Annotated in this window: 160 protein-coding genes, 1 tRNA gene, 2 pseudogenes and 1 riboswitch; of the genes and pseudogenes, 63 read left to right on the forward strand and 100 right to left on the reverse strand. The window is 71.9% G+C overall.

What is annotated here, in order from left to right:
* Positions 1–159: 159 nt before the first annotated feature.
* The 3 genes from amt to glnA all read right to left on the reverse strand — a co-directional run bounded on the left by amt (position 160) and on the right by glnA (position 3,677).
* Positions 160–1,617 carry an ammonium transporter gene (gene amt / locus EIM48_RS04525; protein WP_026010669.1) on the reverse strand — a complete coding sequence of 486 codons (1,458 nt, stop codon included), beginning with the start codon at positions 1,615–1,617 and terminating at the stop codon, positions 160–162.
* An 18-nt stretch (positions 1,618–1,635) separates the two neighbouring features.
* The gene (locus EIM48_RS04530; RefSeq protein ID WP_019399321.1) at positions 1,636–1,974 is read right to left on the reverse strand and encodes a P-II family nitrogen regulator; all 339 of its coding nucleotides are present in this window, start codon (positions 1,972–1,974) and stop codon (positions 1,636–1,638) included.
* 293 nt (positions 1,975–2,267) lie between these two features.
* Positions 2,268–3,677, reverse strand: a complete 1,410-nt coding sequence (gene glnA, locus EIM48_RS04535) for a type I glutamate--ammonia ligase (RefSeq protein ID WP_019399322.1) — start codon at positions 3,675–3,677, stop codon at positions 2,268–2,270.
* Positions 3,678–3,905: 228 nt separating this feature from the next.
* Here glnA and EIM48_RS04540 point away from each other — a divergent pair, with 228 nt between their 5' ends.
* Entirely contained in the window at positions 3,906–4,697 is a 792-nt protein-coding gene (locus EIM48_RS04540; RefSeq protein ID WP_125109140.1) for an undecaprenyl-diphosphate phosphatase, read from the forward strand.
* Between the two features lie 57 nt (positions 4,698–4,754).
* Here EIM48_RS04540 and EIM48_RS04545 read toward each other — a convergent pair whose 3' ends face one another.
* The 9 genes from EIM48_RS04545 to EIM48_RS04585 all read right to left on the reverse strand — a co-directional run bounded on the left by EIM48_RS04545 (position 4,755) and on the right by EIM48_RS04585 (position 12,204).
* Positions 4,755–5,357 (reverse strand): GyrI-like domain-containing protein, encoded by a 603-nt coding sequence (locus tag EIM48_RS04545; protein WP_028914340.1) that lies wholly within the window; start codon positions 5,355–5,357, stop codon positions 4,755–4,757.
* Between the two features lie 19 nt (positions 5,358–5,376).
* Positions 5,377–5,988, reverse strand: coding sequence for a YbhB/YbcL family Raf kinase inhibitor-like protein (locus EIM48_RS04550; protein WP_028914339.1), 612 nt, complete (start codon positions 5,986–5,988; stop codon positions 5,377–5,379).
* Between the two features lie 73 nt (positions 5,989–6,061).
* Positions 6,062–7,054 carry an alpha/beta fold hydrolase gene (locus tag EIM48_RS04555; RefSeq protein ID WP_199728385.1) on the reverse strand — a complete coding sequence of 331 codons (993 nt, stop codon included), beginning with the start codon at positions 7,052–7,054 and terminating at the stop codon, positions 6,062–6,064.
* Positions 7,055–7,135: 81 nt separating this feature from the next.
* Positions 7,136–7,945 (reverse strand): lysophospholipid acyltransferase family protein, encoded by an 810-nt coding sequence (locus EIM48_RS04560; protein WP_019399327.1) that lies wholly within the window; start codon positions 7,943–7,945, stop codon positions 7,136–7,138.
* A gap of 73 nt (positions 7,946–8,018) precedes the next feature.
* A complete protein-coding gene (locus EIM48_RS04565) occupies positions 8,019–8,462 on the reverse strand; it encodes a hotdog fold thioesterase (protein ID WP_019399328.1) in 444 nt (147 codons plus the stop codon).
* 45 nt (positions 8,463–8,507) lie between these two features.
* Positions 8,508–10,472 (reverse strand): phospholipase D family protein, encoded by a 1,965-nt coding sequence (locus EIM48_RS04570; RefSeq protein ID WP_019399329.1) that lies wholly within the window; start codon positions 10,470–10,472, stop codon positions 8,508–8,510.
* Positions 10,469–11,068: a YceI family protein gene (locus EIM48_RS04575; RefSeq protein ID WP_019399330.1), complete on the reverse strand. Its 600-nt coding sequence runs from the start codon at positions 11,066–11,068 to the stop codon at positions 10,469–10,471. The genes EIM48_RS04570 and EIM48_RS04575 overlap by 4 nt, the downstream gene beginning before the upstream one ends.
* A 4-nt stretch (positions 11,069–11,072) precedes the next feature.
* Complete coding sequence (locus EIM48_RS04580; RefSeq protein WP_019399331.1) at positions 11,073–11,549, reverse strand: histidine phosphatase family protein; 477 nt, start codon at positions 11,547–11,549, stop codon at positions 11,073–11,075.
* A 25-nt stretch (positions 11,550–11,574) separates the two neighbouring features.
* Positions 11,575–12,204, reverse strand: a complete 630-nt coding sequence (locus tag EIM48_RS04585; protein WP_019399332.1) for a ParA family protein — start codon at positions 12,202–12,204, stop codon at positions 11,575–11,577.
* A gap of 109 nt (positions 12,205–12,313) precedes the next feature.
* Between EIM48_RS04585 and EIM48_RS04590 the strand changes: the two genes are divergently transcribed.
* Together EIM48_RS04590 and EIM48_RS04595 are read left to right on the forward strand one after the other, a co-directional pair.
* Positions 12,314–13,798, forward strand: coding sequence for an AAA family ATPase (locus EIM48_RS04590; RefSeq protein ID WP_125111148.1), 1,485 nt, complete (start codon positions 12,314–12,316; stop codon positions 13,796–13,798).
* A gap of 173 nt (positions 13,799–13,971) precedes the next feature.
* Entirely contained in the window at positions 13,972–16,107 is a 2,136-nt protein-coding gene (locus EIM48_RS04595; protein ID WP_158675194.1) for a M48 family metallopeptidase, read from the forward strand.
* A gap of 43 nt (positions 16,108–16,150) precedes the next feature.
* Here the strand turns inward: EIM48_RS04595 and EIM48_RS04600 are convergent, their stop codons facing one another.
* A complete protein-coding gene (locus tag EIM48_RS04600) occupies positions 16,151–17,068 on the reverse strand; it encodes an AEC family transporter (RefSeq protein ID WP_026010672.1) in 918 nt (305 codons plus the stop codon).
* 232 nt (positions 17,069–17,300) lie between these two features.
* Here EIM48_RS04600 and EIM48_RS04605 point away from each other — a divergent pair, with 232 nt between their 5' ends.
* Positions 17,301–21,047 carry an indolepyruvate ferredoxin oxidoreductase family protein gene (locus EIM48_RS04605; protein WP_125111150.1) on the forward strand — a complete coding sequence of 1,249 codons (3,747 nt, stop codon included), beginning with the start codon at positions 17,301–17,303 and terminating at the stop codon, positions 21,045–21,047.
* 16 nt (positions 21,048–21,063) lie between these two features.
* Here the strand turns inward: EIM48_RS04605 and EIM48_RS04610 are convergent, their stop codons facing one another.
* The 3 genes from EIM48_RS04610 to EIM48_RS04620 form a co-directional block, all read right to left on the reverse strand.
* Positions 21,064–22,131: a LacI family DNA-binding transcriptional regulator gene (locus tag EIM48_RS04610; protein ID WP_019399337.1), complete on the reverse strand. Its 1,068-nt coding sequence runs from the start codon at positions 22,129–22,131 to the stop codon at positions 21,064–21,066.
* A complete protein-coding gene (locus tag EIM48_RS04615) occupies positions 22,128–23,693 on the reverse strand; it encodes a sodium/sugar symporter (protein WP_019399338.1) in 1,566 nt (521 codons plus the stop codon). Before EIM48_RS04615 ends, EIM48_RS04610 begins: the two co-directional genes overlap by 4 nt.
* Before the next feature lie 383 nt (positions 23,694–24,076).
* Complete coding sequence (locus EIM48_RS04620; RefSeq protein WP_019399339.1) at positions 24,077–26,665, reverse strand: glycoside hydrolase family 3 protein; 2,589 nt, start codon at positions 26,663–26,665, stop codon at positions 24,077–24,079.
* A gap of 404 nt (positions 26,666–27,069) precedes the next feature.
* On the opposite strand from EIM48_RS04620, the gene EIM48_RS04625 reads away from it, so the two are divergent.
* From EIM48_RS04625 to EIM48_RS04635, 3 genes are all read left to right on the forward strand, one after another.
* Positions 27,070–27,585 (forward strand): c-type cytochrome, encoded by a 516-nt coding sequence (locus EIM48_RS04625; protein WP_019399340.1) that lies wholly within the window; start codon positions 27,070–27,072, stop codon positions 27,583–27,585.
* A gap of 76 nt (positions 27,586–27,661) precedes the next feature.
* Positions 27,662–29,392 (forward strand): ExeM/NucH family extracellular endonuclease, encoded by a 1,731-nt coding sequence (locus tag EIM48_RS04630; RefSeq protein WP_125111151.1) that lies wholly within the window; start codon positions 27,662–27,664, stop codon positions 29,390–29,392.
* Between the two features lie 79 nt (positions 29,393–29,471).
* Positions 29,472–30,257: a TSUP family transporter gene (locus EIM48_RS04635; RefSeq protein WP_028914332.1), complete on the forward strand. Its 786-nt coding sequence runs from the start codon at positions 29,472–29,474 to the stop codon at positions 30,255–30,257.
* Positions 30,258–30,408: 151 nt separating this feature from the next.
* Here EIM48_RS04635 and bktB read toward each other — a convergent pair whose 3' ends face one another.
* From bktB to EIM48_RS04690, 10 genes are all read right to left on the reverse strand, one after another.
* Positions 30,409–31,587: a beta-ketothiolase BktB gene (gene bktB, locus EIM48_RS04640; RefSeq protein WP_019399343.1), complete on the reverse strand. Its 1,179-nt coding sequence runs from the start codon at positions 31,585–31,587 to the stop codon at positions 30,409–30,411.
* Positions 31,588–31,602: 15 nt separating this feature from the next.
* Positions 31,603–32,490 (reverse strand): SDR family NAD(P)-dependent oxidoreductase, encoded by an 888-nt coding sequence (locus EIM48_RS04645; protein ID WP_028914330.1) that lies wholly within the window; start codon positions 32,488–32,490, stop codon positions 31,603–31,605.
* A gap of 49 nt (positions 32,491–32,539) precedes the next feature.
* Positions 32,540–33,181, reverse strand: coding sequence for a TetR/AcrR family transcriptional regulator (locus tag EIM48_RS04650; RefSeq protein ID WP_037034191.1), 642 nt, complete (start codon positions 33,179–33,181; stop codon positions 32,540–32,542).
* 144 nt (positions 33,182–33,325) lie between these two features.
* Complete coding sequence (locus EIM48_RS04660; RefSeq protein ID WP_125111152.1) at positions 33,326–34,945, reverse strand: AMP-binding protein; 1,620 nt, start codon at positions 34,943–34,945, stop codon at positions 33,326–33,328.
* Entirely contained in the window at positions 34,936–36,588 is a 1,653-nt protein-coding gene (locus tag EIM48_RS04665; protein WP_233581626.1) for a carboxylesterase family protein, read from the reverse strand. Before EIM48_RS04665 ends, EIM48_RS04660 begins: the two co-directional genes overlap by 10 nt.
* Positions 36,585–37,907: an MFS transporter gene (locus EIM48_RS04670; protein ID WP_019399348.1), complete on the reverse strand. Its 1,323-nt coding sequence runs from the start codon at positions 37,905–37,907 to the stop codon at positions 36,585–36,587. The genes EIM48_RS04665 and EIM48_RS04670 overlap by 4 nt, the downstream gene beginning before the upstream one ends.
* Positions 37,907–40,165 (reverse strand): TonB-dependent receptor, encoded by a 2,259-nt coding sequence (locus EIM48_RS04675; RefSeq protein ID WP_198006223.1) that lies wholly within the window; start codon positions 40,163–40,165, stop codon positions 37,907–37,909. Before EIM48_RS04675 ends, EIM48_RS04670 begins: the two co-directional genes overlap by 1 nt.
* Positions 40,166–40,497: 332 nt before the next feature.
* The gene (gene purU / locus EIM48_RS04680) at positions 40,498–41,349 is read right to left on the reverse strand and encodes a formyltetrahydrofolate deformylase (RefSeq protein WP_028914325.1); all 852 of its coding nucleotides are present in this window, start codon (positions 41,347–41,349) and stop codon (positions 40,498–40,500) included.
* Positions 41,350–41,412: 63 nt separating this feature from the next.
* Entirely contained in the window at positions 41,413–42,507 is a 1,095-nt protein-coding gene (locus EIM48_RS04685; RefSeq protein WP_028914324.1) for an NADH:flavin oxidoreductase/NADH oxidase, read from the reverse strand.
* A 99-nt stretch (positions 42,508–42,606) separates the two neighbouring features.
* Complete coding sequence (locus EIM48_RS04690; protein ID WP_019399352.1) at positions 42,607–43,461, reverse strand: NAD-dependent protein deacetylase; 855 nt, start codon at positions 43,459–43,461, stop codon at positions 42,607–42,609.
* A gap of 174 nt (positions 43,462–43,635) precedes the next feature.
* Here EIM48_RS04690 and EIM48_RS04695 point away from each other — a divergent pair, with 174 nt between their 5' ends.
* Positions 43,636–44,523 carry a fructose bisphosphate aldolase gene (locus tag EIM48_RS04695; RefSeq protein ID WP_233581639.1) on the forward strand — a complete coding sequence of 296 codons (888 nt, stop codon included), beginning with the start codon at positions 43,636–43,638 and terminating at the stop codon, positions 44,521–44,523.
* 87 nt (positions 44,524–44,610) lie between these two features.
* Positions 44,611–45,231 (forward strand): bifunctional nicotinamidase/pyrazinamidase, encoded by a 621-nt coding sequence (gene pncA, locus EIM48_RS04700; protein WP_125111154.1) that lies wholly within the window; start codon positions 44,611–44,613, stop codon positions 45,229–45,231.
* 88 nt (positions 45,232–45,319) lie between these two features.
* Here pncA and EIM48_RS15705 read toward each other — a convergent pair whose 3' ends face one another.
* Positions 45,320–47,563, reverse strand: coding sequence for a methyl-accepting chemotaxis protein (locus EIM48_RS15705; protein ID WP_125111155.1), 2,244 nt, complete (start codon positions 47,561–47,563; stop codon positions 45,320–45,322).
* A gap of 351 nt (positions 47,564–47,914) precedes the next feature.
* Between EIM48_RS15705 and EIM48_RS04710 the strand changes: the two genes are divergently transcribed.
* Positions 47,915–48,109 (forward strand): oxidoreductase-like domain-containing protein, encoded by a 195-nt coding sequence (locus tag EIM48_RS04710; RefSeq protein ID WP_026010254.1) that lies wholly within the window; start codon positions 47,915–47,917, stop codon positions 48,107–48,109.
* Here the strand turns inward: EIM48_RS04710 and EIM48_RS04715 are convergent.
* From EIM48_RS04715 to EIM48_RS04735, 5 genes are all read right to left on the reverse strand, one after another.
* Positions 48,106–48,522, reverse strand: a complete 417-nt coding sequence (locus tag EIM48_RS04715) for an acyl-CoA thioesterase (RefSeq protein WP_019397438.1) — start codon at positions 48,520–48,522, stop codon at positions 48,106–48,108. The two genes, EIM48_RS04710 and EIM48_RS04715, sit on opposite strands and share 4 nt — an antisense overlap.
* 69 nt (positions 48,523–48,591) lie before the next feature.
* Positions 48,592–48,918: a thioredoxin family protein gene (locus tag EIM48_RS04720; RefSeq protein WP_125111156.1), complete on the reverse strand. Its 327-nt coding sequence runs from the start codon at positions 48,916–48,918 to the stop codon at positions 48,592–48,594.
* Complete coding sequence (locus EIM48_RS04725) at positions 48,890–49,366, reverse strand: flavodoxin (RefSeq protein WP_125109250.1); 477 nt, start codon at positions 49,364–49,366, stop codon at positions 48,890–48,892. Before EIM48_RS04725 ends, EIM48_RS04720 begins: the two co-directional genes overlap by 29 nt.
* A 132-nt stretch (positions 49,367–49,498) precedes the next feature.
* On the reverse strand, positions 49,499–50,563 hold the full coding sequence (locus EIM48_RS04730) for a ribonucleotide-diphosphate reductase subunit beta (RefSeq protein WP_125109161.1): 1,065 nt from the start codon (positions 50,561–50,563) through the stop codon (positions 49,499–49,501).
* Positions 50,564–50,726: 163 nt separating this feature from the next.
* Complete coding sequence (locus EIM48_RS04735) at positions 50,727–53,168, reverse strand: ribonucleoside-diphosphate reductase subunit alpha (RefSeq protein WP_125109162.1); 2,442 nt, start codon at positions 53,166–53,168, stop codon at positions 50,727–50,729.
* A 176-nt stretch (positions 53,169–53,344) separates the two neighbouring features.
* Positions 53,345–53,558, reverse strand: a riboswitch (cobalamin riboswitch).
* Between the two features lie 113 nt (positions 53,559–53,671).
* Here EIM48_RS04735 and EIM48_RS04740 point away from each other — a divergent pair.
* Positions 53,672–54,283, forward strand: a complete 612-nt coding sequence (locus EIM48_RS04740; protein ID WP_233581627.1) for a DUF998 domain-containing protein — start codon at positions 53,672–53,674, stop codon at positions 54,281–54,283.
* Between the two features lie 3 nt (positions 54,284–54,286).
* Here EIM48_RS04740 and zapE read toward each other — a convergent pair whose 3' ends face one another.
* Positions 54,287–55,423 (reverse strand): cell division protein ZapE, encoded by a 1,137-nt coding sequence (zapE, locus tag EIM48_RS04745; RefSeq protein WP_028914317.1) that lies wholly within the window; start codon positions 55,421–55,423, stop codon positions 54,287–54,289.
* The gene (locus EIM48_RS04750) at positions 55,420–56,085 is read right to left on the reverse strand and encodes an alpha/beta hydrolase (RefSeq protein WP_028914316.1); all 666 of its coding nucleotides are present in this window, start codon (positions 56,083–56,085) and stop codon (positions 55,420–55,422) included. The genes zapE and EIM48_RS04750 overlap by 4 nt, the downstream gene beginning before the upstream one ends.
* Before the next feature lie 93 nt (positions 56,086–56,178).
* On the opposite strand from EIM48_RS04750, the gene EIM48_RS04755 reads away from it, so the two are divergent.
* The 5 genes from EIM48_RS04755 to EIM48_RS04775 all read left to right on the forward strand — a co-directional run bounded on the left by EIM48_RS04755 (position 56,179) and on the right by EIM48_RS04775 (position 60,992).
* Positions 56,179–57,036 carry an EamA family transporter gene (locus EIM48_RS04755; protein WP_026010252.1) on the forward strand — a complete coding sequence of 286 codons (858 nt, stop codon included), beginning with the start codon at positions 56,179–56,181 and terminating at the stop codon, positions 57,034–57,036.
* A gap of 43 nt (positions 57,037–57,079) precedes the next feature.
* The gene (gene queF, locus EIM48_RS04760) at positions 57,080–57,898 is read left to right on the forward strand and encodes an NADPH-dependent 7-cyano-7-deazaguanine reductase QueF (protein ID WP_019397429.1); all 819 of its coding nucleotides are present in this window, start codon (positions 57,080–57,082) and stop codon (positions 57,896–57,898) included.
* Between the two features lie 245 nt (positions 57,899–58,143).
* The gene (locus tag EIM48_RS04765) at positions 58,144–58,923 is read left to right on the forward strand and encodes a rhomboid family intramembrane serine protease (protein WP_039730770.1); all 780 of its coding nucleotides are present in this window, start codon (positions 58,144–58,146) and stop codon (positions 58,921–58,923) included.
* Between the two features lie 84 nt (positions 58,924–59,007).
* A complete protein-coding gene (locus EIM48_RS04770; protein WP_028914314.1) occupies positions 59,008–59,871 on the forward strand; it encodes a phosphatase PAP2 family protein in 864 nt (287 codons plus the stop codon).
* A gap of 98 nt (positions 59,872–59,969) precedes the next feature.
* On the forward strand, positions 59,970–60,992 hold the full coding sequence (locus EIM48_RS04775) for a TIGR00266 family protein (protein WP_125111157.1): 1,023 nt from the start codon (positions 59,970–59,972) through the stop codon (positions 60,990–60,992).
* A 112-nt stretch (positions 60,993–61,104) separates the two neighbouring features.
* On the opposite strand, the gene EIM48_RS04780 is transcribed toward EIM48_RS04775, so the two are convergent.
* From EIM48_RS04780 to EIM48_RS04795, 4 genes are all read right to left on the reverse strand, one after another.
* Positions 61,105–61,497 carry a hypothetical protein gene (locus EIM48_RS04780; RefSeq protein ID WP_125111158.1) on the reverse strand — a complete coding sequence of 131 codons (393 nt, stop codon included), beginning with the start codon at positions 61,495–61,497 and terminating at the stop codon, positions 61,105–61,107.
* Positions 61,498–61,549: 52 nt separating this feature from the next.
* Complete coding sequence (locus EIM48_RS04785) at positions 61,550–61,891, reverse strand: hypothetical protein (RefSeq protein WP_125111159.1); 342 nt, start codon at positions 61,889–61,891, stop codon at positions 61,550–61,552.
* A gap of 95 nt (positions 61,892–61,986) precedes the next feature.
* The gene (locus tag EIM48_RS04790; RefSeq protein ID WP_125111160.1) at positions 61,987–62,391 is read right to left on the reverse strand and encodes a GFA family protein; all 405 of its coding nucleotides are present in this window, start codon (positions 62,389–62,391) and stop codon (positions 61,987–61,989) included.
* 31 nt (positions 62,392–62,422) lie between these two features.
* On the reverse strand, positions 62,423–62,902 hold the full coding sequence (locus EIM48_RS04795; protein WP_019397422.1) for an Lrp/AsnC family transcriptional regulator: 480 nt from the start codon (positions 62,900–62,902) through the stop codon (positions 62,423–62,425).
* A gap of 131 nt (positions 62,903–63,033) precedes the next feature.
* On the opposite strand from EIM48_RS04795, the gene phhA reads away from it, so the two are divergent.
* Positions 63,034–63,927: a phenylalanine 4-monooxygenase gene (phhA, locus tag EIM48_RS04800; protein ID WP_028914311.1), complete on the forward strand. Its 894-nt coding sequence runs from the start codon at positions 63,034–63,036 to the stop codon at positions 63,925–63,927.
* Between the two features lie 13 nt (positions 63,928–63,940).
* Here phhA and EIM48_RS04805 read toward each other — a convergent pair whose 3' ends face one another.
* On the reverse strand, positions 63,941–65,374 hold the full coding sequence (locus EIM48_RS04805) for an FAD/NAD(P)-binding protein (protein WP_125111161.1): 1,434 nt from the start codon (positions 65,372–65,374) through the stop codon (positions 63,941–63,943).
* 204 nt (positions 65,375–65,578) lie between these two features.
* Here EIM48_RS04805 and EIM48_RS04810 point away from each other — a divergent pair, with 204 nt between their 5' ends.
* Positions 65,579–67,669 (forward strand): TonB-dependent receptor, encoded by a 2,091-nt coding sequence (locus tag EIM48_RS04810; protein WP_125111162.1) that lies wholly within the window; start codon positions 65,579–65,581, stop codon positions 67,667–67,669.
* A gap of 127 nt (positions 67,670–67,796) precedes the next feature.
* A complete protein-coding gene (locus tag EIM48_RS04815; protein ID WP_125111163.1) occupies positions 67,797–68,996 on the forward strand; it encodes an amino acid aminotransferase in 1,200 nt (399 codons plus the stop codon).
* Positions 68,997–69,072: 76 nt separating this feature from the next.
* Here EIM48_RS04815 and EIM48_RS04820 read toward each other — a convergent pair whose 3' ends face one another.
* Positions 69,073–69,252, reverse strand: coding sequence for a hypothetical protein (locus EIM48_RS04820; RefSeq protein WP_019397417.1), 180 nt, complete (start codon positions 69,250–69,252; stop codon positions 69,073–69,075).
* A 156-nt stretch (positions 69,253–69,408) separates the two neighbouring features.
* On the opposite strand from EIM48_RS04820, the gene EIM48_RS04825 reads away from it, so the two are divergent.
* From EIM48_RS04825 to EIM48_RS04835, 3 genes are all read left to right on the forward strand, one after another.
* Complete coding sequence (locus tag EIM48_RS04825) at positions 69,409–70,323, forward strand: Ku protein (RefSeq protein WP_125111164.1); 915 nt, start codon at positions 69,409–69,411, stop codon at positions 70,321–70,323.
* Between the two features lie 77 nt (positions 70,324–70,400).
* Complete coding sequence (locus tag EIM48_RS04830; RefSeq protein ID WP_125111165.1) at positions 70,401–71,507, forward strand: histidine kinase; 1,107 nt, start codon at positions 70,401–70,403, stop codon at positions 71,505–71,507.
* Positions 71,504–72,142, forward strand: coding sequence for a response regulator transcription factor (locus EIM48_RS04835; RefSeq protein ID WP_019397414.1), 639 nt, complete (start codon positions 71,504–71,506; stop codon positions 72,140–72,142). The genes EIM48_RS04830 and EIM48_RS04835 overlap by 4 nt, the downstream gene beginning before the upstream one ends.
* 71 nt (positions 72,143–72,213) lie before the next feature.
* Here EIM48_RS04835 and EIM48_RS04840 read toward each other — a convergent pair whose 3' ends face one another.
* The gene (locus EIM48_RS04840) at positions 72,214–73,233 is read right to left on the reverse strand and encodes a sugar kinase (protein ID WP_125111166.1); all 1,020 of its coding nucleotides are present in this window, start codon (positions 73,231–73,233) and stop codon (positions 72,214–72,216) included.
* A 280-nt stretch (positions 73,234–73,513) separates the two neighbouring features.
* Here EIM48_RS04840 and EIM48_RS04845 point away from each other — a divergent pair, with 280 nt between their 5' ends.
* A complete protein-coding gene (locus tag EIM48_RS04845) occupies positions 73,514–74,563 on the forward strand; it encodes a LacI family DNA-binding transcriptional regulator (protein ID WP_125111167.1) in 1,050 nt (349 codons plus the stop codon).
* Positions 74,564–74,581: 18 nt separating this feature from the next.
* On the opposite strand, the gene EIM48_RS04850 is transcribed toward EIM48_RS04845, so the two are convergent.
* Positions 74,582–75,670 (reverse strand): PA0069 family radical SAM protein, encoded by a 1,089-nt coding sequence (locus tag EIM48_RS04850; RefSeq protein WP_125111168.1) that lies wholly within the window; start codon positions 75,668–75,670, stop codon positions 74,582–74,584.
* An 83-nt stretch (positions 75,671–75,753) separates the two neighbouring features.
* Here EIM48_RS04850 and cls point away from each other — a divergent pair, with 83 nt between their 5' ends.
* From cls to EIM48_RS04865, 3 genes are all read left to right on the forward strand, one after another.
* A complete protein-coding gene (cls, locus tag EIM48_RS04855; protein ID WP_028914294.1) occupies positions 75,754–77,199 on the forward strand; it encodes a cardiolipin synthase in 1,446 nt (481 codons plus the stop codon).
* 109 nt (positions 77,200–77,308) lie between these two features.
* Positions 77,309–77,581 carry a hypothetical protein gene (locus EIM48_RS04860; protein ID WP_125109175.1) on the forward strand — a complete coding sequence of 91 codons (273 nt, stop codon included), beginning with the start codon at positions 77,309–77,311 and terminating at the stop codon, positions 77,579–77,581.
* The gene (locus EIM48_RS04865) at positions 77,578–78,333 is read left to right on the forward strand and encodes a pyridoxine 5'-phosphate synthase (RefSeq protein WP_125076411.1); all 756 of its coding nucleotides are present in this window, start codon (positions 77,578–77,580) and stop codon (positions 78,331–78,333) included. The genes EIM48_RS04860 and EIM48_RS04865 overlap by 4 nt, the downstream gene beginning before the upstream one ends.
* 404 nt (positions 78,334–78,737) lie before the next feature.
* Here the strand turns inward: EIM48_RS04865 and EIM48_RS04870 are convergent, their stop codons facing one another.
* The 11 genes from EIM48_RS04870 to dnaA form a co-directional block, all read right to left on the reverse strand.
* Positions 78,738–79,148: a biopolymer transporter ExbD gene (locus tag EIM48_RS04870; protein ID WP_026010245.1), complete on the reverse strand. Its 411-nt coding sequence runs from the start codon at positions 79,146–79,148 to the stop codon at positions 78,738–78,740.
* Positions 79,149–79,151: 3 nt separating this feature from the next.
* Positions 79,152–79,577, reverse strand: coding sequence for a biopolymer transporter ExbD (locus tag EIM48_RS04875; RefSeq protein WP_019397393.1), 426 nt, complete (start codon positions 79,575–79,577; stop codon positions 79,152–79,154).
* A gap of 41 nt (positions 79,578–79,618) precedes the next feature.
* Positions 79,619–80,374 (reverse strand): TonB-system energizer ExbB, encoded by a 756-nt coding sequence (exbB, locus tag EIM48_RS04880; protein ID WP_019397392.1) that lies wholly within the window; start codon positions 80,372–80,374, stop codon positions 79,619–79,621.
* Between the two features lie 95 nt (positions 80,375–80,469).
* Positions 80,470–81,141, reverse strand: a complete 672-nt coding sequence (locus tag EIM48_RS04885; RefSeq protein WP_028914292.1) for an energy transducer TonB — start codon at positions 81,139–81,141, stop codon at positions 80,470–80,472.
* Positions 81,142–81,272: 131 nt separating this feature from the next.
* Positions 81,273–82,439 (reverse strand): tetratricopeptide repeat protein, encoded by a 1,167-nt coding sequence (locus EIM48_RS04890; RefSeq protein ID WP_125111169.1) that lies wholly within the window; start codon positions 82,437–82,439, stop codon positions 81,273–81,275.
* A 108-nt stretch (positions 82,440–82,547) separates the two neighbouring features.
* Complete coding sequence (locus EIM48_RS04895) at positions 82,548–83,351, reverse strand: M48 family metallopeptidase (RefSeq protein WP_125111170.1); 804 nt, start codon at positions 83,349–83,351, stop codon at positions 82,548–82,550.
* Between the two features lie 73 nt (positions 83,352–83,424).
* Positions 83,425–84,246: a type II CAAX endopeptidase family protein gene (locus EIM48_RS04900; RefSeq protein WP_125111171.1), complete on the reverse strand. Its 822-nt coding sequence runs from the start codon at positions 84,244–84,246 to the stop codon at positions 83,425–83,427.
* A complete protein-coding gene (gyrB, locus tag EIM48_RS04905) occupies positions 84,239–86,677 on the reverse strand; it encodes a DNA topoisomerase (ATP-hydrolyzing) subunit B (protein ID WP_019397387.1) in 2,439 nt (812 codons plus the stop codon). Before gyrB ends, EIM48_RS04900 begins: the two co-directional genes overlap by 8 nt.
* A gap of 75 nt (positions 86,678–86,752) precedes the next feature.
* On the reverse strand, positions 86,753–87,883 hold the full coding sequence (gene recF / locus EIM48_RS04910) for a DNA replication/repair protein RecF (RefSeq protein ID WP_125076414.1): 1,131 nt from the start codon (positions 87,881–87,883) through the stop codon (positions 86,753–86,755).
* A gap of 82 nt (positions 87,884–87,965) precedes the next feature.
* Positions 87,966–89,066, reverse strand: coding sequence for a DNA polymerase III subunit beta (gene dnaN, locus EIM48_RS04915; RefSeq protein WP_125111172.1), 1,101 nt, complete (start codon positions 89,064–89,066; stop codon positions 87,966–87,968).
* A 276-nt stretch (positions 89,067–89,342) separates the two neighbouring features.
* Positions 89,343–90,680 (reverse strand): chromosomal replication initiator protein DnaA, encoded by a 1,338-nt coding sequence (gene dnaA, locus EIM48_RS04920; RefSeq protein WP_019397384.1) that lies wholly within the window; start codon positions 90,678–90,680, stop codon positions 89,343–89,345.
* 242 nt (positions 90,681–90,922) lie between these two features.
* On the opposite strand from dnaA, the gene rpmH reads away from it, so the two are divergent.
* The 5 genes from rpmH to EIM48_RS04945 all read left to right on the forward strand — a co-directional run bounded on the left by rpmH (position 90,923) and on the right by EIM48_RS04945 (position 95,821).
* Positions 90,923–91,063, forward strand: coding sequence for a 50S ribosomal protein L34 (gene rpmH, locus EIM48_RS04925; RefSeq protein WP_019397383.1), 141 nt, complete (start codon positions 90,923–90,925; stop codon positions 91,061–91,063).
* Between the two features lie 53 nt (positions 91,064–91,116).
* On the forward strand, positions 91,117–91,554 hold the full coding sequence (rnpA, locus tag EIM48_RS04930) for a ribonuclease P protein component (protein ID WP_050992112.1): 438 nt from the start codon (positions 91,117–91,119) through the stop codon (positions 91,552–91,554).
* 14 nt (positions 91,555–91,568) lie between these two features.
* A complete protein-coding gene (yidC, locus tag EIM48_RS04935) occupies positions 91,569–93,257 on the forward strand; it encodes a membrane protein insertase YidC (RefSeq protein ID WP_019397381.1) in 1,689 nt (562 codons plus the stop codon).
* A 91-nt stretch (positions 93,258–93,348) separates the two neighbouring features.
* Complete coding sequence (mnmE, locus tag EIM48_RS04940) at positions 93,349–94,683, forward strand: tRNA uridine-5-carboxymethylaminomethyl(34) synthesis GTPase MnmE (protein ID WP_125111173.1); 1,335 nt, start codon at positions 93,349–93,351, stop codon at positions 94,681–94,683.
* A gap of 124 nt (positions 94,684–94,807) precedes the next feature.
* Positions 94,808–95,821, forward strand: coding sequence for an energy transducer TonB (locus EIM48_RS04945; protein WP_125111174.1), 1,014 nt, complete (start codon positions 94,808–94,810; stop codon positions 95,819–95,821).
* 76 nt (positions 95,822–95,897) lie between these two features.
* Here the strand turns inward: EIM48_RS04945 and EIM48_RS04950 are convergent, their stop codons facing one another.
* From EIM48_RS04950 to EIM48_RS04975, 6 genes are all read right to left on the reverse strand, one after another.
* Positions 95,898–97,079, reverse strand: a complete 1,182-nt coding sequence (locus tag EIM48_RS04950; protein ID WP_125111175.1) for an ABC transporter permease — start codon at positions 97,077–97,079, stop codon at positions 95,898–95,900.
* Positions 97,076–97,822, reverse strand: a complete 747-nt coding sequence (locus EIM48_RS04955) for an ATP-binding cassette domain-containing protein (RefSeq protein ID WP_028914283.1) — start codon at positions 97,820–97,822, stop codon at positions 97,076–97,078. The genes EIM48_RS04950 and EIM48_RS04955 overlap by 4 nt, the downstream gene beginning before the upstream one ends.
* Positions 97,823–97,853: 31 nt before the next feature.
* Positions 97,854–99,371 carry an alpha/beta hydrolase gene (locus tag EIM48_RS04960; RefSeq protein WP_019397376.1) on the reverse strand — a complete coding sequence of 506 codons (1,518 nt, stop codon included), beginning with the start codon at positions 99,369–99,371 and terminating at the stop codon, positions 97,854–97,856.
* A gap of 41 nt (positions 99,372–99,412) precedes the next feature.
* Complete coding sequence (locus EIM48_RS04965) at positions 99,413–99,610, reverse strand: helix-turn-helix transcriptional regulator (RefSeq protein WP_019397375.1); 198 nt, start codon at positions 99,608–99,610, stop codon at positions 99,413–99,415.
* A 13-nt stretch (positions 99,611–99,623) separates the two neighbouring features.
* On the reverse strand, positions 99,624–100,211 hold the full coding sequence (locus EIM48_RS04970; protein ID WP_019397374.1) for a hypothetical protein: 588 nt from the start codon (positions 100,209–100,211) through the stop codon (positions 99,624–99,626).
* Positions 100,212–100,470: 259 nt separating this feature from the next.
* Positions 100,471–101,232, reverse strand: a complete 762-nt coding sequence (locus tag EIM48_RS04975; RefSeq protein ID WP_125111176.1) for a ferredoxin--NADP reductase — start codon at positions 101,230–101,232, stop codon at positions 100,471–100,473.
* 98 nt (positions 101,233–101,330) lie between these two features.
* Here EIM48_RS04975 and EIM48_RS04980 point away from each other — a divergent pair, with 98 nt between their 5' ends.
* The 5 genes from EIM48_RS04980 to EIM48_RS05000 all read left to right on the forward strand — a co-directional run bounded on the left by EIM48_RS04980 (position 101,331) and on the right by EIM48_RS05000 (position 105,542).
* Positions 101,331–102,281, forward strand: coding sequence for an ABC transporter ATP-binding protein (locus EIM48_RS04980; protein ID WP_019397371.1), 951 nt, complete (start codon positions 101,331–101,333; stop codon positions 102,279–102,281).
* On the forward strand, positions 102,278–103,078 hold the full coding sequence (locus EIM48_RS04985; RefSeq protein ID WP_125076419.1) for an ABC transporter permease: 801 nt from the start codon (positions 102,278–102,280) through the stop codon (positions 103,076–103,078). The genes EIM48_RS04980 and EIM48_RS04985 overlap by 4 nt, the downstream gene beginning before the upstream one ends.
* A gap of 4 nt (positions 103,079–103,082) precedes the next feature.
* Positions 103,083–104,018: a 2-dehydropantoate 2-reductase gene (panE, locus tag EIM48_RS04990; RefSeq protein ID WP_125111177.1), complete on the forward strand. Its 936-nt coding sequence runs from the start codon at positions 103,083–103,085 to the stop codon at positions 104,016–104,018.
* A 272-nt stretch (positions 104,019–104,290) separates the two neighbouring features.
* Positions 104,291–105,004 carry a hypothetical protein gene (locus tag EIM48_RS04995; RefSeq protein ID WP_125111178.1) on the forward strand — a complete coding sequence of 238 codons (714 nt, stop codon included), beginning with the start codon at positions 104,291–104,293 and terminating at the stop codon, positions 105,002–105,004.
* A gap of 103 nt (positions 105,005–105,107) precedes the next feature.
* Entirely contained in the window at positions 105,108–105,542 is a 435-nt protein-coding gene (locus EIM48_RS05000) for a hypothetical protein (protein ID WP_125076422.1), read from the forward strand.
* Positions 105,543–105,581: 39 nt separating this feature from the next.
* On the opposite strand, the gene EIM48_RS05005 is transcribed toward EIM48_RS05000, so the two are convergent.
* Entirely contained in the window at positions 105,582–106,388 is an 807-nt protein-coding gene (locus EIM48_RS05005) for a TatD family hydrolase (RefSeq protein WP_125111179.1), read from the reverse strand.
* Between the two features lie 140 nt (positions 106,389–106,528).
* Here EIM48_RS05005 and hrpB point away from each other — a divergent pair, with 140 nt between their 5' ends.
* The 3 genes from hrpB to EIM48_RS05020 all read left to right on the forward strand — a co-directional run bounded on the left by hrpB (position 106,529) and on the right by EIM48_RS05020 (position 109,890).
* Positions 106,529–109,024: an ATP-dependent helicase HrpB gene (hrpB, locus tag EIM48_RS05010; RefSeq protein WP_125111180.1), complete on the forward strand. Its 2,496-nt coding sequence runs from the start codon at positions 106,529–106,531 to the stop codon at positions 109,022–109,024.
* Positions 109,025–109,129: 105 nt separating this feature from the next.
* Positions 109,130–109,384 (forward strand): hypothetical protein, encoded by a 255-nt coding sequence (locus tag EIM48_RS05015; protein WP_125111181.1) that lies wholly within the window; start codon positions 109,130–109,132, stop codon positions 109,382–109,384.
* Between the two features lie 116 nt (positions 109,385–109,500).
* The gene (locus tag EIM48_RS05020) at positions 109,501–109,890 is read left to right on the forward strand and encodes a hypothetical protein (protein WP_019397364.1); all 390 of its coding nucleotides are present in this window, start codon (positions 109,501–109,503) and stop codon (positions 109,888–109,890) included.
* A gap of 168 nt (positions 109,891–110,058) precedes the next feature.
* Here the strand turns inward: EIM48_RS05020 and EIM48_RS05025 are convergent.
* From EIM48_RS05025 to EIM48_RS05045, 5 genes and pseudogenes are all read right to left on the reverse strand, one after another.
* Positions 110,059–110,547: pseudogene (locus EIM48_RS05025) on the reverse strand (pseudouridine synthase); the annotation flags it as partial.
* 17 nt (positions 110,548–110,564) lie between these two features.
* Complete coding sequence (locus EIM48_RS05030; protein ID WP_019397362.1) at positions 110,565–110,951, reverse strand: putative quinol monooxygenase; 387 nt, start codon at positions 110,949–110,951, stop codon at positions 110,565–110,567.
* Positions 110,952–111,035: 84 nt separating this feature from the next.
* Positions 111,036–111,887, reverse strand: coding sequence for a class I SAM-dependent methyltransferase (locus tag EIM48_RS05035; protein WP_199728387.1), 852 nt, complete (start codon positions 111,885–111,887; stop codon positions 111,036–111,038).
* A 183-nt stretch (positions 111,888–112,070) separates the two neighbouring features.
* A complete protein-coding gene (aceK, locus tag EIM48_RS05040) occupies positions 112,071–113,780 on the reverse strand; it encodes a bifunctional isocitrate dehydrogenase kinase/phosphatase (protein WP_028914268.1) in 1,710 nt (569 codons plus the stop codon).
* A gap of 22 nt (positions 113,781–113,802) precedes the next feature.
* Complete coding sequence (locus EIM48_RS05045) at positions 113,803–114,687, reverse strand: LysR substrate-binding domain-containing protein (protein ID WP_028914267.1); 885 nt, start codon at positions 114,685–114,687, stop codon at positions 113,803–113,805.
* Positions 114,688–114,785: 98 nt separating this feature from the next.
* Between EIM48_RS05045 and EIM48_RS05050 the strand changes: the two genes are divergently transcribed.
* The gene (locus EIM48_RS05050) at positions 114,786–115,001 is read left to right on the forward strand and encodes a hypothetical protein (RefSeq protein ID WP_232210955.1); all 216 of its coding nucleotides are present in this window, start codon (positions 114,786–114,788) and stop codon (positions 114,999–115,001) included.
* Here EIM48_RS05050 and EIM48_RS05055 read toward each other — a convergent pair.
* On the reverse strand, positions 114,970–117,201 hold the full coding sequence (locus EIM48_RS05055) for an NADP-dependent isocitrate dehydrogenase (protein WP_028914265.1): 2,232 nt from the start codon (positions 117,199–117,201) through the stop codon (positions 114,970–114,972). The genes EIM48_RS05050 and EIM48_RS05055 overlap by 32 nt on opposite strands.
* Positions 117,202–117,411: 210 nt before the next feature.
* On the opposite strand from EIM48_RS05055, the gene EIM48_RS05060 reads away from it, so the two are divergent.
* Positions 117,412–118,593, forward strand: coding sequence for a class I SAM-dependent rRNA methyltransferase (locus EIM48_RS05060; protein WP_019397482.1), 1,182 nt, complete (start codon positions 117,412–117,414; stop codon positions 118,591–118,593).
* Between the two features lie 97 nt (positions 118,594–118,690).
* On the forward strand, positions 118,691–119,434 hold the full coding sequence (locus tag EIM48_RS05065) for an SDR family oxidoreductase (RefSeq protein WP_125111184.1): 744 nt from the start codon (positions 118,691–118,693) through the stop codon (positions 119,432–119,434).
* Positions 119,435–119,454: 20 nt separating this feature from the next.
* Here EIM48_RS05065 and putP read toward each other — a convergent pair whose 3' ends face one another.
* Positions 119,455–120,942, reverse strand: coding sequence for a sodium/proline symporter PutP (gene putP, locus EIM48_RS05070; RefSeq protein ID WP_125111185.1), 1,488 nt, complete (start codon positions 120,940–120,942; stop codon positions 119,455–119,457).
* Positions 120,943–121,037: 95 nt separating this feature from the next.
* Positions 121,038–121,409 (reverse strand): DUF488 domain-containing protein, encoded by a 372-nt coding sequence (locus EIM48_RS05075; RefSeq protein WP_125111186.1) that lies wholly within the window; start codon positions 121,407–121,409, stop codon positions 121,038–121,040.
* 91 nt (positions 121,410–121,500) lie between these two features.
* Here EIM48_RS05075 and rmuC point away from each other — a divergent pair, with 91 nt between their 5' ends.
* The gene (gene rmuC, locus EIM48_RS05080; protein ID WP_125111187.1) at positions 121,501–123,072 is read left to right on the forward strand and encodes a DNA recombination protein RmuC; all 1,572 of its coding nucleotides are present in this window, start codon (positions 121,501–121,503) and stop codon (positions 123,070–123,072) included.
* A 102-nt stretch (positions 123,073–123,174) separates the two neighbouring features.
* On the opposite strand, the gene EIM48_RS05085 is transcribed toward rmuC, so the two are convergent.
* From EIM48_RS05085 to EIM48_RS05115, 7 genes are all read right to left on the reverse strand, one after another.
* Positions 123,175–124,236 (reverse strand): VacJ family lipoprotein, encoded by a 1,062-nt coding sequence (locus tag EIM48_RS05085; protein WP_125109193.1) that lies wholly within the window; start codon positions 124,234–124,236, stop codon positions 123,175–123,177.
* Entirely contained in the window at positions 124,233–124,535 is a 303-nt protein-coding gene (locus EIM48_RS05090) for an STAS domain-containing protein (RefSeq protein ID WP_125111188.1), read from the reverse strand. The genes EIM48_RS05085 and EIM48_RS05090 overlap by 4 nt, the downstream gene beginning before the upstream one ends.
* Positions 124,522–125,163, reverse strand: a complete 642-nt coding sequence (locus tag EIM48_RS05095) for an ABC transporter substrate-binding protein (RefSeq protein WP_019397489.1) — start codon at positions 125,161–125,163, stop codon at positions 124,522–124,524. The genes EIM48_RS05090 and EIM48_RS05095 overlap by 14 nt, the downstream gene beginning before the upstream one ends.
* Positions 125,160–125,696, reverse strand: a complete 537-nt coding sequence (mlaD, locus tag EIM48_RS05100) for an outer membrane lipid asymmetry maintenance protein MlaD (RefSeq protein ID WP_019397490.1) — start codon at positions 125,694–125,696, stop codon at positions 125,160–125,162. Before mlaD ends, EIM48_RS05095 begins: the two co-directional genes overlap by 4 nt.
* A 91-nt stretch (positions 125,697–125,787) precedes the next feature.
* Positions 125,788–126,537, reverse strand: a complete 750-nt coding sequence (locus EIM48_RS05105) for an MlaE family lipid ABC transporter permease subunit (protein WP_019397491.1) — start codon at positions 126,535–126,537, stop codon at positions 125,788–125,790.
* On the reverse strand, positions 126,537–127,337 hold the full coding sequence (locus EIM48_RS05110; protein WP_019397492.1) for an ATP-binding cassette domain-containing protein: 801 nt from the start codon (positions 127,335–127,337) through the stop codon (positions 126,537–126,539). Before EIM48_RS05110 ends, EIM48_RS05105 begins: the two co-directional genes overlap by 1 nt.
* A 166-nt stretch (positions 127,338–127,503) precedes the next feature.
* Entirely contained in the window at positions 127,504–129,318 is a 1,815-nt protein-coding gene (locus tag EIM48_RS05115; RefSeq protein WP_233581629.1) for a Na/Pi symporter, read from the reverse strand.
* A 102-nt stretch (positions 129,319–129,420) separates the two neighbouring features.
* On the opposite strand from EIM48_RS05115, the gene recC reads away from it, so the two are divergent.
* The 4 genes from recC (at position 129,421) to EIM48_RS05135 (ending at position 138,662) form a co-directional block, all read left to right on the forward strand.
* On the forward strand, positions 129,421–132,828 hold the full coding sequence (gene recC / locus EIM48_RS05120; RefSeq protein WP_233581630.1) for an exodeoxyribonuclease V subunit gamma: 3,408 nt from the start codon (positions 129,421–129,423) through the stop codon (positions 132,826–132,828).
* Entirely contained in the window at positions 132,825–136,442 is a 3,618-nt protein-coding gene (gene recB, locus EIM48_RS05125; protein ID WP_125111191.1) for an exodeoxyribonuclease V subunit beta, read from the forward strand. Before recC ends, recB begins: the two co-directional genes overlap by 4 nt.
* Positions 136,439–138,307: an exodeoxyribonuclease V subunit alpha gene (recD, locus tag EIM48_RS05130; protein ID WP_125111192.1), complete on the forward strand. Its 1,869-nt coding sequence runs from the start codon at positions 136,439–136,441 to the stop codon at positions 138,305–138,307. The genes recB and recD overlap by 4 nt, the downstream gene beginning before the upstream one ends.
* Positions 138,308–138,425: 118 nt before the next feature.
* Entirely contained in the window at positions 138,426–138,662 is a 237-nt protein-coding gene (locus EIM48_RS05135; protein ID WP_125111193.1) for a hypothetical protein, read from the forward strand.
* Positions 138,663–139,272: 610 nt separating this feature from the next.
* Here EIM48_RS05135 and EIM48_RS05140 read toward each other — a convergent pair.
* From EIM48_RS05140 to EIM48_RS05150, 3 genes and pseudogenes are all read right to left on the reverse strand, one after another.
* The gene (locus EIM48_RS05140; RefSeq protein ID WP_028915707.1) at positions 139,273–139,767 is read right to left on the reverse strand and encodes a nuclear transport factor 2 family protein; all 495 of its coding nucleotides are present in this window, start codon (positions 139,765–139,767) and stop codon (positions 139,273–139,275) included.
* 24 nt (positions 139,768–139,791) lie between these two features.
* A complete protein-coding gene (locus EIM48_RS05145) occupies positions 139,792–140,529 on the reverse strand; it encodes an SDR family oxidoreductase (RefSeq protein WP_125111194.1) in 738 nt (245 codons plus the stop codon).
* A gap of 23 nt (positions 140,530–140,552) precedes the next feature.
* Positions 140,553–140,807 (reverse strand): annotated as a pseudogene (locus EIM48_RS05150) (Atu4866 domain-containing protein); the annotation flags it as partial.
* Positions 140,808–140,990: 183 nt separating this feature from the next.
* Between EIM48_RS05150 and EIM48_RS05155 the strand changes: the two are divergent.
* A complete protein-coding gene (locus EIM48_RS05155; protein ID WP_125111195.1) occupies positions 140,991–141,896 on the forward strand; it encodes a LysR family transcriptional regulator in 906 nt (301 codons plus the stop codon).
* 73 nt (positions 141,897–141,969) lie between these two features.
* Positions 141,970–144,081 (forward strand): M13-type metalloendopeptidase, encoded by a 2,112-nt coding sequence (locus EIM48_RS05160; RefSeq protein ID WP_026010470.1) that lies wholly within the window; start codon positions 141,970–141,972, stop codon positions 144,079–144,081.
* Between the two features lie 88 nt (positions 144,082–144,169).
* On the opposite strand, the gene EIM48_RS05165 is transcribed toward EIM48_RS05160, so the two are convergent.
* Complete coding sequence (locus EIM48_RS05165) at positions 144,170–146,005, reverse strand: 3'-5' exonuclease (RefSeq protein ID WP_125076442.1); 1,836 nt, start codon at positions 146,003–146,005, stop codon at positions 144,170–144,172.
* A gap of 332 nt (positions 146,006–146,337) precedes the next feature.
* Positions 146,338–147,159 (reverse strand): hypothetical protein, encoded by an 822-nt coding sequence (locus EIM48_RS05170; RefSeq protein ID WP_125111196.1) that lies wholly within the window; start codon positions 147,157–147,159, stop codon positions 146,338–146,340.
* Between the two features lie 334 nt (positions 147,160–147,493).
* Between EIM48_RS05170 and EIM48_RS05175 the strand changes: the two genes are divergently transcribed.
* Complete coding sequence (locus EIM48_RS05175) at positions 147,494–147,712, forward strand: polyprenyl synthetase (RefSeq protein ID WP_232211023.1); 219 nt, start codon at positions 147,494–147,496, stop codon at positions 147,710–147,712.
* A gap of 201 nt (positions 147,713–147,913) precedes the next feature.
* On the opposite strand, the gene dcp is transcribed toward EIM48_RS05175, so the two are convergent.
* From dcp to EIM48_RS05205, 6 genes are all read right to left on the reverse strand, one after another.
* Positions 147,914–150,067 carry a peptidyl-dipeptidase Dcp gene (gene dcp / locus EIM48_RS05180; protein ID WP_125111197.1) on the reverse strand — a complete coding sequence of 718 codons (2,154 nt, stop codon included), beginning with the start codon at positions 150,065–150,067 and terminating at the stop codon, positions 147,914–147,916.
* Positions 150,068–150,360: 293 nt separating this feature from the next.
* Positions 150,361–152,262, reverse strand: a complete 1,902-nt coding sequence (htpG, locus tag EIM48_RS05185) for a molecular chaperone HtpG (protein ID WP_028915715.1) — start codon at positions 152,260–152,262, stop codon at positions 150,361–150,363.
* A gap of 114 nt (positions 152,263–152,376) precedes the next feature.
* Entirely contained in the window at positions 152,377–153,471 is a 1,095-nt protein-coding gene (locus EIM48_RS05190; RefSeq protein ID WP_028915716.1) for an ABC transporter permease, read from the reverse strand.
* Positions 153,468–154,430 carry an ABC transporter ATP-binding protein gene (locus EIM48_RS05195; protein WP_233581631.1) on the reverse strand — a complete coding sequence of 321 codons (963 nt, stop codon included), beginning with the start codon at positions 154,428–154,430 and terminating at the stop codon, positions 153,468–153,470. The genes EIM48_RS05190 and EIM48_RS05195 overlap by 4 nt, the downstream gene beginning before the upstream one ends.
* The gene (locus tag EIM48_RS05200) at positions 154,420–155,400 is read right to left on the reverse strand and encodes an HlyD family efflux transporter periplasmic adaptor subunit (RefSeq protein WP_125111198.1); all 981 of its coding nucleotides are present in this window, start codon (positions 155,398–155,400) and stop codon (positions 154,420–154,422) included. Before EIM48_RS05200 ends, EIM48_RS05195 begins: the two co-directional genes overlap by 11 nt.
* The gene (locus EIM48_RS05205; RefSeq protein WP_233581632.1) at positions 155,397–156,110 is read right to left on the reverse strand and encodes a TetR/AcrR family transcriptional regulator; all 714 of its coding nucleotides are present in this window, start codon (positions 156,108–156,110) and stop codon (positions 155,397–155,399) included. Before EIM48_RS05205 ends, EIM48_RS05200 begins: the two co-directional genes overlap by 4 nt.
* Positions 156,111–156,653: 543 nt before the next feature.
* Here EIM48_RS05205 and EIM48_RS05210 point away from each other — a divergent pair.
* Both EIM48_RS05210 and EIM48_RS05215 read left to right on the forward strand, forming a co-directional pair.
* A complete protein-coding gene (locus tag EIM48_RS05210) occupies positions 156,654–157,217 on the forward strand; it encodes a YdeI/OmpD-associated family protein (protein ID WP_125111200.1) in 564 nt (187 codons plus the stop codon).
* Between the two features lie 132 nt (positions 157,218–157,349).
* On the forward strand, positions 157,350–157,577 hold the full coding sequence (locus EIM48_RS05215; RefSeq protein ID WP_019399301.1) for a hypothetical protein: 228 nt from the start codon (positions 157,350–157,352) through the stop codon (positions 157,575–157,577).
* 85 nt (positions 157,578–157,662) lie between these two features.
* Here the strand turns inward: EIM48_RS05215 and EIM48_RS05220 are convergent, their stop codons facing one another.
* On the reverse strand, positions 157,663–159,549 hold the full coding sequence (locus tag EIM48_RS05220) for a DUF885 domain-containing protein (protein WP_125111201.1): 1,887 nt from the start codon (positions 159,547–159,549) through the stop codon (positions 157,663–157,665).
* A gap of 180 nt (positions 159,550–159,729) precedes the next feature.
* Between EIM48_RS05220 and EIM48_RS05225 the strand changes: the two genes are divergently transcribed.
* Positions 159,730–160,875, forward strand: coding sequence for an alpha/beta hydrolase (locus EIM48_RS05225; RefSeq protein ID WP_125111202.1), 1,146 nt, complete (start codon positions 159,730–159,732; stop codon positions 160,873–160,875).
* A 3-nt stretch (positions 160,876–160,878) separates the two neighbouring features.
* Here the strand turns inward: EIM48_RS05225 and EIM48_RS05230 are convergent, their stop codons facing one another.
* Entirely contained in the window at positions 160,879–162,789 is a 1,911-nt protein-coding gene (locus EIM48_RS05230; RefSeq protein WP_233581633.1) for an EAL domain-containing protein, read from the reverse strand.
* Positions 162,790–162,988: 199 nt separating this feature from the next.
* Between EIM48_RS05230 and folE the strand changes: the two genes are divergently transcribed.
* The 6 genes from folE (at position 162,989) to EIM48_RS05260 (ending at position 168,820) form a co-directional block, all read left to right on the forward strand.
* On the forward strand, positions 162,989–163,582 hold the full coding sequence (folE, locus tag EIM48_RS05235) for a GTP cyclohydrolase I FolE (protein WP_019399297.1): 594 nt from the start codon (positions 162,989–162,991) through the stop codon (positions 163,580–163,582).
* A gap of 4 nt (positions 163,583–163,586) precedes the next feature.
* Complete coding sequence (locus tag EIM48_RS05240; RefSeq protein WP_125111203.1) at positions 163,587–163,982, forward strand: YchJ family protein; 396 nt, start codon at positions 163,587–163,589, stop codon at positions 163,980–163,982.
* A gap of 78 nt (positions 163,983–164,060) precedes the next feature.
* Positions 164,061–165,359 (forward strand): ergothioneine biosynthesis protein EgtB, encoded by a 1,299-nt coding sequence (gene egtB, locus EIM48_RS05245; RefSeq protein ID WP_125111204.1) that lies wholly within the window; start codon positions 164,061–164,063, stop codon positions 165,357–165,359.
* A gap of 27 nt (positions 165,360–165,386) precedes the next feature.
* Positions 165,387–166,355 (forward strand): L-histidine N(alpha)-methyltransferase, encoded by a 969-nt coding sequence (gene egtD / locus EIM48_RS05250; protein ID WP_125109206.1) that lies wholly within the window; start codon positions 165,387–165,389, stop codon positions 166,353–166,355.
* A 187-nt stretch (positions 166,356–166,542) separates the two neighbouring features.
* Entirely contained in the window at positions 166,543–167,484 is a 942-nt protein-coding gene (locus EIM48_RS05255; RefSeq protein WP_233581634.1) for a D-hexose-6-phosphate mutarotase, read from the forward strand.
* A gap of 106 nt (positions 167,485–167,590) precedes the next feature.
* Positions 167,591–168,820, forward strand: coding sequence for a TCR/Tet family MFS transporter (locus EIM48_RS05260; RefSeq protein WP_125111205.1), 1,230 nt, complete (start codon positions 167,591–167,593; stop codon positions 168,818–168,820).
* Between the two features lie 36 nt (positions 168,821–168,856).
* Here the strand turns inward: EIM48_RS05260 and EIM48_RS05265 are convergent, their stop codons facing one another.
* Positions 168,857–169,342 (reverse strand): PepSY domain-containing protein, encoded by a 486-nt coding sequence (locus EIM48_RS05265; protein WP_037035195.1) that lies wholly within the window; start codon positions 169,340–169,342, stop codon positions 168,857–168,859.
* 139 nt (positions 169,343–169,481) lie between these two features.
* Here EIM48_RS05265 and EIM48_RS05270 point away from each other — a divergent pair, with 139 nt between their 5' ends.
* Entirely contained in the window at positions 169,482–170,123 is a 642-nt protein-coding gene (locus EIM48_RS05270; protein ID WP_125111206.1) for a biliverdin-producing heme oxygenase, read from the forward strand.
* Positions 170,120–172,012: a bacteriophytochrome BphP gene (bphP, locus tag EIM48_RS05275; protein ID WP_125111207.1), complete on the forward strand. Its 1,893-nt coding sequence runs from the start codon at positions 170,120–170,122 to the stop codon at positions 172,010–172,012. The genes EIM48_RS05270 and bphP overlap by 4 nt, the downstream gene beginning before the upstream one ends.
* Before the next feature lie 268 nt (positions 172,013–172,280).
* On the opposite strand, the gene EIM48_RS05280 is transcribed toward bphP, so the two are convergent.
* From EIM48_RS05280 to EIM48_RS05315, 8 genes are all read right to left on the reverse strand, one after another.
* Positions 172,281–173,048, reverse strand: a complete 768-nt coding sequence (locus EIM48_RS05280; RefSeq protein WP_028915727.1) for an NRDE family protein — start codon at positions 173,046–173,048, stop codon at positions 172,281–172,283.
* Positions 173,048–173,929: a methylglyoxal synthase gene (locus tag EIM48_RS05285; RefSeq protein ID WP_019399287.1), complete on the reverse strand. Its 882-nt coding sequence runs from the start codon at positions 173,927–173,929 to the stop codon at positions 173,048–173,050. The genes EIM48_RS05280 and EIM48_RS05285 overlap by 1 nt, the downstream gene beginning before the upstream one ends.
* A gap of 139 nt (positions 173,930–174,068) precedes the next feature.
* Positions 174,069–175,316 carry a dipeptidase gene (locus tag EIM48_RS05290; RefSeq protein WP_028915728.1) on the reverse strand — a complete coding sequence of 416 codons (1,248 nt, stop codon included), beginning with the start codon at positions 175,314–175,316 and terminating at the stop codon, positions 174,069–174,071.
* Positions 175,317–175,333: 17 nt separating this feature from the next.
* Positions 175,334–177,637, reverse strand: coding sequence for a TonB-dependent receptor (locus EIM48_RS05295; RefSeq protein ID WP_125111208.1), 2,304 nt, complete (start codon positions 177,635–177,637; stop codon positions 175,334–175,336).
* Between the two features lie 163 nt (positions 177,638–177,800).
* A complete protein-coding gene (locus EIM48_RS05300; RefSeq protein ID WP_125111209.1) occupies positions 177,801–178,991 on the reverse strand; it encodes a benzoate/H(+) symporter BenE family transporter in 1,191 nt (396 codons plus the stop codon).
* 484 nt (positions 178,992–179,475) lie between these two features.
* Positions 179,476–180,975: an FAD-dependent oxidoreductase gene (locus EIM48_RS05305; protein ID WP_125111210.1), complete on the reverse strand. Its 1,500-nt coding sequence runs from the start codon at positions 180,973–180,975 to the stop codon at positions 179,476–179,478.
* Positions 180,975–185,450 carry a glutamate synthase large subunit gene (gene gltB / locus EIM48_RS05310; RefSeq protein ID WP_125111211.1) on the reverse strand — a complete coding sequence of 1,492 codons (4,476 nt, stop codon included), beginning with the start codon at positions 185,448–185,450 and terminating at the stop codon, positions 180,975–180,977. The genes EIM48_RS05305 and gltB overlap by 1 nt, the downstream gene beginning before the upstream one ends.
* 211 nt (positions 185,451–185,661) lie before the next feature.
* On the reverse strand, positions 185,662–186,042 hold the full coding sequence (locus EIM48_RS05315; RefSeq protein WP_019399281.1) for an I78 family peptidase inhibitor: 381 nt from the start codon (positions 186,040–186,042) through the stop codon (positions 185,662–185,664).
* Between the two features lie 134 nt (positions 186,043–186,176).
* On the opposite strand from EIM48_RS05315, the gene EIM48_RS05320 reads away from it, so the two are divergent.
* Positions 186,177–187,265, forward strand: coding sequence for a DNA topoisomerase IB (locus tag EIM48_RS05320; protein ID WP_125111212.1), 1,089 nt, complete (start codon positions 186,177–186,179; stop codon positions 187,263–187,265).
* A 4-nt stretch (positions 187,266–187,269) separates the two neighbouring features.
* Here the strand turns inward: EIM48_RS05320 and EIM48_RS05325 are convergent, their stop codons facing one another.
* The 3 genes from EIM48_RS05325 to EIM48_RS05335 form a co-directional block, all read right to left on the reverse strand.
* The gene (locus EIM48_RS05325; protein WP_125111213.1) at positions 187,270–187,605 is read right to left on the reverse strand and encodes a hypothetical protein; all 336 of its coding nucleotides are present in this window, start codon (positions 187,603–187,605) and stop codon (positions 187,270–187,272) included.
* A 115-nt stretch (positions 187,606–187,720) separates the two neighbouring features.
* A tRNA-Arg gene (locus tag EIM48_RS05330) sits at positions 187,721–187,797 on the reverse strand.
* 48 nt (positions 187,798–187,845) lie between these two features.
* Complete coding sequence (locus tag EIM48_RS05335; RefSeq protein WP_125111214.1) at positions 187,846–188,307, reverse strand: GDP-mannose mannosyl hydrolase; 462 nt, start codon at positions 188,305–188,307, stop codon at positions 187,846–187,848.
* An 84-nt stretch (positions 188,308–188,391) separates the two neighbouring features.
* Between EIM48_RS05335 and EIM48_RS05340 the strand changes: the two genes are divergently transcribed.
* A complete protein-coding gene (locus EIM48_RS05340; RefSeq protein ID WP_125111215.1) occupies positions 188,392–189,048 on the forward strand; it encodes a phosphatase PAP2 family protein in 657 nt (218 codons plus the stop codon).
* Positions 189,049–189,207 lie beyond the last annotated feature (159 nt).

Genomic DNA, 189,207 nt, shown 5'->3' on the forward strand with positions numbered 1-189,207 from the left:
GCGCGCATGGGTGACGGGAAGGCGGAACACGGTTCACCTCGGCGCATTGCAGGCGCGGCCGCTCGGGCAGCGCGCGGGGATCGGGCGGTGGCGCCGGGCGGCGCCACCGCGGTTGTTGCAGGAAGCGCGCCGCGGCCTGTGCCCGCGGCGCGATGCCACTCAGACCTCGTAGGCGGACTCGCCGTGCGAGCTGATGTCCAGGCCGATGCGCTCGGCCTCCTCGTTGACGCGCAGGCCGAACACCAGCTTGGCCACCAGCAGGGCCAGCACGGTGACCACGGCGCACCAGACGATGGTGAAGCCGATGCTGACCACCTGGATCCAGACCTGGCTGCCGATCGAGAAGTCGGCGTCGCCGGTGCCGCCCAGCGAGGGCGCGGTGAACACGCCGGTCAGGACCGCGCCGACGATGCCGCCGACGCCGTGCACGCCGAACACGTCGGCGGTGTCGTCCACGTTCAGCAGCTTCTTCAGGCCGGTGACGCCCCACACGCAGATCGCGCCGGCGGCCAGGCCGATCACGATCGCGCCCAGCGGACCGACCGTGCCGCAGGCCGGGGTGATGCCGACCAGGCCGGCGACCGCGCCGGAGGCGGCGCCCAGGGCCGAGGGCTTGCCCTTGCTGATGGCCTCGACCAGGGTCCAGCCAACCACCGCCGCCGAGGTGGCGAGGATGGTGTTGATGAAGGCCAGGGCGGCGGTGCCGTCGGCGGCGGCGGCCGAGCCGGCGTTGAAGCCGAACCAGCCGATCCACAGCAGGGCGGCGCCGATGAAGGTGAACGGCACGTTGTGCGGCTTCAGCGCGGTCTGGCCGAAGCCCAGGCGCTTGCCGACGAAGTAGGCGCCGACCAGGCCGGCCACGCCGGCGTTGATGTGCACCACGGTGCCGCCGGCGAAGTCGATCGCGCCCAGCTCGCCCAGGTAGCCGCCGCCCCACACGATGTGCGCCATCGGCAGGTAGCTGAAGGTGAACCACAGCACCGAGAACAGCAGCACCGCCTTGAACTTGATGCGCTCGGCGAAGGCGCCGACGATCAGCGCGGTGGTGATGGCGGCGAAGGTGGACTGGAAGGCCACGAACAGCAGCTCCGGGATGGTGCCGCTGAGGGTGTCGACGCCGATGCCCTTGAGGAACGACTTCTCGGTGAACGAGCCGAAGAAGGCGTTGCCCTCGGTGAACACCGCGCTGTAGCCGTAGAAGGCCCACAGCACGATCACGATCGAGGCCACCACCAGCACCTGGCTGAGCACCGACAGCACGTTCTTGCTGCGCACCAGGCCGCCGTAGAACAGGGCCAGGCCGGGCACGATCATCAGCAGCACCAGCAGGGTCGAGGTCAGCATCCAGGCGGTATCGCCCGAATCCAGGCTCGCCTCCTCCTCGGCCGGCGCCTCCTCGGCGGCGGCGGGCTCGGCGGCCGCTTCCCCGACCGCGGCAGCGGCGTCGGCCGTGGCATCGGCGGCGGCGGCGACCGCCGCGGCGGCTTCCTCGGCCGGCGGCGCGGCGGTTTCCTGCGCTTGGGCGGCGAAGGCGGTGGTCGCCAGCGCCGAAACCAGCATCATCAGGCACACGGAATAGAACCGGGTCTTCCACCCGGCCAGGAATCGCGTCTTCATGGTTCTCTCCGGGGTGGGTTAGAGCGCGTCCGCGCCGATCTCGCCGGTGCGGATGCGGATGACCTGCTCGACGGCGGTGACGAAGATCTTGCCGTCGCCGATCTTGGCGGTGCCCGCCGACTGCTGGATGGCTTCCAGCACGGCGTCGACGCGGTCGTCGGTCACGACCGTCTCGATCTTGATCTTGGGCAGGAAGTCGACGACGTACTCGGCGCCCCGGTACAGCTCGGTGTGCCCCTTCTGGCGACCGAAGCCCTTGACCTCGGTCACGGTGATGCCGGACACGCCAGCCTGGGCGAGGGCTTCGCGCACCTCGTCCAGCTTGAACGGCCGGATGATTGCGGTGATCAGTTTCATGTTCGCATCCCGATGGTGGAGGTTCCGGCCATTGCGGCCGGCGTTCGGAACTCCGGGAGTGGCCGGGCCGGGTGGCCCGGCCGTTCCCTTTCGACATGGCCGCTCCGTGACGGCGGCGGCGCACCGATTCGCAGGCTGCATCCGACTTCTTGGGGGAGGTCATGCAGGCCCGGGAATCCCCTTTGCTTGCTTCGCTTCTCTCTCTCCTTCCACTGCCGCCCGGCCCCCTGGCGGACGGCGGTATCGCGCACGGATGCGGAAGCGGCGCGGGGTCGCCCCCGCGCCGCAGCCGGTCAGTTGCCGTAGTACAGCTGGTATTCCAGCGGGTGCGTGGCCGCGCGGAACTTGGTGACTTCCTGCATCTTCAGCGCGATGTAGCCGTCGATGAAGTCGTCGCTCATGACGCCGCCGGCCTTGAGGAACTCGCGGTCCGCGTCCAGCGCCTCCAGCGCCTGGTCGAGGCTGGAGCAGACCTTCGGGATGTTCTTCTCTTCCTCCGGCGGCAGGTCGTACAGGTCCTTGTCGCTCGGCGCACCCGGGTCGATCTGGTTCTTGATGCCGTCCAGGCCGGCCATCATCAGCGCGGTGAAGGTCAGGTAGCCGGACTGCAGCGGGTCGGGGAAGCGGATCTCGATGCGGCGGGCCTTCGGGCTGGACACCCACGGGATGCGGCAGGAGGCCGAGCGGTTGCGCGCCGAGTAGGCCAGCATCACCGGCGCCTCGAAGCCCGGGACCAGGCGCTTGTAGCTGTTGGTGCCGGCGTTGGCGAAGGCGTTGATCGCGCGGGCGTGCTTGAAGATGCCGCCGATGTACCACAGCGCCAGCTGCGACAGGCCGCCGTAGCCGTCGCCGGAGAACAGGTTCTTGCCGTCCTTGGACAGCGACTGGTGCACGTGCATGCCGCTGCCGTTGTCGCCGACGATCGGCTTGGGCATGAAGGTGGCGGTCTTGCCGTTGCGGTGGGCGACGTTCTTGACGATGTACTTCAGGGTCAGCAGCTCGTCGGCCTTGCGCACCAGGGTGTTGAAGCGGGTGCCGATCTCGCACTGGCCGGCGGTGGCCACCTCGTGGTGGTGGACCTCGACCGGGATGCCGGCCTCCTCCAGCACCTTGCACATCTCCGCGCGCAGGTCGTGCAGCGAGTCGTGCGGGGCGACCGGGAAGTAACCGCCCTTCACGCCCGGGCGGTAGCCGGTGTTGCCGGTCTCGTACTTGGTGCCGCTGTTCCAGGCCGCCTCCTCGGACTCGATCTCGAAGAAGGTGTGGCCCATGTCGTTGGCGAAGCGCACCGCGTCGAAGATGAAGAACTCCGGCTCCGGGCCGAAGAACGCGGCGTCGGCGATGCCCGAGGACTTCAGGTAGGCCTCGGCGCGCTTGGCCACGCCGCGCGGGCAGCGCGCGTAGGCCTGCATGGTCGCCGGGTCGAGCACGTCGCAGGTCAGGACCAGGGTCGGGTCGGCGGCGAACGGATCCAGCAGCGCGGTCTCCGGATCCGGCATCAGCAGCATGTCCGACTCGTTGATGCCCTTCCAGCCTGCGATCGAGGAGCCGTCGAACATCTTGCCGTCCTCGAACAGCGAGTCCTCGACGATGCTGGCCGGGAAGGTGACGTGCTGCTGCATGCCGCGCATGTCGACGAATCGCAGGTCGACGAACTCGACCTTGTTGTCCTTGATCAGCTTCTCAACGTTTTCCACGGACATCGCTGTGCAACCTCGGGTTGATGGGTACCCGTTCCGTAGCAGGGTCCGTGCCAACCATCACACTCGTCACAAGCCGTTGATTTGACTGAACTTCCGGTCCGGGAAGGGGAACGAGGCACCAAACAGGTGCATTATTTTGGTGCGAGCAATGCACCTTTTTGGGGATGTGCCAGTGCAGCATTTGCTCGCGTATGCTGGGGCCGCCCTCCCAACCGACGACGCCGCCACGTGTCCGAACTGCTCTCCGCCCTGCTGCTGGGCATCCTCGAAGGACTGACGGAATTCCTGCCCATCTCCAGCACCGGGCACCTGCTGATCGCCCAGCACTGGCTGGGCGCGCGTTCGGACTTCTTCAACATCGTGATCCAGGCCGGCGCGATCCTCGCCGTGACCCTGGTGTTCCGGCGCCGGCTGTGGGAGCTGGCGACCAGCCTCGGCGACCCGGCTACCCGCGACTACGTGGCCAAGCTGGCGGTCGCGTTCCTGGTTACCGCGCTGGTCGGCCTGCCGGTGCGCCTGGCCGGCTGGGAACTGCCGGAGACGGTGACTCCGATCGCCTGGGCGCTGGTGCTGGGCGGCATCTGGATGCTGGTGGCCGAGCACTACGCGGGAAAGCGCGGCGACGTGGCCACGATCAGCTGGAAGGTCGCGATCCTGGTCGGCCTGGCCCAGGTGGTGGCCGGCGTGTTCCCCGGCACCTCGCGCTCGGCCGCGGCGATCTTCATGGCCATGCTGGCCGGCACCAGCCGGCGCGCCTCCGCCGCCGAGTTCGTGTTCCTGGTCGGCATCCCGACCATGTTCGCGGCCAGCGCCTACGCCTTCCTGGAACTGGCCATGGAAGGCGGGCTCGGCGGCGAGGACTGGGCCGGCGTGGCCCTGGCCTTCGCCGCCGCCGCCGCGACCGGTTTCGGCGTGGTGCGCTGGCTGATGGGCTACATCAAGGCGCACCGCTTCACCGGCTTCGCCGTGTACCGGATCCTGTTCGGCATCGCCCTGCTGGTGCTGATGCCGGCGCAGTAACCGCGCCGCGCGGCAGCCGCCCGCGGCCGGACACGCCGCCGCGGCCGGCATGGCGGCTCATGCCATCGGCTGGCGCAGCAGGGTCTTCAGCTTCTCCGGCCGGCTGCGGCGCGGATCGCCGAGGTAGATCTCGTGGTGGCGCCCGCGCAGCGCCGAACGCTCGCGGATCCAGGCGTGCAGGCGGGCGATGGCCAGCCCCTCGTCCCGGTACGGACCGACGTGCAGCAGCTGCGCGCAACGCCCTTCGGCGAAGCTCTCCAGGCGCAGCCGCCGCAGCGCCGGCAGCGCCTTCTTCGCGCGCACGCCGGCCACCGCTTCGGCGACCAGGTCCGCGTCCGCCTCCGGCGGCTGCATGATCATCGCGGTCCATTGCCAGGCAGCGCGGTCGCCGCGGACGAAGCTGGACAGGTCGTCCGACCACCACAGCGCCTCCAGCGGCATCACCACGTAGTCCAGCGCGCGCCGCCGCTTCAGCGCGAACTTCACCGCGTAGGCCACGGCGTACAGCGCCTCCACGGCCTCGCGCCAGGCCGGCGCGGTGTCCGGGTCGCCGCGGCCGTCGACCATCAGGAAGCCGGACGCGGGCACGTCCAGCTCGACGATGCCCGGGGCCGGCCGGTACAGCGGCCCCAGGCTGCGCTTGAGGTCGATCTTCTCCACCCCGGCGCCGCGCGCAGGCTCAGCCCAGGCGGCTGTTGAGGGTGTAGGTGCCGTGCACCGCGGCCTCGCCCAGCACGTGGCCCTGCATGGCGCGCAGCGCGTCGGCGGCGGTGAAGCGGTCGGGCACGTCCAGCCGCGGCACGTCCAGGGCGAACAGGCGGAAGAAATAGCGGTGCACGCGGGCGTCGTTGAATGGCGGGTACGGGCCGTCGTAGCCGTAGTAGTCGCCGCCCATGTGCGCGTCGCCGGCGAACCAGCCGGTGTAGTCGTTCAGCCCCTGGCGCGCGCCTTCCGGGCCCGGCGGCTGGCGCTTGCCGCCGCGGGTCGGGCGGTCGCTGCAGCTGCCGGCCTCGATCGCCACCACCGCCGGGGCGATGTCGACCATGGCCCAGTGCACGAACTCGGTGCGCGGCTGCTCCACCGGGATCTCCATGTCCTCGCGGCCCACGGTCTCCGGCACGGTCGGCGCGTCCGGGTCGATGCACAGCAGCACCAGCGAGCGGGTGCCCTCCGGCACCCCGTCCCAGGCCAGGTGCGGGTTGCGGTTGCCGCCAAAGCCGTCGATCGCGCCCAGCGCGAATTCGGCGGCGATCGGGCCGCCGGCGGGGAAACTGTCGCTCCAGATGCGCATGTGTCTGCCTCCCTGTGGTGGTGGGCCACAGCGTAGCCGAGGCCGCGCCGGCGCGGACCGGAAGGCGCGGGGCTCAGCCGGCCGGCAGCGCCGCGCACAGGCGTTCGGCCACCCAGCGCTCGGCGAAACCGTCGCCGTTGAGGCTCTCCAGGAACGCGCAGTGGCCGCCCCAGGACGCCACCTCCAGCCGCGCGCAGGCCGGCAGCTGCCAGTCCTGGAAATGGTCGATCGGGATCACCGGGTCGTCGCGCGACATCAGGATGTCGGCCGGCACGTCCAGCGCGGCCAGGCGCCGGCCGGCGATCGAATAGCTGTCGAAGTAGGCCTCGACCGAGCCGAAGCCGGCGTGGCGCTGGGCCAGCCAGCCCATCAGCCCGCGCATGTCCAGGCGCAGGGTGGCGTCGTCGTAGCCGTAGCGGTCCGGGAACAGTTCGCGCTTGCGCAGCAGCGAACTGCGCCACTTGCGCCGGAAGTACCAGTCGTAGATCTGCGGCGCGCGTTCCATGTGGTCCATGGTCCTGGCCGGGTCCACCAGCGGGCAGACCGCGGCGATGTGGCGCAGCGGCAGCCCCGCCACCGCCGCGCGCAGGCCCAGGCGCAGGGCGAAGTTGCCGCCCAGCGAGTAGCCGGCCACCACCAGGTCGCGCACCCGCAGCCGCGCCACCATGTCGGCGGCCGCGTGCACCACCTCGTCCAGGCGGTTGGAGTGGAACAGGTCCTCGTTGAGGTGGTGGGTGCCGCCGTGGTCGCGGAAGTTCAGGCGGAACACTTCCAGCCCGCAGCCGAGCAGGCGCGCGGCGGCCATGCGCATGTACCCGGACTCGGCGCTGCCTTCCCAGCCATGCAGCAGCAGGGCCATGCCGCGCGGTTGCACGCCCGGCACCCGGCTGTGCCAGCCCTGCAGGCGCACGCCGTTGCCGCCGTCCAGGATCAGTTCGCGGGTCTGGGCGCCGCTGGCGGCCAGCGCGCGCAGGCCGCGGTGGCGGCGCAGGACGCTGGAGCCCAGCACCGACTGCACGTGCGGATTGCGCAGCAGGCGCGGCGGCTGGAAGTCGGCGGCGGTCAGCATCCGGGGGAGCGGGACTTGCAGTTTCACCGGCAATCATTCGCCGGACGACGCGGACGGCGCAAGTGCCCGGCGCCCGGATCAGCGTTCCATCACCGCCACGATGCGTTCGCGCGACAACTCGGCCAGGCGGCGGCGCCCCTCGACCTGGCCCGGCGCGATCGGCTCGAGGAAATGCACCTCGGCGCGCCGCGCCGGTTCGCCCAGCAGGCGCAGGAAGTTGGCCACGAAGCTCTCGCGCGGACCGAACGCCACCACCGTCTGCGCGTCACCGCGCTCGCCGTAGCGCAGCGCCACCGGCTGCACCGGCACGCCGGCCTCGACCGCGGCCTGGAAGATGCGCGCGTGGAACGGGCCGACCGCGCTGCCGTCGCGGGTGCGCCCTTCCGGGAACACGCCGACCGCGCGGCCCTGGCGCAGGCGCTCGAGCATCACCGCGATCACCCCGGCCAGCGAGTCGGTGTTGCCGCGCTGGTGGTAGATGGTCTGGCCCAGGGTGGCCAGCCAGCCGACCACCGGCCAGCCGGCGATCTCGCGCTTGGCGACGAAGCCCATCATGCGCTGGCTGTGCAGCATCTCGATGTCGACCCAGCTGACGTGGTTGGCCACGAACAGCACCGGCCCCGGCAGCGGCTGGCCGATCCGCACCAGGCGGAAGCCGAACACCCACATCAGCCCGCCCGACCAGGCGCGCACCGCGCGGTCGCCCAGGGTCTCGCCGCCCCAGCGCAGGCGCGCCAGCGGCGTGACCTGGCACAGCACGGTCAGCGGCAGCGGCAGCAGCAGGTGCAGCAGCAGCAGCGGGACGCGGTAGAGGTAGCGGAACAGGCGGGCAACGCCGGATCCGGGCCGGGCACGGCGCCGGGCGGCTCGTGGGGGAGCGTGGTCCATAGGACGCGCACGATACCGGATGCGGCGCCCGGTTGGGGATGGGCGCCGGCTTTGCCGCGGCGACGGCGCCGGATCAGGCCGCGCCGGCCTGCGGCGCGGCCACCGCGACCACCGCCAGGGTCAGGCGCGAGACGCAGGCCGGGCGCCCGCGTCCGTCCTCGATGCGGATGTCCCAGACCTGGGTGCTGCGGCCCACGTGCACCGCCTTCGCGGTGCCGGTGACCACGCCCTCGCGCACCGCGCGCAGGTGGTTGGCGTTGATCTCCAGGCCCACCGCCTGCTGCACGCGGGTGTCCAGGCACAGGTTGCCGGCGCTGCTGCCCAGGGTCTCGGCCAGCACCACCGAGGCGCCGCCGTGGAGCAGGCCGTACGGCTGGCGGGTGAAGCCCGCCACCGGCATGGTCGCCTGCAGCCAGTCGTCGCCGGCGGCAGTGAACACGATGCCCAGATGCTCGATCAGGGTGCCGCGGCTGAGGCGGTTGAGTTCGTCCAGGTCGACCGGACCACGGAACACCATCGGTGCTGCTCCTGCGCGGAAGGGGCGGCGATTATCGCCGCCGGCTCAGAGGATCGGCACCAGGCCGGCGCCGAAGGCGGTCAGCATGCGGGTCAGGATCGAGCGCGGGCCGAGGCTGACCTCGGGGAAGTCGCCGACCGCCACGTAGCACTGGTGGAAGCGCGGGTCGCGCCGCGGCAGCGGCCGCGGGCACTCCGGGCCGGGCTGGAACACGTAGTTGGTGGCGTAGCGCCACGGCCACAGGTCCAGGACCGGCGACTTCTCCAGCACCTTGTTCATGCTGTAGTTGAGCCCGGACAGCACCGGCGGCCGCGCGCGCGGGGCCACGGTCCAGGAGTTCCCGGGGGCGATGTCGCGCTCGATGCTGGCGGCCAGGGCGCCGGCGAAGGCCGGGTCCTCGATCACCACCACGCCCTCGGTGTTGTAGGTCTCGCTGCGCGGGTCGAAGTTGTGGGTGCCGATCACCGCGATGCGGCGGTCGATCACCATCGACTTGGCGTGCAGGCCCATGCGCGGGCGCTTGCCCTGGGCGCGCACCGGCACCGGGCGGTTGGCCGGGTGGCTGGTGCTCAGCAGCGAGGGCCGGCTCTCGGTGCGCAGCTTGTCGCGCACCTGCCGGCGGTCGTCGTCGGCGCGGCCGCGCCCGCCGCCGGAGCCGGAGACCGCGCCGGGCAGTTCGCTGCGCGGCACCGAAGGATCCTGCGTCTCGGCGTCGCCCGGCTGCCAGGCGCCCAGCGCCGGGTCCACCGGCGGGTCCTCGGGGAACGGCCGGTACTCGTAGATGTCGAAGCCCAGCTCGCGCACGTTGCGGCGCTTGTACTTGTAGCTGAGCGCGTAGACGATCGCGTTGTCGGTGGCCGCCAGGCTGTTGGTCGAGGCCACCACCCGCGGTGGCCGCTCGCGCTGGCGCAGCTGGCGGAAGATCTCCACCGCGCTGTCGGACAGCACCAGGTACGGGGTCTGCAGCAGCACTTCCTCGCGTGCCTGCGCCAGCAGCCCGGCCAGCCCGGAGGCGCCGCTGACCCGGCTCTCGCCCTCGCGGTGCTTCTTCGGCACGTCGGCCAGGTACTCCACCGGGCCCACCGCCATCGCGCGCCGGGCCAGGCGCTCCTCCACCAGCCCGGCGTCGGCCGCCGCCTGGCGCATCCGCTCCACCCGTTCCGGGCGCGCCGGCGTGGCCGGCGGCATCTCCGGCACGCCGGAGGACAGCAGCAGCCGGGCCACGTCGTCCAGCCGCTCCACCGGCACGCTGCGGCGGTCGTTCCAGTAGGCGGCGAAGTTGCGCTGCATCTCGCGCACCACCGGCCCGGCCACCAGCACGTCGCGGTCGCGGAAGTTGTACTGGCTGTCCCAGTCGTAGTAGTCGTCCTGGTAGTTGCGCCCGCCGGAGATGCCGACCGCGTCGTCGATCACCAGCAGCTTGTTGTGCATGCGCTGGTTGAAGCGGCGGAAGCAGCAGATCACGCTGGCCGCGTAGTGCAGGTAGTTGGGCTTGGCGCGGCCGAAGGTCGGGTTGTAGATGCGCAGCTCCAGGTTCTGGTGCGCGCCGGCCAGGGCGGCCAGGATGCGGAGGTCGGCGATCGCCGAGAGCTGGTCGATCAGCACCCGCACCTTGACCCCGCGGCGGGCCGCGGCCAGCAGTTCGTCCAGCACCAGGCGCGCGCTGTCGTCCTTGTCGAAGATGTAGGTCTGCAGGTCGATGCGGCGGGTGGCGCTGCGCATCAGGTTGATCCGCGCCAGCAGCGCCTCGCCGCCCTCGTCCAGGATCAGCGCGCGGTGCCGGGTGCGGCCGTCGGGCGCGCTGGCGGTCTCGGCGAAGGCCTCGCCGGCCAGTTCGCGCAGCGGCGAGGGGGCGGCGCAGCGGTCGGCGCGCTCGCAGTCCAGCTGCGCGTCGCGCCCGGCCACCGCCACCGCCGCGGCCTGCTCGCGCAGCTGCGGGCTCAGGGTGCTGCAGGCGCTGGCCGCCAGCGCCAGCAACGCGGCCAGCAGTGGCCGGGTCCAGGCCCTCACCGCGGCCCCGCCTCGCGCAGGCGCACCTGCATGGTGAAGCGCACCCGCTCGGACAGCACCAGCTGCCAGTCGCCCATGCCGTAGTCGCTGCGCACGATGTCGCCCTCCACCTGCACCGCGCAGTCCAGGCCGGGACGGGCGCAGGGCGCCGGCTGCACCTCCAGCACCTCGCCGCGGGTCGCGCCGCGCAGGGTCAGGCGCCCGTGCAGGCGGCCGCCGCGGGCCAGCGCGTCCGGCGGGAAGGGGTCGGAGACGAATTCCATCCAGGGGTACCGCAGGGTGTCGAAGAAGGCCTCGCCGCGCATCCAGCCGGTGTAGCGCGGCTTGCCCGGGATCTCGGCGGAGGCGGTGGAAATCCGCAAGCGTACCCGGTGGCGGCCGTCGGGCAAGAGGTCGACCAGGCCCTCGTAGCGCGGGAACTGGCCACGCAGGCGCTGGCCGACGCGGGTGCGCACCTCGAATTCCAGCCGGCTGTGGACGGTATCCAGCTCGTACAGCGTCACCGCCGGCGCGGCGACGGCGGCCGGCTCCTGCACCGCCGCCGCGGCGAGCGCGGGCCACAACGCCAGGGCCAGCAACCAGCGCGGGTACCGCATCCGCTCAAGGCCACCAGAATGCGGTCAGGCGGCCCACGCCCGGTTCCACTGGCTGCGCGGTCGGCAGCGACAGCACCGCCAGCCCGGCCGGGGGCATGCCGCGGTATTCGTCCGAACGGCCGCTGTCGAGCAGGGCCACCAGCCGCTCCAGGCCCGGGTTGTGGCCGACCAGCATCAGCCGCTCCACCTCCTGCTGCTCGTCCAGCAGGCCGATCAGGGTGCCGGGGGTGGCCTCGTAGATCGATCCTTCCAGGCGCTGCTCGGCGTAGCCGGTGACCGCCAGCACCGCCTCCAGGGTTTCGCGCGCGCGCCGCGCCGGCGAGCACAGCACGCGGTCCGGCAGCAGGCCGTGCGCCAGCAGCCAGCGCCCGGCGGCCTCGGCCTCGGCCAGGCCGTGGGCCGACAGCGGGCGGTCGATGTCGGCCTGCCCGGGGGCCCCGGGTTCGGCATGGGCATGGCGCAGCAGGATCAGTTCACGCACGGGATGTCCTCGCGGAGGCGGGAGGTCAGGCCTGGTCCAGCCACTGCAGCAGTGGCTCCCAGTCGCCCTGGTGGTCGCGCACCTGCGCGGAGTGGTAGTCGAACAGGCTGCGGCCCAGGCCCACCAGCACGGTGTAGGCCTGGGTGTCGCGCAGCTGCGCCACCAGCGGATAGGGCCAATCGGACAGCATCTGCACCGCCTGCTGGCTGGTGTTGGTCCACGGCTTGCTGCGGTTGAGCACCAGCCCCACCGGAAGGCGCCGGGCGTGGACCCGCGGCACCTTGGCCAGGGTGTTGAGGAAGGCCACGGTGGCCTCGATGTCCAGCGCCGAGGGCTGCAGCGGCACCACCACCGCGTCGGCGCGTTCCAGGAAGCGCTCCAGGTCGGCGGCCAGGGCGCCGGCGGCGGCGTCGACCACCACCAGGTCGGCGTCGGCCGGCAGCCGCTCCCAGCCGCGGCGGGTGCTGGCGTCCACCGGCAGCACGGCGCTGTCCAGGGCGGCGCGGCGCTGCGCCCAGCGGGTGGCCGATCCCTGCGGGTCGGCGTCGGCCAGGACTGTCCGCCGGCCCTGCAGTGCCGCGTGCGCCGCCAGATGGGTGGCGATCGTGGTCTTGCCCACGCCGCCCTTGGACCCGGCCACCAGGATCGTCTTCATCCGCCGCTTGCTCCCATTGGGCTGGCCGCAGGTTACACCGCCCCCGGTGGAGGCGGTAGGAAGCCCGGCGGGTTGCTATCTTTCCCCGCCTCCCCGACACGGACGTACCATGAGCCAGCTGCAGGACCTGACCGCCCTGATCCGCGCCAACACGCCGCTGGTGGTGGTCGAGACCCGCGACGAGGACCGGGTGGTGGAGCTGTTCCGGCAGTCGCTGCTGCACGTGTGGCGGGCCCTGCACCGCTGGACCATCACCGAGGGCCTGCGCCGCCTGGACCTGGACCGCGAGGATCCGCCGCAGGGCCCGCCGGACGCCTCCTCGGTGCTGCGCGCGATCCAGGAGGCCGACCAGCGCGGCATCTACCTGCTGCTCGACTTCCACCCCTACCTGGGCTACGCCAGCCACCAGCGCCTGCTGCGCGACATCCTCCAGCGCCGCCACTGCCAGCCGCACGTGATCGTGCTGGTCGGGGCGAAGGTGGAACTGCCGCCGGAGCTGGAAGCCATGGCGGTGCGCTTCACCCCGCGCCTGCCGGACGCGGCGGCGCTGCTGAAGCTGGTGCGCGAGGAGGCGGAGGCCTACGCCCGCGAGAACGGCGGGCGCCGGGTGGAGGTCGAGGCCGAGGCGGTGCAGCAGATCGTGCGCCACCTGCAGGGGCTGGACCTGCACGACGCCCGCCGCATCGCCCGCCAGCTGATCCACGCCGACGGTGCGCTCACCGCCTCGGACCTGCCGCAGCTGGCCAGGCTGAAGTTCGAACTGCTCAACCGCAGCGGCCACCTGCACTACGAATACGACGCGGCGGCCATGGACGAAGTCGCCGGCGCGCGCCGGCTCAAGCGCTGGGTGCAGCTGCGCCAGGCCGCGTTCGCCGGCAGCCCGCCGCCGGGGCTGGAGCCGCCGCGCGGGATCCTGTTGCTGGGCGTGCAGGGCTGCGGCAAGTCGCTGCTGGCCAAGGCCATCGCCGGCGGCTTCGGGGTGCCGCTGCTGCGCCTGGACTTCGGCACCCTGTACGCCAAGTACCACGGCGAGACCGAACAGAACCTGCGCACGGCGCTGGCCTCGGCCGACCAGCTGGCGCCGTGCGTGCTGTGGATCGACGAGATCGAGAAGGGCGTGGCCGCCGACTCCGGCGATGGCGACGGCGGCGTCTCGCGCCGGGTACTGGGCTACCTGCTGACCTGGATGGCCGAGCGCAAGGCGCCGGTGTTCCTGGTGGCCACCGCCAACCAGGTCCAGCACCTGCCGGCCGAGCTGCTGCGCAAGGGCCGCTTCGACGAGATCTTCTTCGTCGACCTGCCCGACCCCTCCACCCGGGTGGAACTGCTGCGCATCCACCTGGCCGCGCGCGGGCTGCAGCCGCAGGGCTTCAACCTGTCGGCGCTGGCGGCCGCGACCGAGGGCTTCTCCGGCGCAGAGCTCGAGCAGGCCATCGTCTCCGGCCTGTATGCCGCGCACGCCGAGCAGCGTCCGCTGGACACCACCCTGCTGATGGACGAGATCCACGCCACCCGCCCGCTGTCGGTGCTGATGGCCGAGCAGGTCCGCGCGCTGCGCGAATGGGCCCTGCCGCGCACCGTGCCGGCGGACTGAGCCGCGCCGCCGGTTCGCGCCGCGCCGCGCGCTTGGCTATGCTCGGGCGCGGCGGCCAGGGGGGGCCAGGCCGCCGCAGCCGAACCATGGAACAGGTCCGCGGGCAAGGGAAGACGCCCGTGGCGGCGCGGCTGGCATGCATGCGCCCTGCCATCGCAAGGAGGCCTGGCACGATGTCCTCGATTCCCGCCGGCAACGCCGTAGCGCCCACCACGCAGCTGCGCCAGCTGCGTCCCGGTTCGATCCCGCGCCCGCCGCGCAAGCCGCTGTACGACCTGCTGCTGTGGCTGGTGGCGGTGCTGTCCTGCCTGATACCCCTGGCCTACCTGGGCCTGGTCGCCGGGCTGGCCTGGCTGGGCGTGCACTACTACCTGGAGTGGGCCCCGCGCAGCGGCCACGGCATGCTGCGCCTGGTCGGCTGGACCGCGCCGGGCTTCATCATCGGCGTGCTGGTGGTGTTCCTGCTCAAGCCGTTCTTCGCCCCGCGCACCCGCGCCCCGGAACCGGTACGCCTGGAACCGGAACAGGACCCCGGCTTCACCGCCGCGGTGCACGCGCTGTGCGCGGCCATCGGCATCCGTCCGCCGCGCGCGATCCACCTCACCCACCAGGTCAACGCCTGGGTGCAGTTCGTGCCCGGCCCGGCCGGCCTGCTCGGCGGCGCGCGCACCCTCACCATCGGCCTGCCGCTGGTGGCGGGCATGAGCGCGCGCGAGCTGGTCGGGGTGCTGGCCCACGAGTTCGGCCACTTCGCCCAGCGCGGCGGCATGCGCGCGGCGCACCTGATCAACCGGGTGAACTACTGGCTGGAGTCGCGCGCCTACCAGGACGATGCCTGGGATGGGCGCCTGCGGCGCTGGCTGGAGGACGAGGAAATGGGCGGCATCGTCCACCTCACCTGCCTGGCGACCCTGGCCTGCCTGTGGGCCACGCGCCTGCTGCTGCGCGGGATGTTCCAGCTCAGCTTCCGCATGAGCCGGCGGCTGTCCCAGGAAATGGAGTTCGATGCCGACCGCTACGAGGCCACGGTCGCCGGCAGCGAGGCCTTCGCCGCGACCGCGCTGCGCATGCGCGCGCTGGAACATGCCTGGCACGAGGTCGACCGGCTCAACCGCAAGGCCTGGGGCGAAGGCCGCCTGGTCGACGACCTGCCCGGCGCCACCGCCCAGCGCCTGCAGCAGTGGGGCAGGCAGGACTGGGAATCGGTCGAGGCCCAGTTGCAGTCCGACGACACCACGCGCTACTGGGATTCGCATCCGGCCGACCAGGCCCGGATCGCGAACGCGCAGGCGCTGCAGGCGCCGGGCATCTTCCGCGACGACCGTCCCGCCGCCGCGCTGTTCGCCGACTTCCCCGCGCTGTGCCGCCAGGTCACCGCCCACTACTACGCCGGCATGGAGCTGGACTACGGCCCGCGCCAGCTGATCGGCGCGGCCGAGCTGCTCGGCCGCGGCCGCCTGGCCGACGCCACCGCCGCGGCCTGGCAGCGCTACACCAACGGCATGCTCGGCAGCGTGCCGCTGCTGGACCCGGCCGAAGCCGGCCTGCTGCCGGCGGCGGCCTTCGACTGGCAGGCCAGCGTGGACGAACTGCGCCGCCTCGGCCCGGAAGCGACCGGCCTGTGGCAGCGCCTGGACCGCCTGCGCGAGCGCGCCGACGCCCTGGCGCTGTGGATCGCCCTGCTCGACCAGGAAGAAGACTTCGTGATGCCCGACGGCAGCCCGCCCGACCCCGGCGCGCTGCGCGCCGAATACGGCGCCTGCGTGGCCGCGGATACCCCGGACCTGCGCCTGGCCCGGCGCATCCTGGCGGTGTTCGCGCGGCGCCTGCGGCACGCGGTGGACACCCTGGAAGGCGCGGCCCGCGACGAGGCCGAGGCGCGCCTGGCGCTGCTGGCCAGGATGCACGCGCACTGGCCGGAGCTGGCGCGCACCCTGCAGGAGGCGCGGGTGTGCATGCGCATGCACGCCGGCATGGGCAGCGGCGACGAAGTGCTGCGGCCGCGCGTGCATGCGCGCACCGAGCGCTGCCGCGAGCAGGTGGGCGCCCTGCTCGGCAGGCTCGACGACGCCGTCCCCGGCAGCGGGCAGCCGCTGGGCCAGCTGCTGCTCAAGCGCTGCGGCCACTACTCCAGCGCCGGCGCCGACCCGTTCGCGTTTGCGCGCGCCGTGCTGCCACTGGAGGACGCGTTCCTGGACCTGTACCGGCAGCAGCTGGCGGCGCTGGTGGAAACCGCCGATTTGGCCGAACGCACCCACGGCATCCACCCGATCCGGCTGTTCGCGGCGCCGGCGGCGGTCGAAGCCTGAGCCCGGCGCGCGCGGCGCGGCGGCGATGCCCCGCCGCGCCGCCTCAGCCGTGGAACCGGCCCAGCAGCCAGACCCAGGCCGGCAACGTGGCCAGGCACACGACGATGCCGTAGCCGACCAGGGCCGCGCACAGCCGCGGTGCCAGGCCATGGGCCATGGCCAGCGCCGCGGCCGAGACCATGGTCGGCATCGCCGATTCGAGCACGTTGGCACGCAGCATCAGCGGCGGCATGCCGAACAGCAGCGACAGCGGCAGGGCGATGGCCGGCATCACCAGCAGCTTCAGTGACAGCCCCGCAAGCAGCGGGCCCAGTTCCTCGCGCGGCAGGCGCAGGCGGATCGACAGGCCCACCGCCAGCATCACCAGCGGCAGCATGGCGTCGGCCAGCCGCTGCAGCCCGGCGCCGATCCAGTGCGGCGGCTCGGCCGGCATCAGGGTCAGGCCCAGCAGCAGCGCCCAGGCCGGGGGGAAGCGCGCGATCCGCAGCGCCACCTGGCGCGGGCCCGGCGGCGCGTCGCCGCTGTAGCGCGCGCACACGTACAGGCCCAGGGTGGACAGCATCACGAAGGTGCCGAACTGGTCGTACACCACCGCGTACTGCACCGCGCTCTCGCCCAGCAGCGCGCGCACCATCGGATAGCCGAGGAAGCTGGTGTTGCCCAGGCCCACGCACAGCAGCAGCACCGCGTACTGCTCGCGGCCGAACTTCCACAGGCGCGCGGCCAGGCCCACCAGCAGCCAGGTCGCGCCCATCAGCAGCCAGGGCGTGAGCGCCATGCCCAGCAGCGACCATTGCAGGTGCAGGCGCGGCACGTACAGCAGCACCGCGGCGGGCAGGCAGACGTAGAGCACCACCAGGTTGAGCACCTCGGACGCATTGTCCGGCAGCAGGGTGGTGCGGCCCATGGCCATGCCGAGGGCGAGCATGGCCAGGATCAGTGCGAATGCGTCCAATGCCATGGCGTGCCTCAGCGGCTCCCGGCATCGGCAGGTTGGCAATCCGGATCGGTTCCGGCTTGCGCATGCATGCGGTTCATCGGGGAAAGCGGGATGTGGGGGGCGCCTATTGTCCCACTTCGTGGCCGCCGCGGCACGGGTTCGCGCCGCAGTGTGTCATGCCCGTCCATGCGCGCTTGTTTATGATGTTGCGCTACAGCCGGGCGCCCGGCCCAGCCCACGCTCCAGGCCTGTCATGACCAGCACCGCCGAACTGACTTCGCCCGCGTCCGCCGACCAGCCCGGGCTCGCCACCTTCGACGCCGACTACACCCTGGAACACCGCTACACGCGCCGCGACGGCCGCGTCTACCTCAGCGGCGTGCAGGCGCTGGTACGCCTGCCGCTGATGCAGCAGCTGCGCGACGCGGCGGCCGGGCTCGACACCGCCGGCTTCATCAGCGGCTACCGCGGCAGCCCGCTGGGCGGCTTCGACCTGGAACTGTGGCGCGCGCGCAAGCACCTGGAAGCGGCCAAGGTGCGCTTCCAGCCGGGCCTCAACGAGGACCTGGGCGCGACCATGGTCTGGGGCACGCAGCAGACCAACCTGTTCCCCGGGGCGAAGGTCGATGGCGTGTACGCCATGTGGTACGGCAAGGGCCCGGGCGTGGACCGCTGCGGCGACGTGTTCAAGCACGGCAACGCCGCCGGCACCTCCAGGCATGGCGGCGTGCTGGCGCTGGCCGCCGACGACCATGCCTGCCGCAGCTCGACCCTGCCGCACGGCAGCGAGGACGAGTTCGTCAGCGCGATGATGCCGGTGCTCAACCCGGCCGGGGTGCAGGACATCCTCGACCTGGGCCTGGTCGGCTGGGCGATGAGCCGCTACACGGGGCGCTGGATCGGCTTCAAGACCATCGCCGAGACGGTGGAATCCTCCGCCTCGGTGGACGTGGACCCGTTCGCGCGCCGGATCGTGCTGCCGGAGGATTTCGAGCTGCCGCCGGGCGGACTCAACATCCGCTGGCCCGATCCGCCGCTGGACCAGGAGATGCGCCTGCACCGCTACGCGGTGCGCGCGGCGCAGGCCTTCGCCCGCGCCAACCGGGTCGACCGCATCGTGCTGGACTCGCCGCGCGCGCGGCTGGGCATCGTCACCACCGGCAAGAGCTACCTGGACGTGCTGCAGGCGCTGGAATACCTGGGCCTGGACGAGGAAGCCTGCCGCGACATCGGCATCCGCGTGTACAAGGTCGGCATGACCTGGCCGCTGGAGCCGCAGGGCATCGCCGCCTTCGCCCGCGGGCTGGAGGACATCGTCGTGGTGGAGGAAAAGCGGGCCTTCATCGAGCGGCAGATGAAGGAGCAGTTCTACAACTGGCCGGAGGCCTGGGGCCGGCGCCCGAGCATCGTCGGCAAGTACGACGAGGCCGGGGAGTGGATCCTGCCGTCCACCGGCGAGCTGACCCCGGCCACCATCGCCGGGGTGATCGGCCGCCGCATCCAGCGCTTTTTCACGACCGAATCCATCGAGCAGCGCCTGCGCTGGATGGAGGAGAAGGAGGCGGAGATGGCGCTGCCGCGCGCGCAGTTCCCGCGCGTGCCGCACTACTGTTCCGGCTGCCCGCACAACACCAGCACACGCGTGCCGGAAGGCTCGCGCGCGCTGGCGGGCATCGGCTGCCATTACATGGTCACCTGGATGGACCGCTCCACCGACACCTTCACCCACATGGGTGGCGAAGGCGTCACCTGGGCGGGCCAGGCGCCGTTCACCGAGACCGAGCACGTGTTCCAGAACCTCGGCGACGGTACCTACTTCCACAGCGGCTCGCTGGCGATCCGCCAGGCCGTCGCCGCGAAGGTGAACATCACCTACAAGATCCTCTACAACGACGCGGTGGCCATGACCGGCGGCCAGCCGGTGGACGGCACCCTGACGGTGCCGGACATCGCCTGGCAGATGCGCGCCGAGGGCATCGACACCATCGTGGTGGTCAGCGACGACATCTCGCGCTGGCACAGGCGCGAACTGTTCCCGCCGGGCGTGGAGTTCCACGACCGCAAGGAACTGGACGAAGTGCAGCGGCGCCTGCGCCAGGTCAAGGGCGTGTCGATCTTGATCTACGACCAGACCTGCGCCACCGAGAAGCGCCGCCGGCGCAAGCGCGGCAAGCTCGAGGACCCGCCGAAGCGGGTGATGGTCAACACCCTGGTGTGCGAGGGCTGCGGCGACTGCGGGCAGAAGAGCTTCTGCGTGTCGGTGCTGCCGCAGGAGACCGAGTTCGGGCGCAAGCGCCAGATCGACCAGTCCAACTGCAACAAGGACTACAGCTGCGTCGAGGGCTTCTGCCCCAGCTTCGTCACCGTGCATGGCGGCCGCCCGCGCAAGGGCCCGCGCGCGGAGGCCGCGGCCCTGCTCGACAACCTGCCCGCGCCGCAGCCGCGTACCGACCTGGAGCGGCCCTGGAACATCCTGATCACCGGCGTCGGCGGCACCGGCGTGGTGACCATCGGCGCGCTGCTGGGCATGGCCGGCCACCTGGAAGGCAAGGGCGCGACCGTGCTCGACCAGACCGGCCTGGCGCAGAAGGGCGGCGCGGTCACCACCCACGTGCGCCTGGCGCGCCGGCCGGCCGACATCCATGCCGTGCGCATCGCCGCCGGCGAGGCCGACCTGGTGCTGGGCTGCGACATGGTCGTGGTCAACGACTACTGGGCGCTGTCCAAGGTCCGCGCCGAGCGCTCGGAAGTGGTGCTCAACACCTACGAGGCCATGCCCGGCAGCTTCACCACCCAGCCTGACCTGCACTTCCCCGCGGCCGAGATCATCGCCGGAGTGAGGCTGGCCCTGGGCGGGCGCGAGCCGCGCCTGCTCGACGCCACCCAGCTGGCCACCGCGCTGCTGGGCGACGCCATCGCCACCAACCTGTTCATGCTCGGCCATACCTGGCAGCTGGGCCTGGTGCCGCTGTCCGAGGGTGCGCTGATGCGCGCGATCGAGCTCAACGGCGCGGCGGTGGAGATGAACAAGCAGGCCTTCGCCTGGGGCCGCCTGGCCGCGGTCGACCCGGATGCGGTGGCGCGCGCCGCCGGCCTGGTGTCCAACCCGGTGACCGCCAGCGAGGGCATCGCCGACGACCTGCAGGTGCTGCCGCCGGGCGACTGGGAAGGCAGCGAATGGGGCAGCACCAGCGCGCCGCGCCCGGCCAGCGGCGGGCGCGAATGGCGCGGCCTGCCGGCCTCGGCGGCCGATGCCGCCGGCAGCGGCCAGGCTTGGCCGCTGGATGCGGCCTCCGGCAACGTCGCGCCGCTGCCCCTGGACGACCTGCGCCTGTCGCGCAGCCTGGAGGAACTGGTCGAGCGCCGCCGCGTGTTCCTCACCGCCTACCAGGACCGCGCCTATGCCGCGCGCTACACCGCGCTGGTGGAGAAGGTGCGCGCGGTCGAGCAGGAACGCGTGCCCGGCTCCACCGCGCTGACCGAGGCGGTGGCGCGCTACGCGTTCAAGCTGATGGCCTACAAGGACGAGTACGAGGTCGCGCGCCTGTACACCGGCGGCCACTTCCAGCGCCGCCTGCAGCAGCAGTTCGAGGGCGACTACCGCCTGCATTTCCACCTCGCCCCGCCGCTGCTGGCGAAGAAGGACGAGCACGGCCGCCTGGTCAAGCGCGAGTACGGGCCGTGGGTGTTCACCGCGTTCCGCTGGCTGGCGAAGCTGAAGTTCCTGCGCGGCACCGCGTTCGATCCGTTCGGCCGCACCGCCGAGCGGCGCAAGGAGCGGCAGCTGGTGGAGGACTACTTCGCCACCATCGAGCGCCTGCTGCCGAAGCTGGACGCCGGCAACGTCGGCCTGGCCGCGCAGATCGCCTCCATTCCGGACCAGATCCGCGGCTACGGCCACGTCAAGGAAGCGCACCTGCACGCGGCCAGGGCACGCGAAGCCGAGCTGCTGCGGCAGTGGGACGATCCGCTGCGGATCGTGGTGCGCGAGGCCGCCTGAGCGCGGCGGACCGGCCTCAGTCGGGCGGGGCCGGCCCGGTGGAATCGCGCAGCTGCAGCGCGTAGGGCATGTGCACCATGCTGCCGGCGCCGCGGTCGCGGATCGCCGCCAGCAGCTGCATGGTCGCCACCTGGGCCATGTCCCGGGTCGGCTGCTGCACCGTGGTCAGCTGCGGGAAGATGTGCTTGGCGATGGGCGTGTTGTCGAAGCCGCAGACCGAGACCTGGGCAGGCACCCGCAGGCCCATCTCGCTGGCCGCGCGCATCACGCCGGCGGCCATGTCGTCGTTGGCGGCGAAGATCGCGGTGGGCCGCGGCTGCAGCGACAGCAGGCGGCGTCCCGCTTCCAGCCCGGAATCGAACGAGAACTCGCCCGGCACCACCAGTTCCGGGTCGTAGCGCAGGCCGGCGCGGCGCAGCGCGGTGCGGTAGCCGGCCAGGCGCCACTCGCTGGCGCCGTGGTCCGGATGCCCGCGCACGTGGCCGATGCGGCGGTGGCCCAGCGCCACCAGGTGCGCCACCAGCTCGCACACCGCGTCGTGCTCGTCCAGGGTCACGCCGATGCGGCCCTCGCGCTTGTACGGGGAAATGCAGGCGAACGGGATGCCGCGCTGGTCCAGGCGGTCCAGCAGGGCGTCGCTGTCGGTCAGTGGCGGGGTCAGGATCAGCCCGTCCAGGCGCGCGCCGGACAGCAGCGCGTCCACCGCCTCCACGCAGCCCGGCGCCCGGTGCGCCACCGGCTGCATGACCATGCCGTAGTGGTGCGCCTCGCAGGCATCGACCACGCCGGTGACCACCTCCATCAGGTAGTTCGGCGAGGGATTGTCGTAAAGCAGCGCCACCAGGTAGGAGCGGTTGCCGGCCAGGCTGCGCGCGGACGGGTCCGGTCGGTAGTTGAGCGCCGCCACCGCCTCGCGCACGCGCAGCCGGGTGGCCTCGCGCACGCCCGGCTCGTTGTTGAGCACGCGCGAGACGGTCTTCATCGAGACGCCGGCCGCGGCGGCCACGTCCTCGATCCGGGCCCGCGCCGGGACCGGTCCCGGGCGCGGGTCCTGCTGCCGTCCGTCGTGCGCTCCCGCGTTCACCAGAAGGTCGCGTACAGCGCCACCAGGATGGCGACCACGCCGAGGGCGCCGATGTTGAACCCGGCGGTGGTCGAATAGTCCACGTCGTCGGTGCGGATCAGGTCGCTGCCCTCGCGCTGCGCCGCGGTGGCAAGCGATACGCCCACCGCCAGCGCCAGCGCCAGCAGGAACACCAGGCCGACGCGGTCGATGAACGGCAGCCCCGGCCAGGCCAGCTTGAGCACGATCGACAGCACGAACGAGCCGATCGCCGCGGCCAGCGCGCCGGCCTGGTTGGCGCGCTTCCAGAACAGGCCCAGCACGAAGATCACCACGATGCCCGGGGTGAAGAAGCCGGTGTATTCCTGGATGTACTGGAAGGCCTGGTCGAAGCTGCCCAGCAGCGGCTTGGCGGTGAGGATGCCGATGAGCACCGAAAGCGCGGCGGCGATGCGCCCCACCCGCACCAGCTTCGGCTGGCCGGCGTCCGGGCGCATCTTGGCGTAGAAGTCCAGGGTGAAGATGGTCGCCACCGAATTGATCTTCGACGCCAGCGAGGCCACGATCGCCGCCACCAGCGCGGCGAACACCAGGCCGAGGATGCCGCTGGGCAGCAGTCGCATCATCGTCGGATAGGCCTGGTCGGGCCGGTCCAGGGACGGCGCCAGCACCACCGCGGCGATGCCCGGCAGCACCACGATCACCGGCATCAGCAGCTTCAGGAACGCGGCGAACAGCACGCCCTTCTGCGCTTCCTTCAGGTCCTTGGCCGCCAGCGCGCGCTGGATGATGTACTGGTTGAAGCCCCAGTAGCTGACGTTCATGATCCACATGCCGCCGACCAGCACGCTGATGCCGGGCAGGTCCTTGTAGAACGGGTTGTCCGGACCGAGGATCATCTCGAAGTGGCCCGGGTGCGCGTCCCACAGGCGCTGGAAGCCGGCGAGGATGCCCTCGCCGCCGCCGATCTGCGACAGGGTCAGGCCGGTCACCATCAGGCCGCCGAGCACCAGCAGGGTGACCTGCACGATGTCGGTCAGCGCCACCGCCTTCAGCCCGCCGTACAGCTGGTACACCAGCGCGAACACGCCGATCAGCACCACCGCGGTCATCTGGTCGATGCCGGTGACCTGGTTCACCGCGATCGCGCCCAGCCACAGGATCGAGGTGATGTTCACGAACACGTACAGGCCCAGCCAGAACACGGCCATGAGCGTGCGGATGCGGGTGCCGTACCGTTCCTCGAGGAACTGCGGCATGGTGTAGATCCTGTTGCGCAGGAACACCGGCAGGAAGAACTTGCCGACGATCAGCAGCGTGGCGGCGGCCATCCATTCGTAGGAGGCGATCGCCAGGCCCAGCGCGTAGCCGGAGCCGGACATGCCGATGATCTGTTCGGCGGAGATGTTGGCCGCGATCAGCGAAGCGCCGATGGCCCACCATGGCAGGGACTTGCTGGCCAGGAAGTAGTCGGAGGCCGACTTCTGGTGGCCGGCTTTCTCGCGCGAAACCAGCTGCGCGAGGATGAAGATGCCGGCCAGGTAGGCGAGCACGATGGCGATGTCCAGCGTCGCGAGTTCCACTCCGGTTCCTCCAGATCCATTGGGCTGGCGGCGGCTGGCCGCCGTATTGCGCAGCTCCGGCGCGGAAGGTGGAACCGGGGCCACCGGCGGATCGCCGGCATCCTCCGGGCCGCGTACGCCCTGGTGCGCGGACCGGCCCTCCCCTCGACGCCTGACAGCGCTGTCTTATCGGTGGCCGCGGCAGCGCTGTCAAACGCGCCACCGTGCGGGCCTGGCGGCTGCCCGCGGCCGCCGCGGCGGGGCGCATGGTTGCTTGGGCCAGGCCATGCGCAGGGCGCCGCGGCCACTGCGTTGCAGCAAAGTTTTGCGCGAAACATCGGCCCCGGCTGCCCGCCGGTGGCCGCGTGCGGGGCCGGTGCCAGGCACCGGCCCCGGGTGTCGCCTTACTCGCCGCGCGGGCAGTCGACGATGTGCTCGGCCTCGCTGACCGCGCCGATCGCCACGCGCGAGATCGACAGCGTGGTCGCCGCGTCACTGTGCAGGCGCGCCAGCACGTCCAGCGCGGACACGTCGGCGCCGGCGTGGGCCAGGCACTTCAGCGGCACGCCCAGCGTGGTCCACTGCCCGGCCGGCAGCTTCGCCAGCGCCTCACGCAACGCCACCGGCCGGCCCTGGCCGGCGCTGAGGCCGACGTTGCCGGCAGCCGGCACCTGGTCCGGACGCAGGGTCAGCACCAGCAGCAGGTCGCCGTTGGTCTCGCGCGACAGGTCCACGGCCGGCTCGGCGTAGACCGAGACCGTGGCCGGGGTCGTGCCGGACCAGGCGAGGCGGCGCGAGTCCTCCTGGCGCTCGTGGTCGACCGCGGTGACGCGGATGCTGTCGTCGTGCAGGCCGGCCGGCACCGTGGTGATCTGGGCGGTGTGGTTCTGCGCGTTCTCCACGCGCATGGCCAGGCCCGGGGCCAGCATGGCGTTGGCGAAGTACACGCCCGGGGCGGCGTGCAGGCCGTCGATGCCGGAGTCCTCCGGCAGCGGGTCCAGGTCGCCCTTGTCGGCGTAGGTCAGGCCGTGGCCGAACGGGAACAGCGCCTTGTAGTCCGGCGAGCGCACGTTGCCCTCGGCCGCCTGCGCCGGCCAGGAGAAGCTCAGCTTGCCCTTGAAGTCGTGGTTGACGCTGCCGTCGGGCTTGCGCAGCAGCACGTCGGCCACGCCCGCGCCTTCCGAACCCGGCAGCCAGGCGACCACGAAGGCGTCGGCGGCGTTGATCTCGCGGTTCATCCACAGCGGGCGGCCGGTGAGGAACACCGCCACCACCGGGATGCCGTCGGCCTTCAGGCGCTTGATCAGCTCCAGGTCGGCGTCGTTGCCCGGCTTGTACAGCAGGTTGGCGATGTCGCCCTGGAACTCGGCGTACGGCTCTTCGCCGAACACCACCACGGCCACGTCGGGCTTGGCCTTGTACTTGCCGTCCACCGCCAGCTCGGCGCTGCCGCCGGCGGCCTTGACCGCGCGCTGCAGGCCGTCCCAGATGGTGTCGGCGTTGGGGAAGTCGGCGCGGGTGGTGCCGGAGCCCTGCCAGGTGAGGGTCCAGCCGCCGGCCTGCTTGGCCATGTTGTCGGCGCCGTCGCCAGCCACCAGGATGCGCTGCTTCGGCGACAGCGGCAGCAGGCCGCCCTGGTTCTTCAGCAGCACCAGCGACTCGCGCACCGCCTGGCGCGCGACCTCGCGGTGCTCGGCCGCGCCCAGCAGCTCGAACTTGCCGCCCAGCGCGCGCTGCGAGGGCTTGGGCTTGTCGAACAGGCCCATCAGGAACTTCACCCGCAGGATCCGGCGCACGGCGTCGTCCAGCCGCTCCATCGGCAGGATGCCGTCCTTGACCGCGGCCAGGGTGGATTCGTACATGCCCTTCCAGCTGTCCGGGGCCATGGCCATGTCCAGGCCGGCGGCGAAGGTGGCCGGGCAGTTGTCGTTGCTGCAGCCCTTGACCTGGCCGTGGCCGTTCCAGTCGCCGACCACGAAGCCGTTGAAGTTGAAGCGGCCCTTGAGCACGTCGGTCAGCAGCGGCTTGTGCCCGTGCAGCTTGGTGCCGTGGTAGCTGTTGAACGAGGCCATCACCGCCTGCGCGCCGGCGTTGATCGCGGTGACGTAGCCGGCGGCGTGGATGTCGCGCAGCTCGGCCTCGCTGGCCAGGTTGTCGCCCTGGTCGCGGCCCTTGCTGGTGCCGCCATCGCCGAGGAAGTGCTTGACCGAGACCATCACGTGGCGGTCGTCCAGGAAGTCCGGCGCGCCGGCCTTGCCCTGCAGGCCTTCCACCATGGCGCGGGCGAACTGCGCCACCAGCTCCGGGTTCTCCGAGTAGCCCTCGTAGGCGCGGCCCCAGCGCACGTCCTGCGGCACCGCCACGGTCGGGGCGAAGGTCCACTCCATGCCGGTGGTGCGGGTCTCGATCGCGGTGATCTCGCCGATCCGGCGCTGCAGCTCGACGTTGCGGGTCGCGCCCAGGCCGACGTTGTGCGGGAACAGGGTGGCGCCGACCACGTTGCTCTGGCCGTGCATGGCGTCGATGCCCCAGATGACCGGGATCGCCTTGCCACCGCCGGAGGTATCCATCGACGCCTCCCAGAAAGCGTCGGCCAGCTTCAGCCACTCCTCCGGCCTGGCGTTGTACTTGCCGCCCGGGTCGGAGCTGCCGCCGGCGAGGATCGAGCCGAGGCGGTACTTGCGCACGTCGTCCGGGGTGATCGAGGCGATGTCGCCCTGGATGATCTGGCCGACCTTCTCCTCCACGGTCATGCTGGCCATCAGCGCGTCGATCTTCTGCTCGACCTCCGCGTCGGCCTGCAGCGGCCACTCGACCTGCGGCCAGTTCTCCGGGTTGATGCTGCCGTCGGCGGCGGCCGCGGTGGCGGCCGGAGCGCCGGCGTCGGCCTCGCTCTTGCCGCAGCCAGCCAGCAGGGCCAGGGCCAGCGCCGTGGCCAGTGTGGTACCGATGCGGACGCCCGGCGCGCGCGCGCCGGCAAGCTTGCTACTCAAGGTGCTTCCTCCCTGGTGACGTTATCTGGGCCCCGGACGGCAACCGCCCTCCGGAAGGGCTGGACCGGTCGGCGCAGAGGCTCCGGCCAAACTGTCAGCGCTGTCAATTCGCGCGGCAGCAAGCCGCGACGGGCGCGGCGGCGGCGGCGGCCCGGCCCCGGCGCGCATCCGCGCCGGGGCTGCGCAACCCCGCGTCCGCAGGGCGATTCGCGCCGGGCCGGCGGTGTCCGGGGGCAGTTGCCGGGGTTACCGCTTCCTGCTGCGGCGCAGCAGGAAATTGCGACACAGGGCCGCCTGCGGGCCATCCGGCGGCCCCCTGCGGGGCGCCGCGCTTCCGAAGCCGGCGCGTCCGTCCCTATAATCGGCCAGCTGCGGCCCCGGGCCGCTCGCCAATAGGACGCGAAGTGCGCAACTACGACCTGGAATTCCTGAAGCGTTTCTCGATGGTGCTGGGCATGCTGGCCCTGATCACCCTCGGCCTGATCCTGCTGGCTTCCCACCTGCACGGCCGCATCCCGCCGGAGGTTTCGCCCTCGGCCGCCGCCCGCACCCAGGAGCGCATCGCGCCGGTCGGCGCGGTCTACGCCGGCGACACCGGCGCCGCCGCCCAGGCCGCCGCCGCCGCGGCTGCCGCGGCCGCCGCCGCCTCGCAGGTCGCCTACGGCGGCACCACCGACGGTTCGGTGATCTTCCAGAACCTGTGCGGTGCCTGCCACAGCGGCGGCGTCGGCGGTGCCCCGACCCTGTCCCAGGGCGCGTGGGCCTCGCGCATCGCCCAGGGCAAGGACACGCTGTACAAGCACGCCATCGAGGGCTTCACCGGCAGCGCCGGCGTGATGCCCCCCAAGGGCGGCAACCCCGCGCTGACCGACGAGCAGGTCCAGGCCACGGTCGACTGGATGCTCGACAACCTCAAGTAAGCGCAGCACGCGAACCACCAAGGACGCCGCCCCCGGGCGGCGTCCTCGTTTGCGGCCCCCGCGGCCAAGGATCCCCATGCAGTACTGCCGTTCCATGCCGGGCCGCCACGCCCGCTTCCTGCTCGCCCCGCTGCTGCTGGCCGCGCCCGCGCTGGCGCTGGCCGAGGCGCCGGCCACGGTCGCCATCGGCAGCCTGCACCGCGGCGGGGCCGAGGCGGCCCCGGTGCAGGTCGAGGGCGTGGTCAGCGCCGATTTCCGCGCCGGGCTGGGTGGCTTCTACCTGCAGGACGCCGGCGACGGCGACCCGGACACCCCCGACGCGCTGCTGGTCCAGGCCGACGCCGACGCGGAGGTGCCGCCGGGCTTCGGCCCGGGCATGCATTGCCAGGTCAGCGGCGAACTGGTGGAGCTGCGCGCCGGTGCCGACCGCCTGCGCGCGCTGGCGCCGGCGCGGATCGGCCCCTGCCGCGCCGCCATCCCGGTGGAGCCGGTGCGCCTGGCCGCGCTGCCGCAACGCTGGGAACCGCTGCAGGGCATGCGCGTGCGCATCGAGGCGCCGCTGACGGTGACCGGTACCCACGCCCTGGAGCGCTACGGCGAACTGACCGTGAGTTTCGCCGGACGCCAGTGGCAGCCCAGCGAGCTGGCCCTGCCCGGCACCCCCGAGCACGCCCGCCTGGCCGCGGCCAACGCCCGCCAGCGGCTGCTGCTGGACGATGGCAGCAGCCAGCGCAACCCGGCCACGATCGCGTACCTCGGCGGTGCCACCACCCCGCGCGTGGGCAGCGTGGTGCACGGCGTGGAAGGCATCCTCGAGCGCCGCCACGGCAGCTGGCGGATCCAGGTCGAGCGTCCGCTGCAGCTGCAGGCGGCGCCGCGCCCGCAGCCGCCGCGCGTGCCCGGCACGCTCAAGGTGGCGGCGTTCAACCTGGAGAACCTGTTCAACGGCGACGGCCGCGGCGGCGGCTTCCCCACCCCGCGCGGGGCGAAGACCCACGCGGCGATGCAGGCGCAGCTGGCCAAGCTGGTGGCCACCGTGCACGGCCTGGACCCGGACATCGCCGCGCTGATGGAACTGGAGAACGACGGCTACGGGCCGGACTCGAGCATCGCCCAGCTGGTGGACGCGCTCAACGCCGGTGGCGCGCAGTGGCGCTTCGTCGACCCCGGCCGCGGCCCCGGCAGCGACAGCATCCGCGTCGGCCTGATCTACCGCGCCGACCGGGTCGAGCCGCGCGGCGCCCCGGCGGTGCTGGAAGGCGGCCCGTTCGGCGCGCGCAGCCGGGTGCCGCTGGCCCAGGCCTTCGTGCGCAAGGGCGGCAAGCGCGACCTGGTCGTGGTCGCCAACCACTTCAAGTCCAAGGGCTGCAGCGAAGCGACCGGCGCCGACGCCGACCAGGGCGACGGCCAGGGCTGCTGGAACGCGCTGCGCACCGAATCGGCGCGGCGCCTGCATGCCTGGCTGCAAACCGTGCCGGCCGGCAGCCGCGCCCGGCGCATCGTGCTTCTGGGCGATTTCAACGCCTATGCCATGGAAGATCCGCTGCACTGGCTGCATGGCGAGGGCTGGGTGGACGCGTTCGCCGCGGCCAGGGTCGAAAGGCCGTACAGCTACGTGTACGACGGCCTCAGCGGGCGCCTCGACCACGCCCTGCTGAGCCCGGCGCTGGCGCCGGCGCTGCGCGGGGCGGCCGAGTGGCACGTCAACGCCGACGAGCCGGACGACGCCGGCTACGCCGGGCGCAACGAGCCCGGCCCGTGGCGCAGCTCGGACCACGACCCGCTGCTGCTGGGCTTCGACCTGTAACCATCGGCCGCGGGCACCCTCCAGGCAGCGCCTACAATGCCCGCCCTGCCGGCCCATCCGCGCCGAGGCCCCGCGTCCCATGCCCGAGCTTGCCCTGCAGCTGTTGCTGCTGCTGTTCCTCGCCGGCCTGCTGGCCGGCTTCATCGATTCCATCGCCGGCGGCGGCGGCATGGTCACCATCCCGGCGATGCTGCTGGCGGGCATCCCGCCGCTGCAGGCGCTGGGTACCAACAAGCTGCAGTCGCTGTTCGGCGCCGGCACGGCCAGCTGGAGCTATGCCCGCCATGGCCACGTCGACCTGCGCGCGCAGCTGCCGATGGCGCTCACCGCGGCCGCAGGCGCAGTCGCCGGGGCGCTGCTTGCGACGGTGGTCCCCGGGAGCTGGCTGCGCGCGGTGCTGCCGCTGCTGCTGTTCGGCATCGCCCTGTACTTCTGGCTCAAGCCGGACGTCGGCGCGGTGGAGCGGCATCGACGCATCAGCGAGAAGGCCTTCGCCCTCACCTTCGTGCCGGTGATCGGCTTCTACGACGGGGTGTTCGGCCCGGGCACCGGTTCGTTCCTGATGCTGGGCTTCGTCGGCCTGGCGGGGTTCGGCATCCTCAAGGCCACCGCCCACACCAAGTTCCTCAACTTCGGCTCCAACCTGGGCGCGTTCGCGGTGTTCGTTGGGTCCGGCGCGGTGCTGTGGAAGGTCGGCCTGGTGATGGGCGCCGGCCAGGTGCTGGGCGCACGCCTGGGCTCGCGCTTCGCCATGCGCCAGGGTGCGAAGGTGATCAAGCCGCTGCTGGTGACGGTGTCGCTGCTGCTGGCGTTGCGGCTGCTGGCGGATCCGACCAATCCGTTGCGGGAGTGGGTGGGGTTCTGAAGCCCCCTCTCCCCGGGATGGGAGAGGAAAGGAACGAAGCCACGCCCCGAACGCACGCCACGGGCCGCGGTCGCGCGCGGGTATTGCTGCCGCTGTTTGCGGCCTTGCCCCGCATGCCGTCGCGTGGCGACGGCATGTGGCCTCCCCTCGCCTAGACCCGCTCGAAGATCGCGGCGATGCCCTGGCCGCCGCCGATGCACATCGTCGCCAGGCCGTAACGGCCGCCGGTGCGGTGCAGCTCGTGCACCAGCTTCACCGTGATGATCGCGCCGGTCGCACCGACCGGGTGACCGAGCGAGATGCCGCTGCCGTTGGGATTGGTCTTCTCCGGATCGAGGCCCAGCGCATCGGCGACCGCGCAGGCCTGCGCGGCAAAGGCCTCGTTGGACTCGACCACGTCGAGGTCCCCGACCTGCAGCCCTGCGCGCGCCAGCGCGGCGCGGGTCGCCGGCACCGGGCCCATGCCCATGTACATGGGCTCCACGCCCGCGTGCGCGTAGGCGACCAACCGGGCCAGCGGTTTCAGCCCGTGCCGCTGCACCGCCTCGCCCGTGGCCAGCACCACCGAGGCCGCGCCATCGTTGATGCCCGAGGCATTGCCAGCCGTCACCGTGCCGTCGGCCTTGAACACCGGCCGCAGGCCGGCCAGGTCGCCGGCGGTGACGCCAGCGCGCACATGCTCGTCCACGCGGAACTCCGTCTCCCTGCCTCGACGTCCCACCTCCACCGGCACGATCTGGCCCTCGAAGCGTCCCTCCGCGATCGCCCGCGCCGCGCGCCGGTGGCTCTCCAGCGCCAGCGCGTCCTGCCTCCCGCGGTCGATGCCGTGGCGCTCGGCCACGTTCTCCGCGGTGATGCCCATCAGCACCTTGTCGAATGGGTCCTTCAGGCCCTCGTTGAGCGCGTCCACCATCACCGCGTCGCCGAGCTTGCGCCCCCAGCGCTGGCTGGGCACGTGGAACGGCACCCGGCTCATCGACTCCGCGCCGCCGGCCAGCGCCACCTCGCAGTCGCCGAGCAGCAGCGACTGGGCCGCCGACACGATCGCCTGCAGGCCCGAGCCGCACAACCGGTTCACCGTGAACGCCGGCGCCGCCACCGGCACGCCCGCGTTCACCGCGACCACCCGCGCCAGGTAGGCATCGGCCGGCTCGCTGGGCAGCACCTGCCCGTATACCGCGTGGCCGATCGCGGACGGATCGATACCCGCGCGGGCGATCGCCTCGCGCGCGGTCACCGCGCCCAGCACGGACGGCGGCACGTCGCGCAGGCTGCCGCCGAACGCGCCGATGGCCGTGCGCACGGCCGAGACAAGGAACACGTCGGTCATGGCGATCCCCCGGGTTCAGGCGGGCACGCCGGACCTGGCGCGCAGCGCGCTGGCGACCTCGCGCTCGGCCTGGGTGAAGCCGTAGTCGGGCACGACCTGGCCGCCGGGATCGGACACCGCGTCCCACGACGCCATCAGCCGCTCGCCGGCGTCGTCGCCACCACCGAGATGGCGGCCCTCGGTCAGGGTCACGTAGGCGCGGGCGAAATGCCCGGCACCGGCGCAGACGATCGCGCGGGTCGGCGCGTCGTCGACCACCAGCGGCAGCAGCGCCGGGCTGACCAGCGCCGGATCCAGCACGTCCAGCTGCTCCTGCGGCAGGATGCCTTCCATCATCCGCGTGTACGCGGTCGGCGCCAGGCAGTTGGCCTTGATCCCGTACTTGGCGCCCTCGATGGCGAGCGTCTGCATCAGCCCGACCAGCGCCATCTTCGCCGCGCCGTAGTTGGCCTGGCCGAAGTTGCCGTACAGGCCGCTGGACGAGGTGGTCAGGACGATGCGGCCGAATTTCTGCCCGCGCATCACCTCCCACACCGCCTTGCAGCAGATCGCCGCGCCCATCAGGTGCACGTCCACCACCAGGCGGAAGTCGTCCAGGTCCATCTTGGCGAAGCTCTTGTCGCGCAGGATGCCGGCGTTGCTGATGAGGATGTCGATGCGGCCCCATGCGTCATGCGCGCGCTGCACCATCGCCGCGACCGCGGCTTCGTCGGTCACCGAAGCTGCCACCGCCATCGCCTCGCCGCCGGCCGCGCGGATCTCCGCGGCGACCGCCTCGGCGGCCTCCAGACCCAGGTCGTTGACCAGGACCTTCGCGCCCTTGCGCGCCAGGTAGAGCGCATGTTGGCGACCCAGGCCGCCGCCGGCACCGGTGACGATCGCTGTCCTTCCCTTCAGTGGCATCATCGAACTCCCGTTTGTCGTGAGGCACGGAACGGGAGCGCACCGGCGCTCAGCCGGGTTTCGAACGCGTTCCGTTCCGCGGTTTGCAGATGGTCTTGAAGCCGGCGGCCATGAACTTCGCCATGCGCGCCTTCACCGCTTCGTAGTCGTCCGAGCGGCACAGGCCGCCGGAGAGGCGGTCGATGCGCCCCGTGCGCGCCAGGGTGAGCATCAGCGCGCCAGTGACGAAGTGGTAACCCCAGAAGATGTCCTCCTCGGCCGCTTCCGGCAGCGCGCGCTTGAGCAGGCCGATCAGGCGCAGCACCACCGGGTCGAAGTGCTGGTCCATCAGCTCGCCGCCGTGGCGGGTGTTGGACATCAGCGCGCCGAGCGCACCGTAGTTCTTCCACGCCTCGCCGCCCTGGCTGTACAGGTCCAGGTCGGTGTCCAGGAACGCGCGCAACGCGCCTTCCACCGTGGGCTTGCCCTTGCAGGCTTCCTCGTAGGCGTCCAGCGCCTGCATGCGCGCGCTGCTGGTGACGCCGGCGCGACGCGCGATCACCGCGTCGAACAGCGTCTGCTTGTCCTTGAAGTAATAGTTGACCAGGGTGTGGTGCACGCCCACGCGCTCGGCCACGTCCTTCAGCGTGACGCCGTACAGCCCGTCGCGGGAGAACAGGTGTTCGGCCGCGTCGAGGATCTGTTCGGTCATCTCCGCGCGCTGGGCCGCCTTGGTGGTGCGCGCGGTCCGGGTGGTGCCGGCCTTCTTCGCACCACCCCGCCGGGATCCGGACGTCGTCGCCTTTGGCACCCTGCAGCCTCCAATGCCGCCCGGCATATGCGCTGGCCGGAGACATCACGCCTCCCGTCGCCATTGTGCGCCGCCGAATTCGGCCCTCAGCCGCATTTTGTCAATTTTGCCGGTCGCTGCCAAAGGCATCCGTTCCACCCGGATGATCTCATCCGGCATCCACCACGAGGGCACCGCGCCGCGCAGCGCGTCCAGCAGCTCGTTGTCGGTGGTGTCCGCGTCGGCGCGCATCTCCACCAGCAGCACCGGGCGCTCGCCCCACTTCGGGTGCGCCCGCCCGATCACCGCGGCCAACGACACGCCCGGGAGCCGGCCGACGATCTCCTCGATCTCGGCCGGGTTGATCCACTCCCCGCCGGACTTGATCAGGTCCTTGGCGCGACCGGTGATGACCAGGTTGCCATGCTCGTCGATGCGCGCCAGGTCGCCGGTGGGGAACCAGCCATCGGCGTCCACCGCCGGTTCGAGCTGGCCGAAATAGCGGTAGACCACGCTGGCCCCGCGCACGCGCAGGTGCCCCTCGCAGCCGCGCTGCTGCGGCAGCGGTACGCCGTCGGCGTCGGTCAGCAGCAGGTCGATGCCCAGCGCCGGGCGCCCGGACAGGTGCGGGGCGCGCCCGGGATCGTCGGGCAGGGCGACGGTGCCGGTGGGCGACAGCTCGGTCATGCCCCAGCTGGTCTGCACCACCGCCCCCAGGCGCTGCTCGATGCGCTGCATCAGCGCCGGTGCCATCGGCGCGCCGCCGACGAGGATCCGCTTCAGCGAGGGCACCTCGCCGCCGTGCGCATCGAGATGGTCGACCAGGCCCAGCCACACGGTGGCCACGCCGATCGCCACGGTGACGTCCTCGTCGCGGATCAGCCTGGCGAGGCGGGCGCCATCGAGATGGCGACCCGGCAGCACCAGCTTCGCGCCCACCGCCGGCGCGGCGAACGGCACGCCCCAGGCGTTTGCATGGAACATAGGAACGGCCAGCAGCACGCTGTCGCGCTGCGACAGCGCCATGGTGTCGGCCTGCAGTGCACGAAGCGTATGCAGGAACACGCCGCGATGGGTGTAGGTCACGCCCTTCGGCGCGCCGGTGGTGCCGGAGGTGAAACACAGGCCGCAAGGCAGGCGTTCGTCGAAGCCGCCCCATCCGGCCGGCTTGCGCGGCGCACCGGATCCCGCGTCGAGCAGGCGCTCCAGTGGTTCGATCGCCGGCGCAGCATCGTCCGCCACGGCCGTGCCATCGATCGACAGGATCCGTTCGACCGACCCGGCGCGCGTGGCGATGGCCCGCGCCAGCGGCGCCAGGTCGGCGGCGGCGACCAGCACGCGCGCGCCGGACTGTTCCAGCATCGTCGCCAGGTGTGCCTCGGACACGCGCGGGTTGAGCGTCTGGCAGACCGCGCCCATGCCCATCACCGCGTACCAGGTCTCCATGTGCGACTGGGTGTTCCAGGCCAGGGTGGCGACCACGTCGCCGCGACCGACGCCCATCCCGGCCAGCAGTTCCGAGACTTCGCGGCTGCGACGCTGCAGGTCCGCGTAGCCGACGCGCGCCGTGCTTCCATCCTCGGCCACGGTGACCACCTCGACCCCGGCGTGCCACTTGGCACCATGCTCCAGGAACCTGTCGATGGTCAGCGCCCAGGCCTGCATCTGGCCATGGATCACGGACATCCAGGCACTCCGGCGGGCAGCGGCGGCGCGGCGATGCCGACGTTCCAGTGCCAGGGCTGGCCGCCCTGCGCGCGGCGGCGGCACACCACCTGCTCCACGAGTTCGTACATGCCCGGCATCAGCTTTTCGCCCGGCACCGGCGCGCCGTCGAAGGCCATGTAGGCGCGCGCCTGGCCATAGGGCTGCCACGCCGGCTGGCCGGCGGCGACCGGCTGCCCGCTGCGCGCGAACGAGGCCCAGTAGCCCGACATCGCCGCGGTCAGCGCCCGCTCGCCGTCGGAGTCCGGTGCCTTCGGCCACTGCGGCGGGGTGCGGTCGTGCCTGGCGAACACGTACGGCAGCTCGGCGGCGTGGAATGCGTGCAGGCCGGCTTCGTCGGCGGCCGGGTAGCCGTGGTTGAAGTAGTACAGGTACGACGGCAGGCCCAGCTCGGCCTGCTTGCGCACCAGCCGCTCGGCGGTCCAGCCGTACATCGCGTCGCGGGTGGTGGCGAGCATCGCCGCGTCGAGATCGGTCGCCGGATAACGGTCGAGCATCGCCTCGGCCAGGTCGCCGTAGGCGGCGCGGATCGCCGCCTCGTAGGCCGCGGCATCGGCCGGCTTCGGCGGCAGCAGGAAGCGCAGCGAGCGGATCTCGCCCTCGTTGAAGCCGGCCAGGATTGGCACCGGCGCCTGCTCGCCGCGGTCGAAGACCTCGACCAGCTGCGCCGGCAGCACCTTGCCGTCGACGTTGCCGAACGGCAGGAAACCGGACATCGCCGCCTTCACCGTCAGCTCCTGCGGGTCCATGGCACGGAGCCGCGGCAGGCCGCGCACGCCGAGCTTGCGGCCCAGCTCCAGGCCCGACTCCTCGGCCGCGGGCATGCCATGCACGGCCTCGCGCAGCGCCGGCGTGGTGATCATGTACGCACTCTGGGCGATGGCCTTGTGGAACAGGCCGCGCGCCGGCGGTGCGGCCATCAGGTACATCACGCTCAGCGCGCCGGCCGACTCGCCGGCGATGGTGACGTTGCCCGGATCGCCGCCGAACGCGGCAATGTTGCGCTGGACCCAGCGCAGCGCCTCGATCTGGTCGAGCAGGCCGTAGTTTCCGGACACGCCGTCTGCCGACTCGGCGCTCAGGTCCGGATGGGCCAGGTAGCCGAGCACGCCAAGGCGGTAGTTGATGCTCACCACCACCATGCCCTGCGCGGCCAGGCGCGCGCCGTCGTACATCGGCTCGCGGCTGGAGCCGGCGACCAGCGAACCGCCGTGGATCCACACGAACACCGGCGCGTCCTTCGCCTCGGCCGGCGCCCAGACGTTGAGCGACAGGCAGTCCTCGCTGGTCGGCAGGGCCTCGCCTGGCGAGTAGATGCTGCCGGGGCGCGGCGGCGGCTGCACGCAGGCCGGGCCGAAGCGGGTGGCCTCGCGGGTGCCCTTCCAGGGTTTGGCTGGCACCGGCGCGCGCCAGCGCAGCTGCTTCACCGGCGGCTCGGCGTAGGGAATGCCAAGGAAGGCATGGATGCCGCCGTCGAGCGCCTCGCCCCGGAGCGCGCCGACGGGGGCGTGGACGACCGGCCCCTGGGACCACGCCGCACCCGGAAGCGCGGCACAGCCCAGGACCGCGGACACGACCAGAGAGCGGAAGGTGGATCGGGTCACGGGGTGGTCTCCTGCGAAGCCTGGAGTCGGATGGTGCGCGCCAGCCGCAGGAACATGCCCACCGCCAGCAGGTAGAACGGGATCAGGGTGTAGAACGCCATCTGCAGCGAGTTGTCCGGGTGGCTGGCACGGAAGAAGTCGCTGGCCATGCCCAGGTAGGCCGGGCCGAGGCCCAGGCCGATCAGGTTCATCACCAGCAGCAGCAGCGCGCCGGAGAGCACGCGCTGGTTCGGTCGCACTTCCTCCTGCACCAGGGTCACCGCCGGCGACAGGTAGAAGTAGTTCAGTCCGGTCGGCAGCAACAGGAAGGCCAGCGCCAGCGGCCAGCGGTCGGCCCACACGAACAGGGCGAACAGCGGCATCGCAAGGGCGAGGCCGGCGGCCGGCAGGTAGGCGTAGGCGGTCTTCGACTTCCGTGACAGACGGTCGATCAGGCGGCCCGAGGCGAACATGCCGGCGCAGATGCCGGTGCCGATCACCAGCGCGTACCACACCGCCACCTGCTCCAGCGCCATGCCCTTCTCGCGCATCAGGAACAGCACGGTGAAGTTGAGCACGGCGTAGGTGATGAACTGGGTTGCGCCGCAGGCCAGGGCCATGCCGCGCAGCACCGGGTTGGCGAAGTACTCGCGGCAGGTGCGCCAGAACGGCGGAGCCGGCTCGGCGGCGGCAGCCACCGCTCCGGGCGCGGCATCCAGTCCGCCCTTGCGCGGCTCGCGCACCACCAGCCACACCACCAGCGCGGTCACCACCCCGACCACGCCGACCCAGATGAACGCCAGGCGCCAGGAGTAGGCCGCGGCGATCGAGGCGCCGAAGGCCACGCCCAAGGCCTGGCCTATCGGCGGGCCGAGGTTGAACAGGCTCAGCGCGGTGCCGCGCATGCCCGGCGGGAAATAGTCGGAAATGATCGCGTAGGACGGCGGCACGCCGCCGGCCTCGCCCACGCCGACGGTCATCCGCGCCAGCGCCAGCTGCGGATACGAGGAGGCCATGCCGCAGGCGGCGGTGGCCGCGCTCCACAACGCGCAGGAGAACGCCAGCACCCGCACCCGGTTGGTGCGGTCGGCCAGCCAGCCGACCGGGATCGCCAGGATGCAGTAGAACATCGCGAAGTACAGGCCGCCGATCAGGCCGAGCTGGGAGTCGGTGACCCCCAGTTCGTCCTGGATGGGCTTGGCCAGGATCGACAGCAGCTGCCTGTCGAGGAAGTTCAGCACGTAAACCAGGCACAGGATCGCCAGCACGATCCATGCCCGCGCGCCCGGTCGCGCGTGCTGCGCGCCGGGCATCGCCTGGCTGGCCGGAAGCGCGGCCATCAGAACCGGTACCCCACGCGCACGCCGACGGTGCGCGGCCGCACCAGCGCGTAGCGGCCGTCGAGGAACGCCTCCGGATGCACGTAGGTGACCGAGCGGTCGTCGAACAGGTTCTCCACGTACAGGCCCACCGTGTACTTGTCGAACGCGGCGGCGACATTGGCGTTCACCACGGTGTACGCGTCGGTGTAGTCGAAGGTCGGGCTGACCACGCCCGGCTGGCCGGGCACGTACTGGAACTGTCCGGGGAAGTCGCCGACGTGGACGATCGCCAGCGAGGCATTGCCCTCCGAGCCGCGGATGAAGTCGAAGCGGTAGCTGGTGACCAGCGAGGCGCTGAACTCCGGCGCGGCCAGCCGCGCGCCGAGGACAGTGCCGGAAATCGCGGCCTCCTGCGGGGTCAGTTCATCGACCCGGGCGCGGTTGAACGAGCCGTTCAGTGCGATCGTCCAGTCCATGTTCGGCATGGCCATCAGCTCGAACTCCAGGCCACGGCTGTAGGCCCCACCGATGTTGGTGGCGAACTGGACCTGGTCGGAGACGCGGTTGGCCTGCACCTGGATGTCGTTCCAGTCGACGTAGTACAGCGCCAGGTTGGCGGCCAGGCGGCCGTCGAGCCAGCTGCCCTTCATGCCCAGCTCGTAGTTGATGAGCTTGTCCGAGTCGGCGCCGTAGGGGATGACCAGGTCGTCCGGGTCGATGGTGCTGACCGATCCGGCGCGGGCATTGACCACCGGCGCGCGGAAGCCGGTGGCGACCGCAGCGTAGGTGGTGACCGACGGCACCGGGCGCCAGGAAGCGCTGAGCCGGTACGACGGGCCGGTTTCCTTGGCCTTCGCGCCGGTGGCGGCCTCGACCGGGGTGATCGTGACCGGGCCGCCGGGGATGCCGAAGAAGGCGTACAGGTAGGCCTGGGTGAGGTAGTCGCTGTTGTAGCCGCCGGCGGCGGTGAAGGCCTGGGCCTGGGTGCTGCCGTAGCGCAGGCCCAGGGTGGCCCAGAAGTCGTCGTTGAAGTGGTAGGTCAGCTGGCCGAACAGCGCCTGCTCCTTTGACACGTCGGTGCTGAGGAAGCGCAGGTAGTACTCGTCCGGCAGGCCGGTGATGCCGCTGCGCTGCAGGAATTCCTCGTTGGAGCGGTAGCCGAAGTAGACGTCGCGGTCGCGCTTGAAGTGGAAGCCGCCGAGCACCCACTCGAACCGGCCACCGGTGTCGGACACCAGGCGCACTTCCTGGACGAAGGTCTTGCTGTTGAACGGCGCGTCCAGGGCGAACGCGAAGGCCTGGCCGTAGGTGCCGGCCAGGTCCACGTTGAACGCCGCGTCGTAGTCCGACCAGGTCGAGGAGCTGGTCAAGTGGGCGCCGTCGAACTGGTAGTCCAGGGTCAGGTTGTAGTTGTCCATCGTCCCGTTGAACATGTCGGGACGGTCGGAGTAGCGCTTGTCCCGGCCGAGGTCCGGGTTGGTCAGCGAGGAATCCTCCGGCGTGCTCTCCTCGCGCGACAGGCGCACCTGCGCGGAGAAGCGGTCGGTCGGCTCCCACAGCAGGGTGGCGCGGCCGCCCCAGGCCTTGAGCACGTTGGCGTCCTTGACGCCGGTGCCGAGGTTGTCGATGTAGCCGTCCTCGTTGCGCGAGAAGCCGACCACGCGCAGGGCCATGGTGTCCTGCGCCAGCGGGATGTTGACCATCGCGTTGTAGCGCTGGCGCAGCGAGCTGGAACCGGTGACGCCGACGTCGGCCAGGAACGAGGCGTCGAAGGCGTTGGGGTCGGGCGCGTGGGTCAGGATGCGCAGCGCGCCGGCCAGCGAGCCGGAGCCGAACAGCGTGCCCTGCGGGCCGCGCAGGAACTCGATGCGCTCGACGTCGTACAGGCTCGGGTCGAGCACGGTCGAGTTGCCATTGGCCGAGATCGGCAGTTCGTCGATGTAGATCGCCACCGTGCTCTGCAGGTTGGCGTTGTAGCCGTTGGTGGCGATGCCGCGCGCGGTGAAGTTGTTGAAGTTCGCACTGGGGCGGTTGAGCACCACGCCCGGGGTTTCATGGGCCAGGCCCTCGTAGCCGACGATGCCCTTGGCATCGAGCTGTTCCTGGCCGAGCACGGTCACGCTCAGCGGCACGTCCTGCAGCTTCTCGCTGCGGCGGGTCGCGGTGACCACGATGGCGTCCAGTTCCTGGGCGCCGCCAGGCTGGGACCGCGATTCCAGCGCCTGGCCGGTGGCCTGCGCCAGGGCGGAAACAGGTAAGGCGAGCAACGTTGCCACGTATGCGGACGCGACCAGACGACTTGCCATGCGGATCCCCTCCCAAGGATTGCCGGTTAAGCACGAAAGCGTGCCCGGATACTGCAAGGCGGAAACGGCGCTGTCAACACTCACTCACGGTTGTGTGAATATTTTTTCTGGTCCGGAAACCGCTTTCGGATCAGGAGCTTGCTTCTGCACTGCGACAATCCGCAGGCGTCCGGTAGCGCCCGCGCAGGCGCGCCCGGTACGCACGCATGCGTACGGGATGGCCCACGGAATAGCTGCGGTGCATGCCGGCGACGCCCGCACGGAACGGCGCCCCTGCCGGCGCCAGGAAGGCTGCGCTGGCTTCAGCGGAAGACGACGGTCTTGTGGCCGTTGAGCAGGATGCGGTGCTCGACGTGGCGGCGCACCGCACGTGCCAGCACCTGCGATTCGATGTCGCTGCCGACGCGGATCAGGTCGCGCGGGGTCATGGCGTGGTCCACCCGGGCCACGTCCTGCTCGATGATCGGGCCCTCGTCCAGGTCCGGGGTCACGTAGTGCGCGGTGGCGCCGATGATCTTGACCCCGCGCGCGTGCGCCTGGTGGTAGGGCTGGGCGCCCTTGAAGCTGGGCAGGAAGCTGTGGTGGATGTTGATCGCGCGCCCGGCCAGCGCCTCGCACATGCGCGGCGAGAGGATCTGCATGTAGCGCGCCAGCACCACCAGGTCGACCCGTTCGCGCTCGACCAGGTCCAGGATCGCCTGCTCCTGCCGCGGGCGGTTCCCGTTGTCCACCGGCAGGTGGTGGAACGGCACGCCGTAGGAGGCGGAGAGCGCGGCGAAGTCGGGGTGGTTGGAGACCACCGCGGCGATGTCCACGTTGAGCTGGCCGCTGTGGGCGCGGAACAGCAGGTCGTTGAGGCAGTGGCCCTGCTTGCTGACCAGCACCAGCAACCGCGCGCGGCGGCGCGCGTCGTGCACCTGCCAGTCCATGCCGAATTCCGCCGCCAGGTGGCCGAAGCGCTCGATCAGGGCCGGGTACGCCTCCGGCGCGGGCAGGTCGAAGTGCACGCGCAGGAAGAAGCGGCCGGTCTCCTCGTCGCCGAACTGCTGGGCGTCGAGGATGTTGCAGCCCTGGCCGAACAGCAGGCCGGAAACGCGGTAGACGATGCCGGTACGGTCCGGGCAGGAGAGGGCGAGGATGTAGTCGTGGCGCATAGGCCGGCCATGGTATGCGAGCCACGGCCGGCGCGCGCGGCGGTTGCAGCTGTTACCGCCGCCTCAGCCGAACAGGCCGCGCGCCCCGTGCGGCTCGCAGCGCAGGTACTGCGGCGGTGCGTGCACCTTCGCCCCCAGCTCGGCGGCGGCATGCCAGGGCCAGCGCGGGTCGTAGAGCATGCCGCGGGCCAGGGCCACGGCATCGGCCTGGCCACCGGCGACGATGGCCTCGGCCTGGCGCGCTTCGGTGATCAGGCCCACCGCGATCACCGGCATGCGGACCTGGCCGCGGATCGCCGCGGCGAACGGCACCTGGTAGCCCGGTCCCACGGCGATCTGCTGGCGCGGATCCAGGCCGCCGCTGGAGACGTGGATGAAGTGGCAGCGGCGCGCGTCCAGTTCCCGCGCCAGGACGATGCTCTGCTCCAGGTCCCAGCCGCCCTCGACCCAGTCGCTGGCGGAGATGCGCATGCCCAGCGCCACCTGCTCCGGCAGTGCCGCGCGCACTGCATCGAACACCCGCAGCGGAAGGCGCATGCGGTTCTCCAGGCTGCCGCCGTAGGCGTCGTCGCGGTGGTTGCTCAGCGGCGACAGGAACTGGTGCAGCAGGTAGCCGTGCGCGGCGTGCAGCTCGACCAGGTCCAGGCCGAGGCGCGCGGCGCGGCACGCCGAGGCCACGAAGGCCTCGACCAGGGCATCGATGCCGGCCGCGTCCAGCGCCTGCGGCAGGGGGTGGTCTCCGGCATACGGCAGGGCGGAAGGGGCCACCGTGGTCCAGCCGCCCGGCTCGCCGGCGGCGATCGGGCCGCCGCCCTCCCACGGCCGCGCGGTGGAGGCCTTGCGTCCGGCATGCGCCAGCTGGATGCCCAGCGGCATCGGCGACCAGCGCCGCAGCGAGGCCAGCAGCGCGGCCAGCGCCGCCTCCTGGTCGTCGTTCCACAGGCCCAGGTCGGCATGGGTGATGCGGCCGTTGGCCTGCACCGCGGTCGCTTCCAGGATCAGCAGGCCGGCGCCGGACAGGGCCAGGTTGCCGAGGTGGATGTGGTGCCAGTCCGAGGCCACGCCGTCGTGCGCCGAGTACTGGCACATGGGCGCGACCACGATGCGGTTGCGCAGTTGCAGGGGACCGAGGTGGAGCGGGGTGAACAGCTGGCTCATGGCGAGGCGGTTACCGGTGGGCCCCGCATTGCAGCCCCACCGCGGTGGCGCTGCAAGGCCGTGGCCGGATCGCAGCGTCGCGCGATCCGCACCGCCGCCTCACAACGCGGCGACCAGCTCCGGCAGGACCCGGGCGCAGTCGGCTTCCAGCCTGGCCGCCTCCAGCCCGTCGGCGCGGGTGCGGCCGCGGTTGAGGATGGCCAGGGGGATGCCGGCCTCGGCCGCCATCCGCGCGAAGCGGAAGCCGGACCAGACCATCAGCGAGGAGCCGACCACCAGCAGCGCGTCGCTGTCGTGCAAGGCGGCGGTGGCCTCCTCGACCCGGGCGCGGGGCACGCTCTCGCCGAAGAACACCACGTCCGGCTTGAGCATGCCGCCGCAGGCCGGGCAGTCCGGCACCTGGAAGGCGGCGAAGTCCACGCCTTCCAGGTCGGCGTCGCCGTCCGGCGCCACCGCGGCCAGGTGCGCGTCCCAGCCGGGATTGCACGCCAGCAGCTGCTGCTGGAAGCCGGCGCGCGGCAGGCGCAGGCCGCAACCCAGGCACGCCACGTGGTCCAGGCGCCCGTGCAGGTCGATCACCCCGGTGCTGCCGGCGCGCTGGTGCAGGCCGTCCACGTTCTGGGTCAGCAGCCGGGCGACCCGGCCCTTGCGCTGCAGTTCCGCCAGGGCGTGGTGGGCGGCATTGGGCCGGGCCGCGGCGAACGGCGCCCAGCCGGCCAGGCTACGAGCCCAGTAACGGCGGCGGGTGTGGCCGTCGCCGGTGAAGGCCTGCAGGGTGATCGGCGGCGTGCGCTTCCAGGCGCCGTCGGCGTCGCGGTAGTCGGGGATGCCGGAACCGGTGCTGATCCCGGCGCCGGTGAGCACGAACAGGCGGCGGTGGCGGGCGAGGAACGCGGCCAGCGCGGCCTGTGCCGCGGCGGCGGGGGGTGGGGCGGTGGCGGCCTGGACGGACATCGGGGACGGCGGCGGAAGGCTTGGCGCGGGCGGACATGTTGCACGAGATCGCCCACATGTCGGTGTGCAGGCGCCGCGCTGACAGCGTTGTCTGGCGCCGGCGGCACGTCGCGCTTACGGGCCGGCGGCTAAGATCGTCGGCCCCCGAACCTAGCCAAGGGAACAGCCGTGACCATCAACCGCGAACAGCGTGACCGCATTGCTTCAGGCCAGGGTTTCATCGCCGCGCTCGACCAGAGCGGCGGCAGTACACCCAAGGCGTTGAAGCTGTACGGCATCGACGAGTCGGCCTACGCCAACGAAGCCGAGATGTTCGCCCTGGTGCACCGCATGCGCGAGCGCATCGTCACCAGCCCGGCCTTCGACGGCAGGCGCATCCTCGGTGCCATCCTGTTCGAGCGCACCCTGGACGACCGCTTCGCCGGCGAGGAGGCGGCGCGCTTCCTGTGGGAGCGCAAGCAGGTGGTGCCGTTCCTGAAGATCGACAAGGGCCTGGAGGCCGAGGACGGCGGCGTGCAGCTGATGAAGCCGATCCCCGGGCTTGAAGAGCTGCTGGCGCGGGCCAAGGCCAAGGGCGTGTTCGGCACCAAGGAGCGCTCGGTGATCAAGGCCAACAACCCCGCCGGCATCGCCGCGGTGCTGGACCAGCAGTTCGAGCTGGCGCGCAAGGTACTGGCCGCCGGGCTGGTGCCGATCGTCGAGCCGGAGGTGGACATCAAGGCCGCCGACAAGGAGGCGATCGAGGCCGAGCTCAAGCGCGGCCTGCTGCAGCGCCTGGACACGATCGACGCCTCCACCCCGGTGATGCTCAAACTGACCCTGCCCAGCCTCGATGGCTATTTCGCCGAGCTGGTGGAGCATCCGTCGGTGCTGAAGGTCGTGGCCCTGTCCGGCGGCTACAGCCGCGAGGAGGCCAACGCCAGGCTCGCCCGCAACCCGGGCGTGATCGCCAGCTTCAGCCGCGCCCTGACCGAGGGCCTGGGCGCGCAGCAGTGCGACGAGGAGTTCAACCAGGCCCTCGATGCCTCGATCGAGTCGATCTACCGCGCCTCGATCGCCTGAGGCCGCGCGCGGGCGGATGCCCCGCGCGGGGCATCCGCGGCATCATTGCAGGCCCGCCGCATGCCGCGGCAGGCCCGGTTCCCCGTGATGCATCCCGACACCACCGCCCTGATCGTCGTCGACCTGCAGCCGGACTTCATGCCCGGCGGCGCCCTGCCCTGCCACGAGGGCGATGCCATCGTCCCGGCCATCGATGCGCTGCTGCGCTCGCGCAGCTACCGCACCGTGGTCGCCACCCAGGACTGGCACCCGCGCGGGCACGCTTCCTTCGCCAGCGCCCATCCCGGTCGCCAAGCGTTCGAGCAGGTCGAACTGCACGGCCAGCCACAGACCCTGTGGCCGGACCACTGCGTGCAGGGCACGCCCGGCGCCGCGCTGGACCCGCGGGTGGACTGGAACGCAGCCGACCTGGTGCTGCGCAAGGGCACCCGGCCGCAGGTGGATTCGTACAGCGGCTTCCGCGAGAACCATGGCCCCGGCGGCAGCCGCCCGGCCACCGGCCTGGCCGGCTGGCTGCGCGAACGCGGCATCGACGAGGTGCACGTATGCGGCCTGGCGCGCGACTACTGCGTGCTGTGGACCGCGCAGGACGCGGCAGCCGCCGGCTTCCGCGTCCGCTTCCTGTGGGAGCTGACCCGGCCGGTGGCCCCGGACGGCGACGCGCCGACCCGCAGCGCGCTGGAAGCGGCCGGGATCGCCCTCGGCTGAGGCCGCGCCACAAAGGAAAACGCCGGCGCGAAGCCGGCGTCTTCCTGCCTGGAAGGCCGCGAGGGACGGCCTTCCGGAACGCGGGGGATCAGAACTCCTGCCACTCGCCGTCGTCGGCGGTCGCCGCCGCCACCGGCGCCGCCGCGGCCGCGCGCGGGCGCGCCGCAGGCGCTGGCCGGGCCGCTGCCACCGCCGGGCGCCTGTGCGCCGGCGCGCGCAGCGCGGACTGGCCCAGGCCATCGGCCAGGCGGAACACCGCCACGGCCTCGACCAGCTGCCCGGCCTGCTCGGCCATCGAGCGGGCCGCGGCGGAAGCCTCCTCCACCAGCGCGGCGTTCTGCTGGGTGGTCTCGTCCATCTGCACCACGGTCTGGCTGACCTGCTCGATGCCCGCGGTCTGCTCCTGCGAGGCGGCCGAGATCTCGGACATGATGTCGGTCACCCGGTGCACGCTGGCCACGATCTCGCCCATGGTGGTGCCGGCCTTCTGCACCAGCGCCGAACCATTGGCGACCTTGCCCACCGAGTCGTCGATCAGCTGCTTGATCTCCTTGGCCGCGCCGGCCGAACGCTGGGCCAGGGTGCGCACCTCGGAGGCGACCACGGCGAAGCCGCGGCCCTGCTCGCCGGCGCGCGCCGCTTCCACCGCGGCGTTGAGCGCCAGGATGTTGGTCTGGAAGGCGATGCCGTCGATCACCGAGATGATGTCGGCGATCTTCTTCGAGGAATCCTCGATGGCGGTCATGGTCTGCACCACCTCGCCGACCACCGCGCCGCCCTGCGAGGCGACGTCGGCCGCGCCGATGGCCAGCTGGTTGGCCTGGCGCGCATGCTCGGCGTTCTGCTTGACGGTGGAGGTCAGCTCCTCCATCGAGGCGGCGGTTTCCTCCAGGTTGGCGGCCTGCTGCTCGGTGCGACGGGCCAGGTCGGCGTTGCCCTGGGAGATCTCGGCGGCGGCGGTGTTGATGCTGCCGGAAGCCTCCTGGATGCGGCCGACGATGCTGGTCAGGTTCTGCACCGTGGTGTTGGCGGCATCGCGCATCTGCGCGAACACGCCCTCGTAGTCGCCGTCCATGCGCACGGTCAGGTCGCCATCGGCCACCGCCTGCAGCACCTGGGCCAGCGACTGCAGGCTGGTATCGGAGGTCTGCATCAGGCGGTTGAGGTTGGCGACCATGTCACGGAAGCCGAACTCGAAGCGGGATTCGTCGCCGCGCTGGCTGAAGTCGCCATGCACGGCGGCGGTGCTGAGGTTGCCGATCTCCTCGCTGAGCGCCAGCAGGTTGGCCTTCACCCCGTCCATCGCCTCCATCAGCACGGCCTTCTCGCCCGGCACGCGCGGGAAGTCGTCGTGCAGGTCGCCGCGGGCGTAGGCGCCGGCCAGGCGCCCGGCCGTGAGCGCGGCCTGGACGTGCTCGTTGACGACCGCGTTCACGACCTCCATCAGGCTGCTGTAGTCGCCCTGGACCACGCTGGGATCCAGGCGCGCGGAGATCGCGCCGAGGTCGTGCTGGCGGCCCATCTCCTTCGTCGCTTCGATCACGGTCTGGACCGACTCGCGGGTGGCCTGCACGGCGCGCAGGACGTCACCGACCTCATCGGCACCGCCGACCAGGCGGGCGCCATCCATCCTGCCTGCAGCCAGGTCGCGGGCGGCCGCGGCGGCCAGGCCCAGCGGGCCGGTCAGGCTGCGGGTGAACACCACCGCCAGAAACACCCCGAAGACGATTGCGATGCCCAGGACCGCGAACAGCGCGGTGCGGGCACGGTTGGCGGCCACCACGGCCTCCTCGTGCGCCGCCTTCATCTGCCGGCCTTCACGCTCGACATAGGCGCTGACCGCGTCGCGCCAGCCCTTCAGGCCGGCGCCGGCCTCGCCATTGAGGTAGGTGGTGGCCTCGGCGATGCTGCCTTCCATTGCCAGCTCGGCGACATGGTCGTTCAGCGGCGCCGCGGCTTGGCGGGCCTTGTTGATGGCCGCCAGCAGGCGCTTGCCTTCCTCCCGCGCCGGCATCGCATCCAGCTTTTCGTAGGTCGCGGCGAAGTTCTCGCGCGTTTCCTTGATCCGCTGCTGCGCAGCCAGGCGCTCCTCGTCGCTCTCGGCGAGGATCATGGCCTGCATGTCGATGTTGAGCAGGTTGGCGCTGTCGTACAGCGTGTTCGCCAGCGCGGTCTTGGTGACACGTTCGACCGCGATGGTTTCCAGGTGCTTTTCCAGCGTGGAGAGGGACATCGCCGAAACCACGGCGATCGCGGCCATCAGCACCAGCAGGAAGCCAAAGCCGGCGAACATTCGCTTGCCGACGGTAAAGCGTTGGAGGAACTCGTTCATGACTGCCTCGGGGGAGGTTGTTGCGGCTGGAGGACGGCGGAGCCGCCCGGGGCGCCTGGTCGGGGGATGCCCGGAGCCGCGCGGGCGGTTCCGGGTGTGCCCATCTATCGGCGCCCGCTGCACGGCGATTGAGCAGGCCTGATGAAGATCCTCAATACGATCGACGGTCTCTGCGGATTGGTAGCGATCCCTTGGCCCGGCGCAGCGCCGCCCGGGCGGTTGCACAGGGTCTTTCGCCGCCGGGAGTGCCGAGCTCGTCACACTATCGGTGGCGAAAATCTGAATAACAGGCGTCCGCGGCGCAGCCGGGTCGGCTGCCTGCGCGGCACGGTGATCGGCTACGCTTTCGCGATGCCACCCGACCCTGTTTTCCCGGCGGACGATCCACCGCCGCAGCCCCCGGAAAAGCCGCTGCCGTCCGAATGCTGCGAGAGCGGCTGCCCGATCTGCGTGTACGACCTCTACGCCGAAGCCCTGGACGAGTACCGCCAGGCGCTGGCCGCCTGGCAACAGCGCCATCCCGGGATCGATCCCGGGGCGGCCTAATCGGCCGCGGCGCCCGCCGGCAGCTTGGGTACCGGCGTCGGCCGGCCCAGCGGATCCAGCGCGATCATCACGAACTGCCCGCGGGTGCACAGCTTGCGCTCGCCGCTGAGCAGGTTCTCGGTGATCACCTCGACCTCGACGTTCATCGAGCTGCGGCCCACCTTCACCAGGCGCGCGATCACCTCCACCAGGTCACCCTTGTGGATCGGCTGGTTGAAGTCCACCTGCTCCGAGCGCGCGGTCACCACCGTGGTACGCGCGTAGCGCGAGGCGACGATGAAGGAGGCCATGTCCATCCACGCCAGCGCCTGGCCGCCGAACAGCGTGCCCAGGTGGTTGGTGTGGTCGGGGAAGACCATGTTCATCAGGCGCGCCTCGGTGGGGCGCGCTTCGGCGGGGACGGCTTCGGACATGGCGGCGTTCTCCCTGTTGGCCCGGCCCGATCATCGCCGATCCCGGGAAAGGCGCGCGTGAGGCGACGGCTACAGGTACGCCGCGACCGCCGCGGCCAGCTGCGCGGGGCCTTGGAAGCCCGGCAGCCGCGCCGTCTCCACCCCATCGCGGAACAGCGCCAGGGTCGGGGTCTGGCGCAGGCCCAGGCCGCGGAAGAAGTCCTCGCCAACCTCCTCCAGCTTCACCTTCAGCAGCACCAGGCCCTGCGCGGCCGGCTCGGCGGCGAACCTGCGCAGCGCAAGATCGAGCATGGTGCAGCCCGGGCAGGCGTCCTTCCAGTAGTCCACCAGCAGGCGGGGATGGGCCGCCAGCGCGGCGGCATGGGCCTCAGGCGAGGCGGCGTGCAGGATCTGCATGGGCAGCGGCTCCGGTGGCGGCCAGCACCTGGTCGGTCCAGCGGGCGATGGCCAGCGCATCGCGCTGCCCATGCGGCATCTGCTCGATTTCCAGGCGCGGGAAGGGTGAATCGAAGAAGCGGGCGATGCGCCGCACCGCGCCGCAGTAGTACTGCTCGCCCCACTGGGTCTCGCCGGTGCCAAACACGGCCACGTTGGCCGGCTTGCCCACGGCCGCGACCAGGTCGGCGATGAACTGCTTCATCTCCGCCGGCGTGCGCCCGCCGTTGTCGGTCCAGCTGCCCAGCAGGTAGAGGTCATGGCGCGGATCGCCCGCGTCGGCCAGCGCGTGCAATCCCGCCTCCAGCCAGGTCACGGCGTGGCCATGCGCCTCGCAGTGCCCACGCACCTGCCGTGCGAGGTCGCGGGTGTTGCCGCTGAGGGAGGCGTAGGCGATCAGGAGGCGCATGAAGGCCGGGATTGGTGACTGGTGATTGGTCATTCGTGATTCGTGATTCGTGATTCGTGATTCGTGATTCGTGCAGGAGCGTGATGGCCTTGCTTTTTCCAATCACCAATGACCAATCACGAATCACGCGCCTCACAGCTCATCGAATCCGTTGTCCGCGTTGGTCTTCTTGTACGAGGCGTTGCGCATCTCGAAGAAGTCGGTCTTGGTCTGGGTGAAGTTGTCGGCGTAGGCGCGGATCCAGGGCATGACGTTGTCGGTGGTCTCCGCGTAGAGGGACTCGATGCCCAGCATCCCGGCCATCTTGTTGGCGCGGTACTTCACGTAGCGGATCATCTCGTCCACGTCGATGCCGTCGATCCCGTCCAGCACTTCGCCGGTCCACTGCGTCTCCAGCTCGATGGCGTGGCGGAAGGCGACGTGCACGTAGTCGGTCAGCTCGTCGGTCTGCAGCTCCGGGTGCTCGCCGACGATGGCGCGGATCACCTCGCTGATGAACTTGGTGTGCGCCAGCTCGTCGCGGTTGATGAAGCTGATGATCTTGCCGGTGCCGGCCATCCGGTTCTGCCGCACCAGGTTGTAGAAGTAGGCAAAGCCGGAATAGAAGTTGATGCCTTCCAGGATCGAGGACTGGATCAGCGCGCGCAGCAGGGTCTCGGCGGTCTTCTCGCGCATGAAGTCCTCGTACGCGGCCATGATCGGCGCGTTGCGGCGCAGGATGGTCGGGTGGGTTCGCGCGATCTCGAACACGCGGTTCTGGTTGGCCAGGTCGGTGATCGAGGCCAGCACGTAGCTGTAGCTCTCGTTGTGGATCACTTCCTGCTGGCCGATGATCGCCGCGTTGGCATGCGCCGCCGGATCGGTGATGTACTCGGCCACGTTGTAGATGAAGCGGGTCTGCGGCGAATCCAAGGTGGCCAGCAGGCCGATGATCGAGTCGAAGGCGTTCTTCTCGCGCGCCGACAGCTCGCCGTACTGGCGCGCGTCGCCCTTCATGTCGACCTCGTCCGGGATCCAGAAGTTGGTCGAGAGCTCCTTGTAGGCGCGGTAGAACGACGGGTAGGGGATGTCGTTCCAGTTGAGGATGCCCGAGGTGGTGCCGTTGATGATTCCGGTCGAACGGTTGGGATGGCGCGGCTCGAGGATGCGGATGCGGTCCAGCCGGGTGGCAGTACGCGGTGCGGCAACAGTATTCATGGTCGTTCTCTCTCTCTGCTGGTTGCCGACCGCAACCAGCATTCTGGAGGAAAGCCCCCCTGAGTCAGGGGGGCGCGCCGAAGGCGCAAGGGTGTGGAGGCTGATGAGCGGGGCCCGCGGTTCGCAGCGCGAACCGTGGAAGCTGACAAGGGCGAACGCGCGGTCAGCTACTGCACCACTCGCACTCGGCCACGTCGATATCGTTCGAGCGCACGTAGTACGTCGTCTTCAGCCCCTGCCGCCAAGCCTCCAGGTGCAGCTCCAGCAGCACCGAAGCGCGGATCGAGGAAGGTACGTAGAGGTTGAAGCTGATTGCCTGGTCCACGTGGCGTTGGCGGCGCGCGTTCTGCCGCACCGAGGCGAACTGGTCCACCTTCCACGCGCCCTTCTCGTAGTAGGGCCAGGTTTCCAGCGACAGGCCGGGTGCGGCCACCGGGCGCCGGTAGTCCTTCTTTTCCTCGTAGTAGAACGCCGAGTAGACCGGGTCGATCGAGGCGCTGGAGCCGGCGATCTGCGCGGTGGACATGTTCGGCGCCACCGCCAGCAGCCAGCCGTTGCGCAGGCCGTTGACCGCCACCTGAGCGGCTAGGTCCAGCCACTCGGGCGAGTTGTAGCCGCGTTCGCGGAAGTAGGCGCCGGTGTGCCAGTCGCTGCCAGGGAAGGCCGGGTAGGTGCCCTTTTCCTTCGCCAGCTCCATGCTGGCCTGGATCGCCAGGCGGTTGATCCGCTCGTACAGCGCGTCGCTGTAGTCCTCGGCCTCCTTCGAATCCCAGTGGATGCCCTTGAGTGCAAGCAGGTGGTGCCAGCCGAAGGTGCCCAGGCCGATCGCGCGGTACTTGCGGTTGGTGATGGTCGCCTGCGGCACCGGCAGCTGGTTGAGGTCGATGACGTTGTCGAGCATGCGCACCTGGATCGGTACCAGGCGCTCGAGCACGTCGCTGATCAGGTCGCTCTGGCCCTCGGCCTGGACCACCGCGCGGCCCAGGTTGATCGAGGACAAGTTGCAGACCACGAAGTCGCCAGCCTGCCTGGTGGTCACGATCTGGTTGCCGGAGATGACCTCCTGGATCATCCGGGTCGGACTCTGGTTCTGGAGGATCTCGGTGCACAGGTTGGACGAGTACACCATGCCGCAGTGCTTGTTTGGGTTCTTCCGGTTGACCTCGTCGCGGTAGAACATGAACGGGTTGCCGGTCTCCAGCTGCGAGACCATGATCCGCTTGAACAGGTCGATCGCCTTGACCGTCCTGCGGCCGATGCGCTCGTCCTCGACCAGCTCCTGGTACTTGCTGCGGAAGCTGCCCTCGCCGCGCTTTTCGTCGTAGAAGTCCTGCAGGTACCAGCCCTTGGCCTGCTTCACCTCGTGCGGGTCGAACAGGTACCAGTCGCCGCGCCGCTCCACCGCCTCCATGAACAGGTCCGGGATGCACACCGCGGTGAATACGTCGTGCGCGCGCAGGCGCTGGTCGCCGTTGTTGAGGCGCAGGTCGAGGAACGCCTCGATGTCGCGGTGCCAGATGTCCAGGTACACCGCCACCGCGCCCTTGCGCTGGCCCAGCTGGTCCACCGAGACGGCGGTGTTGTTGAGCTGCTTGATCCACGGCACCACGCCGCCGGAGGAGTTGGGCACGCCGCGGATCGGCGCGCCGGCGGCGCGCACGTAGCCCAGGTATGCGCCCACGCCGCCGCCGCCCTTGGACACGCGGGCGATGTCGGTGTTGGAGTCGTAGATGCCCTGCAGGCTGTCGTCGACGGTGTCGATGAAGCAGCTGGACAGCTGCCCGCCGACCTTGCCCGCGTTCTGCAGGGTCGGGGTGGCCACGGTCATGTACAGGTTGGACAGCGCCCAGTACGCCTCGCCCACCAGCTGCATGCGTCGCTCACGGGGCTTTTCGTCCTGCATCAGGTACAGCGCGATGGTCAGCCAGCGCTCCTGCGGCAGCTCGTAGACGTTGCGCGCCGCGTCGGTGGCCAGGTAGCGGGTCGCCAGCAGGTACAGGCCGTTGTAGGTGAACAGCTTGTCCCGCTCCGGGTCGACCAGGCGGCCGGCCTCCTCCAGCTCCTCCTTGGAATAGGCGCGCAGGATGTCGTTGGAATAGATGCCGCGGTCGGCCAGGCTCTCCTGCAGGCCGACATAGGAACCGTACTTCTGTGCCACGTCGTAGAAGCGGTTGCGGCTGGCGCGCTTGTACAGGCGGCGCAGGTACAGGCGCGCGGCGAAGTACTCCCATTCCGGCGCGGCCAGGTCCACGCGCGCCTCCGCCTCGCGGATCAGGTGGTCGACCAGGTCGTCGGCCGACAGCGCTTGCTTGCGCGCGACGAAGCCCAGTACCGCGCGCTTGTAGCCGTCGATCTCAAGCTGCGGGAACTCGGCGTGGATGGCATCGATGCTGCGCTCCAGGCGCGCCGGGTCGAATGGCAGGCGGCGGTTGCCGGCCTCCTTGGTGATCCAGGTGGTGGCTGCCGGCGGCGGGGCCGGTGCGGCCGCGCGCACGGCGGCCGGGGTGGGAACCGGGGCGTCGGCAAGCGCGTCGCCGGTGGCGGCCATGGCCGCGGTGGCCGGGGCCGCGTCGGCGACCAGTGAGGGGGTGTCCTGGGATGTCATGCGCATCCTCCGTGGCGTGATGCACCCCGCGTCCCTCCCTCGGGGAACGCGGATCCGGTGCGGATGCGGAGGATGCGAAGGCAGCGTCGCAACGGCCGCGACGCAGCGCGGCTGCGGCGGACCCTGCTTCGCCAGTCTTCCCCCCTCCGGGGATTCCGTGACCGGCACCGCGCGGTGTGCTTGGCGCGGCTGTCGGCAGGTCTTCGGACTTCCGGACGTGGAGGTTTCCCTCCGCCTACTTCCGCCGCTTCCCAGGCCCTGGCCCAGTGCGTTGGTGCGGGTTCGTTTCCGGTTACCGCTGCGGGGCAGTGCCGGATTCGCCTTGCGGCCCACCGGACTTCCCTTTTAAACCCGCGCCGCGGCGCGGGTACCGACGCGACACAAGATAGTGGGGTACCAGGATCATGGCAACCCCATATCTCGGAACAGGTACCCTGTTGGCGGACTCGTCCGGGCCGCCGCCTGCGCCAGCCCCGCGCATTTGCGACACTGCCGGCATGCGCATGCCTGCCCCCGACCCCAGGTCCGTGGCCAGCACCCTGGTGCTGGGCAGCCTCGCCCACTTCCTGCTGGCCGCGGTGGCGGTGCAGGCGCTGCGCCCGGAATACGACCCCTGGCTGGCGCCGCTGAGCCTGTACCTGTCCGGTGCCTGGAGCGCGTGGCTGCGCGCGGCGTACTACGGCCTGGCCCTGGGCATCGTGCTGCTGGCGCTGGAACTGCGGCGCACGCTGGAGCCGTGGGCGCGCTACGCGCTGGTGCCCGTGCTGCTGTGCGGCGGCGCGCTGGCGCTGGCGGCCACCGCCGCCTGGCCGGGACCGGCACCCGGGTACCCGGTGGACGACCTGGAGGCGCTGGTCCACCGCATCGCGGCGATGGCCGCGTTCCTGCTGGTCGGCAGCGGCATGCTGCTGCAGTCCGCTGCGCTGCACCGCGATCCGCACTGGCGCGGACGGGCCCTGGCGGCGCTGCTGCTGGCGCTGCTGGCCTTCGCCGGGCTGTGGCTGCACGCGTTGTGGCGCGAGCTGCCGCGCGGGGCCTCGCAGAAAGCGGTGGTCGCGCTGTACCTGTCCTGGCTGTGGCTGTGCGCCTGGCGCCTGCGCACGGCGCCGCGCTGAGGCTCAGGCGCGGTGCGGGGTGGCCAGGTACTCGGCGCTCTGCATCTCGATCAGGCGCGAAGCGGTGCGCTCGAACGCGCCGCCCAGGCGCTGGCCTTCGTACAGTTGCGGCGGGGCCGCGTCGGCGGTGCACACCAGGTTGACCTGGCGGTCGTACAGCTCGTCAACCAGGTTGACGAAGCGCCGTGCCGCGTCCTCGTTCACCGCGCCCATGCGCGGGATGCCGCCCAGCAGCACGGTGTTGAACTCGCGCGCGATCTCGATGTAGTCGGTGGTGCCGCGCGGGCCGTCGCACAGCGCGGCGAAGTCGAACCAGGCGATGCTCTTGCCGCGGCCGCGCACCGGGATCTTGCGCGCGTCGATCTCGATGTTGCACGCGTGGGCCGCGTCGCCACCGCTCAGCTCGCGCCAGCGCTCGGCCAGCCAGGCGTCGGAGCCTTCGTCCAGCGGCGCGCGGTACACCGGGGAACGGGTCAGCGCGCGCAGGCGGTAGTCCTCCTGGCCATCGGAGCGCAGGACGGTGCAGTGCTGCTGCAGCAGGTCGATCGCCGGCAGGAAGCTGGCGCGCTGCAGGCCGTCGCGGTACAGGTTCTCCGGCGCGGTGTTGGAGGTGGTCACCAGGGTCACGCCCTCGGCGAACATCCGCTCCAGCAGGCGCGCCAGCAGCATGGCGTCGCCGATGTCGGTGACGAAGAACTCGTCCAGCACCAGCACCTTCAGCGCGCCGCGCCAGCGCCGGGCGATGTGCGCCAGCGGGTCGGCCTCGCCGGCGTGCTCGCGCAGGCGCTCGTGCACGCCGCGCATGAAGCGGTGGAAGTGGGTGCGGTACTTGCCGTTGCTGACCTGCGGCTTGTCCGTGCCCGGCGAGTACACCGGCAACGGCAGCGATTCGTAGAACAGGTCGACCACGAAGGTCTTGCCGCGCCCGACCTCGCCCCAGTAGTACAGGCCGCGCACCGGCGCCGCCGGGCGCGCGAACAGGCGCGACAGCAGGCCGCCGGAAGGCGGCGCCAGCAGCGCCTGGTGGATGCGGTCCAGCTCGCGCAGGGCCGGGTGCTGCGCCGGGTCGTCGCGCCAGCGCCCGGCCGCGGCGCCCTCGGCGTAGACCTGCGAGGGGGTGCGCACGCCGCTTGCGCTCATGCCTGCGACAGCCAGCCCTTGACCTCGTGCTGGATGGCGCCGCGCAGGTCGATCAGCTTGCGGTGGAAGAAGTGGCTGGTCTCGGGCATGCGCACCAGCTGCGGTTTGCGCGGCAGCGAATCGATCCAGTCGTACACCGCCTGCGGGTCGACGATCTCGTCCTGGTCGCCCTGCACCACCAGCCACGGCACCTCGGGGATCTGGATGCCGGAGAAGTCCCAGCCGCGTCCGGCCACCGGCGGCGCGATCGAGATCAGCGCATCGGGCGCCAGCTCGGCGGCGCTGGACAGGCTGACGTAGGAGCCGAAGCTGAACCCAGCCAGCCACAGCGCCTGGCCCGGGCGCGCGGCGCGCACCCAGTCCACCACCGCGCGCAGGTCCTCGCGCTCGCCGACGCCGCGGTCGAACTCGCCCTCGGAGGCGCCGGTGCCGCGGAAGTTGAAGCGCACCGTAGTCGCGCCCAGCTCGCGCAGCGCGCGCGCGACCATGGTCACCACCTTGTTGTGCATGGTCCCACCCTCGGTCGGCAGCGGGTGGCAGACCACCGCCACCAGCGGGCGGGCGTCGCCCGGTTCGGGCAGGTCCACGGCCACCTCCAGCGCGCCGGCCGGGCCGGGCAGCATCAGGGTGGTCGACTCGTCGGGGAAGGCGCTTGCGGTCATGCGTACATGATACAGACCGGCCGCGCGGCGCCGGTGTGGCTGCCGCGCCCGCCGCTCGGCGACAATGGCGCCTTCCCGCCCGCCTCCCCGCGCATGCATTTCCTCCTGCTCAGCGTGACCTGCAGCGTCCTGGTCTCGGTGCTGCTGAAGCTGGCGCCGCGCCGCGGCTGGGACGTGGGCCAGATGGTCACCTGGAACTACCTGGCCGCGGCCCTGCTGTCGGCCTGGCTGCTCAAGCCGCCGGCGGCCGCCCTGCACCAGCCTGGCGCACCCTGGGGTGCGCTGCTGGTGCTGGCGGCGCTGCTGCCGACCCTGTTCCTGGTGCTGGCCGCGGCGGTGCGCCACGCCGGCATCGTGCGCACCGACGTGGCCCAGCGGCTGTCGTTGCTGCTGTCGCTGGCCGCGGCCTTCGTGTTCTTCGGTGAGCGCGCCGGGGCGATGAAGCTGGCCGGCCTCGGCCTGGGCCTGCTGGCGGTGCTGGGCATCCTGGCACGCCCGGCCGGTGCGCCCTCCGGCAGTCGCGGCTGGCTCCTGCTGCTGGCGGTATGGGCCGGCTTCGCCGTGGTCGACGTGGTGCTCAAGCGCCTGGCCATGGCCGGCACCCCGGCATCGGCCGCGCTGCTGGTGGCCTTCGTGCTGGCGTTCTTCGGCATGTCCGCCTGGCAGCTGTGGCGGATGCTGGCGCAAGGCATGCGCCCGGGGCTGCGCCACGCCGCCGCGGGCCTGGCCCTGGGGCTGCTCAACTTCGGCAACATCGTGTTCTACGTGCGCGCCCACCAGGCGCTGCCGGACAGCCCGGCCACGGTGTTCGCGACCATGAACATCGGCGTGGTCGTGGCCGGCACCCTGGTCGGCGTGCTGGCCTTCGGCGAACCCACCTCCCGGCTCAACCGCGCCGCCATCGCCCTGGCCATCGCCGCCATCGCCCTGATCGCGCTGGCGCCGCGCTGAGGCGGACAAGCGCCGTGCAGGCGCGCTTCCCTAGAATGTGCCGATGAATACCCCGCACGATTCCAGCCTCGGCCGCGAGGTCGCCTACCCGACCCGCTACGACCCGACGCTGCTGTTCCCGATCCCGCGCGCCGGCGCCCGCGCCGAACTGGGCCTGCAGGCAGGCGCGGCGCTGCCATTCACCGGCCACGACCGCTGGCATGCCTACGAACTGGGCTGGCTGGACGGCCGCGGCCGCCCGCAGGCGGCCACCGCGACCGTGCTGGTGCCGGCCGATTCGCCCTGCCTGGTCGAGTCCAAGTCGTTCAAGCTGTACCTCAACTCGCTCAACGGCGAGCGCTTCGCCGATGCCGGCGCGCTGCGCGCACGCATCGCCGCGGACCTGTCGCAGGCGGCCGGCGCCGCGGTGCGGGTGGAGTTCGGCCTGCCGCCGATGGCGGCAGGCGCCGAAGGCGCCAGCATCGACGATGCCGACGTGGACATCGACCACTACGGCCCGCCGCAGGCGGAAGTGCTGCGCGCCGATCCGGCCGAGGTGGCCGAGGAATACCTGCACTCGGGCCTGCTCAAGTCCAACTGCCCGGTGACCGGCCAGCCGGACTGGGGCAGCGTGCACCTGCGCTACCGCGGCCCGCGCATCGACCGCGGCAGCCTGCTGCGCTACCTGGCCGGCTACCGCGAGCATGCCGGCTTCCACGAGCAGTGCGTGGAGCAGATCTTCCTGGACGTGCTGGCCCGCTGCCGGCCGCAGTGGCTGTCAGTGGAGGCGCGCTATACCCGCCGCGGCGGCCTGGACATCAACCCCTGGCGCGCCACCCCGGGGCAGCCGGCGCCGGCGCCGCTACGCGACTTGCGGCAGTAACCGCGGCCGCCCAATGCCGGCTTCACGGGTCACAGATGAAACGTTAACGACGCCTGTGACAACGTTGCGCCGTGCATTGGTCCGGCGCCTGGCAGGGTGGCCGCCGGACCCGGCGACCGGGCTCTCCCGGTGCTGCCTTCTCTCTCTCCCGGCAGGGTGAGTGACTCCTTGGGCGCGCCCTCCCGCGCCCTTCTTTTTGTCCGGACCCGGTTGATTCGGCGCCAGGCAGGCGCCATGCAGGGTTCATGGACGCCCCTACCGAACCCATGCCCCAGGCCGGCAGCGACCGGCGCAGGATCCTGCGCGCCTTCAACGCCAGCCTGGCCTTCGTGTTCCTGCTGCTGGTGGTGTTCGTTTCCCAGCCCGGGCTGGACGTGCGCGCCCTGGCAGTGGCGCCGCGCGACATCGGCCAGTGGATCGGCCTGCTCGCCGCGCCGTTGCTGCACGGCTCGCCGGAGCACCTGGGCGCCAATGCCGGCGCGATCCTGATCCTCGGCACCCTCGCCGGCGCGGTGTATCCGCGCGCCACCCTGCGCGCACTGCCGCTGCTGTGGCTGGGCTCGGGCCTGGGCGCCTGGCTGCTGGGCGATCCGGGCAGCCGCCACCTCGGCGCCAGCGGCCTGACCCATGGCCTGATGTTCATGGTCGCCGTGCTGGGCCTGCGCCGGCGCGACCGCGCCTCGATCGCCGCCGGCATGATCGGCTTCCTGTTCTACGGCAGCATGCTGGTGACCGTGCTCCCGCACGAGCCCGGGGTGTCGTGGCAGTCGCACCTGGGCGGGGCGCTGGCAGGCCTGCTCGCCGGCCTGCTGTGGTGGCGCGCGGACCCGCTGCCGCCACGCCCGCGCTACAGCTGGGAGGACGAAGAGGAGGACGCCGGCTCCCCCCAGGCCGGCACCGACGCCGACACCCTGGAACCCCCGCCGCCGCGCGACGTGCCGGTGCTGTGGCACCGTCGGCCACCGGTGCGCGGCGTGGTGCTGCGCTTCCCGCCGCCGCGGCGCGGACCTCCCGCGGAGCCCTGAGCCCGGCGGCATGACCGCCCGCACATCCGCGCCCACGGTGGGCCGCGGATAATCGGCGGCCCGTTCCCCTGCGCAGGACCTCCCATGCCTTCCGCTTCCGCCCCCGCGCCGGCCCGCTGGCGGCGGGCCCTGGTTCCCGTCCTGCTTGGCGCCGCGCTGGCCGCGTGCAGCGCGCGCCCCACCCCGCCCGCGCCCGCACTGGCCGCCGACGGCGTGCCGGAAAGCCGGCCCGGCTGGGCCATCGGCTACCTGCCCGACGCCGCCGTGCCGGACAGCCTGGCCCTGCTGCCGCCGCCGCCGTCCGGAGAAGCGGCCGCGCTGGACCAGGCGCGCATGCAAGCGGCGCTGGCGCTGCACGGTACCCCGCGCTTCGCCCAGGCCGCGGTGGACGCGGAGCTGCAGTTCCCGCAGGCCGCGCCGCTGTTCGCCTGCGCCCTGGGCGTGGAGATCGACCTGCAACACACCCCGGCCACCTGGCGCCTGCTGCGCCGCAGCCTGGCCGATGCTTCCCGCTCCACCCGCAAGGCCAAGGACCACTACAAGCGCCCGCGGCCGTTCCTGGCCAACCACGCGCCCACCTGCACCCCGCAGGACGAGGCACGCCTGGCGCACAGTGGTTCCTATCCCTCCGGGCATACCGCGATCGGCACGCTGTGGTCGCTGGTGCTGGCGCAGGCCGCGCCGGGCCACAGCGATGCCCTGCTGGCGCGCGGCCGCGCCTTCGGCGAGAGCCGGGTGGTGTGCAACGTGCACTGGACCAGCGACGTGGTCGAGGGCCGCTTCATGGGCATGGCCACCTTCGCCCGGCTGCAGGCCGAGCCGGCGTTCCAGGCCGACCTGGCCGCCGCGCGCCGCGAGCTCGCTGCCGCGCGCGCCGCCGGCCGCGTACCGCAACGCGACTGCGCCGCCGAAGCCGCGGTGCTGCAGGTGGCCGCCAACCCCGGCTGAACACCGGGCGTGGCCCCTGGTGCCGGGCTGACATCCGGCACCTGCGCATCCCGGCGCGCGGTCCTAGACTCGGCCCGCGATTCCCCCAGGAGGCCGCCATGACCCAGTGGTACCTGCACGACCCCGCGAGCAACCGCCGCCTCGGCCCCATGGACACCGACAGCGCGCGCGCCGAGGCCGCGCGCAACCCCGGCCTGCTGGCCTGGCGCGAGGGCATGGGCGACTGGCTGCCGGTGCGCAACATCGCCGAGCTGGTCGACGGCGTGCCCGGCGACCCGGCCGCCACGCCGCCGCCGCTGCCGCGCAATGCCGGCCGCGGCCGCGCCGACGAGATCGAGTTCCGCATCCACGGCCAGGAGATGCAGTTCGTCGAGATCGAACTGGACCCGGGCGAGAGCGCGATCGCCGAGGCCGGCGCGCTGATGTTCAAGGACGCCGCGGTGCAGATGGACACCCTCTTCGGCGACGGCTCGCACCAGGGACAGGGCGGCTTCATGGACAAGCTGCTGTCGGCCGGCAAGCGCGTGATCACCGGCGAGAGCCTGTTCACCACCATGTTCACCCACACCGGCAGCGGCAAGGCCAAGGTGGCCTTCGCCGCGCCCTACCCGGGCACGGTGCTGGCGATGAAGCTGGACGAGCACGGCGGCCGCATCATCTGCCAGAAGGACAGCTTCCTGGCCGGCGCGCGCGGCGTGCAGGTCGGCGTGCATTTCCAGCGCCGCATCCTCACCGGCCTGTTCGGCGGCGAGGGCTTCATCATGCAGAAGCTCGAGGGCGACGGCTGGGTGTTCATCCATGCCGGCGGCTGCGTGGTCGAGCGCGAGCTGGCCGCCGGCGAGCGCATCGACGTGGATACCGGCTGCGTGGTCGGCTACCACGCCAGCGTCAGCATGGACGTGCGCCCGGTCGGCGGCATCAAGAGCATGCTGTTTGGCGGCGAGGGCGTGTTCCTGGCCACCCTGACCGGACCGGGCAAGGTCTGGCTGCAGTCGCTGCCGTTCTCGCGCCTGGCCGGACGCATGCTGCAGGCCGCGCCGCAGGCCGGCGGCCAGAATCGCGGCGAAGGCTCGGTGCTGGGCGGGCTGGGCCGCATCCTGGACGGCGACAACCGCTTCTGACACCACGCGGCGCGGCCGCCCCATCCGCGCCGGCGTCATTGGCTCCCTTCGTCCTGCCCGCAGGACGACGGGAGCGCGCCACGCGTCCTGCTGCACCTGACCGGGTGAAGCGTCAGGCCGACGAGCGACGGCGTGCAAAGTCCAGGCGCGCGAGTGCCCAGCACGCCGGCACCACAACAAGCTGGCAGAACAGCCAGATGCCAGTGGCCGTATCCGGCCACGCCGCCGCCGGCAGCAGGACGTCGCAAGCGGCAAGCGCCAGCATGACGGCGACAGGCGCCAGCACGATCAAGGCCGCACGCACCGAGCGGCCGAACGGACCGGCCCCGGGGCTGCGCATCAAGGCAAACAGGGCCGGCCAGCCATGCAGCAGCGCCAGCACGAAGCTGACCACCAGTGCCCGCGATGGCGCCTGTCCTTCGGTGCCTACGAACTTGAGCCACCAGAGCGCCGCAAACAACGCTGCGGACAGGAGGCCGAGAACTGGAACCTTCCGGTCGCGCACTGACCCGACCTGCTGCCTGGCACCTGGAGCCAACTCGCGCCGCAAGGCAGCGTCACCGCGGCCCGGGCACCGCGCCGATGGCGATGCCGGTATTGCAGTCGATGCGCAGCGCCTGGCGCGCGGACAGGCCGTAGCGCGGCGTCGTTTCCGGCGTGTAGTCGCCCAGGCCGCCGGTGGAGCGCAGCAGGCGCAGGCGGGTGCCGTCGCGCGGATCCAGCAGCGGGCTGCGGCAGGCCGGCCCGGCCACCGGCGAGGTGGCGCCGGTAGCGGCGTCGAGGACCTGGAAGCGCGGGGGCAGGTCGGTGATTGCGCCCGGGTCGGCGCGATCCGGCCATGCGCTGGCGCAGGAAGCCAGCAGCAGGGTGGCTGCGGCGGTCAACAGCAACGGCTTCATGGCGTCCCCCTTGCCTGTGCCCACGGACCGGGGCAGGGGATTATCGACGCTGCAAGGCGCCGCACACCCGTGCCGTCGGCCATCCCCCGGGACGCTCAGCCGGGCGCGCGGTCGGAGGGATGGTTGATGCCGTCGCTGGTCGGCACCTCGCCCAGGTCGAAAGGATTGATGCCCTCCAGGCAGGCGACGTTGAGCCCGTACTCGTTCGGGTCCGAGCGCCGCTGGTGGTGGGTGTGGATGCCGCATATGCCGCAGAACCAGTGGCGCGCGGTCATGGTGTTCAACTGGTACAGGCGCAGGTGCTCCCGGCCGGCGGCCACGCGCAGGCGGTGCAGCGGCACGGTGGCCACGATCGTGCCCTTGCGCCGGCACAGCGAGCAGTCGCAGCGGCGCGGGTCGACCACGCCGTCCGGCAGTTCCACCTCCAGCCGCACCGCGCCGCAGTGGCAGCTGGCGCGGTGCACCGGCTGGATCGGCACGCCTCCGATGACCTTGTACATGGCAACTCCCGCCGGGCAGGTTGCCGCCACCTTAGCGCCGCGGCAGTGGCAGGCCGCGGGATTCCTTCACGGTGCGCAGCACGAAGCTGGAGTTCACGTCGGCCACCCCGGTGTTGTTGAGCAGGCGGTCGAGCAGGAAGCGCGAGAAGTGCTCCAGGTCCTCGACGTAGACGTGCAGCAGGTAGTCCATGTCGCCGGTCAGGGCATGGCAGGCCACCACCTCCTCCCAGTCCTGCACATGGGCGACGAAGCGGTCGATGCCGGGCGTGCCGTGCTTCTCCAGCTGCACCCGGACGAAGGCCTGCAGGCCCAGGCCCAGCGCGCGCGGGTCCAGGCGCGCACCGTAGCCGGTGACCACCCCGGAGGCCTCCAGCCGCTGGATCCGGCGCAGGCAGGCCGAGGGGCTGAGGTTCACCCGCGCCGCCAGTTCGGCATTGGCGGCGCGGCCTTCCTGTTGCAGCAGGGCCAGCAGGCGCAGGTCGGTGCGGTCGAGTTCGACGGTGGCGGCCATTCGTTGCATTGCACCACGGTTGTGACGCAACAACATTGCGCCAGGCGCCGGGATATCCGCAACTTTGCAACCCGGTTGCGCGGGATCGGTCCTAGGCTGGGGGACGCCCCGCCAGTTCCGGAGACCCCGCCATGGCCACGCCCCGCCGCGTCGAATCCGAACGCCTGCAGACCGACAAGGGCTATGTCCCGGTCTACACCACCGCCATCGTCGAGCAGCCCTGGGACGACTACAGCGCCGACGACCACGCCACCTGGGGCACGCTCTACGAGCGCCAGCGCAGGCTGCTGGTCGGCCGCGCCTGCGACGAGTTCCTGCGGGCCCAGGACGCGATGGGCATGGACGCGCGCGCGATCCCGCGCTTCGACCAGCTCAACGAGGTGCTGGGCGCGACCACCGGCTGGACCCTGGTGGGCGTCGAGGGCCTGCTGCCGGAGCTGGATTTCTTCGAGCACCTGGCCAACCGCCGCTTCCCGGTCACCTGGTGGATCCGGCGCCCGGAGCAGATCGACTACATCGCCGAACCGGACCTGTTCCACGACCTGTTCGGCCACGTCCCGCTGCTGATGGACCCGGTGTTCGCCGACTACATGCAGGCATACGGCCGCGGCGGGGTGAAGGCGCACGGCATCGGCCCGGAGGCGCTGCAGAACCTGACCCGGCTGTACTGGTACACGGTGGAGTTCGGCCTGGTGCGCCAGGCCGGCGGGCTGCGCATCTACGGCGCCGGCATCGTGTCCTCGGCGGGCGAGTCGCAGTATTCGCTGGAGTCGGACGCGCCCAACCGGATCGGCTTCGACCTGGAGCGGATCATGCGCACCCGCTACCGGATCGACACCTACCAGAAGACGTATTTCGTGATCGACAGCTTCCAGCAGCTAATGGACGCCACCGCGCCGGACTTCACCCCGGTCTACGCGCGCCTGGCCGGGCTGCCGGCGCTGCCGGCCGGCGCGGTGCGCGACGGCGACCGCGTCCTGCACCGCGGCAGCGGCGAGGGCTGGGCCGAGGACGGCGACGTCTGAACCGGCGCGGGCGCTAGCGCGCGCCGGCGCGCAGGGCACGCGCGCCGCGCGGCAGGGCGCCCTCGCGCTGCACCCGGACCGAAGCCGCGGGCGCGCGCAGCAGCTGCTGGGCCAGTTCGCGCGCGGCCACCCGCAGTTCCGGCACGGCGATGATTTCCCACAGCTGCCCGCGCAGCAGCGGGCCGATGCAGTACAGCCCGCGCACCGGCGCGCCGTGGCGGTCCAGCGCCTCGAAGCGCTCGTTGGCGCGCAGGCCCAGGCCGAACGGATCGGGGCTGACCAGCCCGGCGTCGCGCAGCTGCCCGACCAGCGGGTGGCTGGTGCGCTCGATGTCGGTGTCCAGCCCGGTGGCGCGCATCAGCACGTCGTACTGCTCGGCCAGCGCGTGCGCCTGGCCGCGCTCGCGCAGCACCACCTCCACCGCTTCCTCGCCGCGGCGCGCGCGCAGCAGGCGCGCGGCACGCACCACCAGGCGGCCCTCGCCGCGCAGCTGTTCCAGCTCCTCGTGCACGCTGGGCGGCAGGCGGTGGCGCACCACCTCCCAGTACGGGCGCAGGTGGCGCAGGAAGCGGCCGCGCTGCACGTCCGCCAGCCCGCGCCAGTAGCCCTGCAGGAACGGGCGCAGCGCATCGACCAGGCTGCGCCAGTCCGGCACGATCGGCGCCAGGCTGCGCAGCGCGCGCAGCAGCTGGCGCACGTCGCCGCTGTTGAGCGCGTGCAGCACGGTCGGCGGCAGCGCGATCGGGGGGCTGGGTTCGGCCAGGTGCGGGCGCGGCAGCAGGCCGCGGCGCGAGATCGCGGTGATCGGGCCCTGGTGGCCGCGGCGCAGCAGGGTGACCACGGTGTCGGCCATGGTCAGGCCGGTGCCGATCACCAGCACCCGGGCCTGCGCCGGTACCCGCGCCAGCGCGTCCTCGCCGCGCAGGTTCTTCTGCCACGGCCAGGCGATGTAGGCCGGGTCCACCAGCAGCCGCGGGCCGACGCCCTGCAGCCGCTGCGGCGGCAGCGCGCCGACCGCCAGCACCACCCGGTCGGTGAGGAAATCGGCGCCGTCGGCCAGCAGCACCCGGAACGCGTCGCCCTCGCGCTCCACCGCCACCGCCTCCTGCTGCACCTGGCTGAAGCCGGCCAGCGACACCTGCGCTGCCGACTGCAGCCGCGAGTACAGGTACTCGCCGTACACCAGCCGCGGCAGGAAGCTGTCCTCCGCGCGCCGGGTGAGGTTGAGCCAGCGCGCGAACTCGGCCGGCTGGTCGGCGGTGGCGCCCATCTCGCGGGCGCGCACGTTGAGCAGGTGCTCGGGGCGGGCCTCGCCGTAGGCCACGCCGCGGCCGAAGCCGTCGGCATTGCCGACCAGGCACAGGTCCACGCCAGTGGGGGCGATGCGGGCCAGTTCGGTCGCCAGGACGCTGCCGGCGAAACCGGCGCCGATGATGGTGATGCGCATGGCGCTGCCTCCGTGGATCGTTCGCCTTCGATTGGAACGGCGCGCCGTTCCCGGGGGGTAAAGATGCGGTTATCCCGGGGCTGCCGGCTCGCTACGGTTCGGCAGAAGCACATTGCGCATTGCCATGAGCGGCGCCCGTAGCGGACACCTAACGGGGCCATGCCTAGACTTGCGCCACCCGCTTCTGCACGCCATTGGCCCCCGATGAAGACCGCGACCCTGCTCCTGGCCGGCGCCACCGGCGCGCTCACTCCCGTTGCCGCCACCGCCGCCCCGGAACCGGAGGGCGTGCCGGCCGACCTGCCTGGCGTGCTCGTCACCGCGCGGCTGGATTCGGTGCCCGCGTTCGAGCTGCCGGCCTCGCTGGACGTGGTCGACCTGCAGGCCGGTTCGGCGCGGCCGCGCAGCGATGTCTCCGAGGTGCTGTCCGGCATTCCCGGCCTGCTGGCGCGCGACCGCGGCAACCGCGCCCAGGACACCCAGCTGTCGATCCGCGGCTTTGGCGCGCGCTCCACCTTCGGCGTGCGCGGCGTGCGCCTGTACGCCGACGGCATCCCCGCGACCATGCCCGACGGCCAGGGCCAGGTCTCGCACTTCGCCCTGGCCGCCGGCGACCGCATCGAGGTCATGCGCGGCCCGTTCTCGGCGCTGTACGGCAATTCCTCCGGCGGCGTGGTCCAGCTGTGGAGCGCCGATGGCACGCCCGAACCCAGCCTGGACCTGCGCGCCACCGCCGGCCGCTACGGCCACCTGGCCGGCAGCGCGCGCCTGCGCGGCACCGCCGGCGGCACCGGCTACAACGTCTCCGCCGCGGTCCTCGACAGCGACGGCTACCGTGACCACGGCCAGGCCAGGCGCAGCTCGCTCAACGCGCGCCTGCACCGCGACCTGGAAAGTGGCGGCCGGATCGAGCTGGTCGGCAACCACTTCCACGCCCCCGACGCGCAGGACCCGCTGGGCCTGACCCGTGCGCAGATGCAGGCCGACCCGCGCCAGGCGACCGCGGTCGCGCACGACTACGACACCCGCAAGTCGGTGCGCCAGGACCAGCTGGGCCTGCACTGGCGGCAGCCGCTGGGCGGCGGCTGGAACCTGCGCGCCAGCAGCTGGGCCGGGCAGCGCGACGTGGTGCAGTACCTGGCGGTGCCGCCGGCGGCGCAGGCCAATCCGCTGCACTCCGGCGGGGTGATCGACCTGGATGGCGCCTACGGCGGGGCCGACGCGCGCGTGGCCTGGCGGGACGCGGGAGGCCGTTTCGAACTCACCGCCGGCGCCAGCTTCGAGCGCCAGCGCCAGGACCGCCACGGCTACGAGAACTTCCTGCCCGGCGACGGCGGCCCGCGCCTGGGCGTGCGCGGCGCCCTGCGCCGCGACGAGGTCAATACCGTGCGCAGCTTCGACCAGTACCTGCAGGCCTGGTGGAAGCTGGCCCCGCGCTGGGCGCTGCAGGCCGGTGCCCGCCACAGCCAGGTGCGGTTCGAGGCCAACGACCGCTACGTCACCGCCGGCAATCCGGACGACAGCGGTTCGGTGCGCTACTCCGCCTTCACCCCGGTGGCCGGCCTGGTGTTCAGCGCCAGCGACGATCTGCGCCTGTACCTGTCGGCCGGGCGCGGTTTCGAGACCCCGACCTTCAACGAGCTCTCCTACCGCGCCGATGGCGGCGCCGGCCTGGCCTTCGACCTGCGCCCGGCGCGCAGCGACAACCTCGAGCTGGGGCTGAAGTGGCGCAGCGATGCCGGCACCGCGGTCGAGGCGGCGCTGTTCCGGGTCGATACCGAGCACGAGCTGGCGGTGGCCAGCAACAGCGGCGGGCGCTCCAGCTTCCGCAACGTGGGCGGGGCGCGGCGCGAAGGCGCCGAGCTGTCGGCGCACCTGCCGCTGACGGCGGCGTGGTCGCTGCAGGTCGCCGCGACCTGGCTGGATGCGCGCTTCAGCGACGGCTTCGGCCAGGTGGCCGCGGGCGCCGCGATCCCCGGCGTGGCCCGGCGCCAGGGCTGGGCGCGGCTGCAGTGGCGTGGCCAGGCCTGGGAGGCGGCACTGGAAGGCCTGGCCCTGGATGCGGTGCCGGTCAACGACGCCGGCAGCGAGTCGGCCGCCGGCCACGGCCTGCTGCACCTGGAGGCCGCGCGCAGCTGGGACGCCGGCGGCAGCCGCCTGCGCGCGTTCGCGCGGGTGGACAACGTGCTGGACCGGCAATACGCCGGGTCGGTGATCGTGAACGAATCCAACGGCCGCTACTACGAGCCCGGTCCCGGCCGCGCCCTGCTGCTGGGCATGGAACTGCGCCGCTGAGCGCGGCGACGGTCTCGGCGGAAACGGTCGAGCCGCCGCCGGGGCCCTGTTACGATTGGGCGGTTTTTGCGGCGCCGCGCCACGGCGGCGCCCGTTCCCGTCCCATCCCACCGCACAGAGCCAAGCCGTGTCCTTCTTCTCGAACGTCGAACTGGTCCCCGGCGACCCGATCCTGGGCCTGACCGAGGCGTACAACGCCGATACCCGTGCCACCAAGGTCAACCTGGGCGTCGGCATCTACTACGACGAACAGGGACGGATCCCGCTGCTCAAAGCGGTGCAGCAGGTGGAGCAGTCGCTGGCCGCGGCGGCGCGCCCGCGCGGCTACCTGCCGATCGACGGCCTGCCGGCCTACACCCAGGCCACCCGCGAGCTGCTGTTCGGCAAGGATTCGCCGCTGCTGGCCGCCGGCCGCGTCGCCACCACCCAGACCGTGGGCGGTTCCGGCGCGCTGCGCGTGGGCGCCGAGCTGCTGCGCAAGGTGCTGCCGCACGCCACCCTGGCGCTGAGCAACCCGAGCTGGGAGAACCACCGCGCGGTGTTCAGCGCCGCCGGCTTCGAGGTCAGGGACTACACCTACTTCGACGCCGCCACCCATGGCGTGGACTTCGCCGGCATGCTGGCCGACCTGCAGCAGCTGCAGCCGGGCACCACCGTGCTGCTGCACGCCTGCTGCCACAACCCCACCGGCGCCGACCTGACCGTCGAGCAGTGGAAGCAGGTGGCGCAGGTGCTCAAGGAGCGCCAGCTGTTCCCGTTCGTGGACATGGCCTACCAGGGCTTCGACAAGGGCATCGCCGAGGACGCGGCCGCGATCGGCATCCTGGTGGACGCCGGCATCGACAGCTTCATCGTCGCCAGCTCCTATTCCAAGTCGTTCTCGCTGTACGGCGAGCGCGTGGGCGCGCTGAGCGTGGTCGCCGCCACCACCGAACAGGCCAGGGCGGTGCAGTCGCAGATCAAGCGCATCATCCGCACCATCTACTCCAGCCCATCGGCGCACGGCGCCTCGCTGGTGGCCGGCGTGCTCACCAGCCCCGAGCTGCGGGCGCTGTGGGAGGAGGAGTTGGCGCAGATGCGCGAGCGCATCCACGCCCTGCGCGCAGGCCTGGTGGCCAAGCTCGCCGAGCTGGGCCGGCCGGAGTTCGGCTTCATCTCGCAGCAGGCCGGCATGTTCTCCTACTCGGGCCTGAGCCGCGAGCAGGTGCACCGCCTGCGCGACGAGTACGGCATCTACGCCGTGGGCACCGGCCGCATCTGCGTGGCCGCGCTCAACCAGGGCAACCTGGAGTACGTGGCGCGCGCGGTGGCCGCGGTCAGCGGCTGATCCCGCCGCCACGCCGATGCACGAAGGCCCCGCGATGCGGGGCCTTCTGCGTCGCGGGCCCGCGCGGGGAAAGCGCCTACTCGGGCAGCTTGGCCGGCACGAACGGCGATACCGGGTCGCTGGCCGGGAAGGTCTCCTCCAGCGCCTCGTCCTGGTTGCGGTCCTCGTGCCGCTTGCGCTTCTGCTCCTCGGCGGGCGTGGGGGGCTGCCGCTCCTTGCCGGGCGGCGGCGGGTCCTTGCGGTCTCGGTTGGACATGCTCTGCCTCGTGGTCTGTCCGGCGGGAACGCCCATGCTTGCGCCAGGCCGCTAAAGAACGCGTGAGGGGCCGCGCGCGCCTGCTTTGCGCATTGCTCACGATCGCGCCACGGGCGGCGTGCTAACGGTTCATTCCCCGTCGCCCGAGGCTCCGCCATGGCCCGCCCGATCTGGACCGGCACCCTTTCCTTCGGCCTGCTCAACGTCCCGGTCTCGCTGATGTCCGGCGAGCGCCGCACCGACCTGCACTTCCGCATGCTCGACTCGCGCGACCACAAGCCGGTGCGCTACGAGCGGGTCAACGCCGACACCGGCGAGGAAGTGCCGTGGAAGGAGGTGGTCAAGGCCTTCGAGTACGACAAGGGCAGCTACGTCGTGCTGGAGGAATCGGACATCAAGGCCGCCGCGCCGGAGAGCCACGAGACGGTGGAGGTGGAGACCTTCATCGACGCGACCGAGATCGACCCGCGCTACTACGAGAAGCCGTACATCCTGGTCCCGGGCAAGAAGGCCGAGAAGGGCTACGTGCTGCTGCGCGAGACCCTGCGCAACAGCGGCCGCGCCGGCATCGCGCGGGTGGTGATCCGCACCCGCGAATACCTGGCCGCGGTGCTGCCGCACGGCGATGCGCTGATCCTGATGCTGCTGCGCTATCCGCAGGAACTGGTGGATCCGGCCGAGCACAAGCTGCCGGAGGGTTCGGCCTCCGACTACCGGATCAGCGCCAGGGAACTGCAGATGGCCGAGCAGCTGATCGACTCGATGAGCGGCAAGTGGACCCCAGACGACTACCGCGACGAGTTCCGCGAGCGGCTGCAGGCCATCATCCGCAAGCGGATCAAGAGCGCCGGCGGCACCACCCAGGTGGACGACGAGCCGGACGCGCCGGAGGAGACCACCACCAACGTGGTCGACTTCATGTCCCTGCTGGAGCAGAGCCTCAAGGCCAAGAAGCGCACCCCGGCGAAGAAGGCTTCGCCGGCCAAGAAGGCCCCGGCGAAGAAGGCCGCGCGCAAGTCCACCGCCAAGAAGGCCGCGAAGAAGGCCCCGGCGCGGCGCAAGGCCGGCTGAGCCGCCCCCACCTGCCGGAAGTCACTTCCTGCGCCGGGACCATTGCCTCGGCGCCGGGCAGGACCGAGCATGCGCCCATGCGCCGCATGCTCGAACCCCTGCTGCGCCCGCTGCCGTTGGCCGGGTTGCTGACCATCCTCACCGTGGGCTACGCGCTGCGCTTCGCCACGCCGGAGCAACAGCCGCTGGCGCTGGCGCTGCTGGGCGCGTTCCTGCTGCTGTTCCTCACCCTGCAGCTGCTGCCCGAGCACTGGCGCCGCAGCCGCGACCTGGTGCTGGTGGCGATGGCGCCGGTGATCCTGGCGCTGGGCGGGCTCAGCTACCGGGTCAATGCCTCGCAGGTACTGCTGGTGATCTGGGTGGCGTGCATGTTTTCGGCCTGGCCGGCTCGCACCTGCCTGGCCGCGGCGGCGGTGGCCAACATCGCCTTCTGCATCGCCCTGCGCCGCGCCGGCTTCCAGGAGCCGGAGCCGATGGTCCTGATCAACATGGGGTTCCAGGCCCTGGCCGCGATCTGCGTGCACTACGCCACCTCGGCCGAGCGCTCGCGCGACGCCCTGGCCCGGGTCAATGCCGACCTGCTGGCCACCCGCGCCCTGCTGGCAGACAGCGCGCGCGACGCCGAGCGCCTGCGCATGGCCCGCGAGCTGCACGACGTGGCCGGCCACAAGCTGACCGCGATGCGCCTCAACCTGCGCTCGCTGCTGGCCGATCCGCAGCTGGCCGGCCGCCACGAGCTGGCGGTGGCCGAGCGGCTGTCGGGGGAGCTGATGGCCGACATCCGCCAGGTGGTGCAGTCGCTGCGCGACGACCGTGGCCTGGACCTGGCCACCGCGCTGCGCGCGCTTGCCGCGCCGTTCCCGCGCCCGCGGCTGGAGCTGGAGATCGACCCGGGCGTGCGGGTGGCCGATCCGGCCGTGGCCGAGACCCTGCTGCGCGTGGTGCAGGAGGCGCTGACCAATGCCGCCCGCCATTCCGGCGCCGGCACGGTGCGGGTCCGGCTGCAGCGCGAGGACGGCGGGCTGGCCATCGACATCCACGACGACGGCCAGTGCCGCGGCCCGGTGCGCGAGGGCAACGGCCTGTCCGGCATGCGCGAACGCCTGGCCGCGCTGGGCGGGCGGCTGGACGTCGGCCTGACCCCGGGCGGCAGCCTGCGCCTGCAGGCGAGGCTGCCGGCATGAGCGGATCCGCGCTGCGCCTGGCCCTGGCCGACGACCAGGCCCTGGTCCGCGCCGGCCTGCGCGCCCTGCTGGAGCGGCTGGACCTGGTGGTGGCGCTGGAGGCCGAGGACGGCCATGCCCTGCTCGAGGCGGTGGCCGCGCAGCCGGTGGACGTGATCCTCAGCGACGTGCGCATGCCCGGCCTGGACGGCATCGCCATGGTCCACGCCCTGCGCGGGCGCGGCGACCCCACCCCGGTGCTGCTGCTGACCACCTTCGACGAGGCCGACCTGCTGCTGCACGCGCGCGAGGCCGGGGCCCAGGGTTTCCTGCTCAAGGACGCCGCGCCGGAGCAACTGCACGAGGCGATCCGGCATGTGGCCGCCGGCGGCACCCTGCTGGCGCCGGTCTCCACCGAGCCGGTGCGCGCGCGCTTCCGCTTCCGCGACGACACCCCTCCTGAGGAGGGCTTCAGCCCGCGCGAGGTGGCGATCCTGCGGCTGCTGGCCGGCGGCTATTCCAACAAGGAAATCGCGCGCAGCCTGTTCCTGGCCGAGGGCACGGTGAAGAACTACGTCTCCGCCATCCTCGACAAGCTCGGCACCCGCGACCGCACCCGCGCGGTGCTGAAGGCCATCACCCTACGCATCATCTGAAGCCGGGCCGAGCAGGTCCGGCCCGCCCTGCGGTACCCGGAAGGGCCCGGCCCACGCCCGCGCCGCGCCGCTCAGCGCCTGACGTCGTAACGGCCTTCGCCGACCAGGGCCTCGACCTCGGCCTCCGACACCAGGTTGAAGTCGCCCAGGATCGAATGCTTGAGGCAGCCGGCGGCCAGGCCGAAGCGGATCGTGCGCTGCGGCTCCCAGCCGCGCAGCAGGCCGTGCAGCACCCCGGCGGCGAAGGCGTCGCCGCCACCGATGCGGTCCACGATCGGCCCCACTTCCTCCTGCGGCGCCAGCGCGGTGCCGGACTGGCGGCCGACCAGCACGCCGGCCAGGGCGTGGTGGTCGACGTTGCGCGGGGTGCGCAGGGTGCAGGCCAGCCATTGCAGGTGCGGGAAGGCGGCAAAGGCGTCGGCCGCGGCCGCCTGCACCCGCTGCAGCGGTTCGGCCTGCGGGTACTGCCCGCCCAGCACCACGCCCATGTCGCGGTGGTCGGCAAACAGCACGTCGGCCTCGGCCATCAGCTCGCGCAGGATCGACGGTGCATCGCCCTGCCAGGCCTCCCACAGCTTCGGCCGGAAGTTGCCATCGAAGGACACCCTGGCCCCCGCGGCACGCGCGGCACGCGCAGCGGCCAGCGCCGCGGCGGCGGTATTGGCGCCCAGCGCCGGGGTCACGCCCGACAGGTGCAGCCAGTCGGCGCCGGCCAGCAGCGCCGGCCAGTCGTAGGCATCGGCCGGGGCCAGGGCGAAGGCCGAGCCGGCGCGGTCGTACAGCACCTCGGCCGGGCGGTGGATGGCGCCGGGGGCGAGGAAGTACAGGCCCATGCGCCCGGGCACCCGGCGCACCGCCGCAGTGTCCAGCCCGTGGCGGCGCAGTTCGCCGAGCACGGCCTCGCCCAGCGGGTTGTCGGCCACGGTGCTGGCCATGGCCACGCGGTGCCCGAACCGGGCCAGCGACACGCCCACGTTGGCCTCCGCCCCGCCCACCCGCACCTCCAGCTGCGGGCCTTGCAGCAGCTTCTCGCGGCCGGGCGCGGCCAGGCGCAGCAGCAGTTCACCGAAACACACGACACGCGCGGACATCGCGACTCCTTGGCTGTGGGACCGCAGGCAGCCCGCCGCTGCGGCGAGGCCAATCGGTGTCATTGTAGTGGCCGGACGCGGCGGCGCATGCGCGGGACGGGCCTCCCGCGCGGCACCCGCGTCCGCCGGCAATGCGGCGGCGCGCCGCGGGCGTTGCCGGTGCTTGCGGCCATGCCGCCGCGGCGCGGGCACTCGGGGACGGAGCGTTGCACCGCCCCCTGGTTCCTGCCCGCAGGCCGCGCGCGGATAGAATCAGGCCCCTGTCCACGGGAAGCCAGATATGCCAGCGAGCAAGAGTCCTGAAGTGGCCCGCCTCCCCGCAGGCAAGCCGGCTACCATCAACGACATCGCCCGGCTTGCCGGGGTGTCGAAGAAGACCGTCTCGCGGATCATCAACAACTCCCCGCTGGTGCGGAAGGACACCCGGGAGAAGGTCGAGGCGCTGATGCGCGAGGTCGGCTACACGCCCGACCCGATGGCCCGGGGCCTGGCGTTCCGCCGCTCCTTCCTGATCGGCATGGTCTACGACAACCCCACCGCGCAATACATCGTCGACATGCAGTACGGCGCGCTGGACGCGCTGCGCGACTCGGGCTTCGAACTGGTGGTGCACCCCTGCGACAGCCGCACCCCGGGCTACATCGATGGCGTGCGCCGCTTCGTGCAGCAGCAGAAGCTGCACGGGGTCATGCTGGTGCCGCGCGCGTCCGAGGACCAGGCCCTGGCCGACATGCTGGCGGAGATGGGCTGCCGCTACACCCGCATCGTCTCGGCGGCGTTCGACGACAGCGACAACCGCATGATCGTCACCCACGACCGCGAGGGCGCGATCGAGGCGGCCGAGTACCTGCTGCACCTGGGCCACCGCGACATCGCCCTGATCACCGGCGCCACCACCTACCGCTCGGCGCGGGAGCGCACCGAGGGCTTCGTCGAGGCACTGGCGCGGCGCGGCATGGTGGTGCCGAAGTCGCGGATCATCGAGGCCAGCTACTCGTTCGAGTCCGGCGTGGCGGCGGCCGAGCAGCTGCTGGCCGGCCGCAACCGGCCCACCGCGATCTTCTGCGGCAACGACGAGATCGCCGCCGGCGTCTACAAGGTCGCGTTGCGCTCGGGCATCAGCATCCCGCGCGACCTGTCGGTGGTCGGCTACGACGACAGCCCGCTGGCCTCGCGCCTGTGGCCGGCCCTGACCAGCGTGCGCCGGCACATCCGCGACACCGGTCGCATCGCCGCCGCCGCGCTGATCCGCAGCGACGCCGTCGCCCTGCCGGTGGCCAGCGTGCGGCCGCACCTGATCGTGCGCGATTCCTGCCAGCCGCCGGCCTGAGCCGGCCGTCGCGGGCGCTCAGAACAGTTCCCCCTGCGGCGAAGGCGGCCGTGGCGGCTGGAAGCGGCTGCAGTCCAGCGGACGTTGCCGCGCCTGCGCATAGCCGGAGCGCCGGTACGCCAGGGCGAAACGCTGCTCCAGCAGGTCGGCGTAGCGGCCCTGGCCACGCATGCGGGTGCCGAAACCGGAGTCGTAGTCGCGCCCGCCGCGCATCTGCTGCACCGTGCTCATGACGTGTTCGGCGCGGTCGGGCAGGTGCGCCTGCAGCCAGTCGCGGAACAGCGGCGCCACCTCGTGTGGCAGCCGCAGCAGGATGTAGCCGGCGCTGGTGGCGCCGGCCTCGCGCGCCGCCTCCAGCACCCGCTCCAGCTCGTGGTCGTTCACCCACGGGATGGCCGGGGCGAACATCACTCCGACCGGAACCCCGGCCTCGTGCAGGCGGCGCATCGCCCGCAGCCGCGCGTGGGGGGCGGCGGCGCGCGGTTCCAGGCGGGCGCTGAGGTGCGGATCCAGCGAGGTCACCGAGAAGTGCACATGGACCAGGTCGAGCGCGGCGGCGGCCTGCAGCAGGTCCAGGTCGCGCTCCACCAGCGCGTTCTTGGTGATCAGGGTGAACGGGTGGCGGCACTCGAGCAGCACCTCGATCAGCTGCCGGGTCAGTTGCAGCCTGCGTTCCAGCGGCTGGTAGGCGTCGGTGTTGATGCCCAGCGCGATCGGGCTGGGGCGGTAGCCGGGGCGCGCCAGTTCCCGGCGCAGCAGGTCCGGCGCGTTGGTCTTGGCGAAGATCTTCGTCTCGAAATCCAGGCCCGGCGACAGGTTGAGGTAGGCATGCGAGGGCCGGGCAAAGCAGTACGAGCAGCCATGCTCGCAACCGCGGTAGGGGTTCACCGACTGCGAGAAGCCCACGTCCGGGGAATTGTTGCGGCCGATGATGCTGCGCGCGGTTTCCTCCTGGACCCGGGTGCGCGGGCGCGACGGATCCGGGCCGGATTCGGTGTCGGCCTCCGGCGGCGCCCAGCCGTCGTCCACCGCCTCGGTGGTGGTGGCCTCGAACCGCCCCGGCAGGTAGCCGCGCGCGCCGCGCCCCTTGATGACAGGTCCGTGCATGGGCCCAGCCTGCCACGGCCGCGTCTCAGCGGCTGCGACGCCCTCACCCCCGCGTCGCCGCCGGCCCGCCTAGAATCGCCGCCATGCCCGACCTCATCCAAGCCGCCTGGCAGGCCGTCAGCTCGGTTCCGAACCTCGGCCTCTACCTCGCCGTGGCCTGGCTGCTGTACATCCCCTGGCTGGTCGCCTGGGTCGTGCTGCAGAAGCGCGAGCCGGTCGCCACCCTCAGCTGGGTGCTGTCCCTGGCCCTGCTGCCCTACATAGGCTTCCTGGTCTACTTCCTGCTCGGCCCGCAGCGGATCAAGCGGCAGCGCCTGCGGCGCGGGCGCTCGCGCTCGGGCATGGGCCACTACTCGGCGATCTGCCCGGCCGACGACAGCGCGGTGGAGCTGGCGCGCGTGGCCCAGTCCACCACCGGACTGCCGCCGTCCACCGCCACCCGCGCAGACTGGCTGGTCGACGGCCACGCGACCTACACCGCCCTGCTGGAGGCCATCTCCAGGGCCCGCCACCACATCCACCTGGAGTACTACATCTGCCGCCCCGACAGGACCGGCGGACGCTTGCTGGAGGCGCTGGCCGAGCGTGCCCGCGCCGGCGTCGAGGTACGCCTGCTGCTGGACGCGGTGGGCTCCGGGCCGCTGCGCGAACGCCACCTCAGGCCGCTGGTCGAGGCCGGCGGCCAGTTCTGCTGGTTCCATCCGACCAAGTTCCGGCCGTTCACCCGGCCGTGGCTGAACATGCGCAACCACCGCAAGATCGTGGTGATCGACGGCGCGGTCGGCTTCATCGGCGGGATCAACATCACCGACGACCACGACGAGACCGTCCGCGACCGCGCCTTCCGCGACCTGCACATGCGGGTGGAGGGCGAAGTGGTGCGCAGCATGCAGCTGGCCTTCGTCGAGGACTGGATCTACGCCGACTGCACCGAACCCACCCGGTTCGGTGATCCCGCCTACTGGCCCGAGGCTCCGCGCGGCCGGATCTTCGCCCAGCTGCTGGTGTCCGGCCCGGACTCCTCGTGGGAAGCGATCCACCGCCTGCAGGTGGCCGCGATCCACGAGGCGCGGCGCCGGGTATGGCTGGCCACGCCCTACTTCGTGCCGGGCGAGGCGGCGCGCATGGCCCTGACCTCGGCCGCGCTGGGCGGGCTGGACGTGCGCCTGCTGGTGCCGCGGCGCTGCGACTCGCTGCTGGTGACCCTGGCCGCGCGCTCGTACTTCGACGAGCTGCTCAAGGCCGGGGTCAAGGTCTACGAGTACGGCCCGCGCATGCTCCACACCAAGGCCCTGGTGACCGACGACGACCTGTGCGTGGTCGGCAGCGCCAACTTCGACCACCGCAGCTTCCGGCTCAACTTCGAGGCCTCGATGATGCTGCGCGACCGCCAGACCTGCGAGGCCCTGGCGCAGCTGCTGGAAGGGGAGATGGAGCAGTCCACGCGGGTCCGGCTGGACCGCCCCATGGGCCTGTGGCGGCACCGCCTGCCGGAGGCGTTCGCGCGCCTGCTGTCGCCGGTGCTGTAGGCGACGGGCGGCCACGCTGGCGGATGCGCGGGCTGGCCGGCGGCCGCCGGCGGCGGCATCATGGCGGCGCCGGGGCGCACGAGGGGGCGCCGATCTGCGGAGAATCGCGATGCACTGGCTGTACCTGCTGCTGGCCCTGGGGGCCCTGATGCTTGCCTTGACCACCCATAGCGCCGGGCTGTTGGCCCTGTGGCTGCTGATGATGGCCGGCTTCCTGCTGGCTTGGGTGGTCGGCTGGTACCGCGAGCGGATCGGCCAGGGCAGCCGCGACGAGGTGGCGATGGTCGATCCGGCCGAGCTGCTGCGCCTGCGCCAGCTGGCCGAGGCGCGCCGGCGCGAGGCCGCCGCGCGCCAGGGCGGCGACAGCCCGCCGGCGCCATGACCCGGCTGAGCGTCAACGTCAACAAGGTCGCGGTGCTGCGCAATTCGCGCGGCGGCCGGGAGCCGGACGTGCTGGAGGCCGCGCGCGCCTGCCTGGCCGCCGGCGCCCACGGCATCACCGTGCATCCGCGTCCCGACCGGCGCCATATCGTCGCCGAGGACCTGCCGCCGCTGGCCGCGGCCACCGCAGGTTACGGCGTGGAACTGAACATCGAGGGCAACCCCTTCGCCCCGCCGCGTCCCGGCTATCCCGGCCTGCTGGCGCTGTGCGGGCAGGTACGCCCGGCCCAGGTCACCCTGGTCCCGGACAGCGACGGCCAGCTGACCTCCGACCACGGCTTCGCCCTGGAAGGCGACCTGCAGGCCCTGGCCGACCAGGTGGCCGGGTTCAGGGCGCTGGGCTGCCGGGTCAGCCTGTTCGTGGACGCGGGCAATCCGCGGGTCGAGCGCGTGGCCGAGGTCGGTGCCCAGCGCATCGAGATCTACACCGGCCCCTATGCCGAGGCCCATGCCGCCGGCGATGCCCGGGCGGCACTGGCCGCCTGCGCCGACACCGCGCGGCGGGCCCAGGCCGCGGGGCTGGGGGTCAATGCCGGGCACGACCTGTCCCAGGCCAATCTTGGCCAGTTCCTCGCCGCGGTACCGGGGATCGAGGAAGTCTCCATCGGCCATGCCCTGGTGGGCGAGGCGCTTTACGCCGGCCTGGACGCCACCGTCCGCGCCTATCTCGGGATCCTCGGCCGCACTGGCTGAGTGCCCCGCGGCGGTCGCGGCCAGCCGCCGCCGGACCGGCCACAGGCAAGTGCGCCCGTACCGGACCTGCCGGGCAACAGGTCCGGTACGGGCGCCGCCATCCGGTTTGCGGGTTCCACGTGGCGGTACTGCATGCAGCCCGGGACGCGGCGCGCCGGCCCGACGGCTTCCGCCGCGGGCTCCGGGGACGCTGCGTTGCTGTCCGGCGCTGCCGCGCAGCGGCCGCCCGCCTTCCGGGCCCGGGGACGGGTCTGGCGCACCGCTCGGGGCCACGCCGTGCCGTAACCGGAGCGGGGCCGGCACCGCGGCAGCGTGAAATGAAAAACGCCGCCCGGAGGCGGCGTTATCCCAGTGCTGGTCCCGGCGACCCTACCGCTGCAGGAGGCGGGGCCGCCAGGGCACTGTTACTGCACGAAGTTGATCTTCTTCATGTCCGCGTTCTTGGCCGCGGCCAGCACGCGCGTCAGCACTTCGTACTGCGAGTCGCCGCTGGCATCGATGCGCAGCTCCGGCTGGTTGGTCGGATCGCGCTGCACTTCGGTCTCCATCAGCTGCTGGAGGTTGGCCAGGGCAACCGGGCCGTTGTTCCAGTACACCTGGTTGGAGGCGTCGATGCGCAGGTCGATCGGCGGCGGCGGTTCACGCGTGACCGGCGGCGGGTTGAGCACCCGCTGCGGCAGGGCCACGTCGATCGGGTAGGTCATGATCGGCGCGGTCACGATGAAGATGATCAGCAGGACCAGCATCACGTCGATCAGCGGCGTGACGTTGATCTCCGCCATTGGGCCCTTGTTGCCACCCGTACTGAAAGCCATGGGTTACTGCCCCTTCTCTTTGGTGGCGACAAAACCGATGTCGAGCATGCCCTGACCCTGGGCCACCTTGATGACATCCTGGATGATGCCGGTGCGGGTGGTGCGGTCCGCGCGCAGGTTCAGCGGCGGCTGCGGGGTCTGCTGGGCAACGCTGGACAGCCTCGACTCCATCACCTCGCGGGTGATCGGCTCGTCGTTCCAGTAGAGCGAGCCATCCTCCGTCACCGCGATGGTGATCGGCATCAGGCGATCGTTCTCCTCGTCGTGCGAGCGGACCAGGTTGGCCTCGGGCAGCTCGACCTTCACCTTATGCGCCATGAGCGGCGCGGTGATGATGAAGATGATGAGCAGCACCAGCATCACGTCCACGAGGGGCGTGACGTTGATGTCGTTCATCGGACCGCTGCTGTTGTCGGTACTGAAGGCCATGGGGCTCTCCGTCTAGGCTGGAACGACGCTTCGGTACCGGCTCAGCGCACGCGCGAGCCGGTGGCGAAGAAGTCGTGCAGATCGTGAGCGAACGCGTCGAACTTGGCGATCGTGGCGCTGTTGATCTTGCTGAAGAAGTTGAAGGCGAACACGGCCGGGATCGCGACGAACAGGCCGATCGCGGTCATGATCAGCGCCTCACCCACCGGGCCGGCAACGGCGTCGATCGAGGCCGAACCGGTCGCGCCGATGCGGATCAGGGCGCCGTAGATGCCCCACACGGTACCCAGCAGGCCGACGAACGGAGCGGTCGCGCCGACGGTGGCCAGCAGCACCATGCCCGACTGCAGCTTGGCGCTCTCGCGGGTCACGGCCTGGCGCAGGGCGCGGTCGACGAACTCCGAGCGGCTCAGGTTCTCGCCCAGGCCGGCGCCGGCGCCTTCGGTGCGCTGGTGGTGGGCAGCCGCCTGGGCGGCGTCCAGGGCGATCTTGGAGAACGGCTCGCTGCGCGGCTGCTCTTCCATCACGCGGATGGCTTCCTGCGCGTTCGGGGCTTCCCAGAAGGCGTTGACCACGCGGTCGGCGGCGGCCTTCAGGCGCATGTTCTTGATGGCGTTGAAGATGGTCCAGTACCAGGACGCCGCCGACATGAACACCAGGACGAGCAGCACGATCCAGGAGACAGCGAACTCACCGGGCTTGGTGGTCATCTCGTGGAGCAGGTGGTCGAAGCCCATCTGGTTCAGGGCGGAGGCGTTGCCCCCGGCAGCGGCGGCGATGAAGAGTTCCTGCAGCATGACGCTTACCTTTGTTTGGTTTGGTGGTGTTGTAGAAGGAAGGCGGAAACGTAGGCCCGGCTACCGTGGCGGCGGGCCGCCACGGGGTTCGGACATCAACCCAGGGTGAAGTTCACCGGGACCCGGACGCGACCGGCCGCCTTCTGGCCGTCCACGACTGCGGGATTGAAGCGCCACTTGCGAGCCGCCTCCATGGCGGCACGGTCGAGGTCGCGGTTACGGCTGGACTTTTCGACCGTGACGTTGGTGACATTGCCATTGGCGTCGACGTCGATGATCAGGATCACCTCGCCCTCGATGCCGGCGCGCGCGGCGGCCGGCGGGTAGCGCGGCGGGTTCATGTTCTTGGACGAGATGTCCACGCTGGCCGCGATGTCGGTCGGCGGGGCCGGCGGCGCCGGCGGGCTCGGCTCCTGGAACACGTCGGTCGGCCGCGGTTCCGGAACGTCGATCGGCGGAGCCTCCGGCGGCGGCGGCACCGGCGAGGGCTTCGGCGGCGACAGCTCCTTGATCGGCGGCGGCGGCTTGTCCTGCTTCGGCGGCGGCGGCGGCGGCGGCGGGGGTGGCGGCGGGGCGTCGACCAGCGTCACCAGGATGGCGCGCTCCTTCTCCTTCTCCGCCTTGGGGGCCACGGCCGGGATCAGCAGCAGCATCAGCGCCGCCAGATGAAGCGCGATGACGAACGCGATGCCGATGATGCGCGGCCAGCTTAGCCCGCTGTCCTCGGTTTCTTCGTAGTTCCTGTGGACGACCAGTTGTTCAGTCATTGCGCCAATGGCTCGATTGTGAGGCTGGAACCCGGCGGTTCCGTGATGCACGGTGAAAACCGCATGAACCGCCAAGCATATACCAATACCGAGGCCCTGTGCCTAGGGCCCGGCGGCTGATTTTGGACTACTTATTTGAGGTTGATGATCTTGCGCGCGTCCTCGGGCTTGCGCACGCCCTTGGCCAGGGCCTGCTGGGCGGCCTGCTTGGCCTCCGGCACGCGACCTTCCTGGTAGAGGACCCTGGCCAGGTTCAGGTAGGTCTCGCCGTCCTTGGACAGCGGGGCCGCCTTCTGCCAGTTCTCGATCGCCTGCGGGATCTGCTCGCTGTAGTAGTAGGACTGGGCCAGGGCCAGGTAGGTCTGGTAGTCCGGCTTCAGCAGGCCCTTCTGCAGGCCCTCGTTGATCACCGCGATCACGTCCTTCTCGCGGCCTTCCATGTTGGCATAGGTGACGTAGAGCTGGCGGTACTCGCGCTCCTCGCTCAGCTGGCCGGCGGCGCGCAGCTTCTCCAGCACCTCGGCGGCCTTGTCCATGCGCTCGGCCTGGGCGTAGACGGTGGCCAGGTTGGTCTGGGCCTTCTTGTCGCCCGGGTTCTTGGCCGCCAGGCGCTCGGCCAGGGCGATCGCCTCGCCGTGCTGGCCGGACTCGACGTAGCAGGCCATCAGCAGCTGCACCCAGTTGTCCCGGGCTTCCGGCGACTCCACCGCCTGCTTCAGCACCGGGATCGCCTCCTGGTAGCGCTCGGCCTGGTAAAGCGCCTGGCCCTTGAGCACCAGGTCCTGCGGCTTGGAGGACTGGGTCTCGGACAGGTAGCGGTCGAGCACGGCCAGGCCCTGGTCGACCTCGTCGTCGGCCAGGTGCAGCTGGGCCAGCATCAGCATCGACTGGTAGTGGCCGTTGTTGTCCAGGCCGTTGTACTGCAGCACCTGCTCCAGGTAGGCCTTGGCGGCAGCGCTGTCATCCTCGCTGTAAGCCGCCTGGGCGGCGACCTGCGCGGCCAGGGCACGGTCGTAGTCGTTGGTGCCTTCGGTGGCCAGGATCTGGTCGGCCAGGCTGCGGGCCTGGGCGTAGTCCTCTTCGTTGAACGCGTCCAGCATCTTCTGCAGGTTCTTGCCCGCCTTGCGCGAGGACGTGGTCGCCGGCTCCTTGCGGGTCGCCTGCGGGTACAGCTGCTCGGCCCCCTGCGACTTCTTGCTGCCGCGCGACTGCGCGGCGGCGTCTTCCGCCAGCACCACGCCCCCGAGGGCGGCTGCGACGAAAAGCGACAGGACGGCGTGCTTGCTGCGGAATTTCATGGATCACCTCTTTCGTGCCACCGGTGGTCGATGGCGGATCGGTCGGCAAACCTAACAGAACCTGCCTCAATACGGAAAGGACTGGTTCCGGATGTTAGGAAGACGTTATCAGCCGCAACGCGGCGTTCGGCCCGCGTTGCGTGCTGCCTGGTAGGTCCCCTGCAGGGTCGGCGCCCGCTGGCGCAGGCTGGCAATCCGGTTCTGCGGGTCGGGGTGGGTGGACAGCCATTCCGGCTGGCGGCTGCCGGCGCCATCGATCATGTTCTGCCACAGGTTGACCGCCTCGGCCGGGTCGAAGCCGGCCTGGGCCATGAGTTGCTGGCCGATCTGGTCCGACTCGGCCTCCTGGTTGCGCGAGAACGGCAGCAGCAGGCCCAGCTGGGCCAGGGTGCCGCCGCCCTGGGTGATGGCCTGGGAGGCGCCGTCGCCATAGCGGGCACCGGCGACCGCGCCGAGCAGGCCCAGCACGCCGGAGGTGGCGGCCTGGCGCGAGACGCGCTCGTTGGTGTGGCGGGCGTAGACGTGGCCGATCTCGTGGCCCAGCACCGCCGCCAGCTGGTCCTGGTTCTTCGCCACCTTGAACATGCCGGTGTGCACGCCGACCTTGCCGCCCGGCAGGGCGAAGGCATTGGGCGTGTCGTCGACGAACACCGCGGTCTCCCACGGCAGCGAGCGCCACTCCGCCGGCAGCTGCGCGACCAGCGCCTGGACCACGCACTGCACGTAGGCCGACTGCTGCCCGCCGGAGAGGGTCTGCTGCTTGGCCTTCATCTCGTTGAAGGCCTGGGCGCCGACCTGGTTGAGCTCGGCGTCCGAATACGCCATGTACTGTTTGCGGCCGGTCGGCGAGGTGGTGGTGGCGCAGGCGGCCACGACCACCGCGATTGCGGCGGCAAGCATCCACTGTCTCATTGTGATCCCGCCCTTGCTGGTTCCACGGGAAAGTGTGTTCGCGGGGGGCTTAACTTTTCGTCAAGCACGCGGCTCAGGCAAGCCCGTGTACCAGCAGCGCCAGGCCGTTGTTGGCCGCATGCGCGGCGATCGGCGCCCACAGCGTGCCGCTGCGCCAGTACAGCCATGCGAACACCGCGCCCATGCCGCTGTACACCGCCAGCAGCATGGCCACCGCCAGCGGCGGGTTGGCGCTCACCCCGGGGACCTCGTGCATCAGCGCGAACGCCAGGCTGCTGAGCACCCCGCCCAGCCACGGCCGGCCGGCGTCCAGGAAGCGCCCGAACAGCACCCGGCGGAACAGCAGCTCCTCGTAGGCCGGGGCCAGGACCACGGCGAACAGCACCAGGAACACCGGCCAGCGCCGCGCGGCCTCGTCCACCAGGGCGAGGTTCGAGGGGACCGGTTCGGCACCGGTCAGCGAGATCAGCCAGCTGGCCAGCGAGCTGCCGGCGAACACCAGCACTCCGGCGCCCAGCGCACGGACCCAGGTGCGCGGACTGCGCGCCGCCTGCCACGACCACTGGCGCTGGTGCGCGGTGGCCGGCCGGCGCCAGAAGTACAGCACCAGCGCCGCCGCGGACATGCCCAGGATCGCCGCCAGCATCTGCACCAGCGCGCCGGGTTCGCCCACCGCGCGCGCCAGGCTGGCGGCGTCGGCGCTGCCGCCAAGCGCGGGCATGGCGGAGAAGGCGCGCCAGGCGCCCCAGGCCATCATCACCGCGAAGGTCACGGCCAGCAGCACGCCCACCGCCACCACCAGGTCCAGGGCGAACGCGCCCAGCACCCGCGGCAGCCGCGCGGTCGGGACCGCGCCGGCGGCATGCGCCGGCGGCGCCGGGGCCGGTTCAGACATCGAGGTTGGCGACCTTCAGCGCGTTGTTCTCGATGAACTCGCGGCGCGGCTCGACCACGTCGCCCATCAGCGTGCTGAAGATCTGGTCGGCGGCGACCGCGTCCTCGATGCGCACGCGCAGCAGGCGGCGGGTGTCCGGGTTGACCGTGGTCTCCCACAGCTGCTCGGGGTTCATTTCGCCCAGGCCCTTGAAGCGCTGGATCTGGCGGCCCTTCTTGGCCTCCTCCATCAGCCAGGCCTGGGCCTCGGCGAAGCTGGCCACCGGCTGGCTGCGGTTGCCGCGGATCACCTGCGCGCCCTCGCGCACCAGGCCGTGCAGCAGCACCGCCGCATCGTGCAGCGGGCGCAGCTCGCCGCTCTCGAAGATCGACAGCGGCAGCACCTGCTGCACTTCCTCGCCCATGTGGCGGCGGGTCAGGCGCAGCGCGGCCGGGCGGTCCTCGGCCGCCGGCAGCAGCTCCAGGCCGAAGCGCGGGGTGCCGAGCTTGCCGCGGTTGAGGCGCGCTTCCAGCGCCTTGAGTTCGGCCGCGCCTTCCGGGTTGCGCGCCAGGTGCTCGGTGTCCAGCGGCGCGAAGTCGACCAGCGCCTCCAGCAGCAGCGGGTCGAAGCGGTGCGCGCTGCGCTGGATGGTGTCGCGCGCGGCCGAATAGGCCAGCAGCAGCTTCTCCAGCGCCTCGCCGGTGATCGGCGGCTCGCCCTCGGCCGGGACCAGTGCGGCGCCGTCGACCGCACTGCTGGCCAGGTAGGCGTCCAGCGCCGCGTCGTCCTTCAGGTACAGCTCCTGCTTGCCCTGCTTGACCTTGTACAGCGGCGGCAGGCCGATGTAGACGTGGCCGCGCTCCAGCAGCTCCGGCATCTGCCGGTAGAAGAACGTCAGCAGCAGGGTGCGGATGTGGGAGCCGTCCACGTCCGCGTCGGTCATGATGATGATGCGGTGGTAGCGCAGCTTGTCGGGGTTGTACTCGTCCTTGCCGATGCCGGTGCCCAGCGCGGTGATCAGGGTGCCGACCTCGGCGCTGGAGAGCATCCGGTCGAAGCGCGCGCGCTCCACGTTGAGGATCTTGCCGCGCAGCGGCAGCACGGCCTGGTTCTTGCGGTTGCGGCCCTGCTTGGCCGAGCCGCCCGCCGAGTCACCCTCCACGATGAACAGTTCAGATAGCGCGGGATCCTTCTCCTGGCAGTCGGCCAGCTTGCCGGGCAGGCCGGCGATGTCCAGCGCGCCCTTGCGGCGGGTCAGTTCGCGCGCCTTGCGCGCAGCCTCGCGGGCGCGGGCGGCGTCCACCACCTTCTCGACGATGACGCGGGCTTCCTGCGGGTGCTCCTGCAGGAATTCCTCCAGGCGCGCGCCGAACACGGCTTCCACCGCCGGCTTGACCTCCGAGCTGACCAGCTTCTCCTTGGTCTGGCTGGAGAAGCTGGGGTCGGGCACCTTCACCGACAGCACCGCGATCATGCCTTCGCGCATGTCGTCGCCGGAGAAGCTGACCTTGGCCTGCTTGGCCAGGCCGTTCTGCTCGATGTAGTTGGTCAGGGTGCGGGTCAGCGCGGCGCGGAAGCCGGCCAGGTGGGTGCCGCCGTCCTTCTGCGGGATGTTGTTGGTGAAGCAGAACATCGTTTCCTGGTAGGCGTCGGTCCACTGCAGGGCGACTTCCACCACGATGCCGTTCTGCTCGCCGCTGACCGAGATCACGTTCGGGTGCAGCGGGTTCTTCAGCTGGGCCAGGTGCTCGACGAAGCTGCGGATGCCGCCTTCGTACTGGAACACGTCCTGGCGGCCCTCGCCGCGCTCGTCGACCAGGGTGATCTTCACGCCGGAGTTCAGGAACGAGAGCTCGCGCAGGCGGCGCGCCAGCACCTCGTAGTGGAACTCGACGTCGGTGAAGATCTCCTGGGCCGGCTTGAAGCGCAGGCAGGTGCCACGCTTGTCCGAAGGCTCCAGCTGCTTGAGCGGGTACAGCGGCTCGCCCAGGGCGTATTCCTGCTGCCAGTGGAAACCGTCGCGCCAGATGTCCAGCCACAGGTGTTCGGACAGGGCGTTGACCACCGACACGCCCACGCCGTGCAGGCCGCCGGAAACCTTGTAGCTGTTGTCGTCGAACTTGCCGCCGGCATGCAGCACGGTGAGGATCACCTCCGCCGCCGAGCGCCCCTCCTCCTTGTGGATGTCGACCGGGATGCCGCGGCCATTGTCGGAGACGGCCACCGAGCCGTCCTCCAGGATCCGCACCACGATGTCGTTGGCGTAGCCGGCCAGGGCCTCGTCGATCGAGTTGTCGACCACCTCGAACACCATGTGGTGCAGGCCGGTGCCGTCATGGACGTCGCCGATGTACATGCCCGGGCGCTTGCGCACGGCCTCCAGGCCCCGCAGCACGGTGATCTTGCTGGAGTCGTAAGTACCTGGGGTGGAGCTGGGAGTCTGTTCGCTCATGCCTTCGCCGCAATCGGAAGCCAGGCCGCACGCCTTGCGGGCGACCGGGTGGCTGTGGGGTGACGGTCGATTATATCAGGCCGGGCCACCCGGCCCGGGACCGCCCTGCCCGGCCCGGATCTGGCCCTGTTCCACGTGGAACACGTGGATGGGCAGCGCGGTATGCCCGGCCAGCACGGCTGGCAGTTCGGTGGCCGTCACCAGCACCTGCACGCCGGGTTGGGCCTCGAGGAAGGCCAGCACCCGGTGCTGGTGGTCGCGGTCCAGTTCCGAAGGCAGGTCGTCCAGGGCCATGACCGGCCAGTGCCTGCGCCGGGCCGCGAAATCCGCCGCCTGGGCCAGCAGCATGGCCAGCGCCGCCAGCTTGGTCTGCCCGCGCGACAGCGCTTCCCTGCCCGGCAGTCCGGCCAGCCGCAGGCGCCAGTCGGCGCGATGCGGGCCGACGCCGGTGTAGCCGAGGGCACGGTCGCGGTCGCGCCCCAATAACAGCGCATCGGCCAGCGATAGCTCGTGCCGGCGCCAGCCGGGCTGGAACTCCAGGCCCTGCAGGGGCAGCGAGGCCGAAAGCCGGGCAGCGACATCCAGCAGCCGGGGTTCCAGCGCGGCCAGGTAACCCTCGCGGAATCCGGTCAGGAGCTCCCCTGCCTCGGCCAGCTCGTGGTCCCAGGCATCCAGCTGGGCATTGCTGCCACCGGACTTGAGCAGCGCATTGCGCTGGCGCAGGGCGCGGGCGTAGCGCCGCCACGGCAGGAGGAAGTCGTGTTCCACGTGGAACAGACCCCAGTCCATGAAACGCCGGCGGTTGTCGGCGGCGCCGGAAATCAGGGCGTGGCTACCGGGATCGAAGGTCACCACGGCCAGTGCCGCGCACAGTTCGCCCAGCTGCGGCACGTCGCGGCCATCCAGGCGCCCGGTCCAGGCGTCGCCGGAATGGCGCAGGCCGGCGCGGCGCAGCGCGGGCACGCCGACCGCGTCGGCCTGCTCCCATTCCACAAATACTTCCAGCGCCTCCGCCTCGTGGCGGACCAGGCCATCACGCACCCGGCCACGGAAGCTGCGGCCATAGGCCATCAGGTGCAGGGCTTCCAGCACCGTGGTCTTGCCGGCGCCGTTGGCGCCCAGCACCAGATTCAGGCCGGGGCCCGGCTCCAGCCCGGCCTCGCCAAAGCGGCGGAAATCGCGCAGCTGCAGCCGGGTTACCCGCATGGCACCGGATTTCCCAATGCAAGACGCCCGGCATCGGCCGGGCGTCGTACAGGTTCCACGTGGAACACGGCCGTTTCCACGGTCAGAGGCGCAGCGGCATGACCACGTGGCGGCAACGGTCGCTGCCGGCCTCGCGCACCAGCGCCGAGGAGTTGGCATCGCGCAGGGCCAGCACGATGTGCTCATCGCGCAGCGCGCCCAGCGCATCCAGCAGGTAGTTCACGTTGAAGCCGATCGCCAGGCCGTCGACCTTGGTCTCCGCCTCGACCTCTTCCTGGGCCTCTTCCTGCTCCGGATTGTGCGCGTTGATGCGCAGCAGTCCGGGCGAGATCTCCACGCGCACGCCGCGGTACTTCTCGTTGGACAGGATCGCGGCGCGCTGCAGGGCGGCACGGATGACCTCGCGGTCGACCTTGACCTCCTTCTCCGCGCCAATCGGAATCACCGCCTCGTAATCCGGGAAGCGGCCATCGATCAGCTTGGAGGTGAAGCTGACATCGTCGCGCTTCACCCGGATGTGGCTGCGACCGATTTCCAGTTCCAGGGTGCGGTCGCCGCCTTCCAGCAGGCGCTGCAGCTCGGTCACGCCCTTGCGCGGGACGATGATCTGGCGCTTGGTGCCCACCTGCTGCTCCAGCGGCGCTTCGCACAGGGCCAGGCGGTGGCCGTCGGTGGCCACGCAGCGCAGGATCTGCTCGCGCAGGTCGAACAGCAGGCCATTGAGGTAGTAGCGCACGTCCTGCTGGGCCATGGCGAAGGCGGTGCGCTCGATCAGTTCCTTGAGCGCCGCTTCCGGAACACTGATGCGTTCGGTGGCTTCGACCTCGTCGACCGAGGGGAAGTCGTTGGCCGGGAGCGTGGCCAGCGAGAAGCGGCTGCGTCCTGCCTGCACCGTGACCTTCTCGCCCGAGAGGCTGATGGTCACCCGGCTGCCGTCCGGCAGGGCACGCACGATCTCGAACAGCTTCCGCGCCGGGATCGTGATCTCGCCGTCCACCGCGTCTTCCACCGCGGCACGGGCAATCATCTCGACCTCCAGGTCGGTACCGGTCAGCGAGAGCTGCCCGTCCTGCACCTGGACCAGGAAGTTGGCGAGAACCGGCAGGGTCTGCCGCCGTTCGACCACGTTGACGACCTGGGCCAAAGGCTTGAGCAGGGCTTCGCGCTGGAGAGTGAAACGCATGGGATTCCGTGCCTCTACGCTTTTAAAGAGATGTGGAATAAATCTGAAAGCGGTGGTGCTGGAGGGCGCCGAAGCCTGTGGAAAACTATAGCAACCCGTTGTTTTTGAAAGCTTTTCCTGGAGGACAAACCTTGCGGGAAAGTCTCCGGGCGATCCGGGACAAGCTGTGGATGGTTTTGGGGGTTGGATTCTGTCCCCGGGTTATCCCCAGCCTGCCCCCGTTTTCCGCCCAATTTACCCCAGCTCGGTCCACCGCAGCCGCCGGCCGCGGACGGATCACTCGCTGAGCTTGCGGATCAGCTTGTCCCAGTCCTCGCGCAGCTTGCCGTCGGTCTCCATCAGGGTGCGGATCTGGCGGCAGGCGTGCAGCACGGTGGTGTGGTCGCGGCCGGCGAAGGCGTCGCCGATCTCCGGCAGCGAGTGCTCGGTCAGTTCCTTGGTCAGGGCCATGGCCACCTGCCGCGGGCGCGCCAGCGAACGGGTGCGGCGCTTGGACAGCAGGTCCTTGACCTGCAGCCCGTAGTAGTCGGCCACGGTCTTCTGGATGTTGGGGATGCCGATCGCCTGCTGCTGGGCGCGCAGCAGGTCGCGCAGGGTCTCCTGGGCGAACTCCACGGTGATCGCGCGGCCGGTGAAGTTGGCGCGCGCGGCCAGGGTGTTGAGCGCCCCTTCCAGGTCGCGCACGTTGGAGCGCATCTTCTTGGCCAGCAGGAACGCGACCTCGTCCGGCACCACGGTGCCGCGCTCGCGCGCCTTGGCCAGCACGATCGCCGCGCGGGTCTCGAAGTCCGGCGGGTCGATCGCCACCGACAGGCCCCAGGCCAGGCGCGACTTCAGCCGCGGCTCCAGGCCGTCCACCTCGCGCGGGTAGCGGTCGCAGGTCATGATGATCTGCTGCCGGCTGTCGAACAGCGCGTTGAAGGTGTGGAAGAACTCTTCCTGGGTGCGGTCCTTGCCGGCGAAGAACTGGATGTCGTCGATCAGCAGCGCGTCGATCTGCTGGAACTGGCGCTTGAACTGGTCGGCGGTCTTCTCCTGCAGCGAGCGGAAGAAGGCGTTGTAGAACTGCTCCGAGCGCAGGTACAGCACGCGCGCGCCCGGGTTGAGGCGGCGCATCTCGTTGCCGGCGGCGAACATCAGGTGGGTCTTGCCCAGGCCGGTGCCGCCGTACAGCAGCAGCGGGTTGTGCGCGCGGTCGCCCGGCTTCTGCGCTGCCTGCCAGGCCGCGGCGCGGCCGAGCTGGTTGGAGCGGCCCTCGACGAAGTTCTCGAAGGTGTAGTGCGGGTCCAGGTTGCCGTTGAACGGCTCGGCCGGGGCGCTGGCGCGCGCCGGGGCCGGCCCGGCGACCGCGGCGGCAGCCGGCACCGGCTCGGCCGGCTTGGGCCGCGAGCCGATCTCCAGGGAGACGTTCAGGTGCCCGGCGAAGTGCTGGGCCAGCTCGCGGATGCGCGCCAGGTAGCGGTCGCGCACCTGCTCGACGATGAAGGCATTGGGGGCATAGAGGACGACGCTGTCGGGGCGCTCCTCGGCCTGCAGGGGTTTGAGCCAGGTATGGACGTCCTCGGCCGGAAGTTCGGCTTCGAGGCGTTCCAGACAGCGGGGCCAGGCATCCATCGGAAAGGCAAAGCTCGTCGGGCGGTGGCCGCGCCGCCGCAAGCGTCGCCGGGCCACCGCATGGGTCGGGTCGGGACGCGCCAGCCTACCATCCGGGCCCGTCTTTTCCCACTGTTATCAACAGGGCATCCACAGGCGCGCGCGCGGCCCGGCGCAGGAGGCATGCACGCGAACTTGACCGAAGTGCCCGCGCTCCCTACACTTTCCGGTTCTTTCGCCCCATTACCGAATCGAGTGCCGCCATGGCCACCAAGCGCACCTTCCAGCCCAGCAACCTCAAGCGCAAGCGCGACCACGGCTTCCGTGCCCGCATGAAGACCGCCGATGGCCGCAAGGTCCTGGCGCGTCGTCGTGCCAAGGGCCGCAAGCGCCTGAGCGCCTGATTCGCCTCGCGGCCCCGTCTTCCGGACCCCGGGCCGCTGCGATCTTCCGCGAGATGACCACGGACCCGCGCGCGCGATTCCCTCGCAGCGCCCGGGTCCGTTCGCGCGTGGAGTATTCCCGCGTGTTCGAGGGCGGCCGCCGCCTCGGCGACGCCCTGCTCGGCCTGCACTGGTTGCCCGGCGACGGCGAGCCGCGCCTGGGCCTGGCGGTGTCGCGCAAGGTCGATCCGCGCGCGGTCGGCCGCAACCGGATCAAGCGCGTGCTGCGCGACGACTTCCGCCACCTGCGCCTGCATCTGGCGCCTGGCGATTACGTGGTCGTAGCCCGTCCGGGCGCGGCGCGCGCCGGCAACGGGCAGCTCCGGCAGGCGTTCCAGCGCCTGCTGCGCAAGGCCGGCGCATTGCCGGGCCCGGCCCGCGGCGGCACAATGCCGGCGCCTCCTCCTTCCGCTTCTCCCTCCGATTCCTTGCCGGACCTTCCCTCCGGCTGAGCCTGCCTGCCCTGATGAACCAGACCCGCGTATTCCTGATCCTCGCCTGGCTGATGGTGGCCGTCCTGCTGTGGATGGAATGGGGCAAGGAGCAGGCCGCACCGCCGGCCTCCGCGTCCGCCCCCACCACCGCCGTGGCCGAGGAGGCGGTGCCGCAGCCGGTGGCCGCGGTCCCGGCCGACGGTTCGGTCCCGGCCGCCACCGCGCCGGCCCCGGCCGTGGCCGCCACCCCGGCGGCGGCGTCCGCGCAGCGGGTCACCGTGAGCAGCGACGTGCTGCGCCTGGTGCTGGACGGCGGCAGCGTGGTCCAGGCCGACCTGCTGCAGTTCCCGCGCAGCCGCACCGGCGATGGCACCCCGGTGCGCCTGTTCGACGCCGACCCGACGCATTTCTATGCGGCGCAGAGCGGCTGGGTCAGCGCCAGCGGCGGCGCCCCCACCCACCTGTCCGGCTTCGTCCCGGCCGAGGCGCAGCGCGAGTACGCGCTGGCCGAGGGCGCGGACACGGTCGAGGTGCCGTTCCTGTGGCAGGGCGACAACGGCGTGCAGATCCGCCGCACCTACGTGCTGTCGCGCGGCGACTACGCGGTGACCGTGCGCGACGAGGTGGTCAATGCCGGGAGCGCGCCGTGGCAGGGCCAGGTCTACCGCCAGCTGGTGCGCAAGCCGCCGGTGATCGAGCGCGGCTACACCAGCCCCGAGTCCTTCAGCTTCAACGGCGCCGCCTGGTACGACGGCAGCTACGACCGCCGCAAGTTCGACGAGGACTACCTGGAGGACGGCAAGCTCAACCTGCAGGCCAGCAACGGCTGGGTGGCGATGCTGCAGCACCACTTCTTCAGCGCCTGGCTGCCGGCCGGCCAGCAGGCGGCGGGCACGATCTCGCTGGACAAGGTGGGCGACCGCGCGCTGGTGCGCGAGGTGGCCAACCCGCTGGTGGTCGCCCCGGGCAGCTCCGCCACCGCCGAGGCACGCCTGTACGTCGGTCCGAAGCTTGTGTCGCAGATCCGCGCCCAGGGCGTGCCCGGCCTGGAACGCGCGGTGGACTACAGCCAGTTCACCATCCTCGCCCTGCTCGGCGAAGGCCTGTTCTGGGTGCTGAGCCACCTGTACGACCTGTTCGGCAACTGGGGCTGGGCCATCATCGGCCTGGTGGTGGTGGTCAAGGCGCTGATGTATCCGCTGTCGGCCGCCCAGTACAAGAGCTTCGCCAAGATGCGCAAGTTCCAGCCGCGCATCCAGCAGCTGAAGGAGCGCTATGGCGAGGACCGCCAGAAGTTCCAGATGGCGATGATGGAGCTGTACAAGAAGGAGAAGATCAACCCGATGGGCGGCTGCCTGCCGATCCTGGTGCAGATGCCGGTGTTCCTGGCGCTGTACTGGGTGCTGGTGGAGTCGGTGGAGCTGCGCCACGCGCCGTGGATCCTGTGGATCCAGGACCTGACCGCGCGCGATCCGCTCTTCATCCTGCCGGTGATCAACGTCGCGGTGATGTGGTTCACCCAGAAGCTGCAGCCGGCCGCCGGCATGGATCCAATGCAGCAGAAGATGATGCAGTTCATGCCGCTGGTGTTCGGCGTGATGATGGCCTTCTTCCCCGCCGGCCTGGTCCTGTACTGGGTGACCAACGGCGCGCTGGGCCTGCTGCAGCAGTGGTGGATGATGAAGCGCCACGGCGAGCCGGCGCCCAAGGCCGCCAAGTAAGCTTCCAGGGAACCCGCCGCCAGGCGGGTTTCCTTTGTCCGCCGCCTGCGCCGCGGGAGAATGCGGACGCCCCGTCCCGTTTGCGACCGCCATGACCGCGTCCGACACCATCGCCGCCATCGCCACCGCCCCCGGCGTCGGGGGCGTGGGCATCGTGCGCCTGTCCGGGCCGCGCGCGCTGGCCATCGCCGCCGCCCTGTGCGGGCGCGAGCCGGCGCCGCGCCGCGCCCTGCGCGCGTTCTTCCGCGAGGCCGATGGCGCGGTGATCGACGACGGCATCGTGCTTGCCTTCCCCGGCCCGCACAGCTTCACCGGCGAGGACGTGGCCGAGCTGCAGGCGCATGGCAGCCCGGTGCTGCTGCAGCGCCTGGTCGAGCGTTGCCGCGAGCTGGGCGCGCGCCAGGCGCGGCCGGGCGAGTTCAGCGAGCGCGCCTTCCTCAACGGCAAGCTCGACCTGGTCCAGGCCGAGGCCATCGCCGACCTGATCGCCGCTTCCGACCTGCGCGCCGCGCGCGCCGCGCGGCGTTCGCTGGAAGGCGCGTTCTCGCGCCAGGCCGAGGCCATCGCCGCCGAGCTGCTGCGGCTGCGGATCCACGTGGAGGCGGCAATCGACTTCGTCGACGAGCCGATCGAGACCCTGGGCCTGCCCCAGGTGGCCGCCGGCCTGCAGCGGCTGCGCGCCGCGCTGGAGCAGCTGCTGCAGCGGGCCGAGCGCGGCCGCCGCCTGCGCGACGGCCTGCACGCGGTGCTGCTGGGCCGGCCCAACGCCGGCAAGAGCTCGCTGCTCAACGCCCTGGCCGGCGACGCCCGCGCGATCGTGGCCGACGTCGCCGGCACCACCCGCGACGTGCTGCGCGAGGTGGTGCGGATCGACGGCCTGGAACTGGTGCTGGCCGATACCGCCGGCCTGCGCGAGGGCGGCGACGCGATCGAGCGCGAGGGCATGCGCCGCGCCCGCGCCGAGGTCGAGCGCGCCGACCTGGCCCTGCTGGTACTCGACGCGCGCGACCCGGAGCCGGACCGCGCGCTGCTGGAGGAAGTGGCGCGCGAGGTGCCGCTGAAGCTGTGGATCCACAACAAGGCCGACCTGCTGCCGGCGCCGCCGGCCGGCGACGGGGCGCTGTACGTGTCGGCGCTGACCGGACAGGGCCTGGACGGGTTGCACGCGGCCCTGCGGCGGCTGGCCGCCAGCGGTGCGCCGGAGGCGGCCGAGGGCGAGTTCAGCGCGCGCGCCCGCCACCTGGAGGCGCTGCGCCGTACCCTGCAGGCGGTGGACGCCGCGGCCCTGGAGCTGGAGGCCGGGCAGCTGGAGCTGGCCGCCGAACAGCTGCGCCTGGCCCACGACGCGCTGGGCGGCCTCACCGGCCGCCTCACCGCCGACGAACTGCTGGGCCACATCTTCTCCAGCTTCTGCATCGGCAAGTAGGCGCGCCGGCGCGGCCGACGAACGCTTGTGCGCGGCCGACGCGCGGTTGACAATCGGGGACGTACGGCGCGATACGGGGAGCCGTATTCCGTAGTCAAACGGGTTCCACCACGGGGGAGTACAGATGACCTTGACGATTCCGCCGGGTTCGCGGTTCGTGGCCTGCCTGCTGCTGGCCGCCGCACTCGGTGCATGTTCCAAGCAGGAAGAAACCGCCGCCGGCGCCAGCGCCGGGGCTCCTTCCGCCCAGGCCGGGGCCGAGGCCGCGCCGGCGCCGGCGCCGGCGCCGGCGGTGGCCGCCAAGGTCCAGGGGATGGGCGCGGAGGAATTGCGCGAGCTGGCCACCCGGGCCCTGCGCGAGAACCGCATGTATGCCCCGGCCGGCGACAACGCGATGGAGTACTACCTGGCCCTGCGCGACAAGCTGCCCGACGACGCCACCGTCGCCAGCGCGCTGACCGACCTTATGCCGTACACCGTGATCGCCGCCGAGCAGGCGGTGAACCGCGAGCAGTTTGACGAGGCCCAGCGCCTGGTCGGGCTGATCGAGAAGGCCGATGCCGGCAACCCGGCGCTGCCGCGCATCCGCCAGAGCATCTCCAGCGGCCAGCAGGCCGTGGCCAAGCGCAGCGAGGCCGAAGCGGCCCGCGCCCGCGCCGAGGCCGAGGCGCGCCAGGTCGCCGAGCGCCAGCGCATCGCCCAGCAGCAGGCCGCCGAGGCCGAGGCGGCGCGCCGGCTGGCCGAACAGCAGGAAGCCGCGCGCCTGGCCGCCGAGCGCGAGGCCGCCGCCCGCCGCGAGGCCGAGCAGCGCGAAGCCGCCGCCCGCCAGGCCGCCGCGCAGCAGCAGTCGCGCCCGGCGACCACCCAGCAGGCCCCGGCGCCGCGTCCGCTGCGCCCGATCAGCATGCCGGCTCCGCGCTACCCGCCCGACGCCCTGCGCGCCGGCACCTCCGGCGAGGTGCTGGTGGAGTTCACCGTCGGCACCAGCGGCGAGGTCACCGACGTGCGCGTGGTGCGTTCCAACCCGCCGCGCGTCTTCGACCGCGAGGCGATGAACGCGGTGCGCCGCTGGAAGTACGAGCCGATCGATGCTCCGGTCACCACCCGCCGCACCCTGGCCTTCACCCCGAACGAGTAAGCGCCCGGGACAAGGCCAAAGGAAAGGCCCGGCAAGCGCCGGGCCTTTTCCGTTTCCGCCGGTGGATGGCGGTGCCTCAGGTGGAGATCGCCAGCTTCTCCTGGCGGTAGCGCAGCACCGCCGCGCCCCACAGCAGCAGGGCCAGGCCCAGGCTGCAGCCGAGGTAGATCGCCCACTCCCGCGGACTCACCGCCTCGGCGCGGATGATCCGCAGCAGCATCTGGTTCTGCGCCAGGAACGGCACCGCGAACTGCCAGGCCTCGGTCTTCACCGGGTTGGCCATCAGCACCAGGCTGGGGATCATCGGCAGCAGCATCAGCCAGGTGATGTGGCTCTGCGCCTCCTTCAGGCTCTTGGCCGAGGCCGCCAGCAGGGTCAGCAGCGAGGTGCCGACCAGCAGGATCGGCAGCAGCACGAACAGCATCTTGGCGATCGCCAGCATCGACACGTCCATCTGCCGGGTGATGCCGGTGGCCATCAGCGCGGAGGACTTCAGCGCCAGCAGCGACAGCAGCAGCGTGGCCAGGCCGAGGATGCAGGCGGCCGCGATCTTGCCGCTGACGATCGCCCCGCGCGCGGCCGGGGTGGCCAGCAGCGGTTCCAGCGACTGCCGCTCGCGTTCGCCGGCGGTGGCGTCCAGCACCAGGGCCATGCCGCCGAGGAAGCCGGTGAGGATCATGAAGTACGGCAGGATGAAGGCCAGCACCCGGCCGCGCCTGGCGGCGTCGGTGGCCACGTCGCGGGTGCCCGGGTTGAGCGCCTGCGCCACCGAGGCATCCACGCCGCGCGCCAGCAGGCGCAAGGCGCCGACCTGGGCGCCGTAGGTGCGCAGCGCGCCCTGCACGCGGCTGGCGGGGATGGCCGAGTCGCGCTGGGTGGTATCCACCAGCACCTCCACCAGCGCGGGGCGGCCGGCGCGCCAGTCCACGGCGAACTCCTCGGGGATGTGCATGCCCACCTCAACCCGCTGCTCGCGGATGGCCTGCTCCAGGTCCTCCGGCGCCGGCACCGCGCGGATGCCCTGGGTGGCGAGGAACGCCACCAGGTTCGGTGCGCGCTCCAGGCCGATGGTGGGCACCTCCAGCTCCTTCTCGCTCTGGGTGCGCAGCTTCTTCTCGGTCAGCGCGCCCATGCCCAGCATGATCGCCGGGAACAGCAGCGGTCCCATCACCAGGGTCAGCACCAGGGTGCGGCGGTCGCGCAGGATGTCGCGCAGTTCCTTGCACATCACGATCCACATGGTGGTCAGCGCGTTCATGCCTGCAGGCCCTCCCCGGAACCGATCACCTTGACGAAAGCATCTTCCAGGCTCGCTTCGCCGGTCTGCGCGCGCAGCTCGTCGGCGGTGCCGGAGGCGACCACCTGGCCCTTGGCGATGATGACGATGCGGTCACACAGCGCCGCCACCTCCTGCATGATGTGGCTGGAGAAGATCACGCAGCGGCCCTCGTCGCGCAGGCGGAACAGGAACTGGCGCATGGCGCGGGTGGTCATCACGTCCAGGCCATTGGTCGGCTCGTCCAGGATCACGTTGCGCGGGTCGTGCACCAGGGCGCGGGCGATCGCGGTCTTGGTGCGCTGGCCCTGGGAGAAGCCCTCGGTCTGGCGGTCGAGGATGTCGTCCATGTCCAGCGCCGCCGACAGCGTGGCGATGCGCTCGGCGGTGCGTGCGGCGGACATGCCGTGCAGGCGCGCGAAGTAGGCGATGTTCTCGCGCGCGGTCAGGCGCTTGTAGATGCCGCGCGCGTCCGGCAGCACGCCCAGGGCGCGGCGCACCGCCATCGGGTCGCGCGCAGGGTCGATCCCGTCGACCTCGATCTGGCCGCGGTCCGGGCGCATCAGCGTGTAGAGCATGCGCAGGGTGGTGGTCTTGCCGGCGCCGTTGGGGCCGAGCAGGCCGGTGATCTGGCCGTCGCGGGCCTCGAAGCCCACGCCGGACACGGCCTGCACCGTGCCGGTGCGGGTCCTGAAGCTCTTGTGGAGGTCTCGGGCGACGATCATCGCTGAACTCCGTGGTGGTGGTCGTGGCGCATCAGGGCTCCCATCCGTTGAAGCTGGTGAAAGGGGGGACGTAACTCATGCTCGCCAGGCAGGACGCATCCAGGGCCTTGGCGTCGGCGCTTTCGATGAACTGCCCGAGCAGGCGCGGCATGCAGCCCAGGCCCAGGGTGCCGTGGCCCTGGCCCTGCAGCACCAGGTGGCGGCCGTTGGGCAGGCCCTGCAGCACGCGCTCGGCGTAGCGCGGCGGGGTGACCGGGTCCATCTCGCCGGACAGCAGCAGCGCCGGGACCCCGGACTGCAGCGGCGCGGTGAAGTCGTCCGGGCGCGTGCCGTGCGGCCAGGCCTCGCAGGCGGCGAAGAACATGCGCGCCACCTGCGGTCCCAGCAGGGTGCCTTCGGCGCTGGCGGCCGCCTCGTGCTGGCGGTCGGCGTCCTCGGCGCAGATCACCGACCACTGCATGCCGACCGCCATCTGCTGGGCGGTGCCGCGCGCCATCAGCTCCGACAGCGACTTCAGCGGCGCGTAGCGCCCGTGCGCGGCCTCGTCCAGCACCAGCGGCAGCAGCGCCGCGGTCTGCGGCATGTACGAGAACATGAAGGCCAGCCCGGTGACGGTGCCGGCGTCGACCCGGCCCTTGAGGCTCTCGCCGCTGGCCGGATCGCGGTACTCGACCTCCACCGGCGCCTGCTCCAGGCGCCCGACCAGCTGCCGCAGCTGCGCCTGCGGATCCTGCGGGAAGCGCTCCGCGCATGCCGGCAGCTCGCGGCAGCGCCCGGCCTGCAGCGCCAGCGCGTCCTCGAAGGTGCGCGCGAATTCGCCGCCGACCACCAGGTCGTTGGGCGCCACGCCGTCGAGCACGATGCTGCGCACGTGCTGCGGATGGCGGCGGGCGTAGTGCTGCGCCACCCGGGTGCCGTAGGACGCGCCGACCAGGTTGACCTGCTCGGCGCCGATGGCACGGCGCACCGCCTCCAGGTCGGCCACCGCCGCGGTGGTGGTGTAGAAGCGCGGGTCGGCGCGGTCGGCGACCTGCGCCGCGCATTCGCGCGCCAGCCCGACCACGGCGGCGAAGGCGGCCTCGGTGTCGCGCGGATCCAGCCCGTCCAGCGAGCCACGCTCGCATTGCAGGAGGTTGGAACCGCCGGTGCCGCGCTGGTCCACCAGCACGACGTGCCGCTGCCGGCGCACCTCGGCAAAGGCCGGATCCAGCAGCGGCCACACCTGCAGCGCAGACTGTCCCGGGCCACCGGCGAGGAAGAACACCGGGTCCGCGGCATCGGCGCCGTCCTCGGTGGGCGGCAGCCAGGCGATGTTGAGCGCGATCCGGCGGCTGCCGGCATCGTCCGGGTCCTCGGGCACCTCGTAGCGGGTGCAACGCGCCTGCACGCTGCGGCCGGCCACGCCGCCGGCCAGGGTGCACGGCTCGAACACCAGTTCGCCGTAGCGGTTGTCGTCCTGCGGCGGGGCCGGGGTGGCGCCGCCGCCGCAGCCGGCGAGCGCGAGCGCGGTGGCGGCGGCGAGCGGGATCAGTGTCTTGCGGGTCTTCATGGGATGGGCCCGTTCAACGAAGGGTGGAAGGGATGCGGCGCTCAGGCCTCGTCGGGGACGAACACGTCCTCGATCCGGCGCCCGAACAGCCGCGCGATGCGGAACGCCAGCGGCAGGCTGGGGTCGTACTTGCCGGTCTCCAGGGCGTTGACCGTCTGCCGGGACACCTCCAGGCGCTCGGCCAGTTCGCCCTGGGACCAGCCCCGTTCCTCGCGCAGCGCACGCAGGTGGTTCTTCATCGCCCGGTACCGGTCACTGGTAGCGGCGCATGACCAGGAACTTGGCCACGCCGTAGGTGGCGCACAGCAACGGGAACACCCAGATCATCACGGCCGCGGCGGGCAGATCGATGACCTTCGCGGCCTGGAGGAAGCCGCCAGACATGTACAGCAGCGCAACCAGCGCCGTGGCGATGCTCACCGCTTCCAGCTCGATGCGCTGCTGCATCTCGTCCGCGTCGCGGATGTAGCGCACCATCGCGCGCAGCACGAAGGCGATGGGCGGCACCGGCAGCAGCGCGACCAGTGCCCGCAGCGGGCCTTCCGGCCCACCGTCCCTGAGCACGGACACGGTGGCCACCACCATGACCATGTACGCAGCCATCGCCAGCAGGATTTCCCGGGTGTAGCGCCGGCGCAGGTCGGCCGGAGCCGCCTCGTACAGGGCCGGCAGGCGCCAGCGGATCAGGCCGCTGGCCAGCGAACCGACGCCGATGCTGACCAGCATCACCGAGGCGATGTCGGCGATGCGCTCCGGCAGCAGCGGCTTGGCCGCCAGGCCGAGCGCGATGGCGACGATCCCGCCGAGCAGCCAACCAACCGCGGGTTTCAGTGCGTCCATGGGGCCCTGCTCCGCAGTGCGCTGGCGAAGGCGGAAACAACGCCCTCCTTCGAAGCGGTCCCGGCGATGCCGGCGCCGACGAAAGCCAGGCCGATGCCGGGGAATCCGATGCCGCCGATGTGCTTCCTGCCGGGCATGTCCACTCCCTGTAAAGCGTGCTTGACAGGTGGACGATAGGGCCGTCCCCCGGGCCTGTCAAGTACCCTTTACAGCAGCGTGCAGGCGCCGGCGGCAGGGCCGCACATGGGCACCCGCGGCATCACTTGTTGCTGACGTACTTCTCCCGGCGGATCTGCGCCGCCCCGAACCCCATGCCCTTCAGCGCCTCGAAGGTCGCGTCCACCATCACCGGGTTGCCGCACAGGTAGGCGATGTCGCGCGCCGGATCCGGGACGAACTCCGGCAGCTGCTGCTGCACGTAGCCGTGGCGCACGTCCGCATGCGCATGCGGGGAACCCGTCCCGGGCAGCTCGCGCGACAGGCAGGGCACGTAGCGGAACTGCGGGTGCGCGTCGGCGAACGCGCGGAAGTCGTCGGCGTACAGCAGCTCGCCGGGCGTGCGCGCGCCGGCCAGCAGCACCACCTCGATGCCGCGCTCGGCGATCAGCCCGGCCAGCACCGGCAGCATCGAACGGTACGGGGTCACGCCGGTGCCGGTGCCGATCAGCAGGTAGCGCGCGTTGCGGTCGCCGGGCATCAGGCAGAAGCGACCGTAGGGCCCGCTGGCGTTCACCCGCCCGCCGATCTCCAGGGCCTCGAACAGCGCGGTGGCCGCGCCGCCGGGGACGTGGCTGACCGCGATCTCCACCGCCTCGCCCGGGCCCATCGCGTGGTCGTGGATGGTGGCCAGGGAGTAGCTGCGCCGCGCCGGCGTGCCATCGGCGTAATCGAAGTGGATCTGGATGAACTGGCCGGGCACGAAGTCCAGCGGTTGGCCATCGTCGCGCGCCAGCACGTAGTGGCCGATGGTGGGCGCGAGCATGCGGCGCTCGACGAGGCGGAGCGGGAACTGGACGGGCACGGTATTCGTTTCGGGACAGTGTGTGCCGGGCGGCTTCCCGGCTGCGACCTATAATAGCCGCAGCTCCGTGCAAGCGCCTTCCAGGCGCGAAAGGCCTCATGACCCCACACTCTCCCGAGGCAGCGGCTCCGGCGCTGCGCGTACGCGAACTGCGCAAGACCTACGGCAACGGCGTGGAGGCGCTCAAGGGCGTCTCCCTGGACGTGGCGCCGGGCGACTTCTTCGCCCTGCTCGGCCCCAACGGCGCCGGCAAGTCGACCCTGATCGGCATCGTCAGCTCGCTGGTCAACCCGACCAGCGGCAGCGTCGAGGTGTTCGGCACCGACCTGGTCTCGCGCCGCAGCGAGGCCATGCGCCTGGTCGGCCTGGTGCCGCAGGAAATCAACTTCAACCTGTTCGAGCAGCCGTACGACATCCTGGTCAACTACGCCGGGTTCTACGGCATCCCGCGCGAGGAGGCCGGCCCGCTGGCCGAGCAGGAGCTGCGCCGCGCCCACCTGTGGGACAAGGCGCGGGTGATGAGCCGCACCCTGTCCGGCGGCATGAAACGCCGGCTGATGATCGCGCGGGCGATGATGACCCGGCCGCGGCTGCTGATCCTGGACGAGCCCACCGCCGGCGTGGACATCGAGATCCGCCGCGACATGTGGCGCGTGCTGCGCGAGATCAACGCCGCCGGCACCACCATCATCCTCACCACGCACTACCTGGAGGAAGCGGAGAGCCTGTGCCGCAACCTCGCCATCATCGACCGCGGCACCATCGTCGAGCAGGGGCCGATGCGCGCGCTGCTGGCCAAGCTGGACGTGGAAGGCTTCCTGTTCGACATCGACGGCGAGCTGCCGGCCCGGCTGCCGGAGATCGAGGGCACCACCCTCGTGGCGCTGGACGCCCACACCCTGGACCTGGACATGCCCCGCGCCATGGACCTCAACCGCGTGTTCGCCGCGTTCGACGCGGCCGGCATCCGCATCCGCTCGATGCGCACCAAGAGCAACCGCCTGGAGGAGCTGTTCGTGCGGCTCACCGGCCAGAAGGAGGCCGCATGAGCAGCACGCCGCTGGCATCCAGGTCGCCGCGCGCCGCCAACTGGGTGGCGCTGGGCACCATCGTCCGCCGCGAGGTCAACCGCATCCTGCGCATCTGGGGCCAGACCCTGGTGCCGCCGGCGATCACCATGACCCTGTACTTCCTGATCTTCGGCGGCCTGATCGGCTCGCGGATCGGCGACATGGGCGGCTACAGCTACATGGAGTTCATCGTCCCCGGCCTGGTGATGATGAGCGTGATCCAGAACAGCTACGGCAACATCTCCTCCTCGTTCTTCGGCGCCAAGTTCGGCCGCCACGTCGAGGAGCTGCTGGTCAGCCCGATGCCCAACTGGGTGATCCTCGGCGGCTACGTGGCCGGCGCGGTGCTGCGCGGCCTGATGGTCGGCGCGATCGTGCTGCTGATCGCCATGTGCTTCACCAAGGTGCGCATCCCGCATCCGCTGGTCACCCTGAGCACGGTGCTGCTGGGCGCGACCATCTTCTCCCTGGCCGGCTTCGTCAACGCGGTCTACGCGCGCAAGTTCGACGACATCGCCATCGTCCCGACCTTCATCCTCACCCCGCTGACCTACCTGGGCGGCGTGTTCTATTCGGTCAAGCTGCTGCCGCCCTGGGCCGAGGCGGCCACCCACGCCAACCCGATCTTCTACATGGTCAACGCATTCCGCTACGGCCTGCTCGGCAGCACCGACGTGCCGCTGTGGGTGGCCTATGCGCTGATGCTCGCGTTCGTCGCGGTACTGTCGGCGATCTCGCTGGTGCTGCTGCGCCGGGGCGTGGGCCTGAGGAGCTGAGGCCATGCGCGTGCTCGTGCTCGGCGCCGGCGGCACCGGCGGTTACTTCGGCGGACGCCTGGCCCAGGGCGGCGGAGACGTCACCTTCCTGGTGCGCCCTGCCCGCGCCGCGCTGCTGCGCGAACGCGGCCTGCGCATCCGCAGCCCGCTGGGCGATGCCGACCTGCAGGTGGCCACGCTTACCGTGGAGGAGCTGCCGGCCGCGGTCGCGCGCCAGCCGTTCGACCTGGTGCTGCTGTCGTGCAAGGCCTACGACCTGGACAGCGCGATCGAGGCGGTGGCCCCGGCGATGGCGGCGGGCACGACGCTGATGCCGATCCTCAACGGCCTGCAGCACTACCCCGTGCTGGACGCGCGCTTCGGCCGCGACAACGTGCTCGGCGGCCTGTGCTTCATCAGCGCGACCCTGGGCGAGGACGGTTCGATCCTGCACCTGGGCCGACCGGCCTCGATCACCTTCGGCGAGCGCGATGGCGGCAGCAGCGCGCGCGTCGAGGCCTTTGCCGCGCTGTGCGCGCAGGCCGGCATCGACCACCGCGCCAGCGCCGACATCGGCCAGGAACAGTGGATCAAGTTCAGCTTCCTCGCCGCGCTGGCCGCCGGCACCTGCCTGGTGCGCGCCAGCGTGGGCGACATCGTCGCCGGGGAAGGCGGCGCCGAGCTCATGGCCGCGCTGCACGACGAATGCCTTGCCGTGGCCGCCGCCGAAGGCCAGCCGGTGCCGGAAAAGGCGCGCGGGATTGCCCGCGCCAGCCTCGTGCAGGAAGGCTCGGACGTGAAGGCCTCGATGCTGCGCGACCTGGAAGGCGGACGCCAGGTGGAAGCCGCGCATATCGTCGGCGACATGTGGCGGCGCGCCCGGACACATGGCCTGCAGGCGCCGCTGCTGCAGGCCGCGTGGGTAAACCTGCAGGCCTACCAGCGCCTGCGCGGCGGCTGAGCCTGCGTCGGCGCGCGGCGTTGCGCCGTGTGCCGATGCACCCACGGCCGCGTGCGTATCCGCGACGGGCGTCACGCCGCGCGGCGCTGCTTGCGGAACGTTAACGGCCTTCCTGCTATCGGTGTCCCCTTCCTGCGGCCCGATGGAGGAACGATGTCCCCACCGCCGACGCCTGGAGCGACGACTTGAACCCCGGCGCCGCGTGCTGTGGCGTCATCCTGCTGTCCGCATGCGTGGCCGGCTGCGGGGGAACCGCCGGTGGCGATCCAGGCGTGGACACCGCTTCGCAGGCCAGCGCCGCCATGGACCCTGCCGTCGATGCGCGCGCCAGGCTGCCGGCGCTGCACGTCGTGCTGGCCTGGGAACACCTGGTGGCCGGCCGCAACCCGCAACAGCACGATTACGACGGGCGCATGGCCGCGTGCGCGGAGGCCGGCTGGCCGGCACGGCCGCTCGCGGCGGAGGAACGCGCCCGGCTCGGTACCGGCCGGGTGGAGATCATGGTCGACGCGCGGCGCCAGCGCGTGCGCCAGACCATGTGGACCCTGGGTATGGACGAAGCGCTTCCGGACCACGAGGCGGTGTGCCACCCGCGCCTGCGCGAGGAGCTGCTGGAGTACGAAGCGCACCCGGATGACCGGCGCTTCCTGCCGCTGGATGGAGAGCAGCTGGCCGCGGACGAGGCCCTGGCCACCTCGATCGGCTGGCGCAGGGACGGAAGCGGCCAGGTTGGCGGCCAGGACTGCGTGCGCTGGCAGTCCGACCGCCAGGAGGTATGCATGTGGAGCGGTGGTACCGGCTGGGGTATCGGGCTGCTTCCGCTGGACCTGCGCGGCTGCAACGGAATGCCGCTGGACCATTACCTCGGCGCCATCCCCCTGCAGTCGAAGTCGCTGGATGGCAGCGGCTGCAACCTGGAACTGCAGTCCTTCAGCCTTGGCCGCGGCCTGTTGCCCGCCGATCCGTCCGGGGCCGACGGCCAGTGAGGCCGGCCGGATCGTGCACCTGTCGCCTGCCCGCCCCCGGCCCGTTCCATCCGCCGGGTCCGCCGATCCGGCCCGCCTTCACCACCAAGCCCTGGGAGGCTGCATGAAGAACCTCGAGCTGAAATCCGGCGCGCTTGCGCTGGCCATCCTGCTGGCCGCCGGCGCCTGCAACCGTGAACAGCCCGCGCCCGACCCGGGCTCCGCCGATGCCGCCCAACCAGCGGCCGGCGACGGGGCAGCGTCGCTGGACGACCCCGGGGCTGAGCAGCACCGCAACATGGTGCGCGCGGGCGCCGCCTTGTACGTGGCGCCGGAGTTCTGCGGCCTCCAGTACGACGATGCCGAGCGTGCACGGATGCGCGAGCAGCAGAAACAGCTCACCGTCGAGCGGGGCCACATGGGCGCCGCGCAGTTCGATGCGATCTTCGACGCCGGCATCGACGAGGCACGCGAGGCCTTCGCCAATGCCTCGCCCGAGGAGTTGAAGCAGACCTGCGACACGATCAGGGCGATGCACGGGGCGGCGCCGCAGGGCTGACCCGCAAGATTGCGGGCGCGGCCGCCCGGGCGGCCGCGCTCAGCCGGGCAGGCGGAAGAAAGCGCGCGCCGCCGCGGTGCTGCTGGCGGCGGTGGTCGCCGGATCCTCGCCGCGGTCGCGCGCCAGTTCCTCGACGATGTGCGGGAGGAAGGACGGCTCGTTGCGGCGGTCCTTCGGCATGGGCCTGAGCGTGCGCGGCAGCAGGTAGGGCGCGTCGGTCTCCACCATCAGGCGGTTGGCCGGGATGTTCTTCACCAGCTCGCGCAGGTGCTGGCCGCGGCGCTCGTCGCACAACCAGCCGGTGATGCCGATGTACCAGTCCTGGTCCAGGTAGTCGAACAGCTCCTCGCGCGTGCCGGTGAAGCAGTGCACCACCGCCGGGCCGTGGCGGCCGTCGAACGGCTTCATCACCGCCATGAAGTCCGCGTGGGCGTCGCGCTGGTGCAGGAACAGCGGCTTGGGATTGCCGGCCGCGGCCAGGTCGGCGGCGATCTGCAGCTGCTGTTCGAACGCCTTGCGCTGCGCCGGCCGCGGGGAGAAGTCGCGGAAGTAGTCCAGCCCGCACTCGCCGACCGCCACCACCTCCGCGTGCGCATGCAGCGCGCGCAGCTCGGCGTCGCATTCGGCGGTGTACTCGGTGGCGTGGTGCGGATGCACCCCGGCGGTGGCGTAGAGCACGCCCGGATGGCGCCGCGCCAGTTCCAGCGCCAGCGGGTTGTGCTCGCGGCTGGCGCCGGTCACCACCATCTGCACCACCCCGGCCTCGCGCGCGCGCTGCAGCACCGCGTCCAGGTCGCGCTCGAAGCTTTCGTGGGTCAGGTTGGCGCCGATGTCGATCAGGTGCATGGAGCGGTCTTGCGATTCGCGGTGGGCCCGCATTCTAGCCGGGCACCACGGCCGGGCCCGTGCATCGCCGATAATGCGCCCCGGTTCCCAACGAGACCCAGCACGGCCGCGTCGCATGGCGCGGCTTCGAACGCCGGCCCATGGAATTCCCCATCACCCCGCTGCTGCCCGCGATCCGGGACAGCCTTGCCGCGCAGCCACGCCTGGTCCTCGAGGCACCGCCCGGCGCCGGCAAGACCACCCAGGTGCCGCTGGCCCTGCTTGCTGCGCCCTGGCTGGAGGGGCGGAAGATCGTGATGCTGGAGCCGCGCCGGGTGGCCGCGCGCAGCGCCGCCGGGTTCATGGCCCGGCAGCTGGGCGAGGAGGTGGGCGGCACGGTCGGCTACCGCATCCGCTTCGAGAACAAGGTGTCCGCGCGTACCCGGATCGAGGTCGTCACCGAAGGCATCCTCACCCGCATGATCCAGGACGACCCGCTGCTGGAAGGCATCGGCGCCCTGCTGTTCGACGAGTTCCACGAGCGCCACCTGTCGGCCGACCTGGGCCTGGCCCTGGCCCTGGACGTGCAGGCGCAGCTGCGCGAGGACCTGCGCATCGTGGTGATGTCCGCGACCCTGGACGGCGAGCGCCTGGCGCGCTTCCTCGATGCGCCGCGCCTGTCCAGCGAGGGCCGTTCCTTTCCGGTTGAGGTCAGCCACTTCCCCGCGCGCCGCGACGAGTCGCTGGAGGCGCAGGCGCGGCGCGCGGTCGAGCAGGCCCTGGCCCAGCATCCGGGCGACGTGCTGGTGTTCCTGCCCGGGCAGCGCGAGATCGCGCGGGTCGGCACGGCACTGGATGCCGCCTCCCTGCCGGCCGACGTGGAAGTACAGGCCCTGCATGGCGAACTGCCGGTGGAGCAGCAGTCGCGCGTGCTGCAGCCGGCGCCCGACGGCCGTCGCCGGGTGGTGCTGGCGACCAACGTGGCCGAGTCCTCGGTGACCCTGCCCGGGGTGCGGGTGGTGATCGACTCCGGCCTGGCGCGCGAACCGCGCTTCGATCCGGTCAGCGGCTTCTCGCGGCTGGAGGCGGTCCCGATCTCCCAGGCATCGGCCGACCAGCGCGCCGGCCGTGCCGGGCGCGTCGCCCCCGGCGTGGCCTGGCGGCTGTGGCCGCAGTCGCAGCGGCTGGAGGCGCAGCGGCGGCCGGAGATGGCCCAGGTCGAACTGGCCGGGCTGGCGCTGGAACTGGCCGCCTGGGGCAGCGACGAGCTGCGCTTCGTCGATCCGCCGCCGCCCGGTGCACTGGCCTCGGCGCGCGAGCTGCTGCAGCGGCTCGGCGCGCTGGAGGGCGGATCCATTACCGCGGCCGGCCGGAAGATGCTGGAACTGGGCACCCATCCACGACTGGCGGCGATGCTCCTGGCCGCGCGCGGCGCGCGCGAACAGGCCCTGGCCGCGGACCTGGCCGCCCTGCTGGAGGCGCGCGACCCTCTGCGCAGCCGCAGCGACGCCCTGGCCGAACGCTGGCGCGCGCTGGCCGCGTTCCGCGGTGGACGCATGCCGGCCGATGCCAGCCGTTCCGCGCTGGCGGCGATCGATGCCGCCGCCCGGCAGTGGCGCCGGCGCCTGCGCTGCGAGTCCACGCCGCCGGCGGAGATCGAGGCCCACGAGCTGGGCGACCTGCTGGGCCATGCCTTCCCCGACCGCATTGCCGCCCGGCATCCGGCCGATCCGCTGCGCTACCAGCTGGCCAACGGCCGCATGGCCCGCCTGTTCGAGGACAGCGCCCTGCGCGGCGAGCCCTGGCTGGTGGCCACCGAGCTGCGCTTCGAGCCGCGCGGCGACGCTCTGCTGCTGCGCGCCGTGCCGGTGGACGAGGCCCGCCTGCGCGCCGACTTTTCCGACCGCTTCGTCGAGGAGGAAGGCGCGGTCTGGGATGCCGAGCGCCGCGCCCTGGTCGCCCGCCGCGAATCGCGCTTCGACCGCATCGTGCTCGACAGCCGCCCCGCCGGCCGGGTGGATCCGGAACAGGCCGCGCAGGCGCTGACCAACGCCGTGCGCGAACTGGGCCTGGAGGCCTTGCCGTGGACCGAAGGCCTGCGCCAGTGGCAGGCGCGCGTGGCCTGCCTGCGCGGCTGGATGCCGGAGCTGGGGCTGCCCGACCTCACCGACGAGGCCCTGCTGGCCAGCGTCGACGCCTGGCTGCGCCCGGCCTTCGCCGGCAAGACCCGGCTGGACGCGCTGTCCGAGCAGGAACTGGGCGAGGCGCTCAAGTCGCCGCTGGACTGGAACCTGCGCCAGCAGGTGGACCGCCTGGCCCCGGTACGCATTACCGTGCCCTCGGGCATGGACCGGCCGATCGAATACGCGCTGGAGCCAGATGGCACGCCGCGCCCGCCGGTGCTGGCGGTCAAGCTGCAGGAGCTGTTCGGCCTGGCCGACACCCCGCGCATCGCCGACGGCCGCGTGCCGCTGCTGCTGCACCTGCTCTCTCCCGGCGGCAAGCCGCTGCAGGTCACCGGCGACCTGCGCAGCTTCTGGGACAACACCTATCCGGAAGTGCGCAAGGAGATGAAGGGGCGGTATCCCAAGCATCCGTGGCCGGATGATCCGTGGTCGGCGACTGCCACCCACCGGGCCAAACCGCGGGGGACGTAAGGCCTACGTCGCCGGCAGCCACGACGGTGCGCGGCATGGCTGCCGGGCGAGCACGGCGCATGGCCAGTTACTGCTGGCCTCTCCGGTGCTTGCCTGGCCCTGGCCTTGGCCCTGGCGCTGGCCGTGCCGCGCAGCGGCGGGCTGTCGATCGGCAGCCACCGGGGCGGCAAGCTTGCCTTCCGCATGATGTCCGGCTTCGACGGCCACGCACGCTGGAACCGGGCGCGGTGCAGCAGGCCACGGTGTACGAGTGGGTCGCATCGCCATCACTGCCTGCTGGTGTCGCTGGCCTGGCGGGCCAGCCGCAACCGCGGCGGCGCGCCGCAGGCCGCCTGGGCCGGGCGGCTGTCCGTCGCATGAACATGCAGCGGTTGCGGCCGGAACCTGCGCGGCCCGGCCGCGGGCCCTGACGTATCTTGCACGGGTGCCCGCCCACACTGGGCCCCGTCTCCCCATTCCTGAAAGAAGGGATCGCCATGAGCAAGCTCACCATCATCACCGACCGGGCGCTGGAACTGGCCGAGCAGGCCGGCGCCGGCCTGCGCAGCGCGGGCCGCCAGGCGGGTTCGGGCCTGCGCCACGCCGGCGTCGGCGCCGAGCAATGGCTCAAGGCCGGTGCCGCCCTGGGCGCCGCACGCGCCGGCACCCGTGCCGCCGCCACCGTGGTCCGCCGCAATCCCGTGGCCGTGGCCGCCGCTGCCGCCGTGGTCGGTGCCGGCGTGCTGGCCTACGTGATGTACCGCAAGCGCCGCCAGCAGCGCGCAAGCGCCCCGCTGGAGGGCGAGGCCTACCAGGTGCGCGACAACGGCAATGCCCGCGCCCGCGCCAGCGCGCGCCGTACCCACAACATCACCAGTGCGGAGTGACTGGCTTGGGATTGGTGATCCGGGATTCGTGATTCGTGCGGGAGTTCGCGGGAACCGCGGATCCACGGCTCCCGGCTCGCCGCGCCGTTGCCTGGCGCCTCAACGCACCACTTCGCTCCATTGCCCAGGTGGCAGCGGCGTGCCGTCGGCGCCGTGCAAGCGGTGCGGGCCGATCGCCACGCGCACCAGGCGCAGGGTAGGCAGGCCGACCGCGGCGGTCATGCGCCGCACTTGGCGGTTGCGGCCCTCGGTGATCACCAGCTCCAGCCAGGCATCGGGCACGGTCTTGCGGTAGCGCACCGGCGGATCGCGGGGCCACAGCGCCGGCGGCGGGTCCAGGCGCCGCACCTTCGCCGGGCGCGTGGGGCCGTCGTTGAGCACCACGCCTGCGCGCAACGCCTGCAGCTGTTCCTCGCGCGGGTCGCCTTCCACCTGCACCCAGTAGGTCTTGGGCTGCTTGTGCCGCGGATCGGTCAGGCGGTGCGCCAGCGCGCCGTCGTCGGTCAGCAGCAGCAGGCCCTCGCTGTCGTGGTCCAGGCGGCCGGCGGGGTACACGTCCTTCGGCAGGCCGAAGCCGGCCAGGGTCGGGCGCGGCGGCTGGCTGCGGTCGGTGAACTGGCAGAGCACCCCGTAGGGCTTGTTGAAGGCGATCAGCATCGGGGTGCGGCGGAACCTCAGTCGGCCAGGCCGACGCCACCGAGCGGCCGGGTGATCCAGTGCGAGTCGAAGCCGGCAATCAGCGGCCGCGCGCGGGCGATGGCGTCGCGCACGGCCGGCAGCTGCAGCGAGGCCTGGTGGCTTTGCGCATTGTCCCAGACCTCGGTGATCCACAGCGCGTCCGCGTCCTCGGTGTCCTCGGCCACTACGTAGGCCAGGCAGCCGGGCATGGAGGTGGTGGACTCCAGCAGGATCGCCGCCAGCGCCTCGCGCTGGCCGGGCTGGGCCCGCAGTTTTCCGATCAGTCCGTGCATGGATGCGTCTCCTCCGGCGGCCAGCGCCGGCGCCAGGGGCATGGCGGCCAGTCCGGCCGCCAGCGTGGTGAGGAAGGTGCGGCGGTGCATGGCAGCGCGCCCCGGGGGATGAAGAACCTGGTGGCGTTGCGAGGGCGGGCCGTGGGCCACGGCCCCCCGCCCCCACCCTTCATTTCATTCCCGGGGCGGCTTGACGAAGCGCAGGGTCATGCGGTCGCTTTCGCCGATCGCCTGGTACTTGCCGCGGTCGGCCTCGTCGTGGCGGTTGGTCGGCGGCAGGGTCCATACGCCGTTGGGGTGGTCCTTGGTGTCGCGGGGATTGGCATTGACCTCGCTGCTGCCGTCCAGCACGAAGCCGGCGGCCTCGGCCAGGGCGATGACCTGGGCCTGGCCGACGTAGCCGCTGCCGTCGTCGGCCGGTACGTCGGCCGCGGCGCGGTGCTCGACCACGCCCAGCACGCCGCCGGGCTTGAGCACGTCGAAGAAGCCCTTGAACATGCCTTCGGCCTGGCCGGCCATGCGCCAGTTGTGCACGTTGCGGAAGGTCAGCACCAGGTCGGCCGAACCGGCCGGGCCGAACACCGGGGCCTTGGGATCGTAGGCCACCACCTCGGCCTTGCCGTATTGCGGCGCCGAGGCCAGCTTCTTCTCCAGGCCCGCGCGCTGGCGCTGCTGGTAGTCGCGGCCGGGGCCGGCGTCCACCGCCTGCGGATCGACCACCGCCGCCACGTAGCGGCCGTGGTCGCGCAGGTAGGGCGCCAGGATCTCGGTGTACCAGCCGCCACCGGGGGTGATCTCGACCACGGTCATGTCCGGGCGGATACCGAAGAACGCCAGGGTCTGCCCGGGGTTGCGGTAGCGGTCGCGGGCGACGTTGGCCGGATCGCGCCAGCTGCCGCCGATGGCCGCCTGCAGCGCCGCATCAGGCGCCGGCTCGGCGGCAGCGGCGGCCTGCGCGCCCGCCTGCGCGGCCGGCAGGCCGAGGGCGAACGCGATGGCCAGGGCACAGGCACGGGAACGGGACATGCTCATCAGCGTCGTGCTCCTGCTTGGGGACGGGGCGAGACTAGCATTGGGGCCGTGATTCGGGATTGCGGATTCGTGACCCGAAAGAGCAGGAGCGGCCCCCCGTTCGCCGTGCGGCATGCCGGAGGCGCTCTTACGAATCCCCAATCCCGAATCCCGAATCCCGCGCCGTACCCTGATTCGTTACGCGAGGCGCAACGAATCAGGGTACGGCGGTGTATCCGGCCACTGGCCGTCCCGCAGCTGCGCCTGCAGGTCGCGCCACCACTGCGGCTGGAACAGGCCGGGGTGGGCGGATTTCAGCGCGGCCAGCAGCGGCGCGGGCAGGCCCATGAACTGGCCGAAGCGTTCGGGAAACACGTCCTGCGGGCCGACGTGGAACCAGGGCTCGGCCGCGACCTGTTCCTCGTAGGTCGTCGCCTGCGGCCAGTCGCGGAACTCCAGCTCGGAGACCGAGCGGATCTCGTCGTAGTCGTAGAACACGACGCGACGGTGGCGGGAGACGCCGAAGTTCTTCAGCAGCATGTCGCCGGGAAAGATGTCGTTGCGCGCCAGGTCGACGATCGCCTGGCCGTAGTCCAGCACCGCCTCGCGCCGCGCCTCGGCGCCCTGCTCGCGCAGGTACAGGTCCAGCGGGCGCAGGCGGCGCTGCACGTAGCACAGCTTCAGCACCACGTCGTCGCCGTCCTCGACCACGCTGGCGGCGCAGCTTTCGCGCAGCTCGCGCAGCAAGGCCGGGTCGAAGCGCGCGGCGGGGAAGCGCAGGTACCGGAACGGCTGCGCGTCGAGCAGGCGGCCCACCCGGTCCAAGCGGAACACGCGCTCGTACTGCGCCTGCACTTCCTCCGGCGTGGTCCGCTTGGGCCAGGCGAAGCGGTCGCGGATCACCTTGAAGACCAGCGGCTGCCCGGGCAGGGTGAACACCGCCATGACCATGCCCGGGGTGCCCTCCGCCGGCACCAGGCGTTCGGCCGGGTGGGCGTGGAAGTAGCGGAAGAAGCTGCGGTAGCGCTCGGTCTTGCCCTGCTTGGCGCGGCCCAGCACGGTGTACAGCTCGTCCACCGGCTTGTGCGGCAGCAGGGTGCGCAGGAACACCACCGCGTCGCCCACGGTGGGCAGGTCGGCCTGGAAGTAGCTGCGCGAGACGCCGAACAACTGGGCCACGTCGCCGCGGCGGGTCAACACCGCCTCGGCGCGGATGCCGGAATCACCGTTGACCAGGGCCACCACGCAGGGCGAGAAGCGGTGCTCGCCGAACACCCGCCCCACCAGGTAGGCGCGGCGCTCGCGGTAAAACACCGTGTCCAGCAACTCGATCGAGCGCACCGGATGCTCGCCCCAGTGCGCCAGGTCGTCCTGCAGGCGCACCGCGATCGCCGCCGCGCAGCGCGCCAGGTGCGCATAGGGCACGTCGAAGCGGTAGTCGCCGAGCATGCGCACGAACGCGTCCACCGGGCGGCTGGTCGAGACCGCGTAGCTGTGCCGCGCCACCGGGCGGGTGATGGCGTCGGTGGGCTCGATGTCCAGCGCCACGAACTCGATGTCCGCGTCCAGGCCGCGGGTGCGGAAGAAGCGCCGGGCGAGGGTGTTGAAGAAGGTCTTGTACAGCTCGGTGTCGATCGCGCCCTCGATCGAGGCGGCGTAGTGGTCGCGCACCCGCGCCCACAGCGTGCGGTCGTGCGCGTGCAGGCCCAGCAGCGCGGCCAGGCGCCGGCGGCATTCGTCGATGCACAGGTCGTACAGGTCCAGGCGCTCGGCGGCGTCGGCGCGGGCGCCGGCCCAGTCGCGCTGCTCGAAGCGCCGCCTGGCGCGGCGGCTGATCGCGGCGAACCGCGCGTGGTAGTCGTCGAACGCGTCGCGTGCGACCTGGGCAATGGCTTCGGCCTGGATCATGGCGGGATGGTAGCGGGGCGGTTCACGGGGCGGACGGAGCCGCGGCCTGCTGCAGCAGCCAGGCGCGCACGGTGGGGAAGGCCGGATGCGCCAGGCTGCGCTCCGGATACACCAGGTAGTGGCCGAAACCGGCGGGCAGGCGCCTGCGGCCTAGGGTGACCAGGCGCCCGGCGCGCAGCAGCGGCTCGGCCAGGGTCAGCCGCGCCAGCGCCACGCCCAGTCCCTCCGCGGCGGCCTGGTGCAGGGTCTCGGTGTCGTCGAAATGCGCGGTATAGCGCTCCGGCGCGCTGCCGCCGGTGGCGGCGAACCAGTCCTCCCAGCGCCCGGAGGGATCGCCCAGCAGCGGCAGCCGCGCCAGCCGCTGCGCCGCCGGCACCTTCGCGTGCCGCTTCAGCAGGCCGGGGCTGGCCACCGGCACCAGCCACTCGTCGAACAGCAGCTCGGCGCGCACGCCCGGCCAGTTGCCGCCGCCCAGGCGCAGGGCCAGGTCCACCGGCTCGCGTTCGAAGTCCACCACGTGGGTGCTGGACTGCAGGCTCAGTGCCAGGTCCGGATGCGCGGCTAGGAACGAGGGCAGGCGCGGCACCAGCCAGGCGGTGGCCATCGAGGGGATCAGGCTGATGGTCATGCTGCGCCCGCGGCGGCGCGCGCTGGCGCGCTGCAGCGCCTGCGCGATCGCGTCCAGCGGCCCGCCCACCGCCTCGTACAGGCGCCGTCCCTCAGGGGTCAGTTCCACCCCGCGCGGGCCGCGTGCCAGCAGCTGCTGGCCGAGGCGTTCCTCCAGCTGGCGCATGCGGTGGCTCAGCGCGCTCACCGTCAGGTGCATGCGCTCGGCGGCGCGGGTCAGGTTGCCCAGCCGCGCGGCGGCGACGAAGGCCTCCACCTGGTCCAGCGGAATCCGGCCCATCTTGAGCCTCCCTCAAGTCTGGCTTTTGGAACTTGCGCTACGTGCGCGGCCAGCATCGCCTTAGCTTGATCCACGTTCAAGCCAGCCGGAGCACGGACATGGGTACGAGGAACACGGGCGCATACGGAAGCGAGCTGTCGGCGATGTTCCGCCAGCTGCTGTCGATGGAGGGCTACGTGGTGGACCTGGACGCGGCCACCGCGCACCCGGCGGACGCCACGAAGCACGACGCCCGGCGCGAGGCCGGGCGTCGTCGGGTGGAGCGGGAAGTGGAGGCCGCGCTCAGGCCGCCAGTGCCGCGAGGCTGGCGTTGAAGGTCGGCGACGGGCGCATGGCCGCGCTGGTGCGGGCCAGGTCGGGGTGGTAGTAGCCGCCGATGTCCACCGGCTTGCCCTGGGCGCCGTTGAGCTCGGCGACGATCTTCGCCTCGTTCTCGGCCAGGGCCTTGGCCAGCGGCGCGAACTTCGCCTGCAGCGCCGGATCCTCGTCCTGCGCGGCCAGCGCCTGCGCCCAGTACAGGGCCAGGTAGAAGTGGCTGCCGCGGTTGTCCAGCTCGCCGACCTTGCGCGCCGGCGAGCGGTTGTTGTCCAGCACCAGGCCGTTGGCCTGGTCCAGGGCCTTGGCCAGCACCGCGGCCTTGGCATTGCCGGTCTGCTCGGCCAGGTGCTCCAGCGAGGCGGCCAGGGCCAGGAACTCGCCCAGCGAATCCCAGCGCAGGTAGTTCTCCTCGAGGAACTGCTGCACGTGCTTGGGCGCGCTGCCGCCGGCGCCGGTCTCGAACAGGCCGCCGCCGGCCATCAGCGGCACGATCGACAGCATCTTCGCGCTGGTGCCCAGCTCCAGGATCGGGAACAGGTCGGTCAGGTAGTCGCGCAGCACATTGCCGGTCACCGAGATGGTGTCCTTGCCCTGGCGGATGCGCTGCAGCGAGAACTTCGTGGCCTCCACCGGCTCCAGGATGCGGATGTCCAGGCCGGAGGTGTCGTGGTCCTTGAGGTACTTCTCGACCTTGGCGATGACCTCGCGGTCGTGGGCGCGGTTGGCGTCCAGCCAGAACACCGCCGGGGTGTTGCTCAGGCGCGCGCGGGTCACGGCCAGCTTGACCCAGTCCTGGATCGGCGCGTCCTTGGTCTGGCACATGCGCCAGATGTCGCCGGCCTCGACCTTGTGCTCGAACACCAGCTTGCCGTCCTGGTCGAGCACGCGCACGGTGCCGTCGGCCGGGATGCGGAAGGTCTTGTCGTGGCTGCCGTACTCCTCGGCCTTCTGCGCCATCAGGCCCACGTTCGGCACCGAGCCCATGGTGGTCGGGTCGAACGCACCGTTGGCCTTGCAGTCGTCGATCACCGCCTGGTACACGCCGGCGTAGCAGCGGTCCGGGATGACCGCCTTGGCGTCCTGCAGCTTGCCCTGCGCGTTCCACATGCGGCCGGAGTCGCGGATCATCGCCGGCATCGAGGCGTCGACGATCACGTCCGAGGGCACGTGCAGGTTGGTGATGCCCTTGTCCGAGTTGACCATGGCCACCGCCGGGCCGCGCGCGTACACCGCCTCGATGTCGGCCTTGATCGCCGCCTGCTGCTCCTCCGGCAGCGAGGCGATGCGCGCGTACAGGTCGCCGATGCCGTTCTCCGGCGAGAAGCCCACCGAGGCCAGCGCGTCGGCGTGCCTGGCCAGGGCGTCCTTGTAGAACTCCGAGACCACCACGCCGAACATGATCGGGTCGGAGACCTTCATCATGGTCGCCTTCAGGTGCACCGAGAACAGCACGTCGTTGGCGCGGGCGTCCTCGACCTGCTCGGCCACGAACGCGGCCAGCGCCTTGCGGCTCATGGTGGCCGCGTCGACGATCTCGCCGGCCTTGACCGCCACCTTCTCCTTCAGCACCACGGTGCGGCCGTCGGCCTGGGCCAGTTCGATGCGCAGCGCGCCGTCGGCGGCGATGGTGGCCGACTGCTCGCTGCCGTAGAAGTCGCCGGCGGCCATGTGCGCCACGTGCGACTTCGAATCCTTGCTCCAGGCGCCCATGCGGTGCGGGTGCTTGCGCGCGTAGTTCTTGACCGAGGCCGGTGCGCGGCGGTCGGAATTGCCCTCGCGCAGCACCGGGTTGACCGCCGAGCCCTTGACCCGGTCGTAGCGGGCCTGGATGTCCTTTTCCTTCTCGTCCTTGGGCGCGTCCGGGTAGTCCGGCAGCGGGTAGCCCTGCGCCTGCAGTTCCTTGATCGCCGCCTTCAGCTGCGGCACCGAGGCGGAGATGTTCGGCAGCTTGATGATGTTGGCTTCCGGGCGCTTGGCCAGCTCGCCCAGCTCGGCCAGGTGGTCGCCGATCTTCTGGTCCTCGCCCAGGTAGTCCGGGAACTGCGCCAGGATGCGGCCGGCCAGAGAGATGTCCCGGGTTTCGACCTGGATGCCGGCGGTGGCGGCGAAGGCCTGGACGATGGGCAGCAGCGACTGGGTGGCCAGGAACGGCGCTTCGTCGGTCAGGGTATAGATGATCTTCGGCGTGTTCGACATGGTCTGCGGGGGCTCTCTGGTGCGGACGGCGGTACGGAACAGGAAGCGCCGGGGCGCCCGCGGCGGCGGCAGGACCCGGCGGCGAAACCCCGGCATTGTCGCGTGTTTTGCCCTCCGATGCGCGCTTCGCGCGGCGCGCGGCCATGCCCGGCGGTACGGTCGGGCCCGCCGCGGGCGGCCGCCGGGCCCCGGCGAACGTACAATTGCGCGATGAATACCCCCTACCCCACCGTGCGGCTGAAGAACGCGTGGCGTTCCAGCCATCCCTGGATCTTCCAGAAGCTTGTCGAGAAGCCGGCCCAGCGGCCGCGCCCGGGTGAGATCGTCGACGCCTACGACGTGGACGGCCAGTTCATCGGCCGCGGCTTCTACAACGGCCACTCGCGCATCGCCCTGCGCATCCTGGAGACCGACCCGGCGGTGGCGGTGGACGCGGACTGGTTCGCGCGCCGGATCGGCCAGGCCGTGGCCCTGCGCCGCGAGGTGCTGAAGCTGGACGAGGTGTCCAATGCCTGGCGCGTGGTCCACGCCGAGGGCGACGGCCTCACCGGCCTGGTGGTGGACCGCTACGACGACCTGCTGGTGGTGGAGTTCTTCAGCGCCGGCATGTGGCGCTACCGCGAGTGGATCTACGCCGCGCTGCAGGCGCAGTTCCCCGGCGCGCGCATCTACAGCTTCGCCGAGGACCACGTGCAGAAGCAGGAGAGCTTCGACTACCGCCCGGTGTACAGCGGTGGCGGCTCGCCGGAGCCGGCCATCATCACCGAGCACGGGATCCGCTTCCGCGCCGACCCGGCCGGGGCGCACAAGACCGGCTTCTTCGCCGACCAGCGCGAGAACCGCGAGTGGTTCTCGCGCCAGGTGGCGGGCAAGCGCGTGCTGGACCTGTGCTGCAACACCGGCGGCTTCGCCGTGTACGCAGCGGTGCGCGGCGCCGCCGAGGTCACCGGCATCGACATCGACGAGGCGGTGATCGAGATCGCCAAGGGCAACGCCCGCCTCAACAACGTGCGCCCGCGCTTCGTCCAGGCCGACATCTTCCCCTGGCTGCGCGACGCGGCCGCCCGCGGCGAGCAGTACGACGCGGTGGTGCTCGACCCGGCCAAGATGACCCGCGACCGCGACCAGGTCATCAACGCGCTGAAGAAGTACCTGGACATGAACAAGCTGGCGCTGGGCGTGGTCAGGCCCGGTGGCCTGCTGGCGACGTTCTCCTGCACCGGCCTGGTGGCCGAGGACCAGTTCCTGGACATGCTGCGCCGCGCCGCGTTCTACGCCGGCCGCACCGTGCAGGTGCTGAAGGTGGCCGGCGCCGGCCCGGACCATCCGTTCCTGGCGCACGTGCCGGAGTCGCGCTACCTCAAGGCGGTGTTCTGCCGCGTGCTGGACTGAGCACGCCCCGCCGGTGCGGCCGGCGGGTTGATCGCGATCAAGGTGGCCGCCGCGCCCGGGCCCGAGCATGGGAGCAACCCGCCAGAGGAGCATTGCCATGAACAGGTTCGAAGGACAGGTCGCGATCGTCACCGGCGGCGCATCGGGCATCGGCGAGGCCATCTGCCGCCGCCTGGCGCGCGAGGGCGCGAAGGTCGTCATCGCCGATTACGACGGCGCCGCGGCGCAGGCGCTGGCCGCCGGCCTCGGCGAGGCGGATGCGCTGGCGTTCCAGCTGGACGTGGCCGATGCCGCGGCGGTGGAGCGCATGGTCCAGGCCACGGTCGAGCGCTTCGGCGGCCTGCACCTGGCGGTGAACAACGCCGGCATCGGCGGGCCCAGCCATCCCACCGCCGATTACCCGCTGGCCGACTGGCACCGCGTCATCGACGTCAACCTGCACGGGGTGATGTACTCGATGAAGCATGAGCTGCCGGCGATGCTGGCCAGCGGCGGCGGCTCCATCGTCAACATGGCCTCGATCCTTGGCAGCGTGGGCTGGAGCGGCTCGATCGCCTACGTGGCCGCCAAGCACGCGCTGCTGGGCATGACGAAGACCGCGGCGATGGAATATGCGCCGCAGGGCATCCGGGTGAACGCGGTCGGACCGGCCTTCATCGACACCCCGCTGCTGTCGGGCCTGGAGCCGGCGGTACGCGAGGGCCTGGTCGCCCTGCATCCGGCCGGCCGCCTGGGCACCACGGACGAGGTCGCGGCGCTGACCTGCTTCCTGCTGTCGAAGGAAGCCTCGTTCGTGACCGGCAGCTACCACCTGGTCGACGGCGGCTACACCGCGCGCTGAAAGCCGCGCCGCCGCCGCGCTCAGTGGCCGTGTTCGTCCAGGGCCGCGCGCACCTGGGCGTGGCGTGCCTGCAGTTCCCGCGCCGGCGCCCTGCCCAGCAGGCTCACCAGCACGATGGCGATGGTCGCCGCGATGAAGCCCGGCACGATCTCGTACAGCGCGCTGCCGGTGTGCTTCCACGCGATCACCGTGATCGCGCCGGCCAGCATGCCCGCCAGCGCGCCGTTGCGGGTCATGCGCTTCCAGAACAGCGACAGCACCACCACCGGACCGAACGCGGCGCCGAACCCGGCCCAGGCGTAGGAGACCAGGCCCAGCACCCGGCTGTCGGGATCGCGCGCGATCCACATCGCCAGCGCGGCCACCGCCAGCACCATGCCGCGACCGAACCAGACCAGTTCGCGGTGGCCGGCGTTGGGCCGCAGCAGGCCGCGGTAGAAGTCCTCGGTCAGCGCGCTGGAGCACACCAGCAGCTGCGCCGACAGGGTGCTCATGATCGCCGCCAGGATCGCCGACAGCAGCACGCCGGCGATCCACGGGTTGAACAGCTGCTCGCCCAGGGCGATGAACACCCGCTCCGGATTGGCGTTCACCGGGCCGGCGACCTCGGGATGCGTGGCGAACCAGGCGATGCCGGCCAGGCCGGTGGCGACCGAGCCGACCATGCACAGCAGCATCCAGGCCATGGCGATGCGGCGTGCGCGCGGGATGGTGGCCAGGCTGTCGGCCGCCATGAACCTGGCCAGGATGTGCGGCTGTCCGGTGTAGCCCAGGCCCCAGGCCAGCGCGGAAACCACCGCGACCATCCCGCCGGTACCGATCCAGTCCAGGCGCGCCGGGTCGACCTGCTCGACCAGGGCCAGCGCATCGCCCGGTCCACCCGCGCCAATGATCGCGAACACCGGCACCAGCAGCAGGGCGAAGATCATCAGCGAGGCCTGCACGGTGTCGGTCCAGCTCACCGCCAGGAAGCCGCCGACGAAGGTGTAGGCGATGGTGGCCACCGCGCCCCACACCATGGCCTGGCCGTAGGACAGGCCGAACATGCTCTCGAACAGGCGCGCGCCGGCGACGATGCCGGAGGCGCAGTAGATGGCGAAGAACACCAGGATGACCAGCGCCGAGAAGATCCGCAGCAGGCGGCTGCGGTCCTCGAAGCGGTGGGTGAAGTAGTCCGGCAGGGTCAGCGCGTTGCGGGTGCGTTCCGTGTACAGGCGCAGCGGGCCGGCCACCCAGCGCCAGTTCGCCCATGCGCCCAGCAGCAGGCCGACCGCGATCCAGGCTTCGGACGCGCCGGTCAGGTACAGCGCGCCCGGCAGTCCCATCATCAGCCAGCCGCTCATGTCCGAGGCGCCGGCCGCCAGGGCGGTGACGAAGCCGCCCAGCGAGCGGCCGCCGAGGATGTAGTCGTCGAAGGTGCGCGTGCGGCGCCAGGCGATGAAGCCGATGCCCACCATCAGCAGCAGGTAGGCGGAGAAGGTGATGAGCAGAGGGGTGCTTGCGGTCATGCGGTTTCCGGGGTTGGCGGGGCCGCGACGGGCACGAAACCACGCAGGCTAAGGGCCCTTCCCCTTGGTTGCAAACGCAACCGAGCCCGCGGCGGTCAGCCCGAACCCTGCAGGATGTAGTCGCGCAGCGCCACCGCGTTGTTGTGTTCCTCGTCGGCGGCGGCATACAAGAGGGTCACCGGTCCGCGCACCAGATAGCCGCGCAATCGCGACAGGCCTTCGGCGTTTGCGGCCAGTTCGGCGAAGTAACGCGCACGGAACTCGTCCCATCGCGCCGGGTCGTGGCCGTACCAGCGGCGCAGCGCGGTGCTGGGCGCGATGATCCGCAGCCAGGCCTCCAGTTCCAGCGTGTCCTTGCGCATCCCGCGCGGCCAGACCCCGTCCACCAGCAGGCGCAGCCCGTCCTCCGCGTCCGGCGGCTCGTACACGCGCTTCAGGCGCACCGGATAGCGGGCGGGGCGGGCCATGGCCGGCACTGTGTGGGCGCGCGGATTCCCCCGGCGTGAAAGCCCCCGCGCGGTCGCGGGGCCTGAGACCGCCGGCCGCTACACTTCGCGCATGACCGAATCCCTGCTCCTGATCGTCATCGCCGGCCTGCTGCTGGCGATCCTGGCCTGCGTGGTCGCCCTGCTGCTGCGTCGCCCCGACGCCGCCTTCGAGCGCCTGCGCGCGCAGCTGGAGGAAGCCCTGCGCGCCGAACAGCGCGACGGCCGCCTGGAGCTGCGCCAGCAGCTGGACGGCCTGGCCACCACCCAGGGCGCGCGCATCGATGGCTTCGCCCGCCACCTGGCCGACCTGGGCACCCGCACCGACGCCCGCCTGGACCAGCTGCGCGACTCCCTCACCGAGGACGCGCGCAAGGGCCGGGCCGAGGGCATCGAGGCGCAGGCCAGGCTGGGCGAGCTGCTGTCGCAGCGGCTGGGCGACATGCGCGCGCAGCTGGACCTGTTCGGCCGCCAGCAGGACACCCGCATCCAGGCCTTCGGCGAGCAGCTGGCGGCGCTGCGCGCGAGCCTGACCGAGGACGCCCGCGTCACCCGCCAGGAGGCGCTGGAATCGCAGCAGCGCTTCGCCGAGGGCCTCAACCAGCGCCTGCAGGAGCTGACCGCGCGCAACGAGCTGCGCATCGGCGAGATGCGCGCCACCCTGGAGCAGCAGCTGCGCGCGCTGCAGCAGGACAACGCCGCCAAGCTGGAGAAGATGCGCGAGACGGTGGACGAGAAGCTGCAGAGCACCCTCGCCACCCGCCTGGATTCGTCCTTCAAGCTGGTGTCCGAGCGCCTGGAGCAGGTGCAGCGTGGGCTGGGCGAGATGCAGCAGCTGGCCACCGGCGTGGGCGACCTCAAGCGCGTGCTGACCAACGTCAAGACCCGCGGCACCTGGGGCGAGGTGCAGCTGGACGCGATCCTGGAGCAGACCCTCACCCCCGAGCAGTACGCGCGCAGCGTGCGCCTGCGCCCGGACAGCGCCGAGGCGGTGGACTTCGCCGTGCGCCTGCCCGGCCGCGGCAACGACGAGGCGCCGCTGTGGCTGCCGATCGACTGCAAGTTCCCGCGCGAGGACTACGAGCGCCTGGTCGACGCCCAGGAACAGGGCGACCCGGAGCTGGTACGCAGCTGCGGCGCGCAGCTGGAGAAGGCGATCCGGATCCAGGCCAAGTCGATCTGCGAGAAGTACATCGTGCCGCCGCACACCACCGACTTCGCGGTGATGTTCCTGCCCACCGAGGGCCTGTACGCCGAGGTGATCCGCCGCGCCGGGCTGACCGACGCCCTGCAGCGCGAGCACCGCATCGTGGTCGCCGGCCCGACCACGGTCACCGCCCTGCTCGGCAGCCTGCAGATGGGCTTCCGCACCCTGGCCATCGAGAAGCGCTCCAGCGAGGTGTGGCAGCTGCTGGGTGCGGTGAAGAGCGAGTTCGGCAAGTTCGCCAGCATCCTCGAGCGCGCGGAGAAGCAGATCAGCACCGTGGGCAAGAGCCTGGGCGATGCCAGCCGCAAGACCCGCACCATCGAGCGCCGCCTGCGCAGCGTGGAGTCGCTGGGCCAGGAGCAGGCGCAGGCGCTGCTGGGCGACCTGGGCCTGGACGCGGTCGAGGCCGGGCTGGACGGCGAGGACGGCGGGTCCTGAGGCCGGAGGTGCGGCGGCCATCGCCGTCACGCGCGGTCGGTTTGATGGATGGAAGAAGGGCCCGGTCTCCCGGGCCCTTCGTGCACCTGCGTCGCTTCCGGCTCAGGTGCCGGGGATCGGCATCGCGTCCACCGGCACGGTGGGGTCGCGGTCCTCGCGCAGGTATTCGGGCAGGTCGTCGCCCTCGTGCCTGCGGTTGCCGCGGCGGTCGGCCTCGATCTGGTACTGGCGGCGCTGCATCCACGCGTCGCGGATCATCGCGTACTCGTCCACCGCGTTCTCGCGCATGCTCTCGATCGGCAGCAGCGCGGCGCGGCGGTCCACCAGCTGCGCGCCCTGCAGGGCGATGCGGTAGCGGTCGCGCTCGACCTGGCGGGTCGGCGACAGCGGCATGTCGCCGGCCAGGCCGAACACGTCGCGCACCGTGCGCGGGCCGAAGAACGGCAGCTCCACGTAGCGCGAGTTGCGCCAGCCCCAGATGCCTAGGGTCTGGCCGAAGTCCTCGCTGCGGCGCTTCATCTTCAGGTCGGTGGCCGGGTCGAAGATGCCGCCGATGCCCAGGGTGGTGTTGACCACGAACCGGCCCAGGGTCTGCACCGCGTCGCGCGGGCGGCCCTGCAGCAGCTGGTTGAGGAAGATCACCGGCGAGGCCAGGTTGTCGAAGAAGTTGCCCACGCCCAGGCGCACCGGTTCCGGCACCACCGCCACGTAGGCGCGCGCCACCGGGCGGGCGATGGCGCGGTCGACCACGTTGTTGAAGGCGTGGATGCGCCGGTTCATCGGCTCCCACGGGTCGTAGGCCGGGCGCGCGGACGGATCGCCATCGGCCGGCGCGCCGTACAGCGCAGCGAAGTCGTCCTCGGCCTCGGTCGGCGCCAGGGCGTCGGTATCGGTGGCGGCGGGAGCGACGGGATCGACGGGATCGGCCGGCACCGCGGCGACTTCCGCGCCTTCCTGCGCCGGCGCCAGGGCGCCGGCTCCGGCCTCAGGCGCCGGCTGGGCGGCGGTCGCCGGATCGGTGGGTTCGCCGGCGGCAGCGACGGCCGCCGTGCCGGCCACGAGCGGGGCCGGCTCCGGACCGGTGTCGGCGGACTTGGGCGCGCTGGCGCAGCCGGCCAGCAACAGCAGCGGCAACAGCAGGGCGCCGGTGGGGGCGGGCTTCATGGGGAGGCTCCGGCGTAGTTCAGTTGGGGGTCCAGCCGGTAGGCGGCGCGCAGCTCGGCCAGGCCGGGCGCGTCGCCCCGGATTTCGACCTGGCCGCCGGCGTGCGCGGCGGCCTCGGCCAGCAGCGCCAGGCCGGCGCTGTCCAGGGCCTGGATCGCGCCCAGCTCCAGCGCGCGGGCGCCGTCGGCCAGCGCCTGCAGCGTCGGCCACAGCGCCACCGCGGCCGCCCGGTCCAGGCGGCCTTCCAGGTGCAGCACCTCGCCTTCGCGGCGGGCGCGGGCGCCGTCAGCGGCTGCCATTGGTGTCCGGGCGCAGGCTGCCGCTGCGCAGCTCGGCGGCGACCTGGGCGATCGTCTTCTGCCGCAGCGGGGCGTCGAACTGGGTGCGGAAGGTCTGCACGTAGGACACGCCCTCGACCATCACGTCGAAGATCTTCCAGCCGCCGTTGTTGCGCACCAGGTAGTCGACCGGGATCGGGTCGCCGCCGTCGCGCAGGATCTCGGTGGACACGCGCACGCCGCGGTTGTTCGGCAGCGGGGTCTCCGACTTCAGGCGGATGCGCGGGCGGCCCTCGAACGCCAGCAGGGCGTCGCCGTAGCGCTGCATCAGGTTGTCGGTCATGGCATCGGCGAACAGGGCCACGTCGGCCTCGCTGGCGCCGCGGCCGTGCGGGCCCAGCACCAGGCGCGCGGCGTACTCGCGGTCGAAGCCGGTGCGCAGTTCGGACTCGATGTAGGCGCGCAGCGCCTTGCGGTCCTTCTGGAACTCGGGGCGGCGCTGCTGCAGGGTGGTCAGGACGCGGGTGCCGGTTTCGACCACCTGGCGGCCCGGGGTCTGCGCGCTGGCCTGGGCCTGCGCCTGGGCGTGGACCGGGGCGCCCGCCAGCAGCGGCAGGGCCAGGGCGAGGGAGAGGATCAGGGGCTTCATGGCGTTTCTTCCGTGGGGGACGGTTCTTCGGTGGACGACGGGGACAGCACCTTGGCCGGGTCGGCGCCACCGCCGCCGGCACCGCCGAACATGTACTTGCCGACCAGCTGGATCAGGTCGATCGCCGGCTGGGTGTAGACGATCTCGTCGCCGGGGCGCAGCGGTTCCGGATCGCCGCCCGGCTGCAGGCCGATGTAGCTCTCGCCCAGCAGGCCGCTGGTGAGGATCGCCGCCGAGGTGTCGCCCGGCAGGTCCTGGTAGCGCTCGTCGATGGCCAGGGTGACGATCGAGTCGAACCGCACCGGGTCCAGCTCGACCTTCTTCACCCGGCCCACGACCACGCCGCCGATCTTCACCGGCGCCTGCAGCCGCAGCTGGCCGAGGTTGGCGAAGCGCGCGGTCAGCTCGTAGCTGCCGCCGCCGAGGCCGAACTGGCGGTTGGTCGAGGCGAAGGCCAGCACCAGCAGCGAGGCCAGCGCCAGGATGAGGAAGGCGCCGACCGCAAATTCAAGCCTGGGACCGCGGATTGCCATGGGGAGCTACCTGTGGGAAACGGATCGGAACAGGGCACCGGAGGATGCCCGGGGTTTTTCTGCAATGCCGGCACCGGGTGCCGGCGCCGGTTCAACGGAACAGCAGGGCCGACATCACGAAGTTCAGCATCAGCACCAGCAGCGAGGCATTGACCACCGCGCGGGTGGTGGCCACCGAGGTGCCCTCGATGGTCGGCTCGGCGTGGAAGCCCACGTAGGCGGCCACCAGCGCGCTGACCCCGCCGAACACCGCGGACTTCAGCAGCGCCACGCCGAAATCGTCCCAGAAATCGACGCTGCCCTGCAGCGCCGCCCAGAACGTGCCGTTGTCCAGGCCCAGCACCTTGACCGCCTCGAACCAGCTGGCGGAGATGGCCAGCGAGCAGAAGAAGCCGGTCAGCAGCGGCACGCACAGCACCGCCGCCCAGAAGCGCGGTGCCACCGCCTTGGCCACCGGGTCGATCGCCATCAGCTCCAGCGCCTTGATCTGGTCGGTGGCGCGCATCAGGCCCAGCTCGGCGGCGATCGAGCTGCCGGCGCGGCCGATGAACAGCAGCGCGGTCAGCACCGGGCCCAGTTCGCGGTACAGCGACAGGCCCAGCAGGGTCGACAGCGCGTCCGCGGCGCCGAAGGTGGTCAGGGTGCGGTAGCCCTGCAGGGTCAGCACCAGGCCCACGAACGCGCCGCCGACGGCGATGATCGGCAGCGAGCGCCCGCCGATCTTGTAGATCTCCCGCGCCAGCTCGGCGAAGAAGTCGCGGCTGGGCAGCGAGGCGCGCAGCACCGACAGCGAGAACAGGCCGGCCCGGCCCAGGGAACGGATCGCGGCGACGGCGGCCATCAGGCAGCCTCCGCGCGCGCGGCGCCCTCGCGGGCGCTCTCGAACGGGATCGGGCCGTCCGGCTGGCCGTCCAGGAACTGGCGGATCAGCGGGTCGGTCGAGGCCTGCAGCTGTGCCGGGGTGCCGTCGAACACGATGCCGTGGTTGGCGATCACCACCACCTGGTCGGCGATCGGCAGGGTCTCGTGCACGTGGTGGGACACGATGATGCTGGTCAGGCCCAGGCTGCGCGACAGGCGCTGGATCAGGCTCATGATCACGCCCGAGGCGATCGGATCCAGGCCGGTCAGCGGCTCGTCGTAGAGCATCAGCGGCGGATCCAGCGCCAGCGCCCGGGCCAGGGCCACGCGCCGGGCCATGCCGCCGGACAGCTCGCGCGGATAAAGCTCCGCCGCGCCGCGCAGGCCGACCGCGTTGAGCTTCATCTCCACCAGCCGGCGCAGCAGCGGCTCGGGCAGGCGGGTATGGGTGCGCAGCGGCAGGGCCACGTTCTCGGCCACGCTCAGGTCGGTCAGCAGGCCGTTGCCCTGCAGCAGCACGCCGATGCCCTTGCGCATCTCCAGCAGTTCGCGCGCCCCTCGCGGCACCGGGCGATCGAACACGCGCACGCTGCCGGCGGCCGGCACCAGTTCGCCGGTCAGCGCGGCCAGCAGGGTCGACTTGCCGGTGCCCGAGGGTCCGAGCACGGCGGTGATGCTGCCGGCGGGAACCGTCAGGTCGAGGTCGCGCAGGATGGTGCGTCCGCCGCGGTCGAGGCGGACTCCCTGCAGGGCGACGGCGTTGGCGGCGGGAGCGGGCATGTGGCGCGCGTTTCCTTCGCGGTTGGGGGAACCACAAACCGGCGCATCATGCGTCGGAAAGACTGAATCTTAACCTATCCATTGAACCGCCCAGTACAGGAATTGTCCCGGACGTGGGCCGGATCGTGCCACCGCGTGCACGTTGTCCGGCCCTGCCGCGCGCGGCTCAGGCGGCGGTGGAAAGCTGGCGCAGCTGCTGCAGCGAGCCCGGCTCGCCGGCGCGGTCGAACAGCTGCCGCAGCTGGCGGTAGACCTGCCCGGCATAGCCCTGGTCGTTGAGCAGCGAGCCGGCGTCCAGGCCGTCGATCGCGCCCTCGCGCACCCGCTCGAACAGCTGCTGGCGGAAGCGTGCCTGGAACGCGTCAGCTTCCGCGTCCAGCCGCGCCAGTTCCGTCGCCAGCGCATCCACGTCGCCCAGGTGGCGCAGCGCATGCAGCGCGCGCAGCTGGCCGAACAGGTGCGCGCGCAGCTCCAGGTAGGCCGCGCGCACCGGGCCATCGGGCCCGGCGAGGTGGCGCTGCAGGTTCTTCTGCAGCTGCCTGGCGCTCTTGACCGCGTTGACCATCTGCATCGCCGCCAGCTGGCTGCCGGCCCAGAAGCGCTGGTGCTCCTCGTCCAGCGGCAGCTCCAGCCGGCTCATGAATGCCAGCAGGTCGCCATACACGCCCTTGACCCGCTGCTGGTACAGCAGTTCGGCGTCCACCGCCTGGCCGGGCGCGCAGGAACCGTCGAGCAGGGCCGGATCGGTCCCGGCAGCGGACAGCGCGCGCGGCGGCAGGCACAGCGCCTGGCAGATCACCTCCATGCTCAGTTCGCCCAGGTGGCGCAGCTCCAGCGCCACCGCGGCCGCGGCCGCATCCACCGATTCCAGCGCCGGGCCGCTGAGGTGGCGCGCATGCACGCGCCCGATCGCCACATCCGCTTCGTGCGCCTCGGGTAACGCTGGATCGGGACGGTCCGGCAGCCAGCGCCGCAGCAGCGCCTCCAGCCGCCGCTGCCAGGGCCAGAACAGGGCCACGCCGCCGGCGTTGAACAGGGTGTGGAACAGGGCCAGCTGCAGCAGCGCGTTGCCGCCGAAGCCGGAGAACCCGGCCACGGCCTTCACCAGCCAGGTCAGCGGCAGCAGCAGGACCAGGGCCGCGCTCGCGGTAACGATGTTGAACAGCGCGTGCGCCAGGGCCAGGCGCTGGCCGCTGCGGTTGCCGCCGAGCATGCCGACGAAGGCGGTGCTGACGCTGCTGCCCACGTTCGAGCCCACCGCGATCGCCAGGCCCTGCTCCAGCTGCAGCTGGCCGCCGGCCAGCGCCGCCAGGGTCAGCATCAGGGTGGCGTGGCTGGACTGCAGGACCACGGTCACCGCCAGCCCGGCCAGCACGAACAGCGCGGTGCCGGCCACGCCGCTGCCCTGCACCGCGGCCGGGTCCAGGCCCGCGCCGAACTGGTCGAAGCCCAGCTTGAGCTGGTCGATGCCCAGGAAGATGAAGGCCACGCCCAGCACCACCCGCCCGGCCGCCTTGCCGCGCGCGCCGGCGAAGCCGCCCAGCACGCCGAACACCAGCAGCGGCAGGGCCAGCGGCGACAGGCTGAGGTCCTGCCCGGCCAGGGCCAGCAGCCAGATGCCGCTGGTCGCACCGAGGTTGGCACCCAGGATCACCGCGATGCCGCCGGCCAGCTGGATCAGCCCCGAGCCGATGAAGGCGATGGTCAGCAGCGAGACCAGGGTGGTGGACTGCAGCAGCGCGGTGCCGGCCATGCCGAACAGCAGCCCGCGCAGCGGGGTGCCGGTGCTGCGCGCCAGCAGCCGCTCCAGGCCGCCGCCGGCCAGCTGGCGCAGCCCTTCCTCCAGGCACTGCATGCCGAACAGGAACAGCGCCAGGCCCGCGCACAGCTGCAGCCAGCCGGCGCTGCGCCAGAAGCTCCAGCCCAGCAGCAGCGCCAGTGCAAGCGCAAGCAAAGGTCCCAGCAGCGGCGGCAGCCGCATCGCGCGCATCCAATCCCCCTGCGGCCATCCGCGTCGGCGCGATTCTAGCCAGCGCCGGCCGCCGTCTCGCCTGTTGCGATGGCGCTGCGGCAAGATGGCCGGATGCCCGAGCACCATCCCGACGCCTGCCCCGACTTCCGGCTGTACCACTCCAACTCGCTGGAGATCCTGGCGGGGATCCTGGCCAGGGTGCTGCGCGAGCCGGCGCCCGGCCAGCCGCTGCTGGCGCCGGAGGTGGTGCTGATCCCGCAGGTGGCGATGCGCCGCTGGCTGCAGGCCACCCTGGCCGCCGAGCACGGCGTGGCCGCCAACATCCAGTTCCTCACCCCGGGCGAGTTCGTGGGCCAGGCGCTGGCCGCCAACCTGCCCACCGACCCGGACGGCGACGAGCTCGACGCCGAGACCCTGCGCTGGCACCTGTACGCCGCCCTGTGCGACCACGCCCTGCTGCGGCAGCCGGCCATGGCCCAGATCGCCGCCCACGTCGAAGGGGACGACCCGCTGCGCGCCTGGGCGCTGGCCGGCGAGCTGGCCAACGTGTTCAACAAGTACCAGGCCTGGCGCCGCGAGTGGCTGCTGCGCTGGGAGGACGGCGCCGACCCGGACGACCCGCAGGCCATCCTCTGGCGCCGCGTGGCCCGCGGCCGCCCGCACCGCGCGCGCCGCATCCAGCAGTACCTGGAGCGCTACGCGCCGGCCGGCGGCCCGTTGCCGCAGGGCCTGCCGCCGCGGCTGTCGGCCTTCGCCACGCTCAACGTCTCGCCCGACGTGCTGCGGGTGATCGCCACCCAGGCCCGGGTCGGCACCCTGCACCTGTTCGTGCCCTCGCCGGTGGCCGACTACTGGGGCGACCTGCAGCGCCTGCGCCGCGGCGAGCCGCGCGCCGAGGCGGAGGAGAACCGCCTGCTGCAGCTGTGGGGCGCGGCCGGCGCCGACTTCATGGCCCTGGTCGGCGGCTACGAGGTGGTCCATGCCTCGGCCGAGTTCGAGGTCCACGCCGACCCCGGCGAGGGCGGCGGCGCGCTGCGCGACAGCCTGCTGCGCCGGCTGCAGTCGGACATCTTCCACCGCCGCCCGCGGCCGGGCGCGCCGCTGCGCGCGGAAGTGGACCGCACCGACCCCAGCCTGCAGCTGCACGCCTGCCACACCCGCCTGCGCGAGCTGCAGGTGCTGGCCGACCAGCTGCGCGGGCTGTTCGACGACCCGCGCTTCGATCCGCCGCTGCAGCCGCGCGAGGTCGCGGTGCTGGCGCCGGACATCGATCCCTACCTGCCCTACCTGGAGGCGGTGTTCGGCCGCCGCGGCGAGGCGGACGCCATCCCCTACGCCCTGGCCGATGCCAGCCCGCTGGCCAACGAACCGTTGGCTGGGGTGTTCCTGCGCCTGCTGGCGCTGCCGGTGTCGCGCTTCGGCCTGCACGAGGTACTGGACCTGCTGGCCAGCCCGGCGGTGGCCGAGGCCAATGGCCTGGACGCCCCGGCACTGGACCGCCTGCGCGCCTGGCTGGACGCGGCCGGCGCGCGCTGGGGCCTGGACGCCGCCCACCGCGCGCGCCTGGATGCGCCGGAGGACGACGCCTACACCTGGGCCTTCGCCCTGGACCGCCTGCTGCTGGGCCACGCTTCCGGCAGCGACGCGCCGATCGAACTGGACGACGGCCGCGTGGTGGCGCCGCTGCCGGACCTGGAAGGCAGCGCGCTGGAGGCGCTGGACACCCTGCTGCGGCTGCTGCGGGTGCTGGAACGCAACGCCGGCGCGCTGGCCGGGGCGATGCCGCCGGCGCAGTGGCGCGAACGCCTGCTGGACCTGCTCAAGGCGCTGCTGCCGCGGCCGCCGGCCAGCCCGGCCACCCAGCGCGCGCTGGATCGCCTGCGCAGCCTGGTCGACGCCTTCGCCGACACCGCGCGCCGTGCCGGCTACGAGGCGCCGGTGCCGGCCGAGGCGGTGCGCGCCCACTTCGCCGCCGTCCTGGCCGAAGCCGATACCCGCGCCCCGCTGCTGACCGGCGGCGTCAGCGTCGCGCGCATGGTGCCGATGCGCCTGCTGCCGTTCCGGGTGATCTGCGTGCTGGGCATGAACGACGGCGAGTTCCCGCGCCGCGACCCGGCCGCCGGCCTCAACCGCCTGACCGCCGAGCTGGGCACCGGGAAGCGCCGGGTCGGCGACCGCTCCACCCGCGAGGACGACCGCTTCCTGTTCCTGCAGCTGCTGGCCGCCGCCCAGGACGTGTTCTACGTCAGCTGGATCGGCGCCGACCCGCGCGACGGCAGCGAGCGCGAGCCCTCGGTGCTGGTGTCCGAGCTGCTGGAAGCGGCGGTGGAACAGCACGCGCATCCGCCGGGCGAGACCGCCGGCCTGGCGGATGCGCTGGTGGTGCGGCATCCGCTGCAGCCGTTCGCCGCGGCCGCGTTCGGCGCCGGCGGCGAGCCGCGCCGCTTCTCCTACCGCCGCGACTGGCGCGAGGCCGCGGCGCAGCCGGCCGCGCGCCGCAGCGTGCTGGGCCCGTGGTTCCAGGGCCAGGCCCTGCCGCCACCCCCGGATCCGGACGAGCCGGGCGAGCCGGTGCTGCCGCTGGAGGCGCTGCGCCGGTTCCTGCTCAACCCGGCGCGCGAGTTCCTGGCGCGGGTGCGCGTGCGCCTGCCGGAGCTGGAGGAGCACGGCGACGACGTCGAACCGCTGGCCGCGCCGGAAAGCGCGCTGGACCGCAGCCGCATGCAGCGGGCGGTGTTCGAGGCCGCCCTGCGCGGCGAGGAACCGCGGCGCATGCACGCCCTGCTGCGCGCGCGTGGCCTGCTGCCCTCCGGCGAACCGGGGCGGCGCCTGCTGGAACGCCAGGTGGGCGAACTGCAGCCCTGGCTGGAAGCCTTCGCCGGCTGGCGTGGCGACGCCGGTCCGCGGTCGCTGGTGGCCGAGGTGGTGGTCGACGGCGTGCGCCTGCGCGGCCGCATCGACGACGTCTACCCGCAGGGCATCGCCCGGGTGCGCCTGGGCAGGCCCGGCGGCCCGGCCACCATCCGCCACGGCCTGGACTGGCTGCTGGCGCGCGCCGCCGGCCTGCCGCTGGAACTGGTTGAGTTCCACGAGCTCAGGCTCGAGGACGGCGTGCGCCATGGCCCGTTCCCGCGCCCGCCGCTGGCGCCGGAGCAGGCGCGCGCGGTGCTGGCCGCGCTGCTGCGCCTGCGCGCGGCCGGCCTGTGCGAGCCGCTGCCGTTTGCCCCGTACAGCGGCTGGGAGATCTACCAGGGCCAGGGCGACTACCCCCGCAGCGTGCCCAGGGCGCGCACCTGCTGGCATGGCGGCGGACCGCGTCCGCCCGAGTCGGCCGATCCGGCGCTGCGCCTGGCCTTGCGCGGCCACGATCCGTTCGCCGACCCGGCCCTGCTGCACCGCTTCGTCGAGACCGCCGAGGCGGTGTACACCGCGGTGGCCGACGGCCGCCTGGCGCCGGGCGTGGACCCGGACCTGCTGTTCGGCCTGGCCGGGGTGCACGACGCGGAGGACGCGGCATGAGCGGCGCCCGCGATCCGTTCCTGGAGCTGGACCTGCACGGCGTGCGCTCGATCGAGGCCTCCGCCGGCACCGGCAAGACCTTCACCCTGGCCACCCTGGTGGTGCGCCTGGTGCTGGAGCGCGCGCTGCCGGTGGAGAAGATCCTCGCGGTCACCTTCACCGAGGCCGCCACCCAGGAGCTGCGCGCCCGCGTGCGCCGGCGCCTGGTGCTGGCCGCGGACGTGGCCGCCGGCGTGGTGCCCGGCACCGGTTCGGCCGATGCCGAACTGACCGCGCGCCTGCTGCAAGCCCACCTGGCCCGTAGCGGCGAGGACGCCGCCGCGGTCGCGCGGCGCCTGCGCGCGGCCGCCGACGGCATCGACCAGGCCGCGGTGTTCACCATCCACGGCTTCTGCGCCCGGGTGCTGCGCGAGCACGCGCTGGAAAGCGGCCAGGGCTTCGAGCCGCCGGAGCTGTTGGCCAACGACCAAGGCCTGCGTGAGGCGGTGGCCGCCGACCTGTGGCGTGCCCACGCCACCGATGCGGCAACCGCCGCCGACCTGGAAGAACTGTGGCGCGGTGGCCCGAAGGCGCTGGCCGCCGACCTGCCGGCGCTGGCGCGGCAGCCGCGCCTGCGCCCGCAGCCGCCGGACCCGGCGCAGCCGGATCCGCAACCACGGCTGGAGGCGGCCGCACGCGCGCTGCTGGAGGCCGGCCTGGCCCATGGCGACGAACTGCGCGAGGCGCTGCTGGCCGCGGTGGCGGGCAAGGTGCTCAACAACAACAGCTACCGCGCGGCCTGGATCGGCGAACTGTTCGACCAGCTGCGGCGCTGGTGCCAGGCCGGCCGCCCGGAGGTGCCGTTCCACCACGACAAGCTGGGCCAGCTGCAGCGCGCCACCCTGCTCAAGTGCACCAGCAAGGCCGGTGCCGGCAAGACCCCCGATTCGCCGCTGTGCGACGCGGTGCAGGCCTATGCCGAAGCCATGGAGGCGGTCGAGGCCTGGCGCGAGGCGCGCCGGGTGGCCCTGCTGCACCGCCTGCGCACGGACGCGCGACGCAGGCTGGCCACGCTCAAGCGCCAGCTGCGGGTGCAGACCTACGACGACCTGATCGACGGCGTCGCCGCCGCGCTCGACGGCGCCCACGGCGAGGCCCTGGCCCGGCGCCTGCGCGAGCAGTACGCGATCGCCCTGGTCGACGAGTTCCAGGACACCGACCCGCGCCAATGGCGGATCTTCGACCGCGTGTTCGGTGCCGCCAGCGGCGAGCCGGCGCTGTTCCTGATCGGCGATCCCAAGCAGGCGATCTACCGCTTCCGCGGCGGCGACGTGGAAACCTACCTGGCCGCCTGCGCCACCGCCGAGGCCGCGCCGGCGCTGGACCGCAACTTCCGCTCGCGGCCGAGCGTGCTGGCCGCGATCGAGGCGCTGTACGCGCAGGCCGGCGCCGCCGCCTTCGCCGATCCGCGCATCGCCTTCCACCCGGTGCAGCCGGGCGGGCGCCGCGGCGACGGCGACTTCCTGCGCGACGGCAGTCCGGCCCCGGCCCTGACGGTGTGGCAGGCCCCGCCGCCGCCGGTCGACGCCAAGGGCAAGCGCAAGCCCTGGCCGGCCGGGCGCTCGCGCGAACTGGCCACCGATGCCTGCGTGGCGGCGATCCATGCCGTGCTCAGCGATGCCCGCGCCGGCCGCGCCAGCATCGACGGCCGCCCGGTGCGGCCGGGCGACATCGCGGTGCTGGTGCGCAAGCACCGCGAGGCGACGCAGATCCGCCAGGCCCTGGCCGCGGTCGGCATCCCCGCGGTGGCCGCCGGCAGCCAGAGCCTGTTCGAGACCGGCGAGGCGCTGGAGGTGCTGGTGCTGCTGCAGGCGCTGCTGCACGGCGACGACGACGCCCGCCTGCGCGCCGCCCTGGCCACCGTGCTGGTCGGCCAGGACGCGCACCACGTTGCCGCCCTGGATGGCGACGGCGAGGCCATGCGCCAGTGGCGCCACGCCGCGCTGGGCTGGCGCGAGCGCCTGGACCAGGGCGGCCCGCTGGCCCTGCTGGGCGAACTGTGCGCGGCCCAGGCCACCCGCCTGCTGGCCCTGGTCGACGGCGAACGCCGCCTGACCAACTACCTGCAGCTGGCCGAGCAGCTGCAGGAAGCGCAGCGCCAGGCGCTGGGCCTGCACGGCCTGGTCGACTGGCTGGAACGGGCCATCGCCCAGGCCAGCAGCAACGACGAGACCCAGCTGCTGCGCCTGGAGTCGGACGCGCACCGGGTGCAGATCGTGACCCTGCACAAGAGCAAGGGCCTGGAGTACCCGCTGGTGTTCCTGCCGTTCGTCGGCATCGGCGCCAGGCCGGACACGCCCTCGCGCTGCGTGGTGGTGCACGACGCCGAGGGCCCGCTGCTGCAGTGGCGCCTGCAGGAGCAGGCCAGCGGCTGGGGTGATGCGGTCGCGCGCCACCAGGAAGCCTGCAGGGCCGAGGACGCGCGCCTGCTGTACGTGGGCCTGACCCGCGCGCGCGACGCGCTGTGGCTGGCCAGCGGCGAGTTCTACAACCACCACGCCACCCCCCTGTGGCCGATGCTGCGCGATCCGCAGGTGCTGGCCGCCGCCCTGCCCGGCTCCATCGTGCTCGATGCCACCCCGCCGCCGGCCAGCCTGCCGTGGCTGCCGGCCGAGGCCGAGGGCGAGGTGCCGCCGGCGCGCACGCCCGGCCGCTCCCTGGCCAGCGACTGGTGGGTGTACAGCTTCACCCAGCTGGCCCGCGCCGACGGCGCCGGCGACACCTCCAGCGCCGCTACCCAGCCGCCGCCCGGCGGCCGCGACGAACCCGCCGCGCCCGAGGCCGAGGCCCCGGCCGACGAGGGCCACGATCCGCGCTTTGCCGGCTCGCGCTTCGGCGTGGTCCTGCACGAGGTGCTCGAGTACGCCGACTTCGCCGCCTGGCGCGACTGGCGCCCGGGCGATCCGGCCCCGCCCGGCGAGGAGGCGCGCATTGTCCGCGCGCTGCGCAATGCCGGCTATGCCGAGGCCGAGCTGGACGACGGCATCGCCCTGCTGGCCAGCCTCGCCGGCCACACCCTGACCGTGCCGCTGCCGGAGGGCGTGCGCCTGGCCGAGTTGCCGGAGGCGCAGCGGCGCGCGGAGATCGAGTTCCAGTTCGCCCTGGCCCCGACCCGCAGCGAGCAGCTGCTGGCCCTGCTCCACCGCCACGGCCTGCTGCGCGGGCGCAGCGGCTTCGGCGGCCGGCGCACGCTCGAGGGCCTGATGACCGGCCTGATCGACCTGACCTACCTGCACGACGGACGCTGGTACGTGCTCGACTACAAGTCCAACCGCCTGCGCGGCTACGGCCCGGCGCAGATGGCCGAGGCCATGGAACACAGCGAATACCCGCTGCAGGCGCTGATCTACACCGTGGCCCTGCACCGCTGGCTGCGCTTCCGCCTGGGCGGGGCCTATGACTACGCGTGCGACTTCGGCGGCGTGCGCTACCTGTTCTGCCGCGGCCTGGACGCGGCCGCCGCGGCACCCGACGGTAGCCGCCCGGGCGTGCAGGCCTGGCGCTTCGAGCCAGCACTGGTGGAGGCGGTGGACGCGCTGTTTGCCGGCCGCGAGCCGGCGGGAGCGGCGGCATGAGCCTGCTCGAGCGCCTGCGCAGCGAGGGCCACCTGCGCACCCTGGACCACGCCCTGGCCGTGGGCCTGCGCCGGCTCGACCCGGGCACCGCGGACGAGGTCGTGCTGGCTGCGGCCCTGGCCTCGCTGGCGGTGTCCGCCGGCCACGCCGGCTTCCGCATCGACCAGCCGCGCGCCCTGCTCGACCTGGACCTGGACTGGCCGGACCCGGCGCAGTGGCAGCGCGCGCTGCAGGCCTCGCGCTGGGTGGCCTGCCCCGGCGCGCGTGCGGACGAAGCCCCCGGCGCGGCGCCGCTGGTGCTGGAGCACGGCCTGCTCTACCTGCGCCGCTACCGCGAGTACGAGCGCCGCCTGGCCGCGGGCCTGCAGCGGCTGGGCAGCGGCGCCGCAGAGCCGGAAGGCATCGCCGCCCTGGCGCCGCTGTTCGCGCGGCTGTTCCCGCAGGCGGCCGGCGGCGGCGACCACCAGGCGCGCGCCGCCGCGGTTGCCCTGCTCCACCGCCTGCTGCTGGTCACCGGCGGCCCCGGCACCGGCAAGACCACCACCATCGCCCGCCTGCTGGTGCTGCTGGCCGCGCGCGCCGCCGCCGCCGGCCAGCCGGCGCCGCGCATCGCCCTGGCCGCGCCCACCGGCCGCGCCGCCGAGCGCATGGCCGAGAGCCTGCGCCGCGCCGCGCGGCTGCTGGCCGAGCAGGGCATCGAACCGGAGCTGCTGGCGCCGCTGGCCACCGGCGGCCGCACCCTGCACCGCCTGCTCGGCACCATCCCCGACTCCCCGCGCTTCCGCCACGACGCCGCCAACCCGCTGGACGTGGACATCGTGGTGGTGGACGAGGCCTCGATGATCGACCTGCCGCTGATGGCCAAGCTGGTGGAAGCGGTGCCCGACGGCGCGCGCCTGGTGCTGCTGGGCGACCCCGACCAGCTGCCCTCGGTGGAGGCCGGCGACGTGCTCAGCGGCATCCTCGCCGCCGCCGGCGACGGCATGCGCCTGGCCGCCGCCGACGCGGGCGCGCTGCAGCCGCTGCTGGGCGAGGTCGACCCGGCCGCGATCGCACCCGATGCCGCCGTGCCCTTCCCTGCCCGCCACGTGCACCTGGTGCGCGGCTGGCGCCAGTCGGCCGCGCTGGACCTGGCGCCGCTGGCCGCCGCGGTGCGCAGCGGCGACGGCGAACGCGCGCTGGCGCTGCTGCGCGAGGGCAGGCTCGACGGCGTGCACTACCACGCCGACGCCGCCGACCTGCTGCAGGACCCGGCCCGGCGCGAGCACTTCCTCGCCCACTGGACCGCCCTGGCCCAGGCGCCCACGCCCGCCGAGGCCCTGGCCCTGGCCGGACGCCTGCGCATCCTCACCGCGGTGCGCGAAGGCCCGCAGGGCGCGCGCGGGCTCAACACCCGGATCGAGGCGTTGCTGGCCGAGCGCCTGGCCCAGCAGCAGCCGCGCACGCGCAGCGACGGTTTCTTCCACGGCCGCCTGCTGCTGGTCACCGAGAACCACTACCGCCACGGCCTGTTCAACGGCGACATCGGCATCTGCCTGCGCGACGACCGCGGCCAGCTGATGGCCTGGTTCCCGGGCGCCACGCCCGACGCTCCGCGCGCGTTCCATCCGGCCACCCTGCCCGCCCACGACAGCGCCTTCGCCATGACCGTGCACAAGGCCCAGGGCTCGGAGTTCGACGAGGTGTGGCTGGTGCTGCCGGGCAAGGACAGCCGCGTGCTCTCGCGCGAACTGGTCTACACCGGCCTGACCCGCGCCCGCGATGCGCTGCACCTGTGCGCCGACCCGGCGATCCTGGCCCTGGCGCTGTCGCGCCACGTCAGCCGCGTGTCCGGGCTGGCCTGGCGCCTGGGCGCCGGGGACTGAACGCGGCGCGCCCCAGGCGCGGCGGCGTGCCATCGCCCGGCGCGTCCTGATCCGGCCTGCACGCGCCACGTGCTGGCATGGGCGCGTGCCCGGGCGGCGGGCGTGCGAGGAGACGGCCATGAAGCCATACCGCGGCAACGACGGGGATTCGGGCGTGGACGCCTACGAATGCGGGCCCGGCTGGATCGAGGTGCGGTTCCGCCGCGGCGGCACCTACCGCTACGACGCGCGCCACCCCGGCAGCGAACACGTGCTGGAGATGCAGCGCCTGGCCGAGGCCGGCGACGGGCTCAACACCTATATCAACCAGTTCGTGCGCGACGACTTCGCGGTCCGCCAGTCGCTGGACCCCTGAGCGGCGGCCCCATTGCGCAGCCCCCGGGACTGGAGGAACATCTGTGAGCTACGTCACGGATATGCCCCGGCCGGGGCGACGCATAGCGATCAGGGGGAGATCGTCCATGGAACGCCTGTCCAAGCTGCTGTGCCTGCTGGGGATCCATCGCTACACCAAGCCGACGCATGACGGTGGCCTACGCTGCCGTTGCCGCCGGGTCCGCTACCAGCTGCGCTAGGACGCGCTGCCGCCGCTTCCGCGGCGCGGGCAAATTGAGACAAAGCCGATTCCGTGACGCAGCGGCGGACGCGATGCTCGTCCCATGCACGGCGGTCACCCGTCACGGTCCGGTGGGCCGGGCGGGAGCGTGGCCGGGCGTGCGCCAGGGGATCGCAGCCATGTTGCGCCTGATCTCGACGGTACTTTGCCTGCTGGGTTTCCATCGCTACGAGCTGCCGACCCGCGACGGCGGGATGCGCTGCCGTTGCCGGCGCGTGCGCTACCTGCTGCTTTGACGGCGGCACGCGCGTAGCGGGATCCAGCCGTGGGCGGGGAAGGCCATTGCCGGCGCCCGGCGCCGGCAGGGGCCTTTGCACGCACGCCCATGCGCGCCAGTCACGCCGCAGCCTCAGCGCAACAGTTCCGCCAGCGCCCAGGTGTCGAGGAAGGCGATCACGCGCACGATCCGGCCTTCGCGCAGCTGCATGTGCCAGGCATAGCGGTTGCGGTAGGTCCCGCCATCGCGGGTGGTGGCCTGGCCGGACCAGACCACCACCACCATGTCGTCCTGCGCCAGCACCTGTTCCACCGTCGGCACGATCGGCGTGGCCAGGCGCGCGCCGATCGGCGCCACCGCCTGTTCCAGGAACTGCGCGCGCGAGCGGTACACGCCGGAAACCGGGCTGGTGCCGGCCACGGTCCATTCCACGTCCTCGTGCAGCAGGTCGAACACGCTGCCGCGGCCGTCGCGCCAGGCGGCAAAGGCCTCGCGCACCCGCGCGGCATTGGCCGCCGCATCGGAGGCGGGGGGATCGGCCACCGGCGCGGCGGCGGCGGGCACGGCGGACGCCAGGGCAAGCGCGCAGCCGATGGCCAGGCGCCAGGGCAGGGAGCGGATGGGCATGGGGATCCTCCTGTGCATGCATGCTCAGGCCGGGTGCGCCACCGGGCGCACGACGATGTCGCTGGTGTCCACGTCCTCCGGCTGGGCGATGGCGTGGGCAATGGCGTTGGCGATCGCCTCGGGCCGGAGCGCGACCTTGCGGAACTCGGCCATGGCGCGGGCCGCGTCCGCATCGGTGATGGTCGCGGCCAGCTCCGACTCGACCACGCCCGGATAGACGCAGGTGACGCGGATGCGGTCGTTCTCCTGGCGCAGGCCGTCGGAGATCGCGCGCACCGCGAACTTGGTGCCGCAGTACACCGCCGCGGTCGGCATCGCGTACAGCCCGCCGATCGAGGAAACGTTGATGACGTGGCCGCTGCCCTGCGCCTGCATGGTCGGCAGCACCGCGGCGATGCCGTACAGCACGCCGCGCACGTTGACGGCGAGCATGGCGTCCCACTCCTCGACCTTCAGCGCCGCCATCGGCGACAGCGGCATGATGCCGGCGTTGTTGACCAGTACGTCGATGCGGCCGAAGCGCTGCAGCGCGTGTTCGGCGAAGGCCTGCATGCTGGCGCGGTTGGCCACGTCCAGTTCGCGGGCGCTGGCGCTGCCGCCGGTGGCGGCGATCGCCTCGGCCAGCCGTTGCAGGCGGTCCAGGCGGCGCGCGCCCAGCACCACGCGCGCGCCACGCGCGGCGAGCACGCGCGCGGTGGCCTCGCCGATGCCGCTGCTGGCGCCGGTGACCAGCACCACCTTGCCGTGGATGTTGTCGTTCATGGCGGGAACTCCGGTTGGGGGTGTCAGTCCGCGCGGAAGGCGGAGGCGGCCGGCACCCGGCGCAGGACCATGCCGGCGTGGTACAGCACGCCGTCGATGAACTCGCCATCGGCGGCAAAGCCGGTGTCGTCCAGGTAGTCGATGTGGTTGCCGCGGATCGTGTAGCGGCCCTGGTAGGCGCTGCGGCGCAGGCCGCGGGCCTCGTCGTAGCGGCCGTCGGCGCGCAGTTCGTGGCGGATGTAGCCGTCGTCGCTCACCCACATCCCGACGTAGGGGTGGGGCACGGACGGGGCCGTGGAGGCGGACGCAGGGACGCGGTGGGAAGCGGGAGAGGGAGCAGGGGCCATGGGGATTCTCCGTCGGGGGGTGGAACCACCCTAGGCCGGCGCCAGTGTCCATGGAATTCCCCCGGAACTGGACGTGGTGGTTAGATTGGCTAACCAATCCCCCAGGAGCCCGCCATGCAGCCGGACCTCAACCTGTTGCACCTGTTCCGGGCGGTGGCCGAGTCGCGCAATTTCCGCGCCGCCGCCGACCGCCTGGGGGTGACCCGCTCGGCCGTCAGCCAGGGCGTGCGCCGGCTGGAGGATGCGCTGGGCGTGGCCCTGGTGCAGCGCTCCACCCGCAGCGTGCGCCTGACCGAGGCCGGCGAGCGCCTGCACGCCCAGGTGGCCGGGGCGTTGTCCACCCTGGCCACGGCGCTGGAGGAGGCCGGCGGCGACGCCAGTCCGCGCGGCGTGCTCAGGGTGGCGGTCGCCTCGATCGCCGAGCCGTTCCTGAACGGCCCGCTGGTGGCCTCGTTCGTGCAGGCCTACCCGCACATCACCCTGGACGTGACCGTGACCGACCAGGAGTTCGACATCGTCGCCGCCGGCTTCGATGCCGGCGTACGCCTGGGCGAGGTGATCGAGCAGGACATGGTCGCCGTGCCACTGGGCGGGCCGCAGCGCGAGCTGGCGGTGGCTGCCCCGTCCTACCTGGCCGCGCACGGCGTGCCGGTGCATCCGCGCGAGCTGGTGCGGCACCGCTGCATCGGCTGGCGCGCGCGCCCGGAGCTGGCGCCGTACCGCTGGGAGTTCGTCGAGGACGGGCGCCCGTTCGACGTGCAGGTCGAGCCGCAGCTGACCACCAACGACCTGTCGCTGATGATCCGCGCCGCGCTGGCCGGCGCCGGCATCACCTTCGCCCCGGAGGCCTGCTTCCGCCCCTGGCTGGAGCGCGGCGAACTGGTGCCGCTGCTGCGGGACTACCTGCCGCCGTTCCCCGGTTTCTACCTGTACTTTCCCGCCCGCCGCCACACCCCGCCGCGGCTGCGCGCGCTGGTGGACCACGTGAAGGCCGCCGCGACGCGGCGCGACCCAACCTAAGGCACCCGCGTACGCCCGCCCCGGCCACTATGCTGGGCGATCGCATCCGTGCGACCCCCGAATGGAGACTGCCTTGAAGAAGACCCTGCTTAGCGCCGCGACCCTGGTCGCCCTCGGCCTGGCCGCCACGGCCGGCGCCCATGACGCCCATGCCTGCCTGGACGACGCCTGCACCCTGCAGCTGTTGCAGCCGGCCGGCGACGCCGCCGGCGGTGGCGCGATCGAGACCCCGCGCTTCGGCAGCTGGGGCTTCGACGTGGCCGGCATGGACACCAGCGTGGCCCCGGGCAAGGACTTCTTCGCCTATGCCAGCGGCACCTGGGCCAAGAACACCCGGATCCCCGCCGACCAGTCCAGCTACGGCGCCTTCCGCGCCCTGCGCGACCTGTCCGAGGCGCGCGTGCACCAGCTGGTGGAGAGCTACAAGCTGGGCGACCCGGCCACCGGCGGCGACGCCGCCAAGATCGCCGCGGTCTACCACGGCTTCATGGACGAAGCGACGATCGAGAAGCTCGACGCCGCCCCGCTCAAGCCGCTGCTGGAGCGCGTGCGCAAGGCCGGCTCGCACCTGGAGATCGCGCGCCTGATGGCCGCGCGCGACACCTTCAACGCCACCCTGTTCGGGCTGTCGGTCAGCGACGACCAGCGCGACCCCGAGCACTACACCCTGTACATGAACCAGTCCGGCCTGGGCCTGGGCGACCGCGAGATGTACCTGCGCGACAACTTCGCCCCGCAGCGCGAGCGCTACCTGGCCTACATCGCCCAGCTGCTGGAGCTGGCCGGCTGGAAGGACCCGCAGGCCGCCGCGCAGTCGGTGCTGGCGTTCGAGACGAAGATCGCCGAGGCGCACTGGACCCGCGCCGAAAGCCGCGACCGCGACCGCACCTACAACCCGGTGCCGTTCGAGCGCTTCGACGCCTACGCCCCGGGCTTCCCCTGGGCCGAGTACTTCAAGGCCGCCGGCGTGGACCACGGCAGCGTGGCCGTGGTGCGCCAGGGCACCGCCATCCCGAAGATGGCCAAGGTCTTCGCCGACACCGACGTGGCCACCCTGCAGGCCTGGCAGGCGTTCCACGCCGTCGACGGCGCCGCGCCGCTGCTGTCCAGCCGCTTCGCCAACGCCCACTTCGAGTTCCGCGACAAGTTCCTCAACGGCCAGCTCGAGCAGCGCGAGCGCTGGAAGCGCGCCGTGTCCCTGGTCGAGGCCAGCCTCGGCGAGGCCGTGGGCCGCGACTACGTGGAGCTGTACTTCACCCCGGACGCCAAGGCCAAGATGGACGCCCTGGTGGCCAACGTGAAGGCGGCCATGGCCGCGCGCCTGGACCAGCTGGAGTGGATGAGCCCGGCCACCAAGGCCGAGGCCCACGCCAAGCTCAAGGGCTTCGGCCTGAAGATCGGCCACCCGCCGAAGTGGCGTGACTACAGCGGCCTGCGCATCGCCAATGGCGACGTGGTCGGCAACGCGCTGCGCGCGCGCCAGTTCGAGTGGGACTACCGCCGCGCCCGTCTCGGCAAGACCGTGGACAAGGACGAGTGGGGCATGACCCCGCAGACCGTCAACGCCTACTACAACTCGGTCAAGAACGAGATCGTGTTCCCGGCCGCGATCCTGCAGCCGCCGTTCTTCGACCCGGACGCCGACCCGGCGGTGAACTACGGCGGCATCGGCGGCGTGATCGGCCACGAGATCATCCACGGCTTCGACGACCAGGGCCGCAAGTCCGACGGTGCCGGCGTGCTGCGCGACTGGTGGACCGCCGAGGACGCGGCCAAGTTCGAGGCCCAGGCCGCCAAGCTGGCCGCCCAGTACGAGGCCTACGAGTTCCCGCAGCTGCCGGGCCTGCACATCAACGGCCGCACCTCGATGGGCGAGAACATCGGCGACCTCGGCGGCCTGACCATCGCCCTGGAGGCCTACCGCCGCTCCCTCGGCGGCAAGCCGGCCCCGGTGATCGACGGCTTCACCGGCGAACAGCGCTTCTTCCTCGGCTGGGCCCAGGTCTGGCGCACCCTGTGGCGTGATGACGCCCTGCGCCAGCAGCTGGTCAACGGCACCCACTCCCCGGGCCACATCCGCGCCTTCGCCCCGCTGCGCAACATCGACGCCTGGTACGACGCCTTCGGCGTCAAGCAAGGCGACCCGCTGTACATCAAGCCGGAAGACCGCGTGCGGATCTGGTAAGCCAGGCCAGGCGCTGTAACCCCAAGGGCGGGGCCGCTTCGGCGGCCCCGTCCTCGTTCCGGCCCTGGGCGGACCCGCGGCGCGTGGGTCAGGCGGCCAGCTGGCGGCCCACGTTCTCGATCACAACGCGCACCTGCTCCACCATCGGTCCATTGCCATGGTGGGAGAGCTCCAGCTTGCGCAGCGCCCGGGTCATGGCCACGTACAGCAGGCGGACCTGCTGCTGCCGGCGTTCGCCGTCACTCTCTGGCGAAGCAAGCTCGCAGATCCCGGGAATGAACACCGTGTCGAACTCCAGGCCCTTGCTGGAGTGCATGGTCATGACCTTGATCGCCGGGTCGCCGCTGAACAGGTTGCGCCGGCGCTCGCCACTGGCAACCAGCACCGGCAGGCCGCGCTTGCGCAGTTGCCCGGCGACCAGTTCCGCCAGCCGGTTCGAATGGCACAGCACGGCGAAGTCGTCCGGGCTCGCGCCCTGCTCCAGGGCGTCGCCGATGCGCGCGGCGATCAAGTCCGCCTCGTTCCAGATGTTCCGCCCCCGCCAGAGCTCCGGCATCGGGCCGCGCCTGCCGGCGCTCTCGGGCGGGATCACCGGCACATGGTCGTCGTCGGTTTCCTGGGGGGCGAGCACTTCCTCGGCGAAGGCCTTGGCAACCGACAGCACCTCCAGGGTGTTGCGGTAGTTCAGGCGCAGGATCGTGGTCCGCCCGCGCGCCTGGATGCCCACGCTGGCGAAGCTGAACTTGCGCCGCCCGCCGTTGCCGTAAAGCGTCTGTGCGTCGTCGTAGAGCAGCAGCAGTGAGTTGGTCTCCGGGTCGACCATCTGCACCACCAGCTGCAGCCACTCCGGCGCGAAGTCGTGGCCCTCGTCAATCAGCACCGCGCCGTACTGCGCGCGTGGGATGGCCTTGGCCTGCACCGCCGCGATGACGGCTTCCACCAGCAAGGCGGCATAGCGGTCGGCGTTGTCCTGGTACGGAGGCGGGCGCACGCCATAGGTCTGCAGCTGCTCCTTGCACCAGCCGTGGAAATGCCGCACCGCCACGCGGTCGTGCACGGCGTGCGCGACCATCAGCTGCTCCAGGCGGCTGGCCAGGGTCTTGTTGAAGCACAGCACCAGCACCGGCTTGTGCAGCCGCCGCGCCAGCTCGACGCAGCGGTAGCCGAGGATCATGGTCTTGCCGGAGCCGGCCACGCCATGGATCACGCGGTGCCCGTCCCCGAGCGAGCGCGCCAGCTGTTCCTGCTGCAGGTCCATGATCCGGATGATGTCGGGGATCTCCACCGGCACCTCCTGCGGCTCGGCTGCCAGTGGCGGCAGCAGTTCGCCCTGCTGCTGGATGCGCAGCTGCGGGAACAGGTGCCAGCGCACGCGGTCGATCTGCGGCAGGGTCAGCTGGCAGGGGAACGGCATCATGAACATGTCCCACAGCCGCTTCTGGAACTCTTCCGGATCGACGCCCTCGGTCATCTCGTCCCGGCAGATCACGCTGGCCGCGCCGATGAAGGCATCCAGTTCCATCTGTTCGAACTGGTGGCGGGTGATGCCGGTCAGCACCACGCCGAATCCCCACGGCATGACCAGCTTGCCTTCGCGGCGATGGCCGGCCGGATGCAGCAATGCCGGGTCTGATTGCAGCAGGCGCTGGATCTCCATGGCGTAGTCGCGCGCCTGGCGCAGCGGATTGGGCTCGACCACGCGGCCGCGCTCGGTGTTGAGAACCACCCGGTCGCGGTCGATCTCGGCCAGGGACTCCTGCTTCCAGTCCTTGACCTCCAGCACCAGGATGCCGCGGTGCGGGTGGAGCACGACGAAGTCCGGATGCCTGTACCTGGGCCCGATCGGAACGTCGTACCAGCACAGGTAGTCTTCCTCGAGCTTGTCTTCCAGGCGCAGCGAGAAGCGCCGCTCGCCGGGCGTCATGCGCCCCGCGCAGGTCCCCCTGTTCGGAATCAGCGTAGCCAAGGCATCGGCCTCCCCTGGGACAGTTCCATGGCTGCGGATGAATATAGCGCTTGGCGGAAGCCTTCCCGGGGCAGGGACCCGGGACCGCCGCGGGACGGGATTTCTTTACGATTCCGTTTACGATCCGGAGCGGGGTTTTCCGGAAAAAGTCCAGCAGTATCAAATGCTTGGCAAAACGCGGGCTGGGGGTTTCTTTACGATTCGCCGCGGGCAGGGTGAAAGTCAACCGCTGCGGGACGCCCGTGGTCCCGCCGGGAGCCCCTGAGCCGACGGTTCGCGCCAGTCCCGCCTCAGCCCTGCTTGCCGTCCGCCGGGGCGGGGAACTCGAGGCTGACCGGCACCGCCAGCAGGTACTTGCTGCGGTACTGGCCGTTGAAGTTGTCCTCTTCCTTGACCACCACGCGGCTGGCCTTGTCGATCCAGAAGCGCTGGAAGGCGTCGCCGCCGGGGTTGCCGCTTTCGGTTTCCACCAGCCAGCAGTCGTAGCGGCGGCCGTCGGCACCGGCCAGGGTGCGCTCGCCGAGCACGGTGTAGTCCACGTCCAGCGGCGCGGGCATGCCCACGTCGAACAGGCGGATGCGCAGGGTGCCGCCCTTCTCGTAGGGCAGCAGCGGCAGCAGGGTCAGGTCGCTGTGCCAGTTCATCCACCAGCCGTCCTGCATGGCCTGGAAGCCGGCCTCCAGGCGCTGGCGCGCGGCCTCCGGCCATTCGCCCTCGGCGCGGCCCTCGCCCCGGGCGGGGACCACGTGGGAGGACATGCGCTGGCCGGAACGCACCCAGGTGGCGTCCTGGGAGAGGGTGGCGATGTCGGCCGCGGCGTGCACGGTGTGCACCGTGCCGTCGGGGTCCTCCCAGGCGTGGGTGATGACCCAGGCGGGCGTGCCGTCCACGGTCTGCCGCGAGACCGAGAAGTTGGCCAGCACCGGACGCTTGATGCCGCTGCCGGGTCCGGCGTGCATGTACACCAGGTAGCTCAGCTGCGCCGGGCGCAGGTGCTCCAGGTGCAGGTCGGAAGGTGTGACCCGGTACGGTTCGGCGGCGGAGGCGGGGAGGGCGGTAGCGGACAGGGCCAGGGCGAGGAACAGCAGCGGTCGCGTTACGGAGGCGCGCATACGGGAACGATCGGCTTTCCAGGGTGGGCGCATCCTGGCGCCGCCCGCCGCCGGAATGGAGTGCCGGAGGGCGGTATGACCACCGTCACGGGGGCGGGCCGCGGCTCCTGTCGCTACGGCGTGGCCGCGGCCAGGGTGGTGCGGCCGCGGCGTAGACCGGGTAAGGCCGCATCCGGGGATCCGGCCACGCATCTGCCCGATCCGGTCCGGCGTTGGATCCGCGGCGCGTGGCAGCACGCCACGCCTCGCCAGTGCCTTGCCCGGCTACGGAATTGCCATGGGGAGGGGCGGCATCAGGCAGAATGGCCGCCTCCCCCGCATGATCCGGATGGCCATGGACGTTGAAGCTGTAATGCGCGCCGCGCTGGTCGAAGCCGGCTACGGCCCCGATGCGGTGGGCTCGGCGCTGCCGCGGATCATGCGCATCCTGCAGGCCGAGGACGTGCGCCTGGAGGTCGGCCGCCCGCTGTCGCGCAAGGAGCGCGAGTACGTGCGCCTGCAGCTGGAGATCGGGCTGAGCGTTCCGGAGATCGTTGCCGCCCTCAAGCGCTGAGGGCGCGGGCGTTCCCGCGGTGATGCCACGACATGCGTGGCCCGGACAAGGCCGAAGGCCGCATCCGGGTTGGGTGCCGGGAACGCGCCATCGGCAATGCGCCGGCCTCCTGGCCCCCTCCCGAGCGCCCGTTGGGAGGAACCGGAGCAGCAAAGAAGAAGGCCCGCTTGCGCGGGCCTTCCTGTCGCTGCAGCGCGCGGCTTACTTGAGGCCGCGGAACTCCAGCAGCGGCTCGACGCTGGGATCCTTGCCGCGGAACTCGCGGTAGGCGCTGGCCAGGTCGCGCGAGTGGCCGATGGAGAGGATCTTCTCGCGGAAGACCTTGCCGTTCTCGCGGGTCAGGCCGCCGTTCTCCTCGAACCACTTGAAGGCATCGTGGTCCAGCACCTCGGCGCCGAAGTAGGCGTAGTAGCCGGCCGCATAGCCGCCGCCCCAGACATGGGCGAAGTAGTTGCTGCGGTAGCGCGGCGGCACCGCGGCCAGGTCCACCTTGTACCTGGCCAGGGCCTGCTTCTCGAACGCGTCCACGTCCTCCACCCTGGCGTCGGCCGGCAGCAGGTGCCAGGCCAGGTCCAGCAGCGAGGCGGCCAGGTACTCGGTGGTGGCGTAGCCCTGGTTGAAGGTGCGCGCGCGCACGATCTTCTCCACCAGCTCCTTCGGCATCGGCTCGCCGGTCTGGTAGTGGCGGGCGTAGTTGGCGAACACCTGCGGGTAGAGCGCCCAGTGCTCGTTGAACTGCGAGGGGAACTCGACGAAGTCGCGCGGCACGTTGGTGCCGGACAGGCTCGGGTAAGTGGTCCTGGAGAACAGGCCGTGCAGGGCGTGGCCGAACTCGTGGAACAGGGTGGTGACGTCGTCGAAGCTCAGCAGCGCCGGCTGGCCGGGCGCGGGCTTGGTGAAGTTCTCGACGTTGTAGATCACCGGGATCGTGCCGGCCAGGCCGTCCTGCTCGACGAAGTTGCCCATCCAGGCGCCGCCGCGCTTGCTCGGGCGCTTGAACGGATCGAGGTAGAACACCGCCAGCTGGGTGCCGTCGGCGTCGAACACGTCGAACACGCGCACGTCCGGGTGGTAGACCGGCAGGTCGGTGCGCTCCTTCAGGGTGATGCCGTACAGCTCTTGGGCGGCGTAGAACACGCCGTCCCTGAGCACGCGGTCCAGCTCGAAGTAGGGGCGCACCTGGGCCTCGTCCAGGTCGTACTCGGCCTGGCGCACCTGCTCGGCGTAGAAGTCCCAGTCCGCGGCGCCGGCGCTGAAGCCGCCACCCTGGCGGTCGACCACCGACTGGATCTTGGCCAACTCGGCGCGCGCGCGCGCGGTGGCGGCCGGCACGGTGTCGTTGAGCAGCTTCAACGCCGCTTCCGGGGTGCCGGCCATCTGGTCGGCGATGGCGTAGGCGGCGTAGTTGTCGAAGCCCAGCAGCTGCGCCTTGCGTGCGCGCAGCTTGGCCAGGCGCAGGATGGTGGCGCGGGTGTCGTTGTCGTCGCCCCGGGCGGCGCGGTTCATCGACGCGGCCAGGATCTCCTCGCGCAGGGCGCGGTCCTCCAGCTTGCCCAGCACCGGCTGCTGGGTGGTGTTCTGCAGCTCCAGCAGCCAGCCCTCCTTGCCGGCGGCCTTGGCCGCCTCGGCGGCGGCGGCGAGGGTGCCCTCGTCCAGGCCTTCCAGGCGCGCCTTGTCGGTCACCAGCACGGCGCCGGCATTGGTGGCCGCCAGCAGCTTGGCGCCAAACGCGGTGGTCAGCGAGGACTCCTCGGCGTTGAGCTTGCGCAGCTCGGCCTTGTCCGCGTCCGAGAGCAGGGCGCCGGCGCGCACGAAGGCGTCGTAACGGTGCTCGACCAGGGTCTTCTGCTCGGCGTCCAGGCCCAGCGAGTCGCGCTGGTCGTAGACGGCCTTGACCCGGGCGAACAGCGCCGGGTCGAGGTGGATGGCATCGCTGTGCTCGGCCAGCTTCGGCGCCAGGACTTCCTCGGCCGCCTGCAGGGTCGGGTTGGTGTGCGCCGAGGTCATGGCCTCGAACACCAGCATCGCGCGCGAGAGCAGGGCGCCGGCGCGCTCCATCGCCTCGATGGTGTTGGCGAAGCTCGGCGGCTCCGGGTTGTCGGCGATGGCGCGGATCTCGGCCAGGTGCTGGCGCATGCCCTCCTCGATCGCCGGCTGGTAGTCGGTGTCGCGGATGCGGTCGAACGGCGGCGCCTGGAAGGGCAGCGGACTGGGCGCCAGCAGGGCGTTGTCGCCCTGGGCGGCGCCGGCGGGGGTGGCACTGGAATCGGGCATGGCGTTTTCGTTGGCGGTACGTTCGCCGCAGGCGGACAGGGCCAGGGCGATCGCCGAGGAAAGTAGCAGCTTGCGCAGCATGTAGGGCTCCGGAGGGGCCGGTCAGGATCGCCGGCCATTGGTCCCAGCATGCGCCCGGGGCCCGGGGCAGGGCAGTGCCGGAGGTCCCGGGGGCGGGGCAGTCCCGGCAAAGCAGGGCCGCCCGGCGCAGCTGCCGGTGTGGCTGGGCGGCGCCAATGCGCGCTACCCGGGGAAGGCCCTGGGCAGCGCGGATGGAGGCGGCGACCGATCCGCAGGCGCTGGCGCGGCGCCAGCGGCAGAGGCGGCCGCCGCACGGCGCCTGCGGGGGGCAGGCGGCGGCGGGCGCAAGGCGCTCAGCCCGCCAGCAGGCGGTTGATCCGCTGCACGAAGGCGGCCGGATCGGCCAGCGGCGCGCCGGCGGTCAGCTGCGCCTGCTCCAGCAGCAGGGTCGCCAGGTCGGCGGCCTGGGTGTCGTCCCCGGTGGCCGCGATCCGTTGCAGCAGGGCGTGGCGCGGATTGACCTCCAGGGTCGGCAGGCTTTCCGGCACGGCCTGGCCGGCCTCGCGCAGCAGTCGTGCCAGGTGCGGTGCCATCTCGTACTCGGCCAGGGCCAGGCAGGCCGGCGAATCGGTCAGGCGCGCGGACACGCGTACCTCCTGCACCTTGCCCTCCAGCAGCTTCTTCAGCCGCTCCAGCAGCGGCGCGGCGGCCTGGGCAGCCTCCTCCTGCTGTTTCTTCTCCGCCTCGTCCAGCGGCAGCTCGCCCTTGGCCACGTGGCGCAGCGGCTTGCCGGCGTACTCGTGCAGGTGGCCGACCATCCACTCGTCGATCCGGTCGGACATCAGCAGCACTTCGATGCCCTTGCCGCGGAACGCCTCCAGCTGCGGGCTGCCGGCGGCGGCGGCGTGGCTCTCGGCGGTGACGTACCAGATCGCGTCCTGGCCCGGCTGCATGCGCCCGATGTAGTCGTCCAGCGACACCGTCTGCGCCGCGCCCTCGCCACGGGTGGAGGCGAAGCGCAGCAGCCTGGCGATCCGCTCGCGGTTGGACGGATCCTCGACGATGCCCTCCTTGAGCGTGTTGCCGAAGGCCTTGAGGAAGGCGGCGAACTTCTCCGGCTCCTCGCGCGAGAGCCTGTCGATGAGGTCCAGCACGCGCTTCACGCACGCCCCGCGGATCCGCTCCAGCTGCCGGTTCTGCTGCAGGATCTCGCGGCTGACGTTGAGCGGCAGGTCGTCGGCATCGACCACGCCGCGCACGAAGCGCAGGTAGTTGGGCAGCAGCTCCTCGGCCGCGTCCATCACGAACACGCGCCTGATGTACAGCTTCAGGCCCTTGCGCTCGTCGCGCCCGCCCATCAGCAGGTCGAACGGCGGCTGCGAGGGCAGGTAGAGCAGGGTGGTGAAGCTCTGGCTGCCTTCCACGCGGTTGTGGGTCCAGGCCGCCGGATCGTTGAAGTCATGGCCCAGCGACTTGTAGAAGCCGCGGTAGTCCTCGTCGCTGATCTCGTTCTTCGGCCGGGTCCACAGCGCCGAGGCGTCGTTGACCGTCTCCCACTCCGGCGCGTCCTTCTTTTCGTCCTTGCCGGTCTCCTTCGGCATCCGGATCGGGAAGGCGATGTGGTCGGAGTACTTGCGCACCAGCGCGCGCAGCTTCCAGCCATCGAGGAACTCGTCCTCGCCCTCCTTCAGGTGCAGCACGATGGTGGTGCCGGTGTGCTCCAGCATGGCCGGCTCCAGGGTGTACTCGCCGCGGCCGTCGCTTTCCCACTTCACGCCGGCCTCGGCCGGGGTGCCGGCGCGGCGGGTGAGCACGGTGACCCGGTCGGCGACCACGAAGGCCGAGTAGAAGCCCACGCCGAACTGGCCGATCAGGCGCGCGTCGGCCTTCTGGTTCTCGCCCAGCGCCTCGAGGAAGCGGCGGGTGCCGGAGCTGGCGATCGAGCCGATGTTGGCGATCACCTCGCCGCGGTCCATGCCGATGCCGGTGTCGCGGATGGTCACGGTGCGGGCATCGCGGTCGTGGCTGATCTCGATCCGCAGCTCGCCCTCGCCAGCCAGCAGCTCCGGCTTGCCGATGGCCTCGAAGCGCAGCTTGTCGCAGGCGTCGGAGGCGTTGGACACCAGCTCGCGCAAGAAGATCTCCTTGTGCGAGTACAGCGAGTGGGTCACCAGGTGCAGCACCTGGGACACCTCGGCCTCGAACCGGCGGGTCTCGGAAGCGGGGGCGGACGTTTCGGTGGTCTCGGTGGTCATCGGAAGGTCCCCTGGGACACGGATTGCAGGGGTCCGATGTGTTGGCGCGGCGGCCGTTTTCAAGGTGGCCGGCGCAGGGGCGGGCGGGCGCTGCAAGCGCCGTCCCGGCGGTGGCTAGTCCAGCCGCTTGCGGAACCGCAGGATCGCGGCGGTCATCATCACCGCGGTGAAGGCCGCCAGCGCCGCCACCGAGGGCCACAGCTCCCACAGGCTGGCGCCACGCAGCATCACCCCGCGCACCAGGCGCAGGAAGTGGGTCATCGGCAGCACCTCCGCCACCCATTGCGCCAGCTTCGGCATGCCCGCGAACGGGAACATGAAGCCCGACATCAGGATCGACGGCAGGAACACGAAGATCGTCATCTGCATGGCCTGGAACTGCGACTGCGCCCGGGTCGAGATCAGCAGGCCCAGCGCCAGGTTGGCCACGATCAGCAGCAGCGCCGCGATGTACACATCCAGCAGGCTGCCCAGCAGCGGCACGTCGAACATCCAGATGCCCAGGGCCAGGATCAGCGTGGTCTGGACCAGGCCGATCACCGCGTAGGGCAGGACCTTGGCCACCATCAGCTCGCTGCGGTCCAGCGGGGTGGCGATCAGCAGCTCCATGTTGCCGTGCTCGCGCTCGCGCACGATGGCCATGGCGGTGAACATCACCATGGTCATGGTCAGGATGATGCCGATCAGGCCCGGCACGATGCTCACCGCGCTGCGCCGCTGCGGGTTGTAGAAGCTCACCACCTCGATCTGCGGCGTGGCCCGCGCCGGGCGCCCGCCGGAGGCGCGTTCCAGCGGCGTCTGCGCGATCTGGTTGGCCGCCGCCTGCACCACCGTGTCGGTGCCGTCGACCATCACCTGCAGCGCCGGGCGGCCGTCGGCCAGGCGCCGGTCGAAATCCGGGGGCACTGCGATGCCCACGCTGACCTCGCCCCGGCGCAGCATGTCCACCAGTTCCTGCGGGGTATCGGCCACGGCCGTGGTGCGGATGACGCCGGTGGCGTTGATGTCCATCACCGCCGCGCGCGAGGTCGCGGTCATGGCCTGGTCGGCCACCGCCGCCGACAGGTTGCGCGGGTTGAAGTTGATCGCGTAGCCGAACAGCAGCAGGTCGATCACCGGGATCACCACGATCAGCGCCATGCTGATGCGGTCGCGGCGGATCTGGCGCAGCTCCTTGAGCACCACGGCCCATACCCGGCGCAGGTTCATGCCGCGTCCTCCATGCCGGCGCGGCCGCGGGTGGCGGCGACGAACACGTCCTCCAGGTTCGGATCGGAGGCGCCCACCTCGCCGGCCACGCCCGCGCGTCGCAGCGCATCGCGCACCGCATCCTCGACCTGGCCCGCATCGGCGGTGGCCAGCACCCGCAGGCTGTTGCCGATCTGGGCCACGCTGATCACCTGCGGCAGGCCGACCAGCACCTCGTGCGCGCGCCGCGGCTGCGGCGCCAGCACTTCCACCGTGCGTCCGGACAGCTGGCCGGCCAGTTCGCCGGGGCTGCCGTCGGCCACCAGCCGGCCGCGGTCGAGGATGGCGATGCGATGGCAGCGCTCGGCCTCGTCCATGTAATGGGTGGACACCAGCAGGGTGGTGCCCGCATCGGCCAGGGCGAACAGCGCTTCCCAGAAATCGCGCCGTGATTCGGGATCCACCGCGCTGGTGGGTTCGTCCAGGAACAGCAGCTCCGGGTCGTGGATCACCGCCCCGGCCAGGGCCAGGCGCTGCTTCTGGCCACCGCTGAGGGTGCCGGCCAGCTGCTTCTGGCGGTCGCCGAAGCGGTAGCGCTCGACCAGTTCGTCCACCCGCTGGCGGCTGTGCTGGCGCGGCAGGCCGTACACCGCGGCCAGGAACTCCAGGTTCTCGCGCACCGACAGGTCTTCGAACAGCGAGAACCTCTGGGTCATGTAGCCGATGCGCAGGCGCAGCGCGTCGGCTTCTTCCGGGATGCGCAGGCCCAGCACCTCGATCTGGCCCTCGCTGGGCGTCAGCAGCCCGCACAGCATGCGGATGGTGGTGGACTTGCCCGAGCCGTTGGGCCCCAGGAAGCCGTACACATGCGCGCGCGGCACGGTCAGGTCCACGCCGTCGACCGCGCGCAGCGGGCCGAAGCACTTGCTCAGGCCGCGCGCGCGGATCGCGATCCCCTCCTCGGGCGCTTCAGCGTGCATCGCCGAATTCCACCCGCAGCGGCAGCCCTGCCGGCAGCTCGCCGGCGCCCTCGCCTTCCAGCTCGACCTCGGCCAGGTAGCTCAGGCGCGCGGCGTCCTTGCCGGTCAGCGCGTAGTACGGAGTGAACGCCGGTTCGCTGCGGACCATGCGCACCCGGCCCGGGTAGCTGCGTTGGCCATCGGCGCCCACGTGCACGCGCACCGCTTGGCCCACCTGCACCCGCGGCCGCAGCGGTTCGGGCACGTAGATGCGCGCGTAGGGACGCTCGCCGACCAGCAGCACCGCCAGCGGCGCGCCGACCGGGGCCTCGTCCCCGGCGCGGTAGGGCAGGCTGTCCACCCGTCCGGCGCGCGGGGCAACCACGTCCAGGCGGCCGGTGGTCTCGGCCTGGCCGCGCAGCTGGGCCTCGGCGGCGGCCAGCGCGGCCTCGGCCTGGGCGACCTGCTCCGGGCGCACGCCGTTCTCAAGCTCCTGCAGCGCCGCGCGCGCGGCGGCGACCTGGGCCTCGGCATTGCCGGCGGCGGCGCGGGCGCGGTCGACCTCGGCGGCCGAGACCAGCTGGCGCGCGCCCAGCGGCTGCACGCGTTCGAAGTAGGCGCGCGCGTCGCGCGCCTGGGCCTGGGCGGCCGCCAGGTTGGCGCGGGCTTGGGCGATGTCCTCGCGGCGCGCGCCATTGCGCAGTTCCTCCAACGCCTGGCGCTGGCGCGCGACCTCGGCCTCGGCCGCGGCCAGCTGCGCGTCGCCGCGGGTGCGTTCCAGCACCAGCAGGCGCTGGCCGGCCCCGACCCGCTCGCCCTCGCGCACCTCGATGCTGGCGATGCGCTCGGCGGCCGGGGCGGGCAGGGTGATGCGGTCGTACTCCAGCGTGCCCAGCGCCTGGTCGGTGGCGGGCCTGCAGGCGCCCAGCACGAGGACGGAAACGGCCAGCACCGCGGTGCGCGCCAGGGCCGGCCACGGGAAGCGGATCATGCGGGCAGCTCCAGGCCGCGCTCGAGCAGGGCCAGCGCGTGGTTGCGGATGGCGTCGATGCCCAGGTCCTCGGCGGCGAACAACTGCCGCCAGATCGGCGCGCCGGAGGCGGGGAACAGGGTCAGGCCGACCAGCGAGACCATCAGCAGGCGCGGGTCCAGCCCGGGATTGAGCCGCCCGGCCGCCTGCTCGGTGGCAAAGCGGGCGGCCATCACCGCCGCCAGCTGCGGCGCCAGCCGCGACACCAGCAGGTCGCGCAGCTCGCCGCCCTCGCTGACCACCTCGCGGATCCACAGCGCCGGCAGCCAGGGGTGGTGCCGGACCTGGGCGCAGATCACGTCGACGAACGCCACCACCACGTCACGCAGCGGGGCCTCGGGCATGCCCAGCAGGGTGTCGCGCACCTGCTGGAACACCGGCATCAGGCGCTCGCCGATCACCGCCTCGCGCAGGCCGGCGGCGTCGCTGAAGTAGTAGTGCACCAGCGCCGGCGTGACCGCGGCCTCGGCGGCGATGTCGCGCAGCCGGGTGGCGGCGATGCCGTGGCGCACGTAGCAGGCCAGGGCGGCATCGAGCAGGCGCTGGCGCTGGTCCAGGCCGGCGCCCTGGGGCGGGCGGCCGCGGCTGCGGCGGGGGGCTTCGGCGGAGGCCGCGGCGCGGCTGGCGAGGTGCCCGGGACGGGGCCGCGCGCGCTTCGTGATAGCGGTCACGGGTGGATCCTGGGTTTCGGGAGGGGTGTTCGGGCTCATGGCCCCGGATTTAATTGACTCATTAATTAAATTGCAACTGCTTGTCGCGGGGAGGTTTTGTGGGGATTCAGTGCGGTGAAACCCGGGTCAAGGCGCGGCCCGGGCCGCGGCCGCGTTGCGCCGCACCATACGCACCTCTACTAGTAGCGTTCCCAGAACCGGAAAATCACGTTATGTTCAGCCCCGGGAGTGGCGCGCGACTCGGGGGAGCGCAGCGCCTCAGCCAGACCGCGGGCCCCATTGGCCGCGGAACCTGGCCTCCCCCTGGCCTGCATACGCAGGTCGGGACAGGGGTCCAAAGGGGGTTCGGATGTACCGAACAATTGGCAGGCTGGTTCCGTTCCAAACCAGCAGCCATGCGGTCGAATGTGGCGCCGTGACGGGGGTCGCGGCTGCAACGACCTCCACCTGGTGACCTGCTGGCCGTGGCCGCGTCCCGGGGGGAGGGACGCGGCCACGGTGATTTACAGTCCCGGCCGTGACCGGCCGGTGTAGGGTTGGGCCATGGCCCGCAAGACTTCCGCCCTGTCTCCCGGCCCGGTCCGCTTCCGGGCCCGCCTGGCCCGGCCCCTGCGCCCGGCCGATGCCGACTGGACCTTCCTCGTCCTGCCCGCCGCCGCCAGTGCCCGCCTGCCCAGCCGTGGCCAGGTAAGCGTGGCCGGCACCTTCGCCGGACAACCCTTCCAGGCCACCCTGCAGCCGGACGGGAAGGGCGGCCACTGGCTGAAGGTGGAGCCGGCCCTGGCCGCGGCGGCCGGGGTCGCGGCCGGGCAGGAGGTCGCGCTGGAGATCGCCCCGCTGGAGCAGGAGCCGGAACCCGAAGTGCCGGAGGACCTGGAGCGCGCGCTGGCCGCGCAGTCGCGGGCGCTGGCCACCTGGCGCGACATCACCGCGGCGGCGCGCCGCGACTGGATCCACTGGATCAGCTCGGGCAAGAAGGCCGAGACCCGCGCCCGCCGCATCGCCAGCGCCTGCGACATGCTGGCCAAGGGCAAGCGGCGGGCCTGCTGCTTCGACCGATCCGGGATCTACAGCAAGGCCTTCGCCGCGCCCGAACCGGCGCCCTGAGCGGAGGCGGGCGCGCGCCGGTCGCCGCTGGCGGGGTTCCGTCGGCGCATTCCCGGTTCCGTCGCAGCGCGCTTGCGGCTCCGTCCGCGGCCGCCGAGGCTTGCCTGGCATGACCGAGGAGGACTGCCGCCGATGAACACCCTGTTCGCGCTTGCCGCCTGGTGCCTGCTGCTGGTCCTGTGCTGGCCGCTGGCGATCCTGGCCCTGTTGCTGTGGCCGCTGGTGTGGCTGCTGTCGCTGCCGCTGCGGCTGGTGGGCATCACCTGCTCGGCCCTGTTCGAGCTGCTGCGCGCGCTGCTGATGCTGCCGGCCCGGCTGCTGGGCGGCGGGCGGCGCGGGGCCGTGGTTCGGGATTGCTGATTGGTGCCTGCAAGGCCCTGTCCCGCCGCCATGTGGTGCAAAAAGGCCCGGCTTTCGCCGGGCCTTCCTGCTTCCCGGGCCGGGGTCAGGCCTGCTTGCGCGAGGCGATCCAGGCGTCGACGCGACGCTCCAGCAGGTCCAGCGGCATCGCGCCGCCGCCCAGCACCGCGTCGTGGAAGCCGCGGATGTCGAAGCGCTCGCCCAGTGCCTCCTCGGCCTTCCGCCGCAGCTGCTGGATGCGGATCATGCCGACCTTGTACGCGGTGGCCTGGCCGGGCATCACCAGGTAGCGCTGGATCTCCGAGCGGATCGCCGCGTCCGGCACCGAGCTGTTGGCGCGGAAGTATTCCACCGCCTGTTCCTCGGTCCAGCCCTTGGCGTGCATGCCGGTATCCACCACCAGGCGGATCGCGCGCCACATCTCCGACATCAGCCGGCCGTACTCCGAATACGGATCCTCGTAGGTGCCCGGCATCTCCTTGGCCAGCCATTCCGCGTACAGGCCCCAGCCCTCGGCGTAGGCGGTGTCGAACATCTGGGTGCGGAACTGCGGCACCCCGGTCAGCTCCTGGGCGATGGAGATCTGCATGTGGTGGCCGGGCAGGCCCTCGTGGTACGCGATCACCTCCAGCTCGGTCCTGGGCATGGAGTTCATGTCCGACAGGTGCGCGTAGTAGATGCCCGGGCGCGAGCCGTCCGGGGTGCCGGGGTAGTAGTGCTGGGCGGCGCCGTCCTGCTCGCGGAACGCCTCCACGCGCTTGACCACCAGGTCGGCCTTGGGCAGCAGGCCGAAGTACTCCGGCAGGTGCTGCTTGATGTTCCCGATCTTGGCGGTGGCGTCGTCGATGTAGGCCTGGCGGCCGGCGTCGGTGTTCGGGTACAGCCGCTTGGGATCGGACTGCACCTGCCGGAAGAACGCCTGCAGGTCGCCCTCGATGTCCAGCTGCTTCTGTACCTGCTCCAGCTCGCCGCGCAGGCGCGCGACCTCGGCCAGGCCCAGCTCGTGGATCTGCTCGGCGGTCATGTCGGTGGAGGTGTGGCGCTTGAGCTGGGCGGCGTAATAGGCCGCGCCGTCCGGATGGGTCTGGCCGACGCCGGTGGGGTTGACCAGGGCGTTGGGCAGCTCGGCCTCGGCGAAGGCGATCACCCGCTCGTAGGCCGGCTTCACCGACTCCAGCAGGGCGGCGCGCGCCTGCTGCTTGAGCTCACCGGCGCGGGCGGCGTCGATCTTCCCGGCCTGGACCAGGGCATCGGCCTTGGCCTGGGCGTCGGCCCACAGCGCGCTGTCGGCGCCGGCGCCGAACGGCGCGCCGGTGATCACCTTGCGCGACTGGTCGATCACGCCCTCCAGCGCGAACCGCGGCGGGCGGATGCCGGCGGCGGCCGAGGCGCGGGCGCGCTCCAGCAGCTGGTCGAAGGCCACGCCCACCTTCTGCAGGCGCGAGACGTAGGCCAGGTAGTCCTGCTCCTCGTCGACCTTGTGGAAGCCGATCAGGAAGGTCGGCAGTTCGCTCTGGCGGCCGCCCATCTGCTCGAACGGATAGTCGTGCGCCAGGTACTGCAGCTCGACCCGGGCGCGCTCGGCCTGCTTCTTCCACAGGTCCCAGGACAGCTGCGCCTCCGGGTCCAGGCGCGCGTAGTCGAACTGCGATTCCATCTCGCGCACCGAGGCCTCCAGCCACTCCACGCGCTGGCGCAGGCCGGCCTCGGACATGTCGTCGAGCTGGTCGTACAGCTCCTTGCGGCCGAGGAAGGTCAGCTGCATCGGGCTGAAGCGCAGCGCCTCCTCGTACTTGGCGTCGAACCAGGCATTGAGGCGCTGGGTCTCGGCCTGGACGGCCGCCGCGTCCGGCGCGGCGGCCTGGGAGGTGCCGGCGTTGCCGGTGTCTCCCTGGCTGCAGGCGGTCAGGGCCAGCGGCAGGGCGAGGCCGAGGGCGATGGCGAGGGTGCTGCGGGCAAGGGCAGGACGCACGGGACAACTCTCCGGAAGTGGGGACAACCGCCGCATTCTGCTGCATGCGGGGGGCGCGCCGCACCGTGGCCCTGGTCATGGCGGAGCGACGGCGATCACGCGCCCCGGGACCTGTGGCATATGCCGCGCCGGCGGCGGCTGCCCACAATCGCGCCGGCCCGTGCCGAACCGGAACCGCCCATGCATCGTGCCGCCCTCCTCCTGCTTGGTTGCCTTGCCGCCTGGATCCCCGCCGCCGCGGCGGAGGACTGCGCCGACCACGCGGCCTACGCCCCGGGGCGCGAACTGCTCGCCGAGCTGGAGCGCATCGTCGCGCCGGAAGGCGTGCAGGAGGCGTACGAAGTGCCGGTCAACGGCGTGCGCCACTGGGTCCACGTGCGCGGCCAGGACCGCGCCAACCCGCTGCTGCTGTTCGTGCACGGCGGGCCTGCCTCGCCGGTGATCCCGACCCTGTGGCAGTTCCAGCGCCCGCTGGAGGAGTACTTCACCGTCGTCCACTACGACCAGCGCGGCGCCGGCCGCACCTTCCGGCTCAACCCGCCGGAGGCGATCGACGGCACCCTGCGCATCCAGCAGTACGTGGACGACGCCATCGCCCTGGCCGAGCACCTGCGCCAGCGCTACGGCAAGCGCAAGCTGGTGCTGGCCGGGCACAGCTGGGGCACGGTGGTCGGCATGCACGCCGCGCTGCAGCGGCCGGACCTGTTCCATGCCTACGTCGGCATCGGCCAGGTGATCCATGCCCGGACCAACGAACGCCTGAGCTTCGAGTACGGCCTGGCCCGCGCCCGCGCCGAGGGCAATGCCGCGGCGGTGGCGGAGATGGAGGCGATCGCCCCCTATCCCGGCGACGCGCCGCTGACCCGCGAGCGCATCGTCACCGCGCGCAAGTGGGCGCAGCACTACGGCGGGCTCAGCGCGTTCCGCGACAACTCGCGCTGGTTCTTCCACGGCGCCCTGCTGTCGCCGGACTACGACGACGCCGACCGCTGCGCGATCGACGCCGGCAGCCTGTTCACCCTGGGCCGGGTGCTGGAGGGGTTCCTGCAGGTCGATTTCCGCGGCGTGCGCCAGTTCCCGCTCCCGGTGGTGATGTTCATGGGCCGCCACGACTACACCACGCCCTCGCAGCCCACGGAGGAATGGCTGCGGCAGGTGCGCGCGCCCTACCGCCACGGCGAGTGGTTCGAGCGCTCCGCGCACCTGGTCCCGTGGGAGGAACCCGGCCATGCCCTGGTGGCGCTGCTGCAGCACGTGCGCCCGCTGGCGGTCGCCGGCGAGGAGGGCGGTGCCAATGACGGCGCCGGCGTCGGCTCCGTGCGCTGAGGCTCAGGCGCCGGCGGGTGCCGGCGCGCGCTGCGCGCTCTCCAGCCAGGCGCGCACCGCTTCGGCCGGCATCGGCCGCGCGAACAGGTAGCCCTGCATCAGGTTGCCGCCCAGCTCGCGCAACACCGCCTGCTCCTCGCGCGTCTCCACCCCCTCGATCACGCAGCCCAGCTCCATGTCGCGGCTCAGCGCCAGCAGCGAGCGCACGATCTTCATGCTGGTGGGCTTGTCCGGGATGCCGGTGACGAAGCGGCGGTCGATCTTGATCTTGGTCAGCGGCAGCGCCAGCAGCTGGCTGAGGCTGGAGAAGCCGGTGCCGAAGTCGTCCAGCGACACGCCGCAGCCCAGCCCGCGCAGCTGCCCGGCCGCGCGCTGCAGCTGGGCGGTGTCGTGCAGCACCGCCGTCTCGGTGATCTCCATGTCGATCCGCGCCGGGTGCACGCCGCTGAGCTCGATCAGCTCCAGCAGCCGCGCCAGGTCCTCGCCCGAACCCAGGTCGTGCATCGACAGGTTGAACGACAACCCCACCGGTTCCGGCCAGTGCGCGGCCTCGGCCAGGGCCTTGCCCAGCAGGATGCGGGTGATCCGGTGCACCAGGCCGGCGCGCTCGGCCACCGGGATGAAGTCCGCCGGCGAGACCGGGCCCAGTTGCGGGTGGGTCCAGCGCGCCAGCGCCTCGAACGCCAGCGCCTTGCCGGTGGCCATGCACATGATCGGCTGGAACGCGACCGACAGCTGCGCCTCCAGGTCGGCGTTGCGCAGCGCCTGCTCGATCGCTGCCTCGTGCTGGATGCGGTGGTGGTGGTCGGCCGAGAACAGGCTTACTCCGCCGCGGTGCTGGCGCTTGCCGTGGTACAGGGCGTAGTCGGCGCGCTCGTACAGGTCCTCGGCGTGTCCGGCCAGGTTCGGGTACAGCACCAGGCCCATGGTCGCGGTGACCTGCAGCGCCATGTCCTGAAGCTGGAAGGGCTCGCGCAGCTGCGCGCAGACGTCGCGGGCGAAGGCCACGTAGGCGGCGTCGTCACCCAGGTCCTCGGCGATCAGCGCAAACTCGTCGCCGCCCAGGCGCGCCAGGTGCACGCGGCCGTCGGCCAGCTTGGCCAGGCGCCGGCCGACCTGGCGCAGCAGGCGGTCGCCGGCCAGGTGGCCGTGCAGGTCGTTGATCGGCTTGAACCCGTCCAGGTCGATGATGCCCACCGCCAGGCGCGTGCCATTGGCGTCGGCGCGCGCGCAGGCCTCGGTGAGCGTGGCGAAGAAGGCGCGCCGGTTGGGCAGCCGGGTGAGGCTGTCGATGTTGGCCAGGCGCAGGTTCTCCGCGCCCAGCCGCTCGGCGTGCAGGCGCGCGCCGACCAGGGCGGTGAAGCGCCGGTACTGGCGCAGCAGGGTGGAGACCACGCCGAAGGTCATCAGCGCCACGCCCAGGGCCATGGCCACGAAGGTCGGCTCCCCGGTGGTGGCGAAGAACAGGACGAAGCCACCGTTGAAGATGATCGCCACCCCCAGCATCGCCGGGCGCAGGTGCATCATGTACAGCTGGATCACGGTGGCGGACGTGGCCATGTAGAAGGCCACGTGCGAGCGCGCGTAGGCGTCCCCGTACGGGAACAGGGCCAGCGCCCAGAGGGTGAACGCCAGCGCCAGCGGCCAGGCCAGGCGGGTGCTCCAGACCAGCGCGCGGCGGGCCTGGGCCGGGTCCGGGACCTGGCCGCGCCCGCGCCACCACTGCGCGAAGCGGACCAGGCAGCTGAGGGTCAGCAGCGCCGGCGCGCCCACGGTCAGCCAGGGCGGGGCGTGGGCCATGTGGGTCCAGGCCAGCAGCCAGGTATTGGCGACCAGCAGCGCGTACATGAGCGGGAGTTGGCCGGCGAACGCGCGGTACTGCGCCTTCAGCAACGCCGGGTCACCCGACGTCACTGGGATCAGCTCCCGCAGCCTGGCGATGGGTCCTGCTGGTGGCATGTGGCTCCCGGCCTTGGGCCCCCGCGCGCCGCGACTGCTCGGCGAGGGCGTGTGGTCCCCGGATAGAGCGGCGGCGGCCGGTGAAAGTTGAGCGGGGGCGGGGCGGCGGCCGGTCGGGTACGATTTCCACCTCCCCCGGACCGTATCGCCGCCCATGACTTCCAGTTCCCCCACCCCCGCCGTCACCCGGGAGCAGGCCGAGGAGGCCGTGCGCACCCTGCTGCGCTGGGCGGGCGAGGACCCCGGCCGCGAGGGCCTGCTGGACACCCCGCGGCGGGTGGCCGAGGCCTACGGCGACTGGTTCAGTGGCTACCGCGAGGACCCGCGCGAGTACCTGGCCCGCACCTTCGAGGAGGTGGCCGGCTACGACGAGATGATCGTGCTGCGCGACATCGAGTACGAAAGCCACTGCGAGCACCACATGGCCCCGATCATCGGCCGGGTCCACGTGGGCTACCTGCCGGCGGGCAAGGTCGTGGGCATCAGCAAGCTGGCCCGGGTGGTGGACGCCTACGCGCGCCGCTTCCAGGTGCAGGAGAAGATGACCGCGCAGATCGCCCACACCATCCAGGACGTGCTGCAGCCGCAGGGCGTGGGCGTGGTCGTGGTCGGCGCGCACGAGTGCATGACCACCCGCGGCGTGCACAAGCGCGGGGTGAGCATGGTGACCTCGTGCATGCTGGGCAGCTTCCGCGAGGACGCGCGCACCCGCTCGGAGTTCCTGCGCTTCATCGAGGGCCGGCGCTGAGGCCATGGCCGCGCTGGAGACCCGCGACTGCCCCTGCGGCACCGGCCGGCCCTACGAGGCCTGCTGCGGCCGCTGGCACACGGGCGAACCGGCCCCGGACGCGCTGGCGCTGATGCGCTCGCGCTACAGCGCCTACGTGCTGGGCCTGCCGGACTACCTGCGCGCCACCTGGCACCCCTCCACTCGCCCGACCGCGCTGGACATGGACGATCCGGACGGCCTGCGCGTGGTCTGGCTGGGCCTGGCCATCAAGTCCCACCGCGCCGCCGGCGACCGCGCCGAGGTCGAGTTCGTCGCCCGCTACCGTGCCGGCGGCCGCCCCGCCGTGCGCATGACCGAGCGCAGCCGCTTCGTGCGCGAGGGCGGCCGCTGGTACTACGTCGACGGCGACGTCTCGTGAACGCGGGTCCCTCACTCTCCGCATCCGCCTAACGCTTCCCTGACGCCGCGCTCATGGGCGCCCGGCTAGCGTGCCGCGATGGACCTGGCCACCCAAGTCGCCATCCCCGCCCGCCACTGCCAGGCCACGGCCGCCCGCTACGCCGCCGTACGTGCCGCCAGCGTGGCCCTGGCTGCGCCGCTGTCGCCCGAGGACGCCATGCTGCAGAGCATGGCCGACGCCAGCCCGGCCAAATGGCACCTGGCCCACACCACCTGGTTCTTCGAGCACTTCGTGCTGGCCCCGGCGGGCCTGGAGCCGCTGCAGCCGCACTGGCACTACCTGTTCAACAGCTACTACGACAGCGCCGGCCCGCGCCAGCCGCGGCCGCAGCGCGGGCTGCTGTCGCGGCCGTCGCTGGCTGCGGTGCTGGCCTGGCGCGAGGCGGTGGACGCGCGTGTGCTGCGCCTGCTCAAGGCCGGCACCCTGGCGCCGGCGCAGCTGCGCCGGCTGGAGCTGGGCCTGCACCACGAGCAGCAGCACCAGGAGCTGCTGCTGACCGACCTCAAGCACGCGCTGTGGAGCCAGCCGCTGCGCCCGGCCTACCGCCCGGACCTGCCGGATCCGGCCGCGCGCCCCGCCTCCGCGTTGCCGCTGCACTGGATCGGCAGCGGCGAGCAGGTGGTGGAGATCGGCGCCCCGGCCTGGCCGCAGGCGCCGGACTTCGCCTACGACAACGAGTCCCCCATGCACCGCGTGCTGCTGGCGCCGCACGCGCTGGCCAGCCGGCCGGTGAGCAACGCCGAGTACCGTCAGTTCGTGGAGGACGGCGGCTATCGCGATCCACGGCTGTGGCTCAGCGACGGCTGGGCACGGGTGCAGGCCGAGGGCTGGGAGCGCCCGCTGTACTGGGAGCCGGACCTGGAGCAGGCCTTCACCCTGGGCGGCCTGCGCGCGCTGGCCCCGCACGCGCCGGTCTGCCACCTCAGCTATTACGAGGCCGACGCCTTCGCCCGCTGGGCCGGCGCGCGCCTGCCGACCGAGGCCGAATGGGAACACGCCGCGCGCCAGCTGCCGCCGGACGGGCACTTCGCCGACGACGGCGTGCTGGAGCCGTGCCCGCCATCGGCCGGGGCCGGCCAGGGGCCGCTGCAGCTGTACGGCGACGCCTGGGAATGGACGTGCAGCGCCTACCTCGCCTATCCCGGCTTCCGTCCCTGGCAGGACGACACCGGCGAGTACAACGCCAAGTTCATGAGTGGCCAGTTCGTGCTGCGTGGCGGCAGTTGCGCCACCCCGCGCGGCCACGTCCGCGCCAGCTACCGCAACTTCTTCCCCCCGCACGCGCGCTGGCAGTTCTCGGGCCTGCGCCTGGCCCGCGACCTGGCGCGCGCCTGAGCGGAACGCAACGATCCCGGAGCCTCGATGACCCCTGCCGCCGCCGCCCACCGCCACGATCCCGTCGATCCCACCCTGCTCGGCGACGTGCTGGACGGACTGGCCACGCGGCCGCGGAGGCTCGCTTCCAAGTACTTCTACGACGCCCGCGGCTCGGCCCTGTTCGAGGCCATCACCCGGCAGCCGGAGTACTACCTCACCCGGGTCGAGCTGGCCCTGCTGGCCACGCACATGCCAGGCATCGCGGCGGCGGTCGGCGCCGGCGTGCACGTGGTCGAGTACGGCAGTGGCAGCGGCCTGAAGACCGAGCGCCTGCTGGCCGGGCTGCGCGCGCCGCTGGCCTACACCCCGGTGGAGATCTCGCCGGCGGCGCTGGAAGCCTGCGTGGCGCGCCTGCGCCCGCGCTTCCCCGGGGTGGCGATGCTGCCGCTGCAGGCCGACTTCACCCGCCCGCTGCGCTTGCCGCCGCCACCGCGCGCGCCGGCCCGCACCCTGGTGTTCTTCCCCGGCTCGACCCTGGGCAACTTCGTCGAGGCCGAGGCGGTGCGGCTGCTGGCTGCGATGCGCGAGACCATCGGCCGCGACGGGCGCGCGCTGGTGGGCATCGACCTGGTCAAGGACCCGGCGCTGCTGGAGGCCGCGTACAACGACGCCGCCGGGGTCACCGCCGAGTTCACCCTCAACCTGCTGGTGCGGCTCAACCGCGAGCTGGCCGCGGACTTCGACCTGTCCGGCTTCGCCCATGACGCCCGCTACGTCCCGCAGCGCGAGCGCATCGAGACCCGCCTGGTGAGCCTGCGGCCGCAGCGGGTGCACGTGGCCGGCCTGGCGTTCGACTTCGCCGAGGGCGAGGCGATCGAGGTCGAGTACAGCCACAAGTACACCGACCGGGGCTTCTCCGCGCTGGCCGCGCGCGCTGGGCTGGAGGTGGTCGACGGCTGGGGTGGCGAGCCGGAGGGTTTCGGCCTGCGCCTGCTGCGCCAGGCCGCGCGTTGACCGAGGGCAGGCCACGTGCGCCGGCTATCATGCAGCGGATTCCACGTCCGCATACCGCATGAGCCGAGCGACGTCCCGCATCCGCCTGGTCCTGTGCTGCCTGCTGGCAACCGCCTGCAGCGGGCCGGAGGCGCGTGCGCCGCTGCCGGACGCGGCGCCCGCCCCTCCCACAGCGACCGCTACCACCGTGACCAGTCCCACCGTCTTCGGCATGCCTCCCGACTTCGCCGCCTGGCAGCAGTCGCCCGCCACTACCGCCAGCGACACGGCCATCGATGTACCTGGCGTACGCCTGGGCCGGTTCGAGGGCCTGGACGCGGTGCTGGTGGAAACCCCGCACGCCAGCGCGGCGATCGCGCTGTTCGGCGGCCAGGTGCTGTCGTACGTGCCGCGCGGCGGCCAGGACGTGTTCTGGCTGTCGCCGCTGCGCGCGGAACTGCCCACGCCGATCCGCGGCGGCACCCCGGTGTGCTGGCCGTTCTTCGGCCGCGAGGGCCAGGGCGACGACGTGCCCTCGCACGGCTTCGTGCGCACCCTGCCATGGAAACTGGTGGAGGCACGCGCCGCGGACGGTGGCATCACCGTGGTGCTGGAGCCGCCGGCGCTGCAGGGCCTTGACCTGCGCCTGCGCACCGAGGTCCACGTCGGCCGCCACCTGCGCCAGGCGCTGCTGACCACCAACGCCGGCAGCGCGCCGGTGGTCTTCACCGAGGCGCTGCACAACTACTTCCGCGTCGCCGACGTGGAGCAGGTACGGGTCGAGGGCCTGGACGGGCGCACCTACTTGGACAAGAACGACGGCTACCGCGCCCACGCCCAGCACGGCGACTGGATCCTGGCCGATCCGCGCGACCCCGGCCGCAGCGACCGCACCTATCCCGCCGCCGGCGGCCGCTACCGCCTGGTCGATCCGGGCCTGGGCCGCGCGATCGAACTGCAGGTGGAGGGCGGTCGCAGCGCGGTGGTGTGGAATCCCGGCGCGCAGGCGGCGGCGAAGATGGCCGACGTCGGCCCGCACTGGCGCCAGTTCCTGTGCGTGGAGGCGGCCAATGCAGGACCGGACCTGGTCGCTCTGGCGCCCGGGCAGGCGCACGCGCTGGTGCAGGCCATCGCCGTGCAGCCGCTTTGACCGGGGCCGGCCGCGTGCGTGCCTGCGTGGTTGTCGGCACCCATCGCCGCGCGCCCGCGCGGCGTCTGCCCGATAATGCGCGCCTGTCTCCAGCCGGCCACCCCGCGTGAGTCCAATCGCTTCCCACCGGCGCACGGCCGCGCTGGTCTTCATCTTCGTCACCGTGCTGATCGACGTGCTGTCGTTCGGCGTGATCATCCCGGTGCTGCCGCATCTGGTGCAGGAGTTCACCGGTGGCGACCTTGCGGCCGCGGCGCACTGGGTCGGCATCTTCGGCATGGTGTTTGCCGCGGTGCAGTTCCTGTCCACCCCGGTGCAGGGCGCGTTGTCGGACCGCTACGGCCGGCGTCCGGTGATCCTGGTCTCGTGCCTGGGCCTGGGCCTGGACTTCGTGGTCATGGCCCTGTCCACCTCGCTGGCCATGCTGCTGGTGGCGCGCATCATCTCCGGCGTGGCCTCGGCCAGCTTCACCACCGCCAACGCCTACATTGCCGACGTGACCCCGCCCGAGCGCAGGGCCAGGAGCTACGGCATGATTGGCGCCGCCTTCGGCCTGGGCTTCGTGGTCGGGCCGATGATCGGCGGCTGGCTGGGCGGGATCGACCTGCGCCTGCCGTTCTGGTTCGCCGCCGGGCTGGCGCTGCTGAACTTCCTCTACGGCGTGTTCGTGCTGCCCGAATCGCTGCCGCCGGAACGGCGCACGGCGCGCTTCGACCTGGCCCATGCCAACCCGTTCGGGGCGATGGTGCTGCTGCGCAGCTACCCGCAGGTGTTCGGCCTGGCCGCGGTGGTGCTGCTGGCCAACCTGGCGCACTACGTCTATCCCAGCGTGTTCGTGCTGTTCGCCGAGTACCGTTTCGCCTGGGGCCCGCGCGAAGTGGGCTGGGTGCTGGCCGGCGTGGGCGTGATGAGCATCATCGTCAACGCCCTGCTGGTCGGGCGCGTGGTGCGCGGCCTGGGCGAGCGCCGCACGCTGCTGCTGGGCCTGGGCTGCGGCGTGACCGGTTTCGCGATCTACGGCTTTGCCGGCACGCCCTGGCTGTTCCTGCTGGCGCTGCCGGTCAGCGCACTGTGGGCGCTGGCCTCGCCGGCCACGCAGGCGCTGATCACCCGCCAGGTCGGGCCGGAAGCCCAAGGCCGCATCCAGGGCGCGCTGATGAGCCTGGTGAGCCTGGCCGGCATCGTCGGCCCGGTGCTGTTCACCAGCGTGTTCGCGCTGTTCATCGGCGAGCGCACACCGGCGCACCTGCCGGGCGCGCCGTGGCTGCTGGCGGCGCTGCTGCTGGGCGCGGCGTTCGCGGTCGGCTGGCGTTACGCGCACCCGCCTGCGGAATAAGCGGCGCGGCCACCCGAAGGTGGCCACGCCGGTGGATCAGTCGTTCTCGACGTTGAGGATGCGGCCATCCTTCGGGTCGACGCGTAGCTCGACCTTCTGCCCGTCCTTGCGCTCGCCCTCCGCCTTCCAGATGCCGTCGTCGAAGTCCACGTCGTGGATCTTCGAGTAGCCGGCGGCGGCCAGGCGCGCCTTCACGTCCTCGGCGCTGAGGCTGGACACCTGGTCATCGGCATGGATGCGGCCCTCGGCGTCCACCCGCACGTCGACCCGCTTGCCGTCGGCGCTGGTGGCGTCGGCTTCCCACATGCCGTCGTCGAACTCCACGTCGTTGATCCGGGTGTAGCCGGCGCTGGCCAGCAGCGCGCGTACCTGGACCTCGGTCAGGGCCTGGCTGGCGGCCTGCTGGCGCTCGGCGCCCGGTGCATTGGCCGGCTTGGCCTGGTCGGTCTGCTGCGCGGTGGCCGGCAGCGCCAGCGCCAGGGCGACCATCGCGGGGAAGTAAAGGCGGGCGGTACGCTTCATCGCAGTCTCCTGCTTCGGGTGTGGCTGCACCCTGCCGCGCCGCGGCTCAGTGGCGGGTGAACGGCAAGGTTCTGACGCCGCCGGCGTTCAGCGCGGTGAACGCGTCGTGGCCCGCGCTGCTTTTGCTAGGCTGCACCCCATGGATGGAACCACCCCGCTTCCCGACGGCCCCGGCGCCGCGCCCGGCCGGCCGCGCGAGGACGCCGCGTGGCGCACCCTGCAGGCTGCCACCGCAGGCCTGCACGCGCAGGTCGAGTCGGTGCCGCTGATGGCGGCGTTGATGTCGCCGGCGGTCGACGAGGACATCGTGGCCGAGGTGCTGCAGGCGCTGCTGCGCATCCACGCCGGCTGGGAACAGGCCAATGCCGCGCGCCTGCAGGCGCTGGCCTGGCCCTGGCGTCCGCGTGCCGAGGGCCTGCGCTACGACCTGATGGCACTGGGCGTGCGTCCCGATACCGGGCAGGTGCCGGGACCGGTCGCGGGCTGCGAGGCCGAGGCCTGGGGCATGCTCTACGTGGTCGAGGGCTCGGCCCTGGGCGGGCAACTGATCGCCCGCCACCTGCGCGCGCATCTGCCCGGGGTGGGCGCCGCGGTGCGCCACTTCGAATCCGCCGAAGGCCCCGGCTGGCCGGCGTTCCGCGCCGCCTTGGAACAGGCGCTGCCGGATGCCGGCCGCCGCGCCCGTGCGGTCGCCGGCGCGCAGGCGATGTTCACCCACTTCCATGGCCAGCTGGCCCGCAACAGCGTCGTCCGCGACGACGCAGGAACCGTTCCCGCATGAGCCTTGCCCCCGAAGCGCCGGACCTCGACGCCTGCGCGCGCGAGCCGATCCACATCCCCGGTTCGATCCAGCCGCACGGCATCCTGCTGGTGGTCGACCCGGCCGACGGCCGCGTGCTGCAGGCCAGCGCCAATGCCGCCGCCGAGCTGCTCGGCGGCCAGGGCCAGGTGCAGGGCCAGCGCTGGGAAGAACTGCTGCAGCTGGCGCCGGCGCAGGCCGCGGCGCTGCGCCCGGTGGAGCAGGCGGTGCACCTGGCGCATGCGCCGTGCACCGTGGTGCGCACCGGCCTGTCGCGTTGGACCGCCGCCTGGCACCTGTACCCGCAGCGCTGGCTGCTGGAACTGGAACCGGCCCAGGGCGCGCAGTCCCTGGCGCTGGGCGATGCCCTGCGCGCGCAGCGCGAGATCGACCGCGCCCCGGACATCGCCGAGGCCGCGCGCCACGCCGCCGCCGAAATCCGCGCGCTGGCCGGCTACGACCGGGTGATGGTCTACCGCTTCGACGAGGAATGGCACGGCGACGTGATCGCCGAGGTGCGCCGTCCCGGCCTGGAGAGCTACCTGGGCCTGCACTACCCGGCCAGCGACATCCCCGCGCAGGCGCGCGCGCTGTACCTGCGCACCCGCATCCGCCAGATCGTGGACGTGGGCTACACCCCGGTGCCGGTGGAGCCGGCGCTGGACCCGCGCGACGGCCAGCCGCTGGACCTCAGCGACGCCGCCCTGCGCAGCGTCTCGCCGGTGCACTGCGAATACCTTTCGAACATGGGCGTGGCCGCGACCCTGGTCACCTCGCTGGTGGTCAACGACCGCCTGTGGGGCCTGGTCGCCTGCCACCACTACCAGCCGCGCTTCGTCGACCAGACCGTGCGCGAGGCCTGCGAGGCGGTGAGCCAGGCCCTGGCCGCGCGCGTGGGCAGCCTGGAGGCGATCGCGCGCGCGGAGGTGGAGCTGTCGCTGCTGACCGTGCGCGAGAAGCTGATCACCGCCTTCTCCGAGGCCGAGGGCTTCACCCCGGAACTGCTCACCGACCTGGCCGGCGACCTGCTGGACGTGGTCGACGCCGACGGCGTGGCGGTGTTCCATGGCGAGCAGCTCAGCCGCCTCGGCCACACCCCGGACGAGGCCGGCCTGCGCCGCATCCGCGCCGCGCTGGAGACCAGCCCCGGGGTGCGCCGCGAGACCGACCACTCCGGCATCCTGCACGTGTCCGAGATCGGCGCCCTGTTCCCCGAACTGGGCGACCTGGCGCCCGATGCCGCCGGCTTCATCTACGTGCCGCTTCAACCACAGGCGCGCAGCGCCCTGCTGTGGACCCGGCGCGAGCAGGTGCGCACGGTGAACTGGGCCGGCAACCCGCAGCTGGCCAAGCTGGAGGACATCCCCGGCCGGCTGTCGCCGCGCAAGAGCTTCGAGCTGTGGCAGGACACCGTGCGTGGCCGCTCGCGCGCCTGGTCGCCGCTGCACCTGGACTCGGCGCGCAGCCTGCGCGTGCTGATCGAACTGATGGAGCGCAAGCGCGACCGCCAGGACCTGGTACTGCTGGAGGCGACCCTGGCGCGCATGCGCCACGGCGTGGCCATCATCGAACGCACCGGCGAACCGCCGCGCAGCCGCCTGGTGTTCGTCAACCCGGCCTTCGCCCGCGCCAGCGGCACCGTGGCCTCGGCCGCGCTGGGCCTGGACCTGCGCGAACTCGACCCGGCGCTGGCCGCCGCGATCGCCGAAAGCGACCTGGAAGGCCGCCTGGCCAGGGGCGAACCGCTGCGCGAACTGCTGCCCCTGTGCGGCGAGGACGGCCGTCGCACGCCATGGATCTTCGAGTTCGAACCCCTGCCCGAAACCGGCGCGCACTGGCTGCTGCAGCTGCGCCCGGCGGGCGGGCCGTAACCAGGGCAGGGGCGCCGCCACGCGCTGTGACGTTACCGCGGAGCGCGTATACGTAGCCCGGGTAGGCGAAGCGCAGCCGGGTTCCCGCTTCCCGTGGGAGAGGGCGGGGCGCCGATGCCTTTCCCGGGTGCGGGCGTGCGGCCTCCGGCCTTGGCCGGCTGCGCAAGCCGAAGCGTCGCGCTTCAACGGTGCGGGGCCGTGGCGACGGCCCGGGTGTTGTCGCGTTTCAACCGCGCAGGGGCGCGATGCGCCTCCGGCCTTGGCTGGGCTACGAAGCCAGCTCCATCCGCGTCTCGCCCAGCGCTGCACCCATCGGCCCCCAGCGCCGTTCGACGATCAGGCCGCCGCCGTCGCGCGCCAGCAACACCACGGTGCTGGCGCGGGTGCCGTATTCGGCGCCGCGGATGAAGGCGGCCGACAGCCAGCGCTCGCGCTCCAGGCCGATGCCGGTGTCCGGCAGCGCTTCGTCCGGATGGATACGGTCGTCGGCCAGCGCGTCGAACAGGGGCGCGAGGTTGCCGCCATCGCCGCCGGCATCCAGCCATGCCTGCAGGCGCGAACCGAGTGCCATGGCCTTCGGCCAGGTCGAATCCAGTGCCGCATTGGAAAGCGTGTGCACGCCGGGCCCGACCACGGCGCGCCGCGGCGCCGGCCGGTTGCTGGTCCACGTGCAGTGTCGGCGATCGGCCAGCAGCAGGTTGAAGGGGCGATAGGTACCAGCGCACGGGAGCAGGTCGCGCGAGGCGCCATCGGCATCCTGGCTGCCGCGCAGCCAGTCGCTGGCCAGCAGGCCGCGCGAAAGCCCGTCCTGCGGCGCGCGCAGGTCGCGCACGTTGGTCACCAGCGCGCAGCGTCCGGCATCGTCCACGCCCAGCCAGGTACCTCCAGCCTCGAGGTCGCGCCCGGCAACGATGCCCGGCGCATCCTCCCAACGCGCCAGCGCCGCGGTCGGGCGTGCATGGAACTCGTCGCGGTTGCCGGCCAGCACCAGCCGCCAGCGCGGATGCGCGTCCCAGGCGAAGGCGACGACGCACATCAGGCCGGCCTCAGCGCCTGCCGCTTGCGTACCGCGGCGATCCAGCGCGCCGCCACCGCCGGCGAGGTGATGCACACCGCCTCGTCGGTGACCGTGGTCACCGCGCGCTCCAGCAGCTGGATGTCGGCCTCGTGCTGGCGCGCCACGTGCGGGTCCTCGAAGAACACCGCGCGCTGGCAGCGGCGCTCCAGCACCAGGTCGGCGATCTGGGCGTCGCCACCCATCGGGCCGCTGAGGAAGCGGTGCACCCAGGGCGTGTCCTGCGGCCAGCCGCGGCTCCAGGCCATCTCGTTGAGGCGCTGGCCGGTGGTGCCGGTGGCCACGCGGCGGCGGAAACGCGACAGCACGTCGTAGTTCTCGGCGGCGAAGGCCAGCATCTGCGGCTTCATCGCGTCGTGCGCGATCAGCGCCAGGGTCTGCGACTCGAAGGCGTGGAAGTGGTCGGCGCCCGGATCCGGCGCCAGCCCGGCATGGATGCGCTCGACCTCGATCCAGTCGCGCGCGCTGGCCACGGTGGAGATGAAGGGCTTGCCGTGGATCACGCACTGGCGCTTGAGCGCGATCGCCTCGGGGAACACCGAGGACGGATCGACCGGGTCGATCAGGTAGATCGCCCCGTCCAGGGTGCGCGCATCGCCCTCCATGCCCACGACCTCGGCCACCAGCTTCATCAGCCCGCCGTCGCGGCCGTAGGGATAGCGCTTGAGGCCTGCGTAGCCGGCCAGCATGCCGGCGGCGACGATGGCGTCATGGGTGCGGCCGACGGCGTGCAGTTCCAGCCCCAGCTCGCGGATGCCCTGGCCACTGGCGCGCAGCCAGCGGAACAGCGCGGCGTCCTCGGTGGCGTGGTGCAGGCGGTTGGCGGCAAGACCCATGCGCATAGGCGGCACTCCCCGGTGGTGGATGCCGCAAGTCTAGCCGGGGTCGGAGCGGAATCAGTTGGCGCGTGTCCGCCTCGCTGCCGGTCCCCGACCCCTCCCCCCGGAGGCGGAGGGGCCTATCCCCTGGGAGGGGGCCGGGTCACTTCGATGAGGCGGCCACCTTCGCCGCGTACGCCTGCGCCTGCTCCAGTACGCGCAGGATGTTGCCGCCCCAGATGTTGGCGACCTGCTGCTCGGTATAGCCGGCCTGCAGCAGGCGCTCGGTGATGCGCGGGATCTGGGAGATGTCGGACAGGCCCGCCACCCCGCCGCCGCCATCCCAGTCGGCGCCGATGCCCACGTGGTCCGGGCCGGCGACCTCGAGGATGTGCAGCAGGTGGCGCATGTAATCCTCGAAGGTGGCCTCGGCCACCGGGTAGCGGCGGTCGATCTCCTCGCGCTTGCGCGCCAGCTCGCGCAGCACCTCGGGGCTGCGGCCGCCCTTGGCCTCGGCTTCCTCGTACAGCGCGCGCAGTGCGGCCTGGCGCTCCGGGATCACCGGGGTATCGACCAGGTAGGCGCCCAGCGCGTTGACCTGGATCACCCCGCCGTGCGCGGCCAGCCTGCGCAGGCGCTCGTCGTCGATGTTGCGCGGGTTGTCGTGCACCGCGTCGGCCGAGCTGTGCGAGAGCACGAACGGCACCTTGGACAGCGCGATCAGGTCGTCGAACACCGCGTCGGAGGAGTGTGACTGGTCGAGCACGATGCCCAGGCGGTTGGCCTCGGCCACCAGCGCCTTGCCCGCCGGGCTCAGCCCGCCCCACTCGGCGCCTTCGCCCTCGCGCGGGTTGGAGGAGTCGCCGAACTCGTTGTTGCCGATATGGGTGATGCCCAGCATGCGCAGGCCCTGGGCATGGAAGAACGACAGCAGGCTGGGATCGGCGGCCAGCGGCGAGGCGTTCTCCATCGAGATGAACACCACCTTCTTGCCGGCGGCCTTGATCCGGCGCGCATCGTCGGCGGTCAGCGCCAGCTCGAACTTGTCCGGATGCCGGGCCACCATCTCGCGGATCTGCAGCAGCCGGCCCAGCGCCTCGTCGCGGGTGCGGCGGTTGCTCTCCGGGCTGCGGTCGCCCTGGCCGGTGTAGATCACCCAGAAGCCGCCATCGAGGCCGCCCTCGACCATGCGCGGGTAATCCACCTGCGAGAACGGGCCTTCGTCGCGATGGTCGTCGACGATGCTCCAGCCCGGCCGCCCGAGGTTGAGCGGGGTGTCCAGGTGGGTATCGAGCACCAGCATGCGGTCGTGCAGTGCCCGTGCGGGCGAGGCGGCCGGCTTGGCGGCGTGGGCGGGAAGTGCGGCGGCAAGCGCCAGGGCGAGCAGGGCGGGGACAGCGGTCTTGCGCAAGTTCGTTCCTCTCGGCTTTACAGGTCCACGCTCAAGGTGACCTGCCAGGTACGGTCGGGCCCCGGCCGGTAGGTGGCCGGGCCACTGACCACCGGGTTGATCGTGCCAAGGTAATCGCGGTCGAACAGGTTGTCGACGTTGATCCGCAGCCGCGCGTTGCGCAGCAGGCCCTGGCCGAACGCCTCCCCGCCCAGGTCCAGGTAGACGTTCCACACCGCGTAGCCGCCGACCTTCTCGGTGTTGGTGTAGTTGCTGTAGCGCTCGCCCACGTAGCGCCCGGAAAGGTTGAGCACGCCCCAGCGCCCGGCCTCCCAGGTGATGCCGGCCTGCGACAGCCACTGTGGGCTGTCCGGCACGCGGTTGCCGGCGATGGCGAAGGTGGAGAAGTCGTCCTTGAACTCGGCCCGGTTCCAGCTGAGGTTGCCATTGAACGCCACCCGGTCGCCCAGCACGCGCGGCTTCCACACGCCGCTGGCTTCCACGCCGTAGGCCTCGACCTCGCCCACGTTCTGGAAGAAGGTCTCGGTGGTGCCGCTGCCGGGCACCGGCGAGGCATAGGCCTGCAGGCGGTTGTCGAAGCGCGAGGAATACAGCGCGACCACGCCGTTGAAGGTGGCGCGGTTGCTGCGCAGGCCCAGTTCCAGGTTCTCGGCGGTCTCCGCCTCCGGGCCCGGCGCGGCCGGACTGGCCTGGGAATAGATGTCGTCCGCGCCCTGCGGCAGGGCGAGGGTCTGCGACCAGGAGGCGAACAGCTGCTCGCGCCCGAACGACCAGACCACGCCGGCCTGCGGCAGGAAGCCGTCCTTCCAGTTGTCGCGGATCACCGGGCGGCGGCCGGCGATGTAATCGCCGGGGTTGCGCGCGCCGGCGATCTGGTAGTCCAGGTCCAGGGCCTTGGCGCCCAGCTCGATCGCCAGGCGCTCGTCCAGCAGGCGCCAGGTGTCCTTCAGGTGCAGCTGGGTGCTGCGGCGGGTGGACCAGAAGTCGCGCTGCAGGTGCACCGGTTGGTCCAGCAGCGGCCGCCCGGCGGGGTTGCCGCCGGCCTGGTTGTAGCGTGCCTGGGTGCGGTGGTACTCGTCGCGCTCGCGCCAGGCGCCCACGTCCAGGGTATGCGCGCCCACCACCCAGGTCGCCGCGGCCACCAGGCCCTCGCGGGTGCCACCGACCGTGGACAGCCCATACTGCAGTCCCAGCGGCGCGTGCAGGCCGGGGACCAGCAGGCGCTGTGCGTTGTGGCTGGACAGCGAGGTCGCGTAGGCCTCCGGCGAGACGCCATAGCCGTCCTTGTCCTCGTAGTAGGCGGTGGCGCGCAGTTCCACGTCCGGACCGGCCACGAACACGCCGCCAAGCCCGTACAGGGTGTCGGTGCGCTGGTTGATCGCCTGGCGGTAGTACTGGTTGTGCGCGGTGTGGCTGTAGGCGACACCGGGAACGGTCGCCGGCAGGTCGGGCACGTAGCCCAGGTAGCCGAAGTGGCGGCCGCTGCGGCCGAACAGGTCGCCGGCGCTGCCGTGGTACTGGGCCTTGCTGATCGACGGGGTGTCGTAGTCGAAGAAGTCGTTGTGCACCACCTTCAGGTCCAGCGTGCTGCCGTTGGCCCACTGGTAGCGGGCCCTGGCCTCCAGGTGCTCGCGGTCGATGGTGCCCGGCCCGCGCCACAGCCTGCTGTCGATCTTGGAGCGGCTGATGTAGCCGGAGAAGCCGCCGTGCTGGCCGCTGTCGAGCTTGATGAAGCTGCGGTTGAGGTCGTCGGCGCCGAAGGTCTGCGACAGCTGCACGCCAAACTCCGCCGCCGGCGCCAGGCTCTGGTACTGCACGACCGGGCCGAGCGAGGCGTAGCTGGGCAAGGCCACGTCGCCGGCGCCCTGCGAGGCGGTCACTCGCCAGGTGTTCTCGTTGTCCACGTAGCGGAACACCGGGCTGCCGCCGAACTGGTCGCTGCGGCCCAGGGGGATGCCGTCGAGCACGAAGCCGATCTGGCGGAAGCCGAACGCGCGCACGAACACCGAATTGCCGAACTCGTAAAGGCCCAGCGCATCGTTGGCCTGCACGTTGAAGCCCGGCAGCGACTCCAGCATCTTCAGGCCGGAGACGCCGGCCGGCGCCGACAGCAGCGCCTCGTGGTCGATGGCGATGGTGTTGCGCACCTGGTCGGTGCCAATGGCGATGTCGGCCTCGGCCACGCGGGCACCGCTGACGACCACCTTGTCCAGGGTGGTGGCCTGGGGCTCGGCAAGCGCGGGCAGGGCGAGGGCATGGCTGACGGCCAGGGCGAGGGCAAGACGACGGCGCGCGGCGGCCGTGGCGACGGGCTGCTTCATGGGTGCGGTCTCGTGTGGGGGCGCCGGCCCGGGAACGGGCGTGCGGCTTATGACGGGAACGACTTTAGGAGCCGGTCACAAACCCAGTCCATGCCCGCAAGCGCGATTCCTGATGGCGATTCGCCAACAGGAAATGACGCGCGGTGCTGTCCCCCGCGCGGGCTCATGTGGTCCGCCGCGGCCGTGACACCACCCGCACGATCACGCCCGCCACCAGGCCCCAGAACGCCGCGCCCACGCCCAGCAGCGACAGCCCCGAGGCGGTGACCAGGAAGGTCACCAGCGCCGCCTCGCGCTCGTCCGCCTCCTGCAGCGCGGTGGCCAGGCTGTTGCCCAGGGTGCCGATCAGGGCGATGCCGGCGATCGCCAGCACCAGTGCCTGCGGGAACGCGGCGAACAGCCCCGCCACGGTGGCCCCGAACAGCCCCACCAGCAGGTAGAAGATCCCGGCCCACACCGCCGCCATGTACCGCCGCGCCGGATCGGCGTGCGCTTCCGGACCCATGCAGATGGCCGCGGTGATCGCCGCCAGGTTCAGCGCGAACGCCCCGAATGGCGCCAGCAGCAGCGTCGCCACGCCGGTCCATCCGACCGCCGGCGACACCGGCACCGGATACCCGGAGGCGCGGATCACCGCCACGCCCGGCACGTTCTGCGAGGCCATGGTCACCACGAACAGCGGCAGCGCCACGCCCAGCACCGCGCCCAGGCCCAGGCGCGGCGTGGTCCATTCCGGACGTGCCAGTTCCAGCCGCAGCTGGCCCACGTCCAGCTGCGCGGTCAATGCCGCCACCGCGGTGCCCGCGGCCAGGGTGAGGATGATGGCGTAGCGCGGCCACAGCCGCCGCGAGGCCAGCCACGCCACCAGCATGGTGAGCACCAGCAGCGGTTGCGCCTGGATCGCGCCGAACGCATCCACGCAGAAGCGCAGCAGCACGCCGGCGAGCATGCCCGAGGCCAGCGACAGCGGGATCCGTCCCAGCAGCCGCTCGAACACGCCGGAAAAACCTACGGCCGTGATCAGCAGGGCCGACAGCAGGAAGCCGCCGATCGCCTCGGCCATCGGCACGCCGGCCGCGCTGGTGACCAGCACCGCGGCGCCAGGCGTGGACCAGGCGGTGACCACCGGCATCTTCCAGCGCAGTGACAGGCCGATGCAGGTCGCGCCCATGCCCAGCCCCAGCGCCCACATCCACGAGGCGGTCTGCCCCGGCGTGGCGCCCATCGCCTGCGCCGCCTGGAACACGATCGCCGCCGAACTGGCGAAGCCCACCAGCACCGTGACAAAGCCGGCGGCAATGGCGGATACGGAGTTGTCGCGCCACAGGCGCCTGGGCAGAGACTCGGCTGGCATGCGGGGATTGTGGTGCAACGGCGGCGGGTCGGTGACGGGAATGATGCAACGCGCCTGCCGGCTCGCGCCGGGAAAACGCCGGGGCGTGGGGGCGTGCGGGGCGGGGCACCCGACTCCCCCCAGCCCCTCCACCCGGTTGGGGAGGGGAGTGCAGTTGCTTAGCCCGGGTAAGCGAAGCGCACCGCGCCGCTACAGTGCCAGGGCGCCAGCGAGGCCTGGCGCGTCGCCACGCGCCGCGACATCACCGCCGGGCCGCGCTTTTGCGTAGCCCGGCTAAGCGAAGCGCAGCCGGGACGCACACGTGGATCTGCGTGACGCAGAGGAATCCACATGGCGGGCGCGCCACCCCGGATGCGGCCCTCGGCCTTATCCGGGCTGCGGACGATACGGGCCACGGCGGCGCGGCTTGGCCGGGGATCCGACGCCCTTACCCACCCCCCCTCCCGGTGGAGGGAGGGAGTTCGACCCCGGGCGGGGCGTTGGCTCAGGCCACCGCTTCGGCGTACTGCGGCGTGCGCACCGGCGGCTGGGCACCCAGCAGTTCGGCGATGCTCGCCGCCGCGTCGCGGCCTTCGGCCACGGCGGTCACGACCAGGTCGGCACCGCGCACGGCGTCGCCGCCGGCAAACACGCGCGGATGCGAGGTCTGGTACGGCAGGCGCTCGCCGCCGCCGGTGAGGATGCGGCCATTGGAGGTGCCCTCGATGCCGAGCTTCGTCATCCACTCGGGCACGGTCGGCGAGAAGCCGAAGGCGATGATCACCACATCGGCCTCGATCACCGACTCGCTGCCCTCGATCGGCACCGCCACGCGGCGGCCGCGCGCATCCGGCTCGCCCAGCTTCGTCTCGACCACGCGCACGCCGGTGACCCGGTTGAGCTCGTCGGTCTCGATCGCCAGCGGCTGGCGGTTGAACAGGAAGCGCACGCCTTCCTCGCGGGCGTTGGCCACCTCGCGCGCCGAGCCGGGCATGGAGGCCTCGTCGCGGCGGTAGGCGCAGGTGACGCGCGCCGCGCCCAGGCGGATCGCGCTGCGCACGCAGTCCATGCCGGTGTCGCCGCCGCCCAGCACCAGCACGCGGCGACCGGCCAGGTCGGGCAGCTTGATGTGGTCTTCCCAGCCGGCGATCGGCCGGCTCTGCGCCGTGGCCGGATCGGCGCCGGTGACGATGCGCCCGTTCTGCACCAGGAACGGCAGCGCCGGCAGCACGCCCTCGGCGTCCTGGCCCGGCAGGCCGCCATCGGTGTAGCGGTAGGCGCCGGTGCCGAGGAACACGGCGTCGTACTCCTCCAGCAGCTGCTCCAGGGTGACGTCGCGGCCGACCTCCACGCCCAGCCGGAACTGGATGCCCATGCCCTCCAGCACCTCGCGCCGGCGCGCAATCACCGCCTTGTCCAGCTTGAAGGTGGGGATGCCGAACTGCAGCAGGCCGCCGATCTGCTCGTAGCGGTCGTAGACCACGGCCTGGATGCCAACCCGCGCCAGGCGGTCGGCACAGGCGATGCCGGCCGGGCCGGCGCCGACCACCGCCACGCGATGGCCGGTCGGCTCCACCGCCGACAGGTCCGGGCGCCAGCCCTGCTCGAAGGCGGTGTCGACGATGTACTTCTCCACCGCACCGATGGTCACCGCGCCGAAGCCGTCGTTGAGCGTGCAGCTACCCTCGCAAAGACGGTCCTGCGGGCACACCCGGCCGCACACCTCCGGCAGCGGGTTGGTGCTGTGGCACAGCTCGGCGGCCTCGCGGATGCGGTTCTCCTGCACCAGCTGCAGCCACTGCGGGATGGCGTTGTGCACCGGGCACTTCCAGCTGCAGTACGGGTTGCCGCAGTCCAGGCAGCGGCCGGACTGGTGGCTGGCCTCCTGCGCGCCGAAGCGGCCGTACAGCTCGCCCCAGTCGCCGGCGGTGCGCAGTTCCACCGGGATGCGCCGCGGCATCTCGCGCGGCATTTCCAGGAACTGGAAGACTTGCTTGCGACTCATTACGCGGCCCTCCGCAGGCTGTCGGCCAGCGATTCGATGCTCGCGGCCTTGGGCTTGACCAGCCAGAACTTGCCCACGTAGTCGCGGAACTCGTCCAGGATCTGCTGGGCCCAGATGCTGCCGGTCAGCTCGCGGTGGCGGGTGATCAGCCGGTGCAGGTGCTGGCGGTAGCTCTCGAAGCCCTCCGGGCTGATGCGATGGATGTCGATCAGCTCGTGGTTGTAGCGGTCCACGAAGTCGCGGTCCTGGTCCAGCACGTAGGCCAGGCCACCGGTGAAGCCGGCGCCGAAGTTCAGGCCCACCCGGCCCAGCACCAGCACGCAGCCGCCAGTCATGTACTCGCAGCAATGGTCGCCGGCGCCTTCCACGACCGCCAGCGCGCCGGAGTTGCGCACGGCGAAGCGCTCGCCGGCGCGGCCGGCCGCGAACAGCTCGCCGCCGGTGGCGCCGTACAGGCAGGTGTTGCCGATGATCGGGGTGCTGCGCGCCTCGAACCGCGCACCGCGCGGCGGGCGGATCACCAGGCGGCCGCCGGCCATGCCCTTGCCGACGTAGTCGTTGGCCTCGCCCTCCAGCTCCATGTGCAGGCCGCCGGCGTTGAACGCACCGAAGCTCTGGCCCGAGGTGCCGCGGAAGTGCAGGGTGAGCGGCGCGTCCTCCATGCCGTGGTTGCCGTGCAGGCGGGCGATCGTGCCGGACAGGCGCGCGCCGATGCTGCGGTCGGTGTTGTGGATCAGGAAGCGGTGGTCGCCGCCCTTCCTGTCGCGGATCACGTCGGCCAGCTGCACGTCCAGCTGGGTGGCCAGGCTGTCCGGCGACTCGTACAGGCGCGCGGCGGCGCAGCGGTCCTCGTCGCGCGGGCTGGGCACCAGCAGCCTGGACAGGTCCAGGCGCACGCCTTCGCGCGGGGCGGCCTCGATCTGCCGCAGCAGGTCGGTGCGGCCTACGATCTCGTCCAGCGAGCGCGCGCCCAGGTAGGACAGCCAGCCACGCACTTCCTCCGCCAACAGGCGGAAGAAGTTCTCCACCCGCTCCGGCAGGCCGGTGAAGTGGTCCATGCGCAGGCGCTCGTCCTGGGTGGCCACGCCGGTGGCGCAGTTGTTGAGGTGGCAGATGCGCAGGTACTTGCAGCCCAGCACGATCATCGGCGCGGTGCCGAAGCCGAAGCTGTCGGCGCCCAGCAGCGCGGCCTTGACCACGTCCAGGCCGGTTTTCAGGCCGCCGTCGGTCTGCAGGATGGCGCGGTCGCGCAGGTCGTTGGCCACCAGCGCCTGGTGCGACTCGGCCACGCCCAGCTCCCACGGCCCGCCCGCGTAGCGGATCGAGCTGACCGGGCTGGCACCGGTGCCGCCGTCGTGGCCGGACACGGTGATCAGGTCGGCGCCGGCCTTGACCACGCCGGCGGCGATCGTGCCCACGCCGGCGTGGCTGACCAGCTTCACCGAGACCAGCGCCTGCGGATTGACCTGCTTGAGGTCGTAGATCAGCTGGGCCAGGTCCTCGATGGAGTAGATGTCATGGTGCGGCGGCGGGCTGATCAGGCCGATGCCGGGGCGCGCGTAGCGCAACCGTGCGATCAGCTCGTTGACCTTGTGCCCCGGCAGCTGGCCGCCCTCGCCGGGCTTGGCGCCCTGGGCGATCTTGATCTGCAGCACCTCGGCGTTGACCAGGTACTCCGGGGTGACGCCGAAGCGGCCGGAGGCCACCTGCTTGATCTTGGAGCGCTTCTCGGTGCCGTAGCGGGCCGGGTCCTCGCCACCCTCGCCGGAGTTGGAGCGGCCGCCGAGGCGGTTCATGGCGATGGCCAGCGCCTCGTGCGCCTCCGGCGACAGCGCGCCCAGCGAGATGGCGGCGGTGTCGAAGCGGCGCAGCAGGTCCGAGGCCGGGGCGACTTCCTCCAGCGGCACCGGGGCGTCAGCCGGCTTGAGCTCCAGCAGGTCGCGCAGCGCCGACGGCGGGCGCGAGTGCACCGCCTCGGTATAGGCCTTCCAGTCCTCGGCGCGCCCGGTGCGGGTGGCCTTCTGCAGGCTCATGACCACGTCCGGGTTGTACATGTGGTACTCGCCGCCGTGGACGTACTTGATCAGGCCGCCGACCTCCGGCTTCTTCAGCTCGTTCCAGGCCGCCGCCTGCAGGGCGCGGGCGTCCGCGTCCAGCCGCGCGAACCCGGCGCCGCCCACCCGCGAGGGCGTGCCGCCGAAGCACAGGTCGACCACTTCCTTCTCCAGGCCGACGATCTCGAACAGCTGCGCGCCGCGGTAGCTGGCGATGGTGCTGATGCCCATCTTCGAGATGATCTTGCTCAGGCCCTTGTACAGGCCCTTGCGGTAGCTGCGGCCGATCTGCGCGACCTCGCCCTTCTTCAGCTGCAGGATGCCGCGCCGGCCCATGTCGAACAGGGTCTGGTACGACAGGTACGGGTACACCGCGGTGGCGCCGTAGCCCAGCAGGCAGGCCATGTGGTGCGCGTCGCGCGCGGTGCCGGTCTCGATGATGAGGTTGACGTCGCAGCGCAGGCCGACGTTGCACAGGTGGTGGTGGACCGCGCCGGTGGCCAGCAGGGCGTGGACCATCGGTCGCTCCGGCACCGGGTAGCGGTCGGACAGCAGCAGCAGGACGATGCCATCGCGCGCGGCCTGCTCGGCCTCGCGGCAGATGCGCTCGATGCCCGCCTTGAGCCCTTCCTCCGGCGCATAGGACAGGTCGATCAGCCGGTTCTTGTCCGCGTACTGCGGCATCTTCAGCAGCTCGCGCAGCTTGCGCTGGCTCAGCACCGGCGAGTTGAGGATGACGTGGTTCACCGTCTCCGGGCCGGCATGGAAGATGTTGGTCTCCTTGCCCAGCTGGGTGTACAGCGACATCACGCAGTCTTCCCGCAGCGGGTCGATCGGCGGGTTGGTCACCTGCGCGAACGCCTGGCGGAAATAGTCGTACAGCGGCCGGCTGCGCTGGCTGAGCACCGCCATGGGCGTGTCGTCGCCCATCGAGCCGGTGGCCTCCTGCTCGGTCTCGGCCATCGGCCGCAGCACCAGCTCGACCTCCTCGGTGGTGAGCTGGAACAGCTTGTGGTAGCTGCGCAGGGTCTTCTCGTCGAACGGCTCCTCGGCCAGCGACGGGTCGATCAGCTCGGTCTGCAGCCAGGTCACGCCCTGGTGCAGCCACTGCTTGTACGGGGCGCGGGTGCGGTTGATGCGGTCCACCGCCTCGCTGTCCAGCAGGTCGCCGCGGCGCAGGTCGATGGCGATCATCTCGCCCGGGCCAAGCTTGCCCTTGCGCACGATGCGCTCGGTCGGCACCTCCCACACGCCGGCCTCGGAGGCGACGATGAAGTGGCGGTCGGAGGTCAGCATCCAGCGCGAGGGACGCAGGCCGTTGCGGTCCAGGGTGCAGCAGGCGTAGCGCGCGTCCATGGAGACGATGCCGGCCGGGCCGTCCCACGGCTCGGTGTTGAGCGCGTAGAACTCGTAGAACGCGGCCAGGTCCGGGTCCTTGAACTCCAGCGACTGGGTCGCCGGCGGCACCAGGATGCGCAGCGCCTGGATCAACTCCATGCCGCCGTTGACCAGCAGCTCGAGCATGTTGTCCAGGCTCTGCGAGTCCGAGCCGTGCATGGAAACAATGGGCTCCAGCTCGGCGATGTCGAAGCGCGGGGTCTTCCACACCTTGCCGCGGGCCTGCGCCCAGCGGCGGTTGCCCTCGATGGTGTTGATCTCGCCGTTGTGGGCGAGCATGCGGAACGGGTGGGCGAGCGGCCAGCGCGGCAGGGTGTTGGTGGAGAAGCGCTGGTGGAAGACGATGGCGCTGGAGGCCAGTTCGGGGCGCTGCAGGTCCAGGTAGAAGCCGGAGAGCTTGTCCGGCAGGACCATGCCCTTGTAGCCGATGGCGTGGGCCGCGAGGGTCACCACGTAGTAGTCGGCGATGTCGGCGAGCTGCTGCTCGCTGCGGCGGCGCGCAAGGAACAGCGCCAGGTTGAAGCTTTCCTCGTCCTGCCCTTCGCCGGCCTGGACGTAGATCTGTTCGATGAGAGGCAACGTTTGCCTTGCCAGTTCCCCACAGACACGCGTGTCTGTGGGTACAGTCCGCCAGCCGAGGATGCTGAGGCCGGCGCGTCGGAGCTCATGCTCCAGGGTTTCGCGACAGCGCTGCGCCAGCGCCTGCTCGTCCGGCAGGAACACCAGTCCGGAGGCGAAGCGCGCGGCGTCGTCCAGGGCGATGCCGGCTTCCCGCGCCAGGGTGCGCAGGAAGGTGTCCGGGCGCCGGATCAGCAGGCCGCAGCCATCGCCGGTGAGGCCGTCGGCGGCCACGCCGCCGCGATGGGTCATGCGCGAGAGCGCGGCGATCGCGGTGTCGACGAGCGCGCGCGAGGGCTGGTCGTCGAGCTGGGCGATCATGCCGAAGCCGCATGCGTCGCGCTCGGAGGAAGGATCGTAGAGCCCGTGCGGTTGCTGGTGCCCGTGGCGGTTGCGAAGGGCCATCTGTGCCTCGAGTAAAGCGGGCATCCGGGTGCGTTTTCCCGAACGCTGGCGAGGGCGGCACCGCACAACGTTTCAGTAGAAACGTGCGCTACCCGTTTGCCGCCGGAATACCCGAATTAAGCACAGTTGTTGCGGTGCCGCAAGGTGCCGCGGCGCACGGAAAATACATGCAATTGCAACCGTCGTCCGTGCGCCGCGCGCAGCGGCGTATTCAGCCGCAGCGCAGGGACACGATCTGGTTGGCCTCGTCCACTTCCACGTTCAGGCGCGCGCCGTTGAACTCCAGCGTCACCGCCTGGCCCGGCTTGAGCACGCGCACCGAATCGGCACCGGCATCGGTCCGCGCCTGCTCGACCAGTTCGTCGCTGGCGGTCTCGCCGACCAGGCCCTGCACCGGCGCGGCATCGCAACTGGGCGGCGGCGGCGGCTCGGTGGCGGCCGGCCCGGTGTCGGCGGCCGACTCCAGCGCCTTGCGCGCGGCAAGCAGCGCCTGCTGCTGCTCCTCATCGTCGCTCAGGGTGCCGTTGTTGCCGGCGCAGGCGGCCAGGCCCAGCAGGACCAGCGGAAGCACGAGGCGGGGACGGAAGCGCATGGGCAGTCTCCGGGTTGGAATTCGACGGCACAGGTTAAGGGGCGCGCATTCGCGAAGCGTTAACCGTTGCATGTTGACGCGCCGGATGCGGCCGCCCGCCGAGACTGGCGCTCCCCCAACCCGCGGAAGCTCCCCTGGCCACCCCCGTCGCCGCCGCCGATCCGGAAGCCGCCCGGCGCGATGCCGACCGCGCCGGCCTGGTCTACGTGGCCGACACCGACCCGGGCATCCGCCGCCGCAGGCAGGGCCGCGGCTTCGGCTACCGCGACCCCGCCGGCCATGCGGTGCGCGACCGCGCCACCCTGGCGCGGATCCGCGCCCTGGCCATCCCGCCAGCCTGGGCCGACGTATGGATCTGCGCCGACCCGCGTGGCCACCTGCAGGCCACCGGCCGGGACGCCCGCGGCCGCAAGCAGTACCGCTACCACCCGGAGTGGGCGCTGCATCGCGGCCAGGGCAAGTTCGAGCGCATCCTCGCCTTCGGCAAGGCCCTGCCGGCGCTGCGCCGGCGCATCCGCCGCGACCTGGCCCTGCCCGGCTACCCGCGCGAGAAGGTACTGGCGATGGTGGTCGCGCTGATGGACCACACCCTGCTGCGGGTGGGCAACGAGACCTACCGCCAGCAGAACCGCTCCTACGGCCTGACCACCCTGCGCAACCACCACATCCGCTTCCTGGCCGGCGGCCGCGCCCACATCTCGTTCCGCGGCAAAGCGGGCCAGCCGCAGGAAGCGGTCGTCGACGACCGCCGCCTGGCCCGGCTGGTACGCCGCTGCCGCGAACTGCCGGGCCAGTGTCTGTTCCAGTACCGCGACGACGACGGCAACGTGCAGCCGGTGCAGTCCAACCAGGTCAACGACTACCTCCGCGAGACCATGGGCGAAGCCTTCACCGCCAAGGACTTCCGCACCTGGGGCGGCACCGTGGCCGCGATGCGGGCCCTGGCCGTCCTGGGCGAAGCCGCGGCCTCGGAGCGCGAGTGCAGCCGGCAGCAGGTGGAAGTCGTGCGCGAGGTGGCCTCGCTGCTCGGCAACACGCCCTCGGTGTGCCGCAAGGCCTATATCGACCCCTGCGTGTTCGACGGCTGGCGGGACGGAAGCCTGGGCCGCCGTTGCGCCGGCTGCCGGGGCGACCGGCAATGGGAACAGGCGGCGCTGGCCTTCCTCCGCCGTGCCCACCGCAGGTCGGTGGCGGCCGCCGGCCGCCCGCCGGTGCTGCCGTAAGAGGTCAGCCGCAGCGCAGGGCGGTGATGGCGTTGTTGCTGCCGGTCTCGATCACCAGGCGCGGCCCGCCGGCGCCCCCGGTTTCGGGCTCCGGCAAGGTGGCACTGGCCGGGCGGTCGCCCTGGCCCCGCACCAGCAGGACCTCGGTGCTGTCGCTGTCCACCCGCGCGCGTTCCACGGTGGTGGCCGACGCCGCCAGCCCGACCGCGCCGCGCACCCTGTCGGTATGGCACTGCCCGGAGACCATCCCGTCGATCGGTTCGATGGTCTGGGCCAGGGGCGAGGAAGCGCAACCGGCCAGGGCCAGGCAGCCGGGCAGGGCGAGGAGGGCAAGTCGCATGGGGGGTCTCCGCAGGGGAATCAGGCCCGCAAGCCTGTCGCCCCGCGCGTCGCAGCCCGATGAAGGCCGGTGACCCCAAAAGACAAGCCCCCGCCGCAAGGCGAGGGCTTCGATATGGCGCGCCCGGAGGGATTCGAACCCCCGACCAATGGCTTCGGAAGCCACTACTCTATCCGGCTGAGCTACGGGCGCGTGGCCGGATAGCTTACCGGATAGCCGGGAGAACCCAAAGCCCCGCCATCACCGGAAATAGGCCTGGGTGTTTGGATGGACCGAGGCGTCGGTCAGTGCTTCCCCTGCCGTGACCCAGCGATAGGCGCTGTGCTGCTCGTCCGGCGGTCGAAGGTCGGCTTGTGCCGCGTCAAGCCGGTGCGCCAGCACCACGTAGTGGGTACCGGCGTCGCCTCCGGTGAAATCCTCCTCGTAGAAGTGGTCGTACAGCCCGAGGAGGGAGGACGCCGCGCGCTCGATGGACGAGCCAAGTTCGGCCTCGGTGATGCGCCGGAAAGCGGCGTCCAGCGGCTCGTTCTTGCGGATCCGGCCACCGGGTACGAACCAGTAACCCTTGGCCGGGGGATTGTTGCGTCGGCCGACCAGGTAACGGCCCTCCTTATCCACCACAACCAGGTCGATGGATACCAGCGGGGCATGGCGGACAACGGCAAGGAAATCACCCACGGCGAGCGGCGGCGGTGCACTCATACGGCCTCTTGGGGAATAGAGGTGGCGTGACACAATAGGCACCGGATAACACACGGGGCAAGCCTCGGAAGGCGACGTTGCGGCATGAACTGGCAGTGGTTCGTTGCCCCGGGCAGCGCACTCTACCTTGGACCGCTGGCAATCCTTGCCGGGGCCGCAGTGCTTTATCGCGAACGCGCGCGCAAGGCGGTGATGGGCTGGTGGTCGGCGATTGCATTTGCGTGCGGCATGACCGCGGCGAGCAAGATTTCCTTCTATGGTTGGGGTACGGGCATCCGCGCCTGGGACCTGACCTGCTTCAGCGGCCATGCCGTGATATCGATGGCGGTCTGGCCGGTAGTCGGGATGCTCGCAGCGCCCACTTCGCGCCCTGGATTACGTGCAATCGGAACGGTTTCCGGGCTCGTCCTGGCGGGTCTCATCGGGTACTCGCGTATCCCGTTGGGGGCGCACCCGCCTTCCGAAGTCATCGCGGGCACCCTGCTCGGCGGCCTGGTGGGCACCGCGGGTTGCCTGTTGCTCCGCCATTACCGCCTGCCGGGGACACTTCTTCCAGCTGTCGGTCTGGTCCTGCTCGCGACGATGACCATCCCACGGGGAGCAGCTCCGGTCCTGCCAAGCGAGCGCTGGTTTGCCGCCATTGGAACGGCCCTCTCGGGGCGTGAAGCGCCCGTGAGCAGAAAGAAGTGGCGTAATGCGGATGGCATCACAATTTCACACCACGTACACTTGAGACCATAGCCCGCGCGGAAGAAGGTATCCGCGGGAAGGTCTCAGGGGGATGCATCGATGTTGATGTTTTTTGCCGGCGTGCTGTGTGGCGCATGCTTCGGAGCTGTCGCGCTGGGCATCTGCCGCTCGTCCAGCGACGCGCGCGATACGCACTGAATCGTAAGCTTC

This window comes from Pseudoxanthomonas sp. SGNA-20, from assembly GCF_003931635.1.
Classification (GTDB): domain Bacteria; phylum Pseudomonadota; class Gammaproteobacteria; order Xanthomonadales; family Xanthomonadaceae; genus Pseudoxanthomonas.

Excerpts from the sequence above, each read along its gene's own strand:
- amt (WP_026010669.1), bottom strand. The coding sequence starts at position 1,617 with ATGAAGACGCGATTCCTGGCCGGGTGGAAGACCCGGTTCTATTCCGTG.
- EIM48_RS04530 (WP_019399321.1), bottom strand. The coding sequence starts at position 1,974 with ATGAAACTGATCACCGCAATCATCCGGCCGTTCAAGCTGGACGAGGTG.
- glnA (WP_019399322.1), bottom strand. The coding sequence starts at position 3,677 with ATGTCCGTGGAAAACGTTGAGAAGCTGATCAAGGACAACAAGGTCGAG.
- EIM48_RS04550 (WP_028914339.1), bottom strand. The coding sequence starts at position 5,988 with ATGCGCATCTGGAGCGACAGTTTCCCCGCCGGCGGCCCGATCGCCGCC.
- EIM48_RS04560 (WP_019399327.1), bottom strand. The coding sequence starts at position 7,945 with ATGGACCACGCTCCCCCACGAGCCGCCCGGCGCCGTGCCCGGCCCGGA.
- EIM48_RS04565 (WP_019399328.1), bottom strand. The coding sequence starts at position 8,462 with ATGGTGTTCCGTGGTCCGGTCGACCTGGACGAACTCAACCGCCTCAGC.
- EIM48_RS04575 (WP_019399330.1), bottom strand. The coding sequence starts at position 11,068 with ATGCGGTACCCGCGCTGGTTGCTGGCCCTGGCGTTGTGGCCCGCGCTC.
- EIM48_RS04585 (WP_019399332.1), bottom strand. The coding sequence starts at position 12,204 with ATGAAGACGATCCTGGTGGCCGGGTCCAAGGGCGGCGTGGGCAAGACC.
- EIM48_RS04590 (WP_125111148.1), top strand. The coding sequence starts at position 12,314 with ATGAGCCAGCTGCAGGACCTGACCGCCCTGATCCGCGCCAACACGCCG.
- EIM48_RS04595 (WP_158675194.1), top strand. The coding sequence starts at position 13,972 with ATGTCCTCGATTCCCGCCGGCAACGCCGTAGCGCCCACCACGCAGCTG.
- EIM48_RS04600 (WP_026010672.1), bottom strand. The coding sequence starts at position 17,068 with ATGGCATTGGACGCATTCGCACTGATCCTGGCCATGCTCGCCCTCGGC.
- EIM48_RS04605 (WP_125111150.1), top strand. The coding sequence starts at position 17,301 with ATGACCAGCACCGCCGAACTGACTTCGCCCGCGTCCGCCGACCAGCCC.
- EIM48_RS04630 (WP_125111151.1), top strand. The coding sequence starts at position 27,662 with ATGCAGTACTGCCGTTCCATGCCGGGCCGCCACGCCCGCTTCCTGCTC.
- EIM48_RS04635 (WP_028914332.1), top strand. The coding sequence starts at position 29,472 with ATGCCCGAGCTTGCCCTGCAGCTGTTGCTGCTGCTGTTCCTCGCCGGC.
- bktB (WP_019399343.1), bottom strand. The coding sequence starts at position 31,587 with ATGACCGACGTGTTCCTTGTCTCGGCCGTGCGCACGGCCATCGGCGCG.
- EIM48_RS04645 (WP_028914330.1), bottom strand. The coding sequence starts at position 32,490 with ATGCCACTGAAGGGAAGGACAGCGATCGTCACCGGTGCCGGCGGCGGC.
- EIM48_RS04650 (WP_037034191.1), bottom strand. The coding sequence starts at position 33,181 with ATGACCGAACAGATCCTCGACGCGGCCGAACACCTGTTCTCCCGCGAC.
- EIM48_RS04660 (WP_125111152.1), bottom strand. The coding sequence starts at position 34,945 with ATGTCCGTGATCCATGGCCAGATGCAGGCCTGGGCGCTGACCATCGAC.
- EIM48_RS04670 (WP_019399348.1), bottom strand. The coding sequence starts at position 37,907 with ATGGCCGCGCTTCCGGCCAGCCAGGCGATGCCCGGCGCGCAGCACGCG.
- purU (WP_028914325.1), bottom strand. The coding sequence starts at position 41,349 with ATGCGCCACGACTACATCCTCGCCCTCTCCTGCCCGGACCGTACCGGC.
- EIM48_RS04685 (WP_028914324.1), bottom strand. The coding sequence starts at position 42,507 with ATGAGCCAGCTGTTCACCCCGCTCCACCTCGGTCCCCTGCAACTGCGC.
- EIM48_RS04690 (WP_019399352.1), bottom strand. The coding sequence starts at position 43,461 with ATGTCCGTCCAGGCCGCCACCGCCCCACCCCCCGCCGCCGCGGCACAG.
- pncA (WP_125111154.1), top strand. The coding sequence starts at position 44,611 with ATGCATCCCGACACCACCGCCCTGATCGTCGTCGACCTGCAGCCGGAC.
- EIM48_RS15705 (WP_125111155.1), bottom strand. The coding sequence starts at position 47,563 with ATGAACGAGTTCCTCCAACGCTTTACCGTCGGCAAGCGAATGTTCGCC.
- EIM48_RS04710 (WP_026010254.1), top strand. The coding sequence starts at position 47,915 with ATGCCACCCGACCCTGTTTTCCCGGCGGACGATCCACCGCCGCAGCCC.
- EIM48_RS04715 (WP_019397438.1), bottom strand. The coding sequence starts at position 48,522 with ATGTCCGAAGCCGTCCCCGCCGAAGCGCGCCCCACCGAGGCGCGCCTG.
- EIM48_RS04720 (WP_125111156.1), bottom strand. The coding sequence starts at position 48,918 with ATGCAGATCCTGCACGCCGCCTCGCCTGAGGCCCATGCCGCCGCGCTG.
- EIM48_RS04725 (WP_125109250.1), bottom strand. The coding sequence starts at position 49,366 with ATGCGCCTCCTGATCGCCTACGCCTCCCTCAGCGGCAACACCCGCGAC.
- EIM48_RS04730 (WP_125109161.1), bottom strand. The coding sequence starts at position 50,563 with ATGAATACTGTTGCCGCACCGCGTACTGCCACCCGGCTGGACCGCATC.
- EIM48_RS04735 (WP_125109162.1), bottom strand. The coding sequence starts at position 53,168 with ATGACATCCCAGGACACCCCCTCACTGGTCGCCGACGCGGCCCCGGCC.
- EIM48_RS04740 (WP_233581627.1), top strand. The coding sequence starts at position 53,672 with ATGCCTGCCCCCGACCCCAGGTCCGTGGCCAGCACCCTGGTGCTGGGC.
- zapE (WP_028914317.1), bottom strand. The coding sequence starts at position 55,423 with ATGAGCGCAAGCGGCGTGCGCACCCCCTCGCAGGTCTACGCCGAGGGC.
- EIM48_RS04750 (WP_028914316.1), bottom strand. The coding sequence starts at position 56,085 with ATGACCGCAAGCGCCTTCCCCGACGAGTCGACCACCCTGATGCTGCCC.
- EIM48_RS04755 (WP_026010252.1), top strand. The coding sequence starts at position 56,179 with ATGCATTTCCTCCTGCTCAGCGTGACCTGCAGCGTCCTGGTCTCGGTG.
- queF (WP_019397429.1), top strand. The coding sequence starts at position 57,080 with ATGAATACCCCGCACGATTCCAGCCTCGGCCGCGAGGTCGCCTACCCG.
- EIM48_RS04765 (WP_039730770.1), top strand. The coding sequence starts at position 58,144 with ATGGACGCCCCTACCGAACCCATGCCCCAGGCCGGCAGCGACCGGCGC.
- EIM48_RS04770 (WP_028914314.1), top strand. The coding sequence starts at position 59,008 with ATGCCTTCCGCTTCCGCCCCCGCGCCGGCCCGCTGGCGGCGGGCCCTG.
- EIM48_RS04775 (WP_125111157.1), top strand. The coding sequence starts at position 59,970 with ATGACCCAGTGGTACCTGCACGACCCCGCGAGCAACCGCCGCCTCGGC.
- EIM48_RS04785 (WP_125111159.1), bottom strand. The coding sequence starts at position 61,891 with ATGAAGCCGTTGCTGTTGACCGCCGCAGCCACCCTGCTGCTGGCTTCC.
- EIM48_RS04790 (WP_125111160.1), bottom strand. The coding sequence starts at position 62,391 with ATGTACAAGGTCATCGGAGGCGTGCCGATCCAGCCGGTGCACCGCGCC.
- EIM48_RS04795 (WP_019397422.1), bottom strand. The coding sequence starts at position 62,902 with ATGGCCGCCACCGTCGAACTCGACCGCACCGACCTGCGCCTGCTGGCC.
- phhA (WP_028914311.1), top strand. The coding sequence starts at position 63,034 with ATGGCCACGCCCCGCCGCGTCGAATCCGAACGCCTGCAGACCGACAAG.
- EIM48_RS04805 (WP_125111161.1), bottom strand. The coding sequence starts at position 65,374 with ATGCGCATCACCATCATCGGCGCCGGTTTCGCCGGCAGCGTCCTGGCG.
- EIM48_RS04810 (WP_125111162.1), top strand. The coding sequence starts at position 65,579 with ATGAAGACCGCGACCCTGCTCCTGGCCGGCGCCACCGGCGCGCTCACT.
- EIM48_RS04820 (WP_019397417.1), bottom strand. The coding sequence starts at position 69,252 with ATGTCCAACCGAGACCGCAAGGACCCGCCGCCGCCCGGCAAGGAGCGG.
- EIM48_RS04825 (WP_125111164.1), top strand. The coding sequence starts at position 69,409 with ATGGCCCGCCCGATCTGGACCGGCACCCTTTCCTTCGGCCTGCTCAAC.
- EIM48_RS04830 (WP_125111165.1), top strand. The coding sequence starts at position 70,401 with ATGCGCCGCATGCTCGAACCCCTGCTGCGCCCGCTGCCGTTGGCCGGG.
- EIM48_RS04835 (WP_019397414.1), top strand. The coding sequence starts at position 71,504 with ATGAGCGGATCCGCGCTGCGCCTGGCCCTGGCCGACGACCAGGCCCTG.
- EIM48_RS04840 (WP_125111166.1), bottom strand. The coding sequence starts at position 73,233 with ATGTCCGCGCGTGTCGTGTGTTTCGGTGAACTGCTGCTGCGCCTGGCC.
- EIM48_RS04845 (WP_125111167.1), top strand. The coding sequence starts at position 73,514 with ATGCCAGCGAGCAAGAGTCCTGAAGTGGCCCGCCTCCCCGCAGGCAAG.
- EIM48_RS04850 (WP_125111168.1), bottom strand. The coding sequence starts at position 75,670 with ATGCACGGACCTGTCATCAAGGGGCGCGGCGCGCGCGGCTACCTGCCG.
- cls (WP_028914294.1), top strand. The coding sequence starts at position 75,754 with ATGCCCGACCTCATCCAAGCCGCCTGGCAGGCCGTCAGCTCGGTTCCG.
- EIM48_RS04860 (WP_125109175.1), top strand. The coding sequence starts at position 77,309 with ATGCACTGGCTGTACCTGCTGCTGGCCCTGGGGGCCCTGATGCTTGCC.
- EIM48_RS04865 (WP_125076411.1), top strand. The coding sequence starts at position 77,578 with ATGACCCGGCTGAGCGTCAACGTCAACAAGGTCGCGGTGCTGCGCAAT.
- EIM48_RS04870 (WP_026010245.1), bottom strand. The coding sequence starts at position 79,148 with ATGGCTTTCAGTACGGGTGGCAACAAGGGCCCAATGGCGGAGATCAAC.
- EIM48_RS04875 (WP_019397393.1), bottom strand. The coding sequence starts at position 79,577 with ATGGCCTTCAGTACCGACAACAGCAGCGGTCCGATGAACGACATCAAC.
- exbB (WP_019397392.1), bottom strand. The coding sequence starts at position 80,374 with ATGCTGCAGGAACTCTTCATCGCCGCCGCTGCCGGGGGCAACGCCTCC.
- EIM48_RS04885 (WP_028914292.1), bottom strand. The coding sequence starts at position 81,141 with ATGACTGAACAACTGGTCGTCCACAGGAACTACGAAGAAACCGAGGAC.
- EIM48_RS04890 (WP_125111169.1), bottom strand. The coding sequence starts at position 82,439 with ATGAAATTCCGCAGCAAGCACGCCGTCCTGTCGCTTTTCGTCGCAGCC.
- EIM48_RS04895 (WP_125111170.1), bottom strand. The coding sequence starts at position 83,351 with ATGAGACAGTGGATGCTTGCCGCCGCAATCGCGGTGGTCGTGGCCGCC.
- EIM48_RS04900 (WP_125111171.1), bottom strand. The coding sequence starts at position 84,246 with ATGTCTGAACCGGCCCCGGCGCCGCCGGCGCATGCCGCCGGCGCGGTC.
- gyrB (WP_019397387.1), bottom strand. The coding sequence starts at position 86,677 with ATGAGCGAACAGACTCCCAGCTCCACCCCAGGTACTTACGACTCCAGC.
- recF (WP_125076414.1), bottom strand. The coding sequence starts at position 87,883 with ATGCGGGTAACCCGGCTGCAGCTGCGCGATTTCCGCCGCTTTGGCGAG.
- dnaN (WP_125111172.1), bottom strand. The coding sequence starts at position 89,066 with ATGCGTTTCACTCTCCAGCGCGAAGCCCTGCTCAAGCCTTTGGCCCAG.
- dnaA (WP_019397384.1), bottom strand. The coding sequence starts at position 90,680 with ATGGATGCCTGGCCCCGCTGTCTGGAACGCCTCGAAGCCGAACTTCCG.
- rpmH (WP_019397383.1), top strand. The coding sequence starts at position 90,923 with ATGGCCACCAAGCGCACCTTCCAGCCCAGCAACCTCAAGCGCAAGCGC.
- rnpA (WP_050992112.1), top strand. The coding sequence starts at position 91,117 with ATGACCACGGACCCGCGCGCGCGATTCCCTCGCAGCGCCCGGGTCCGT.
- yidC (WP_019397381.1), top strand. The coding sequence starts at position 91,569 with ATGAACCAGACCCGCGTATTCCTGATCCTCGCCTGGCTGATGGTGGCC.
- mnmE (WP_125111173.1), top strand. The coding sequence starts at position 93,349 with ATGACCGCGTCCGACACCATCGCCGCCATCGCCACCGCCCCCGGCGTC.
- EIM48_RS04945 (WP_125111174.1), top strand. The coding sequence starts at position 94,808 with ATGACCTTGACGATTCCGCCGGGTTCGCGGTTCGTGGCCTGCCTGCTG.
- EIM48_RS04950 (WP_125111175.1), bottom strand. The coding sequence starts at position 97,079 with ATGAACGCGCTGACCACCATGTGGATCGTGATGTGCAAGGAACTGCGC.
- EIM48_RS04955 (WP_028914283.1), bottom strand. The coding sequence starts at position 97,822 with ATGATCGTCGCCCGAGACCTCCACAAGAGCTTCAGGACCCGCACCGGC.
- EIM48_RS04960 (WP_019397376.1), bottom strand. The coding sequence starts at position 99,371 with ATGAAGACCCGCAAGACACTGATCCCGCTCGCCGCCGCCACCGCGCTC.
- EIM48_RS04965 (WP_019397375.1), bottom strand. The coding sequence starts at position 99,610 with ATGAAGAACCACCTGCGTGCGCTGCGCGAGGAACGGGGCTGGTCCCAG.
- EIM48_RS04970 (WP_019397374.1), bottom strand. The coding sequence starts at position 100,211 with ATGGACGCACTGAAACCCGCGGTTGGTTGGCTGCTCGGCGGGATCGTC.
- EIM48_RS04980 (WP_019397371.1), top strand. The coding sequence starts at position 101,331 with ATGACCCCACACTCTCCCGAGGCAGCGGCTCCGGCGCTGCGCGTACGC.
- EIM48_RS04985 (WP_125076419.1), top strand. The coding sequence starts at position 102,278 with ATGAGCAGCACGCCGCTGGCATCCAGGTCGCCGCGCGCCGCCAACTGG.
- panE (WP_125111177.1), top strand. The coding sequence starts at position 103,083 with ATGCGCGTGCTCGTGCTCGGCGCCGGCGGCACCGGCGGTTACTTCGGC.
- EIM48_RS05000 (WP_125076422.1), top strand. The coding sequence starts at position 105,108 with ATGAAGAACCTCGAGCTGAAATCCGGCGCGCTTGCGCTGGCCATCCTG.
- EIM48_RS05005 (WP_125111179.1), bottom strand. The coding sequence starts at position 106,388 with ATGCACCTGATCGACATCGGCGCCAACCTGACCCACGAAAGCTTCGAG.
- hrpB (WP_125111180.1), top strand. The coding sequence starts at position 106,529 with ATGGAATTCCCCATCACCCCGCTGCTGCCCGCGATCCGGGACAGCCTT.
- EIM48_RS05020 (WP_019397364.1), top strand. The coding sequence starts at position 109,501 with ATGAGCAAGCTCACCATCATCACCGACCGGGCGCTGGAACTGGCCGAG.
- EIM48_RS05030 (WP_019397362.1), bottom strand. The coding sequence starts at position 110,951 with ATGCACCGCCGCACCTTCCTCACCACGCTGGCGGCCGGACTGGCCGCC.
- EIM48_RS05035 (WP_199728387.1), bottom strand. The coding sequence starts at position 111,887 with ATGTCCCGTTCCCGTGCCTGTGCCCTGGCCATCGCGTTCGCCCTCGGC.
- aceK (WP_028914268.1), bottom strand. The coding sequence starts at position 113,780 with ATGATCCAGGCCGAAGCCATTGCCCAGGTCGCACGCGACGCGTTCGAC.
- EIM48_RS05045 (WP_028914267.1), bottom strand. The coding sequence starts at position 114,687 with ATGGGCCGGATTCCGCTGGACCAGGTGGAGGCCTTCGTCGCCGCCGCG.
- EIM48_RS05050 (WP_232210955.1), top strand. The coding sequence starts at position 114,786 with ATGGGTACGAGGAACACGGGCGCATACGGAAGCGAGCTGTCGGCGATG.
- EIM48_RS05055 (WP_028914265.1), bottom strand. The coding sequence starts at position 117,201 with ATGTCGAACACGCCGAAGATCATCTATACCCTGACCGACGAAGCGCCG.
- EIM48_RS05060 (WP_019397482.1), top strand. The coding sequence starts at position 117,412 with ATGAATACCCCCTACCCCACCGTGCGGCTGAAGAACGCGTGGCGTTCC.
- EIM48_RS05065 (WP_125111184.1), top strand. The coding sequence starts at position 118,691 with ATGAACAGGTTCGAAGGACAGGTCGCGATCGTCACCGGCGGCGCATCG.
- putP (WP_125111185.1), bottom strand. The coding sequence starts at position 120,942 with ATGACCGCAAGCACCCCTCTGCTCATCACCTTCTCCGCCTACCTGCTG.
- EIM48_RS05075 (WP_125111186.1), bottom strand. The coding sequence starts at position 121,409 with ATGGCCCGCCCCGCCCGCTATCCGGTGCGCCTGAAGCGCGTGTACGAG.
- rmuC (WP_125111187.1), top strand. The coding sequence starts at position 121,501 with ATGACCGAATCCCTGCTCCTGATCGTCATCGCCGGCCTGCTGCTGGCG.
- EIM48_RS05085 (WP_125109193.1), bottom strand. The coding sequence starts at position 124,236 with ATGAAGCCCGCCCCCACCGGCGCCCTGCTGTTGCCGCTGCTGTTGCTG.
- EIM48_RS05090 (WP_125111188.1), bottom strand. The coding sequence starts at position 124,535 with ATGGCAGCCGCTGACGGCGCCCGCGCCCGCCGCGAAGGCGAGGTGCTG.
- EIM48_RS05095 (WP_019397489.1), bottom strand. The coding sequence starts at position 125,163 with ATGAAGCCCCTGATCCTCTCCCTCGCCCTGGCCCTGCCGCTGCTGGCG.
- mlaD (WP_019397490.1), bottom strand. The coding sequence starts at position 125,696 with ATGGCAATCCGCGGTCCCAGGCTTGAATTTGCGGTCGGCGCCTTCCTC.
- EIM48_RS05105 (WP_019397491.1), bottom strand. The coding sequence starts at position 126,537 with ATGGCCGCCGTCGCCGCGATCCGTTCCCTGGGCCGGGCCGGCCTGTTC.
- EIM48_RS05110 (WP_019397492.1), bottom strand. The coding sequence starts at position 127,337 with ATGCCCGCTCCCGCCGCCAACGCCGTCGCCCTGCAGGGAGTCCGCCTC.
- EIM48_RS05115 (WP_233581629.1), bottom strand. The coding sequence starts at position 129,318 with ATGCGGCTGCCGCCGCTGCTGGGACCTTTGCTTGCGCTTGCACTGGCG.
- recC (WP_233581630.1), top strand. The coding sequence starts at position 129,421 with ATGCCCGAGCACCATCCCGACGCCTGCCCCGACTTCCGGCTGTACCAC.
- recB (WP_125111191.1), top strand. The coding sequence starts at position 132,825 with ATGAGCGGCGCCCGCGATCCGTTCCTGGAGCTGGACCTGCACGGCGTG.
- recD (WP_125111192.1), top strand. The coding sequence starts at position 136,439 with ATGAGCCTGCTCGAGCGCCTGCGCAGCGAGGGCCACCTGCGCACCCTG.
- EIM48_RS05135 (WP_125111193.1), top strand. The coding sequence starts at position 138,426 with ATGAAGCCATACCGCGGCAACGACGGGGATTCGGGCGTGGACGCCTAC.
- EIM48_RS05140 (WP_028915707.1), bottom strand. The coding sequence starts at position 139,767 with ATGCCCATCCGCTCCCTGCCCTGGCGCCTGGCCATCGGCTGCGCGCTT.
- EIM48_RS05145 (WP_125111194.1), bottom strand. The coding sequence starts at position 140,529 with ATGAACGACAACATCCACGGCAAGGTGGTGCTGGTCACCGGCGCCAGC.
- EIM48_RS05155 (WP_125111195.1), top strand. The coding sequence starts at position 140,991 with ATGCAGCCGGACCTCAACCTGTTGCACCTGTTCCGGGCGGTGGCCGAG.
- EIM48_RS05165 (WP_125076442.1), bottom strand. The coding sequence starts at position 146,005 with ATGACGCCCGGCGAGCGGCGCTTCTCGCTGCGCCTGGAAGACAAGCTC.
- EIM48_RS05170 (WP_125111196.1), bottom strand. The coding sequence starts at position 147,159 with ATGCGCGCCTCCGTAACGCGACCGCTGCTGTTCCTCGCCCTGGCCCTG.
- EIM48_RS05175 (WP_232211023.1), top strand. The coding sequence starts at position 147,494 with ATGGACGTTGAAGCTGTAATGCGCGCCGCGCTGGTCGAAGCCGGCTAC.
- dcp (WP_125111197.1), bottom strand. The coding sequence starts at position 150,067 with ATGCTGCGCAAGCTGCTACTTTCCTCGGCGATCGCCCTGGCCCTGTCC.
- htpG (WP_028915715.1), bottom strand. The coding sequence starts at position 152,262 with ATGACCACCGAGACCACCGAAACGTCCGCCCCCGCTTCCGAGACCCGC.
- EIM48_RS05190 (WP_028915716.1), bottom strand. The coding sequence starts at position 153,471 with ATGAACCTGCGCCGGGTATGGGCCGTGGTGCTCAAGGAGCTGCGCCAG.
- EIM48_RS05195 (WP_233581631.1), bottom strand. The coding sequence starts at position 154,430 with ATGCACGCTGAAGCGCCCGAGGAGGGGATCGCGATCCGCGCGCGCGGC.
- EIM48_RS05200 (WP_125111198.1), bottom strand. The coding sequence starts at position 155,400 with ATGATCCGCTTCCCGTGGCCGGCCCTGGCGCGCACCGCGGTGCTGGCC.
- EIM48_RS05210 (WP_125111200.1), top strand. The coding sequence starts at position 156,654 with ATGGCCCGCAAGACTTCCGCCCTGTCTCCCGGCCCGGTCCGCTTCCGG.
- EIM48_RS05215 (WP_019399301.1), top strand. The coding sequence starts at position 157,350 with ATGAACACCCTGTTCGCGCTTGCCGCCTGGTGCCTGCTGCTGGTCCTG.
- EIM48_RS05225 (WP_125111202.1), top strand. The coding sequence starts at position 159,730 with ATGCATCGTGCCGCCCTCCTCCTGCTTGGTTGCCTTGCCGCCTGGATC.
- folE (WP_019399297.1), top strand. The coding sequence starts at position 162,989 with ATGACTTCCAGTTCCCCCACCCCCGCCGTCACCCGGGAGCAGGCCGAG.
- EIM48_RS05240 (WP_125111203.1), top strand. The coding sequence starts at position 163,587 with ATGGCCGCGCTGGAGACCCGCGACTGCCCCTGCGGCACCGGCCGGCCC.
- egtB (WP_125111204.1), top strand. The coding sequence starts at position 164,061 with ATGGACCTGGCCACCCAAGTCGCCATCCCCGCCCGCCACTGCCAGGCC.
- egtD (WP_125109206.1), top strand. The coding sequence starts at position 165,387 with ATGACCCCTGCCGCCGCCGCCCACCGCCACGATCCCGTCGATCCCACC.
- EIM48_RS05265 (WP_037035195.1), bottom strand. The coding sequence starts at position 169,342 with ATGAAGCGTACCGCCCGCCTTTACTTCCCCGCGATGGTCGCCCTGGCG.
- EIM48_RS05270 (WP_125111206.1), top strand. The coding sequence starts at position 169,482 with ATGGATGGAACCACCCCGCTTCCCGACGGCCCCGGCGCCGCGCCCGGC.
- bphP (WP_125111207.1), top strand. The coding sequence starts at position 170,120 with ATGAGCCTTGCCCCCGAAGCGCCGGACCTCGACGCCTGCGCGCGCGAG.
- EIM48_RS05280 (WP_028915727.1), bottom strand. The coding sequence starts at position 173,048 with ATGTGCGTCGTCGCCTTCGCCTGGGACGCGCATCCGCGCTGGCGGCTG.
- EIM48_RS05285 (WP_019399287.1), bottom strand. The coding sequence starts at position 173,929 with ATGCGCATGGGTCTTGCCGCCAACCGCCTGCACCACGCCACCGAGGAC.
- EIM48_RS05295 (WP_125111208.1), bottom strand. The coding sequence starts at position 177,637 with ATGAAGCAGCCCGTCGCCACGGCCGCCGCGCGCCGTCGTCTTGCCCTC.
- EIM48_RS05300 (WP_125111209.1), bottom strand. The coding sequence starts at position 178,991 with ATGCCAGCCGAGTCTCTGCCCAGGCGCCTGTGGCGCGACAACTCCGTA.
- EIM48_RS05305 (WP_125111210.1), bottom strand. The coding sequence starts at position 180,975 with ATGAGTCGCAAGCAAGTCTTCCAGTTCCTGGAAATGCCGCGCGAGATG.
- gltB (WP_125111211.1), bottom strand. The coding sequence starts at position 185,450 with ATGGCCCTTCGCAACCGCCACGGGCACCAGCAACCGCACGGGCTCTAC.
- EIM48_RS05315 (WP_019399281.1), bottom strand. The coding sequence starts at position 186,042 with ATGCGCTTCCGTCCCCGCCTCGTGCTTCCGCTGGTCCTGCTGGGCCTG.
- EIM48_RS05325 (WP_125111213.1), bottom strand. The coding sequence starts at position 187,605 with ATGCGACTTGCCCTCCTCGCCCTGCCCGGCTGCCTGGCCCTGGCCGGT.
- EIM48_RS05335 (WP_125111214.1), bottom strand. The coding sequence starts at position 188,307 with ATGAGTGCACCGCCGCCGCTCGCCGTGGGTGATTTCCTTGCCGTTGTC.
- EIM48_RS05340 (WP_125111215.1), top strand. The coding sequence starts at position 188,392 with ATGAACTGGCAGTGGTTCGTTGCCCCGGGCAGCGCACTCTACCTTGGA.